The 230,686-nt window shown below is 36.5% G+C and carries 199 protein-coding genes, 5 tRNA genes, 1 pseudogene and 1 riboswitch (1 of these 206 cut by a window edge); of the genes and pseudogenes, 138 read left to right on the top strand and 67 right to left on the bottom strand.

From position 1 onward, the window contains the following. The 3 genes from PWU04_RS06155 to PWU04_RS06165 form a co-directional block, all read left to right on the top strand. The coding region (locus PWU04_RS06155) for a T9SS type B sorting domain-containing protein (protein ID WP_274475029.1) at nt 1–518 on the top strand (518 nt) is incomplete at its 5' end. A gap of 9 nt (nt 519–527) precedes the next feature. Continuing rightward, on the top strand, nt 528–1,517 hold the full coding sequence (locus PWU04_RS06160) for a PorP/SprF family type IX secretion system membrane protein (protein ID WP_274475030.1): 990 nt from the start codon (nt 528–530) through the stop codon (nt 1,515–1,517). Between the two features lie 59 nt (nt 1,518–1,576). Continuing rightward, nucleotides 1,577–2,113 (top strand): gamma carbonic anhydrase family protein, encoded by a 537-nt coding sequence (locus PWU04_RS06165; protein ID WP_274475031.1) that lies wholly within the window; start codon nt 1,577–1,579, stop codon nt 2,111–2,113. Nucleotides 2,114–2,138: 25 nt separating this feature from the next. Here the strand turns inward: PWU04_RS06165 and murI are convergent, their stop codons facing one another. The 8 genes from murI to PWU04_RS06205 form a co-directional block, all read right to left on the bottom strand. Beyond that, entirely contained in the window at nt 2,139–2,918 is a 780-nt protein-coding gene (murI, locus tag PWU04_RS06170; RefSeq protein ID WP_274475032.1) for a glutamate racemase, read from the bottom strand. A 70-nt stretch (nt 2,919–2,988) separates the two neighbouring features. Further along, complete coding sequence (locus tag PWU04_RS06175; protein WP_274475033.1) at nt 2,989–3,498, bottom strand: OmpH family outer membrane protein; 510 nt, start codon at nt 3,496–3,498, stop codon at nt 2,989–2,991. A 32-nt stretch (nt 3,499–3,530) separates the two neighbouring features. Beyond that, nucleotides 3,531–4,433, bottom strand: a complete 903-nt coding sequence (locus tag PWU04_RS06180; RefSeq protein WP_274475034.1) for an OmpH family outer membrane protein — start codon at nt 4,431–4,433, stop codon at nt 3,531–3,533. 135 nt (nt 4,434–4,568) lie between these two features. Next, nucleotides 4,569–7,208 (bottom strand): BamA/OMP85 family outer membrane protein, encoded by a 2,640-nt coding sequence (locus PWU04_RS06185; RefSeq protein ID WP_274475035.1) that lies wholly within the window; start codon nt 7,206–7,208, stop codon nt 4,569–4,571. Continuing rightward, nucleotides 7,180–7,863, bottom strand: coding sequence for an isoprenyl transferase (locus PWU04_RS06190; RefSeq protein ID WP_406600944.1), 684 nt, complete (start codon nt 7,861–7,863; stop codon nt 7,180–7,182). Before PWU04_RS06190 ends, PWU04_RS06185 begins: the two co-directional genes overlap by 29 nt. Nucleotides 7,864–7,919: 56 nt before the next feature. Then, entirely contained in the window at nt 7,920–8,612 is a 693-nt protein-coding gene (porG, locus tag PWU04_RS06195; RefSeq protein WP_274475036.1) for a type IX secretion system protein PorG, read from the bottom strand. 105 nt (nt 8,613–8,717) lie between these two features. Then, complete coding sequence (locus PWU04_RS06200; RefSeq protein ID WP_274475037.1) at nt 8,718–9,602, bottom strand: NAD kinase; 885 nt, start codon at nt 9,600–9,602, stop codon at nt 8,718–8,720. A gap of 8 nt (nt 9,603–9,610) precedes the next feature. Then, nucleotides 9,611–10,270, bottom strand: a complete 660-nt coding sequence (locus tag PWU04_RS06205) for a CBS domain-containing protein (protein WP_274475038.1) — start codon at nt 10,268–10,270, stop codon at nt 9,611–9,613. 90 nt (nt 10,271–10,360) lie between these two features. Between PWU04_RS06205 and PWU04_RS06210 the strand changes: the two genes are divergently transcribed. The 7 genes from PWU04_RS06210 (at nt 10,361) to clpX (ending at nt 16,638) form a co-directional block, all read left to right on the top strand. Continuing rightward, nucleotides 10,361–11,074, top strand: coding sequence for a pyridoxine 5'-phosphate synthase (locus PWU04_RS06210; protein WP_274475040.1), 714 nt, complete (start codon nt 10,361–10,363; stop codon nt 11,072–11,074). A gap of 14 nt (nt 11,075–11,088) precedes the next feature. Further along, nucleotides 11,089–11,850 (top strand): alpha/beta fold hydrolase, encoded by a 762-nt coding sequence (locus PWU04_RS06215; RefSeq protein WP_274475043.1) that lies wholly within the window; start codon nt 11,089–11,091, stop codon nt 11,848–11,850. 219 nt (nt 11,851–12,069) lie between these two features. Continuing rightward, nucleotides 12,070–12,420, top strand: coding sequence for a phage holin family protein (locus tag PWU04_RS06220; protein ID WP_274475044.1), 351 nt, complete (start codon nt 12,070–12,072; stop codon nt 12,418–12,420). Between the two features lie 33 nt (nt 12,421–12,453). Next, nucleotides 12,454–12,891: a hypothetical protein gene (locus PWU04_RS06225; RefSeq protein WP_274475045.1), complete on the top strand. Its 438-nt coding sequence runs from the start codon at nt 12,454–12,456 to the stop codon at nt 12,889–12,891. A 381-nt stretch (nt 12,892–13,272) separates the two neighbouring features. Next, a complete protein-coding gene (gene tig / locus PWU04_RS06230) occupies nt 13,273–14,601 on the top strand; it encodes a trigger factor (RefSeq protein ID WP_274475046.1) in 1,329 nt (442 codons plus the stop codon). Nucleotides 14,602–14,695: 94 nt separating this feature from the next. Next, on the top strand, nt 14,696–15,370 hold the full coding sequence (clpP, locus tag PWU04_RS06235) for an ATP-dependent Clp endopeptidase proteolytic subunit ClpP (protein ID WP_274475048.1): 675 nt from the start codon (nt 14,696–14,698) through the stop codon (nt 15,368–15,370). Nucleotides 15,371–15,405: 35 nt separating this feature from the next. Then, nucleotides 15,406–16,638, top strand: a complete 1,233-nt coding sequence (gene clpX / locus PWU04_RS06240) for an ATP-dependent Clp protease ATP-binding subunit ClpX (RefSeq protein WP_274475049.1) — start codon at nt 15,406–15,408, stop codon at nt 16,636–16,638. A gap of 61 nt (nt 16,639–16,699) precedes the next feature. Here the strand turns inward: clpX and PWU04_RS06245 are convergent, their stop codons facing one another. Continuing rightward, nucleotides 16,700–18,214 carry a GH3 auxin-responsive promoter family protein gene (locus tag PWU04_RS06245; protein WP_274475051.1) on the bottom strand — a complete coding sequence of 505 codons (1,515 nt, stop codon included), beginning with the start codon at nt 18,212–18,214 and terminating at the stop codon, nt 16,700–16,702. A gap of 143 nt (nt 18,215–18,357) precedes the next feature. Here PWU04_RS06245 and PWU04_RS06250 point away from each other — a divergent pair, with 143 nt between their 5' ends. Continuing rightward, the gene (locus PWU04_RS06250) at nt 18,358–19,158 is read left to right on the top strand and encodes a DUF2797 domain-containing protein (protein ID WP_274475052.1); all 801 of its coding nucleotides are present in this window, start codon (nt 18,358–18,360) and stop codon (nt 19,156–19,158) included. A 16-nt stretch (nt 19,159–19,174) separates the two neighbouring features. Here the strand turns inward: PWU04_RS06250 and rpsU are convergent, their stop codons facing one another. The 4 genes from rpsU to PWU04_RS06270 all read right to left on the bottom strand — a co-directional run bounded on the left by rpsU (nt 19,175) and on the right by PWU04_RS06270 (nt 23,855). Continuing rightward, nucleotides 19,175–19,369 carry a 30S ribosomal protein S21 gene (gene rpsU / locus PWU04_RS06255; RefSeq protein ID WP_274475054.1) on the bottom strand — a complete coding sequence of 65 codons (195 nt, stop codon included), beginning with the start codon at nt 19,367–19,369 and terminating at the stop codon, nt 19,175–19,177. 34 nt (nt 19,370–19,403) lie between these two features. After that, nucleotides 19,404–20,267: a sigma-70 family RNA polymerase sigma factor gene (locus PWU04_RS06260; protein WP_274475055.1), complete on the bottom strand. Its 864-nt coding sequence runs from the start codon at nt 20,265–20,267 to the stop codon at nt 19,404–19,406. Nucleotides 20,268–20,409: 142 nt separating this feature from the next. Beyond that, the gene (locus PWU04_RS06265) at nt 20,410–23,061 is read right to left on the bottom strand and encodes an AsmA-like C-terminal region-containing protein (RefSeq protein WP_274475057.1); all 2,652 of its coding nucleotides are present in this window, start codon (nt 23,059–23,061) and stop codon (nt 20,410–20,412) included. Between the two features lie 86 nt (nt 23,062–23,147). Continuing rightward, nucleotides 23,148–23,855, bottom strand: coding sequence for a queuosine precursor transporter (locus PWU04_RS06270; RefSeq protein ID WP_274475059.1), 708 nt, complete (start codon nt 23,853–23,855; stop codon nt 23,148–23,150). Nucleotides 23,856–23,921: 66 nt separating this feature from the next. On the opposite strand from PWU04_RS06270, the gene folK reads away from it, so the two are divergent. After that, entirely contained in the window at nt 23,922–25,052 is a 1,131-nt protein-coding gene (gene folK / locus PWU04_RS06275) for a 2-amino-4-hydroxy-6-hydroxymethyldihydropteridine diphosphokinase (protein WP_274475061.1), read from the top strand. Nucleotides 25,053–25,079: 27 nt separating this feature from the next. Here the strand turns inward: folK and PWU04_RS06280 are convergent, their stop codons facing one another. Beyond that, nucleotides 25,080–25,616: an RNA methyltransferase gene (locus PWU04_RS06280; RefSeq protein WP_274475062.1), complete on the bottom strand. Its 537-nt coding sequence runs from the start codon at nt 25,614–25,616 to the stop codon at nt 25,080–25,082. Nucleotides 25,617–25,738: 122 nt separating this feature from the next. On the opposite strand from PWU04_RS06280, the gene mutS reads away from it, so the two are divergent. The 3 genes from mutS (at nt 25,739) to PWU04_RS06295 (ending at nt 28,656) form a co-directional block, all read left to right on the top strand. Then, the gene (gene mutS / locus PWU04_RS06285; protein ID WP_274475063.1) at nt 25,739–28,357 is read left to right on the top strand and encodes a DNA mismatch repair protein MutS; all 2,619 of its coding nucleotides are present in this window, start codon (nt 25,739–25,741) and stop codon (nt 28,355–28,357) included. A 117-nt stretch (nt 28,358–28,474) separates the two neighbouring features. Next, nucleotides 28,475–28,546: transfer RNA gene (locus tag PWU04_RS06290), tRNA-Gly, on the top strand. 24 nt (nt 28,547–28,570) lie between these two features. Then, nucleotides 28,571–28,656, top strand: a tRNA-Leu gene (locus PWU04_RS06295). 75 nt (nt 28,657–28,731) lie between these two features. On the opposite strand, the gene PWU04_RS06300 is transcribed toward PWU04_RS06295, so the two are convergent. The 7 genes from PWU04_RS06300 to PWU04_RS06330 all read right to left on the bottom strand — a co-directional run bounded on the left by PWU04_RS06300 (nt 28,732) and on the right by PWU04_RS06330 (nt 39,035). Further along, on the bottom strand, nt 28,732–29,124 hold the full coding sequence (locus tag PWU04_RS06300; RefSeq protein ID WP_274475065.1) for a hypothetical protein: 393 nt from the start codon (nt 29,122–29,124) through the stop codon (nt 28,732–28,734). A gap of 187 nt (nt 29,125–29,311) precedes the next feature. After that, nucleotides 29,312–29,764, bottom strand: a complete 453-nt coding sequence (locus tag PWU04_RS06305) for a thioredoxin family protein (RefSeq protein WP_274475066.1) — start codon at nt 29,762–29,764, stop codon at nt 29,312–29,314. A gap of 25 nt (nt 29,765–29,789) precedes the next feature. After that, the gene (locus tag PWU04_RS06310) at nt 29,790–30,146 is read right to left on the bottom strand and encodes a nuclear transport factor 2 family protein (protein ID WP_274475067.1); all 357 of its coding nucleotides are present in this window, start codon (nt 30,144–30,146) and stop codon (nt 29,790–29,792) included. A 104-nt stretch (nt 30,147–30,250) separates the two neighbouring features. Next, entirely contained in the window at nt 30,251–33,130 is a 2,880-nt protein-coding gene (locus tag PWU04_RS06315) for an alpha-amylase family glycosyl hydrolase (protein ID WP_274475068.1), read from the bottom strand. Between the two features lie 77 nt (nt 33,131–33,207). Next, nucleotides 33,208–34,404: a SusE domain-containing protein gene (locus PWU04_RS06320; protein WP_274475069.1), complete on the bottom strand. Its 1,197-nt coding sequence runs from the start codon at nt 34,402–34,404 to the stop codon at nt 33,208–33,210. Nucleotides 34,405–34,423: 19 nt separating this feature from the next. Beyond that, nucleotides 34,424–35,953: a RagB/SusD family nutrient uptake outer membrane protein gene (locus PWU04_RS06325; protein WP_274475074.1), complete on the bottom strand. Its 1,530-nt coding sequence runs from the start codon at nt 35,951–35,953 to the stop codon at nt 34,424–34,426. A gap of 4 nt (nt 35,954–35,957) precedes the next feature. Next, nucleotides 35,958–39,035, bottom strand: coding sequence for a SusC/RagA family TonB-linked outer membrane protein (locus PWU04_RS06330; RefSeq protein ID WP_274475076.1), 3,078 nt, complete (start codon nt 39,033–39,035; stop codon nt 35,958–35,960). Between the two features lie 221 nt (nt 39,036–39,256). Between PWU04_RS06330 and PWU04_RS06335 the strand changes: the two genes are divergently transcribed. From PWU04_RS06335 to PWU04_RS06415, 17 genes are all read left to right on the top strand, one after another. Further along, the gene (locus PWU04_RS06335; RefSeq protein WP_274475078.1) at nt 39,257–40,297 is read left to right on the top strand and encodes a LacI family DNA-binding transcriptional regulator; all 1,041 of its coding nucleotides are present in this window, start codon (nt 39,257–39,259) and stop codon (nt 40,295–40,297) included. Between the two features lie 129 nt (nt 40,298–40,426). Beyond that, nucleotides 40,427–41,806 (top strand): MFS transporter, encoded by a 1,380-nt coding sequence (locus PWU04_RS06340; protein WP_274475080.1) that lies wholly within the window; start codon nt 40,427–40,429, stop codon nt 41,804–41,806. A 1-nt stretch (nt 41,807) separates the two neighbouring features. Continuing rightward, a complete protein-coding gene (pgmB, locus tag PWU04_RS06345) occupies nt 41,808–42,464 on the top strand; it encodes a beta-phosphoglucomutase (RefSeq protein WP_274475081.1) in 657 nt (218 codons plus the stop codon). A gap of 50 nt (nt 42,465–42,514) precedes the next feature. After that, nucleotides 42,515–44,821 (top strand): glycoside hydrolase family 65 protein, encoded by a 2,307-nt coding sequence (locus PWU04_RS06350; RefSeq protein WP_274475082.1) that lies wholly within the window; start codon nt 42,515–42,517, stop codon nt 44,819–44,821. Between the two features lie 4 nt (nt 44,822–44,825). Beyond that, complete coding sequence (locus tag PWU04_RS06355) at nt 44,826–46,688, top strand: glycoside hydrolase family 13 protein (RefSeq protein WP_274475084.1); 1,863 nt, start codon at nt 44,826–44,828, stop codon at nt 46,686–46,688. After that, nucleotides 46,685–47,653, top strand: coding sequence for an alpha/beta hydrolase (locus PWU04_RS06360; protein ID WP_274475085.1), 969 nt, complete (start codon nt 46,685–46,687; stop codon nt 47,651–47,653). The genes PWU04_RS06355 and PWU04_RS06360 overlap by 4 nt, the downstream gene beginning before the upstream one ends. Further along, nucleotides 47,654–50,044 (top strand): glycoside hydrolase family 31 protein, encoded by a 2,391-nt coding sequence (locus PWU04_RS06365; RefSeq protein ID WP_274475087.1) that lies wholly within the window; start codon nt 47,654–47,656, stop codon nt 50,042–50,044. A 3-nt stretch (nt 50,045–50,047) separates the two neighbouring features. Then, complete coding sequence (locus tag PWU04_RS06370; protein WP_274475089.1) at nt 50,048–51,496, top strand: alpha-amylase family glycosyl hydrolase; 1,449 nt, start codon at nt 50,048–50,050, stop codon at nt 51,494–51,496. A 128-nt stretch (nt 51,497–51,624) separates the two neighbouring features. Beyond that, nucleotides 51,625–52,086, top strand: a complete 462-nt coding sequence (msrB, locus tag PWU04_RS06375; RefSeq protein ID WP_274475090.1) for a peptide-methionine (R)-S-oxide reductase MsrB — start codon at nt 51,625–51,627, stop codon at nt 52,084–52,086. Next, entirely contained in the window at nt 52,079–52,624 is a 546-nt protein-coding gene (gene msrA, locus PWU04_RS06380; RefSeq protein ID WP_274475374.1) for a peptide-methionine (S)-S-oxide reductase MsrA, read from the top strand. The genes msrB and msrA overlap by 8 nt, the downstream gene beginning before the upstream one ends. Nucleotides 52,625–52,913: 289 nt before the next feature. Next, entirely contained in the window at nt 52,914–54,497 is a 1,584-nt protein-coding gene (locus tag PWU04_RS06385; protein ID WP_274475093.1) for a protein adenylyltransferase SelO, read from the top strand. A 51-nt stretch (nt 54,498–54,548) separates the two neighbouring features. Next, the gene (locus PWU04_RS06390) at nt 54,549–55,421 is read left to right on the top strand and encodes an acyl-CoA thioesterase (protein ID WP_274475094.1); all 873 of its coding nucleotides are present in this window, start codon (nt 54,549–54,551) and stop codon (nt 55,419–55,421) included. Beyond that, nucleotides 55,422–56,633, top strand: a complete 1,212-nt coding sequence (locus PWU04_RS06395; RefSeq protein ID WP_274475095.1) for a BaiN/RdsA family NAD(P)/FAD-dependent oxidoreductase — start codon at nt 55,422–55,424, stop codon at nt 56,631–56,633. 37 nt (nt 56,634–56,670) lie between these two features. Beyond that, nucleotides 56,671–57,207 carry a DUF1697 domain-containing protein gene (locus PWU04_RS06400; RefSeq protein WP_274475096.1) on the top strand — a complete coding sequence of 179 codons (537 nt, stop codon included), beginning with the start codon at nt 56,671–56,673 and terminating at the stop codon, nt 57,205–57,207. Nucleotides 57,208–57,214: 7 nt separating this feature from the next. Continuing rightward, complete coding sequence (locus PWU04_RS06405; protein ID WP_274475098.1) at nt 57,215–58,300, top strand: diphosphomevalonate/mevalonate 3,5-bisphosphate decarboxylase family protein; 1,086 nt, start codon at nt 57,215–57,217, stop codon at nt 58,298–58,300. A gap of 97 nt (nt 58,301–58,397) precedes the next feature. After that, the gene (locus PWU04_RS06410; RefSeq protein ID WP_274475099.1) at nt 58,398–59,327 is read left to right on the top strand and encodes a mevalonate kinase family protein; all 930 of its coding nucleotides are present in this window, start codon (nt 58,398–58,400) and stop codon (nt 59,325–59,327) included. Nucleotides 59,328–59,378: 51 nt separating this feature from the next. Continuing rightward, nucleotides 59,379–60,284 carry a geranylgeranylglycerol-phosphate geranylgeranyltransferase gene (locus PWU04_RS06415; RefSeq protein ID WP_274475100.1) on the top strand — a complete coding sequence of 302 codons (906 nt, stop codon included), beginning with the start codon at nt 59,379–59,381 and terminating at the stop codon, nt 60,282–60,284. 137 nt (nt 60,285–60,421) lie between these two features. Here PWU04_RS06415 and PWU04_RS06420 read toward each other — a convergent pair whose 3' ends face one another. From PWU04_RS06420 to PWU04_RS06430, 3 genes are all read right to left on the bottom strand, one after another. Beyond that, nucleotides 60,422–61,705, bottom strand: a complete 1,284-nt coding sequence (locus PWU04_RS06420; protein ID WP_274475101.1) for an amidohydrolase family protein — start codon at nt 61,703–61,705, stop codon at nt 60,422–60,424. Nucleotides 61,706–61,856: 151 nt separating this feature from the next. Then, a complete protein-coding gene (locus PWU04_RS06425; RefSeq protein WP_274475102.1) occupies nt 61,857–62,225 on the bottom strand; it encodes a hypothetical protein in 369 nt (122 codons plus the stop codon). Between the two features lie 116 nt (nt 62,226–62,341). Next, nucleotides 62,342–63,622 carry a 3-deoxy-D-manno-octulosonic acid transferase gene (locus PWU04_RS06430; RefSeq protein ID WP_274475103.1) on the bottom strand — a complete coding sequence of 427 codons (1,281 nt, stop codon included), beginning with the start codon at nt 63,620–63,622 and terminating at the stop codon, nt 62,342–62,344. 36 nt (nt 63,623–63,658) lie between these two features. Here PWU04_RS06430 and PWU04_RS06435 point away from each other — a divergent pair, with 36 nt between their 5' ends. The 4 genes from PWU04_RS06435 (at nt 63,659) to PWU04_RS06450 (ending at nt 67,711) form a co-directional block, all read left to right on the top strand. Beyond that, nucleotides 63,659–64,798 (top strand): DegT/DnrJ/EryC1/StrS family aminotransferase, encoded by a 1,140-nt coding sequence (locus tag PWU04_RS06435; protein WP_274475104.1) that lies wholly within the window; start codon nt 63,659–63,661, stop codon nt 64,796–64,798. Next, the gene (locus PWU04_RS06440) at nt 64,788–66,347 is read left to right on the top strand and encodes a hypothetical protein (protein ID WP_274475106.1); all 1,560 of its coding nucleotides are present in this window, start codon (nt 64,788–64,790) and stop codon (nt 66,345–66,347) included. The genes PWU04_RS06435 and PWU04_RS06440 overlap by 11 nt, the downstream gene beginning before the upstream one ends. Continuing rightward, entirely contained in the window at nt 66,344–67,372 is a 1,029-nt protein-coding gene (gene galE / locus PWU04_RS06445) for a UDP-glucose 4-epimerase GalE (RefSeq protein WP_274475108.1), read from the top strand. The genes PWU04_RS06440 and galE overlap by 4 nt, the downstream gene beginning before the upstream one ends. A 147-nt stretch (nt 67,373–67,519) precedes the next feature. Then, nucleotides 67,520–67,711, top strand: a complete 192-nt coding sequence (locus PWU04_RS06450) for a hypothetical protein (RefSeq protein WP_274475109.1) — start codon at nt 67,520–67,522, stop codon at nt 67,709–67,711. Nucleotides 67,712–67,756: 45 nt separating this feature from the next. On the opposite strand, the gene lspA is transcribed toward PWU04_RS06450, so the two are convergent. The 10 genes and pseudogenes from lspA to PWU04_RS06495 form a co-directional block, all read right to left on the bottom strand. Beyond that, nucleotides 67,757–68,263 carry a signal peptidase II gene (gene lspA / locus PWU04_RS06455; RefSeq protein WP_274475110.1) on the bottom strand — a complete coding sequence of 169 codons (507 nt, stop codon included), beginning with the start codon at nt 68,261–68,263 and terminating at the stop codon, nt 67,757–67,759. A gap of 2 nt (nt 68,264–68,265) precedes the next feature. Continuing rightward, nucleotides 68,266–69,159, bottom strand: coding sequence for an ACP S-malonyltransferase (gene fabD / locus PWU04_RS06460; protein WP_274475111.1), 894 nt, complete (start codon nt 69,157–69,159; stop codon nt 68,266–68,268). 90 nt (nt 69,160–69,249) lie between these two features. Next, nucleotides 69,250–69,507 (bottom strand): annotated as a pseudogene (locus tag PWU04_RS13320) (phosphatase PAP2 family protein); the annotation flags it as partial. Between the two features lie 423 nt (nt 69,508–69,930). Continuing rightward, complete coding sequence (locus PWU04_RS06465) at nt 69,931–70,848, bottom strand: dihydrofolate reductase (protein WP_274475113.1); 918 nt, start codon at nt 70,846–70,848, stop codon at nt 69,931–69,933. A gap of 69 nt (nt 70,849–70,917) precedes the next feature. Then, nucleotides 70,918–71,742 carry a thymidylate synthase gene (locus PWU04_RS06470; RefSeq protein WP_274475114.1) on the bottom strand — a complete coding sequence of 275 codons (825 nt, stop codon included), beginning with the start codon at nt 71,740–71,742 and terminating at the stop codon, nt 70,918–70,920. Between the two features lie 123 nt (nt 71,743–71,865). Beyond that, a complete protein-coding gene (locus PWU04_RS06475; protein ID WP_274475115.1) occupies nt 71,866–72,210 on the bottom strand; it encodes a 5-carboxymethyl-2-hydroxymuconate Delta-isomerase in 345 nt (114 codons plus the stop codon). An 81-nt stretch (nt 72,211–72,291) separates the two neighbouring features. Beyond that, on the bottom strand, nt 72,292–74,040 hold the full coding sequence (locus PWU04_RS06480; RefSeq protein WP_274475116.1) for a NupC/NupG family nucleoside CNT transporter: 1,749 nt from the start codon (nt 74,038–74,040) through the stop codon (nt 72,292–72,294). A 14-nt stretch (nt 74,041–74,054) separates the two neighbouring features. Continuing rightward, nucleotides 74,055–74,657, bottom strand: coding sequence for a bifunctional nuclease family protein (locus PWU04_RS06485; RefSeq protein WP_274475117.1), 603 nt, complete (start codon nt 74,655–74,657; stop codon nt 74,055–74,057). A gap of 81 nt (nt 74,658–74,738) precedes the next feature. Continuing rightward, entirely contained in the window at nt 74,739–75,701 is a 963-nt protein-coding gene (locus PWU04_RS06490) for an electron transfer flavoprotein subunit alpha/FixB family protein (RefSeq protein WP_274475118.1), read from the bottom strand. Nucleotides 75,702–75,728: 27 nt separating this feature from the next. Further along, nucleotides 75,729–76,475 (bottom strand): electron transfer flavoprotein subunit beta/FixA family protein, encoded by a 747-nt coding sequence (locus PWU04_RS06495; protein WP_274475119.1) that lies wholly within the window; start codon nt 76,473–76,475, stop codon nt 75,729–75,731. 160 nt (nt 76,476–76,635) lie between these two features. On the opposite strand from PWU04_RS06495, the gene PWU04_RS06500 reads away from it, so the two are divergent. From PWU04_RS06500 to PWU04_RS06515, 4 genes are all read left to right on the top strand, one after another. Then, nucleotides 76,636–77,613: a pyruvate dehydrogenase complex E1 component subunit beta gene (locus tag PWU04_RS06500; protein ID WP_274475120.1), complete on the top strand. Its 978-nt coding sequence runs from the start codon at nt 76,636–76,638 to the stop codon at nt 77,611–77,613. A 76-nt stretch (nt 77,614–77,689) separates the two neighbouring features. Next, the gene (locus PWU04_RS06505; RefSeq protein WP_274475122.1) at nt 77,690–80,182 is read left to right on the top strand and encodes a DUF5686 and carboxypeptidase-like regulatory domain-containing protein; all 2,493 of its coding nucleotides are present in this window, start codon (nt 77,690–77,692) and stop codon (nt 80,180–80,182) included. A 242-nt stretch (nt 80,183–80,424) separates the two neighbouring features. Beyond that, nucleotides 80,425–80,952 (top strand): inorganic diphosphatase, encoded by a 528-nt coding sequence (locus PWU04_RS06510; RefSeq protein WP_274475124.1) that lies wholly within the window; start codon nt 80,425–80,427, stop codon nt 80,950–80,952. A 117-nt stretch (nt 80,953–81,069) separates the two neighbouring features. Beyond that, the gene (locus PWU04_RS06515; RefSeq protein ID WP_274475126.1) at nt 81,070–83,328 is read left to right on the top strand and encodes a sodium-translocating pyrophosphatase; all 2,259 of its coding nucleotides are present in this window, start codon (nt 81,070–81,072) and stop codon (nt 83,326–83,328) included. Between the two features lie 50 nt (nt 83,329–83,378). Here the strand turns inward: PWU04_RS06515 and PWU04_RS06520 are convergent, their stop codons facing one another. From PWU04_RS06520 to PWU04_RS06530, 3 genes are all read right to left on the bottom strand, one after another. Beyond that, on the bottom strand, nt 83,379–84,083 hold the full coding sequence (locus tag PWU04_RS06520; RefSeq protein WP_274475127.1) for a T9SS type A sorting domain-containing protein: 705 nt from the start codon (nt 84,081–84,083) through the stop codon (nt 83,379–83,381). Nucleotides 84,084–84,246: 163 nt separating this feature from the next. Next, on the bottom strand, nt 84,247–84,861 hold the full coding sequence (locus tag PWU04_RS06525; RefSeq protein WP_274475128.1) for a deoxynucleoside kinase: 615 nt from the start codon (nt 84,859–84,861) through the stop codon (nt 84,247–84,249). A 3-nt stretch (nt 84,862–84,864) separates the two neighbouring features. Further along, nucleotides 84,865–85,650, bottom strand: a complete 786-nt coding sequence (locus tag PWU04_RS06530; RefSeq protein ID WP_274475129.1) for a hypothetical protein — start codon at nt 85,648–85,650, stop codon at nt 84,865–84,867. 380 nt (nt 85,651–86,030) lie between these two features. On the opposite strand from PWU04_RS06530, the gene PWU04_RS06535 reads away from it, so the two are divergent. Beyond that, a tRNA-Tyr gene (locus PWU04_RS06535) sits at nt 86,031–86,112 on the top strand. 122 nt (nt 86,113–86,234) lie between these two features. Next, nucleotides 86,235–87,146: a bestrophin family protein gene (locus PWU04_RS06540; protein WP_274475130.1), complete on the top strand. Its 912-nt coding sequence runs from the start codon at nt 86,235–86,237 to the stop codon at nt 87,144–87,146. 145 nt (nt 87,147–87,291) lie between these two features. Here the strand turns inward: PWU04_RS06540 and metK are convergent, their stop codons facing one another. The 3 genes from metK to PWU04_RS06555 all read right to left on the bottom strand — a co-directional run bounded on the left by metK (nt 87,292) and on the right by PWU04_RS06555 (nt 90,326). Further along, nucleotides 87,292–88,548: a methionine adenosyltransferase gene (gene metK, locus PWU04_RS06545; RefSeq protein WP_274475131.1), complete on the bottom strand. Its 1,257-nt coding sequence runs from the start codon at nt 88,546–88,548 to the stop codon at nt 87,292–87,294. Nucleotides 88,549–88,748: 200 nt separating this feature from the next. Next, a complete protein-coding gene (locus PWU04_RS06550; RefSeq protein ID WP_274475133.1) occupies nt 88,749–89,981 on the bottom strand; it encodes an ammonium transporter in 1,233 nt (410 codons plus the stop codon). A gap of 6 nt (nt 89,982–89,987) precedes the next feature. After that, the gene (locus PWU04_RS06555) at nt 89,988–90,326 is read right to left on the bottom strand and encodes a P-II family nitrogen regulator (protein ID WP_274475135.1); all 339 of its coding nucleotides are present in this window, start codon (nt 90,324–90,326) and stop codon (nt 89,988–89,990) included. Nucleotides 90,327–90,630: 304 nt separating this feature from the next. After that, a riboswitch (SAM riboswitch) is annotated at nt 90,631–90,738 on the top strand. Nucleotides 90,739–90,851: 113 nt separating this feature from the next. Here PWU04_RS06555 and PWU04_RS06560 point away from each other — a divergent pair. From PWU04_RS06560 to PWU04_RS06590, 7 genes are read left to right on the top strand one after another with little or no spacing between them, the layout of a single operon-like run. Beyond that, a complete protein-coding gene (locus PWU04_RS06560; RefSeq protein WP_274475137.1) occupies nt 90,852–92,027 on the top strand; it encodes a trans-sulfuration enzyme family protein in 1,176 nt (391 codons plus the stop codon). Then, nucleotides 92,014–93,096: a homoserine dehydrogenase family protein gene (locus PWU04_RS06565; RefSeq protein WP_274475139.1), complete on the top strand. Its 1,083-nt coding sequence runs from the start codon at nt 92,014–92,016 to the stop codon at nt 93,094–93,096. The genes PWU04_RS06560 and PWU04_RS06565 overlap by 14 nt, the downstream gene beginning before the upstream one ends. 4 nt (nt 93,097–93,100) lie before the next feature. After that, entirely contained in the window at nt 93,101–94,099 is a 999-nt protein-coding gene (locus tag PWU04_RS06570; protein ID WP_274475140.1) for a homocysteine S-methyltransferase family protein, read from the top strand. 15 nt (nt 94,100–94,114) lie between these two features. Next, a complete protein-coding gene (gene metH, locus PWU04_RS06575; RefSeq protein WP_274475142.1) occupies nt 94,115–96,793 on the top strand; it encodes a methionine synthase in 2,679 nt (892 codons plus the stop codon). A 34-nt stretch (nt 96,794–96,827) separates the two neighbouring features. After that, nucleotides 96,828–97,784: a methylenetetrahydrofolate reductase [NAD(P)H] gene (metF, locus tag PWU04_RS06580; RefSeq protein ID WP_274475144.1), complete on the top strand. Its 957-nt coding sequence runs from the start codon at nt 96,828–96,830 to the stop codon at nt 97,782–97,784. A 37-nt stretch (nt 97,785–97,821) separates the two neighbouring features. After that, entirely contained in the window at nt 97,822–98,910 is a 1,089-nt protein-coding gene (locus PWU04_RS06585; RefSeq protein WP_274475145.1) for an acyloxyacyl hydrolase, read from the top strand. A gap of 6 nt (nt 98,911–98,916) precedes the next feature. Further along, nucleotides 98,917–99,669 carry a head GIN domain-containing protein gene (locus PWU04_RS06590; RefSeq protein ID WP_274475146.1) on the top strand — a complete coding sequence of 251 codons (753 nt, stop codon included), beginning with the start codon at nt 98,917–98,919 and terminating at the stop codon, nt 99,667–99,669. Here the strand turns inward: PWU04_RS06590 and gldA are convergent. Beyond that, entirely contained in the window at nt 99,666–100,562 is an 897-nt protein-coding gene (gldA, locus tag PWU04_RS06595) for a gliding motility-associated ABC transporter ATP-binding subunit GldA (RefSeq protein ID WP_274475147.1), read from the bottom strand. The two genes, PWU04_RS06590 and gldA, sit on opposite strands and share 4 nt — an antisense overlap. Before the next feature lie 170 nt (nt 100,563–100,732). Between gldA and PWU04_RS06600 the strand changes: the two genes are divergently transcribed. Continuing rightward, the gene (locus tag PWU04_RS06600; protein ID WP_274475149.1) at nt 100,733–101,818 is read left to right on the top strand and encodes a bifunctional 3-deoxy-7-phosphoheptulonate synthase/chorismate mutase type II; all 1,086 of its coding nucleotides are present in this window, start codon (nt 100,733–100,735) and stop codon (nt 101,816–101,818) included. A gap of 51 nt (nt 101,819–101,869) precedes the next feature. Here the strand turns inward: PWU04_RS06600 and PWU04_RS06605 are convergent, their stop codons facing one another. Further along, entirely contained in the window at nt 101,870–102,340 is a 471-nt protein-coding gene (locus PWU04_RS06605) for a hypothetical protein (protein WP_274475152.1), read from the bottom strand. A 174-nt stretch (nt 102,341–102,514) separates the two neighbouring features. Here PWU04_RS06605 and rsgA point away from each other — a divergent pair, with 174 nt between their 5' ends. The 8 genes from rsgA (at nt 102,515) to rlmN (ending at nt 112,272) form a co-directional block, all read left to right on the top strand. Continuing rightward, entirely contained in the window at nt 102,515–103,465 is a 951-nt protein-coding gene (rsgA, locus tag PWU04_RS06610; protein WP_274475154.1) for a ribosome small subunit-dependent GTPase A, read from the top strand. A 26-nt stretch (nt 103,466–103,491) separates the two neighbouring features. Next, nucleotides 103,492–103,944 carry a D-aminoacyl-tRNA deacylase gene (gene dtd / locus PWU04_RS06615; protein WP_274475155.1) on the top strand — a complete coding sequence of 151 codons (453 nt, stop codon included), beginning with the start codon at nt 103,492–103,494 and terminating at the stop codon, nt 103,942–103,944. 63 nt (nt 103,945–104,007) lie between these two features. Continuing rightward, nucleotides 104,008–105,909 carry a DUF3857 domain-containing protein gene (locus PWU04_RS06620; protein ID WP_274475156.1) on the top strand — a complete coding sequence of 634 codons (1,902 nt, stop codon included), beginning with the start codon at nt 104,008–104,010 and terminating at the stop codon, nt 105,907–105,909. Nucleotides 105,910–105,911: 2 nt separating this feature from the next. After that, complete coding sequence (locus PWU04_RS06625; protein WP_274475157.1) at nt 105,912–107,939, top strand: DUF3857 domain-containing protein; 2,028 nt, start codon at nt 105,912–105,914, stop codon at nt 107,937–107,939. 318 nt (nt 107,940–108,257) lie between these two features. Then, nucleotides 108,258–108,584 carry a nucleotide pyrophosphohydrolase gene (locus tag PWU04_RS06630; protein ID WP_274475158.1) on the top strand — a complete coding sequence of 109 codons (327 nt, stop codon included), beginning with the start codon at nt 108,258–108,260 and terminating at the stop codon, nt 108,582–108,584. 30 nt (nt 108,585–108,614) lie between these two features. Continuing rightward, nucleotides 108,615–109,841, top strand: a complete 1,227-nt coding sequence (locus PWU04_RS06635) for a 3-phosphoshikimate 1-carboxyvinyltransferase (RefSeq protein WP_274475159.1) — start codon at nt 108,615–108,617, stop codon at nt 109,839–109,841. 214 nt (nt 109,842–110,055) lie between these two features. Continuing rightward, entirely contained in the window at nt 110,056–111,105 is a 1,050-nt protein-coding gene (gene queA, locus PWU04_RS06640) for a tRNA preQ1(34) S-adenosylmethionine ribosyltransferase-isomerase QueA (RefSeq protein WP_274475160.1), read from the top strand. Between the two features lie 126 nt (nt 111,106–111,231). Next, on the top strand, nt 111,232–112,272 hold the full coding sequence (gene rlmN, locus PWU04_RS06645) for a 23S rRNA (adenine(2503)-C(2))-methyltransferase RlmN (RefSeq protein ID WP_274475161.1): 1,041 nt from the start codon (nt 111,232–111,234) through the stop codon (nt 112,270–112,272). A 2-nt stretch (nt 112,273–112,274) separates the two neighbouring features. Here rlmN and PWU04_RS06650 read toward each other — a convergent pair whose 3' ends face one another. The 3 genes from PWU04_RS06650 to PWU04_RS06660 form a co-directional block, all read right to left on the bottom strand. Next, nucleotides 112,275–113,120, bottom strand: a complete 846-nt coding sequence (locus PWU04_RS06650) for a T9SS type A sorting domain-containing protein (protein ID WP_274475162.1) — start codon at nt 113,118–113,120, stop codon at nt 112,275–112,277. Nucleotides 113,121–113,173: 53 nt separating this feature from the next. Then, nucleotides 113,174–114,004 carry a T9SS type A sorting domain-containing protein gene (locus PWU04_RS06655; protein WP_274475164.1) on the bottom strand — a complete coding sequence of 277 codons (831 nt, stop codon included), beginning with the start codon at nt 114,002–114,004 and terminating at the stop codon, nt 113,174–113,176. 160 nt (nt 114,005–114,164) lie between these two features. Beyond that, on the bottom strand, nt 114,165–114,983 hold the full coding sequence (locus tag PWU04_RS06660; RefSeq protein ID WP_274475165.1) for a T9SS type A sorting domain-containing protein: 819 nt from the start codon (nt 114,981–114,983) through the stop codon (nt 114,165–114,167). 357 nt (nt 114,984–115,340) lie between these two features. On the opposite strand from PWU04_RS06660, the gene PWU04_RS06665 reads away from it, so the two are divergent. The 6 genes from PWU04_RS06665 (at nt 115,341) to dnaG (ending at nt 121,546) form a co-directional block, all read left to right on the top strand. Then, on the top strand, nt 115,341–115,826 hold the full coding sequence (locus tag PWU04_RS06665; protein ID WP_274475166.1) for a hypothetical protein: 486 nt from the start codon (nt 115,341–115,343) through the stop codon (nt 115,824–115,826). A gap of 177 nt (nt 115,827–116,003) precedes the next feature. Continuing rightward, complete coding sequence (locus tag PWU04_RS06670) at nt 116,004–116,981, top strand: polyprenyl synthetase family protein (protein WP_274475167.1); 978 nt, start codon at nt 116,004–116,006, stop codon at nt 116,979–116,981. A gap of 174 nt (nt 116,982–117,155) precedes the next feature. Continuing rightward, nucleotides 117,156–117,614: an RNA polymerase sigma factor gene (locus tag PWU04_RS06675; RefSeq protein ID WP_406600945.1), complete on the top strand. Its 459-nt coding sequence runs from the start codon at nt 117,156–117,158 to the stop codon at nt 117,612–117,614. Then, on the top strand, nt 117,601–118,353 hold the full coding sequence (locus PWU04_RS06680; RefSeq protein ID WP_274475170.1) for a hypothetical protein: 753 nt from the start codon (nt 117,601–117,603) through the stop codon (nt 118,351–118,353). The genes PWU04_RS06675 and PWU04_RS06680 overlap by 14 nt, the downstream gene beginning before the upstream one ends. Before the next feature lie 27 nt (nt 118,354–118,380). After that, complete coding sequence (locus PWU04_RS06685; protein WP_274475171.1) at nt 118,381–119,475, top strand: hypothetical protein; 1,095 nt, start codon at nt 118,381–118,383, stop codon at nt 119,473–119,475. A gap of 112 nt (nt 119,476–119,587) precedes the next feature. Further along, the gene (gene dnaG, locus PWU04_RS06690) at nt 119,588–121,546 is read left to right on the top strand and encodes a DNA primase (RefSeq protein WP_274475172.1); all 1,959 of its coding nucleotides are present in this window, start codon (nt 119,588–119,590) and stop codon (nt 121,544–121,546) included. On the opposite strand, the gene PWU04_RS06695 is transcribed toward dnaG, so the two are convergent. Beyond that, the gene (locus PWU04_RS06695) at nt 121,541–122,170 is read right to left on the bottom strand and encodes a response regulator (protein ID WP_274475173.1); all 630 of its coding nucleotides are present in this window, start codon (nt 122,168–122,170) and stop codon (nt 121,541–121,543) included. The genes dnaG and PWU04_RS06695 overlap by 6 nt on opposite strands. Nucleotides 122,171–122,268: 98 nt before the next feature. Then, nucleotides 122,269–123,057: an NAD(+) synthase gene (gene nadE, locus PWU04_RS06700; RefSeq protein WP_274475175.1), complete on the bottom strand. Its 789-nt coding sequence runs from the start codon at nt 123,055–123,057 to the stop codon at nt 122,269–122,271. Nucleotides 123,058–123,152: 95 nt separating this feature from the next. Between nadE and gldB the strand changes: the two genes are divergently transcribed. Then, complete coding sequence (gene gldB, locus PWU04_RS06705) at nt 123,153–124,115, top strand: gliding motility lipoprotein GldB (protein WP_274475176.1); 963 nt, start codon at nt 123,153–123,155, stop codon at nt 124,113–124,115. A 1-nt stretch (nt 124,116) separates the two neighbouring features. Further along, complete coding sequence (gene gldC / locus PWU04_RS06710) at nt 124,117–124,452, top strand: gliding motility protein GldC (RefSeq protein WP_274475178.1); 336 nt, start codon at nt 124,117–124,119, stop codon at nt 124,450–124,452. A gap of 31 nt (nt 124,453–124,483) precedes the next feature. Here gldC and aqpZ read toward each other — a convergent pair whose 3' ends face one another. From aqpZ to PWU04_RS06725, 4 genes are all read right to left on the bottom strand, one after another. Continuing rightward, complete coding sequence (aqpZ, locus tag PWU04_RS06715) at nt 124,484–125,179, bottom strand: aquaporin Z (RefSeq protein WP_274475181.1); 696 nt, start codon at nt 125,177–125,179, stop codon at nt 124,484–124,486. A 118-nt stretch (nt 125,180–125,297) separates the two neighbouring features. After that, nucleotides 125,298–125,378 carry a hypothetical protein gene (locus tag PWU04_RS13325; protein WP_406600946.1) on the bottom strand — a complete coding sequence of 27 codons (81 nt, stop codon included), beginning with the start codon at nt 125,376–125,378 and terminating at the stop codon, nt 125,298–125,300. A gap of 859 nt (nt 125,379–126,237) precedes the next feature. Further along, nucleotides 126,238–130,551, bottom strand: a complete 4,314-nt coding sequence (locus PWU04_RS06720; RefSeq protein WP_274475183.1) for a GEVED domain-containing protein — start codon at nt 130,549–130,551, stop codon at nt 126,238–126,240. 266 nt (nt 130,552–130,817) lie between these two features. Next, nucleotides 130,818–130,893, bottom strand: a tRNA-Phe gene (locus PWU04_RS06725). A gap of 105 nt (nt 130,894–130,998) precedes the next feature. Between PWU04_RS06725 and PWU04_RS06730 the strand changes: the two genes are divergently transcribed. The 8 genes from PWU04_RS06730 to PWU04_RS06765 all read left to right on the top strand — a co-directional run bounded on the left by PWU04_RS06730 (nt 130,999) and on the right by PWU04_RS06765 (nt 139,598). Then, nucleotides 130,999–131,730, top strand: a complete 732-nt coding sequence (locus PWU04_RS06730; RefSeq protein ID WP_274475186.1) for a type III pantothenate kinase — start codon at nt 130,999–131,001, stop codon at nt 131,728–131,730. Then, on the top strand, nt 131,727–133,046 hold the full coding sequence (locus tag PWU04_RS06735; RefSeq protein WP_274475187.1) for a hypothetical protein: 1,320 nt from the start codon (nt 131,727–131,729) through the stop codon (nt 133,044–133,046). Before PWU04_RS06730 ends, PWU04_RS06735 begins: the two co-directional genes overlap by 4 nt. Before the next feature lie 25 nt (nt 133,047–133,071). Continuing rightward, complete coding sequence (locus PWU04_RS06740) at nt 133,072–134,454, top strand: tetratricopeptide repeat protein (RefSeq protein WP_274475188.1); 1,383 nt, start codon at nt 133,072–133,074, stop codon at nt 134,452–134,454. Next, complete coding sequence (gene lptC / locus PWU04_RS06745) at nt 134,454–135,005, top strand: LPS export ABC transporter periplasmic protein LptC (protein WP_274475190.1); 552 nt, start codon at nt 134,454–134,456, stop codon at nt 135,003–135,005. The genes PWU04_RS06740 and lptC overlap by 1 nt, the downstream gene beginning before the upstream one ends. A gap of 44 nt (nt 135,006–135,049) precedes the next feature. Continuing rightward, a complete protein-coding gene (locus PWU04_RS06750) occupies nt 135,050–135,235 on the top strand; it encodes a hypothetical protein (protein WP_274475191.1) in 186 nt (61 codons plus the stop codon). A 5-nt stretch (nt 135,236–135,240) separates the two neighbouring features. Then, a complete protein-coding gene (locus PWU04_RS06755; protein WP_274475192.1) occupies nt 135,241–136,530 on the top strand; it encodes a hemolysin family protein in 1,290 nt (429 codons plus the stop codon). A 98-nt stretch (nt 136,531–136,628) separates the two neighbouring features. Further along, on the top strand, nt 136,629–138,755 hold the full coding sequence (locus PWU04_RS06760; RefSeq protein ID WP_274475193.1) for a peptidylprolyl isomerase: 2,127 nt from the start codon (nt 136,629–136,631) through the stop codon (nt 138,753–138,755). Between the two features lie 324 nt (nt 138,756–139,079). Continuing rightward, nucleotides 139,080–139,598 (top strand): hypothetical protein, encoded by a 519-nt coding sequence (locus PWU04_RS06765; RefSeq protein WP_274475194.1) that lies wholly within the window; start codon nt 139,080–139,082, stop codon nt 139,596–139,598. A 16-nt stretch (nt 139,599–139,614) separates the two neighbouring features. On the opposite strand, the gene PWU04_RS06770 is transcribed toward PWU04_RS06765, so the two are convergent. Together PWU04_RS06770 and PWU04_RS06775 are read right to left on the bottom strand one after the other, a co-directional pair. Continuing rightward, complete coding sequence (locus PWU04_RS06770; RefSeq protein WP_274475195.1) at nt 139,615–140,526, bottom strand: GYDIA family GHMP kinase; 912 nt, start codon at nt 140,524–140,526, stop codon at nt 139,615–139,617. Between the two features lie 4 nt (nt 140,527–140,530). After that, nucleotides 140,531–141,853 carry a hydroxymethylglutaryl-CoA reductase, degradative gene (locus PWU04_RS06775; protein WP_274475196.1) on the bottom strand — a complete coding sequence of 441 codons (1,323 nt, stop codon included), beginning with the start codon at nt 141,851–141,853 and terminating at the stop codon, nt 140,531–140,533. A gap of 173 nt (nt 141,854–142,026) precedes the next feature. On the opposite strand from PWU04_RS06775, the gene PWU04_RS06780 reads away from it, so the two are divergent. The 4 genes from PWU04_RS06780 to PWU04_RS06795 all read left to right on the top strand — a co-directional run bounded on the left by PWU04_RS06780 (nt 142,027) and on the right by PWU04_RS06795 (nt 148,604). Continuing rightward, a complete protein-coding gene (locus tag PWU04_RS06780; protein WP_274475197.1) occupies nt 142,027–144,261 on the top strand; it encodes a S9 family peptidase in 2,235 nt (744 codons plus the stop codon). A gap of 32 nt (nt 144,262–144,293) precedes the next feature. Further along, complete coding sequence (locus PWU04_RS06785; RefSeq protein WP_274475199.1) at nt 144,294–145,814, top strand: peptide MFS transporter; 1,521 nt, start codon at nt 144,294–144,296, stop codon at nt 145,812–145,814. 51 nt (nt 145,815–145,865) lie between these two features. After that, entirely contained in the window at nt 145,866–147,965 is a 2,100-nt protein-coding gene (locus PWU04_RS06790) for a peptide MFS transporter (RefSeq protein ID WP_274475200.1), read from the top strand. A 93-nt stretch (nt 147,966–148,058) separates the two neighbouring features. Further along, nucleotides 148,059–148,604, top strand: a complete 546-nt coding sequence (locus PWU04_RS06795; RefSeq protein ID WP_274475201.1) for a thioredoxin family protein — start codon at nt 148,059–148,061, stop codon at nt 148,602–148,604. Nucleotides 148,605–148,631: 27 nt separating this feature from the next. Here the strand turns inward: PWU04_RS06795 and PWU04_RS06800 are convergent, their stop codons facing one another. The 5 genes from PWU04_RS06800 to surE are packed head-to-tail and all read right to left on the bottom strand — an operon-like array spanning nt 148,632 to nt 153,376. After that, complete coding sequence (locus PWU04_RS06800) at nt 148,632–150,662, bottom strand: ComEC/Rec2 family competence protein (RefSeq protein ID WP_274475202.1); 2,031 nt, start codon at nt 150,660–150,662, stop codon at nt 148,632–148,634. Nucleotides 150,663–150,682: 20 nt separating this feature from the next. Then, nucleotides 150,683–151,189: a C40 family peptidase gene (locus PWU04_RS06805; protein WP_274475203.1), complete on the bottom strand. Its 507-nt coding sequence runs from the start codon at nt 151,187–151,189 to the stop codon at nt 150,683–150,685. Nucleotides 151,190–151,198: 9 nt separating this feature from the next. Then, on the bottom strand, nt 151,199–152,314 hold the full coding sequence (gene lpxB / locus PWU04_RS06810; protein WP_274475204.1) for a lipid-A-disaccharide synthase: 1,116 nt from the start codon (nt 152,312–152,314) through the stop codon (nt 151,199–151,201). A gap of 8 nt (nt 152,315–152,322) precedes the next feature. Then, on the bottom strand, nt 152,323–152,607 hold the full coding sequence (locus tag PWU04_RS06815; protein ID WP_274475205.1) for a hypothetical protein: 285 nt from the start codon (nt 152,605–152,607) through the stop codon (nt 152,323–152,325). Next, nucleotides 152,600–153,376 carry a 5'/3'-nucleotidase SurE gene (surE, locus tag PWU04_RS06820; RefSeq protein ID WP_274475207.1) on the bottom strand — a complete coding sequence of 259 codons (777 nt, stop codon included), beginning with the start codon at nt 153,374–153,376 and terminating at the stop codon, nt 152,600–152,602. The genes PWU04_RS06815 and surE overlap by 8 nt, the downstream gene beginning before the upstream one ends. 316 nt (nt 153,377–153,692) lie before the next feature. Here surE and PWU04_RS06825 point away from each other — a divergent pair, with 316 nt between their 5' ends. Then, on the top strand, nt 153,693–155,825 hold the full coding sequence (locus tag PWU04_RS06825) for a carboxy terminal-processing peptidase (protein WP_274475209.1): 2,133 nt from the start codon (nt 153,693–153,695) through the stop codon (nt 155,823–155,825). Nucleotides 155,826–155,834: 9 nt separating this feature from the next. Beyond that, nucleotides 155,835–156,926, top strand: coding sequence for an ABC transporter permease (locus PWU04_RS06830; RefSeq protein ID WP_274475210.1), 1,092 nt, complete (start codon nt 155,835–155,837; stop codon nt 156,924–156,926). Nucleotides 156,927–156,957: 31 nt separating this feature from the next. On the opposite strand, the gene yihA is transcribed toward PWU04_RS06830, so the two are convergent. Further along, a complete protein-coding gene (gene yihA / locus PWU04_RS06835) occupies nt 156,958–157,566 on the bottom strand; it encodes a ribosome biogenesis GTP-binding protein YihA/YsxC (RefSeq protein WP_274475212.1) in 609 nt (202 codons plus the stop codon). A 10-nt stretch (nt 157,567–157,576) separates the two neighbouring features. Next, the gene (locus PWU04_RS06840; protein ID WP_274475213.1) at nt 157,577–158,341 is read right to left on the bottom strand and encodes an alpha/beta fold hydrolase; all 765 of its coding nucleotides are present in this window, start codon (nt 158,339–158,341) and stop codon (nt 157,577–157,579) included. A 300-nt stretch (nt 158,342–158,641) separates the two neighbouring features. On the opposite strand from PWU04_RS06840, the gene mraZ reads away from it, so the two are divergent. The 58 genes from mraZ to PWU04_RS07130 all read left to right on the top strand — a co-directional run bounded on the left by mraZ (nt 158,642) and on the right by PWU04_RS07130 (nt 222,184). After that, entirely contained in the window at nt 158,642–159,112 is a 471-nt protein-coding gene (mraZ, locus tag PWU04_RS06845; protein ID WP_274475214.1) for a division/cell wall cluster transcriptional repressor MraZ, read from the top strand. Next, nucleotides 159,099–159,995 (top strand): 16S rRNA (cytosine(1402)-N(4))-methyltransferase RsmH, encoded by an 897-nt coding sequence (gene rsmH, locus PWU04_RS06850; RefSeq protein WP_274475215.1) that lies wholly within the window; start codon nt 159,099–159,101, stop codon nt 159,993–159,995. Before mraZ ends, rsmH begins: the two co-directional genes overlap by 14 nt. Further along, nucleotides 159,992–160,309: an FtsL-like putative cell division protein gene (locus PWU04_RS06855; protein WP_274475216.1), complete on the top strand. Its 318-nt coding sequence runs from the start codon at nt 159,992–159,994 to the stop codon at nt 160,307–160,309. The genes rsmH and PWU04_RS06855 overlap by 4 nt, the downstream gene beginning before the upstream one ends. 62 nt (nt 160,310–160,371) lie before the next feature. Continuing rightward, a complete protein-coding gene (locus tag PWU04_RS06860) occupies nt 160,372–162,324 on the top strand; it encodes a penicillin-binding protein (RefSeq protein ID WP_274475375.1) in 1,953 nt (650 codons plus the stop codon). Next, complete coding sequence (locus PWU04_RS06865) at nt 162,321–163,784, top strand: UDP-N-acetylmuramoyl-L-alanyl-D-glutamate--2,6-diaminopimelate ligase (RefSeq protein ID WP_274475217.1); 1,464 nt, start codon at nt 162,321–162,323, stop codon at nt 163,782–163,784. Before PWU04_RS06860 ends, PWU04_RS06865 begins: the two co-directional genes overlap by 4 nt. Nucleotide 163,785: 1 nt before the next feature. After that, a complete protein-coding gene (mraY, locus tag PWU04_RS06870) occupies nt 163,786–165,024 on the top strand; it encodes a phospho-N-acetylmuramoyl-pentapeptide-transferase (RefSeq protein WP_274475218.1) in 1,239 nt (412 codons plus the stop codon). 7 nt (nt 165,025–165,031) lie between these two features. Beyond that, a complete protein-coding gene (gene murD / locus PWU04_RS06875; protein ID WP_274475219.1) occupies nt 165,032–166,372 on the top strand; it encodes a UDP-N-acetylmuramoyl-L-alanine--D-glutamate ligase in 1,341 nt (446 codons plus the stop codon). Nucleotides 166,373–166,383: 11 nt separating this feature from the next. Continuing rightward, on the top strand, nt 166,384–167,586 hold the full coding sequence (locus PWU04_RS06880; protein ID WP_274475220.1) for an FtsW/RodA/SpoVE family cell cycle protein: 1,203 nt from the start codon (nt 166,384–166,386) through the stop codon (nt 167,584–167,586). After that, nucleotides 167,587–168,681, top strand: coding sequence for an undecaprenyldiphospho-muramoylpentapeptide beta-N-acetylglucosaminyltransferase (murG, locus tag PWU04_RS06885; RefSeq protein WP_274475222.1), 1,095 nt, complete (start codon nt 167,587–167,589; stop codon nt 168,679–168,681). Continuing rightward, nucleotides 168,678–170,033 carry a UDP-N-acetylmuramate--L-alanine ligase gene (gene murC / locus PWU04_RS06890; RefSeq protein WP_274475223.1) on the top strand — a complete coding sequence of 452 codons (1,356 nt, stop codon included), beginning with the start codon at nt 168,678–168,680 and terminating at the stop codon, nt 170,031–170,033. The genes murG and murC overlap by 4 nt, the downstream gene beginning before the upstream one ends. Further along, nucleotides 170,023–170,742, top strand: coding sequence for a cell division protein FtsQ/DivIB (locus tag PWU04_RS06895; protein ID WP_274475224.1), 720 nt, complete (start codon nt 170,023–170,025; stop codon nt 170,740–170,742). The genes murC and PWU04_RS06895 overlap by 11 nt, the downstream gene beginning before the upstream one ends. Nucleotides 170,743–170,745: 3 nt before the next feature. Next, nucleotides 170,746–172,101 (top strand): cell division protein FtsA, encoded by a 1,356-nt coding sequence (gene ftsA / locus PWU04_RS06900; protein WP_274475226.1) that lies wholly within the window; start codon nt 170,746–170,748, stop codon nt 172,099–172,101. A 49-nt stretch (nt 172,102–172,150) separates the two neighbouring features. Next, a complete protein-coding gene (gene ftsZ / locus PWU04_RS06905) occupies nt 172,151–174,145 on the top strand; it encodes a cell division protein FtsZ (protein ID WP_274475228.1) in 1,995 nt (664 codons plus the stop codon). 103 nt (nt 174,146–174,248) lie between these two features. Further along, nucleotides 174,249–174,698 (top strand): GatB/YqeY domain-containing protein, encoded by a 450-nt coding sequence (locus PWU04_RS06910; protein ID WP_274475229.1) that lies wholly within the window; start codon nt 174,249–174,251, stop codon nt 174,696–174,698. An 11-nt stretch (nt 174,699–174,709) separates the two neighbouring features. After that, nucleotides 174,710–174,783 (top strand) — tRNA-Arg (locus PWU04_RS06915). A gap of 605 nt (nt 174,784–175,388) precedes the next feature. Then, nucleotides 175,389–176,240 (top strand): zinc-dependent peptidase, encoded by an 852-nt coding sequence (locus PWU04_RS06920; protein ID WP_274475230.1) that lies wholly within the window; start codon nt 175,389–175,391, stop codon nt 176,238–176,240. A gap of 523 nt (nt 176,241–176,763) precedes the next feature. Next, the gene (locus PWU04_RS06925) at nt 176,764–177,225 is read left to right on the top strand and encodes a UpxY family transcription antiterminator (protein WP_274475232.1); all 462 of its coding nucleotides are present in this window, start codon (nt 176,764–176,766) and stop codon (nt 177,223–177,225) included. A gap of 201 nt (nt 177,226–177,426) precedes the next feature. Next, nucleotides 177,427–177,831, top strand: a complete 405-nt coding sequence (locus PWU04_RS06930; RefSeq protein ID WP_274475233.1) for a DUF2061 domain-containing protein — start codon at nt 177,427–177,429, stop codon at nt 177,829–177,831. 4 nt (nt 177,832–177,835) lie between these two features. After that, nucleotides 177,836–178,444: an adenylyl-sulfate kinase gene (gene cysC / locus PWU04_RS06935; protein ID WP_274475235.1), complete on the top strand. Its 609-nt coding sequence runs from the start codon at nt 177,836–177,838 to the stop codon at nt 178,442–178,444. Continuing rightward, nucleotides 178,437–179,342, top strand: coding sequence for a sulfate adenylyltransferase subunit CysD (gene cysD, locus PWU04_RS06940; protein ID WP_274475236.1), 906 nt, complete (start codon nt 178,437–178,439; stop codon nt 179,340–179,342). The genes cysC and cysD overlap by 8 nt, the downstream gene beginning before the upstream one ends. Nucleotides 179,343–179,440: 98 nt before the next feature. Further along, nucleotides 179,441–179,794 carry a four helix bundle protein gene (locus PWU04_RS06945; protein WP_274475237.1) on the top strand — a complete coding sequence of 118 codons (354 nt, stop codon included), beginning with the start codon at nt 179,441–179,443 and terminating at the stop codon, nt 179,792–179,794. A 56-nt stretch (nt 179,795–179,850) separates the two neighbouring features. After that, nucleotides 179,851–181,104 (top strand): sulfate adenylyltransferase subunit 1, encoded by a 1,254-nt coding sequence (locus PWU04_RS06950; protein WP_274475238.1) that lies wholly within the window; start codon nt 179,851–179,853, stop codon nt 181,102–181,104. 239 nt (nt 181,105–181,343) lie between these two features. Next, nucleotides 181,344–181,742 (top strand): endonuclease domain-containing protein, encoded by a 399-nt coding sequence (locus PWU04_RS06955; RefSeq protein WP_274475240.1) that lies wholly within the window; start codon nt 181,344–181,346, stop codon nt 181,740–181,742. A gap of 226 nt (nt 181,743–181,968) precedes the next feature. Then, the gene (gene cysQ, locus PWU04_RS06960; RefSeq protein ID WP_274475241.1) at nt 181,969–182,763 is read left to right on the top strand and encodes a 3'(2'),5'-bisphosphate nucleotidase CysQ; all 795 of its coding nucleotides are present in this window, start codon (nt 181,969–181,971) and stop codon (nt 182,761–182,763) included. Between the two features lie 262 nt (nt 182,764–183,025). After that, entirely contained in the window at nt 183,026–183,373 is a 348-nt protein-coding gene (locus PWU04_RS06965; RefSeq protein ID WP_406600947.1) for a phosphomannose isomerase type II C-terminal cupin domain, read from the top strand. A gap of 183 nt (nt 183,374–183,556) precedes the next feature. Then, nucleotides 183,557–184,939 (top strand): nucleotide sugar dehydrogenase, encoded by a 1,383-nt coding sequence (locus PWU04_RS06970; protein WP_274475244.1) that lies wholly within the window; start codon nt 183,557–183,559, stop codon nt 184,937–184,939. A gap of 239 nt (nt 184,940–185,178) precedes the next feature. Continuing rightward, nucleotides 185,179–186,252 carry an NAD-dependent epimerase gene (locus tag PWU04_RS06975; RefSeq protein WP_274475246.1) on the top strand — a complete coding sequence of 358 codons (1,074 nt, stop codon included), beginning with the start codon at nt 185,179–185,181 and terminating at the stop codon, nt 186,250–186,252. Next, nucleotides 186,236–187,678 carry a lipopolysaccharide biosynthesis protein gene (locus PWU04_RS06980; RefSeq protein ID WP_274475247.1) on the top strand — a complete coding sequence of 481 codons (1,443 nt, stop codon included), beginning with the start codon at nt 186,236–186,238 and terminating at the stop codon, nt 187,676–187,678. The genes PWU04_RS06975 and PWU04_RS06980 overlap by 17 nt, the downstream gene beginning before the upstream one ends. A gap of 3 nt (nt 187,679–187,681) precedes the next feature. Then, complete coding sequence (locus tag PWU04_RS06985; protein ID WP_274475249.1) at nt 187,682–188,380, top strand: sulfotransferase family 2 domain-containing protein; 699 nt, start codon at nt 187,682–187,684, stop codon at nt 188,378–188,380. Then, nucleotides 188,380–188,862 carry an acyltransferase gene (locus PWU04_RS06990; RefSeq protein WP_274475251.1) on the top strand — a complete coding sequence of 161 codons (483 nt, stop codon included), beginning with the start codon at nt 188,380–188,382 and terminating at the stop codon, nt 188,860–188,862. Before PWU04_RS06985 ends, PWU04_RS06990 begins: the two co-directional genes overlap by 1 nt. Before the next feature lie 45 nt (nt 188,863–188,907). Further along, a complete protein-coding gene (locus PWU04_RS06995; protein ID WP_274475252.1) occupies nt 188,908–189,771 on the top strand; it encodes a capsular polysaccharide synthesis protein in 864 nt (287 codons plus the stop codon). 28 nt (nt 189,772–189,799) lie between these two features. Then, entirely contained in the window at nt 189,800–190,498 is a 699-nt protein-coding gene (locus PWU04_RS07000) for a sulfotransferase family protein (RefSeq protein ID WP_274475253.1), read from the top strand. A 12-nt stretch (nt 190,499–190,510) separates the two neighbouring features. Then, nucleotides 190,511–191,587 carry a hypothetical protein gene (locus PWU04_RS07005; RefSeq protein ID WP_274475254.1) on the top strand — a complete coding sequence of 359 codons (1,077 nt, stop codon included), beginning with the start codon at nt 190,511–190,513 and terminating at the stop codon, nt 191,585–191,587. 112 nt (nt 191,588–191,699) lie between these two features. Further along, entirely contained in the window at nt 191,700–191,921 is a 222-nt protein-coding gene (locus PWU04_RS07010; protein ID WP_274475255.1) for a hypothetical protein, read from the top strand. Next, nucleotides 191,914–193,194, top strand: coding sequence for a hypothetical protein (locus PWU04_RS07015; RefSeq protein ID WP_274475256.1), 1,281 nt, complete (start codon nt 191,914–191,916; stop codon nt 193,192–193,194). Before PWU04_RS07010 ends, PWU04_RS07015 begins: the two co-directional genes overlap by 8 nt. A 195-nt stretch (nt 193,195–193,389) precedes the next feature. Continuing rightward, nucleotides 193,390–194,565 (top strand): glycosyltransferase, encoded by a 1,176-nt coding sequence (locus PWU04_RS07020; protein ID WP_274475257.1) that lies wholly within the window; start codon nt 193,390–193,392, stop codon nt 194,563–194,565. A 228-nt stretch (nt 194,566–194,793) separates the two neighbouring features. Next, a complete protein-coding gene (locus PWU04_RS07025) occupies nt 194,794–195,900 on the top strand; it encodes a polysaccharide (de)acetylase (RefSeq protein WP_274475258.1) in 1,107 nt (368 codons plus the stop codon). Between the two features lie 14 nt (nt 195,901–195,914). After that, nucleotides 195,915–196,793: a hypothetical protein gene (locus PWU04_RS07030; protein WP_274475259.1), complete on the top strand. Its 879-nt coding sequence runs from the start codon at nt 195,915–195,917 to the stop codon at nt 196,791–196,793. A 29-nt stretch (nt 196,794–196,822) separates the two neighbouring features. Further along, on the top strand, nt 196,823–197,983 hold the full coding sequence (locus tag PWU04_RS07035) for a glycosyltransferase (RefSeq protein ID WP_274475261.1): 1,161 nt from the start codon (nt 196,823–196,825) through the stop codon (nt 197,981–197,983). Nucleotides 197,984–198,088: 105 nt separating this feature from the next. After that, nucleotides 198,089–198,724: a sulfotransferase family 2 domain-containing protein gene (locus PWU04_RS07040; protein ID WP_274475262.1), complete on the top strand. Its 636-nt coding sequence runs from the start codon at nt 198,089–198,091 to the stop codon at nt 198,722–198,724. 85 nt (nt 198,725–198,809) lie between these two features. Continuing rightward, on the top strand, nt 198,810–199,943 hold the full coding sequence (locus tag PWU04_RS07045; RefSeq protein WP_274475263.1) for a glycosyltransferase: 1,134 nt from the start codon (nt 198,810–198,812) through the stop codon (nt 199,941–199,943). Further along, nucleotides 199,936–201,096 carry a glycosyltransferase family 4 protein gene (locus tag PWU04_RS07050; RefSeq protein WP_274475264.1) on the top strand — a complete coding sequence of 387 codons (1,161 nt, stop codon included), beginning with the start codon at nt 199,936–199,938 and terminating at the stop codon, nt 201,094–201,096. The genes PWU04_RS07045 and PWU04_RS07050 overlap by 8 nt, the downstream gene beginning before the upstream one ends. Further along, nucleotides 201,077–202,207 (top strand): hypothetical protein, encoded by a 1,131-nt coding sequence (locus PWU04_RS07055; protein WP_274475265.1) that lies wholly within the window; start codon nt 201,077–201,079, stop codon nt 202,205–202,207. Before PWU04_RS07050 ends, PWU04_RS07055 begins: the two co-directional genes overlap by 20 nt. A 5-nt stretch (nt 202,208–202,212) precedes the next feature. Further along, nucleotides 202,213–203,514, top strand: coding sequence for a phenylacetate--CoA ligase family protein (locus PWU04_RS07060; RefSeq protein ID WP_274475266.1), 1,302 nt, complete (start codon nt 202,213–202,215; stop codon nt 203,512–203,514). A gap of 50 nt (nt 203,515–203,564) precedes the next feature. Next, nucleotides 203,565–204,515, top strand: coding sequence for a GDP-L-fucose synthase family protein (locus PWU04_RS07065; protein ID WP_274475376.1), 951 nt, complete (start codon nt 203,565–203,567; stop codon nt 204,513–204,515). Between the two features lie 583 nt (nt 204,516–205,098). After that, a complete protein-coding gene (gene gmd / locus PWU04_RS07070; RefSeq protein ID WP_274475267.1) occupies nt 205,099–206,244 on the top strand; it encodes a GDP-mannose 4,6-dehydratase in 1,146 nt (381 codons plus the stop codon). Between the two features lie 185 nt (nt 206,245–206,429). Then, a complete protein-coding gene (locus PWU04_RS07075) occupies nt 206,430–207,515 on the top strand; it encodes an ATP-grasp domain-containing protein (RefSeq protein WP_274475268.1) in 1,086 nt (361 codons plus the stop codon). Between the two features lie 30 nt (nt 207,516–207,545). Next, the gene (locus PWU04_RS07080) at nt 207,546–208,241 is read left to right on the top strand and encodes a sugar transferase (protein ID WP_274475269.1); all 696 of its coding nucleotides are present in this window, start codon (nt 207,546–207,548) and stop codon (nt 208,239–208,241) included. A 30-nt stretch (nt 208,242–208,271) separates the two neighbouring features. After that, a complete protein-coding gene (locus PWU04_RS07085; protein ID WP_274475271.1) occupies nt 208,272–209,660 on the top strand; it encodes an MBOAT family O-acyltransferase in 1,389 nt (462 codons plus the stop codon). Nucleotides 209,661–209,764: 104 nt separating this feature from the next. After that, nucleotides 209,765–210,550: a hypothetical protein gene (locus tag PWU04_RS07090; protein WP_274475273.1), complete on the top strand. Its 786-nt coding sequence runs from the start codon at nt 209,765–209,767 to the stop codon at nt 210,548–210,550. 35 nt (nt 210,551–210,585) lie between these two features. Beyond that, nucleotides 210,586–211,728 (top strand): LegC family aminotransferase, encoded by a 1,143-nt coding sequence (locus PWU04_RS07095; RefSeq protein ID WP_274475274.1) that lies wholly within the window; start codon nt 210,586–210,588, stop codon nt 211,726–211,728. A 173-nt stretch (nt 211,729–211,901) separates the two neighbouring features. Continuing rightward, complete coding sequence (locus PWU04_RS07100) at nt 211,902–212,906, top strand: sulfotransferase family protein (protein ID WP_274475275.1); 1,005 nt, start codon at nt 211,902–211,904, stop codon at nt 212,904–212,906. 146 nt (nt 212,907–213,052) lie between these two features. After that, complete coding sequence (locus PWU04_RS07105) at nt 213,053–214,264, top strand: polysaccharide biosynthesis protein (protein WP_274475276.1); 1,212 nt, start codon at nt 213,053–213,055, stop codon at nt 214,262–214,264. Between the two features lie 269 nt (nt 214,265–214,533). Then, complete coding sequence (locus PWU04_RS07110) at nt 214,534–215,205, top strand: sugar transferase (RefSeq protein WP_274475277.1); 672 nt, start codon at nt 214,534–214,536, stop codon at nt 215,203–215,205. Nucleotides 215,206–216,225: 1,020 nt separating this feature from the next. Beyond that, the gene (locus tag PWU04_RS07115; RefSeq protein WP_274475279.1) at nt 216,226–217,356 is read left to right on the top strand and encodes a glycosyltransferase family 4 protein; all 1,131 of its coding nucleotides are present in this window, start codon (nt 216,226–216,228) and stop codon (nt 217,354–217,356) included. A gap of 416 nt (nt 217,357–217,772) precedes the next feature. After that, nucleotides 217,773–218,858 (top strand): MraY family glycosyltransferase, encoded by a 1,086-nt coding sequence (locus PWU04_RS07120; RefSeq protein WP_274475281.1) that lies wholly within the window; start codon nt 217,773–217,775, stop codon nt 218,856–218,858. Between the two features lie 165 nt (nt 218,859–219,023). After that, on the top strand, nt 219,024–219,794 hold the full coding sequence (locus PWU04_RS07125; RefSeq protein WP_274475282.1) for a polysaccharide biosynthesis/export family protein: 771 nt from the start codon (nt 219,024–219,026) through the stop codon (nt 219,792–219,794). 5 nt (nt 219,795–219,799) lie between these two features. Continuing rightward, nucleotides 219,800–222,184, top strand: coding sequence for a GumC family protein (locus PWU04_RS07130; RefSeq protein WP_274475283.1), 2,385 nt, complete (start codon nt 219,800–219,802; stop codon nt 222,182–222,184). A gap of 1,312 nt (nt 222,185–223,496) precedes the next feature. Here PWU04_RS07130 and PWU04_RS07135 read toward each other — a convergent pair. The 7 genes from PWU04_RS07135 to PWU04_RS07165 form a co-directional block, all read right to left on the bottom strand. Beyond that, nucleotides 223,497–224,231 (bottom strand): tyrosine-protein phosphatase, encoded by a 735-nt coding sequence (locus PWU04_RS07135; protein WP_274475284.1) that lies wholly within the window; start codon nt 224,229–224,231, stop codon nt 223,497–223,499. 123 nt (nt 224,232–224,354) lie between these two features. After that, nucleotides 224,355–224,921, bottom strand: a complete 567-nt coding sequence (locus tag PWU04_RS07140) for a porin family protein (RefSeq protein ID WP_274475286.1) — start codon at nt 224,919–224,921, stop codon at nt 224,355–224,357. Between the two features lie 111 nt (nt 224,922–225,032). Continuing rightward, nucleotides 225,033–225,695, bottom strand: a complete 663-nt coding sequence (rpe, locus tag PWU04_RS07145; RefSeq protein ID WP_274475377.1) for a ribulose-phosphate 3-epimerase — start codon at nt 225,693–225,695, stop codon at nt 225,033–225,035. A gap of 776 nt (nt 225,696–226,471) precedes the next feature. Beyond that, complete coding sequence (locus tag PWU04_RS07150) at nt 226,472–227,335, bottom strand: sigma-70 family RNA polymerase sigma factor (RefSeq protein WP_274475287.1); 864 nt, start codon at nt 227,333–227,335, stop codon at nt 226,472–226,474. Between the two features lie 90 nt (nt 227,336–227,425). Next, nucleotides 227,426–227,800: a hypothetical protein gene (locus PWU04_RS07155; RefSeq protein WP_274475288.1), complete on the bottom strand. Its 375-nt coding sequence runs from the start codon at nt 227,798–227,800 to the stop codon at nt 227,426–227,428. Between the two features lie 107 nt (nt 227,801–227,907). Then, nucleotides 227,908–229,296: a glycosyltransferase gene (locus PWU04_RS07160; RefSeq protein WP_406600942.1), complete on the bottom strand. Its 1,389-nt coding sequence runs from the start codon at nt 229,294–229,296 to the stop codon at nt 227,908–227,910. Between the two features lie 415 nt (nt 229,297–229,711). After that, nucleotides 229,712–230,686, bottom strand: the end of a protein-coding gene (locus PWU04_RS07165) for a polyribonucleotide nucleotidyltransferase (protein WP_274475290.1). Its footprint extends 1,257 nt past the window's final position; 975 of the gene's 2,232 nt are visible here — the last part of the coding sequence; the start codon falls outside the window, past its right edge — the gene reads right to left on this strand; its stop codon occupies nt 229,712–229,714.

Genomic DNA, 230,686 nt, shown 5'->3' on the forward strand with positions numbered 1-230,686 from the left:
CTACGGTGGTTGTGGTGAGCAGCCCACCGGTTGTGAGCGCCCAGGTGACCAGTGGTGCCTTTGCCGATGACAACACAATCGAGGTGACGGCCATGGGCACTGGCGACCTTCAGGAGTTCGAGTACAGTCTTGACTATGGGCCGTACCAGGACAGCAACGTGTTCCACAACGTATCGGCCGGAGAGCACACGGTAACGGTGCGCGACAAGAACGGCTGTGGAGAGGCCAGTGTGACGGTAGCGGTGATGGACTACATGAAGTTCTTTACCCCGAACGGCGACGGCTACAACGACACCTGGACAATTTCTGCCATGGAGGGACAACTTGACGCAAAAATTTATATATTTGACCGCTACGGAAAACTGCTGAAGCAGCTAAGCCCGAATGGCGACGGTTGGGACGGAACCTTCAACGGGGTTGCCATGCCTACCAGCGACTATTGGTTTACCGTAGAGTACAACGAACCGACAACGGGAGAAAGAAAGACCTTTAGGTCGCACTTTACCCTAAAAAGATAAAAATTGCATATGAGAATGAAAAAAATCTGCTTGGCCGCTATGACCATGCTAGTGGCATTGTTTAGTCAGGCACAGGAGGGACTTCCTGTGTATACAGACTACTTAACCGATAATTACTACTTATTGTTCCCATCTATGGCTGGTGCTGCCAACTGTGCTAAAATTAGAGCTACAGGAAGACAACAGTGGTTTGGGGATGAGGATGCTCCAAAATTGCTAACAATAAGTGGAAATGGTCGAATTGGAGAGTCGCAGTCTGGGATAGGGGCTCAGTTTTTTGCAGACAAAAATGGATATCATTCTCAAACGGGAGGGTATTTAACATATGCACACCATATTTTGTTTTCAAGAAGTGAAGTGGATTTAAATATGTTATCGTTTGGTTTGAGTGTTGGATTTATTCAATATAAATTGGATGAAACAGCTTTTGAAGAATTTGACCCTATTCTTGGTTATATTGAACAAAGCAACACAAACCTAAATTTAGACTTTGGTATGTCTTACCAACTGTACAATTTTTATGTTCACGGAGCTGTTAAAAACATGCTTGATAACGATGGTATAAATAATGATATTCAAGTTACAAGTAATTTAAGACGTTTCTTGTTTGCTATGGGTAATGTCTTTCCAGGTAAAAATGGATGGAGCTTTGAACCTTCTGCAATGTTCCAATATAAAGATGCCACAGAAGAATCTTCATTCGACTTGAATTTTAAGGCGTATAAAGAGATGGACTTCGGTAATATATGGGGAGGATTATCTTATAGAAGAAGCTTAGATGGTGCTGAGTATTTTGACGGAAGCACTAGTAACCAAAAGCTACAATATATTTCTCCCTTAATTGGTATAGATTATAAAGACTTTATGTTTGCTTATACATATTCATACCAAAGTAATTCAATTGTTTTTAACGATGGTGGATTCCATCAAATTACATTAGGATATAACTTTAATTGTAGGAGTTCAAGATATAGTTGTAATTGTCCAGCAGTTAACTAAAATATTTGAACGTCCCGATTTATCGGGACGTTTTTGTTTAACTCATATTCTAGAACGTTATGTTGATTAAAACCGTTAATGGTAAGACTCCAATTATACCTGAAGACTGTTATGTTGCTGAGAATGCGACAATAGTAGGAGATGTTGAAATGGGAACCCAATGTAGTGTGTGGTTTAATGCCGTAATACGTGGAGATGTTCATTATATTAAGATGGGGGAGAGAGTAAATGTACAAGATGGCGCCGTAATTCATGCTACTTACCAAAAAGCGCCTACTACTATTGGCAATAATGTATCAATTGGTCACAACGCCATAGTACATGGCTGCACTATTCACGATAATGTATTGATAGGCATGGGCAGTATTGTCATGGATGATTGTGTTATTGAAAGCAATAGTATAATTGCTGCTGGTGCTGTCGTAACACAGAACACTACTGTTGAGTCTGGTAGTATTTATGCTGGAGTGCCAGCAAAAAAGGTTAAAGATATTAGTAAAGAACTCATATCTGGAGAAATTAATCGAATTGCTAAAAACTACGTTAAGTATTCTTCCTGGTTCAAAGTTGAAGATACAGATAGCGAAATCCAGTAGGTCAATAGAAAATGTTATTTGGGCTTTAAAAAAGCAAACAGTCTACTTTGTCATCGGATTCGAGAAGTCCTCTTAAAACAGATTTATTTCCATTTGTGTAAAACTGATGTGTTGCTTTTTCCAAGGAAGGGTTTAGTAACTGGTTTTTTTCTAAGAGATATTTTGTCTGTTTGGCTACTGCTTCGCCCGAGTCAATTATTTTTACTTGTTTAGGCAATAATTCCAATAATAAAGGCAATAGATAGGGGTAATGGGTACATCCTAGCACCAGATAATCTATTTTGGCAGCAATCATTGGTTTCAAGTACGTCTTCAATAGAGAGCGCATTTCGGAGGAAAGAGTTTTGCCTGATTCAATTAGAGGTACGATGCCTTCGCCTTCTTGTTCAATGACTTTAATACCGTTTGCGTAAAGATCTGATGTTTGATGAAATAACTCGCTCGAGAGCGTGCCCTTTGTTGCTAATATCCCTATAGCTTTGGTTTCGGTTTTTAATGCTGCAGGTTTTATAGCTGGTTCTATTCCAACAAACGGAATATTGTACTTGCCCCGGAGAACTTTTATTGCATTTGTAGTTGCTGTATTGCAAGCAACCACAATAAGTTTACACTTTTTTTGCAATAGTAATTCTGTGTTCTTAATACTCAATTCGATAATGGCTTCTTTACCTTTTGGACCATAAGGAGCATTGGCACTATCGGCAAGATATATGGTGTTTTCATGAGGCAATAAGGCTTTAATTTCCTTGTAGATGGAAGTGCCTCCTATACCTGAGTCGAATATGCCAATTGGGTTTCTGTTCATTTTATACAAAAATAAAAAGCTGTTCCAATATAAGAACAGCTTTTAAAAATATTGTCGGGGTAGTTAAGATTTAAATACCTAATTCTTTTTTAACATCATCTAGAAGGTTTTTACCGTCAGCCATTATAACGCCACCACCTTGTGTAGAATCAAGAACATAATCAAAACCTTGAGCACGAGCTACTTTTAAAATGGCAGTTTTTGCTTTTTCTGTAATAGGTTTTAATAAATCAAGTTCTTTTTGTTGCATATCGCGTTGTGCTTGAGCTTGGAATTGACGAATATTAGCCTCCTTTGTTTGTACTTCTTGTGCACGTCTAGCATTTTCCTCATCTGTTTTGGTTGCTGCTTCTGCTTCATACTGCTTCATTTGGTTTTGAAGCTCAGTTACCATGGCTTGAATATCTGCTTCGTATGTCTTACCAAGTTGCTCCAATTGGCCTTGAGCAGCTTTCATATCTGGCATTGCAGAAATTAAATCAGTGGTATTAATATGGGCAACTTTACTTTGTGCTTGTGTAAAACTAATTGCTCCTATACATAATACTGCAGCAATAAATAAGGTCTTTAATTGTTTCATCGTGTTAATTGTTATTAAGTATTTATAGGTTATTAATTGTTGTTATCGTCTTGCGGTGTTTGTTCTTCGTTTTGTTGAGGATCGTCTGGGTTAGTATTGTTTCCGGAACTGTCGTCTGTATTACTTGAATTCTCTTGCGTTTCGCGTTGATCCAATCTTTCCTGGCGTGCTTTTTCTCTTTCTTCTAAAATCTGCTGTCTTCTTTCTTCAGCTTCTCTTTTTTTAGCTTCTCTGGCTTCGAGAATTTGTTGTCTTCTTTCCTCGGCAGCTTTAGCACGAGCAGCTTTTTTCTCTTCCAAGGCCTTTTGACGTTCTTCTAATTCTGTATTTTCTTCTACTGGAACAACGTCTTCTTCCTCGGCGGCTTTTCTTTCTTGGCGATTTTGTGCTTGTTGGCGTTTGGAAGATCTAGTAATACTTCGCAATACTTGTTCACTAAGATCGAAGCGTTCAGCAGAGTAAAGCATTACAACATCTGCAGATTTGTCGAATATAAAATCGTATTGTTTTGTAGAGGCAATATCTTGTACAGCTGTGAAAATTTGATCTTGAATGGGTTGCATTAATTGCTTTTTTTGAAGCATTAAATCACCATTAGGGCCAAACCTTTTCTGCTGGTATTCCTGGATTTCATTTTCCTCGAATTCAATATCTTCTTCCCGTTCTTCTATTAGCTCTTTGGTTAATAGAGCTTTTTCGTTATTAAGAGCTTCACGTTTTTTTTTGATTTCACTTAAACGTGACTCTATTTCTGCTTTCCATTGTTGTGCTTTGGTATCTAACTGAGCAGATGCTTGCTTGTATTCGGAAATGTTCTCCAAAATATATTCGGTATCTATATAACCAATACGAACACTACGCTGTGCCTGTAAATTCAAGCTGAGCATAAGTAACGTACTTAGTAAAAAAAGAACTCTAAAACTCATCTGTTTCATAATTAAATGTGTTGGGCTATTTAGTCACCAATCAGAAACACTTGAAACATTATTTCTGTTTGTCTCCAAAAGTAACGAATATAAGTGTTATAAATTTTATATCCCAAACCAAATCATTGAAAATACCGTGCCAAATTAGAATTGTTGACCAATAATGAAGTGTGTTTCCCAACCGTTAGCACCAGTCCTTTGACCTGGAAGAGGATCGAAACCATAACCAAAGTCTATTCCAAGCAATCCAAAGGCAGGCATAAAGATTCTAACCCCAAGTCCTGCAGACCTTTTTAGGTTAAATGGATCGTAATCTCTAAAACTATTAAAAGCATTTCCTGCTTCTAGGAAACCTAAAGCATAGATTTTAGCCGCTGGTTTTAGGGTAATAGGGTATCGTAATTCAAGGGAATATCTGTTGTATATAGTTCCCCCGTCAGTAGTAACAATATTATTGTCGTCAACCGGTTGAATGGATTGATTTGGATATCCTCTTAGCATAATGGTTTCTCTACCATCTACATTATAACCTGTAAGTCCATCTCCTCCAAGAAAGAATCGCTCGAAAGGTATTACTCCCCGATCTTGATTATAAGCTCCTAAAAACCCGAATTGAAGTTGTGGACGCAATACCAATTTGTCTACAATACGGTTATACCAAGCGACATCGAATTTTATTTTGTAAAACTCCAACCAATTAAAACGTTGTTGGTCAATTTCAGAAATACGTTCGTTAGCTTCATTTCGTTGAGGAACGGTTGGATTATTAGCCAAAATATCTTCTTGATCTGCTCTTTCTTCTTGTAAAGCTGCGTAATCTACGTTATTAAATAGTGAATAGGGTAAAGTCAACTTAGCACTAACACTAAAACTAGACCCCCCCATTGGGAAAATTGGATCGTTGTAAGTGTTATTTCTACTTAATCCAATGGTATAGGATAAGTTATTAGAATACCCATCACCAAAAGTAAACAGACTTGTATTATAATTTTGAAGATTGTAATGCTGATAACTTATCGCTTGAGATAAAGTAAAATAGTTATCAGGTTTAGAAAGGCGTTTTGCTAGACCTAATGTTATACCTGTAATATTAAAGCGTTTACTTTTATCGGCATCTCTAGTTTCGTAATTGTATAAGAACTGTTTTGTGTGAGATAGAGATGTAGAAAATTGAACTGGTTTTTTACCTCCAAGCCAAGGTTCAGTAAACGAAAAGCTATAGGTTTGGTAGAAACGGCTAGCTTGAAGCCTTAAAGCCAATCTTTGGCCATCTCCCATTGGTATTGGAGTATAAGCTTCCTTATTGAATAGGTTTTTAATAGAAAAGTTGCTAAAAGATAGGCCTAAGGTACCAATGAACCCACCGCCACCGTAACCTCCCTGAAGTTCAATTTGACTGGAGCCGGTCTCTACAACAGAATACTCTATATCCACAGTACCTTCGTTTGGATTAACATTTTTAAACTGTGGCTCTAATTGTGCAGCATCGAAAAAGCCTAATTGACTTAATTCACGAATGGTTCTCATTACATCAGCTTTGCTGTAAAGGTTTCCTGGTCGGGTAAACATTTCTCTATAAATAACCCTGTCGTTGGTTTTTTCGTTGCCTGTTACAGTAATACTATTAAAATAGGCAGGCTTCCCTTCAGATATCCTTATTTCAAGGTCAATAACATTACCTTCTGCATTAACTTCAACAGCATTAATTGATGAAAACAAATAACCACTGTTTTGGTAAAGATTGGTTAAATCGTTTGCGTCTGGTTTAGTATTATCTGCAATTCTCTTATCTAATAGTACACCATTATAGGTGTCTCCTTCATTAATTAAAAGGATACTTTTTAAAACTTCATCAGAGTATACCGTATTTCCGATAAAATTTATTTTACCGAATTTGTATTGTTCACCTTCTTCTAAGTCAATCTTAAGACTTACAGTTTTGTTATCGTTAACCACTAAAGTGTCCGATAAAATACGTGCATCACGATAACCGTTCTCTTTATATTTATCGATAAGACTTACAAGGTCTTCTTTGTAATCTCCTTCTACGTATTTGGAACGCTTATAAACCCTTAAAAAGTTTTTTTGCTTAGTATTTTTCATACTAGCACGAAGTTTTCCGTCAGAAAGGGCTTCGTTGCCATTAAAGACAATGTTATCTACCTTAACTTTTTCACCCTTGTCAATATTGATAACCATATTAACCCGTGATTTTTGAACAGAGTCTTCTACTTGTATGGTATTTATATGGACTTTAGTATTTAAAAAACCTTCTTTTTGATACTTTCTAGTTAAATAGTTTTTAGTAGTTGTAACAAGATTTTCGGTAACTTTTACTCCACTTTGAAGCTTGTTCTCTTCAATTAACTTGTCTATTTTACCTTTTTTTACACCATTTATCTTTAGGTCCTTTAGCTCTGGGAGATCAAAAAGCTTAATTTCTAAATCGGCGTGAGTTCCCTTGATATCAGTTACATAAATATCTATATCACTAAATAAGTTAGAGTTCCACAGTTTTTTTATGGCATTACTAACGGCTTCACCTGGGAGTTGAACTTCCTGACCCTTTCTCAACCCGGAATAGGTGATTATGGTTTGTGCACTAAAGTGACTATTACCAGCCACGGTAATGGTATCGATTGTATATGATCGTCCTTGATTGTATGTTATATCTTGAGCGTTTGCCCCAATGCCGATAACAGTAAGTAGTAGGGTGGTAAAAAGGCGGTTAATGTATGTTCTCAATGGTGTTAAATTAGCTAAGTTGATCACTAGTTTTCCCAAATCGTCTTTCTCTGGTTTGATAGTTTATAATTGCTTCGTACAAATGTTCTCTTGTAAAATCGGGCCAAAGTATTTCAGTGAAATACAATTCGGCATAAGCTATTTGCCATAACAAAAAGTTGCTGATACGTTTTTCTCCACTGGTACGTATCAATAAATCTACGTCTGGCAAATTTTGCGTATAAAGATGCTTATTTATAACCGATTCGTCAATTTTTTCTGGGGAAATTATATTATTTTTAACTTTAATGCTAATTGCCTTTATAGCAGTTGTTAACTCTTCTCTTGAGCCATAACTCAAAGCTAGAGTGAGCGTCATTCTATTATTATCCTCTGTTTTTTCGATGACCTCTAGAAGCTCTTTGTGAACCTTATTTGGCAATAAATCTAAATTCCCAATGGCGTTAAGCTTAATGTTGTTATCAAGAAGGGTCTTGATTTCTTTTTTTAGGGAAGAAACCAATAATTTCATGAGGGTTTGCACCTCTAGCTTAGGGCGGTTCCAGTTTTCAGTAGAAAAAGCGTAAAGTGTAAGGTTCTTTACACCTAGCTCAGCGCAACTCTCCACTGTTTCCCGTACTGATTTAGTACCTCTCTCATGCCCGGCTGCTCGAAGCAGGCCTTGTTTTTTTGCCCACCTACCATTACCGTCCATTATTATGGCGATGTGTTCTGGTAGTCGGTTTATGTCAATGTTTTCTTTTAAACTCACTATTTGTAAATGCAATAACACGGGTTTCTACCAAATGTGTATGTTAGTGTTACGCCTGTAAAGACGTACCAATCATTATTGTTGGTATTCCCAAAGTTAAACTGTTCTCTGTCTTTAGAATCGGCAACGCTGCCATCAAGTTCATCGGTAAAGGTATAGCGGGCTGCTATTTCAAAGCCTAGAATGAAATGATCTAAAAATGTAGTTTTCACACCTATGGCCATAGGAATACCAAATGCCCAACTAGAAGTATCCTCAGAAATTCGAATACCATTATTGTTAAAATAGTAGTTGTCAAAATGAGCTGCTGTAAGTCCGGTAAAAAGGTAAGGTGTAGCCATGCTTTTATCGCGGTGTAGATCAAATTCCCAAAAGGTGTATTCTATACCGCCACCGATTTCCACGATGTTATTACTAAATTCGTAATTACGTTGCTTTCGCCTAGGGTCGTCAGAATCACTGTCTTTTCCCTGCAAATCTGTGAAAGTGAGCGTTATTCGGTAGGCATGGCGGGGGCTTCTATTCCATCTGTACATACCTCCTATAGCCAACTGTTTTGGTGCTATAAAATTTGTAGCACCAACATCTCCAATAAAATTGCTTCCTCCTATAAATCCACCTAATTCATAGATTTGGGAGTAAGAAAACTGGAAGCTTAGTATGCTGATTAGTAAAATGGTTAAAGACCTCATAAATGTTCAAAAGTTTGCAAATATAATAAATAAGATGAGCCTGTAACAATTTGAATTAAATTGTATTAGTTAGTCCTAAAACAGTTTTTATCTTAAAATATTGTTTTAATTGCGTTTGTCTTCCCCCCAAAGCAGTTTTTTTCTCAAAGTGTCCAAAAAGCGTTCATTAGTCAATTCGATCATATTTATACTAAAAGAGGCTTTTTTTATTGTAAGTATCGTGTCGTTGTGCAGGGTTGCGATTCTTGAATCCAAGGATACCAAAAAATGATCTTCCCGACCATTTACCTTTAGTTCAATTTTAGTTGAATCTGTTATTACTAATGGTCGAGCGTTAAGGTTGTGTGGGGCAATAGGAGTAATCACAAAACTGTTTGTATCGGGTGTAATTACCGGGCCGCCACAACTTAGGGAATATCCTGTAGATCCTGTCGGGGTAGAAATAATTAAGCCGTCACTCCAGTAGGAGGTAAGGTGTTCGCCGTTAAGTTTGGTGTCCACTGTGATCATAGCAGTCGTATCCTTTCGGCTAACTGCTATTTCATTAAGTGCGAAATTTAATTCATCAAATGTTTCTGTTGGCGGGTTAGTTTCTATGGCAAGCAAGCTGCGTTTTGATAAACGGTATTGCCCAGCAAGAATAGCATCCAATGCGGTATCTATTTCTTCATGCTGTATGGTGGCCAAAAAACCCAAACGTCCAGTATTTATTCCAACTATTGGAATTTCCAGGTCTTTTACATGTGTTATGGCTCTTAGTATGGTGCCATCTCCACCAATGCTGATAAGAAGGCTGAAGGAGGCATCTAAACTATCAAACACACCGAATTCGCAAAATGCGGCATTTGAGTTTAGTTCAGCATGTATAAGCTTCGAAAACGTTCGTTCAATATAAACGTCGATCTTTTTTTTAAGGAGGTACTTGAGTAACGACTCGATGGAAGCACCAGAGTTTTTATGGTAAAACTGACCGTATATGGCTACCTTCATGTTCACAATTAGATGTCTAAATATTTGTTCAGGTAGTCCGAACGTTTCTTAAGATTTTCCAAATAGGTGTCTTCTTCGTGTCCTGAAATGATGTTATAGCTATAGCGCCTGAATGTTTGGATAATATCGTTTAGCCCAGATTGCCCAATTTTAATGGTTACTTGGACTGTGTCTTGATTCATGCTAGAAATGAAAGTGCCCAACAAGCGACCGTTGTTCGATTCTATAATTTGGCTTATTTCGCTAAAAGAATAATCGTTCACTCCTTTCTCAACAACAAGAATACCTCCTGGTTCGGAGAAAAAGGGGGTTTTATTGAATAAACCTATTATGTCGTTGAGTTCATAATACCCCAAATAATTGTTTTTAATGTCTAGAACCGGCATGACATTGGTGTGGTTTTGGGCAAAGATTTCAAGAACATCCAACCAGTTAGATGTGTCACGAACGTAAAAGCCACTTAAGGTATAAGCGTATTCAGAAATAAATTTATTACTATCAAAGCAGTAAACATCGGCTTCGGAAATAGATCCCAAATAAACCCCTTCCTCATTGATAATAGGGAAGTGTGAATATGTAAGCTGATTGAACAGAAGTTGTAAATCACTTATTTTACTGCTCATTTTAACAGGTTCAATATCGTTGACTATGTAGTCCTGAAGGTTCATACGTTGTAAATTTCCAAGTACGCAAATTAATTAAAAAATAGTACAATAAGCCTGTTGTACTTTGTATTTTTGTGGTTTAAAAGCAGCATTATGACAAAGTTAAGCGTAAACATCAATAAGATAGCAACCTTGAGGAATTCAAGAGGAGGAGATGTTCCTAATGTGGTGCGATTTGCAAAAGATGCCCAAAGCTTTGGAGCAGAGGGCATAACCATACACCCAAGACCAGACGAACGTCATATTCGCTATCAAGATGCTTACGACCTGAAGCCTGAAGTGTATACTGAGTATAACATAGAAGGTAACCCTATTTCTAAATTCATCGACATGGTTTTAGAGGTTAAACCCACTCAAGTAACCCTTGTGCCAGATGCAGATGATGCCATTACTTCAAATGCGGGATGGGATACTATTAAACATCAAAAGTTTTTGGCGGAAGTGATTCAGGAGTTTAAAAATGCTGGAATCCGTACTTCTATTTTTGTTGATCCTGTTTTGGCTCAGATTGAAGGAGCAAAACTTACAGGGACTGATAGAATTGAACTATACACCGAGGCTTTTGCACACGAATATGGGTTAGGGAATACTTCGGCTATAAAACCTTATTCAGACTGTGCCGAACTGGCCAATAGTTTAGGGCTAGGTGTAAATGCAGGGCACGATTTGTCATTGGATAACATCCAGTTCTTTAAAGAGAATATTCCGGGGCTTTTGGAAGTCTCAATTGGTCATGCTCTTATTTCAGAGAGTCTTTATCTGGGAGCTGAAAATGTAATTCAGATGTATCTTAATAAATTGAAATAATCAAAGCAAAGGAAGTGACATTACATTCAAATATTCTTGGAGACGGAAAGCCTTTTGTAATCCTACACGGATTTTTGGGAATGAGTGATAATTGGAAAACCTTAGGAGGGAAATTTAGTGATCAAGGTTATCAAGTTCACCTAGTAGACCAGAGAAATCATGGAAGAAGTTTTCATAGTGATGATTTTGATTATGAACTTTTGGTTGATGATTTAAGAGAATATTGTGAAGTTAATAAGTTGGAGGGTATTGTGCTTTTAGGGCATTCTATGGGTGGTAAAACAGCGATGTTATTTGCGACACAATATCCTGAGTTGGTTTCAAAATTGATTGTTGCTGATATTTCCCCGAGATATTACCCTGTTCACCACGATACTATTTTGGCCGGATTGAGTGCTTTGGATTTCGATGAAGTAAAATCCAGAGGCCAGGCCGATAAGGTTATGCAACAATATGTGTCTGATTTTGGTACTCGCCAGTTTTTATTGAAAAACCTGTATTGGAAGGAAAAAGGACAGCTTGCATTGCGAATGAATTTGGACTCTCTGAGTAGTAATGTTTCTGAAGTTGGAGAGGCTTTACCTATGCATGCAAGGTTTGATGGTGACACCTTGTTTTTGCGTGGTGATCGTTCGGAATATATTATGCCAGACGATGAAAGTTTGATACATGCCCATTTCCCAAATGCTAAAATTGAAACCATAGCTAATGCAGGGCATTGGTTGCATGCCGAAAACCCTACTGATTTTTATAACGCAGTAATTGCGTTTTTATAATCTCTATAGATATTTTTTCTTTTTATAATTAACTCCAAATAATATATCGTGAGGTTTAATTCTGATAGGGGTACTATTACTGTACTTCTAACTTTAAAAATTCTGTTTTTTTTTAGAATTTTTAAAGTTGCCATTTACCGATTTTTGGAAATCTCATAATCCAAGTCTATGGATAATTTCGTACATTTAAAGCAACGAGTTCTAAAAACCAACTAGAGTATGAAGCTTATAATCAAATTATTGCTAACTGCATTGGCTGTTGTGGTCTTGGCAAGGATTCTTCCAGGTGTTCAAGTAGAAGCGTATTCAACAGCTATTATTGTTGCTGTTGTTTTGGCTTTATTAAATGTTATTGTTAAGCCACTTTTGGTGTTGTTTACGCTACCCGCAACCATACTTACTCTCGGTTTGTTTTTGTTTGTTATTAACGCCGTGATTATTCTTTTGGCAGATAAACTGGTTGATGGTTTTGGAGTGGCTAGTTTTTGGTGGGCGTTGCTGTTTAGTGTTCTTCTTTCCGTATTACAGTCGATACTTTACTCTTTACTGGAAGACGAAAAACAAAACTAACTTTTATTAATCTCATCACCAAACAACCATCTCATGACAACTAACCTAAAAATTGCTCAAATAGCCATTGTGATCTTGCCTTTGGCTTTAATGGGGTTTTCTTTACCTCTATCGAATACTGAAAAAGAAAATATTGAAGGAACATGGCAGTGGGAAAACCAAAAAGGAGAGCATACTTCTGTTTTATCGATAAAAGCTATAGATGGAAATAGTTATCAAGGGAGGTACTGCAGTGTGTTTTTTGAAGGGGAGAAAATTGATTGCAATAAAAGGATGGATGATTTTAACGTAGAAATCAAAATGATTAGTCCCAATAGGTTTGAAGGCACCTTCAAAAGCAATTATTCCCAAAAGAAAGGAACTCTAGAATTGACACATTACCCCAAAAAAGGTCAACTCAAATTGGAAATTATCGACCAGCCAAAAGGGGAGTATTATCTTCCGGATGATGCTGTTTTTGTAGGCTTTTAGCAAAAAAATGGTGTAGATAGGTTGTTTTTAGTATCCTTCGCAATCTGGCAACTTTTCTGATTTTATTATTAAAAACTTATTCTTGGGCAATATACCTTCGCTCAAATATTAAATTTCTTTTTAAGGTTGAATGCAATTAACTGATTAGGTGTTTTTTGTATGTGATTTCCTGTGTGTTTATGTCGTAGTAAAAATCATCTTGTTAATTAATTTAACTATCATAAGCACAATGCGTTAAAAACTTTGCTGGCCAAAAAAATTGTTATACTTTTGCACCTCGTTTTTAGGATGGTCTATTTAGAGTTTGACATTAAAAAACGATTAAACAGTTAACAACTATTTATCATTAAATGCCCGTTAGGGCCTTTATAACATTCAAGTATGAATATTACAAGAGAAAACATCGATGCATTAAATGCTGTAGTAAAGGTGGATATCGCTAAGGAAGATTACAGCGGTAAAGTTGAGAAAATCTTATCTGATTACCGTAAAACGGCTAACATACCAGGTTTCCGTAAGGGGCATGTACCTATGCAGATGGTAAAAAAACAATACGGGAAAGCTGTATTGGTTGACGAGGTTAACAAACTATTGCAAGACGCATTGAATAAATATTTAACTGAGGAGAAGCTAGATGTGTTGGGTCAGCCGCTTCCAAAGCCACAAGATAACTTGGATTGGGATGCTGAGACTTTATCATTTGAGTTTGAACTTGGTTTAGCTCCTGAGTTTGACGTTGAATTGAAAGGTAAGGAGACTATCACTCAGTACAATATTGTTGCTGATGACAAAATGATCGACGAGCAAGTTGAGCGTATCCAAAAGCAGTTTGGTAAATTGGTTTCTCAAGATACAATTGCAGAAGATAGCGAAGTAACTGGTACTTACAAGAACGAAGAAAAGGAAATTGAAAATACTGTTACCTTAACTTTAGATAAGTTTGCTGACGATGCTACTCGTAAGCAGTTTGTTGGAGCTAAGATTGGTGATGTAATTACTTTAAACACTAAAGGTCTTTATAGTGATGCTCACGAATTGATGAACGCTCTTAAAGTGTCTCATGACGAGGCTCACGATTTGGATATTGAGGTGACTTTCGAAGTGATTGAAATCAACAAGCGTGAATTAGCAGATTTAGATCAAGAATTATTCGATAAAGTATTTGGTAAGGATGTTGTTAAGTCGGCTACAGAATTGAGAGATAAAATCAAGGAAGATGCTGAAAAGCAATTTGTACAACAAGCTGACCAAAAGTTATTGAACGATGTAACTGAGTATTTGGTTGCTAATACTAAGTTCGATCTTCCTGCTGAATTCCTTCAAAAGTGGATCCAAACTGCTGGAGAAAAAGAATTGGATGAAGCAGAAGCAAAAGAAGAATATGAAAAGTCTGAAAAAAGCTTGCGTTACCAACTGATTGAAGGTAAGTTGATCACCAATAACGATATTCAAGTAACTTTAGAGGATATTAAAGGTCACGCTAAAGATATGATCAAAATGCAAATGGCTCAGTTTGGTCAGATGAATCCATCAGATGAAGAGCTTGAAGGTATTGCTGCTCGTGTATTGTCAAACCAAGACGAAGCACGTCGTATTTCTGAGCAAATCATCAGCCAAAGACTATTGGAAGTGTATAAAGAAAAGGCAAACATCGAGATTAAAGAGGTAACTTACGAAGCGTTTGTAAAAGAAGTATACGGCGACAAATAAGCAGATTCTTTTAAAGAATAAATCATTATATTTAGGCGTTGAATACTCTTGTTCAACGCCTATTTATTATCAATCAATTGTATTAAAGACGCTTATGAATTACGCTAAGGAATTTGAGAAATTCGCTATAAAAGACCAAGGGATCAGTAGTACTTATTATGGAAAGATAATGAGCCATATGTATCCAGTAGGGTTAACTCCAAATATTATTGAAGAACGTCAAATGAATGCTGTTGCTATGGACGTGTTTTCACGTTTAATGATGGATCGCATTATTTTTCTTGGTACCGGAATCAATGACCAAGTAGCTAATATTGTTCAGGCTCAGTTATTGTTCTTGGAAAGTACCGATGCTTCAAAAGATATCCAAATTTACATCAATTCACCAGGAGGGGGAGTTTATGCAGGATTGGGAATCTACGATACCATGCAGTTCATTAAGCCAGATGTAGCAACCATTTGTACAGGTATGGCAGCCTCTATGGGGGCCGTGCTGTTATGCGCAGGTACCAAGGGGAAACGTAGTGCTTTACCTCATTCAAGGGTAATGATCCACCAACCGCTTGGAGGTGCTCAAGGACAAGCTAGTGATATAGAAATTACAGCTCGTGAAATCTTGACATTAAAAGAAGAATTGTATAAGATTATCAGTAAGCACTCTGGTCAGGAATACGACAAAGTTTACGACGACAGTGACCGTGATTACTGGATGAAGGCTGATAAAGCTAAAGAATATGGAATGATTGACGAGGTGTTGCAACGCAGCTAATCAAATCATTAAAAAATAGAAGGAGAAAAAGAGTTATGGCAAAGGAAGAATTAGAATGTTCATTTTGTGGAAGGAAAAAACCTGAGACCAACTTACTTATTGCAGGTCTTGATGCCCATATCTGCGACAGATGTATAGAGCAAGCCCACGGTATTGTTTTGGAAGAATCAAGACAATCTGAGAACAGTGAACTTTCTGCAGAGTTAATGTTGCGAAAGCCTCAGCAGATAAAGTCATTTTTAGATGAGTATATCATAGGGCAGGAGACTACCAAGAAAGTGATGTCGGTAGCGGTTTATAACCACTATAAGCGTTTATTACAACCAGTTTCTAATGATGATATAGAGATTCAAAAGAGTAACATTATCATGGTTGGGCAAACAGGTACTGGTAAAACATTAGTGGCCAAAACCATTGCAAGAATGCTTAACGTTCCGTTAGCTATAGTAGATGCTACTGTCTTGACAGAAGCTGGTTATGTTGGTGAGGATGTAGAAAGTATTCTTACTCGTTTACTTCAAGCTGCCGATTACAACTTGGAAAAGGCAGAGAAAGGAATCGTTTTCATTGATGAGATTGATAAGATTGCTCGTAAAAGTGATAACCCATCCATTACCAGAGATGTATCAGGTGAAGGAGTTCAACAGGCGTTATTAAAACTTTTGGAAGGGACAGTTGTAAATGTTCCACCAAAAGGAGGTCGTAAGCATCCAGATCAAAAGTTTATTGAGGTAAATACTGAAAATATCTTATTCATAGCAGGAGGAGCCTTCGATGGTATCGATAAGATTATTTCCAAACGTTTGAATATGCAGGCTGTTGGATATAGCGCTTCAAAAGCAGAAGATGTAATTGATCAGGATAATCTGTTGCAGTACATTATTCCTAAAGACTTAAAGGATTTTGGTTTGATTCCTGAAATTATTGGTCGTCTACCGGTATTAACGCACATGAATCCGTTAGATGCCAAAACCCTTAGAGCCATTTTGACAGAGCCTAAAAATGCAATTATCAAGCAGTATAAGAAATTGTTTGAGATGGATGATATCGATTTCAGTATTACTGAAGGAGCTCTGGACTTTATTGTTGAAAAGGCAATTGAATACAAACTTGGTGCTCGTGGATTACGATCGTTGTGCGAGGAAATCCTAACCGATGCTATGTTTGAATTACCGGGTACCGATGAAGATTCTTTAAAGGTAACCAAGGCTTACGCCGAGGATAAGCTCACCAAAACGACTTTGAAAAAGTTGAAAGCGGTATCATAGGCATATTAAAGAGATATAAAAAGAAACCCCATTGCAAATTGTAATGGGGTTTTGTTTTTGTTTAATTATTTAGTTCAATCAGCTCGTCTAAGTAGTCTCTGGTGTTGGATAGTCGAGGTATTTTATGTTGCCCTCCTAATTTGTCGTGCTTCTTAAGCCAATCGTAGAATAGATTATGTCTAGCTATGTGTATCGTCGGGCGATTTAGGGTAATGTTGTTGTACCGTTTTGCTTCATAGTCTGAGTTTAAGGCTTTTAGAGCGTTATCCATCAGCTCTATAAAATAATCCATGTTTTTTGGAGGTGTTTTAAATTCTATCATCCATTCATGGGCACCTTTATCCTTTCCGCTCATAAAAATAGGCGCAACGGTATAGTCTATGATTTCAGCTCCGGTTTTTTTACAAACTTTTTTTAAGGCTTCTTCCGTGTTTTCAATGATGAGTTCTTCTCCAAAAACATTTATATGATGCTTGGTTCTTCCGGTTACCTTTACTCGGTAAGGAGAAATGGATGTAAATCGTATTGTGTCTCCAATTTTATAGCGCCAAAGCCCAGCGTTGGTGGTAATGATAACCGCATAGTTTTTCCCCAATTCCACCTCGCTTAGCGGAATTACTTTTTCATTTGGTGTTCCGTAAGTATCCATCGGTATAAATTCATAGAATATACCGTAGTCCAGCATTAACAATAACTCACTTGAATTGTTTCTGTCCTGGATGGCAAAAAAACCTTCTGAAGCATTATAGATTTCGTAATACCTAAAATCCTTTCTAGGTAATATGGACTTATACTGATCCTTATAAGGAATAAAGCTCACGCCACCATGAAAGTATACTTCAAGATTAGGCCACACATCAAATAAAGAGGATTTCCCTGTTGTTTCAAGTACATTGTTAAGGAGTACTAACATCCATGAAGGCACACCTGCTAAACTCGTAACGTTTTCTTCTATGGTTTCATCAACGATGGCCTGCATTTTATATTCCCAATCGCTCATTAGCGATACCTTGCTACTTGGCGTGCTACTGAATTCGGCCCAGAATGGCATATTGTCTATCAATATCGCTGAAAGGTCACCGAAGACAGTTCCGTTTTCTTTGTAAAGCTCTTTGCTGCCACCAAGACGAAGACTTTTTCCTGTAAAAAGTTGTGAATTTTCGTTGTTGTTAAGGTACATACAAAGCAAATCTTTACTGGCTGCGTAATGACAATCTTCCAAGGATTCCATAGATACAGGGATGAACTTACTTTTTGCTCCAGTAGTTCCACTCGACTTAGCAAACCATTTAATTGGTCTTGGCCAGTAAATATTGGATTCACCATGGCGAGAGCGTTCAATAATATCTTGATAGTCCTCATAGGACGAGATGGGAACCCTTTCGGCAAATGTTTTGTAGTTATTAATTGAAGTGAATTCGTATTGCTTCCCAATTTCTGTGTCCTTGGCAATATCAACGAGTTTCAATAGGAGTTCGTTTTGAACTTCGTTTGGGTATTTTAAGAACAACTCTATTTGATGAAATCGTTTTTTTAAAAACCAGGCAGCAATAGAATTTACAATTGGAATTGGCATATTTGCATTATCTTTAAAAAATTAAAAATAAGTTTTTTTTTGTGCACATACCTATATTAAGTGCACTTTTGAACTTCTCTTAAAATGGATTGTTTTTAAGAGTTTACACTGAATTGTATATCAATAAAAAGCGAAGATAAATTATGCTATATCAAGGGGTTCTTACAAAGATGGAAACAGAGTTAGCTAATCCTATCCAATATTATTTGGTTTTTGATAACGACTTCATCAACATGAACCAGATGTTAGGAAAGACCATTAGCATTGATTTTGTGAAGTACCAATGTCTTAACTGTGGTTTGGATAAGAAAATTTATCGTCAAGGATTTTGTAAATCTTGTTTTTATGATGTGCCCCAAGCTGCTGATTGGGTGATGAGACCAGAACTGAGTAAGGCTCATCTCGATGAAGAGGAACGTGACCTTGAGTTTGAAAAGCGAGTGCAGTTACAGCCTCATATTGTGTACTTGGCTAATTCGAGCAATGTAAAAGTTGGAGTGACAAGAAAAAGTCAGGTGCCAACTAGGTGGATTGACCAAGGAGCTCACGAAGCGATTGAAATCGTTGAGGTGCCGAATCGATATTTGGCCGGGATAACTGAAGTTGCGCTTAAAGAGCATGTAAGTGATAAAACCAATTGGCGTAACATGCTTAAAAATGAGATTAAGGATGAAAACTTAGTGGAATGGCGCGAAAACCTAAAGCAGTTTATTCCTGATGAGGTTTTGGATTACTATATAGCCTCGAATCAGGAAACCCAATTGGAGTTTCCTGTAGAGCAATACCCTAAAAAGCCTAAAAGCTTAAATTTAGATAAAACACCAAAATATCAAGGTGTGCTTAAAGGGGTAAAGGGGCAATATCTAATATTTGAAGATGAAACCGTATTCAATATAAGAGCAAACGAAGGCTATGTTGTAGCAATCGGGGTGGTAGTGCCCTAAGGTTAGGGCAAAACTATTATATTTCTTCTTGGTTTTTTAGGGCTTGAATGTATTGAGCCTTTTGAATTTCCTTTCTTCGGCGTACAGACTTTTTTGTAAAGTGTTGCTTGTCCCTTAGGTTTTGTAATACTTTGGTATCTCTGTATTTACGCTTAAAGCGTTTAAGGGCGCGTTCTATTTTTTCTCCTTCTTTTACTTCTACTATAAGCATATAATTATTTTAGTTTTTGTGGTTATTAATTGATTTATCCTAAATAGGTTTTTAGAATTTTATTTTTGGAGCTATGTCTTAATCGGCGAAGGCCTTTTTCCTTAATTTGTCTTACACGTTCACGGGTAAGATCGAAGGTTTCCCCTATCTCTTCTAGGCTCATTGGGTGGTGGTTTCCAATACCATAATATAGACGAATAACGTCTCCTTCTCTTGGAGACAAAGTATCTAAGGCTCTATTTATTTCGAGGTTTAATGAGTCGTTGATAAGGTCTCTGTCGGGATTTGGTGATTCTCCGGAACTTACAACATCGTAAAGGTTTGAGTCTTCACCTTCTTTCAGTGGGGCATCCATGGAAACATGTCGACCTGAGTTTTTAATGGATTGTTTTACGTCATTCACGCTCATGTCTAGTTCCTTAGCGATTTCTTCTGCACTCGGTGGGCGTTGATGGGCTTGTTCTAGATGGGAAAAGGCTTTGTTTATTTTGTTGATGGATCCAATTTTATTCAAAGGTAACCTTACAATTCTTGATTGTTCTGCCAAAGCTTGAAGAATAGATTGTCTAATCCACCAAACAGCATAAGATATGAATTTAAACCCTCGGGTTTCATCAAAGCGTTTGGCTGCTTTAACTAAACCTGCATTTCCCTCGTTGATCAAATCCGGAAGTTTTAAGCCTTGATTTTGATATTGTTTGGCAACTGAAACTACAAATCTTAGGTTGGCCGTGACCAACTTGTCCAAAGCTATCTGGTCGCCTTCTTTAATACGCTGAGCCAGTTCTACTTCCTCTTCTGCAGTAATTAAAGGCATTTTACTAATGTCCTGAAGGTATTTGTCCAGTGATTTGGATTCACGGTTTGTAACTTGCTTGGTAATTTTTAATTGCCTCATGGGATTTTTCTCTTTTGTTAGTAATACTCCAATTGTATAACATAACTTTTTTTTGTTAAAAACCAAATAATAAGGTGGTTTTTTGCTGAAAATCCAAAAAAATCAATTAAAAAGACCTTGAAACTACAAATAATGGTCTTTTTTATTCTTTTTTACTGTTCTTGAATAAACTGTTTACAGCGTTTTTTACGCCTTCTTCAACTGCATTTTGTGTGCTGTTATTGCTGGTTCCTGTAGTGTCAGAATTATTGTTGCTAGATTGGCTGTTTGCGCCTAATAAATTGTTTATGATGTCCTTGGCTTTTTCTTCTCCCTTGTTCATCATTTTTTGTTTCTGAATTTCAACAAGTTGTTTGGTTAGATTTGAAACGCTTGAAGATAAATCTGTTTTCACTTTTGGGGCCGTATAGGTGCCTGTGATATTTGCTGTTACAGGAACCGTCATATTGTTAACCTTAGGGTCGTCAATTTTACCAATTAAGCGATTAATATCACTTCCTAGGTATTTGGCAGGGACATCCAATACTGCGTTATAACTCAATTTGGTATTAAACCCATGAGAACCAGAAACAGTGATGTCGATGTCTTCGTATTTAATAGTAAACGGTTTAACTGCCACTTCGCCATTTTCAAATGTTAAATATGTTTTTAGGTCTTTTAAGTCAAGTTTGCTAACATCTAAAAACTTAAGATTTTGCCCAAGTGAGCTAACCAGTTTGTTGTTTTCTAATGTTTCCTTACTCGTTAATAGTTCAATAGCTGCCTTACCATTAACTGAGTTAAGGTCTGGAGTCATTTCTGGACTTAGTTTTCCACTTAATTTGATTCCTGAGTTAAAGCTTCCCTGAAGCGTTTGAGCAATTGGTGCAAGAGCTTTAAGTAAATCTAAATCACGAAATGATTGTGCTATATCAATGCCTTTCATGTCAAAATCAAAACTGAAATCTGGAACATCATTTTTAGTGTCAACAGAACCGTTCATAGCCATTTTTCCATTGAATATCTCTGAAGTGATATTGTTTAGGGTCGCTTTTTGGTCTTTAATAATTAATGTACCTGCAACCTGTTTAAGAGTTAGGTTGTCGTATAAAACGGTATTGGCATTAGCATTTACGGTACAGTCTAAAAAGGCTGGGATTTTTAAAGGTTCGGTAGTTTGTGAGGCCTGTTTTGTTTCAGATGTTTTTTGAGGCGATTTCTCTGATGATTCTTCAACCATAAAATCACTTACTGCAAAAGTGTTGGAATAAAGCGTGAAATTCCCTTTTAGAGGTTTGTTGCTCATTACAAATCCCATTAGGTTTTCAATATTACCCTTGGCTTGAATGTCACTTTTTCCTGTTCTGGCCTTAAATTGGTTTAAGGTTACACTTTGAGTGTTAAAAGAAAGGTTGGCATCGTTTATGTATACAGGGTTAAGTAAGTCTTCAGAAGCGAAATGAAACCCAGTTAAGCTAAGCTGTCCGGTTGTTTTTATTCTCTCGTAAGCATTGGTGTCTATGGCGTCCATGTCGAAGTTTGTATAAATATCTCCTTTTAAGATTCCGTTTAACTCCTGATCCATTTGAATAGGATATGCTTGACTGATGTTAGCAAGATTTATTATGCCGTTAAGTTTTGCTTTTACCAACATGTTTTTTGTCAGGTTGCTGATTTTTGCAGATGAGGCAAAGCGGTCTTTGTCAATGTTGAAATTAAGTGCTTTTAGATCTACGTATGTATCATCAGGATTACCACTTTCATTTTTTATTACAGTATTGATAACAATATTGTTTATGCCTTTTGGTAAATCAGGGTATTTAAATGATGCATTTTCAGATGTAATAGTTATATCCAAGGTAGGTATTGTAGTTTCGGAAACCAATCCCTTTACCAGTCCTTTTACTTTGAAGTCTCCTGATGTTTGTACATTGTTTAAATCTTTGGAATAAGCTTCTGGTAAGAGTGCTAAGAAATCTTTAAAGCTAGTTCCTGGGTTTTCAAACGTTAAGTCTATTTGCTGTCCACTATCTATTAAGCCAAAAGACCCATCAAACTTTAATGGCATTTTATTGATTTGGGCAGCGTTGTCCTTGAATGTGTATATGTTGTTCTCAAGATCGGCACCGATGATAGCATCCAAAGTGAAAGCAACATTGTTGAGGTATTGTGTGCTGTCCATTTCTAAGGTTACGTGTAGGGATGTATTGGTGTCGATTTCAGATCTGTCAGCTGAAAAAGTTCCTTTTCCCGAGTGGTTAAGCTCGGTAACGTAAGCGTTCATATTTGCAGTTTCGTCAATATAGGTTACAGCGCTATTTTTTAAGCTGTAGTCGTCTATGCTGAAAGTGAAATTTTTTGAACCAGATGATTTGTTTTCTTCTGTTTTTGATGTCGATTCAGAGCCGTCTTTTTTAGCGATATCATAATTTGCGATACCATTTTTATTTGTTTTAAGTGTTAGAAGCGCTTCATCAATGGCAATAGAACTAATTGTCATTGGTGTCTCTCCAGAAGTATTTAGTAGTTCGCCAAGAGGCATGGTGAACTCAATCGACTTTACTGATACAAGTGTTTCGTCTTCAAATGGGGCGAAGTTGGTTATGTTGAGGTTTTCTATGCTTACACTTGCTTTTGGGAAACTGCTCAGCAGACTTAAGTTGACATCACTGAACTCAACTTTAGCATTTACATTATCGTTTATCGCTTTTTTTATCATGTCTTTGATTTGCGATTCAAATAAAATTGGCACAAAAGCCAAAATAATGATAAGGGCAAGAAGAGTAATCCCAGTGATTTTAAGTATTTTTTTCATAGTAAAAGTCTTACGTGGGTATTTACGGATAAAGTAAGCAAATAGTTTATAAACCAACTAATTTTTATGGAAAGTTTAGCGATTCCTTAAAGCAAATCTATTTCCTGGTTTGTCTTAAGATTGAAGCGTTTTTTAAAAACATAAACGCCAAGATAAAGAAACGGAGTGTCCAAAACGGCAATCATAACCTTGAACAAAAAGCCGCTGATAAGCAGTCCTATGAATCTACTCCATTCTATTTTCCCAAAAGAGCAAAGGAGTAAAAGGACTGTGAACGTGTCGACAAATTGCGATAGGAAAGTAGAAAAATTGTTGCGTATCCAAAGGTGTTTGCCTTGGGTTAATCGTTTCCAAAAATGATAAATCTGTATGTCGATAAATTGGGCAAAAAGGTATGCCATCATACTCGCTAAAACAGCAATGGCTGTGCTGCCAAAAACAGTGGTGAACAATTTGTTTCCCACGGGCGACCATGACGTAGCAGGAACAGCATTGGAAACATATACGATAAGCATGGAAAATACCGAAGCAAAAATACCGGCAACAACAATTTGGTTGGCTCGTTTCTTACCGTAAATCTCACTGATGAGATCGGTAATTAAGAAGGTTAATGGGTATGGAAGTATGCCTACCGAAATTTCGAAAAGGTTAGCGCCGAAGATCGTTACATTTCCGAATGGATACCAGTAAAAGAACTTTTGAAAGATAAGGTTCGATACCACTAGTGAAGTAATGAACAGTGCTCCCAACAGTAGGTAAATGCGTTGTGCTGCAAGTTTGTCTTTTAGGGTCATGAACGGTTAATAGTTTGAACAAATATAAGTGAAAGTGCTTTTCTTTTACTTATTTTGCTTTTGATTATGCGAGAGTACAAGCTAGTTTACATATCGTTGGGAAGCAATATTGGAGAGAGGTTAAACTATCTTCAAAATGCGGTTAATACCATTTTTGACAGAATAGGAGCAGTAAGGGCTATATCTAAAGTTTACAGTACACCTGCTTTAGGGTTTGAAGGCGACGATTTCCTGAATGCTTGTGTTTTGGTAGAAACCTCAATCGCTCCTGAAGATGTGATGACAGAACTCTTGAATATTGAAAAGGAGTTGGGACGTGTTCGTTCGGAAGGTTCAGGCTATCAATCCAGAACCGTTGATCTCGATATGGTTTTTTACGAAGATGAGATTCATAATACCGAACATTTGGTTTTGCCACATCCACAGATGCAGCACCGAAAATTTGTTCTTCAACCGTTAAAAGATATTGCGGCAGAGTGTATTCATCCTGTTTTAAAGAAATCGGTAACGGAGCTTTTAAGGTCTTGTGATGACGATAGTGTTTTAGTGGAGACAGACTTTAGTTTGATTAACCCCCAAGAGCAATTTGGTTTTTCAAAATATAACTACATTGCTATAGAAGGGAATATAGGAGCTGGGAAAACTAGTTTGGCAACCCAATTGGCAAATGATTTTAATGCAAAACTGATCTTGGAGCGTTTTGCTGATAACCCATTTTTGCCAAAGTTTTATAGTGATATAGAACGTTATGCATTCCCTTTGGAAATGTCTTTTTTAGCCGATAGGTATCAACAAATAAGTGATGATCTATCCCAGTTGGATTTGTTCAAGGATTTTGTTATAAGTGATTATGATGTGTTTAAATCCCTGATTTTTTCAAAAATCACTTTGCCGGAAGAAGAGTTTAAGCTTTATAGGAAACTGTTTTACCTAATGTACAAGGATATCCCTAAACCGGATTTATATATCTACTTGCATCAAGAAACAGAGCAATTGCAGCATAATATAAAAAAGAGAGGCAGAGGGTATGAGCAAAATATATCCCACAGTTATTTGGATAAGATTACTTCAGGCTATTTGGAATTCCTTAGGAATAATACCAAAATGAATGTGAAAATTATCAATTTGTCCAATCGGGATTTTGTTAAGGATAGGCAGGTTTATATGGGTGTTTTAAAGGAAATATCTGCAGAATAATTTAAACGGTTTTTCTTTATTCTTCTACTATTTGAAAACTCCCATTTTCGAGAAAATATCCCAGATAACAACTCCTGCACTTACGGAGATATTCAGAGAATGTTTAGTGCCGTATTGGGGGATTTCGATAACCATATCACTCTCAGATACGACATTCTGAGCAACACCTTTAACTTCATTTCCAAAAACAAGAGCGTAAGTCGCACCAGGTTCAGGACTGAAGTCATTTAACATGATAGCGTTTTCGGCTTGTTCTATCGAAATGACTTTTACGCCATTGGCTTTAAGTTTCGTGATAACATCTATGGTGTTTTCTGAGTATTCCCAAGTTACACTTTCGGTGCTTCCTAAAGCTGTTTTGTGAATATCCTTATTTGGTGGAGTAGCGGTAATGCCGCACAAGTAGATTTTTTCAACAAGAAAGGCATCGCTGGTACGGAACACAGAACCTATGTTGTTTAGACTTCTAATGTTATCCAAAACAACAATAATTGGAGTTTTATCGGTTTGTTTAAACTCCTCTAAATTTAGTCTGTTTAACTCGCTGTTCTTTAACTTTCTCATGAATTCTTACTGTGAATAATTATAAATAACTTGTAAAGTAACCGTTTTACAAACCAGCTAAATTTAGTTACTTTAGCAACCTTACTTATTGGGCAAAAATACTATTAAAAAATCACTTACCCTTGGCTAAAAAAACAAAAAAAGAGACCCCGTTGATGAAGCAGTACAACAGCATTAAGGCTAAATATCCTGATGCATTATTGTTGTTTAGAGTAGGGGATTTTTACGAGACCTTTGGAGAAGATGCGGTAAGAACCGCCAAGATTTTAGATATTATCTTAACAAAAAGAGGTGCAGGTTCTGAAAGTGAAACTGAGTTGGCAGGATTCCCCCATCACTCATTGAATACTTATTTACCTAAATTGGTGAAAGCGGGCGAGCGTGTGGCAATATGTGATCAGTTGGAAGATCCTAAACAAACCAAAACGATTGTAAAGCGAGGAGTAACCGAATTGGTAACACCTGGTGTTGCGTTAAATGATGAGGTTTTACGCTCTAAGTCGAACAACTTTTTGTGTTCGGTGTATTTTGGAAAGCATAACATTGGAGTGGCATTTTTAGATATCTCCACAGGGGAATTTTTGACCTCTCAAGGAAGTGCAGAGTATATCGATAAGTTACTTCAAAACTTTAGCCCCAGTGAAGTATTGGTTTCGAAGCCTAAACGCAGTAAGTTTAATGAAACTTTTGGAGAAGACTATCATACATTTTACCTTGAAGATTGGGTGTTCCAATCGGACTATGCAGAGGAAACCCTTTTAAAACATTTCGATACCAAATCGTTAAAAGGATTTGGAGTTGAAGAACTTCAAGAGGGAATAGTTGCTTCCGGTGCGGCACTACATTATTTGGCAGAAACCCAGCATAACAAACTAGAGCATATTACTTCGATTAGCAGAATAGCAGAGGATGAATATGTTTGGATGGATAAGTTTACTATCAGAAACTTAGAGCTTTACCATTCCACCAACAATATGGCGGTAACTTTAATCAATGTTATAGACAAGACAATTTCGCCAATGGGTGGACGTATGTTGAAACGTTGGTTGGCACTTCCGCTTAAAAACCTCAATAAGATTAAGAAACGCCATGATGTTGTTGAGTATTTTAGTAAGGAACATGCCATTCATCAAAGAATACAAAACCAAATCAAGCATATTGGGGATTTAGAGCGATTAATATCTAAGGTGGCTACAGGGAAGGTGAATCCTCGCGAAGTGGTTCAGCTTAAAAACTCTTTGGAGGCTATCGTACCAATAAAAGCCTTGGCTGAAAACAGCGATAATGAATCGCTTCAGGTTATTGGAGAAAAACTTCAAGCCTGTGATGGATTACGAAATAAGATTAAGGCAACTTTAAACGAAGAAGCTCCTGTTAATATTCTAAAAGGAAATACAGTGGCTGAAGGGTTTTCTTCTGAACTTGATGAATTACGTGGCTTATCAACTTCAGGGAAACAGTATCTGGATAATATGCTGCAACGCGAAAGTGAGCGTACTGGAATCCCTTCACTAAAGATTGCCTCAAACAATGTATTTGGGTATTATATAGAAGTTCGAAATACCCATAAGGACAAAGTGCCTCAGGAATGGATTAGAAAACAAACCCTTGTTAGTGCTGAGCGTTATATTACTGAAGAGTTAAAGGAGTACGAAGCTAAGATTCTTGGTGCAGAAGAGCGTATCCTTGAAATTGAACAGCAACTTTTTACAGAGTTGATTGAATGGATGGGTGAGTACATTAAGCCTGTACAACAAAATGCTTTTCTAATAGGTCAATTAGACTGTTTGTGTGGGTTTGCTCAATTGGCTAAGGATAATAATTATATCCGTCCTGAAGTTTTGGAACATCATGTACTAGATATTAAAGATGGGCGCCACCCAGTAATAGAAAAGCAATTGCCAATAGGAGAAGCCTATATCGCTAATGATGTTTTTCTAGATAGAGATGCGCAACAAATCATAATGATTACGGGGCCAAACATGTCCGGTAAGTCGGCGATATTAAGGCAAACGGCTCTTATTGTGCTTATGGCACAGATAGGAAGTTTTGTTCCGGCAAAATCGGCTAATATTGGATTGGTGGATAAAATATTTACTCGTGTCGGGGCTAGCGACAATATTTCGATGGGAGAGTCGACGTTTATGGTGGAGATGAATGAAACGGCATCTATCCTAAATAATATTTCTGATAGAAGTTTGGTGCTATTGGATGAAATTGGTCGTGGTACCAGTACTTACGATGGTATTTCCATTGCATGGGCCATTAGCGAATATTTGCACGAACATCCGGCAAAACCTAAAACATTGTTCGCAACACACTATCATGAATTGAATGAAATGTCCGAAACTTTCTCGAGAATCAAAAATTATAATGTTTCGGTTAAAGAGTTAAAGGATAATGTTTTGTTTTTACGTAAACTGGTTGAGGGAGGTAGCGAACACAGTTTTGGAATCCATGTTGCGAAAATGGCTGGAATGCCTCAACAGGTATTACATCGTGCAAATATGATATTAAAGAAACTTGAAAAATCACATTCTAGTGAGGAGTTGACCAATGGTGTAAAATCTATTAAAGATGATATGCAATTAAGCTTCTTTAAACTGGATGATCCTTTGTTAGAGGAGATTAAGGAAGAAATTATGCTTACTGATATAGACACATTAACCCCTGTTGAGGCTTTAATGAAGCTTAATGGAATTAAGCGTATGTTGTTGAAACAAGCCGAGCCTCAAAAATAATTTCATTATTTTTTCGAAAATGCTTTGCAGTTATAATAATTGTTTTAAATTTGCATCCGCAATAACGAAGTAATTGCAGCCTGTTGAGCAGGCATGTTCTTAAAAAAGAATACTAATGCGAAAGTAGCTCAGGGGTAGAGCATCACCTTGCCAAGGTGAGGGTCGCGGGTTCAAATCCCGTCTTTCGCTCTACGCACTGTCAAAAATACCAATGCAGAAGTGGTGGAATTGGTAGACACGTTGGACTTAAAATCCAATGGACAGTAATGTCCGTGCGGGTTCAAGTCCCGCCTTCTGTACAAAGCCTTTATGAAAATTCATAAAGGCTTTTTTATTTATATTAATCACATTATAAAGAAGTGAGCTTTATCTAGCTAAAGAACCCATTTGGCAAGTTTGTATTTACGCTTAAATGGTTTAATTTCTTTGTTGATTTTCTTTTTATACGATTTTAATAAGTCGTCATCCTTAAAGGCGTTTTCGATGAAACCATCCCTTTGTTTCTTAAGGTCCGTGAGCTTGGAGATTTTGGTCTCATCATCGTCATCCCCACTGGCAATGTTCATAATGTCTTCAACATAGCGTTTGTTTTCACTTTCAATATTACTTCTAATGTCGGTCGGAATGTTCAAGTCTTTACTAGGGTTTAAAGCAGAAAGCATATCTGCAGAAAATTCAGGAGAGGGTTTGGTTATTGTTTGGGCCTGAATGTTAAACGATACAAGGACTAGTAGTATCAAACTGAAGTATTTTAATGCAGAACTCATAATAGTGAATTTTAAAGTTTATTAAATGTAATCATTTCATTATCAGTATGCAATATGAAATTAGGGTGTATTATTAAAATGATATTATCTAGGAAAATAATGATGAAAACAATGTGGTTAAAAAGCAGGCTTTTTATATATGAAAACCTAAAAAAATTAAAATATGGTTCCCATTTTTCTTTAAAGGCTATTTATTAATAGGGACATACCTTTTACCTAAATTAATAAACGGATACGGTTTTCTATATCCACCCGATTTTCCCAGTAATCTACCATCTTTGTCAATAAACAAAAAAGAGGGATAACTCCTTACTCCATATTTTCTTGCAAGCATTGCTCCTTCTTTCTTTTCTCCATTATAGCTAACGTTGATGAAGTTTTTATTGTAGAACTCTCCAACGTCCTTATCTGAAAAGGTTTTTCTTTTCATTAATTTACATGGGCCACACCAAGTAGCGTAAATATCCAGGAAAATAAGTTTATCTTCTTTTTTTGCCAACTCTAAGGCTTCATCCCAAGAGCCCTTATGGAAATCTATTCCTCTTTTGTATAGGGTGTCTGTTTCTGACTTTGATGATGTAAAGCTATAGAAGGTTAGCAATAGAGCAACTGCACATGTAAAGAAAATTATATTTTTCATTAGGTCTTGGTTTTATCTGTGTTATTTAAATGTCAATTTTCCTATCCTCGCTTATAGTTCCTTCCATGGTATAATACGAGCATATTTCATCAATTAAACTGTCTTTGGTAAAGAACCATTCGCTGACTTCTAAAGAGAAATTACCTTGAATCGCTGTATAGCGTATACAGGCTTTGTTGTCTCCGAATATCTCATCGTGGATTTCAAAACGATGGTTTAAGAATTTATCCTGATTAGCTTTGACAAGATTAAGGTAATATTCTTTGCCCATAATAGTGCCATAGGGGCTCGTGTGTTTAAATTGATCTGTTAACGGAAGATTTAAAAAGTCACCAGTTTCCCATTTTTTAAACCAAGTGTGGACGAGTTCTTCAGTGGACATGATGGAGTATCTTGAGATTCAAAATTAAAGATAGTAATCTCAAAATAAAAAGAGGCTACCTTCACATAGGCAGCCCTCTTTCACAATAATAAAACAAATAAAACTTACAATTTAACTAGTTTAGTAGTATGTTGTTTTCCATCTAAGCCTTGAATTTGGATAATATACATTCCAGGCTCGTAGTTACCTAATTGGAAAAGGTGATTTATGCTGTATGGCTTTTCATTGAACTTTTTAATCATTTTTCCAGTAATGTCGTAAACCTTAACAGAGCTAACATCTGTGTTGATGTAAAAACCATCTGAGGTTGGGTTAGGATAAAGGATTATATTGGTTTCGCTGATGTCTTTGATGCTTAAAGATTGAACTGATTGGTTTCCGTAAATTTTGAACTCACCAGGGGCTAATGAAATCGTAGCGGTTGTACTGCTAACGTTTATCGAAGTAGCGCCTGTATCGTCCATTAAATCATACCACGTTCCGGTATAAGGAAAATTTGGATTGATGTTTTGGGTAGTAACATCGAAATTGGAAATTATTACCACGTTCTTCAATTCGCTGCTCGGCAAAGTGTCGTCGAACACATAAATTTTAGGGGTTAGTGTGCCCGAAACAATGGTGTAGTCCCCCTTAAATACATCACGATTGGTTTTTAGTGCAATCATTCTGCTCCAATCGTTATAAATCTGATTACGGTTAGTGTTGGTTAGCCAATTTTCCGTCCATTGAGGTTGGGGTTTAGTAGATAGTTTGCAGTCGCCATTAGAACCATTTTGGTCGTTAACAGTGCCATCTGTACAAGTAAAGATTGAGTTATCCATACCCAAATCACCAAAGTGCCAAATCATTTTAGGGCCGGGAATGGTAAGCGAAACAGCTCCCAAAGCAGACATTCTTGATAGAGCAGTATTAAGGTCTTGAACGTCATAGCCACCCGATGAATTTCCATATTGTATATTTTTGTACATCAAACGTTCTTCATCATGACTTTCGGCATAACCTATCAATCGTTTTTCGGTAAATCCATGGCTTTCATGACCCATATGGTTTATGTTCGATCCTGAGGAATACCCCATAGTTAATTGGTTGTAAGGGTCAGTCATTTTTCCCCACATCATTATTCCTTTATCTTCGTTTAAACGATAATTTGCCCATTGCTGTTCTTCTGTATCCGTCCCTAAATGTTCAAAGATGATGTAAGAATCGGTATCTAAACTCCATTGGTAATCAGCGTACTGTTTTAATATATCTACACGATCTTGTTGATAGCTATTGGTGCAACTTTCATTTGAAGCCGTGCAGTTTTGGGTGAATCCTTTAGTAAGATCCCAGCGGAAGCCATCTACTTTAAATTCTTCGATCCAATGCTGTAATACACGTTCTACGTAATATTGTGTTCTTTCCTGTTGATGGTTAAAATCTGATCCAACATTATAAGAATGTCTTGCGAATTGGTTGAAATATGGGTTTTCAAGACTGGGATCTCCCCATCCGTCATTGTCGGGGTCACTCATCCACATACGAACCATAGGGTTTCTTCCAAAGGCGTGGTTGAGAGCAATATCTAAAATCACGGCAATACCATTTTGGTGACATAGGTCTATAAATTCTTTAAGCTTGTTCTCGGTGCCATAAAATTTATCCAAAGCCATGTGAAAGGCGGTGTTATATCCCCAACTCTCATTTCCTTCAAACTCCATTATGGGCATAAGTTCAATCGCATTGATGTTTAGATTTTTAAAATAGTCGATACGATCTATCAAATCTTGAAAGTTCCTGTTTTCATCAAAATCTCTAATCAATAATTCGTATACTACTAGGTCTTCTTTGTCTGGTTTTACAAAGTCTGTCACTTGCCAATTGTATGGTGTTTGGTTGGTTTGTAAAACAGTTACTTCACGCTCTTGTCCATTAGGGTAAGTAGGTAGGTTTGGATAGGCTGATGCTGAAATATACGGATCATCGAATGGCGACAAAACTAAAGTGGAAAATGGATCGGCCGTTTTTACCAGAACAGGAGAGTTGCTGATAGGTGTTTGGTCTGCAACCCAGTACTGATACGTGTAAACCTCGCCAGGAGTAAGGCCTGTTAATTCCAGCCAAAACATTCCATTTGAGCTGTCTTTTTTCATAGCGTATGCAGACGTTGGCTCATAATTGTTGAAGCTCCCAGCAACATAAACAAAATCCTTAAATGGTGCATCCAATACCAAAGTGGCTTTAGTGGCGTCAGTTTCATCATAATTGATTCCATTTACCATGTTTGTAGGTAGTGTTTGGGAAATTGTTCCCGGATTTATTAATACCGAAAAGGATTTGGTTAAGGTTTCTCCATTTTGAGTGACCTCCAGTTCATAGTTTTGATTGGATGTAATGTTGGTGTGGGTGAAAGAAAAGGAGCTTGTGTTGTTTTGAGTGTTTAGACTGCTGCCATTAGCTTTCAAGTTGTAATTGGCAGTCCCGTTTGTGTTTGTTGCAGAGATAGATAGACTGCCACCAGAGCTTAAAATAGTAGTGCTGTTTTCTTCTGGACTTGATAAAGATACCTGAAAAGAACCAACGTTGAAAAAGAAATCTGAGCAGCCATTATCTTTTAATTCTTGACTTCCGTCTCCATTTCTAAAGACCATACCTATTTTTGTAGCAGAAGAAGCTTGAGACGCATTTAAGCTATAGTATGTTTCAGGAACAAGCGTTATGCTCCAAGTGCCGTCTCCATTATTTGTCATTTCGCCAACACCATTGTCCTGTCCCCAGTTTCCAACTACACTAAACCCCCATGGGTTCGAGTCATCGCCAATGCCCGAGTGCATATATACTTCCGTTGGGTTGTTTAAGCCGTTGCAGTTGGTTGCTGTGCTATTGATATCTACTGTTATTGTGATAGATTGGTCTACGCTAAATGTAGAAGGTACAATTGTTACCTGAGACCAAGTTGCATGAGCGCTAAGTAGGATTAAAAATAAGAGTAATGTTTTTTTCATAATGCTCTTGTTTTAAATGTTAGGAGGTTATGAATTTTGTTCATAACCTCCAATTTTAAACTTTGATTTATTTGAAATCATTCTAAGGAAATAACCTTATTCACCGTATCAATAGTAAATAAATAAATACCAGAAACTCCTATAAACTTAAAATTGTTGTCCCCATCCGCAGCATCTATTAAATTTTCGTCTATGGTATATCCTTCACCTGTAAAATAAGGATAGTTTAACCCAGAGCCCCAGTTTTCATATTCAGTGAAGAATCTGAAATTTGCATCACCATCACTAGTAAACTCTACATAATTGGAGTAAACGCCGTCGCCAGAACAAATAACTTGAACAGGTGTAGACCATCCCCATCCAGCCGTAGGTAAGCCAGCACCAACTCCATAGAGGGTTTCATATTCACACTCTCCAGTTGGGACAGGGTCACTTAAGGTAATAGTTTTTGCATTAGTATCTATTTGTAGATAATACAGGCCTGTAGCTCCAATAAAGGCAAAATTGTTATCGCCATCCATGGCATCTACAAAGTTTTCATCTATTGTATAGCCTTCACCTGTAAAGTACGGATAGTTTAACCCAGATCCCCAGTTTTCTTCTTCGGTAAAGAATCTAAAGTTGTTGTCTGCTCCTCCATTGTTTTGTAATACTACATTACCACCATAAATACCGTCTCCTGAACAAGGTATGTTTACGGGAGTAGACCAACCCCATCCTGCGTCAGGTAATCCTGCTCCAACTCCCCAGAGTTGATCGTACTCACAATTGAAGGTTTCTTCACCAGTACTTTCAAATAATACAACCGTTAGAGTTTGTGGGTCCGTATAAGTTTCACTAGCCACTGTCCCAGATCCAGGTGCCGCTTTAGCTCTAAAATATATATCGCCGGTATTTGGAAGGCCGGTATCAGGATCTTCGCTTAGGCCTGCTGCGATTCCTATATCCCACATGTCTCCAATAGAGACAACAGCTTCATTACCTGAAGTTGAAGTAAAGTCTAACTCAATAGCATCGGAAAAATCGCCTAAAATGGAATATTCTATGGTGTAATTCACATTGGTAGGGGCTTCAAATTCAGCATTGTTCCATGTAAATCGTTCTCCTATGTTTGAGCTGGTTTCTTGAGTTAGTATATATTCTTCGAGTGTTGAATTAGTAAGCATAAACCCTTCTTGCGGGGCTGCTACAAAATCTAGGGTATCATCATCCTCACAAGACCAAAGGCTAGCAAAGGCGATAAGTATTAGTCCTAATAGTTTTATATTTTTCATGTTTTTGGTGGTTTTTTGGTTAGTATCCGTCGTTTTGAGTTAGGTTAGAGTTTCCTTCCAGGGCAGATTGTGGTATTGGAAATAAGTTATAGGTTGATGGGATTGCAGCTCCATTGAGAGCATTTCCTTTCCAGGGCCACAAATAGCTTCCGCCTGTAAACTTGCCGAAACGGATTAGGTCGGTTCGTCTGTGTCCTTCAAGGTTTAATTCCCTGGCACGCTCATCTAAAATGAAATCCAATGTTAAATCTCCCATAGAAATAGTAGAGGCATTGGCTCTTGAGCGCACTTGGTTTACATAGTCGAGTGCTTGCCCCATATCACCAGCGCCCCTAAGAGCACATTCGGCATACATCAGGTAGGCATCGGCCAGTCTAAACAATGGAAAATCTGTACTGGAAAATGATGTAGGTGTGGTTGGTCCGTTGAAATTTGAATTTCTAAACTTAGTTGAAGGGTAACCATCGGTCCACTCTTTATAATCGGTCATTTCGTAATTATGCCCTTCGGTCCAAAAGTAGCTGGCTCTCACATCTGGAGTGGTTTCCAAATCTCCATAAAGGCCATACCATGCTTTTGTTGCTCGGTGACCTGTCCAGCCATCTGTAGCTCCAAAATCTGATAAAGTCATTGTTTCTGTGCTTAAATTACCATTAATTATGTACGTTGTATTCCCATAACTTTGGCTAGTTTGAGCATCTGCCAATAGGGGAAAGATGATTTCTGGAGAGGTATCGTTATCTCCAGAAAAATTCAAGATAAAATCGTTTGCTAATTGATATCCTCCCTCGTTAATGACTTGAGATATATAGGTTGACGCATCACTATATCTTGCTGTACCTTTGTAAACCTCTGCGTTCATATATAACTTGGCTAAAAGCATTTGAGCAGTAGCCTTGTTAGCTTGACCATAGTTATTAGAGGCAGGTAAAACATCAATAATCTCCAAGAGTTCGTTTTCAGTAAACTCGAATAAATCTTGTCGAGATGACTCTGGCAATTGTTCTGTACTATTTAAATTTTCTTCGGTAGCCAAAGGCCCTTTTCCAAAACAGTCAATCATGTAATAATAGGCCAGAGCTCTTAAGAATCTAACTTCTGCAGCTACTTGCTCTTCATTTTCAACATCTACATTTTCAAGAATAAAAAGTAGATTGTTACACTGTGGAATGGTGTAATAAATCCTGTTGAACAAATATCTGAAGAACTTGTTGTTTTCATCCCAGTCTGAGGCGGTTGTTAATTGATCTAACCCATCGTCTCCCCATCTATTTTTCATAGCATCTGTTGTAAAGTCCTGGAGATTGATTATTCCTCTTAAGAATGGAGATTCTCCAGGATCGTCACTAATGTCTGATTCTGCAGGTCCTTCAACACTTGATAAGGCATAAGTAGCATATAATCTGGATAGGATTCCATCAATTGCACTTGGGTCTTGAGCAAGAAGTTGATCTAATGGTAGTTCAACTTTAGGTTCAGTATCTAAATCACTTGTGCAACCGCTAAGAATGGTTGCTAAGCTGAATAATGTTATAGCTATCTTTTTCATAATCTTAAAAGTCTAGGTTGATGCCAAAAGAATAAATTCTTGGTCTTGGGTAAAAATTGTTGTCAATGGCATTGAAGTTCTCAGGGTCCTGTCCACTATAGTTATCAATTAAAAAGGCATTGGTTACAGATCCGTAAAGCCTTAAAGAGGCTCCTTTTGTGAAATCAGGAATGTTCACGCCCAAAACAATGTTCTCGCATCTTAAAAATGCAGCAGATTCAAGATAGTAATCAGAATATATCATATTACCTTGAACTTCCTGAATACTAGGGTTGGCTGTACCATCATAAAAATTTAAAACATTGGTTAAACTGTTATTGTTGTTTGGCAATGCCTGATCGATTGAACCAGAGGCTATTCTTCTGGTGTTGTAAACTTGACCATCTAATTGTCCTCTAAAACTTGACGTTAAATCCCAGTTTTTATATGTAAAATTAAATCCAAATCCATATATCCAATTTGGTCGTAAAGGGGTATAATACCTATCGGCATTGGTGATGCGGTTGTCTCCATTAAGGTCAACAAAAGCGTCTTGGATAGGATTTCCGTCGGTGTCATAAACTTGTTTAAAAACCCATGCAGAATAAGGTTCTTCTCCTTCTGCGTTAACGGCACCATATACCCCTGTTCCCAAAGGAAGGTCCGATTCATCGTCAACCACTTGAGATTGACCTATATTGACCACCTCTGCTTTGGTATAACCTAAATTTCCATTTACACTAAAATTAACCTGGTCTTTTTGAACGAGGTTCAAGTTAAGGGTGGCTTCAAATCCTTCTGCTTTGGTTTCACCAATGTTCTTTAAAAAGCGATCTGATAAACCTTGTCCAGGAGGTACATTAACCTCAGATAAAAGATCTTTTGTGAATTTTCTGTAAACATCAAAAGATCCCGAGGCTATACCATTCTTAAATATATTAAAATCGACACCTAGGTTGTATGTTACCGTTTTTTCCCATGTCAAATCTGGATTGTATGGTTCAGCTGAATAAATGGGTAGACCAGGTAGGTAATTACTATTAGGGTCACCAGGAATAAACAGTGGTCTTGAAGGATAGTTGCCATATAGGCTAACAATATCCTGTTGACCGGTTTTCCCTATTCCTATTCTAAACTTAAGGTCGTTTACAAAAGAAGAGTCCATTAGGAATGATTCGTTAGAAACCCTCCAGGCTAAGGCGCCCGCAGGGAAAAAGCCCCAACGATTGTCTTTGGTAAATAATGAGGAACCATCATAACGTGCTGAAACCGTTAATAAGTATTTGTTATCAAAATCTATAATTGAACGTCCCAAAAAGGCTTGAAGATTTAAAACATCGTAATATCTATTGTTTAGGTTGTAAGGGTCAATTTTAGTTTGACGTAAACCAGATTCTAGATCATATTCATATTCTCGTTTATTTCCATCGTTTTTAAAATTTTGATAGGTGTACCCACCCTGAACTTCAAATCTGCGAAGGAATCCCTCGTAATCCTTGGCATAACGTAGAAAGGCATCCATGGTAACGTTGGTTACATGTTGTTCTTCAAAATAATTCTCGCCAGGGTTGAATACATAGTTTGTATTTATATCGTCGTTATTAGCGTCAAACTTGTAAGTTGCAATGGAGTTGTCTGAATAGGTTTCTTTGATCCATGCACGTGAAGACTCAGTTCCCAAATTTAAAATGGCACTTAATTCCGGTAGGAAGTGCATTTTATAGTCGAACTTTACGTTCCCAATGAATCGTAACAGTTCTTCTGGGCGTTTCCTTTGCTCTAATAATGCAAGAGGGTTGCTGGCACCGTCAAGAATTAATCGGTTTCCATCAACAGTAGTATTTTGATAGTATTTGCCAAATCGGTTATCAGGAGAATTGTCGTAAATCGGTTTTGTAGGGTCCATGGAAATTGCACCTCCTAATGCACCTTCTTCATCTATGGCGTTTTTGTTGGAATACAGTCCCTTTGCGTTAAGGTCAATTCTTAAATGATCGTCTAATAAGCTCGGGGTAAGTTTTATGGAGGCTGTTATCCTTTCATAATCACTGGTTTTTACAATTCCTTCGGTGTTGTTATATCCAACTGACGCTCTAAAGGGAGTTGTATTTGCAATACTTCCTCTGGCACTAAAATCATAGTTTGAAGAGAATGCTGTTCTGTAAATGGCATCCTGCCAGTCTGAATCGTAAATAGTACGTCCTTCAATTTGAGGGGTGCTAAGGTCGTCTGTTAAACCTGAACCGTCCTCTACACCCAGATAATTTGTAAAGTTGGGGTGGTATTCTTGAATAAATCGAACGAACTCATCTGAAGTCATCATGTCGATTTTCTGAGACACCTCACTTACGGTGGCGTTCGCAGAGAAGTTAAATTTTATTTCACCAGAAGTACCACTTTTAGTTGTGATAATAATAACCCCATTAGATGCTCTGTTACCGTAAATGGCACTGGCAGAAGCATCTTTTAGAACAGTTACGCTTTCAATGTCATTTGGGTTAATCATATTAAAAGGATTGCTTACCCCTGCAGGATTTTCTGTGTTCAGAGGAACGCCATCGATAACAATCAGCGGTGAGTTGTTAGCGTTTAAGGAAGAGCCTCCACGAATTCTAATGTTAGGAGCAGCGTCTGGTTGTCCGCCATTGGAGGTTATTCTAACACCAGGAAGTTTCCCTGTTATTAATTGATCTGCAGAAACTACAGGTCCTTTGTTGAAATCTTCATCAGAGATAACATCAATTGAACCCGTTAGGTCTTTTTTCTTCATGCTACCATACCCCACTATAACGATTTCGTCTAAGGCCGCAGTGTCTTCTGCGAGTTGTACGTTTAAAGGTGATTGCCCGGAGTAGGTAATCTCCAGGGTTTTGTAGCCTACATAAGAGAAGACAATAACATCGCCATTGTTTGCAGATAGTTGGTATTGTCCATCAAAATCGGTGACCGTACCAGAGGATGTCCCTTTAACAAGCACATTAACACCTGGTAAAGGGAGTTCTGAGGCTTGCTCGGTAACGGTACCCGTTACTGTGGTTTGAGCCCACATTAATGTAGGCGCCAAAAACAGTATAAACAGTATACTATTTAAAAGTGTTTTCATAAAAACGCTAGTTGGTTGATTCTTAGTTTAGTTAGTTTATATTTTCACTTCTCGATGTTAAATCTATGTAAAATTTGCCTACTTGTTTTGCGAAATTCGTAACGAAAACGTTTTCGTGTTGACAACTTATTGCTGTTTTTTCACAATCCTTATAAATTTAAGGAATTTGAGTCGATTTTAACAGAGTGTTTGTATTTTGCATGCAAATAACCCTTTCGCCTATGAAAAGAAAAGTGACTTTAAAGCAAATAGCTAGGGAGTTGGATGTGTCCATTTCAACGGTATCCAAAGCATTACGTAATTCAAAGGAAATTAGTGAGGATACGCGTCAAAAGGTGCAGGCTTTTGCGAAACTTTATAATTACCGCCCCAATAACATTGCTTTGAGTTTAAAGAATAGAAAGACCAGAACAATTGGCATTATTATTCCGGAAATTGTGCATCACTTTTTTTCTAAGGTTATCAGGGGCATAGAGTTGGTTGCCAACAAAAGAGGTTACAATGTAATTATTGGGTTGTCTAATGAATCTTTTGATAAAGAAGTGATTAACATGGAAATGTTGGCCAATGGGAGTATTGATGGTTTTATACTGTCTATATCCAAAGAGACACAATTGCAGCAAGATTACCATCACTTTAATGAAACTATTAGCCAAGGGATGCCCATTGTAATGTTCGATAGGGTGGTTAACGAGATTCGGTGTGATAAGGTTATTGTTGATGATTTGGAAGGGTCTAAAAAAGCCGTCAATAAACTTATAAATGATGGATGCAATCACATTGCAATTATTACAACTAAAGATTATGTAAGCGTTGGGAAGCTCAGGACTCAGGGATATTTAGAGGCTTTAGAGGAAAATGAAAGAGTGGCAGAGGCGAATTTAATTCTTAAAATAGATGATGAGTTGGATGCCGAAGATCATTTAGGGGAATTGGAAGCAGAGGTAGAACAACTGTTCAAACACAACAATAAGATTGATGGTGTCTTTGCTGTTAATGAACTATACGCTTTAACAGCAATGAAAGTAGCTAGAAAAATGGGATTGGCCATCCCAGAAGATATTCAGGTTATCGGTTTTACAGATGGTGTGTTGTCCAAACACGCAACGCCAAGTTTAACTACCGTAAGTCAACATGCCCAGCAAATGGGGGAGAAAGCTGCAGAAATGCTTATTGCAAAATTAGAGAGCGAAAGTCAGGAAGAAAGTTTTCAAACCGTTGTTATTGAGACCGAAATCATAGAACGGGAATCAACAAAATAAAAATTAAGGGTAGGAAACTAAAATCTTTTATATCTTTACCAACGATCAAAACTTATATTTTCACTTCTCACCTATAAGTTTTGATAAGTATCGCGCTTATCAAAATAGTATTAATTTAAACGTACTATAATGAAGAAGCGTACCCTTGGTTTTTGGGAAATCTGGAACATGAGTTTCGGTTTTTTGGGAATTCAATTCGGTTTTGCCTTACAGGGAGGCTTTATGTCTCGCATTTTCCAAACCTTAGGAGCAGAAAAAGATGCCATCCCACTGTTGTGGATTGCAGCACCTTTAACGGGATTAATTGTTCAGCCTATTATTGGATATTTGAGTGACAAAACTTGGAGTCCAAAATGGGGACGACGTCGCCCTTATTTCTTAATTGGAGCAATTTTAAGTTCCCTGGCATTGCTTTTTGTCCCGCATTCACCAGCTCTTTGGGTGGCAGTAGGATTTCTATGGATTCTCGATGCATCCATAAATGTATCTATGGAACCCTTTAGAGCACTTGTAGCCGATAAGCTTCCAAATTCCCAGCGGTCTTACGGATTTGTGGTGCAAACCCTTATTATTGGTATAGGAACCTGGATTGCCAGTAATTTACCTTGGCTTGTTTCCAAGCTTGGTGTTAGCGATTCGGCGCCTTCGGGTGTTGTGCCCATGTCTGTAAAAGTAGCTTTCGGAATAGGAGCAGTTGTATTTTTACTCAGTATCCTTTATACGGTATTTACCACTACTGAGTATCCACCGGAGGATATGGAGGAATTTGAAAGGGAGCGCCAAAAAAAGAACCAATTCATTCCAGACATACTTAACAATATTGGGAATATGCCACTAACCATGAAAAAGCTTGGTGTGGTCCAATTCTTCAGTTGGTTTGCCTTTTTTACCATGTGGAGTATGGCAAATCCGGCACTTACCGAGCATGTGTTTCATACACCAGCACCCATGGAGTCGGTTTACGATATGACCAATCCTTCCGATTTAGAAGCTTTTAATACTGCTAATACGGCTTTTCAAAAATCTTCAAATTTAGTAGGTTCGGCAATGGGGGTTTATGGGTTGTCCTCAATGGCTTTTGCCCTTATTCTTTCTTTTTATACTTCAAAACGAAGAATAAACAGAAAGTATGTGCATATGATATCTTTAATATTAGGGGGGCTTGGCTTCTTATTGATGTACTTAATTCCAACTCCTGGATTTTTAAAGGTATCGTTTATTCTTGTTGGAGTCGCTTGGGGGAGCATTCTTTCTATGCCTTATGCCATGTTGTCGAGTTCTGTAGATCCTAAACGAATGGGGGTTTTTATGGGTATCTTCAACATGTTTATTGTTATCCCTCAAATTATAGCAGCGATAGGAGGTATTAATTTTATTTCCAATTTAATAGGCGATAAGGCTATCAATGCAATGATTGTTGCTGGTATGAGTTTGATTATTGCAGGAATGTGTAACTTGTTGATAACGAATAAGGACGCAATTAGTTATCAACCAGAAATAGAAGGGTAGGATGAAAACAAAAGGATTCATATTTGACTTAGATGGGGTAATCGTCGACACAGCGAAATACCATTTTTTAGCGTGGAGAAAGTTGGCCAATAGTATTGGAGTGGATTTTACCGAAGTCCAGAATGAACAACTTAAAGGTGTGAGCCGCATTAAGTCACTTGAAAAAATATTGGCTTGGGGAGATGTTTCGGTTTCCGATGATCATTTTATGGAACTCATGGCTAGAAAGAATGACGATTACCTGAAATACATAAACAACATGGACGAGCAGGAAATCCTTCCTGATGTTAATCGTGTACTCAAGTTTTTAATTGAAAGTAAACAACCTATTGCCTTGGGATCGGCAAGCAAGAATGCTAGGGCAATTCTTAAAAAAGTAGGGCTATTTGAAAGGTTTGATGCTATTGTAGATGGAAATGATGTTACAAAAGCCAAACCAAGTCCTGAAGTGTTTTTAAAAGCTGCGGAGCAATTGAATATCGATCCAAAGGACTGCATTGTATTTGAAGACTCAGTCGCGGGAATTCAAGCCGCTAATACCGGAGGAATGGTATCTATTGGTATTGGTGATAAAGATGTTTTAGGTAAAGCCAATATGGTCTTTACCAATTTTACGGAAATGGCGACTGAAGTGTTAGCCAATCTTATAAAAAAATAAAGTGTGCACTTGGGAAAGTCTGTTTGCTTTTCCTCTTATTTTAAAGAACAATGAATCAAGATTATATTAAACCGGATAGTTGGTCGATTATTGAAGAGGGTTTTGATGCCCAACGTGTTAAATCGACAGAGAGTTTAATGAGTATAGGTAATGGCGCCATGGGGCAACGTGCCAATTTTGAAGAACACTATTCTGGGTCAACTTTTCAAGGAAGCTATATCGGTGGGGTCTATTACCCCGATAAAACCAGAGTTGGTTGGTGGAAAAATGGCTACCCAGAATACTTTGCTAAAGTCCTCAATGCACCTAATTGGATAGGCATAAATGTGAGCATTGATGGTGAATATTTGGATTTGAATGCATGCAAGGCAGTAGAAAGCTTCCGCAGGGAATTGAATATGAAAGAAGGCTGGTTGGGAAGAAGCTTTCATGCTACTCTTAAAAACGGTGTTGAGCTAAAAGTGGAAGCCAAACGCTTTTTAAGTTTGGAACTGGATGAGCTTGGCGCTATTCAGTTTAGTGTAACACCATTGAATAAAGACGTAAGCATTACATATTCGACATATATTGATGGCGGTATTAAAAATGAGGATAGCAACTGGGATGACCAGTTTTGGAATGTTACCAAAGCTTCTACCGATGGAGAACAAGCTTTCTTAGAAGCCCATACTATGAAAACAGAGTTTCATACCTGTACCTTTATGCAGTCCCAGTGTTTTCTTGATAGCAAGCAATTAAGTCTAAAGCCTGAAATTACTCAAGACCCTTTCAAAGTGAGTATGGCTTATAGCCAAAACATTCCCAAAAACCAGTCGTTCGCTATTCATAAGTATGGAGGGTACACAGTAGATCGAAATCACGATAAAAATCAATTGGTTGCTGCAGCAAAAAGTGTTTTGGAAAAAGCAATTGAATTAGGTTTTGATGAGTTGCTGAAAAAGCAAAAAGAAGATTGGAAGGCAATTTGGGATATGGCGGATATTACCATTACAGGAGATGTAAAAGCGCAACAGGCTATACGGTTCAATATCTTCCAGTTAAACCAGACCTATTCAGGTAAAGATCCAGGGCTTAATATTGGTCCAAAAGGGTTCACTGGAGAAAAATATGGAGGGAGTACCTATTGGGATACCGAAGCCTATTGTATTCCATTTTACATGGCTACCAAAGATCAGCAGGTGGCGAGAAACCTTTTGACCTATCGTTACAATCAGTTAGGAAAAGCCATAGAAAACGCGGAAAAATTAGGGTTTTCAAATGGTGCGGCATTGTATCCTATGGTGACAATGAATGGTGAGGAATGCCATAACGAATGGGAGATTACTTTTGAGGAAATCCATCGTAACGGAGCCATTGCATTCGCAATTTATAACTATCATCGTTTTACCAACGATTACAGTTACATTCCAGAAAAAGGTTTGGAAGTATTAATTGGTATTGCCCGTTTTTGGCATCAACGTGCTACCTATTCCACAGTAAAAAATAAGTATGTTATTCTTGGAGTAACTGGACCTAATGAATACGAAAACAATATAAACAATAACTGGTATACCAATTATATAGCACAATGGTCTATTAACTATGCCATTGAAAATATAGACCTTATTGAGAAAGATTATGAGTCGGATTATACCAGAATCATGAATAAGGCAAAGCTTTCTAAGGCAGAAATTGCAAAATGGAAAGAAGTTGCAGATAATATGTATTTTCCATATTCTGAAAAACATAATGTTTACTTACAGCAAGATGGCTTTTTGGATAAGGAGTTGATAACAGTCAAGGATTTAGATCAATCACAGCGTCCTATCAATCAATATTGGTCTTGGGACAGAATCCTTAGGTCACCTTACATAAAACAAGCCGATACGCTTCAAGGCTTCTATTTCTTTGAAGACCGTTTTACAACGGACGAACTGGAACGTCATTTTGATTTTTATGAACCATTTACGGTTCACGAAAGTTCATTGTCTCCTTGTGTGCATAGTATACAAGCGGCAAAACTTGAACGCATGGAACAGGCCTATCAGTTTTATTTAAGGACATCACGATTGGATCTGGACGATTACAATAAAGAGGTAGAGGAAGGGCTGCATATTACTTCTATGGCAGGAACTTGGATGAGTATTGTTGAAGGTTTTGGAGGTATGCGTGTTAAGGGAGGTAAATTGTCTTTTGAACCTAAAATACCTAAACAATGGGAGGCTTATTCATTTAAGGTAAACTTTAGAAACCAAATTTTAAAGGTTAATGTTTCTCAAAACGAAACCGAATTTGAATTAGATGGAGATACGAATTTAAACATTAAGGTCAATGGGGATGAGGTAAAGGTATCTCCTCACACTTCGGTTAAAATATAAAGGAATGAATCGATTTTTGGCTTTAATGATACTGTTTTTGTCCGCAGAAACTTTTTCTCAAGTAGAACGGTTTGAACCGCCTAATTGGTGGGTGGGGTTTAAGGAATCTCACTTGCAGTTATTAGTGAAGGTTGATGGTATTTCAGCATACGAGCCGCATATTGATTACAAAGGTGTTTCAATTGAAAAGGTACACAAAGCCAAAAGTCCCAATTATCTTTTTATTGATTTGAATATCGAAAAGGATGCAAGACCGGGAAGTTTTGATATTGTTTTTAAGTCTAAAAAGGGAAAGACTAAAACTCATACATATCAATTAAAAGCTAGAGCCAAAGCCGCTGACGATTTTGAAGGCTTCAACAGTTCTGATGTTATTTACTTGATTACTCCAGATCGTTTTGTAAACGGAGATCCTTCTAATGATGTGGATACGTCTCTTCGTGAAAAGTCTATAAACAGGCAAGACGATTATGCACGTCATGGTGGGGATATAAAAGGAATAATAGATCACTTGGATTATATCGAGCAGATGGGATTTACCACCATTTGGCCAACGCCCTTGTTGACTAACGACATGCCCGAAGCATCCTATCACGGCTATGCCATTACCGATTATTATCAGGTTGATTCTCGATTTGGAACATTGGATGACTACAAAGAATTAGCTGATAAAATCCATCGAAAAGACATGAAATTAATCATGGATATGGTAGCCAATCATTGTGGTAGTTACCATTGGTGGATGAACGATTTACCTTTTGACGATTGGGTTAATCAACAGCAGGCTTATGAAAATGGTAAAGCTGTAAAAAACTCCAATCATCGCCGTACCGTAAATCAGGATTTGTACGCTGCTCAATATGATGAGGAGGAGATGAACCAAGGGTGGTTTGTGTCAACCATGCCAGATCTTAATCAGAGAAATCCGTTTATGGCCAAGTACATCATTCAAAACAATATTTGGTGGATTGAAACATTACAATTGGATGGTATTCGACAGGATACTTACCCTTATCCAGATAAGGAATTTATGAGTGAATGGGCTGGAACGATTATGAAGGAATACCCAAATTTCAATATCGTTGGGGAAGAGTGGAGTTTAAATCCTCTTTTGGTGAGATATTGGCAAGAGGGTACGCCTAACAAGGAAGAGTATGTGTCTAACTTAAAATCTACTATGGATTTCCCAATGCAAAGAGCCATTGTTGAGGCATTAAACGAAGAAGGAGTGTGGGGTAAAGGGTTGGTGAAAATGTACGAGGGATTGGCAAACGATTTCGCTTATACTTCACCGGAAAACATTATGCTGTTTCCAGATAATCACGATATGGATCGCATTTTTACTCAGTTAAATGAAGATGTGACCAATACTAAAATGGCATTGGCTTATATAATGACATTGCCTCGAATTCCTCAAATATATTATGGTACAGAGGTGCTGATTGATAATTCGGAAAAACCTAATGACCATGGTTTGATTCGAACTGATTTCCCTGGAGGTTGGAACGGAGATACCATAAATGGATTTACTGGAAAAGGATTGTCGGGTAATCAGAAAGAGTTTCAGGAATTTCTCAAGTCTTTATTGAGCTTCAGAAAGAACAGTAAAGCTATTCATAAAGGTAAAACAGTTCATTTTTCACCACTTAATGGAACATACATTTTGTTTCGAATTTTGGATGATGAAGTGGTTGTTTTAATTCTGAATAAAAATAAAGAGCCTATAACTTTAGACCTTAACCGATACGAGGAAATAGGCTTAAAAGGAAAGACTTTGAAAAATATTATCTCAGGAGATGATTTCCAGTGGAGTGATAAAATCACTCTAAAAGAAAGAGGTGTAACGCTAATGACAACAAAATTATGATAAGGGTTATCACATTCTGTTTGTTTTCTGCTCTTATGCTTTCTTGTAAAAACGACAAGAAAGCAATTGGACTATCACAAGAAAAAGTAGTGGATATCATTACTGAAACTGTCAATGCACACCTTTCCCATGGAACTCTAAATCGCATAGAAAAATTTCCATCAAAGTATGTCCAGCCAAGACATGTTGATGTTTGGTTGCCCGATAATTATTCCGAGACAAAAAAATATGCGGTACTCTATATGCACGATGGTCAAATGTTGTTTGACAGTACCTCGACCTGGAACCATCAGGAATGGAAGATCGACGAGATAGCTTCACGATTAATGAAAGAGCAAAAAGTAAAAAACTTTATCGTAGTGGGGATTTGGAACATTTCCGAAATCCGTTGGCAGGATTATTTCCCAGAGAAAGCCTTTAGTTATCTTTCTGAAAAAGATAAGGACTCCATTAAAAAGTCAGGCAATGATAAGTTTAAAGTAGCGTTTCATGCCGATAATTACCTGAAGTTTCTTGTTGAAGAACTGAAGCCTTTTGTTGATTCTCACTATGCTACCATAGCCGATGAGCAGAATACTTTTGTTGCCGGTTCTAGTATGGGTGGGCTTATTTCTATGTATGCCATATCAGAATATCCAAAGGTGTTTGGTGGTGCAGCTTGCATTTCTACCCATTGGCCAGGCATAATGCCAAAAGATGATAATCCTGTGCCTCAAGCGATATTCGATTATATGCGAGCAAATTTACCGTCTCCTAAAAACCACAAGTTCTATTTTGATTATGGAACCCAAACGCTCGATGCATATTATCCACAATATGCGGATGAGGTTGATAGTATCTTCAAGGAAAAGGGATACACTCAAGAAAATTTTAGAAATCTAAAGTTTGAAGGTCAGGACCATTCGGAGAACTCATGGAACAAACGATTGGATGTTCCGTTTACTTTTTTACTGAGCAAAGAATAAATGAAAAAACTAATAGTATTAATATTATGTCTTAGCAGTCAACTGTTGTTGGCTCAAAACCCTTCAAGAATCTTTAAGGAGGCAAAAGTAACAGGTGATGGTGTGCTGTCTGTAACGGTGAATGATGGTGAGTATCGTATTAATTTCTACACTTCAGAGATAATAGAAACCTCATTTATTCCCAAGGAAGAGTCCTTTAACCCCAATTCGCATGCGGTGGTTTTAAAAGAAACTGTTTCGAATGCAAAATTGTCAAAGCATGATGACAACATTATTTACGGTACTGAAGACTTGTATGTAAAAATTCAAAAGCAGCCTTTTCAGATTTCCTATTACCGTAATGATGATTTAGTGATTTCCGAAAAGGGAGGGTATATCAAAAACGACAGCTTGGAGACCATTCAGTTTAACCTAACTAAGGATGAAGTTTTGTATGGTGGGGGAGCAAGAGCTTTGGGAATGAACAGAAGAGGATACCGATTACAACTGTACAATAGAGCACATTATGGTTATGAAACCCATAGTGAACTGATGAATTATACCATGCCGATTATGGTGTCGTCAAATCAGTATTTGGTTCATTTTGATAATGCGCCAATAGGATTTTTGGATTTAGATAGCCGTAAAGATAATACCTTAACATACGAAACCATTTCAGGTCGTAAAACCTATCAAATTGTGGTAGGTGATTCTTGGATGGATATCATGGATAACTATACAGATTTGACCGGAAAGCAGCCCATGTTGCCACGTTGGGCTATGGGGAATTTTTCAAGTCGATTTGGCTACCATTCACAACAGGAAACCCTTGGGACTATCGCCAACTTTAAAAAGGACAGTATTCCCGTGGATGCCATTATTTTGGATTTGTATTGGTTTGGAAAAGAAGTGAAGGGAACTATGGGCAACTTAAAGTTTTTTAAGGACTCTTTTCCGTCACCTAACAAAATGATCAAGGAGCTTCGTGATAACAATGTAGAAACCATTTTAATTACTGAACCTTTTGTCTTAAAAACATCCAACAGATGGGGTGAAGTGGTAGAAAAGGATGTGATAGCAAAAGATTCAATAGGCAATCCCTTTACTTACGATTTCTATTTTGGAAATACGGGGCTTATAGATATTTATAGCAAAAAGGGCAATGCTTGGTTTAAGGATGTTTACACAGATTTATACCAAAAGGGAGTAACTGGCATTTGGGGAGACTTGGGGGAGCCCGAAGTACATCCATCGAAATTAATTCATGCCACAGGTACTGCAGATGAGGTTCATAATATTTATGGGCATGATTGGGCAAAGTTGGTTTACGAGTCTTTTCATGAGATAAGCCCCAATCAACGTCCATTTATCCTTATGCGTGCCGGCTATTCAGGGTCACAGCGATATGGAATGGTGCCTTGGTCGGGTGATGTAAACCGAACTTGGGGTGGATTGCAAAGCCAACCTGAAATAGCGTTGCAAATGGGAATGCAGGGCATAGGGTTTATGCATTCCGATTTGGGAGGGTTTGCAGGAGCCAATCTAGATGATGAACTTTACGTGCGTTGGTTGCAATATGGGGTGTTTCAACCCATATACAGACCGCATGCTCAAGAGGAAGTTGCAAGTGAGCCGGTATTCCGAAGTAATTGGGCAAAATCTTTAGCGAAACAGGCTATTGAATTGCGTTATCAGTTGCTGCCATATAATTACAATTTGAGCTTTCAGAATAACAAAAAAGGAAAGCCTTTGATGCGTCCGTTGTTTTTTGATGAACCAAGCAATGAAAATTTGTTGACGTATTCTGCGGCTTATTTGTGGGGAGATGATATCCTTGTTGCACCAATTTTAAAGTCTGGGGTTAAAGAGAAAGAAGTGTATTTCCCTAAGCCTTCAAATTGGTTCGATTTTTATTCGGGAGAGCAATATCGTGCAGGAAGCACTCATAGTGTAAAGGTTAATGAAAACCACATTCCAACTTTTGTAAGAGGAGGAAGCTTTGTTCCTATGGCTAAACCAATGCAGTCGACCAAAGAATACAACGGAAAAGATTTGGTACTCCACTATTATTTAGACGATCAAGTAAGTTCATCTGAGTACGAGTTGTATAACGATGATGGGATTACCAATAATGCTTATGAAAATAGACAATATGAACTGTTGCAGTTTACTGCCAATCTTGATAAAAACAAATTACAGATTGAATATAATGCTGAGTTAGGCAAAGCGTATTCGGTAGAGACGAAGACGATTACATTGGTCGTTCATAACCTTGAAAAGGAACCGAAAAATATAAAAGTAGACGGAAAGTCGGTTGATGCTGTTTGGAATAGTGCAGACAAAACCGTTACAGCGAAAACAACATGGAAAACCAATAACCAAAAAAATATATTATTTAAGTTAAAAAAGTAATACATGAGAAAATCAATTATAAGCTGTTTGGCGCTAGCTGCAATTTTATCGGGGTGTAAAGACCAAAAACAGGAAGCTGTTGTGGCTTCTCCTGTTGAGCAAGCTCCTAAAGAAACTATAGCCCCCGTGAGCGATGCTATCATGGAATCCGGAATTATTTACGAGGCAAACATCAGGCAGTATTCCCAAGAAGGAACATTCGATGCGTTTACCAAAGATATTCCGCAGCTAAAAGAATTAGGTGTAAAAATCATTTGGCTAATGCCGGTATTCCCGATTTCAGAAACCAAACGTAAGGCAACAGGAGGAGACGACAGTAAGTATGTTTCTGAAATGCCAGAAAGTGAACAAAGCAAGTACTTGGGCAGTTATTATGCTGTTTCGGATTATACTAAAATCAATCCAGAGTACGGAACTATTGAGGATTTTCGTGAATTGGTGAAAACCGCTCATGATAACGGGATGTACGTGATTTTAGATTGGGTGCCTAACCATACAGGTTGGGATCATCATTGGTTAACCGAGCATCCAGATTATTTTGTAAAAAATAATGACGGGGAGATTACAGATCCGTTGAATGAAGATGGGACATCAAAAGGTTGGGGTGATGTGGCTCAGTTGGATTATTCCAATCCGGAATTGAGAAAGGCAATGATAAACGATATGATGTATTGGGTAGCCGAGGAGGATGTTGATGGATTTAGATGTGACCATGTCGATCCTACTCCAATCGAGTTTTGGGAAGAAGCCATCGGTACTTTAGAACAGAAAAAAGAGCTGTTTATGTTGGCAGAGTCTGATAAGCCAAGATTTTTAAAGGATGATTTATTCGATATGGTTTACGGATGGCGAAGCCATCATATGATGAACCATATGGCTCAAGGAAAAAATACGGTTGCAGATTGGAACAAATTAATGGTTGAATTAGATAGCATGTATCCCGGTCATGCCATTATTATGAACTTTGTGACCAACCATGACGAGAATTCTTGGGCAGGTACTGTTGATGAGCGTTTGGGTGATGCTTCCGAATTGATGACAGCGCTTGCTTATATGACTCCGGGTATGCCATTAATTTATTCTGGACAGGAATACGGTTTAGATCACCGTTTAAAGTTCTTTGAAAAGGACAGTATTCCAAAAACCAAAGGAGAGGAATGGGAGTTGTTGATGAAATTGGCAGAACTTAAGTTGGAGAATGTTGCCCTAAATGGAGGAAAGCAGGCCGCCGATTATAAAACTGTTGAATTTGATAACCCTAATGTATTAGTGTTTAAAAGAAATAAGAACGGGCAAACCGTAACTTTTGTTGGGAATATTTCGGCAGAAGAACAAAGTTTTACAAATGTGCTTCCCGGAAAGTTCAAGGACTTCTTGGTTGATAAAAAAATAGAGTTTAAGGAAGATAGTATCACCCTGAAACCTTGGGAGTTTAAAATACTAGTTGATTAATTAGTTGTTTTGTACTGTGCTCATGTAAGTTAAAGTACTACTATACGACCACTTTCGTGAGTTCAATGAAAAGATGTCTTTTATCGTTAAGGCATCTTTTTTAATTTTACAAAGAAAGGAAACAGACTATGTTAAGCTGGAAAGACGTCATTAATTTTAGTGTGAATGGAAACCCTGAACCAGATCGTAGGGTAGAAAAAACCGAAGCCGAATGGCAGGCGCAACTGACTCCTGATCAATTCAGGATAACCCGTTTAAAGGGGACGGAAGCACCTCATTCGGGAGCCTTGTGTTCTACTCACGATGCTGGGAAGTATAAATGTGTTTGTTGCAATAGTTTGCTGTTCGACTCAACCATTAAGTTTGAATCGGGTTCTGGTTGGCCCAGCTTTACGCAGCCCATTCAACTAAATGCTATAAAGTATAAAAAAGACACCTCCTATGGTATGATAAGGGTTGAGGTGATGTGCAATGTGTGCGATGCGCATTTGGGGCATGTGTTTCCCGATGGTCCTCCACCAAGTGGGTTGAGGTATTGCGTGAATTCAGAGTCGATTACCATTGAAAAGGAAGGGGGCGATGATGAGTGATTTTCAAAAAGCAACTTTTGGGGGAGGATGCTTTTGGTGTACCGAAGCCATTTTTCAGCAGCTAAAGGGTGTTCATAAAGTGGTTTCCGGTTATTCTGGGGGAACTGTTCCTGGTAAACCTACCTATAGGGAGATCTGTTCTGGTTTAACCGGGCATGCCGAGGTGGTGCAGATAGAGTTCGATCCCGAAGTGATTTCCTATCAGGATTTGTTGGTGATTTTTATGACGAGCCATAATCCAACCACATTAAACTCCCAAGGTGCGGATTTTGGTACCCAGTACCGATCGGTGATTTTTTACCATGACGAGCAGCAAAAAGAGATTGCAGAAGGCGTTATTAAAGCTTTGCAGCCCTATTTTGAAAAAACTATAGTTACGGAGATTAGTCCGATAAGGGAGTTTTTTGAGGCAGAAGATTACCATCAGGATTATTATTTGAAAGACCCAAACAAGCCCTATTGCATGGCGGTAATCGATCCTAAATTGAGAAAACTGCGAAACATGTATGCCGATAAGTTAAAAACATCAAATGTCTGACAAAGACACATACATCAAACTGTCATCCTGAGGAGGGCAACAGCCCGAAGTGAGGATCTTTCACTAGCGTAAGCGGGAGAAAATAGAAGTACGTACTAAACTCCTTTGAACATATGCTCACGGCACTGCGTGCCTCAGCATGACATGTCATTGAGAGTTCTGGAAACAAAAAAGGCACCTCGAACAGAGTGCTCTCCTTATTGCTAATTCCTTTTTATCCATAGTAAAGCCCCATCTTTGCAAAAGAATGCCTAAATTAAAGAATACGCGTTTCAACAACCGAAAGACTATGAAACTCAATATAAACGATACATTTAACACAGAACTTCCTGCAGATCCAATTGAAGAAAATACCAGGCGGCAGGTGGACGAGGCTTGTTTTTCGTATGCAACACCGAAGCAAACCTCTAATCCGGAATTGCTTCATGTTTCAAGCGCTATGGCTGCTAATTTGGGAATCGATGAAGATAAATTGAAGTCGCAAGAGTTTTTGAATGTATTTAGCGGAAACCAAGTAATTGAAGGGACAAAGCCTTATGCCATGTGCTATGGTGGACATCAGTTTGGTCATTGGGCAGGGCAGTTGGGTGACGGTCGAGCCATTAACTTAGCTGAAGTTTTGCATGAGGGAAAACGATGGGCGCTTCAGCTAAAAGGCGCTGGCGAGACACCTTATTCTCGTCAAGGAGATGGTTTTGCTGTTTTACGTTCATCCATTCGAGAGTACTTATGCAGTGAGGCAATGTACTATCTCGGTGTGCCTACTACACGAGCCTTGTCTTTGGCATTGACGGGAGATAAAGTACTAAGGGACGTTATGTACGATGGTAATCCCGCTTACGAGAAAGGTGCTGTTGTATGTCGCGTATCACCAACTTTTTTACGCTTTGGTAATTACGAGATTTTTGCAGCCCGAAACGATGTGAAAAATCTTAAAATACTTGTCGATTATACACTTAAACATTTCTATCCCCATTTGGGGGCGCCTTCAAAAGAAGCCTATGCTGCATTCTTTAAGGAAGTGGTAGATCGTACATTGGAAATGATTGTTCATTGGCAACGGGTTGGTTTTGTTCATGGGGTGATGAATACAGATAATATGTCCATTTTAGGGTTGACGATAGATTATGGGCCATATGGTTGGTTGGAAGGTTTCGATTTTAGCTGGACACCCAATACTACGGATAGTCAGCACAAGCGTTACAGATATGGGAATCAGCCCAACATCGGTTTGTGGAATTTATACCAGTTGGCAAATGCACTGTATCCGCTTATCGAAGATGCGAAACCTTTGGAAGCCGCTTTGGATTCCTATAAGAACGATTTTGAAAAGCACTCTTTGAAAATGATGCGTTCTAAATTGGGATTGGAACAGGAATTGAGTGACGATGGTAAATTGATAAGGGATTTAGAAGATGTGCTTCACCTATCTGAAACCGATATGACCATTTTCTTTAGAAAACTTAGTGAGTTCAAAAAAGTTGATACAATTCTAGAGGACGAAAGTGATTCCTCATTTTTAAATATCATAAAGGATCCTTTTTATAAACCAGATGAACTGAAAGGTGGTGTGCTTGAAAAATGGAGAGATTGGTTCATTAATTATAAACAGCGGCTGAACGAAGAAATTATAAGTGATGAGCAGCGCATGGAAAGAATGAATCTGGTGAATCCTAAGTATGTGTTGCGAAACTATATGGCGCAAATGGCTATTGATAAAGCAGATGAAGGTGATTACAGTTTGATTGGTGAGTTGTTCGAGTTGCTCAAAAAACCTTATGATGAGCAGCCAGAACAGGAAAAGTGGTTTGCCAAACGTCCCGAATGGGCAAGACATAAAGTGGGATGTTCTATGTTGTCTTGCAGTTCGTAGTTTAATCTTGGTCAATTATTTTTAGGATATTTGCATTTAAAAGCCATTTGTATGACTAGTGTAAACGAGCTCTTAGAGCATTTAGATCTTCAATCAATAGAGAAAAATCTGTTTAAAGGAGCAAACCAACCTGTTGGAAGTCCAAATGTTTTTGGCGGACAGGTCTTGGCGCAAGCTTTGAATGCTGCTTATAAAACCATTGACAATGGGCGTACGTTGCACTCAACACATGCTTATTTTTTGGAAGCAGGTCATCTAAACGAGCCAATAAATTATCAGGTTGACGATGTACGTGACGGGGGTAGCTTTTCAACCCGTAGGGTGTTGGCAAGCCAAAATGGGAAGTCCATTTTTATCTTGGCAGCATCGTTCCATAAAGATGAACCCGGCTATAATCATCAAATACAAATGGATGCTTCGGTGAAGAAACCCGAAGAATTATTGAGTTGGACAGATTTGTTAAATCAATATGGTAAGATGTTACCAGATGTAACTAAATCGTTTTTAGAGATTAATCGTCCAATAGAATTCAAGCCAACTACAATTGTGAATCCGTTGGAGAAAAAGGATTTGCCGCCGTTTACAAATGTTTGGTTTAAGTTAAAGGGAGATGTTTCAGAATTAACTTTGCCTTTAAAGCAACAAATCCTTACCTATATTTCCGATTATAATATTCTAACCACTGCTTTACAGCCTCATGCTTCCAAAGCGCATTACGGTAATACACAAATGGCCAGCTTAGATCATTCCATGTGGTATTTCAGAGATTTCGATTTCGATGATTGGCTGTTGTTTTCAATAGAAACCCCAAATGCTTCAAACGCAAGAGGTTTTGCCAAAGGAAACATTTTTACTCGTGATGGAGTGCTGGTAGCATCTGTAGCCCAAGAAGGATTAATGCGTCCACTTTCAAAACAACCCTAAATGCAACATTACGATGTTATAGTTATAGGAGGTGGTGCAGCGGGTTTCTTTGGTGCAATAAATATTTGCGAAAACAATCCTAAGCTTAAGATTGCTGTTTTGGAAAAGAGCAAAGAGGTACTCACCAAAGTAAAGGTCTCCGGTGGCGGACGCTGTAATGTTACGCATGCAGAATTTATTCCACAGGAATTGGTGAGATATTATCCTAGAGGTGAAAAGGAATTATTGGGGCCTTTCCATAGTTTTATGACAGGCGATACCATTGCTTGGTTTGAAGAACGAGGCGTTACTCTTAAAATAGAAGAGGATGGTAGAATGTTTCCGGTTTCTGACTCTTCCCAAACCATTATAGATTGTTTTATAAACGAAACCAAACGATTGGAAATTGATGTGCTTACAAGTCATGCAGTAAAGTCGGTTGCGAAAGAAAATGAAGCATGGTTGATCAATTCAAGTCAAGGTGATTTTATGTGCAATAAGTTGATGATAGCTACGGGGAGTAGCCCGAAAGTTTGGAAGCTTTTGGAAAAACTAGGGCATTCCATTGTTCCTCCAGTACCATCGCTGTTTACGTTTAACATTAAGGATGATAGGTTAAAGGATATTCCTGGTGTTGTTGTGCAGCAGGTAGAGGTGAAAGTGTTGGGAACAGACTTGGAGTCTACTGGACCATTATTGGTCACCCATTGGGGATTGAGTGCGCCATCCATTTTAAAATTATCAGCATTTGGAGCATTGGAATTAGCAAAGCTTAATTATGAGTTTCATATAGAAATCAACTTTATAGGAATGTCCAATGAAGTGTGCTTGGAAAGCTTGAAATCACTTAAACAGGACTTGGCAAAGAAGACTGTTCTTAAGTCGCATCAGTTTAATTTACCTAAACGCTTGTGGTGGCAACTTATAAAAGCTGCAGATATACCAGAGGGTAGACGTTGGGCAGATTTAACCAAAACTGAACTTCAGGCATTGACTAATCAGTTGACACAGGCTGTTTTTAATGTTGATGGGAAAAGTACGTTCAAGGAAGAGTTTGTTACAGCAGGGGGAGTTGATTTACGGGAAATCAATTTTAAAACCTTCCAAAGTAAACTTCATGATAGTCTCTATTTAGCGGGCGAGGTGTTGAATATCGATGCAGTAACAGGAGGCTTTAACTTCCAAAACGCATGGACAGGAGCTTTTATGGCTGCTAAGCATATTGCAGGTTAAGATGATCATAACTAAGTAACAAACAAAACTTCTAAGCATGCCAAATTACATCGCTTTAATCCGAGGAATAAATGTGGGAGGTCAAAAGAAACTTCCAATGGCAGAATTAAGAGAGGCACTCACCAAATCGGGATTAGAACAAGTGAAAACCTATATCCAAACGGGGAATGTTATTTTCAAGCACTTTAAAGTTGAGGTAAGCAAATTGGAAAATCATATTGTTTCTGTAATTAAGGAACGTTTTGGATATGATGTGGAGGTAATTGTTAAGCAGCCTGAGGAGATACAAACCGTAATCGATAACTGTCCTTTTCCTCAAGAAAAAATGGAGAAAAGTTATTTTACAATATTGCATAAACAGCCAGAAGAAACTCGGATTCAAAATCTACAAGAAATAGAATTCCCAGAAGAAGAGTTTGTAGTAACACTACAATGTGTGTATTTGTTTTCGGCAGCAGGGTATGGCAGGGCTAAGGCAAATAACAATTTCTTCGAGAAAAAATTGAAGGTAAATGCAACCTCAAGAAATTATAAAACCATGACGAAGTTGTTATCTTTGTGCCAAGATTTATAGCAAGTTCATGATTGTTCAAGAGTTTATCTCAAAGCCTTATTCCAAAACCATTGAGAGCGCACAGTTTGGATGGGCTTCACCAAGTAATATAGCCTTAGTAAAATACTGGGGAAAGAAAGACCACCAGATACCGGCAAATCCTTCTATTAGCTTTACGTTGGATTCCTGTAGAACGGAAACCATTATAAAAGCCGAAAAGAGAAATGAATCAGGTGAAGAGTTTTCATTCGATGTAATTTTCGAGGGAAAATCGAATGAAGCTTTTAAACCGAAAATTGAAGCTTTTTTTGGTCGAATAGAAGCGTATTTGCCTTTTCTTAAGGATTATCATTTTACCATAGAGACAAACAATACTTTTCCTCATAGCTCAGGGATTGCCTCATCGGCCAGTGGTATGAGTGCTTTGGCACTTTGCCTAATGAGCTTGGAAAAGCAAATGGCGAACGATATGTCGCAAGAACACTTTATTCAAAAAGCGTCTTTTTTAGCGAGATTGGGGTCTGGTAGTGCTTGTCGTAGTTTGGAAGGTGATTTAATAGTTTGGGGGACGCATCAGCAGATTGAAGGTAGTAGTGATCTTTATGGTATAAAATACCCTTATCAGGTAGATGAGGTGTTTAAAGAATATCAGGACACTATTTTGTTGGTTGATAAAGGTGAAAAACAAGTGAGCAGTAGTGTTGGGCACAATTTAATGCATAACCATCCGTTTGCAGAGCAACGTTTTGAACAAGCACATGCTAATCTGAATAAATTAATAACTGCTTTTAAAGAAGGAGATTTAGATACTTTCATTGAAATTGTGGAAAGTGAGGCGTTAACCCTTCACGCTATGATGATGACCAGTATGCCGTATTTCATTTTGATGAAGCCAAATACATTGGAGATAATCAATAAAATCTGGTCATTTAGAAGAGAGACGGGCTCAAAGGTGTGCTTTACTTTAGATGCTGGTGCCAATGTGCATGTACTTTATCCGAAAGCTGAAAAAGATGAAGTGCTGAAGTTTATTGAAAGTGAATTAGTTGCCTATTGTCAAAATGGACAATATATTTGCGATCAAATTGGATTTGGAGCGAATCCTCTGGTTTAAAAGGTTATATTTGCTGATGATTGGCAGTTTTTAGATTATTCTGACTATCTTAGTATATAGAAAGACATTAGTTTTGCAATATTAATTTTCATTCAAAATGAAAGGACCTCTTTTCTACTCAAAAATTCTACTCTTCGGGGAATATGGTATCATTAAAGACTCGAAAGGGTTGTCTATTCCTTATAATTTTTACAATGGAGCGTTGAAGATGAACGGTAATTCCGGTAAGGAAGCCGTGGCGTCCAACAATGCATTAAAAGGATTTGTAGATCATTTAAGAACCTTGAGTACTGATTTGGTTACTTTTGATTTTGATCAATTGCAAGGTGATGTTGATGCTGGAATGTATTTCGACTCATCTATCCCTCAGGGATATGGTGTTGGAAGTAGTGGCGCCTTGGTTGCTGCTATTTACGACAAATACGCCCAGAATAAAATAACCGTTCTTGAAAACTTGACCCGTGAAAAACTATTGACCTTAAAGGCGATTTTCTCCGAAATGGAGTCGTTTTTCCATGGGAAATCTTCAGGTTTGGATCCTTTGAACAGTTATTTGAGTTTACCAATCTTAATCAACTCCAAAGACAATATTGAGGCAACTGGTATCCCTTCACAAAAAACAGATGGGAAAGGAGCTGTGTTTTTACTGGACAGTGGTATAATTGGAGAAACTGCTCCAATGGTAAGCATCTTTATGGAGAACATGAAGCAGGAAGGGTTTAGAAATATGATTAAAGATCAGTTTATAAAACATACCGATGCCTGTGTAGATGCTTTCTTAAAGGGTGATGTGAAAAACTTGTTCTCTAATACCAAGCAACTTTCCAAAGTGGTGCTGAACCACTTTAAGCCTATGATTCCTAAACAGTTTCACGAACTGTGGAAAAAGGGTCTTGAAACTAACGACTACTACCTAAAACTGTGTGGTTCTGGTGGTGGTGGTTACATTCTTGGTTTTACCGAGGATTTTGAAAAAGCCAAAGAAGCTCTTAAAGACCATAAATTGGAAGTGGTTTACAATTTCTAGTTAAACCAACTTTAAAGGGCAATTCCCGAAAATTCTTTTTAATTGATTTATATGCTCGATAGAAAACAGAAACTTGTCTTACTGAAGTTTTTTAGTATGTTTTCTGTAATTCGGGGGTATAATATTCTTGTGCTTGTTTTGGCGCAATATGTTACAGCTGTTTTTATATTAGCTCACGATAAGCCTTGGCGAAAAGTGGTGCTCGATCTAAATCTGTTTATGTTGGTCATGGCATCGGCAGCAACCATTGCTGGGGGCTATATTATCAATAACTTTTACGATTCCGAAAAGGATTTGATTAACCGTCCACGAAAGTCAATGCTCGATAGGTTGGTGAGTCAGAACACTAAGCTCTCGTTCTATTTCGTGCTCAACTTTCTGGCGGTAATCTTTGCTAGTTATGTGTCGTTTCGCGCAGTGGTTTTCTTTTCGGTGTACATCTTCGCTATTTGGTTTTATTCGCATAAGCTAAAAAAACTTCCTATTATAGGTAATCTTACTTCAGCTGTTTTAACGATAGCGCCTTTCTTTGCCCTCTTTGTGTATTACAAAAACTTTGAGAGTGTCATTTTTGTACATGCTACCTTTCTGTTTTTAATCATTGCTATGCGTGAGCTTACCAAGGATTTGGAGAATATTAAGGGAGATTTGGCATTAAACTATAAAACCATACCTATTGTATATGGTGAACGAACATCAAAAGTAATGCTGACAGTACTAACACTACTAACCTTGATTCCAACTTACCTACTTATGTTTAGGTATAATGTTGGGGATATGGTTTATTTTTTCTATTTGAGTGTGGTTTTGCTACTTGTCTTTTTAGCGATGCTTTGGCGTTCGTCAACTAAAATGCAGTTTTTAATCCTTCATAACATCCTTAAGTTTATTATTGTTACAGGAGTTTGCAGTATCGTATTGATAGATATGGATTTGTTGCTTCAGAAACTATTGTAGTCTGTCCTCGAATCGATTTTGTTTATTCTAGTAACTACGGCCGTGAAATCAATCAACATTACAGATGGTCGATTCGATTTATATTATACGAACTAATTCACCCTGCAAATTATTTAGATTTTAAATAGTGCGTAGTGTTAAAGAGTTATGGATTTGTATACCACGCCGTCTTTCATGACAAAAATCACTTTGGTCATTGCTGTTATATCATTGATAGGGTCTCCATCTACAGCTATTATATCAGCTAGCATACCAACTTCAATACTTCCTATTTGATCATTTTTCAAAACCGTAGCATTGGTGATTGTTGCGGATTGAATTATTTCCATTTCAGGCATTCCAGCTTCTGCCATGTAGTTGAATTCTTTTCCATTGTCGCCATGGGGAAAAACACCAGCATCCGTTCCAAAAGCAATCTTTACCCCTTTTTTATAGGCCTTGCCAAATGTACCTTGAATTCTAGGACCTACTTCCAAAGCCTTAGGAACTACCACATCGGGGTAAAAGCCTTTAATTTTTGCATTCTTGGTTACTTCTTTTCCAGCGCATATGGTTGGAACGAGGTAAACATTGTGCTTTTTCATCAGCTCCATAGTTTCTTCACTCATCATGGTACCATGCTCTATGGTGGTAACCCCTCCCAGAATAGCTCTTTGCATTCCTTCGTCTCCATGGGCGTGGGCTGCTACAATCATATCATAGTCATGAGCTGTATTGCAAATGGCTTTTATTTCTTCGAGAGTAAACTGTGGATTGGATCCGTTTTTGGCAACACTTAACACGCCACCTGTAGCCGTAATTTTAATACAGTCGGCTCCATTTTTATATTGTTGTCTTACGGCTTCTTGGCATTCGTCAACCCCGTTTACAACACCTTTTTCAGGTCCTGGGTTTTCAAGAACGTCGTGTTTCCATCCATTGGTAGGGTCTGCATGACCGCCAGTTGTAGCAATGGCCTTGCCTGCAGAATAAATTCGAGGCCCAATAATCGATCCTTGGTTTATTGCGTTTCTAATGGAGTTGTTTACTCCAGACCCTCCCAAATCCCTCACGGTTGTAAATCCAGCCATTAGTGTTGCCTTAGCGTGATTTACACTTTTAAAAGCGATATCCGCTTCGTTTAATGTAAATCTTTCTGTATAGCTATTAACATTGTATTCTGTTTCTATATGAACGTGCATATCAATCAGTCCAGGCATCACAGTTTTGTCTTTAAGGTCTACAATTTTATCGTTTTCATTTTTAGGGATGAGATATCCTGAGCTTACTTGGGTAATTGTGTTTCCACTGACAACAATGGTCATTTCATTTAGTACTTTACCCTTTTTTACGTCTATTAATTTTCCGCAATGCAAATAGGTGTCTTGACCAAAAAGAAGAGTTGTGGTTAGGAATAGGAGGGTGATTAACAGCGATTTCATTTTGATTAGTTTGTTTCTCTAATATCTTATTAATAGAAGGTTATATGGATAAAGGTAATTAAAGTTTTTTAAGTTATAATTTAGATTAATGTCATAAAAAAAGCCAAGGCTATTGGCCTTGGCTTTTTTTATTTTAATAAAAGAAAAAGACTTAGTGGTTGTTTTCCATTTCAGTCATGTTCTTTTTTGCAGCTTCTTTAGCGTCCTTTGTCATTTCTTCAGTTGTTTCTACGGCTTTATCAGCAGCATCCTCTACAGCTTCACCTGCATCTTCCATAGCTTCACCTGCATCTTCCATAGCTTCGTCTGCAGTTTCTTCAACAGCATTAGCAGCGTCTTCCATAGCTTCTCCGGTAGCATCGGCAGCATGGTCTACAGCATCAGCTGCATCGTCCATAGCTTCACCTGCAGCATCTTGAGCATTTTCTACAGCGTCTTCGGCTTTTTTAGTGTCTCTACAAGATGTGATTGATGCGCCAAGAGCTAATAATAAAGCAGCGCTCATTACGAATTTTTTCATTGGTTCAAGTTTTAGTGTTAATTTTTAATGAACACGAATGTAATAACTAATTTTATAATTTAACAAGAATTTCGTTAAAAAAATTAACAAATTATTTACTACATAGCGGTTTACTTTTATTTACGAATAAAGTCTAGTATTTGGATTACGGCGCCACGATTTTCTTTTATGTAGAGGTTGTTTTTTTTGCCTGATTTATCTCTAAGTATCTTATTATCTATAAGTTGGTTTAAAGTGTTTTTGGCTTCTATTTTGTTTGAAATAGAAGTCATTCCTCCTTTGGAAATCATTTGAGCTGCTTCAGGAAATTTGGTGTAATGTTGGCCAATAATAATTGGTACGCCAAATACAGCTGCCTCAAGGGTGTTGTGTAGCCCTGTACTGCCCATTGCACCCCCAACATAAGCTATATCGGCATAATTATATACTTTGGTAAGTAATCCGATAGTGTTTAAAATGAGAACTTGGTATTCAGAAATGTTTTTGCCGTCAAGTTCTGAATAACAAACTACAGGCATTGTAATACTTTGCTTTAGTTTATCTATTTGATTAGTCTTTATATTATGAGGAGCAATAATGTATTTCACGTTTTTATGTGAAGACTCATTAATGTACGGCACTAAAACTTCTTCGTCTTCTGGCCACGAACTCCCTACGACCACACACAGAGAATCCTGTTTGAATTGTTCTATAAATTCTAAAGTGTTATTTTGAAGCAATTGATTTGATACGCGATCAAACCTTGTATCGCCGCTAAGCGTTACTTGGTTATATTCAATGGTTTTTAATAATTTTACCGAGGCTTCGTCCTGGGTAAATATATGTTCAAATGCAAATAAAGCTTTGCGGAACTGGTCGCCATACCATTTAAAAAAGATCTGATCCTTTCTAAATAATGCAGAAATCAAAATAGCCTTACGATTCTGCTTTTTAAGTTCATTGAGCACATTAGGCCAAATTTCATATTTTACAAAAATGGTGAGTTCCGGTTTAATGAGATCTAAAAAGCGTTTGGCATTTTTTTGTGTATCTAATGGCAGATAGACCACTACATCAGCAATGGGACTGTTTTTTCTCACTTCATAACCCGAGGGAGAGAAAAACGAAATGATTACTTTATGGTTAGGATAATCTTTTCTTAATTCCTCGAAAACGGGAAGTCCTTGTTCATATTCTCCCAAAGAAGCACAGTGAAACCAAAGTGTTTTGTCATTAGCTTGAATTGTAGCCTTGAGTTTACTAAATGTCTCTTTCCTGCCTTTAACGCCTAAGCGGATTTTATGATTAAATAACCCAATGATTTTCAGGGTTAATTGAGTAAGCTGAATGCCTATATTATAAATAATATTCAAACCAGTTTCTTTGTTGCTAAAGTACGGTTCTTTCGTAAAATTCATTGGCTGTAGTCGCCGAATTTTGTAATTTCGTGGCTTATGAGAAAAATACAAATGGTTGACCTTAACGGTCAGTATCAAGAGATAAAAGAAGCTGTAAACAATTCCATCCAAGAAGTGTTGGAATCTTCAGCATATATTAATGGTCCCGAAGTGCATAAGCTTCAAAAGGGACTGGAAGATTATTTAGGAGTAAAACATGTTATTCCATGTGCCAACGGAACAGATGCCCTACAGATTGCCATGATGGGATTAGGGCTTCAACCAGGTGATGAAGTAATCACTGCCGACTTTACCTTCGCGGCAACTGTTGAGGTGATTGCGTTATTGCAGTTAACGCCTGTTTTGGTCGATGTTGAACCAGATACATTCAACATAGATTTAGAAGCTGTAAAACGTGCCATTACACCAAAAACAAAAGCGATAGTTCCTGTGCATTTATTTGGACAGTGTGCCAATATGGAAGCCATTATGGAAATTGCTAAAGAGCATAATCTTTATGTGATTGAAGATAATGCCCAGGCAATTGGTGCTAATTATACTTATAGTAACGGAACAAAAGCTAAAGCAGGAACTATTGGTCATGTGGGAGCTACTTCATTTTTTCCGTCCAAAAATTTAGGATGTTATGGAGATGGTGGTGCCATTTTTACGAACGATGATGATTTGGCTCACACTATTCGTGGAATAGTTAACCATGGAATGTATGAGCGCTACCATCATGATGTGGTGGGAGTGAATTCCAGATTGGATTCTGTTCAGGCTGCTGTGCTAAATGCAAAATTGCCAAAACTTGATGGTTATAACCAAAAACGTATTGAGGCGGCAAATAAATACGATGCTGCTTTTAAAGATGAAGCAAAAATCACTACTCCCTACCGTAATGGAGCTGAAGATAATCATGTGTTCCATCAATATACTTTAACGTTGGACGCTAGTGTAGATCGTGACGGTTTGGTAAAACACTTAAACGACAACGGTATTCCTTGTGGTGTTTATTATCCCATACCGTTACATGCTCAAAAGGCATATAAAGATGAACGTTACAATGAAGCTGATTTTACTGTAACCAATCAAATTGTTAAACAAGTGATCTCTCTGCCAATGCACACTGAATTGGATGATGAGCAGATTGATTTTATTGCAACACACGTAAAAGCGTTTGTGAATGTTAAGTAAATTAGCTTTAGGTCTATTTTTTTTAACTCTTAATTTGTCGGCGCAAACAGATTCCTTGGATTTGAGATTTGTTTCTAATCTTGAGAAAGAGTTTTTCCTTAATAGTGTCAGGGATTCAATTAATATAGATTACATAGCAGGGTTGACTGTAATTGATAGTTCCTGTACATTGAAAAGAATTGAAAAGTATTCTAGCAGAATTAATTCAGTTATTAATATCCTACCATTAGAAAAGCAAAAAAAAGGGAAAAAAGAGAAAAAGAGAATCAAGGAGATTTACGATATTATTCACGAAACCTTCTTTAAAAAATACACTCTCGAAGCTTACTTTACAGATATCTTCGAATTAGGTCACTATAACTGTGTGACAGCCTCGGCTTTATATGCTTATGTTTTTGAAAAGATAAATATCCCATATACAATAAAAGAGGAACCAGGTCATGTCTATATCATTGCTTATCCAAATGTCTACGATATCTATTTGGAAACAACAGTTCCGGGAGAATATGGTTTTTATATTCCTGAAGAAGATACTATTAGGGAAATTGTTGATGAGCTTGTGGCAATGAAACTTGTTTCTATTGATGAACTATCTGCAAAAGGGTATTCTCAAACCTATCAGGAGTATTATTTTGATGAAAATTACTTGAGTCTAAAAAATTTGATAGGTGCCCAATATTATAATAGAGCTGTTTTTGCAATTGCAGAAGAAGATTATGAAGAAGGATATTTTAACCTTGAAAAGGCCAAGTTTTTTTACACAACTGAGTTGAGTGAATATTTGACAAAGGAAGTGCTTTATTTGTTAGTTGTTCAAAAAGAATATGATAACATAGAGGATGTTGCTTTTTTAATCAAGTCACTGGATGTTCTAGAGTTCAAAAAAGATTATACCGAAGATAATTTAAAGGGGCTTTTATATAAAATAGCTAATAACGATAGTAATGATGTTGAATTTTTAGATGGGGTTTTACAGCGCTTTTCAAGCATAAAAGAAAGTCGAGTTAAGAATATTGCCTTAGAGTACATTAATTTATTTGTAAGTCAACATTATGCTAGAAATAATAATTTAGATAAGGCTATAAAGTATGCTAATGGTGTTTTGAAAATCGATGATGATAATAAAAATGCAAGAGAACTTATAGTGTGGAGTGTGCAAAAAAAGGTTGCACTTTTACCGCTTTCTGAAAGTTCTTTGGGAAAAGTGGATGAGTATTTTAAAGTATACCCCTTTTTAGAAGGCAATGTTGTTATGAACACAATGAAAATATTGATTTATGCAAGATGGGCTCAGTTCAATTTTAAAAAGCATAATATCACCAAGGCTAATGATTATTTGAAAAAAATGGAGGGGGTTTATAAAGTAAATCCTAATGTTCAGGTTTCACCTGAGATGTTTTGTGAAGTTTATCTTTCAGCTGGTAGATATTATTATGGTAAGTTGAATTTAGAAATGTCTGAAAAATTGCTTCGTAAAGGTTTGGTCTTTAATCCGGACCATATTGATTTAAATAGAGTTCTTAATTACGTATTAGAAGATATTCAATGAAAGTATTAGTAACAGGAGGTCTCGGCTTTATCGGGTCGCATACAGTTGTAGAATTGCAAAATGAAGGGTTTGAAGTCGTAATCATCGATAATCTTTCAAATTCATCAATTCAGGTATTGGAAGGCATCACTTCAATCACTGGAAAGGAACCTGTGTTTGAAAAACTTGATCTTAGAGATAAGTTTGCAGTTCAATCTTTTTTCAGGGAGCATAATGATTTAGAAGGAGTAATACACTTTGCGGCTAGTAAGGCAGTTGGGGAAAGTGTTGAGAATCCACTACTGTATTATGAGAACAATATCAATACATTAGTTTACGTGCTTCAGGAGCTAAAACAGTTGAAGCGCGCTAATTTCATTTTTAGCTCATCTTGTACTGTTTATGGGCAAGCTGATGTATTGCCAATTAAAGAAGATGCCCCTGTAAAACCAGCTGAGTCGCCTTATGGAAACACCAAACAAATAGGGGAGGAGATTATAAAGGATAGTTGTAACGTTATTGATCATTTAAATGCAATTTCTTTGCGTTATTTCAATCCGGTTGGAGCGCATGAGACAGCGAATATTGGAGAGCTTCCTATTGGAGTTCCTCAAAACCTTGTACCATTTATAACCCAAACTGCCATAGGTATTCGTGAGCAATTGGCTGTGTTTGGAAATGATTACCCTACAGAAGATGGTACTTGTATTCGTGATTACATTCATGTGGTTGATTTAGCTAAAGCACATGTTGTTGCCCTTCAGCGTTTGTTGAAGGAAGATAACAAGGCAAATTATGAAGTGTTTAATTTGGGGACTGGAAAAGGTAGTTCTGTATTGGAAGTAATAGAATCTTTTGAACGTGTTACTGGAGAAAAACTAAATTATAGAATAGCTGATAGACGACCTGGAGATGTTGTGGCTGCTTATGCTGATACAACTTACGCAAATGAAGAATTGGGGTGGAAGTCCAAGTTTACATTGGATGACGCTATGTTCTCCGCTTGGAAGTGGGAACAGAAAATACGTAAGAAACAGGCTTCATAATGTGTTAGTGATATTCAGGTTCTATTGGGGGATTCTGAATGAAAAGGTTATTTTGTTTGGTTTTTCGTACTTAACAAGGATTTAATATTTCTAATTTTGTTAAAAAAGATTACTTTCCTTACTTTGTAAAAAATGATAAGAGAAAACATGAAATTGATTACAATCCAAAGGGAAACCAAACAAGAAAAACGATTTACACCCAAAATGGGTGAATTGTTAACCAAAGTAACGTATATCAAGAAAACTTTTTTGAGTATACCTTACAAAACATTACACAAGTATCGCGAAACCTATTATGGTGAAGTTAAAGATTGCGAGAACTGTAACTTGGCAACTTAGAAATTAAACATAAATCAAAAAAGAGGTCTTTTAAAGACCTCTTTTTTATGTTGTTTCTTCTGTTTTGCAATCGGGTTTACTCTTAAAATGGGATAGTAATAGAAACCCCATTCCCGTCATTACCGATACATCGGCTATATTAAATATTCCAGTTCTAAAAATACCTCCTAAATCTATATGTAGAAAGTCGGTTACCGATCCGAAAACAATTCTATCGAATACATTGGCGATACCTCCGCCAATTATGCAGGAGAATCCTATCAAAGACCATTTGTCCAATTGTTTATTTTTAAAAATGTAATAGGTAACATATCCTAAAACAACAATTGGTAAAATAAGTAGAAGCAATAACCTTAATGTTGGATGAAAATCACTTCCCAAACTTAAAAAGGCGCCTGTGTTTTCAACATTAGTTAGCTTAAAGTACTTGCCAATGATAGGGCTTTGTGAGTGTGGTTGAACAGAACCTCTAACAATAACCTTAGAAATCTGATCGATTGCTATATTGAAAATTATAAGTCCTGCTATCGCGATATTGCGAGATAATTTCATACTTAAGCTTCGGTATTAAATTCAGCCGAAGCTACTGCTGAAGCGCGATCAATTTTCTTAACTAATCCTTGTAATACTTTGCCAGGACCAACTTCTGTAAACAAAGTAGCTCCGTCTGTAATCATTTGCTGAACAGACTGTGTCCATCTTACAGGAGCAGTAAGTTGAGAAATCAAATTCGTTTTGATAGCGTTTTCGTCAATTACTGCATTAGCTGTAACGTTTTGGTAAATAGGGCAGTTTGGTGTGTTGAAAGCGGTAGCCTCTATAGCAGCAGCCAATTCTTCACGAGCTGGTTCCATTAAAGGTGAGTGGAATGCTCCTCCTACAGGAAGTACCAATGCACGTTTTGCACCTTCTGCTTTTAAAGTTTCACATGCTGCGTTGATGGCTTCAACTTCTCCCGAAATTACCAATTGACCAGGGCAGTTGTAATTTGCTGCAACTACTATACCTTCGGTAGAAGTACAAACTCTTTCTACGATATCGTCTGCCAATCCAAGTACAGCAGCCATGGTGCTAGGTTTAATTTCACAAGCTTTTTGCATTGCCATAGCGCGCTGGGCAACTAATCTTAATCCATCTTCAAAATTTAAAGTACCATTAGCTACTAATGCAGAGAACTCTCCTAAAGAGTGACCAGCAACCATGTCTGGTTTAAAACTATCACCTAAAGTTTTTGCTAAAATCACAGAATGCAAAAAGATAGCTGGTTGGGTAACTTTAGTTTGCTTTAAGTCCTCAGCAGACCCTTCGAACATAATGTCAGTGATTGAAAATCCAAGAATTTCATTGGCTTTTTCAAATAATTCTTGTGCTAAAGGTGAGTTTTCGTAAAGGTCTAAACCCATTCCAGTGAATTGGGCTCCTTGACCAGGGAATATATATGCGTTCATAATGTTGTTTTAAAATTAGTCCTGCAAAAATAGGAATATTTTATTTAGCTCCTTTTTTAATGCATTCTAATCTAAACTATGTGAGTTAAATCATCTAAATCTGTATTTGAGTGCTAAACCATACGACCGCTTATAGCTAAGAAAACCGACTTGAATTTGTTCTTTCTGATAGGGTTTTGTAAATAAATATGTGCTCCCGATACCTATAGCCTCTCCGTCAATTACATCCCAATAATCGTGATAGCCATCAGGTCCTTCTACTCGGCTTATTCCTACAATTGTTGCGAGTATATATCCCGGCCATCCATACTTCCAGCCATAGCGGCGCTGTATGAAAGATGCGCCTGAAAATGCCGCTGCAGTATGTCCTGAAGGAAAAGAGTCGTATAATTCTCGTCCTTCAGGTCTTTTTTTGTGTACAGTATATTTGAGGGCATAAGTTAAGGCCGTGGTGGTGCCTTAGGAGAGAGCCAATTTCTTTGTGTCGGTGTAGTCTTTTTTTATTAGGGTTATGACACCTGCGCAACAGGAAGTGCAATCTGTAAAACATCGCCAATATCTTCTAAAACAAATTCCCACTTTTCATGATCACCATCTGTTGAATTTTGTGATTGACACAATGGACTTGCGAATAGATGAAAACTAAAAGTAATGGCAATATGTTCTCATAATGAGTTACGTTTAATTCAATACTGTAGGCTTTTTAGAGAGTACTGATTATATTATGAGGTGATAATAATGTTTTGAGTTAAAAGGGGGGAATACGTTAAATTACCATCTTTCGTATGTGATAAAACTAAAGGGATATTTGTGAACTTCATCTTTATCGTGATATTTGTTTAGAGTTTCCTTCCAAATATTATGGTCTATTTCAGGGAAATAAGTGTCTCCTTCAAATCCAGTATGTACACGCGTTAGTTCAATTTTATCAGCATAGTCCATAGCCTGTCTGTAAATTTCACCACCACCAATAATAAAAGGTTGTTTGTCGTGTTTTGCAGCATCGATGGCGGCTTTAATATTGTTTACAACAATTACGCCTTCAGGAACCTTATAGTCAGCTTGGCGACTAATAACAATGTGGGTGCGGTTTGGTAATGGTTTGGGAAAGCTCTCAAAGGTTTTTCGCCCCATAATTATGCAGTGCCCTGACGTAAGACTTTTAAATCTTTTAAGATCGTCACTTAAATGCCAAATGAGTTGGTTGTCCTTTCCAATAACATTGTTCTCTGCAGCGGCTACAATAATCGTCAATTCACTATTTGTTTCTGGGGATAAGGAAGTTTTTGAAGTTGCTATTGGGTTGGTTTTGTTCTCGGTTTCTGTTTTCTCCACTTTGTTTTTTATTTTTTCTATTTTTTTTTGTTGTTTGGATACTAGAGATTCCATTTGAGACTCTTCCCAGGATTTCCCCATAAAACGATTAGTAATAAATACATTGAAGGTGTGGTAAAGTAAAAGCACTAACCAAAGTAATATGGCAATGGCAAACCAGTCTATTCCAAAAATCTTGACATCTTGTCCAACCTTAAAAATTAGTTGGGCAACTAAAAAGCCTATAGATCCAATTAAAAACAGAATAAAATGAATGTAAAGACGTTTTTTCTGTTTTACACGTTGTTGTGCATCTTGAATCAACTTAAGTTGCTCAGGATCTATCTTACTGGTTTGTTTTTTTTTGCCAAACATAAAATAAGGTAAGGGTTAATAACATCTTAAAGTTAAGATTTTTGATGGTTATTTACCTTATTGATGGCATTAAACAGCAACAGCTCCTTTAATATGAGGGTGAGGGTTATAGTCTACAAGTGTAAAGTCGTCAAAAGTGAAGTCGAAAATATCTTTCACCTCTGGATTTAAAATCATTTTTGGTAAAGGCCTTGGGTCTCTGGATAATTGAAGTTCCAATTGCTCCACATGATTGTTGTAAATATGAGCGTCACCAAATGTATGAATAAATTCACCGGCCTCATATCCACAAACCTGTGCTACCATCATTGTTAATAATGCATAGGATGCAATATTAAATGGAACTCCTAAAAAGATGTCGGCAGAACGTTGGTACAATTGACAGGACAATTTACCATTTGCAACATAAAATTGGAAAAAAGCATGGCATGGAGGAAGAGCAGCTTTACCATTTGCAACGTTTTCAGAAAACGATACCGAAGTGTCTGGTAAAACACTAGGATTCCAAGCCGACACCAACATACGACGGCTATTAGGATTGTGCTTTAAAGTTTCGATAACTTCCTTAATCTGGTCTATTTCGTCACTGTTCCAATTGCGCCATTGGTGGCCGTAAACTGGACCCAAATCGCCATTGTCATCAGCCCATTCATTCCAGATGCGTACTCCGTTTTCCTGAAGATAAGCAATGTTGGTATCACCCTTTAAAAACCATAGTAGTTCATGGACAATGGATTTAAGATGCAATTTTTTGGTGGTTACCATAGGGAAGCCTTCACTTAAATCAAAACGCATTTGGTAACCAAATACACTTTTTGTTCCAGTTCCTGTACGGTCTCCTTTTTCGTTTCCGTTTTCCAATACGTGTTTTACAAGGTCTAAATACTGTTTCATCTTATCTGCTTTTCTCAGGAAATAAAAGTAACAAAAAGGCAAAAAATCAAATGATTATTGCCAAAAATATATCCAATAGTTATTAACGGATTTTCAAGTTTGAATTATGGATATTTCAGAGGGTTAAAGCATTACTCTATTGCTATAGCAGGCCTTTTCCATATCAATAATATTAACCGAAATGCAGCTAACATCAGGGAGCATTGATATAAGTTCGGTTGCTATTTTTTTGGAAAGCCCTTTTTTTTGGTCGACAGTCCTACCTTCCATAATGTTTGCGAAAACATGTATGAAATCTTCGCCTTCACTTTCTGAATGGTAATGTTTGTAAGGGTTGAGTCTTACTTTTACAGCACCTTTTCCAAAAAGCCCAGTAGATTCTGTTGTTTCAAAAACTTTTTGAATGATGGTTTGTGGGGCAACGTCGCTTATTACGTTTTCTGAACACTCAATGACAATATGTGGCATAAATCAAATATTAAATGAAAAATATGGCAAATATAACTATTTGTCAATGTGTTTGTGAGGAGAAGAAAAAGCTAATACTTATTACCCAATAATCATTCCTGCAATAGTGGCTGAAATTAGCGAAGCTATGGTTCCTCCAATAAGTGCTTTTATTCCAAATTCTGAGAGTGTTTTTCGTTGGCCAGGGGCCAATGAGCCAATACCTCCAATTTGTATACCAATAGAGGCGAAATTGGCAAAACCACAAAGCATATACGTTGCCATTATCACCGATTTGTTGTAGTGTAGATGTGTTAAACTAGTAACATCTTTAAGGTCTGCAAGTTGTATGTATCCAATAAATTCACTGGCAGCAAGTTTGATGCCTAATAGTTGCCCCATTAGCATCATGTCTTCCTGAGCAACACCTATTAACCACATTAGTGGAGCAAAGAGGTAGCCTAGTAAAAATTCCAGGGAAAGCCCATCATAAGGAGTGTTATTTGCAATCAGTTGATTTAAAGAAGTAAACTGCCAATCTATATTAAGTGCAGCAATTGTAAAGCCGTCAAAATCTGCAGCCCATCCCAATATGCCATTAACCATTGCAATAAAGGCTACAAAAACCAAAAGCATCGCACCAACATTAACAGCTAAACGCAAACCTTCCGTAGTTCCGTTAGCGATGGCATCCAATAAATTTGCACCTATTTTTTCACTGGAAACCTCCACTTGAGTTGTTACGGCATCAGTTTGAGGATACAGTATTTTAGAAATAACCACTGCTCCAGGTGCGGCCATAACAGAGGCCGCCAAAAGGTGCTTGGCAAAATACAGGCGCAATTCAGGATCGTCTCCACCCAAAAAACCTATATAAGCTGCAAGTACAGCTCCTGCTACTGTTGCCATTCCTCCAATCATAACCAATAAGATTTCTGATCGACTCATTTTTTCCAAATAGGCTTTAATTAATAAAGGCGCTTCGGTTTGCCCCAAAAATATATTGCCAGCTACACTTAAACTTTCCGCTCCTGATATTTTTAAGCTTTTAGTAAGTAACCATGCTAGTCCTTTTACCACTTTCTGTATAATCCCCAAATAGAAAAGAACAGAGGTTAATGCTGAGAAAAAGATTATTGTTGGCAGAACTTGAAAAGCAAAAATAAATCCAAAAGTATCCATGTCTACTACTAAGCCTTCAAACAGGAACTTACTCCCTGCTCGTGTAAAATCAAGGATGCTGACAAAAACACTGCCAACTGTTTCAAATACTCCCTTTATTAATGGAATTTTTAAAACTCCAATGGCAATAAGTAATTGAAGAGAAAGTCCTATTCCAACAGTTCGCCAGTTTATAGCTCGCCGATTGTTACTAAATAGAAAGGCGATAAAAACAAGAGAAATCATTCCTAAAACACCACGCCATAAACCATTAAATGTAAATCCTTTACTTGGGGATATTCCATTTGTATTGTTGAGTAAAATTTGTTTTTTTTTCTTTAGGCTGAAATTATAATGAATATTGTTTTCGGTAAGTGTGAGGGTGGAATCGGTTAAGGTGCTTATCTTATAGCGTCTTATCGTGTCTTGAGGTTTGCTGTAGTAAAACACCAGTAAGTTGTTCTGGTGCATATAGTCACCAAAAGCCATTAGTTGGTCTTTGGCTTCTAATGTATAATGGAATTCTCCATCTACTAGAACTAGAGAATCTACCTGTTTGTTAATTTCAATGAGTTCTTCCCCTTGTTGGTTCTTTATGCTTTCAAATTGCCAAATGTTTTCTATGTTTTGGGCAAATGATGAGAAACACATAAAAAAAATAGCCAGTATAGCTAAAGGAAAGTGTTTCATGGAAGATGTATTAGTTAGCGCTTAGAAATCTCGTCTCTTATTTTTGCTGCAGCCTCGTAATCTTCATTGGCCACTGCTTGGGCAAGCATTTGGTTGAGTTCTTCCAAGGTTTTTCCCTTGTATAGTTCTTGGTCACTTCCAGAGCCTTTGCTTTCTGCAATGTAGTCTTCGGAAACAACTTCATCTCCAGCATCTTTAGAGCTTACCTTTAAATAAATACCCGCCTTGTCAAGTATGTTTTTATAGGTAAAAATAGGAGCATTGAATCGTAAAGCCAAAGCTATGGCATCACTAGTTCGGGCATCGATAATTTCTTCAATTTTATCGTGCTCACAAATTAAGCTGGAATAAAACACTCCATCGACTAATTTGTGGATTATAACCTGCTTAACTACAATATTAAATCGGGAAGCAAAATTCTTGAAAAGGTCGTGGGTTAAAGGTCTAGGAGGACGTATTTCTTTTTCTAATGCAATAGCAATGGATTGGGCCTCGAAAGCTCCTATAACTATAGGTAATTTACGATCGCCTTCAACTTCGTTCAATATCAAGGCGTAAGCACCGTTTTGCGTTTGACTGTACGAAATTCCTTTTATGTTAAGTCTTACTAAACTCATAATTCTATACGCAAAAGACTGTTTAAATTAGGACTTTACCAAATTTAAACAGCCCTTTTATAACTACAAGTTAAAAAAAAATTAAGCGTTCTGAGCTTTAAATTCCTTTAATTTTTCAATCAATGTGGGCACAATCTCAAAGGCATCTCCTACAACTCCGTAATCAGCAGCCTTAAAGAAAGGGGCCTCAGGGTCGTTGTTTATTACTACTTTCACTTTAGAAGCATTGATTCCTGCTAAGTGCTGTATAGCTCCTGAGATTCCAACTGCAATATAAAGGTTCGATGCTACTGGTTTACCAGTTTGCCCTACGTGTTCACTGTGCGGTCTCCATCCTAAATCAGAAACTGGTTTAGAACAAGCTGTAGCGGCACCTAAAACTTCCGCCAACTCTTCGATCATTCCCCAATTTTCAGGTCCTTTAAGTCCGCGACCTCCAGATACAACTATTTCCGCATCGGCGATAGTCACTTTATCTGTTGCTTTGTCGACAGATTCTACAGTAACACCTGCTGCAGGTACATTTGCAGCGAAATCTTCTGCAGTTGCACTAGCTGAAGCTTCTTTTAAACCAAATGCATTTTTAGCTAAAGCAACAACTTTGACATCTGTATTAACTGTCGTATGATTAAAGGCTTTATTAGAGAAAGCAGTGCGCTTAACTGTAAATGGAGCAGTACTGCTAGGAGTTTCCACAACGTTTGATGCATATCCGGCATTTAAACCAACAGCCAATAGCGGAGCCATATATTTGCTGTCTGCACTAGAGCTTACTACAACAACTTTAGAGCCTTCTTTTTCGGCAGCTTGTTTAATTACTTCAGCATAAGATTTAGCATTGAAGGTATTCAAGCTGTCGTTGTTTATTTTTAATACTTTATCTACTCCGTAATTACCTAAAACAGAAGTGTCATCTGCATTTATGGCTACGGCAGTAACAGTGGTTCCCATTTGGTCGGCAACGGCTTTTGCATAAGAAGCTACCTCTAGGGCTACCTTTTTAAATGTTCCTTGTTCTGATTCTGTATATACTAAAACTGACATATTCTTTTCTTTTGAATGATGAACTGATTAAATTACTTTAGCTTCGTTGTGTAAAAGGTTTACCAACTCATCTAAGTTATCTGGAGATACAAGTTTTACATCTCCTTTAGGTGCAGGCTTTTCAAATTTAACAGATGAAGTTTCTGTATTTGCGTTTACAGGGTCCAATACTGTTAAAGGCTTTTTACGAGCCATCATAATTCCTCTCATGTTAGGAATGCGAAGATCACTTTCTTCTACTAATCCTTTTTGTCCACCAATAACTAAAGGAAGTGCGGTAGTTACAGTCTCCTTACCACCATCAATTTCTCTCATGGCTTTAGCGCTAGTACCGTCAACTTCTAAGCTAATACAGTTATTTACAAAATTTGCATCAGTTAAACCTGCCAACATACCAGGGACCATTCCTCCGTTATAGTCTATCGATTCACGTCCTGCAATAACTAAGTCGTATCCTCCATCTTTAACCACTTTAGCCAATTGTTCTGCAACAGCAAAGCCATCAGTTGCTTCGGTGTTTACACGAATGGCTGTATCGGCACCAATAGCTAAAGCTTTACGTAAGGTAGGTTCTGTTTCTGGACCTCCTACATTAACGACATCTACACTGGCCCCTTGTTTTTCTTTGAACCACATGGCACGGGTAAGTCCAAACTCATCATTAGGATTGATTACAAACTGTACACCGTTAGTGTCAAACTTCGAGTCGTTATCTGTAAAATTAATCTTTGATGTAGTGTCTGGAACATGACTGATACACACTAAAATTTTCATAGATCTATTTTTTTATAAATACGTAATTTTTTTGAGGTTACGAAGTTAGTTATTTTATCGGAATTAATATTATGCGTGCATAGTAAATTTTAAGCGCTTAAGGTTGCCTTAGTTTTTTCATTAATTGTTATTTTTGCTCTTCGTATTAACAAGCAGATAGATGAAAACAATACAATTTAGAGAAGCTATTGCCGAAGCCATGAGTGAGGAGATGCGTCGTGACGAGAGCATCTACTTAATGGGGGAAGAAGTAGCAGAATATAATGGTGCTTATAAGGCATCGAAAGGGATGTTGGACGAGTTTGGTCCTAAGCGTGTTATCGACACACCTATTGCAGAACTTGGTTTTGCTGGTGTAGCTGTAGGTTCTACCATGACTGGTAACCGTCCTATTGTAGAGTTTATGACGTTTAATTTCTCTTTGGTAGGAATTGACCAAATTATAAACAATGCTGCCAAAATAAGACAAATGTCTGGTGGACAGTTTAAGTGTCCAATCGTTTTTCGTGGGCCTACTGCTTCTGCAGGACAGTTGGCAGCAACTCACTCTCAGGCATTTGAAAGCTGGTATGCTAACACTCCAGGATTGAAAGTGGTTGTGCCTTCAAACCCATACGATGCTAAAGGATTATTAAAGTCAGCTATTCGTGATGATGATCCAGTTATTTTTATGGAGAGTGAGCAAATGTATGGAGATAAAGGAGAAGTACCAGAAGGGGAATATACAATTCCATTAGGGGTTGCCGATATTAAGCGTGAAGGTACCGATGTTACTATTGTTTCGTTTGGTAAGATTATTAAAGAAGCATACAAAGCTGCCGACGAATTACAAAAAGAAGGTATCTCATGTGAGATTATTGATTTGCGTACCATTCGTCCAATGGATCATGAAGCTATTCTAAAATCTGTAAAGAAAACCAATCGTTTGGTAATTCTAGAAGAAGCTTGGCCATTTGGTAATGTTGCTACCGAAATCACTTATCAAGTACAGTCTAATGCCTTCGATTATCTTGATGCACCTATTGTAAAGATCAATACAGCAGATACTCCAGCGCCGTATTCACCTGTTTTACTGGAAGAATGGTTGCCTAATAGCAGCGACGTTGTTAAAGCTGTAAAGAAAGTGATGTATAAGTAAGATAGTACAGACCTATTTTATATATTTAAAACTTCATTGACGCCCCCATGTTGATGAAGTTTTTTTTTATTTCTATATGAATTTAAAACTACTTACGCTTTTCCTTTTTTTTAGCATAGCATCTGCTTTGGGTCAAACCAAGGTTAGTGGTTATATAATTGATCAAGACGATCAACCAGTTTCTTTTGCGAATGTCGTTTTTAAAGGCTCAACCATTGGAACCATTACTGATGAGAATGGTAGATTTTATTTAGAGTCTGATGAGACCTGGAATACACTTGCAGTTTCCTTTTTAGGTTTTGAAACCTTGATTCTTCCACTTGATAAAAAAGTAAATTACGATTTAAAACTAGTACTTAAGGAAGCACAAGATCAGCTCGATGAGGTTGTTATTGTAGCTGGAAAACAACCAAAGAAGAATAACCCAGCTATTGATTTACTCCGAAAGATTTGGGAGCACAGACGAAGAAATGGTGTCAAACAGTTCAAGCAATATGAGTACGATAAATACGAGAAGATAGAATTTGACTTAAATACTATTGATAGTAACCTTATTAAAAGTAAACTATTCAAAGGGATGGAGTTTGTGTTTGATCAAGTAGATACATCAAAGGTTACGGGAAAAACCTATCTGCCCATATTTATCAATGAATCTGCAAGTAGAGTGTATGGAGATAATGCTTTAAAAAAGGAGAAAGAAATATTAAATGGGAATAAAAACTCTGGGTTTAGTAACAATCAAACCATTATTGATTTTATTCAGGACCTTTATTCTGACTATGATGTGTACGATAACTATATAAAAGTTTTTGAGAAAAGTTTTGTGAGTCCTTTATCCAGAACAGGAATCAATGTTTACAACTATGTTTTGTCCGATAGTGCTTTTATCGACAATAAATGGTGTTATAACATTATTTATTATCCCAGACGAAAAAACGAGCTTACTTTCAAAGGAGATTTTTGGGTTAACGACACCACTTATGCCATAAAGGAAATTAATCTTAAAGCTTCAAAAAGTGCTAATATTAACTGGGTGAAGGATATTTATATCGAACAGGAATTCGAAGTGTTAAACGATTCTACCCTTTTAATGACTCGCGATTACTTTATGTCCGATTTTTCATTTCAGAAAAAGGAAAAGGCAAAAGGAATTTACGGTAAAAGAACCACGTTGTACGACAATTATGAGTTTAATAAGGCTAAAGGGGAAGACTTTTATAAGCAGGAAGTATACAATTACAATGAGAGTGTATATAATCGCAATGATGAATTTTGGGAGCAAAACCGCATGGAGAGCCTTAATAAGGATGAGGTTGGGGTTTATAAAATGCTCGATACCTTAAAGACAGTTAAGAAATTTAAACGGCTTTATAATATTGGAACTGTACTTGTTTCAGGATATGTAGAAATAGATCGATGGAATATGGATTATGGGCCTATTTATTCAACGTTTGGGTATAACGAAGTTGAGGGAGTGCGCATTCGCGGGGGAGGACGTACTTATTTTGGGCCTAATGATAGTTGGCGTTTGGAGGGATTTGCTGCCTATGGGTTAAAAGATGATAAGGTAAAATATGGTATTTCAGGTAAAATCTTGCTTGATAAGAAAAATAGGATTATTATTTCTGGAGGAAACAGAAGAGATGTGGAACAGATAGGAGCTAGCTTGACCACTTCTAATGATGTACTTGGTCGTAGTTTAGCCTCATCAGCCCTATTTGCCAAGGGAACTAACGATAAGCTTACCAATATTAACCTGACAAGTTTGGCGTTTGAGATTGAACCAGCGAAAAATCTGGTATTTCGATTGGGAGGGGACTATCGTACCTTGGAATCTGCTTCTCCAACATTTAGTTTGGATTATTATGATCCTGCTTCGCCAACGGGTATTTCTTCAAAGGTTAAACAATATGAAACCACTTTGTCATTATTCTATTATCCTGGTCGAAAAATGACAGGTCATGGTGTGGAACGCCAAGTTGTAAATGATGATTTTCCTAGTTTTTTTGCTCGCCTTAGTTTGGCAGATAAAGGATTGTTGGAAAGTGATTTTACCTATAAAAAAGTTCAGTTTTCCTATACGCACCCATGGCAATTAGGAGGCTTTGGTCGTTTACAGTCTACGATGGAGATGGGTAAGACATTTGGCGAGGTACCATTAGGTTTGCTTAGTGTTGTGCCTGGTAACCAGGCATATTTCTCAATTTATAATACTTTTTCTCAACTAGATTTTTATGAGTTTGTTACGGATACTTATGCCTCATTGCATTTAGAACATAATTTTAATGGACGATTGTTTTCAAGAATACCTGCGTTGAGAAAACTTAATTGGAGGGAGATAGTAGGTTTGCGAGGTGTATGGGGGCAGATATCTGATGAAAACGTCTCGCTAAATGCATCTGATCTTATTTATAGGGCACCTTCTGATAAGGTTTATTACGAATACAGTTTTGGCATAGGGAATATTTTCAAAGTGTTTCGGATTGATTTCAATTTTAGGGGTAATTACAAGGAAGTGCCAGATGTACGAAAGTTTGGTATAACAGGAAGTTTTGGGTTCTATTTCTAATATTTAAGCAGGGTTCTCAATTAGTGGGTTTTTCTTATTATAGAGATAACAGAAGGTCTTATCGCAGCTATACTGTTAATAAAGTACGAGGAGATTACGAATGAAGTCATGAATGGGGTTTTGAAACAAATTCTAAGTCAATTGAAAGTCTTACTTGTATATTCTAAAGGTTTATTAACCATTTTTTTATTGTCTAAAAAGGAAAGCTTCAGTACCTTTGCGCCCGTAAAAAAACAAGAACTATGAGTCCAAAAGGAAAAAAGACCTTTGATGTTTTAATAGAAATTCCAAAGGGAAGCCGTAATAAATACGAATACGATTTTGAATTAAAGAAAATCCGTTTCGACAGAATGTTGTTTTCATCTATGATGTACCCTGCTGATTACGGATTTATTCCAGAAACTTTGGCTTTAGATGGAGATCCTTTAGATGTATTGGTATTGGGTAGCGAGCCTACTTTTCCAAATTGTGTTATGGAGGTAAAACCTATTGGAGTATTCCATATGGCCGATGAAAAAGGTCCAGATGAAAAATTAGTATGTGTTCCTGTTTCAGACCCAATATGGAACAAGCTTAACGACCTATCTGATATGAACCCTCACCTTAAAGAAGAGATTACACACTTCTTCCAGGTTTACAAAGATCTTGAAAAGAAAAAAGTAGATGTAGGTGGATGGGGAGATGCAAAAGAAGCATATGAGATCTTAAATAATTGTGTGGATCGTTACGAAGAAAGTGAACACAAAACTAAAGGTGATTTCACTATCTAGTCGATTTATTAAAATATCTTAACAGAAAAACCTTCCAAGCTATGTTTGGAAGGTTTTTTTTTCTACTTGATTTTGTTACATTTATAGTTAACATAACCAATTCAAACTATAAAATATATGAAATCTAACATGATTTTTGTGCCCATGGCCTTGGCCATACTGGGCTTGCTCTTTATGTTCGTAAAGATGGTATGGGTAAAGAAGCAGGACCCAGGTAGCGATAAGATGCAGAGCATCTCAAAAAGTATCAAAGAAGGGGCCTTGGCATTTTTGCAAGCCGAATATAGGCTCCTTCTTGTTTTTGTAATTATCGCAGCCATAGCCTTAGGAGTTATATCATATTTAGTACCTACAACCCATTGGGTAATTATTGTGGCTTTTGTTTTTGGAGCAGTCTTCTCAGCGCTTGCTGGTAATATTGGTATGCGTGTTGCTACAGAGGCCAATGCTCGCACTGCAGAAGCGGCTAAAACCAGTTTGCCACAGGCGCTTAAGGTGTCGTTTGGAGGGGGAACAGTAATGGGGCTTGGTGTAGCTGGTCTTGCTGTATTAGGTTTGAGTATTTTCCTGTTTATTTTTATAAAGATGTTTATTGTAGGGAATCAGCCCTTTTATGAGGAAATGACTATTGCCTTAGAGGCTCTTGCAGGTTTCTCTTTGGGAGCAGAATCCATTGCGTTATTTGCTCGTGTAGGTGGAGGAATCTACACTAAAGCTGCTGATGTAGGTGCCGATTTGGTCGGCAAGGTTGAAGCCGGAATTCCTGAAGACGATCCTCGTAATCCTGCGACTATTGCCGATAATGTTGGAGATAACGTTGGGGATGTAGCCGGTATGGGGGCTGATTTATTTGGGTCGTATGTGGCTACAGTATTGGCAGCCATGGTTCTTGGGAATTATGTAATAAAAGACATGTCGGTTAATAGTCCATTTACTGATGGGTTTAATAATATGGGGCCTGTTTTGCTTCCAATAGTTATTGCGGGAGTTGGTATTTTGGCTTCTATACTAGGAACTTTTATGGTGAAGATTACTAGCAATAGTGCAAAGGAAGCACAGGTGCAAAAAGCGCTGGATACAGGTAATTGGGTAGCTATACTATTAACCTTAGGTGCTAGTTATTTTTTGATTGACTGGATGTTACCAGCTGTTATTGATATGAAGTTTTTTGGAGTGGGTTACAAACCAGTAGCCTCCATTAACGTGTTCTGGTCAGCTTGCATAGGACTGGCCGTAGGAGCCCTTATTTCGGCGGTTACATCCTATTATACAAGTCTGGGAAAAAAACCTGTTCTTGACATTGTTAAAAATAGTTCAACAGGGGCAGCTACAAATATAATTGCGGGATTAGCAGTAGGGATGAAGTCTACTTTCTTGTCTGTTTTACTTTTTGCTGGCGCTATTTATGGTGCGTATGCTTTGGCTGGATTCTATGGTGTGGCATTATCAGCATCAGCCATGATGGCTACAACTGCAATGCAGTTAGCTATAGATGCTTTTGGACCAATTGCAGATAATGCAGGTGGTGTTGCAGAAATGAGTGAGCTGGAACCAGAAGTTCGTGAACGTACTGACATTTTGGATTCTGTTGGTAATACTACAGCCGCGGTTGGAAAAGGATTTGCGATTGCTTCGGCAGCGCTTACAGCTCTGGCATTGTTTGCGGCCTATGTAACGTTTACTGGAATCCATGGGATTAATATTTTTAAGGCAGATGTTTTAGCGGCTCTTTTTGTAGGAGGTATGATTCCCGTGATATTTTCGGCACTTGCCATGCAGAGTGTTGGTAAAGCAGCGATGGAAATGGTACAGGAAGTACGTCGTCAATTTAAGGAGATCCCTGGTATTATGGAAGGTACAGGGACGCCGGAATATGGGAAATGTGTTGATATTTCTACCCGTGCAGCCCTAAGGGAAATGCTTCTTCCGGGATTGATTACGATTATTACACCAATCATTATTGGAACCATATTTGGAGCAGAACCACTAGGAGGATATATGGCAGGTGTTTGTGTTAGTGGGGTAATGTGGGCTATTTTTCAAAATAATGCTGGGGGAGCTTGGGATAATGCTAAAAAATCGTTTGAAGCAGGTGTGGAGATAGATGGAAAAATGGAGTTTAAAGGGAGTGATGCCCATAAGGCTGCTGTAACAGGAGACACTGTTGGTGATCCCTTTAAAGATACTTCTGGGCCATCAATGAATATCTTAATTAAATTAACCTGTTTGGTGGGGCTGGTGATAGCTCCAATTTTGGGAGGTCATGTGGAAGAAGGTTATGCTGAAAAACCAGCAAAGGATGATGTGAAAAAAGAAGTGAAACATGAAACTTCTACAGATACAGATAAGATGGACTCTATTGTTCTTAAGGAGTAAGAGAATGTGTGACAAAAAACAAGAAGCGCCCATTTCGGGCGCTTTTTGTTTTAATGTCTTATGAACTTTTTTGTAATTTGTTTTCCATCAGTATCAACTAGAGTAATAAAGTATAACCCTCTGCCTAAATGATCTAATTTAATCGAATTTGGGCTATGGCTGTATTCATTTTGATAAACCTTCTTTCCGCTGAGTGAAGTAATTAATATTTCCTTAATGATGATTTGGGATTTAAAGTTTAAGACATCTGTGACTGGGTTAGGAAATAGACTAATTATAGAATTGCTAACTTGTTCATTTGATAAAGTACCTAAACGAAATGCACAAATATTATAGGTGTCTTGCGGGTTTTTAGTACTTAAAGAAATATAAAGTTTAGTGCCAGCTGTTATCTCTCCAGTATAGGCGACTCCAGTATAAGCGCAAGTAAACCAGTCAGTAACAAGATTTCCTGGTACACCTTCCAGAAAAACCATTTTCAAGTCAGGAGAGTTTCCTCCATGTTCGATTTGGTATTCTCCCGATTCATTAAATTCAATTAAAAACCAAACTTCATAATCATTAGCTAAAGTCAAAGAGCAGTCGTTTTCACCTGAGATGGGAAATCGATTTGAGAAATTCCCAGATATACTGTTTTCGCATATAGAGCTTTCAGATATGTTTAGGGGTATTGCATTTTCTGGGATATCGCCTTGGGCATATAAATTGGCAAAAATGAGCCAAATTAAAGCCACTGAAATCATAACTGTTTTCATGATATATAAGTGTTGTGGCTTTAAGAAGAATTGCTAATATAAATTTACGAAAATATGAAACTATTTACTGTAAGTTAAATCATGCTTTACACGTGTTCTTTGCTTACGCTTACAAAAAAAAAGCACCAGTAGGTGCTTTTTTTTTTTTTTTTGAATAGTATTCTTAAAACAATCCATTTATTTCGGCATCAATACGGTTGATAACCTCTCCTAAATCCTCTGGTTTGTCCACAAAGTTTACTCTGTCAACATCTATAATAAGTAATTTTCCGTTGTCATAACCATGTATCCAAGCTTCGTAACGCTCGTTAAGCCTACTTAAATAATCAATACTTATTGAGTTTTCGTATTCTCGCCCTCGTTTATGAATCTGTCCTACCAAATTTGGAATAGAACTCCTTAAGTAGATTAACAAGTCTGGTCCTTGTACGAGCGATTCCATTAAATCGAAAAGTGTGCGGTAGTTTTCAAAGTCCCTATTGGTCATGAGTCCCATGGCATGAAGGTTAGGTGCGAAAATATGAGCGTCCTCGTAAATGGTTCTATCCTGAATAATTTGCTTGCCGCTCTCTCGAATTTGTAAAACTTGACGAAAACGACTATTTAAAAAGTAAACCTGTAGGTTAAAACTCCAGCGTTCCATTTGGTTGTAAAAGTCGTCCAGATATGGGTTGTCAACCACATCTTCTAGTTGGGCTTCCCAATTATAATGTTTGGCGAGTAATTTGGTAAGTGATGTCTTACCGGCACCTATGTTTCCCGCAACGGCAATATGCATAATTTATTGTAATTTAAGTTGGTAGATCTTGAGTGTGTCCTCTTGATAAATATACAAGGTTTCCTCGATTACAAAAAACTGTTTTATTGATAAATCTGGGAGTGTTATTGGGCGAATTTCATCTTCATTTTTTTTTATTGCAAATAACCTGTTTCCTTTTTTCAAAAAAATATTGCCCATAGATTGACAAAGTGTGTCGAAACCGTCATTTTTAGTTTTGTTTACAATGCTGCCGGTATAATGAAATTGATAAATGTAGTCCTGAGTAAGTAGCCAGCAATCATTGTAATTGCTGTCTATATCTAATGCTTGACCTTGAAGAGGAATTGTTGTTAACCTTGATTTATTGGTTTTATAATCAAAAAGCTCCAATTGCTGAGTGTTTTGGTTGTAAATCCAAACCGTATTGTCAATGCAGGAAGACACAAGAGTAATAGATCTATATGGGGGTAAGTTGTTAAAGTCTACTTTAAAGATTTCTGCAAGTCGGTTATCTAATATTATTAACGTATTAAATTGACTGTAAAATAAAGGTATTTTCAAAGGGTTGAAAATATCGATTTGGCTTATGTTTCCCAACTGAAAATTATTATAATTCAGGCTTGAGCCGTCAAAGTATTTTTTTAAAGTACCTCCATTTAAAGTATACTTAGCTCCAAACTTATCTACATGAATTAAAGCCTCCTTTGTTAAGGGCTTGGTTGCAATTAGGTTTGTGTTTATTGCGTTTTGAGCCAATAATTCAAAAGATAGATTTAGGATTATTACAAGTGATAGAAGGATTCTCATTAAGGCAATGTACAAAAAAAGCATATAGAAGATGGAAGTGGACTAAGTTTTTGTTTTTAAGATTATATAACTCAAATTGGAAGTTATATATCTACTTGAAAGCCTTTAATGATTATTAAGTAAGCGAACTGTAATCTTTGGTTTGCTTAGGTGTTCTTATTTTTATGTGTTGTTTTTAAGGTTTTTGTAGTCTATTTCGGTGGAAAAACAGAATGGATAAATATATAAGTGGATGGTTTTGATAGATTTCATTTACGGGCCGAGCCCTTTCCTGATAAGGTCTTTTTTATGTTTGATGATTCTTTGATAAAAAAAAATTAAAATTCATTCAAAAATTATTTGTCAGATAGACAAACTGTAATATATTTGCGCTCGCATTGGGGGAGATACTCAAGCGGCCAACGAGGGCAGACTGTAAATCTGCTGACTATGTCTTCGCAGGTTCGAATCCTGCTCTCCCCACTAATGAATTAGAAAAATTAACAAAGGCAAGCTTATTTTTGAGCTTGCCTTTGTTTTTATACTGTTTTGTGATCAGATCGTTTTTTCTTAATTTTCGTCTGGATTTACCCTAAAAAATATTTATGCTGATTTCAAAACGTGTTAGACTACATACAATTGTTTCCGGAACATGGAAGTTATTGATATTAGATCTTATAAGCTGTTCGGGTACCTATTGGATCTATTCCTTTTTTATTTCCCCACATTATGAAATGCCTGGATTGATTCCCAGTGTATTGGGTACAGCTTTAGCATTTTTTATTGGTTTTAATAATAACCAAGCTTATGATAGGTGGTGGGAAGCCAGAAAAATTTGGGGCGCACTAGTGAATGATTCCAGGACTTGGGCTAGGCAAATTATTTATTTTCACCATAAAGAAGCTTTAAACAAATCAGAAATATCCATGGAATCCCGAAAGATGATTCATAGGCATATTTCATTTTTATATGCCTTAAAGCAAGCTTTAAGAAAAACATCTGATAATGAATACAAAAAATATCTTTCAGAAAATGATATAGCCTATGTTGAGCAAGAATCAAATAAACCAAATGCAATTCTAACAATACAAACCAAAGAACTCAATCAATTGTATGGGGAAAACCGTTTTGATGGGTTTAAGTTTATTGAGTTAAATAAAATGTTGGTTAATTTTTGTGATCATATGGGAAAATCAGAGCGAATTTTAAATACGATTTTTCCAACTACTTATAACTATTACACGCGCATATTTATTTGGGTGTTCATTGTTTTTGTTACAATGGAAGTTTCCGAAAGTGTGGGCGCCTTTGCTATTCCAATTGGGACCTTGATTGGGTATGTGTTTTTAACGACACATTCTATAGGTCAAACATTGTTAAATCCTTTTGAAGACTTGCCTACGGGTATCCCTTTAAATCAAATAACACGTACCATAGAAATTAATCTATTGGAGACGCTTGGAGATAGTGAAATTCCAGAGCCTGTTCAGCCAATTGATGATGAGTATGTTATGTAGAGAGAGGGCTTATTGTTTATTCTTCTTCCTTTTTGGTTTCATTTTTGTAAATGAAAACAGCAAGAACAAGATTAATAATGTATGGTAAAAAAAAAGTCCCGATTGTTTTCGAGACTTATAATGTGATAATGGTTAGATCTTACTGTTACTCTAGCCCAAAAGTTGCTTTTACTTTATCTACATAATCCAGCTTTTCCCAAGTGAAAAGTTCAACATCCATGGTTTTTGATTCTCCATTTGGCTGCTCAAAGGTTTTTGTAACCGTTTTGTTTTCACGTCCCATATGCCCATAAGCGGCAGTTTCGCTATACATAGGTTGACGTAATTTTAAGCGTTCTTCTATTGCTGCAGGACGCATATCAAATAATTCTGAAACTTTAGCAGCGATCTCCCCATCAGTCATATTGAACGGGCAAGTGCCATAAGTGTTAACATAGATTCCCATTGGTTCTACAACACCAATAGCGTAGCTCACCTGTACTAAAACTTCTTCACAAACTCCCGCCGCTACAAGGTTTTTTGCAATATGCCTAGTGGCATAAGCAGCACTTCGGTCTACCTTACTCGGGTCTTTTCCAGAAAAAGCACCACCTCCGTGTGCACCTTTACCTCCATAAGTGTCTACAATAATTTTTCTTCCTGTAAGTCCGGTATCCCCATGTGGCCCGCCAATAACGAACTTTCCGGTAGGGTTGATGTGGTATTTTATATTGTCATTAAATAACTCCTGCAAATGCTCTGGGAGTTTTGCGACTACTCTTGGGATAAGGATTTCTACAATATCCTTGCGGATTTTTTCAAGCATTACCTCATCAGTTCCAAAGTTGTCGTGTTGGGTTGAAACGACAATAGCATCGATGCGCTGTGGAATGTTGTCGTCACTGTATTCGATAGTAACCTGACTTTTAGAGTCTGGTCTTAAATAAGTGATATCTTTATTTTCTTTGCGAAGCTCAGCAAGTTCTTTAAGGATAATGTGCGCCAAATCTAAAGCCAATGGCATATAGTGATTGGTTTCACTTGTAGCGTAACCAAACATCATCCCTTGGTCTCCAGCGCCTTGTTCTTCTTTTGTAGCGCGGTCAACACCTCTATTAATGTCGTCCGATTGTTCATGGATAGCTGAAAGTACCCCACATGAATTACCGTCAAACATATACTCCCCTTTGGTATATCCTATTTTGTTGATGGTATCTCTGGCAATTTTTTGAACGTCCAGATAAGTGTTTGATCTCACTTCACCAGCCAAGACTACCTGGCCAGTTGTAACTAGGGTTTCGCAAGCAACCTTAGAATCTGGGTCGAAAGCTAAAAAATGGTCGATTAGGGCATCACTGATTTGATCTGCCACTTTATCGGGGTGCCCCTCAGAAACACTTTCCGAAGTGAATAAGTATGACATACGTACTGTTTTTTGTTGTTAAAATACGGAAAAAAAGGATTGCAGCGTATGCTAAAACGAAGTGTAAAACTGCTTTAGCATTTTTTTACGAGGTTGCAATCAGATCAAATTTTTCCTCCTTATTGAGGGCAAAAGTAAGCATTAAATTAAAACTAAAAAACTATTATAGGGGATTATGATTGAGTAAGTGCGTTTTACGTTTAATGCTCATTTATTCTAAAGTCTGAATATGCGTCCATACCATGTTCATGAGGGTCAAGACCTTCAAGCTCCTCGCGTTCGCTAACTCGTAATCCTACGGTCTTTTTTAATGTATAGATAATTAGAGTTGCTGAAGCTATACAAAATAAAGCGTAGCAGGCTACTCCAGTGAGTTGGCTTGTAAACTGTTGCCATCCAGCTAATTTCCCGAAAATGCCAACAGCCAAAGTGCCCCAAATTCCACAGATAAGATGAACTGTTATGGCTCCAACGGGGTCATCAAGTTTAATTTTATCTATTAAAGAAACACCAAAAACTATAATTGCACCTGCCAGGCCTCCAATAACTATTGCGTTTATTGGAGACATAATATCCGCTCCAGCCGTTATGGCTACTAATCCGCCTAAAATGCCATTTAAAAACATGGTGAGATCGAAGTTTTTAAAAATGAGTGAAGAGCATAGTAAAGCAAACAATCCGCCTGAGGCAGCAGCAAGTGATGTTGTAACAAGAGTAATAGAGGTTAATTCTGGATTTGCAGAAAGGACAGAGCCTCCATTAAAACCAAACCATCCCAGCCAAAGAATAAGAACCCCAGCTGTTGCCAAGGGGATGTTATGTCCTTTAATGGGCATAGCCTTTCCGTTTCTGAATTTTCCAATCCTAGCTCCCAATAGCCAAACTGCAACCAAAGCAGCCCATCCTCCCACAGAGTGAACCAGAGTAGAGCCTGCAAAGTCATAGAAAGGAACTTCTAACTGTTGAAGAAATCCGCCGCCCCATTTCCATGACCCAGCAATAGGATAGACAATGCCAATGTATAGTACAACAAAAATCATAAACGATTCCACTTTTATGCGTTCTGCGACTGCGCCAGAAACAATTGTTGCTGCTGTAGCAGCAAACATCCCCTGGAACAAAAACTCTGTCCAGTAGGTATAACCCGTATTGTAATCTAGGTTTAAGGTCCCGGCAGTTGTGAGCGGTTCGTGGAGCCCCATGCTCTTTAAGCCAATAAAACCGTTGAAAGTTCCTGGGTACATTAATCCAAAACCAATAAAATAATATAGCAATATTCCGCTGGTAATTATAAAAATGTTCTTAAAGAGTACGTTGATGGTGTTTTTTTGTCGTGTAAGTCCAATCTCCAAAAAAGCAAAGCCTAAGTGCATGAAAAATACCAAAGCTGTGCAAATCATCATCCAAACGTTGTTGATAGTTAGTGTGTCCATGATTTTTTAGTTTAATGATGTTTCTCCTTGTTCGTTTGTTCTTATTCGGTAGCATTCGTTGACATCTGATACGAAAAGCTTTCCGTCTCCTACTTCTCCAGTTTGAGACGTGTTCAAAATAGTTTGTATGGTAATATTGGCAATGTCATCGTTAACAACAATGACAAGGTAGCGTCTTTGAATATCTGTTGTGCTATAGGGGACTCCTCGATAAACTGATCCTTTTTTTTCATTTCCCACTCCAGTAACATCCCAGTAAGTGAAAAAAATGATTCCAATGTTGTGTAATGCGTGTTTTACATCGTAGAATTTTGATTTTCTAATTACAGCTTCAATTTTTTTCATAAAGTCTTAGTTTTCAGTTAATTTAGTGAAATTTGTCAAAACAACCCTCTTGATTTTGGGGTTGGTTTGTTGAAAATCGACGTAAAAACATTTTTAGCCCATGAAAATTACGGGGCGCTTATATTTTTATTGTGTTTTTTTTGGTGTTTTATGGTTGTTAAAATAGACTTTGGGGAGTGTCCTCAAAAATTTTATATACATAGTATATAAGAGTGGTTACCAAAAAAAAACAGCGTTAAAAATTTGGAAATTAATTTTTTGTGATTGAATATTTGTGCTCACGAAGTTCAAAACACTTAATGAGATGTTATCAAGAAAGGTGGAGGGACTAGACCCTTTGAAGCCTTAGCAACCCTTTGTTCTATACAAAGAAGGTGCTACATTCTACCAAGTTTGCTTGGATAGATAACTAAAAACAGCTTTTGCATCCTGCAAAGGTCTGTGCAATTTCTTTATAACATTTTTCTTTAAGTACGCCTGAAAGGGCTTGGGCATAATTTTTATTAACTCAAAAAACAAAGAAAAATGAGCGCAACAAAAATCATTCACGCTGTACCTAGCGATCCGTTAACAGGAGCTATTTCTGTACCAGTCTACCAAACATCAACCTTTGTTCAGGATGCGCCAGGAGTGAACAAGGGATTTGACTACGCAAGAACAAACAATCCAACCCGAAAAGTATTGGAAGACTTGGTGGCTTTCTTAGAAGGGGGGCATAGTGGCTTTGCCTTTTCCACGGGTTTAGCAGCTATTGATGCTGTTTTAAAACTCTTATCTTCAGGTGATGAAATTATCGCCGTAGATGACATCTACGGAGGGGCGTACCGATTGTTTACCCATGTTTATGAAAAATTAGGCGTTAAGGTCAATTATGTCGATACAACCGATGCCGATAATGTTGCTCATGCCATAAGCAGCAAAACGAAATTGATTTGGATAGAGTCGCCAACAAATCCAACACTGAAGGTTTCTAATATTGAAAAAATATCAAAGATTGCAAAAAGTGTAGGGGCATTGCTGGTGGTCGATAACACTTTTGCAAGTCCTATAGCTCAACAACCGTTAAAGCTTGGAGCCGATATTCTTATTCACAGTGGAACAAAATATATTGCCGGGCACTCCGATTTAGTTGCAGGACTGGTAGTGACCAAGACGAAAGAACTTTCGGAAAAAATCAAGTTTGTTCATAATGCAAGTGGAGCTGTATTGGGGCCTTGGGATTGCTTCTTGACCATTCGTGGAATAGAAACTCTGGACTTGAGATATAAAAAACAATGCGAAAATGCCTTTTCCGTTGCGGCTTTCTTAAGTCAACAGGAATTTGTCGATGAAGTACATTATCCGGGGTTGGTAACCCATAAAAACCATGAGATTGCTAAAAAGCAACAAAATGGATTGTTCGGAGGTATTGTTTCTTTTTCCCTAAAATTGGATACCCAAGAAGCAGCAAACGCTTTCGTAACAAATACTAAATACTTCAAATTGGCAGAGAGTTTAGGTGGGATTAAGAGCTTGCTTTGCCACCCCGCTCAAATGACCCATGCGTCAATTCCAAGAGAACGTCGATTAACATCTGGTATTAAAGATTCTTTAATCAGATTGTCATGTGGAATAGAAGAAGCCGATGACCTAATCGGTGATTTAAGAAAAGCATTCGAAGTAGTTAAACACTTAAACCAATTGAAAGATGTCAAAAAATAAGCAAATAACCATTGTTGTTTTCGGGATAGGCAATGTAGGGAGTACATTGATAAATCAAATTTTAGAGGCAAAAGGAGTACTTCTTGAAAAGCAAAATCTAGAAGTTAAGATTCCCGTTATAGCGAATTCAAAGTATGTGTTTTTCGACAGGGCAGGAATGGGCAAAAATTGGGAGTTGGATTTTGAAGCGAGTTCTGTGCCGTATTCTATAGAAGATGTAATCAACCATGTAAATGATTGGGGCTATAAAAACTTAATCGCTATAGATGCGACGGCCAGTAAAGAATTTGTAGAGCATTATATTCCGTTAGTGGAAAATGGATTTAATATCGTTTCGGCCAATAAAGTGGCAAATACCTTGGATTATGCCTATTACAAAGCATTAAGAGAGACTCTAAAAATTAATAATAAGACATTCTTGTATGAAACCAATGTAGGAGCTGGTTTGCCAGTGATTGAAACCATAAAAAAACTCCATGAGTCAGGTGAGAAGATCGAAAAAGTACGAGGCGTATTTTCGGGATCGTTAAGCTATATTTTTAATACATTTTCCAAATGCGATAAGCTATTTTCTACTGTTTTGACAGAAGCTTCATCTTTGGGGCTTACCGAACCCGATGCCCGTGAAGATTTATCGGGCAACGATGTGGCGAGAAAGCTTTTGATCTTAGCTCGGGAACTCGATATAAATAAGGAGTTAATAGATGTTAAAGTAGAGGGCTTGGTACCAAAAAACTTGAAAGGAAAAACTACTGTACATCAGTTCAATAAGCGACTCAAGGAATTGGATAATACTTTTAAGCATAAAAAGCAGGATCTTCAAGAAGGACAGGTTTTGAGGTATGTGGGGGAATTGGATGTGGTTTCCCAAAATTTGGAAGTAAAGCTAGTGCAAGAAATAAAAAGTTCTCCTTTGGGACAGTTGCAGGGCGCAGATACGGTATTTGAAATTTTTACTGAATCTTATAAAGAAACGCCTTTGGTAATTCAGGGTGCTGGAGCAGGAAAATCAGTTACAGCCAGGGGAGTGTTTTCAGATGTTATAAAAATAGCACAACATTTAAATTAAGGTCATGGCAAATATTTGGGAAGAACTGGAGAAAAGAATTTTGGTGCTTGATGGTGCTATGGGAACTATGCTTCAGAGGTATAAATTTTCTGAAGAGGATTTTCGAGGAGAGCGGTTTAAGGATTTCCATCTACCATTAAAGGGTAATAATGATTTATTGTCTTTAACGCAACCTCGAGCTATTGCGGAAATCCATCGTCAGTATTTTGAGGTAGGAGCAGATATTGTTGAAACGAATACCTTTTCATCGACAACTATTGCAATGGCAGATTATGGTTTGGAGGATATGGTTTATGAACTGAATTACCAATCAGCAAAAATCGCCAAGGAAGTTGCTTTGGAATTTACAAAAGCCAATCCTCAAAAACCTCGATTTGTTGCCGGAAGTATTGGACCTACTAATAGAACGGCCAGTTTATCCCCAGATGTCAATAGGCCCGAGTTTAGAGCAGTAACTTTTGATGAATTAAGAATAGCATATCAACAGCAAGTTGAAGCTTTGCTGGATGGAGGTGTAGATGTGTTATTGGTAGAAACCGTATTCGATACTTTAAACGCCAAAGCAGCTTTATTTGCTATCGAAGATGTTAAAGAAGCCAGAGGTGTTGATGTTCCTATTATGGTGTCGGGAACCATAACCGATGCTTCTGGTAGAACATTATCGGGGCAAACCGTTGAAGCGTTTTTAATTTCGATACAACATATTCCTTTGCTTAGTGTAGGTTTCAATTGCGCCCTAGGTGCGGCGCAGTTGAAACCTTATTTACAACGATTGTCCCAAGAAACTGGTTTTTTTACTTCTGCACACCCCAATGCTGGTTTGCCCAACGCCTTTGGGGAGTACGATCAAAGCCCTAAGCAAATGCAGGAATTGATTAAGGAGTATTTAGAGCATGGGCTTGTTAATATCATAGGAGGTTGCTGTGGAACAACGCCAGACCATATAAAAGCCATTTCCGAAGTGTTAGCGTTTTATACACCAAGAGAAGCTGTGGCAAATTAATAAAGAAGAAGACTTATGGGACTTAACAATAAATATCTTAGTTTGTCAGGGTTGGAGCCTTTGGTAGTAACTCCAGGAAGCAACTTTATCAATATAGGTGAACGAACCAATGTTACTGGTTCGCGTAAGTTTTTAAGGTTGATAAAAGAAGAAAATTATGCCGAAGCTTTAAATGTAGCTAGAGAACAGGTTGAAAACGGAGCTCAAATTCTTGACGTCAATATGGATGAAGGAATGCTTGACGGTGTTGGGGCTATGACTACTTTTCTTAATTTGATTGCTTCCGAACCTGATATCGCTCGAATTCCAATAATGATTGATAGTTCTAAGTGGGAAATCTTAGAAGCAGGGCTAAAAGTCGTTCAGGGTAAATGTGTGGTGAACTCTATAAGTTTAAAGGAAGGGGAAGGCGAGTTTGTACGTCAAGCTAGATTGGTAAAACGTTACGGAGCAGCTGTAGTTGTTATGGCTTTTGATGAATTGGGGCAAGCAGATACGTATCAACGTAGGATAGATATTTGCAAGCGATCGTATCATATTTTGGTGGATGAGATAGGTTTTCATCCCCAGGATATTATTTTCGATCCGAACATCTTTCCTGTCGCAACAGGTTTGGAGGAACACAGGACCTATGCAATCGATTTTTTTAAAGCCACCCAATGGATTAAGGGAAATCTTCCACATGTTAATGTTTCTGGCGGCGTGAGTAATGTGTCTTTTTCATTTCGAGGAAACGATACGGTTAGGGAGGCTATGCATTCGGCCTTTCTATATCATGCTATAAAGTATGGGATGACTCTCGGGATTGTTAACCCAACCTTGTTGACGGTTTACGATGATATACCAAAAGATCTTTTGGAGCATGTTGAGGATGTTCTTTTTGATAAGCGAGAGGATGCAACCGAGCGACTATTGGAGTTTGCTCAAACCGTTAAGTCTAAAGCCAAAATAGATGAAACTAAGGTTTTAGAGTGGCGAAATCTACCGTTACAGGATAGAATTATTCATGGTTTAGTCAAGGGGATTGATGCTTTTGTGATTGAAGATGTAGAGGAAGCAAGGTTACAAGCGGATAAACCTTTGGCTGTGATTGAGGGACCTTTAATGGAGGGGATGAATGTTGTTGGAGATTTATTTGGTAGTGGGAAAATGTTCTTGCCCCAGGTAGTGAAGTCGGCCAGGGTAATGAAAAAAGCAGTGGCTTATCTAAAGCCATTTATCGAAACCGATAAAAACGGGAAAGTTGAGTCTTCTGGAAAGGTGTTGATGGCTACCGTTAAAGGTGATGTTCACGATATTGGGAAGAATATTGTGAGTGTTGTTTTGGGGTGCAATAATTATGAGGTAATTGATTTGGGGGTGATGGTACCACCGGAAACTATTATAGAAACTGCTAAAAAAGAAAAGGTTGATGTAATTGGTTTGAGCGGTTTGATTACGCCGTCATTAGATGAAATGGTCTATGTTTCTAAACAAATGGAATCTCATAACTTTAAGGTGCCATTATTGATTGGAGGAGCAACAACGTCTCGCGCGCACACTGCAGTAAAGATTGCACCTAATTATCAAAATACAGTGGTGCATATTAACGACGCCTCGCGGGCGGTAACAGTAGTTGGGAAGTTATTGCAGCAAAACAATAGGGATTATAAAAAAGAAATTAGAGAGGAATACGATACGTTCAGAAACCGGTTTTTAAAGCGTAATAAACAAAAAGCTTATTTAAGTTTAGAAGAGGCGAGAGCTAATAAGTTTAAAATAAACTGGGATGAAGCGGATTTGATTTCACCAAATCGATTAGGAGTTGAAGTTTGGGATGAATTCGATCTGAAAAAATTAGAGCCTTATATAGATTGGTCACCGTTTTTTAGAAGTTGGGATTTACATGGTAAGTTCCCTGAAATCCTTTCAGATGATATTGTTGGAGGGCAAGCAACAGAACTTTTTAATGATTCTCAAATCCTTTTGAAAAGAGTTGTAAATGAAAAGTTGCTGAAGGCAAAAGCTGTTTTTGGATTGTTCAAAGCAAATACTGTAAACAATGATGATATTGAAGTTTATGATGGACAAGGATATCTTCAAGCGACTTTTTTAACACTTCGCCAGCAATTGAGAAAAAAAGAAGGTGTTCCCAATTTTGCATTGGCTGATTTTATAGCACCAAAATCAATTGGCAAGAAAGATTATATAGGAGGATTTTGTGTAACTGCAGGTTTCGGAACGAAAGAGCTTGCTGAAGAATTTGAAGCCAATCATGATGATTACAATGCTATAATGATTAAAGCTTTGGCCGATAGATTTGCTGAAGCATTTGCTGAGTATCTTCATGAATATATCCGCAGGGAGGCTTGGGGCTATGCAAAAGAAGAGCTCTTGTCAAATGAAGAATTGATAAGAGAGAAGTATAAGGGAATCAGACCGGCGCCAGGATACCCCGCTTGTCCTGACCATTTGGAAAAACAAACGTTATGGGAGTTGTTGAAAGTCAAGGAGCATATAGGGGTTCAACTGACCGAGCATTTGGCTATGTGGCCTGCAGCAAGTGTTAGTGGTTACTATTTTGGTAATACGGAAGCAAAGTATTTTGGATTGGGGAAAATAGAACAAGACCAGCTTAAGGATTATGCCAAACGCAGGAGCATTAGTTTAAATGAAGCCGAAAAATGGTTGGATCCAAACTTGAATGGAAATTGAAATGTTCAAAAATGCAATATTCAGATATAAGTAAATGAAAGTAAACGAACATATCGCATCGGCAAATGGAAACACTTTGTTTTCGTTTGAAATATTGCCTCCTTTAAAAGGACAGCATATTCAGTCTATTTTTGATCACATAGATCCTTTGATGGATTTTAATCCTCCGTTTATTGATGTAACCTACCATCGAGAGGAATTTGTTTATAAGGATATGAACAATGGGTATTTAAAAAAACAGATTGTTAGAAAACGACCGGGGACTGTGGGGATTTGTGCTGCGATTCAAAATAAATATCAGGTAGATGCTATTCCTCATATATTGTGTGGTGGATTCACTAAAGAGGATACTGAAAACTTTTTGATTGACCTTGATTTTTTGGGAATTGAAAACGTTATGGCGCTGAGAGGAGATGCTGTAAAAAGTGAAACGTATTTTAAACCGGAAAAAGAAGGGCATAGTTTTTCAGGTGAACTGGTGACCCAAATCAAGAATCTGAATTCAGGTGTGTATTTGGATGATGAACTAGAAAATAGTTCGGCAACTGATTTCTGCATAGGGGTGGCTGGTTATCCTGAAAAGCATATGGAAGCTCCTAGCTTGGATACAGATGTTCAATATTTGAAGCATAAGGTCGATCGAGGGGCAACATATATAGTAACTCAAATGTTTTTTGATAACAGTAAGTATTTTGCTTTTGTTAAAAAGTGTAGAGAAGCTGGTATTACAGTGCCTATTATTCCAGGTCTCAAACCCTTCGCGACCAAAAAGCAACTTAATTTAATACCACATAGATTTCATGTTGATCTACCTGATGATCTTGTGAAAGAAGTATTGAAATGCAAAGATAATGTCGAGGTGAGGCAGGTCGGGATTGAGTGGTGTATACAGCAGTCAAAAGATTTACAGAAAGCAGGCGTACCCGTGCTACACTATTATTCTATGGGAAAAAGTGATAATATAAAGGCGGTGGCGTCTCAGGTATTTTAAATATTGCCTTACATTTGCGGCAAACCCCGCTAAATTGATGAGGCTAAAACTCCTTTTCTTTTTTCTTTTCGTTACACTGTTTTCAAAGGGTCAAAATAACCTTAAATCCTTTGTTGATGTGAATTACTTTAAAGGTAATATTGCCTTGCACAATAACAGTATTCTTCATTTGATTAAAGGACATCCTGAAGGAGTTGTTATAGCTTGGAATAAAAAGACCTTTGGAGAAAAAGAATGGGAACAACGTTACAACTACCCCGATTACGGTTTTTCATTTTCTTATCAGAATTTAAAAAATGATGTGCTGGGAAATAATTATGCCTTTTTTGGTCATTATAATTTTTACTTTTTCAATAGAAATTTAATTTTTCGTATTGCTCAGGGGATAGGTTTTAACACTAATCCTTACGATAAGGAAAGCAATCATAAAAATGTTGCGTTTGGATCCACTTTTTTGAGTAGTACCTATGTTATGCTTAACTATAAAAAAGAGCATGTGTACGATAAATTTGGAATTCAAGCAGGGTTAACAATGACCCATTATTCCAATGGAAATTTTAAAGCACCGAACACAAGTGTTAATTCCATAGCATTAAATGTTGGTATAAATTACAATCTGGATGCAGAATTACCCTCTTACATAAAAGCGATTAATAATGATTCGTTTTCACAGCCTGTAAAATTTAATTTTGTGCTTAGAGGAGGAATAAATGAAAGTGATGTTATTGGTAGCGGTCAATATCCATTTGCAGTGGTTTCGGCTTATGCCGATAAACGTTTGAGTTATAAAAGTGCATTGCAGTTGGGGGTAGATGCTTTTTTCTCTAAGTTTTTGGAGGAATTAATATATTATAAATCGGTTGCTTTTCCTGAGGAAGATGTATCTGGTGATGAAGATTACAGAAGGGTTGGAGCTTTTATTGGGCATGAGTTGTTTGTAAATAAATTATCGGTGTTGACTCAGGTAGGGTATTATGTGTATTGTCCTTTCGATTTTGAGGGCAGAACCTATTTTCGGGCAGGACTGAAATATTATATGACCAATAAATTGTTTGCTGCCTTGACATTGAAGTCGCATGGTGCGAAAGCTGAAGCAATAGAGTTTGGTATAGGTGTAAGGATGTAAAGCGTTATGAGAAACTACATAAATTTTTTAGCACTAGTTCTTTTTTTGATGTTTTCATGTAGTACTGAAAATGCTTACGATTGCTTTCAGGCATCAGGTAAGACCATTCAAAAGAAATTTGAGGTTGCCCCTTTCAATAAAATATTAGTAAACCGTAATGTGGCTCTTATTTTAAAGCAAGGTGATGAGTTTTTGGTAACGGCAGAAGCTGGAGAATATCTTATGAGTGATATTGAGGCTGCTGTAGTTGATGGTGAACTTAGACTGACAGATAAAAACAGCTGTAATTTTGTTCGTGATTATGAGGCGACTAAAGTTTATGTGACAGCACCAAATATTACTGCTATTAGGAGTTCAACCCAATTCGATATAGTTTCGATAGGCGTTTTACAATACGATGATCTAATCTTATTTTCTGAAGATTATGGCATGCCGGGCAGTTTTACCATAGCTGATTTTAGACTACAAGTAATTTCGTCTAGCCTAAAAATAACTGCCAATAACCTTTCTTCTTTCTATATTTCAGGAGAGGTAGACAATCTTACCGTAGGCTTTTATTCTGGTGCCGGTCGTTTTGAGGGGGGGAATCTCATAGCACAGAATGTGAGTGTGTATCATCGAGGTAGCAATGATATGATTGTTAACCCCCAACAGTCGTTAAATGGGCAGCTTTTAGGGACTGGTGATTTAATTTCGGTAAACACTCCTACAAGTGTAAGTGTTGAGCAGGGCTATACTGGTGAGTTAATAATGGATTAATTTTTTGTAAGCTCCCTGAACAAGTTTTCCAAGCTTTCATTTTTCTGGTTCAATTGCAGTATTTTTAACTTATTGTCATGAGCAAAATCAAAAACATGACTACGCATATCTTCAGTAGTGTCAAAAGTTAATTCGTAAACAAAACCATAAGTGTTAACAACTTCTTTTACCTTTGGAAGTCTCCTTAAAAAAGCTTCTTCAACACGGTAATCGAACTCTACGATTACAACTTGAGCCTTTCCTTCGTGAAGATCCTTCAGTTTTTTATCTGCTACAATTTCACCTTTATTAATGATGATTACACGGTCGCACATGGCCTCAACCTCTTGCATAATGTGGGTGGAAAGGAAGACGGTTTTCTCTTTTCCAATGTCACGGATCAGATTACGTATGTCTACTAATTGATTGGGATCTAGTCCTGTAGTTGGTTCGTCGAGAATTAAAACATCGGGGTTATGAAGAAGAGCGTTTGCCAAACCAACTCTTTGTCTATATCCTTTCGATAATTGTCCAATAGTTTTATGGGCTTCTGGGGTAAGCCCAGTAAGTTTTACGACTTCTTCAATTCGTTCTTTATTAACGCCATATACATTGGCGTTAAATTGCAAATATTCTCTAACATACATGTCTAAATACAAAGGGTTGTGTTCAGGTAGATAACCTACACTTTGTTGTACCTGTTTTGCTTCAGAAGCAATATCGTATCCATTTACTTTTGCTGAGCCTGAGGTGGCTTCAATATAAGTGGTCAATATTTTCATCATTGTTGATTTTCCAGCGCCATTAGGACCAAGAAATCCAACAATTTCAGGTTTGTCAACTTTTATAGAAATGTTGTTCAAGGCTTTTTGCGAGCCATAAACTTTAGTGATTCCTGAAACCTCAATAGACATACTTGCAATTATTTTTGGTAAAAATACATATTTCGATAACGAATGCCATTAAATTTTAATTTTAACCATAATGAAAATGTGTGGTAGTAATCATAAAGAGACCTATAAACCAAGGGTAATGATAAAAAGGCTATTTTTGTGTGATGAAAATGGCATAGGTAAATATGGCAATGAAGAACAATAAAGCGTTAAGAAACTGGTTGAATACTTTTGGACTTAATCATCCCTTATTGATAGCGGGTCCGTGTAGTGCTGAGACTGAATTTCAGTTACTACAGGTGGCTAATGAGATAAAGGATAGTGATGCTACAGTTTTTCGTGCAGGGTTGTGGAAACCAAGAACCCGACCGGGAAACTTCGAGGGAGTTGGTGCTTTAGGCTTACCCTGGTTGCAAAAGGTAAAACAGGAAACTGGACTACTAATTGCTACAGAAGTAGCCAATGCCCACCACGTTGATTTAGCATTGAAGCATGATTTGGATATGTTGTGGATTGGAGCAAGGACAACAGTAAATCCTTTTATTGTTCAGGAAATTGCAGAGGCATTAAAAGGATCGGATAAAATTGTTTTGGTGAAAAATCCAGTTAATCCAGATATGTCTCTATGGCTAGGTGCTGTAGAGCGATTGCATACCGTAAATGTAGAGAAGTTAGGAGTAGTACATAGGGGGTTTTCCACATACGAAAAGTCTCGTTATAGAAATAATCCTGAATGGCAAATTCCAATTGATCTTCAAAACGAATTTCCAGATTTACCATTAATACTTGATCCCTCACATATTGCAGGTAGACGTGATATTATTTTTGACCTTTGTCAAACAGCGCTCGACTTAAATTATGATGGGTTAATGGTAGAGACCCATCACGATCCCGATAACGCTTGGAGTGACGCTTCGCAACAAATCACTCCAGAAATACTAAAGCAAATCACAGAAAATCTTAAGGTTAGAAAACAAACAGAAAGTGCACCAGATTTTAAGGATACCATAAAAACTTTAAGAGCTCATATAGATGTTATAGATCATCAGCTTATTGAGATGTTTGGTAAGCGAATGAAAATAGCTGAAGAAATTGGAGCTCTAAAAAAAGAGCATAATGTAGCAGTGTTACAGGCAAAGCGTTGGAAGGAGATTTTAGATAGAATGATAGTCCAAGGGACGGGTAAGGAACTTAGTGAGGACTTTATTTTGCGAGTTTACAAAGCAATACACTTAGAGTCTATCCATCATCAGGAAAAGGTTATTAACAAAGAATGATAAAAAAAAAAGCCAAATGTTAACATTTGGCTTTTTTATGAAAAATAGTCTTTACGATTGACTGTCTGATTTCAATCTTTTAAAGATATAACGAGTAATAAAAATACCTTTTCCATCACCTTTTCCACTATCACTTTCTACGGCACTAGTTACAAAAGCTAGTTCCCAACCCTCTTCAATCATAGAGTTGATTTTAGAAGAAATAACAGCGTCGTTTGCTGCAATGTTTTGGAACCGTATCCCTCCTATGTTAAAGAAGTTTAAAAGCTTTGTTTCTTCAAAGTTTTCAACTCTAATCTCATCACGTTTAGATTTGTTTCTTGAATCCTTGTCTTTGTCCTCAGAGCGTTCAGATGTGAATTCTGAATAGTCTCTGTCTTCATTAGATGAAATCAATCTTGACCTCCCAAGTCCATTAGGTACAATTGACTCTACACTGGTAATTACCTTGAATTCAACTTGAGCAGATAATTCTGCAACAGATACAAGAATGAATGCAGATAACAGTAATAATTTTTTCATAAAAAAGTGTTTTGGTTTGTGAATTAAGCAGCGAATATAGGTTTTTCTTAAAATTAAAAATCGTTATTTTGTGTCCTTAATAGTTAGTTGGGTTTTATGGTATTGAATGTTAATGTGTTAAAATTTTACATTTTTTTTGTAAAAACTAATTAAAGAGTGTATTAATGCAAGTGTATGACAGGAACCGTTTATAAATCTACAGGAAGTTGGTATACCGTGAAAACGATGAACGGTAAAGCCTATCAATGCCGCATTAAGGGGAAATTTCGTTTAAAGGGAATTAAGAGTACCAACCCTATTGCAGTAGGTGACCATGTGGACTTTGAATTAGAGACAAAAAACGATGAGATTACTGGAGTAATCAATAAAATCCATGAACGTGAAAACTATATCGTTCGTAAATCGGTGAACCTTTCAAAGCAAACTCATGTTATTGCCGCTAATATCGATCAGGTTTTCCTTCTAATAACCATAAACAACCCACCAACGTTTACTAGTTTTATTGATCGGTTTTTGGCAACAGCTGAAGCATATTCTGTAAAAACCGTTTTGCTATTTAATAAGATTGATGCCTATGATGACGATACATTGGTTGAAGTAAAATATCTAGCAGCTCTTTACCGGAAGATAGGGTATGAGTGTATTGGGATTTCTGCCTCCACGGGTAAAAATATCGATAAGGTAAAACAGTTGATGGAAGGAAAGGTAAGTATGTTTGCAGGACACTCTGGAGTAGGTAAATCGACTTTGGTAAATGCTATAGAACCGGGATTGCAACTTAAGACCCAAGAAATATCTGAGCAGCACCAACAAGGTCAGCATACTACAACTTTTGCGGAAATGTTCGATCTGAGTTTCGATGCCAAAATTATAGATACCCCAGGGATAAAAGGTTTCGGAATTGTTGATATGGATCGTGAAGAAATAGGTGATTATTTTCCTGAGTTTTTTGAGCTAAAGGAACACTGTAAGTTTAATAACTGCTTGCATTTGGAGGAGCCTAAATGTGCTGTGAAAGAAGCGCTGGAAAACGACGAAGTAGCCTATTCGCGATATAGAAGTTATCTTCAGATGATGGAAGGTGAAGATGAACATTACCGAACTGATTTTTGGAGTAAAGAGTAGTAGCTCCAAAAAAGAATTCATTATATATGAGAGTAGTTATTCAACGAGTGTCAAAAGCTAATGTTACCACTGAAGGGGAGAAAGTAGCAAATATTAAACAAGGTCTGCTGCTATTGCTCGGAATTGTTGGTGATGACACTCTAGAGGATATTGAATGGCTAACAAAGAAAGTTTCTAACCTAAGGATATTCAATGATGAAGATGGGATTATGAACAAATCTCTTAACGACATAGATGGAGAAGTCATTGTTGTAAGTCAGTTTACTTTGCATGCCAGTACCAAAAAGGGAAATAGGCCAAGTTATATTAAGGCCGCAAAACCTGAAATAGCTATCCCTCTTTACGAAAAGTTTGTAGATGTACTTGAAAGGGCTTTAAATAAACCTGTGCATACAGGTAAGTTCGGTGCCGACATGAAAGTCGAGCTTCTTAATGATGGGCCAGTTACAATAATAATAGACTCTAAAAACAGGGAGTAATCTTACGTTTTGTTTTTTTGACTAAAAAGTATAGTTTTACCGCCTCAACCACTAACCAAACCAATGCCCAAATACCTATTTACGGGAGCGATAAGTCTGCTCCTTTCTGTCCACGTTTTTTCTCAAAACAGTAAACTAAGCGCATTTACACTTTCTTCGGAACTCACTCAAAACGCCAATGCAGTTGTTAGACAAAATGACCTGGAAATTGAAATTCAAGCCTATGACAAAATGGTTGTCAAGGAACATAGAATTGTAACAGTATTAAATGAAAAGGGTAATTCGGATATCCATGCCATGGTGTGGTATGATGATACTAGGGATATTAAGGTCCTTGAAGCAAGGATTTATAATAGTTTGGGTAGCGAATTAAGAAAGCTCAATAAAAAGGATTTTAAGGATGTTGCAGCTGTAGATGGGGTTTCACTATTTCAAGATAATCGAATAAAATATCTAGACTATACTGCTGTTGGATATCCTTATACAGTAGATTTTGTTGTGGAGTATGTGGAGACTTCAACTGCCTTTATCCCTGGCTGGAATCCTCTTGATGATTATTATGTAAGTATTGAAAAGGCCTCTTATAAAATCATAAACAACACAGACGTTGAAATACTTGAAAAAGTATCCAATTTTGAGGGGTTCAACATCGAAAAGAAATACAATTTTCATTACCAAGCCAAAGACTTGTCTGCAGTAAGATATGAAGCATATAGTCCAACATTGTCTTCTATAGTTCCAAATGTGAAAGTGGCGCTAAATGAATTTAAAATGAAAGGGGTTAAAGGTGTTAATAACAATTGGGGAAGTTTTGGAAAATGGATGTATGAAGAGTTGTTGTCTGGTACAAGGGAGTTGCCTCAAGAAACGATAAATGAAGTGAGGGGTTTGGTGAAGGATGCTAAAACTGATATAGAAAAGGCAAGGCTCGTTTATGAATATATGCAGAATAGAACTAGATATATAAGTGTACAGGTAGGCATTGGTGGATGGAAACCCATGTTGGCAGAGGATGTTGACCGTTTGGGGTATGGTGACTGTAAAGGTTTAACAAATTATACCAAGGCGTTATTGGATGCCGTAGGTGTAAAATCATTTTATACGATTGTTCATGGTGGAAGAGAACCTAAAAATATCGATAGGGATTTTTCTTCAACCCAAGGGAATCATGCTTTTTTATGTATTCCTCATGAAAATGACTATGTCTGGTTGGAATGTACCAGTCAAACAGATCCGTTTGGTTTTATAGCTAAGTTTACAGATGATAGAGATGTATTGGTTGTAACTCCAGATGAAGGTAGGATAGAAAGAACAAAGGCTTATAAGGAAGAAGAGAATTTTCAAGATATGCAAGCAGTTGTTAACTTGAATGGAGATGGTTCGGCATCGGCTAAAGTAAACATTTCAAGTGGAGGTTCTCAATATTATGATCATCATAAAATCCAATTTAAAGATTCAAAAGATCAAACACTTTATTACAAGGATTTTTGGGGAGATATTAATAAGCTGGAATTGACTTCGATACATCTTCAAAACGACAAATCCAAAGCTGTGTTTTATGAAGAGGTTACGTTGAAAACAGGAAATTTGGTTTCTAAAGCCGGAACACGAGTGTTGTTAGCACCAAATTTTTTTAATAAAATAACCTCCGCTCCTCCTCGATATGAAAACCGAAAACTTCCTTTTGAGATGGATAGAGGGTTTGTTGATACCGATAGAATTGAAGTTGTATTGCCTCAGGATTTGGTTGTAGAGGCTCTTCAAGATGATGTGACTATAAAAAACAAGTTTGGAGAGTATCGTTATACTATTACCCAGATTTCGGATAATAAATTATTGTTTGAGCGCTTCTTCAAAATGAACAAAGGCAATTACGAAAAAGGAGATTATAAAGCTTTTCGTGAATTCTGGTTGCAAGTGGTAAAACAAGACAAATCAAAAATTGTATTAATTCAAAAAGTATAAGTGTGAGAATTTTATCAACTATTTTATTGTTTTTTTTGGTGGCAAACTTAGGTGTCGCCCAAAACTACAAATTCGGAAAAGTTTCAAAAGAAGAAGTGGAAGAAACTCAGGATCCTTCCTATCCTGAAGTTAATGCAGCAGTATTTTACAGAGATTTTAAAGTGTATTTTGAGTATAGACAGAATGAAGGGTTTATTCAAAATATTGAAGTTCACGAAAGAGTTAAAATTTACAATAAGGAAGGGTTTGATTGGGCTACCAAAGAAATTAAACTTTACGATGCAGATAATGGATTAAAGGAAAAAATAAAAAATATTAAAGGTGTTACATATAACCTTAACGGCAAAAAAGTTGTAGAGACAAAACTTGAAAAAGACAATATTTTTGAGGAGAAGAACAATGAGTTTTGGGAAACTACAAAATTCACATTGCCTAATGTTAATGCAGGGTCGGTAATTGAATATCAATATACCATTGAAACTCCTAGGTTTACTATTGAAGATGTTGATCTTCAGTATATCATTCCAATCAGGAAGTACAATCTTGAGGTGCGTACACCAGAGTATTTTAATTTTAACAAACATTTCAATCCCAAAGCCAAATTTTTTCCAGAGCTGTTGGAAAGCAGAGAATCTAAGTCTGAGGTGATTACTACAAAAAATAGAACAAAGACAAGTAGTGGTTTTCATTCGGTAAAAACAAACTTTGAAACTTCAAGTTTAGATTATATGGAGAATATTGTCAGTGCAGACTTAAACAATGTGCCTCCATTGAAAAATGAAAATTACGTGAGAAACTTGGATGGGTACCGTGCTAAGTTGTTTTTCGAGTATGCATTCTTTAGAGGTCCTAATGGGGAAATAAAAAGCTATTCTACAACATGGGATAAAGTTACCAAGCACATATACGATAGTCAATACTTCGGAGCAGAACTTGAAAAGACGGCTTATTTTAAAGAAGCTATAGATCTATTGATTGCTAATGCAGAAAGTGAATCGGAAAAAGCAGTTTTGATTTATAATTATGTTAAATCCCATGTCAAGTGGAATGATTATAATGGATACACGGTTCATAATGGAGTGAAGAAGGCATTTAAAGAACGAACGGGTAATGTAGCAGATATTAATTTAATGTTAACAGCCATGCTGCGCTATGCTGGTTTAAATGCTAACCCTGTTTTAATTAGTACTGTCAAAAATGGAATCCCTCTATATCCTACAACAGAGGGTTTTAATTATGTAATTGCAGCTATAGAAGTTCCTGGTGATTTAATACTTTTAGATGCTACAGATGAGTACGCTGCACCAAATGTTTTGCCTAATAGAGCTGTTAATTGGCAAGGACGCATTATTCGTGAAAGTGGAAGTTCTACTTGGGTTGCTTTAAATCCCAAAAAGGAGTCTAAAGAAAGTATTTCTCTAAACGTAAAAATTAATAATGACCTGACAGTTGATGGTAAGGTGAGAGCTCAGCTTTCAGATTACTTTGCTAAATATCACAGAGATAAATTCAATAAGGTAAGTATGGATCAAAAGTTGTCGTATTTAGAAAAGGATAACTTTGGTATTGAAGCGTCAAATTATGAAGGGAAAGGAGAGTTGCAATTATCTGAGCCTATGGTTTACTCATACGATTACAGTTTGAGTGATGCTATTGAGGAAATAGGCGGTAAACTATATTTTTCTCCATTATTGTTCATGATGCCTGATGAAAACCCGTTCAAACAGGAGACACGAGAATATCCTGTAGATTATGTCTTTCCTTTCGTAGATCAATATATGGTTAATATTATGTTGCCTGAGGGCTATGTAGTTGAGTCATTGCCTGAAAGTTCTAAAATTCAGTTTAATGGAAATGAGTGTGTGTTTACTTTTTTAGGTGGTCAAAACGGGAAAATGTTGCAGTTCTCAATGAGTTATAAAATGAATAAACCGTTAATTTTACCAGGGGAATATGAGCAGTTTCGTGATTTTTACAGCAAAATGATAGCTAAAAAACAAGAACAGATAGTGCTTAAACAGGAAAGTTAGATTATTATTGTAAAAGCCAGCATTTGTGCTGGCTTTTTTATTTAAGGTATAAAATTGCAGAGTTAAGAGAATTGAGCAAAACATTGGTTTGCTTTTTGGGGTTTTTCAAAACTAATCCTTAAGCAACTTATATTCAACGAAAGTGAGTGTGAATTTAGTTTTCTGTGTAATCAAAAAGGAGAATGTTGCAGTTTTCAATAACTTACAATAGAAATAAAACTTTAATTTTGCCAAACGAATATGAGTAGTTTCGTGACTTTTACGTAAAGATGATAGCTAAAAAGGCGGAACAAATTATACTCAGAAAAGAAGGTTAAAATGGATATTAAGAACGCACAACTTATAGTTGATAATTGGATAAAAAATCACGGTGTTCGATACTTTAACGAACTTACCAATATGGCACAGCTTACAGAGGAGGTGGGAGAAGTTGCTAGAATTATTGCCAGACGCTATGGGGAGCAGAGCGAAAAAGAAAGTGATAAAGATAAAGACTTGGGTGAAGAATTGGCCGATGTGGTTTTTGTGGTACTTTGCTTAGCTAACCAAACGGGGATAGATCTACAAGAAGCTTTTGATAAGAAGATGGATAAGAAAACCAAGCGTGATCACGATCGTCATCACAACAACGAAAAACTTAAATAAGAAAACCTTACCATTTTTAAGGCAAGATCTGTGGATGTTTTAATTAATAAATCAAAACTTAAATCAGGGCAAAGTATAGTCTTGTCGGGTTCTAAAAGTGAATCTAATAGGTTGCTTGTCTTGCAAGCCTTATATCCACAAATCAAAATTGAACACCTTTCTTCTTCTGAAGATACACAAGTCATGTTAAAAGCTTTGGGAACGGATTTCAATAAGATTGATGTTCGCCATGCAGGTACAGCAATGCGTTTTTTAACTGCTTACTTTGCAGTTCAAAATGGTAGAGAAGTTGTGTTGACAGGCTCTGAAAGAATGCAGGAACGCCCAATAGGGATTTTAATAGATGCCCTTAGAAAATTGGGAGCTCAAATTGAATATCTTAGGGAAGAAGGCTATCCACCTTTGAAAATAAAAGGCAGTGAACTGTCAAAATATAAAGTAACATTAAATGCCGAAGTTAGTAGTCAGTTTATTTCGGCATTAATGCTTATTGCTCCTAAACTTAAAAATGGACTGGAGATAATATTGGAGGGTGAAGTTACTTCTAGGCCCTATTTGGATATGACCATACGGTTACTAGGTTCAATTGGTGTTGAAACGTCTTTTAAAGATAATACGATTGAGATAAGTCCGATGAAAGAAATAAAAGGTTCTGTTTCTGTCACAGTAGAATCTGATTGGTCATCGGCATCTTATTTTTACAGCTTTATAGCATTAAGTTCTGTTGGAACATTTCTCAATTTAAGAAGCTTCAAAGAAGATAGTTTGCAAGGCGATTCAGCTTTGGTTGATATCTATAGTCAATTTGGGGTAAAAACAACTTTTCAGAAAGGTACTATCAGAATTGAAAAGGTGAGCAATTCAGTTAAACACTTTAGTTTAAACCTTAATAAAACACCAGATATTGCTCAAACTATAGCAGTTACTTGTTTAGGGCTTGGTGTAGGTTGTGAACTTTATGGGTTACAAACCCTAAAGATTAAGGAGACTAATAGGTTGACAGCACTAAAAGCGGAAATGGAGAAGTTTGGCGCAATTGTAGAGATCTATGATTCATCATTAACATTGAAACCAAGCGAACAATTGGTTGATAATGTTTCAGTTTCCACCTATAACGATCACAGAATGGCCATGGCTTTTGCGCCATTGGCACTTAGAGTTCCTATTGTTGTTGAAGATGCAACTGTGGTTGTAAAATCATATCCTAATTTTTGGGAGCATATTCAATCGTTGGGTATTGATTGCGAAACCATATAATTGACATCAAAAAAAATTGCAATAGCTTGTAAAATAGGTGAATCTATTTTGAATTAATCCCTTAAATACTTGACAACCCCTATCTCGAGGTCGTATATTTGCAGCTCCAAAAATAAAATCACTTGGATGTTTAAAGTTGAGGAGTTTTTTTAAAACTCTGAGAAACAATTCGAAACATTTTAAGTGACTATCGAAAAAATAATACATTAAACACATGAAATTATCTCACTTTAACTTTAAATTACCTGAAGATCTGTTGGCAGAGTACCCATCTGAACATAGAGATGAGGCACGTCTTATGGTCTTGAACAGGGAAAAACAAACAATAGAACACAAGCTGTTTAAGGATCTTGTGGACTATTTCGATGAGGACGATGTAATGATCCTTAACGATACAAAAGTTTTTCCAGCAAGACTTTACGGTAATAAGGAAAAAACTGGAGCGAGAATTGAGGTATTCTTGTTGAGAGAGTTAAATGAAGAGCAACGCCTTTGGGATGTTTTAGTAGATCCAGCAAGAAAGATAAGAATAGGAAATAAGCTTTACTTCGGTGATGATGAGACGTTAGTAGCAGAGGTAATTGATAACACTACTTCTAGAGGTAGAACGTTACGTTTTCTTTATGACGGTTCATATAAAGAATTTAGAAACAAACTTAAGGAATTGGGAGAAACACCACTTCCTAAGTATATTAAGCGTGAGGTGGAACCTGAAGACGAAGAGCGTTACCAAACTATTTTTGCTAAAACAGAAGGTGCTGTAGCAGCGCCAACTGCTGGATTACACTTCTCTAAGCATTTATTGAAGCGTTTGGAAATTAAAGGAATTAACTTTGCAAACATTACTCTGCATGTTGGTTTGGGGACTTTTAACCCTGTCGAGGTTGAAGATCTGTCAAAGCATAAAATGGACAGTGAAGAAATTCATATTGCCTCAGATGCTGTTGAAACAATTAATAAGGGAATTAAAGATAAAAGACGTGTATGCGCCGTTGGTACTACCGTTATGCGTGCTGTTGAAAGTTCTGTGTCTTCAAGCGGAACCTTGAATGAATTTGATGGATGGACGAATAAATTTATTTTTCCTCCATACGATTTCAGTATTGCAAACTGTATGATTACCAATTTTCATACACCAAAATCTACTTTATTGATGATGGTGTCTGCTTTTGCTGGGCATGACTTTATGAAGAAAGCCTACGAAGAAGCTGTTAAAGAAAAATATAAGTTCTACAGTTACGGTGATGCAATGTTGATTATATAAAATCACATTTACAGAATAATTGAAAAGCCTTGTTTGTCAAGGCTTTTTTATTTAACTCTTTTTTAAGTAGATAGGTTAAGAGTATTAAATCTAGTCCTAACTATTTTAATTACTTTTGCAGAGATTATGGCAGTGACAAAAAAAGATATACGGGCATTAACCAAGGAGCAACTTCGTGACTTCTTTGTTGATAGAGGAGATAAGGCGTTTAGAGGGAATCAGGTCTATGAATGGCTATGGAATAAATCGGCTCATACTTTTGAGGATATGACCAATATTTCGATCTCTACCCGTCAAATGCTTGAAGACAACTTTGTGATTAACAATGTTGAGGTTGATTCAATGCAACGTAGTTCTGATGGGACTATTAAAAATGCCATTCGTTTACATGATAGTTTGGTAGTTGAGTCCGTTCTTATTCCAACAGATACAAGAACAACGGCATGTGTGTCAAGTCAGGTAGGATGTAGTTTAGATTGTAGATTTTGTGCTACTGCTCGCTTGAAGAGAATGCGTAACCTTAACCCTGATGAAATATTCGATCAGGTAGTGGCTATCGATAAGCAAAGTAGATTATATCACGATCGTCCATTGAGCAATATTGTGTTCATGGGGATGGGAGAGCCATTAATGAACTACAACAATGTACTCAAGGCTATTGATAAAATAACATCTCCCGAAGGTTTGGGGATGTCCCCTAGACGTATTACTGTTTCTACTTCTGGAGTACCTAAAATGATTAGGAAAATGGCCGACGAGGAAGTTCGTTTCAAACTGGCTGTCTCTCTGCACTCGGCAATTGATGAGGTAAGAACATCTATAATGCCTTTTAATGAGCATTTCCCGTTAAAAGATTTACGTGAAGCACTTCAGTATTGGTATAGTAAGACCAAGAATAGGATTACGTATGAATATGTGGTATGGAAAGGTATTAATGATTCAAAAAAGGATGCTGAGGCATTAGTGCAGTTCTGTAAATTTGCTCCTAGTAAAGTCAATCTTATTGAATACAATCCTATTGACGATGGGGAATTTCAGCAAGCCAACAATGCAGCGATAAATATGTATGTAGACTTACTGGAAGCCAATAATATTACTGTTACTATACGACGTTCTCGAGGTAAAGATATAGATGCTGCTTGTGGGCAGTTAGCAAATAAGAGTTAGTATTATAATATCAACTTCTTTTTAATAGAATAACCTGTGTTAGGATTGCTTAATTCGATAATATAGATGCCTTTGGAGAGCCTATTGGTGCTTATTTGGTTGTTCTGTTCTGAAACAACCCCCTCCAATACTTTATTGCCTGTAATTGTATATAAACTATAATTGCTGAGAGTTTTTAGGTTGTGAATGGTGATGAGATTGTTAGAGGTTGCGATTTTCAACTTGTACGCTAAGGTGTTGTCCTCAATGCTTAAAGTTGATTGTCCAGCAAGGATGCAATCGCCAGGAATACTATTGTAGGCGTAATCTTTAATTGTCCAATTGGTTTCATTTGTGATGTCTAATCTAGCCCACCCATAATGGGTTTCATTTCCTATTTTAAAGCGAAGGCCAAGAAATTTGTTATTTGTATTCTGCCAACTATAATCACACCATTCTTCAAATGTTGGGCATACCATTGCGAATCCATATACCCCAGAATCTAACGCAGGAGAATACCAATCTGCATATCCATTGTAGATGTCTATAGAGCAGATTAGATCGCCACTATTTAATGGCCTTGTATTTATATACCAGGGACTAACACCAATAAAAGCATTAATAAAATTTGCAGAATCTATTTGGAGCCAATCGAAAGAAATGTCCCAATCGGTTGAACTTATTGTGAAATCAGTAATGTTATCATTATTTAAATCCAAATAGTATATGTCTCCTAGATTTTCGCTCACAAAATCTGGTTCAATGTCTGTATAAACAATTTGACCATAAGTGTTGGTCAGACCAATAGTAAAACAAACCAAAACCAATAACAGTCTGTTATTTAATTTTGAAAGGAATTTTGTTTTCATAAAATAACTTTTAAAAATTATAAAAAATGACTTACGTGTATATGTTATCCGTTTTATCGTATAAACTTCTTTTTAATGGAATAGCCATTATCTAGGCTTTCTATTTCAAGAATGTAAATTCCATTTGCTAGTTTATTAATATCGATTTGGTTGTTTTGATTCGAAACAATGCCATCCAGAACCTTATTTCCTGAAATGGAATATAAATTGAAATTTGCGGGAGATTGTAGGTTGTAGATCGTAACCAAGTTATTATAATTGGTAATTTTAATATTGTTTTTTAAGTCGTAATCTCCATTGCTAAGAGTATTTTGTCCAGCAAAGATGCCTTCCCCTGCAGAACTGTTATAGGCGTAGTCCTTAATGGTCCAGTTGGTGACATCCGTTACATCCATTCTGGCCCATCCATAATGGGTTTCTCCATTTATTTCAAACCTTAATCCTAGATATTTGTCCGAGGAGTTGCTCCAGTTATAATTACAATCAAGTTGTTGGCATATCATTGCAAGGTATCCACCATTTTGTACAGACCAACCATAAGAAGAATAGCCTGATGATATAAAGTCCCCTTCTTCCATGGATATGGGAAAGGCCCAAAAACCTGTCTCATCATACCCAATGTAAACATTTTCTGTTGTTGAATTACCTGTAATTGTTAAATACCAATAGCCATCATCCCAATAATCTTCAGAAGTTATTTCAAAGTCGATGGTACCATCATTGTTTAAATCTAAATCGTAATAATCACCAAAGCTTGTACTGGTAAAATCTGGTTCAATGTCGGTATAGACAATTTGACCATAAGAGTTTATTCCATCAAGGGCAAAGCAAACCAAAACCAATAACAGTCTGTTATTTAATTTTGAATAGAATTTTGTTTTCATGATATAACTTTTAAAAATTGTCAAAATCACTTTTCATGATCATGATATGTTTTTGCTGTTAATCAGATTTAGAATCAAGTTGGGAGAAAAATAATTTCTGGTTTGTGGGGTACTATTTTTTATTAAATTCATTATGGATATATCAGCAGTATAATTGTATTTACAAAACCAACTTTATAATAATGGAGTCACCTCTATCAGGATATCTTAATTCAAGAACATAAATGCCCTTGGCTAAGGTAATGGTGCTTATCTGGTTGTTCTTTTTCGAAATGGTACCATCCAATACTTTATTGCCAGTAATTGTATATAAATTATAATTGCTTAGAGCTGTTAGGTTGTGAATAGTAATGAGATTGTTTGAGGTTGTGATCTTAACCTTGTCTGCTAAGGTGTTGTCTTCAATGGTCAAGGTTGTTTGTCCAGCAATAATCCCTTCCCCTGCAACACTATTATAAGCATAGTCTTTAATCGTCCATTGTGCAGAATTTGTCAGATCCATTCTGGCCCATCCATAATGAATGTTTCCCATAATATTAAATCGTAATCCTAGATATTTATCAGGGGAATCGGTCCAAAAATACCCGATATCTGGCCAGTCCTGAATTAAACCTATTCCACCCGTAAATTCACACCAATAAGCCAATGGGGTATTTGATCCTAAATTATTTATTAAATCACCATTATTCATGGGTTTGGCCGTGCAGTACCATGGGGCTAGACCATAAAATGCATTTACCAGAGGAGATGATGTTGAAACAGTTAGAGCCTGGCTGCTTTCATACGAACTGAATGTAAAATCAACAGTTCCATCATTATTAAGATCTAAATCATAATTATTGTTTAAATTATCACCAACAAAATCTGGTTCAATATCGGTATAAACAATTTGACCATAAGAGTTCATTCCGTCTAGGGCAAAGTATGCCAAAACTAAAAACAGACTGTAATTTAGTTTTGAAATAAATTTCGTTTTCATTACAAGAATATTTTAAAGAACCTGATATAAAGATAGGATAGTCGAGGAAAATAAGTCGGTTGTTAATCGGTTAGTATCAATGTAATATTCAAGTTTTAAGTCGGATTAATAACATGTGGGTAGTTCATTGAAAGGGGTGAGATATAGTCCTTGTCACTATTAGATGTTTTTGGACAATAAGAGTTAGAAAAGAAAGTCTTTTCAGGCGACTTTTATTTATTCTTTTTACTTCTTCATTTAACAGTGAAAAACAATGTAGTTGTCTAAAATACAGCATGATAAAGTTTGTTTTGCTTAGGTTTGTGTATTTTTAATGTAGAAAAAAATCAAATAACAACAACTTAAAAACTTACACTTATGAAATCTGCTCTTTTTGTTGCAATTACAGCAATTGCTTTATTAATGGGAGGTTTGGGTTTTAGCCAAACTTCAGATGAGTTGCAGTTAATCCAAGATGTTTGGGGGGCTGAGAAAAAAGATCTAATAAAAGATTATATGAATCTTTCTCCTAGCGATGCCGAAAAGTTCTGGCCTGTTTATGATGAATATACAACAGCTAGACAGTCGCTGGGTAAAGAGCGAATTAAAATTCTACAGGATTATGCCAATTCTTATGAAAACCTTACTGATGAACAAGCTGACAATCTAGTTGAAAGGCTTTACAAAAACAATATGGATTTGGAAAAATTAGACTACAAATATTATAAGAAAATGAAAAAGGTGATTTCTCCATTGCAAGCTAGTAAGTTCATTCAAGTTGAAAAATATATTGAGACCGTTTTAAAGGTAGAATTGCAAAGTAGTATTCCTTTTATTGGAGAGATGGATGCTAAAATGAAATAATTTTCTTGGGGTTAAATATTATTTTAAAATAAAATAACCGCAGTTTGGTAAAATGTCAAAGAGTACTATTATGTAATTGTAGTTTCAATATTGAAAATGAGTTATAAAAATTAATGCGACATAGTATTTAATCAGCTTTTTTAGTACGTTTGTGGTACAATTACTCCTTAGCTTCTTTTGAAGATTGTAGAACAAATAAAACAGCCCATTGCTTTTGAAATGGAACTTTTTGAACAAAAGTTTCAACTTTCAATGTCTTCAAAAGTGGCTCTCCTTAATAGAATCACTCATTATATTGTGAACAGAAAAGGGAAGCAAATGCGTCCTATGTTTGTTTTTTTGGTGGCCAAAATGGTGTCCAACGGAGAGATAAGCGAACGCACTTATCGAGGGGCTTCAGTTATTGAGCTTATTCATACGGCTACCTTAGTTCATGATGATGTAGTAGACGATAGTAATCGGCGAAGAGGTTTTTTCTCAATTAACGCTCTATGGAAAAATAAGATTGCAGTTCTCGTTGGTGATTATTTGCTGTCTAAGGGATTACTGCTTTCAATAGATAATAATGATTTTGATCTATTAAAGATCATTTCCATAGCTGTTCGTGAAATGAGTGAAGGGGAGCTTCTTCAAATTGAAAAAGCCAGAAAGCTGGATATTACAGAAGAAGTGTATTACGAAATCATTCGTCAAAAAACGGCAACACTTATTGCCGCCTGTTGCAGTATTGGATCAGCATCTGTAAAGCCAGGATCACCAGAAACCGAAACCATGAGAAAGTTTGGGGAGTTGATAGGGATGGCTTTTCAAATTAAGGATGATCTTTTCGACTATGGTGAAGATAGAATAGGCAAGCCTACAGGTATTGATATCAAGGAGCAAAAAATGACTTTACCACTTATTCACGTGCTTAATAATGCTTCGCCCAAGGATCGCAAATGGCTAATTAATTCCATCAAAAATCACAACAAGGACAAAAAGCGTGTTAAGGAAGTGATTAACTTTGTTAAAACGAATGGTGGTTTGGATTATGCCGTAAATAAAATGAAGGCATTTCAAGAGGAGGCCTTGCAGATGTTACAATCTTACCCTGAATCTGCTTATAAAAGTTCACTGGAATTGATGGTGAACTATGTGATCGACAGAAAAAAATAATACTTCAGGCAACCATTTGTTAAAAATAGTCGTCTTTATTAATAGAAGACCGCAAAACCGTATCGCGATTTGAAAGTTATACCATTGCATAACAATATAGAACAGCTTATTAAACGAGCTGTGAAAAATGACAGGGAGGCCCAACATCGGCTTTTTGGTCTGATGTCCCCTAAAATGTTAAGTGTGTGCAGGTATTACATAAGCGATCTTCAGTATGCAGAAGAAGTTATGCTCAATGGTTTTTTTAAGGTATTTACCAGTTTAAAATCGTTTCAAGGTAAGGGGAGTTTTGAAGGTTGGGTGAGAACCATTATGGTAAGGGAAGCGATTTCTTTTATCCGACAGCAAAAAAAGATTGAATACCCTACCGAAACAGGGCAAATTCCAAATTCGGAAACCGTAACGATTGAAGCCGATTTAAATTTGGTGGATTTGCAAAAACTGATTGATAATTTACCCGAAGGTTATAAAATGGTGTTTGTAATGTATGCCATTGAAGGTTATAAGCATCACGAAATAGCCAAGATTTTGGAGATATCTGAGGGAACATCAAAATCGCAGCTTTTTAAGGCTAGAAAAATGCTGCAAGAACAATTAAAAACAATTAATAATGTAGGCCATGGCACCAATTAAGTTTGACGAGGATATTAGAGAGGGAATGGAGCAAAGACAGTTGTCGCCTTCAGAAGGTGCATGGGAGTCTTTAGAAAAGCGTTTGGATGATGCTCAAGTTCAGAAGAAGCCTAAAACCAAAATTTGGTGGGTTGGTGCAGCTGCGGCAGTTGTTTTAGGGGCGCTCCTGTCTATTGGGGTGCTATTTAAGTCGGTAGATAAGGTTGAAACGTTGCCAACGGTCGTTGAAGAATCAATTCAAAATCCGGTTATTGAATCCAATATAAATTCTAGTGAAGACATCAATAAAAGTGTGGTTTTGGAAGGTGTTGTTAAAAATAATGAACAAGGGAAAGTAGCTATTATAGAAGAGCCTAAGACAAAAGAGGTTAAAAAATCTAATCCTATATCAGTAGAAAGGAAAGAAGAACAGGAGGTGAGAATAGCTAATAATGAGAAGCAACCAGACGCGGTTCAAGAAAAGGAAAAATCCCAGATAGGCTTACTAGAGTCTAACCAAGATGCAGAATTAGTAGCTAATGAAACGGCCATTGACGAGGTTGAATTTTTATTGGCTCAAGCGCGAGAACGTGTTCAGAAAAGTGACGAAGTGTATCTTGCCCAAAAAGAAGTCAATGCTTCATCCTTACTTGAAACCGTTGAAGGTGATATTGAAGAGTCGTTTAGGGATAAAGTATTTCAAGCTATAGAATTCGGCTATAAATCTGTGAAAACGGCAGTAGTCGAACGCAACAAATAAGTAATCATCAATTAAAATCGAACTATTATGACCACTATTACCAAGTATGTAGTGCTGCTAGCGCTTAGCCTAATCGGGACGCAAATACTAGCGCAAGACACTATTCAAGATTCAGCAAAGGCTGAAAAAATCAAACTTCTAGAAGAGTTAAAAGTAGATGTTGTAGAAGAGGAAAAGGAATTGTTAAAAGTCGAGGTTGAAAATATCAACAACAGACTTGATGCAGGTGATATTTCATCTGCAGAAGCAGATCGACTTAAACAGCAAGCAGCTGATCATCATGCTAAAAATATTGAAAACCGTTTGGCAATTATTGATAATAAAATTGAATTAGTAAAAAGAAATCAAGTCGACCCTGATGTTAGAATCACCGAAAAAGAAGGTGTTATAATACAGATTGGCAAAAATGAGGAATCGTATGAATTGGATAAAGGAGGAATTTATATAGGTCCTAAATCATGTGATAAGCCCAAAAAATATGACAAACGGACAACAAGTGATCTTGTATTTGCTATTGGCTTCAACAATTCCATTATTGAGGGGCAATCTATAGACGATTCGCCTTATAAATTGGGAGGTTCAGGTTTTGTCGAGTTGGGCTGGGCATGGAAAACCCGGGTATTGGATAATTCCAATGCGATTAGAATCAAGTATGGTGTGTCCTTGCAGTGGAATAAACTCAACATTAAAGATAATCAGTATTTTGTTGAGGAGAACGATATAGTAACATTACAACCTTTCGAGTATGATCTGGATAAGGCAAAATTTAGAATGACCAATCTTGTGTTTCCTGTACATTTTGAGTTTGGACCCTCAAAGAAAATTGAAAAGGAAAATTATTTTAGATATAGTACTCATAAAAAATTCAAAATAGGAATTGGTGGTTATGCTGGTTTTAATGTTGAAACTTTACAAAAACTAAAATATGAAAAGGATGGTGATAAAACCAAGGATAAAATCCATCGCAATTATAATACTACCGATTTTGTTTATGGGTTAAGTGGCTATTTGGCCTTTGGAAGTGTAGGGGTGTATGTTAAGTACGATCTGTCTCCAATTTTTAGAGATCAGCCAATTGAGCAAAATAATATTTCTGTCGGTCTTCGTTTTGATATGGACTAGAAGATTTAAATACAATAAAACAAAGCCTGAAAACATAGCCGTTTTCAGGCTTTGTTTTTATGGGATGATTACATAAGTTTATTACTTTTACAGCCTAAAACTTCCAAAGCAATTGATTTCAAAACAATCCATAGATCAAGTATTCGAAACCGCCAGAGTTGAGGAGGTAATTGGTGATTTTGTACAATTGAAAAAATCGGGAAGTAGTTATAAAGGGTTGAGTCCTTTTAGCGATGAGCGTTCTCCTAGTTTTATGGTGTCTCCCGTAAAGCAGATTTGGAAAGATTTTTCTAGTGGTAAAGGAGGGAACGTTGTAGCGTTCTTGATGGAACACGAACACTTTACCTATCCAGAGGCTATTAAATACCTGGCCAAAAAGTATAATATCGACATTGAGGAAACCGAGCAGACCGACAAACAAAAAGAACAAGCCGATTTAAGGGAAAGCCTTTATTTGGTCAATGAGTTTGCTAATGAATATTTTCAAAAGGTTCTTCATAAAACCGATCAAGGTCAAGCCATAGGGTTGAGTTATTTTAAAGAACGGGGATTCACTACCGATACGATTAAAACCTTTGGATTGGGGTATTCTCCAGATGAATGGCAAGCCTTTACTGATGAAGCTTTAAAAAAAGGATACAGTATAGAATATCTGGAAAAAACAGGTTTAACCATTGTAAAAGAAGAAAAACGATTCGACCGATTTAAAGGACGTGTGATGTTTCCCATACAAAGTATGAGTGGTCGCGTGCTTGGTTTTGGTGGCCGTATTTTAGTTACCGATAAAAAATCTGCAAAGTACCTCAATTCTCCAGAGAGTGATATTTACCATAAAAGCAAAGTGCTTTATGGTATTTATCATGCCAAGCAAAGTATAGCCAAAGAAGATAACTGTTATTTGGTTGAAGGTTATACCGATGTAATCCAGTTTTATCAAGCGGGGATTACTAATGTTGTTGCTTCCTCGGGAACGGCACTTACACCAGATCAAATCCGATTGATAAACAGGTTAACCAATAATATCACTGTTTTGTTTGACGGTGATGCAGCGGGATTACGGGCTTCAATTCGTGGTATAGATCTAATTTTGGAACAAGGCATGAACGTCAAGGTGTGCACCTTCCCAGAGGGAGAGGATCCCGATAGCTTTGCCAAGAAAAATACTTTTGAAGAAATAAGTGCCTACTTAGAGGAAAATGCTAAGGATTTTATCCAGTTCAAAGCGTCTGTGCTCGTAAGTGAAGCGAAAGGAGATCCTATTAAAAAGGCAGAAACCATTAGGGATATTGTTCAAAGTATAGCTAAAATTCCCGATAGGATAAAACAGGAAGTATACTTGCAGGAATGTTCCCGAATTATGGATATTGGAGAAGATGTTCTGTTTAGTACGCTTTTACAAATTGACAATAAAGATCAAGGAACAACTACTGGTGCGCCTCAAAAGCAACAAAAAGCTTTTCAGGTAATAAAACCAGAACCTGAAACCAAAAAAGTAGATGTACAATACGTACTTGAGCAAAAAATTATTGAACTGCTTTTATTGTATGGAAACTTAACCGAAGATTTTGAGGATTTAGTTTTAAAGGAAAACGATAAAGGAGAATTGGGCTTGGAACCTGTAGTGCACAGAGCTAAGGTTTTTGAAAAGATTTATCTTGATCTTCAGGATGATGAAATGGAATTTTTGAATCCTCAGTTTAAAGCATTATACAGTACATTGATAGAGGACCTCAATCAAAACCCGGATTTTACCATAGAGTATTTTGTAAATGCAGTAGATCCAGCCCTAGCAAATACCGTAACAACTATACTAATGGAAGATGAGCGCCATGCCTTATCTGATTGGAATAGAAAAGAGATTTTTCCGAAGGATAAATTAAGTGGTGTAGCACAACTTGTTAATGAAACAATATTAACTCTTAGATGTTTCTTGATTGATAAAAAAGTAGGTGAGTTTATGCAGGAAACACTAAACAACAAAACCGGAGATAACCGTAACCTTTTGGAGGAGGTTAAGGATTATTCCGGTTTGAAAATGTTACTTTCAAGAAAGCTTAACCGCGTGCTATGATTCCAAAAGCTTAGCTTGATTAATCAACTCTACAATATTGTTTACACGTAGCTTTTTCATTAAACGCGCTTTGTAGGTACTAACGGTTTTTTCGTTAATTTCGAGTTCTTGAGCTATTTCCTTATTCTTTTTACCAGACGACAACAACTTTAACACCTCAAGTTCTCTTGTTGAGAGTTTTTTGTACAGTGAACCGGTTCTTCCTGAGCGGTCACCAAAAGCCAAACGATGTGCAATATCATTGTTTAGGTAAATACCGCCTTGATCTACTTTAGAAATAGCCTCTTTAATAGTAATTACATTAGATGTCTTCGATACGTAACCGGCTGCCCCAGCTTTTATGGCGCTAATCGCATAAACTTCCTCTGGTTGGGCGCTAAACATCACCACCTTAACATTAGGATATTCTTTTTTTAGACGGCGCAATGCGGTAATTCCGTTGAGTTTGGGCAGGTCAATTTCGGTTAGGATAATGTCAACATTATCGTTCTTTTTCAGAAAATCGAAAATGGCCTCACCATTATCAATACTTCCAACTACTTTAACATCGTGAGATGTTGAAAAAAATAGCTCGAGTCCTTTTCTGATTATGGGGTGATGATCAACAACCAACAGCTTTATCATAGTATTAAAATTTTTAAGTTTTATAACTGCTGGGGCAAGAAATTACATAAGTAGTAATGATAGTACAAAGATATAAAATTGTGAGGGAATTTCTTTACCTATTTTAATTTTTTTGGAATTTTACAAATTGGTATGGGGTTCATCTTGTGTTGGTTAATAGTATTTAGTCTAGAATAGATATTAAAAACCTCTAAATCTCTGCCTTGAAAAGTGTTTGCTGTTTTGCCTTCCTCTTGCATTTTCATAGCCCATTCGAGTTCTGGATAAGACGCCCCGATTTGGTCTTCATCACTTCGTGTGTCTCCAAATAATCCATCACTAGGTACAGCATCTAATATTGACTGTGGAACTTTTAAATGTTTCCCCAATTCATACACTTCAGTTTTAACCAAATCGGCAATGGGAGAGAGGTCTACACCTCCATCACCGTATTTAGTAAAAAAACCTATGCCAAAATCTTCAACTTTGTTTCCTGTGCCGGCAACCAATAAACCTTTTAATCCTGCATAGTAATACAATGTAGTCATTCTTAGTCTGGCACGAGTGTTAGCCAAGGCTAAGTCTACTGTGTGTTGATTGCCTTCCAGGGAAACTTCTTCCTTGAATGTTTCGAATAGAGGTGTTAAATCGGTCCTTATATCCTTTACGTTGTTATATCTGGACTTTAACAAGGCAATATGCTCTTGAGCCCTTGTCACGTGGCTGTCATGTTGGTGAATTGGCATTTCAATACAAAGTACATCTAAACCTGTTTCAGCACATAGCGTCGAAGTAACAGCCGAATCAATTCCTCCAGAGATACCTATTACAAATCCATTCACTTTGGCCTGTAGGGCATATGTTTTTAACCAATCTACTATATGGGATACAATCTTTTCTGTTTGCATTAGTAAGGAATTTAATGGGTAGAAATGCTACCTTTGCCAAACAAAAGTAAAGCAATTACTATAATTTTTAAAAATTGAATTCGTTAATGTTTCCCATGAAACAGTATTTTTTATTTCTCATAGCACTTTTTATGATTGTTGCCTGTAGACAAGAATCAGAAACAGAAAAAGCCATTGCTAAAATAGATGTTGATGTGCACATAGAGCGTTTTGATCGTTTGTTTGCAGCTGCAGATGAAGGAACTTTACAAGATTTAAAAATAAAGTATCCGTTTATGTTTTCAGAAAAGTATCCTGACTCGTTTTGGATTGCCAAAATGAGAGATACTTTACAACAGCAGCTATCCTATGCAACGGATAGTGTTTTTGCTGAAATGAAAACCGAGCAACAGGAGTTAGAAGATCTTTTTCGTCATATTAAATATTACTTTCCATCTTTCAGAGCTCCAAGAGTAATCACGGCAACCTCTTACGTAGATTATAGAAACAAGGTAATTGTTACCGATAGTATTGCTTTAATTTCGTTAGATACCTATTTGGGAAGTGACCACCCTTTTTATCAAGGGATACAGCAATATTTGAGACAAAACTTTACCCGATCGCAAATGGTAGTCGATTTTGCCCAGGCATATGCAAATTCTAGAATTCATCAGCCAGAGAGAAAAACGCTGTTGGATGAAATGGTGTATTGGGGGAAAGTGCTTTACCTTGAAGATAAGTTCATACCTTTTAAATCTGATGCAGAAAAAATAGGGTATACCCAAAACCAGCTAGATTGGTCTCAAACTAACGAGAACTACATTTGGCGTTATTTTATAGAGCGCGAGCTTTTATATAGTACGGACTCAAAATTACCAGGGCGTTTTATTAACCCTGCACCCTTTTCCAAATTTTATCTGGAAGATATTGATAAAAATTCCCCAGGGGAAATAGGTCGCTATATTGGTTGGCAAATTGTTAGGGCCTATATGGAAAATAATGATGTAGGTATCAACGATATGTTATCGACTTCACCAAAAGAAATTTTCAGTAAATCTAAATTTAAACCACGTAAATAAAATGTCAAATCATAAATCAAAAATAGAGTTACAGGTAGAGCTTGACGAAAACAGAATACCAGAAAAATTGTACTGGACTGCAAAAGACGGGGGTATTTCCAATGAAGAGGCAAAAGCTATGCTGCTTTCGGTATGGGATAGCAAAGCTCAAGAAACTTTACGAATTGATCTTTGGACCAAAGATATGCCAGTAGATGAAATGAAAGTATTCTTTCATCAAACTTTAGTTGCAATGAGCGATACTTTCCATAGAGCTACACAGGACGAAAAGATGACGGCGACAATGAAAGATTTCTGTGATTATTTTGCGGAGAAACTTGAATTGAAAAAAGAATAAAAAAAAGGCGGTTTAACCGCCTTTTTTTATTTTAACCTTCTGTTGGGTTAGGAGCAAGTATTTTGTAAACAATTCCAGCTAAAAGCGCTCCTACAATAGGCGCTAACCAAAATAACCAAAGTTGCTCAATGGCCCAGCCTCCAACAAATAAAGCTTGGCTAGTGCTTCTGGCAGGGTTTACCGAGGTATTTGTTACAGGAATACTTATTAGGTGAATAAGTGTAAGTGCTAAGCCAATTGCCAGTCCTGCGAAACCAGGTGAGGCATTTTTATGGGTAGCTCCCAAAATGATGATTAGGAACATAAATGTCATAACAACTTCGGTGAGCAATGCTGAGGTTAAATTATACCCCAATGGTGAATGTTCACCATAGCCATTGGCGGCAAAACCGGCTGAAAGACTAAAGTTTTCAGTGCCTGAAGCGATGCCATATAAAATGGCAGCGGCACATATTCCGCCAAGAACTTGAGCAACAATGTAACCAGGAAGTTCTTTAGTGTTAAATCGGCCACCCATCCATAAACCTAGTGATACAGCTGGGTTAAAGTGAGCGCCAGAAATATGTCCTAGGGCATAGACTCCTGTTAGAACCGTTAGTCCAAAGGCCAAGGCAACCCCAGCAAAACCGATTCCTAAATCCGGAACGCCTGCAGCGAGTACAGCACTACCACAACCTCCTAGCACAAGCCAAAAGGTGCCAATAAATTCTGCAAATAGTTTTTTCATAATGTATTGTTTTAGAGTGATTTTTTTGAGGGATGACTTCTCTTATATAAAGAAAAGCTAAACAGTAGGTGTTTCTGTCCAGCTTTTCCCTGACTAACTAAATAATTGATTTTGTTAACTATTCTTGTCTATCATCAACGATCTCATATATGTTTTTACCATCCAATTGTTTAGGTTGGTAACATGTTTCGCCGATTATTACATAGCTTTAATCTACAATTTTAATTTCTTCCCCACCTTCCGGAAGAATGGGAACTATTGTTTCTGTAGTTGTCGGGACTACAGTGTCACTTTCCTTATATTATATAATAGGAGTAATGGATGACCATTTCTCTATTATACCAAAATCCTAAATGATCTTTTTATTTCTCTGTTGCTAACAACCATTATAAGATGAAATTTCATGAGTTAGATGAAAATGGTTTGAATGCCAGCTTTCTAAAGTTAGTGTTTTTATTCATATAATAATATTAATAGAACAAAAATCGGTGAGCGGTTGATTGCGATTGGTAATAGATTTTTAGATGCTTGCTTATAGATTCATAAGAATGTGGAATAATTATGAGATACATTTTAAGCTTTGAATAACAATGGTTGGTGAGAGTTTATAAGATTAGAGGAATAATATGTGAGAGTATAATTTTCAACGAAAAAGAAAGTAAAAAGCTACTTTATTGTTAGCTTCGTTAACATAGCTAAGTCTCAAATTTGATTATATGATAAAACTACTTAATGAAAAATTGCTAACAACGTTTAACTTTGGAATTGTGGGGTATTTTGTATGGATTTATTTTATAAATCTTTACCAAATCACCAATGTTTTTGTAGGGGTGATAAGGGAGTTGCTTACCCTCCCTTTTTTACTGGCTCAACTAATTTTTTTAATTGTTGGAGTTATCTATTTTGTGAAGGAAAAAAGAAAACGCCCTCTGGCTGTTTTTAGTCTTATTTGCTTGTTAATATGTAGCATTATAACAATTTGGAGTTTCTTTAGGTAATTTTCAATAAAAAAGGCTACCATATTGGTAGCCTTTTACTTTTTATAGTTTAAACAATGTTTATTGTTTAATTACACGGATGGTCTCCAAATTTCCATCAATACTAACTTTTACAAAATAAGCTCCTGTTTGAAGGTTCGACATGTCTAAGTCTACTTTCATAGTATTTGGAGTAGCATTAATGATTTGCTGACCTAACATGTTGTAAACAGCAACATTTTGAATGTTCTTCTGAGCTGTTAACACCAAGTTAGAGCTAACCGGGTTTGGATAATATGAGAATTGATACAATTGCTCAAAATCCTCAACTCCCAATGTACATTCAAGTGTAACCGCATCACTCGTAAACTCACAGCTCGCATCATTGTCGTCAGTTATAGTAAAGGAAACAGAAGTTCCTGATGTATATGGTCCAAATTGAACCACTCCTGTAGCTGTAGCAGTTTCTACAAAACCAAAGAAGTCATCAGCAATTGTTAAACTACTGGCACTTCCCATATCGGTAATATCAACATCTACAAAAAACTCTCCAGTAGTATCACAATTATCTACAACGGTATACGTTGCCGTTGCATTGGAACAGGTATTATCAGTTAACTCAAAAGTATATCCTGTACTTTGTGGAGATGGCCAAGTTGAGATAACGAAATAATAAGTCGTTCCGGCAACCACATCCATGTCAAAAACTCTTTCATTTGTTGAGCTTTCTGCCATTCCAGCTACACAGTTTGTTCCGATATCTGCACAATCTGTGTAGACAAAAATCCCAGACCAACTAGCTGTAGGGGTCATGGACACTTCAATTGACGTATCAGCAGTTGCAGTATAAGTATAGATTACATCGTCACCGCCAAGGTAGCTCGATGTTGTTCCACAGCCAGAAGCGCCTGGTGTTCCACTGTAATCATCAAAGTAGTTTGCAGTGTCGTCAGTTGTGCTGTATGGTAAAGCATCAACAGTCAATGCTGTTTCACAAAGCTGTCCTGGAATTGGGCAGGCATAACTTAAAGTATCACTGTTTAATACACAGTTTGCGTCATTATCATCACTAACAGTGAAAACCACTTCCGCTCCAGAGGTATATGGGCCAAATTGTGCAATACCAGTAGTCATAACTGTCTGTGAAACACTGCCAAGGTCATCGGCAATGGTTAAGCTTGTTGCAGACCCCATATCGGTAACATCAACATCAATAAAGAAGCCTTCACTATCGTCACAGTCACTAACAATGGTGTAAGCTACCGTAGCGTCTGTACATGTGTTTTCAGTTAGTTCGAAAGTGTATCCTGTGCTTTGAGGTGAAGCGTAGGTGGAGATAACGAAGTAGTAGGTAGTTCCAGTGGTTACGTCCATGTCAAAAACTCTTTCACTGGTAGAGCTATTCCCCATACCAGCTACACAGTTTGTTCCAATATCTGCGCAATCGGTGTAAACAAAAATCCCAGACCAACTAGCTGTTGGTGTCATGGATACCTCAATAGAGGTGTCTGCAGTTGCTGTATAGGCATAGATTACATCATCCCCGTTAAGATAGTTTGATGTTGTTCCACAGCCAGAAGATCCTGGGGTTCCACTATAATCATCAAAGTAGTTTGCAGTGTCGTCAGTTGTGCTGTATGGTAAAGCATCAACAGTCAATGCTGTTTCACAAAGCTGTCCTGGAATTGGGCAGGCATAACTTAAAGTATCACTGTTTAATACACAGTTTGCGTCATTATCATCACTAACAGTGAAAACCACTTCCGCTCCAGAGGTATATGGGCCAAATTGAGCAATACCAGTAGTCATAACTGTCTGTGAAACACTGCCAAGGTCATCTGATATTGTTAAGCTTGTTGCAGATCCCATATCGGTAACGTCTACATCAACAAAGAAGCCTTCACTGTCGTCACAGTCACTAACAATGGTGTAAGCTACTGTAGCGTCTGTACATGTGTTTTCAGTTAGTTCGAAAGTGTATCCTGTGCTTTGAGGTGAAGCGTAGGTGGAGATAACGAAGTAATAGGTAGTTCCAGTGGTTACGTCCATGTCAAAAATTCTTTCACTGGTAGAGCTATTCCCCATACCAGCTACACAGCTTGTTCCTATATCTGCGCAATCTGTGTAAACAAAAATTCCAGACCAAGTAGCAGTAGGTGTCATAGCTACTTCAATAGAAGTATCTGTAGTTGCTGTATAAGCATAGATAACATCATCTCCGTTAAGATAGTTTGATGTTGTTCCACAACCAGAAGCACCAGGTGTTCCACTGTAATCATCAAAGTAGTTTGCAGTATCGTCTGTTGTACTGTATGGTAATGCATCAACTGTCAAAGCCGATTCACAAAGTTGTCCTGGAATTGGACAAGTGTAAGTGAAAGTATCAATATCGTAATCGCAGGTGTCGTCAGTATGTTCTGCTGAAAGGGTTACTGTGGTTCCGCTAGAATAAGGCCCAACTTGAATAAGGCCCGTTGTAGTGATAGCGTAGGTATTCGTTCCATCGTTTATTTGTGTGGCATCACCAACCACCGTAACATTCACATCAACAAAGAATTGGTCATTATCACAATCTGTTGATAATTCTGCAGTCATCGAAGATGGTGAACAAGAGGCTTCAATAATATTTAGTGTAAAATCAGCTGTTACTCCCCATGAGCCATTGTAACAAGGGTTTGGTGTAGCTTGGCCAGAATCGGCCGTTCCTATACGCATGCGGTGCTGCCCTAAAGTAGCATCAGCTGGCATTAAAAATGAAGCGTCAAGAGTAGTAGGGTTTGTACCCGCTGAAACACCATCAAACACTTGCTCGGAAGCTTCAAACGTTAAGTTGTCATTAAAGTCGATCCAAATATTAGTGTCATAAGTATATCCTGTTTGGAAGACAATCATAACATTGGTTGTTATACCTGCAGGTAAATCAACTGGAGTTGCTGTAAAGTCTTCGTAAGTTAGGTCTCCTCCACTTGTAAAGTCTTCAGATCCTAATTGAACACTGCCTATTCCAGTGCCATCATTACTAGATGGTTGAGAAGTACAGTAACCAGTGTAGACACCCATAGTGGACCAAGAACTTAATCCGTTAACATCTCCACAATCAGCTCTTACAAAGAAATCGTAATTGGTGTTTGCTGTTAATCCGGTAGCGGAAGCAGTGTTGTTTCCTGCGGCAACTATTCCTGAATCTATTGGTGTATCTGTCTCAGGGTCGCCACCATCAGCCAAAATCATCCATTCGTATCCATCTGTAGCTCCATTATCAGTCCAGGAAAAGTCTGCTGTTGTTTCTGTAGTAGCAGTGTTTGTTATGTCTTCTGGTGCAAAACAGCTTACTTCAGTAGTAAATGTAAAAGGTCCAGCCCAAAAACTATATCCTCCTGCAGAACAAACTGTTCTTACGTAAACATCATAAGTTGTTTCAGGGGTTAAGTCGTTAAATGTGTATGATGTAGTTGCACTAACATTTCCAGAAGCCGGAATATCTTCCCCTGTTTCTACAATAGCAACTTCATAAGATGCCGTTGCGTCTGCAGTATCCCATGAAACAGAAGCGTCAAATGCATTTATTGCAGTACTGGCAATATTAGTAGGATCTTCACAATCCCCTATTAATTTTGCACTCACAGCAAAAAGGTTGAAAATGTTACCAGTTTTTTGAATTGTCATTCCTGAAACAATTTTGCTTTGATTTGCTGCTTCAATTGGTATGTCCAAACGATAGATTCTAGGGTTGTTGCTAGAGCTTTCAAGACCATCGTTGGAAATATTCCCTCTACCAATTCCAGAGATCACCACAGGTAAAGCGGTTGAGTTATACCAGTCTGGTACGAAAAGATCTGTAAAAGTTTGTGAGCTGCCATCAGAGAAGTCAACGGTTCCCGAAATAGTACTTGTACCACTTCCAGAGGTAACAGCCAAATAAAGTGTTTCGTAAGAGTTAACCTCGGTAAATGTAATAATAGATTCACCGGAAACACCATCAGTGGCTATTCTTAAGGAGTTATTTGCGTCATATGAGGCAAGTTGGAAATTTAATCCTAGTAAATTGGAGCTTTCAATCAACCCTCCCGTTGGTAAGCCGTAAGCCGTAGGGGTAGAGGTTTCACTAATTTGTGTGCCAATTTCTAAAAAGCAGTAGTTTACACCGTCAACATCATTGGTAGTAGATGAGCTAAGTGCTCCTAGTCCATTGGCAATAACATCATCACTATAACCACTAACGGTTAAGGGAGTGAAGCTTGCAGGATCGAGCATTGGTGCTACTGCGTTGTCTGCTTGTTTTGTTTTTGGAGAGTCCCCGTCAATAGGGGTAAATGCCGTAAATAAGCAAAATGCACTTGCGATAGCGAGGTATCTGGTTTTGATACTCGCTACCCTAAGGTAGATTTTTTTCATAAACTTTTTTTTAATTAATAGAGGGGCTAAATGTATTAAAAAAATGTTACTAAGTTGAATTAATGTTACTTATTTGGTTTTTTTAACATAAATACATTTGCCTTTTAAGAAATAGAGTGTTTATAACTAGATTTTTTGTGTTTAGGTTCGACTGTAGGCTCTCTCTTGTTTTTTTGGCTTTAGTTTGAAGCGCAATAAAAGATTAGATAGATATAGGGTGAAGTTTACAAAACCAAAAAACCCAAGCATTTCTGCTTGGGTTTTGGTGGTGGTGCCTCCAGGAATCGAACCAGGGACACAAGGATTTTCAGTCCTTTGCTCTACCAACTGAGCTAAGGCACCAGTTGTTTGCTTGTTTGCGGTTGCAAATATATACCCATTTTTAATATTCGCAAAGAAATTGAGATAAAAAATGGTTTTGTAATTTTACATTTTCAATAACTGTAGATGAATTTAATTGTAGATATAGGAAATACGTTGGTGAAACTTGCTGTTTTTAAAGGGGATAAGCTTCTTGTTAAGTTTAGTGTTCCTGAAGAAGCTGCTTTAAAAATAATTAAAGAAATTTTTTTTGAGTATACTCAAATACGCAGAAGCATTGTGTCTTCTGTAAGAAAATTAGATAATCACTGTCTAGAATATCTTAAAATTAAGAGCAAGCTTTTGGTTTTGGATGCTAACACTCCAGTACCTTTTACAAATCTCTATAAGACCCCCCGTACTTTAGGTTTGGATAGAGTTGCATTAATAAGTGCATCGGTAAGGCATTATTTTGGCAAACCAACTTTAGTAATAGATGCAGGTACTTGTGTAACCTTTGATTTCAAAGATGATAAAAATGCTTATTTAGGAGGGGGTATTTCCCCTGGGTTACAGATGAGGTATAAGGCTCTGAATCAATTTACAGCCAATCTGCCTGTGCTTGAGCCTACAGAAGTTGAAAGTATTATCGGTAGATCAACAGAAGAAAGTATGCACTCTGGTGTTGTTTATGGTTTAGTGAAAGAGATTGATGGAGTTATCGCTGAATATCAAAATAAATATGGAGATTTAACAGTTATTTTAACAGGTGGAGACGCTAATTTTTTGTCTAAACAATTAAAAAGTAGCATATTTGCGAACCCTAATTTCCTCATGGAGGGATTAAATAATATATTACAATTCAACGCAATCGAATGATAAAAAAACTGTTAGTAGTTTTTATTGCCCTAATCGCAATTAAAAGTTATGCCCAAGATGGGAATGCTTCACCGTATTCGTTTTATGGAATCGGGAGTTTGAAATTCAAAGGAACTGTAGAGAACACCAGTATGGGAGGTTTGAGTATTTATACTGATAGTATCCATGTAAATCTAAGAAATCCAGCGTCGTATGCGTCTGAGAACCTTAAAAGTTTTGCAAACGAAAGTAGGCCGGTTAAGTTTGCTGTAGCCGGAAGCCACTCAACTACCAAACTGGAAAGTAATGGGGGAACCGATAAATCGGCTTCTTCAACATTCGATTATATTGCTGTTTCGATTCCAATGAACCGATTTGGCTTAGGGTTTGGTTTGATGCCTTACACATCGGTAGGTTATCAGTTAAAAGACAGTAATTCAGAAGGGGATCTTTCAAATAAATATTCAGGAGAAGGAGGGTTGAACAAAGCTTATTTTTCCCTTGCTTACAGAATAACGAATGGATTGAGTATTGGTGTTGATACCCAGTATAACTTCGGAAATGTGAAAAATAATACTTTAGCCTATTTATACGACAACAATGGCGATTTGCTTACTTACCAAACAGCCGAATACAATCGATCTGATTTGAGTGGTGTCAATTTTAATTTTGGTTTGAGCTATAAAACCATGATTAAGAATAAGTTTGAATTCGTCTCGGGTTTAACCTATACACCGCAAAGTAAAATAGGGTCAGAAAATGAGCGTTCTATAGCGACTGTCACTGTGAGTCCAACAACTGGACAGGAGTTTATTGTGGAAAACATAGATGTTGAGGATGAATTGATAGCGGCTGGATTAGATAAAACGGATCTAACACTACCTTCGCGCTACTCAATAGGAGTAGGGATAGGCCAACCTAGAATTTGGTTTGTAGGAGTAGAGTATTTTGGGCAACAAACCAGTAAGTTTAATAATGATTTGTACACCTCAAGTAGTACAAGTTATTCTTTTGAAAATGCTTCAGGAATGTCTTTGGGGGGATTTTGGATTCCAAAATACAACTCATACACGGGCTATTATAAACGAATGGTTTACAGGGCAGGAGTGCGTTATGAAAATGTTGGATTAAAGGTGAACGATGAGAGTATAAATGAGTTTGGCATATCTTTTGGAGTAGGACTTCCTGTAGGGGCTATCTTCTCTAATGCCAATCTCGGATTTGAATTTGGAAAAAGAGGGACAACTAATAATGGTCTTATTCAGGAAAATTTTGCTAATTTTCAGTTGAGTTTTTCGTTGAATGACCGCTGGTTCCAAAAACCAAAGTATGACTAACAGCAACAGTATAAAATTAAGAACTATGAAAACGAAACTTACATTTGCATTTGCAATATTCTTCATGGGGCTGAGCTTAGGATATGCGCAGCAAGATGAAGAGTGTATGACTAAGCTATCTATATTCCATGAGTATGTAAAAGCTAAAAATTACGATGCCGCATACGGACCATGGAAAGATGTTAGGGAAAAATGCCCTAAACTAAATATTGCAACATATTCTGATGGAGAGAAAATCCTTGAGCATAAAATTGAAAACTCTTCTGGAGCAGAGCAAGTAGCAAACATTAATGATTTGTTGAAGCTTTACGATCAGCGTTTGGAAAACTTCCCAGACAAAACAAAAAAAGGAGAGTTGTTGGGAGATAAAGCCCAATTAATGTACGATTATAAGAAGGAACTTGGTTTGAGCGATATGGATGTTTATAATGCATTCGATAAAGCATTTACAGTAGACAAGGCTACTTTTAACAACCCTAAAGGGCTATACACATATTTTTCTTTAATGGTAGATCTTTACGATGCTAAAGAAAAGTCCGCTCAGGATTTGTTTGACAAATATGATGATGTTACAGAGAAGGTAGAGTCTGAAGTTGGTAATTACTCTGAAGATTTAAATAAACTTATAGCTAAAGAAGAAGCGAACACTCCTTTAAGTTCTAAAGAGGAAAAGTATAAGCGTTATTACGAAAGTTACTTGACAAATTATGATAAGATTTCGGCTGGTATTGATAAAAAATTAGGAGACCGTGCTAATTGCGAAAACTTAATTCCTTTGTATACTAAAAACTTTGAGGCTAATAAAACCAATGCGCAATGGTTACAGCGTGCTGCTGGAAAAATGTCTGAGAAGGATTGTACTAGTGATCCGTTGTTCTTTAAGTTAGTACATGCTTACCACGAATTGAGTCCTTCTGCAAATTCGGCTTACTATTTAGGGATTTTAAAGGATAAGGAAGGTGATTCGAATGGAGCGCTTAAGTATTACGAGCAAGCTTTAAGTTTAGAAAAGGATAATTTCAAAAAAGCGAAGCTTAACGAAAAAATCGGAAACAAGTTAAAGGCAAAAGGAAGCTATGCAAAAGCAAGAGAGTATTACAGACAATCATTGAAGTTAAATCCTTCAAATGGACGTCCTCACTTGAATATTGCAGCTATGTATGCTAGTAGTGCCAACAATTGTGGCGATACTACCTTCAACAAACGTGCAGTATATTGGTTGGCTGCAGATGAAGCTAAAAAAGCAGGAAAAGTAGATCCTACTCTAAAAAGTGCCGCTCAACAAAGTGTTGCAAGCTATATGGCTAAGGCGCCTCAAAAAGGAGATATTTTCAGCCAAGGTAATCAAGGACAATCTATAAAAATAAATTGTTGGATTGGTACTACGATCACAGTTCCTAATCTATAATGAAAACAAGTTTACATACATTACAATTCATGGTCATAGCAATAGCTGTGACCATGTTTTTTTCTTGTGAAAGTAACTTTGAGAACGTAAAGAAAATTGGGGTTTCCGAAAATGCACCCATTGGAGTTGCAAAAGAGATTGACCTCAAGTATACCGATTCCGGTAAAGTCAAAGCCAATTTGATTAGTCCTAAGATGCTGGACTTCAGCAATAGGGATTTTGCATTTACAGAATTTCCGGAAGGTGTTCATTTGGACCTGTTCGATGATAACAATAATAAAAGTACGGTTGTTTCAGATTATGCTGTAGTTTACGATGCAACTGGATTAATAGATCTTCAGGGACATGTGGTGCTTGCCACTCACGAAAAAGATACTTTACACGCTAAACAATTGTTTTACGACCAAAATAGAGAGTGGTTGTTTACCAATGAAGACGTAACCTTTAGAAAAGGATCTGACCTAATTAACGGAAAGGGTTTCGATTCTGATACTAAATTCAGTCAGGCAGAAGTACTGGAGATTGATGGGGTGATTACTCTCGAAGAATAAATTACTATCTTTAACATAAAATTTTACCTTAAGAAAGAATAAACATGAGATTCTTTAAGTTTTTTCAATACGCTTATATTGTTTTTGCAGCCTTATTTACCTGGGATGCCATTTCTAACTGGAACGATCAGAGAAATAGAGCGTATATGTCGTTGTTATTAGCTGCTACAGCTGTATTTATGTTCTTCTTCAGGAAGAAATTCAATAAACGTTTCGATAAGGATCGTTAATCTGCATGAGTGGAGAAGGAATTATTATAATTACATCATTATTACTGTCCGCTTTTTTTTCAGGGATGGAAATAGCCTACGTTTCGGCTAATAAAATCCATATCGAAATTGAAAAAAAACAGCAAGGCATTCTTGCCAAAGTATTAGGTAGTCTTACAGCAAAACCATCTAAATTTATTGCAACCATGCTAATTGGGAATAATATTGCCTTGGTTGTTTATGGATTTTATATGGGTGATGTGCTTATGGAATGGTTTCAGGGACTATTGCCAACTTCAAGCGGTTTCATTAACTACCTGCTTACAGATTTAAGCCTACTGTCGCAAACTGTTATTTCTACATTGGTTATTTTAATTACAGCAGAGTTCCTTCCAAAAGTATTTTTTCAGATATACTCAAATTATCTTTTAAAGCTATTGGCAATTCCAGCATATATATTTTATGTGCTGTTCACCTTTATTTCTGATTTCGTTATTTGGATCTCTGATGTGGTTTTGAAACGTTTCTTTAAAACCGAAGGCGACCAAGTTCAATTAGCGTTTACAAAAGTAGAGTTGGGAAACTATATTAGTGAGCAGATGGAATCTGTTGAAGATCATGAAGAAGTGGATTCTGAGATTCAAATATTTCAAAATGCATTGGAGTTTTCGGAAGTTAAGGCAAGGGAGGTGATGGTGCCTCGCACCGAGATTATTGCCGTAGAGCTTAACGATAGTATTAAGGCTATTAACACACTATTTACAGATACAGGTTGCTCTAAAATATTGGTGTATAATGATACAGTTGATGATATTTTGGGTTATGTGCATTCTTTCGAGTTATTCAAAAAACCAAAAACGATTAAGTCAATTTTAATGCCTGTTGAGTTTGTTCCAGAAACCATGCTTATAAAAGACATTCTTAATGTACTGATAAAAAAACGCAAGAGTATGGCTGTGGTTTTGGATGAATACGGAGGAACTTCGGGTATAATGACAGTAGAAGATATCGTAGAGGAACTTTTTGGTGAAATAGAGGATGAACATGACACGGTAGTTAAGATCGAGGAGCAATTAATCGATGGAACGTATAAATTTTCAGCTAGACTGGAAGTAGATTATCTCAACGAAACCTATAAACTAAACCTGCCCGAAAGTGAAAACTACGAAACTTTGGGGGGGTTAATTGTTAACCATACAGAAGAGATTCCTCAACAAAATGAAATAGTGCGTATAGGTACGTTTCAGTTCACTATTTTAGAGGTTTCTAATACCAAAATAGATTTGGTTGCATTAAAACTATTACAGGAAGATTAAATTGTTTTCTTCACCTTCGAATTAAGCGTATATCTGCTTTTATTATTAAATAGAAAATGCTATTTTCGCGCACTATGTTTCATAAAATTTAACAAGAAATGGCAGTTTTAAATAAGATTAGACAGCGTTCGGTGTTTTTGATTGCGATTATCGCTTTAGCGTTATTCTCATTCATTTTGATGGATTTATTCAAGAATACTGATGCTTTTGCAGCAAAGTCGCATAACATTGTTGCTACAATCAACGGGAAAGATATTTCTCGTGAGGATTTTTTGCGTAAGGTAGAGGCTATGCAGCGTCAATTGGGGCCTAGTGCAACAAGTACTCAGGCAATGAATCGTGTTTGGGATCAAGAGGTTCGCGAAGCTGTAATGCAAACGCAATATGATGAATTAGGTTTTAGTGTAGAAAAAGACCAAATGCGCGATATTCTTAAGAACGCACTTTCAAATAACCCAGATTTCCAAAACGAAGCAGGTTTGTTCGATGAGAACAAAATGAATGAATACATCGCTAATCTAAAAGAAACTTCGGCTATTTCTTATCAGCAATGGATCGATTACGAAAACAGGTTGGCTGTAAATGGTCTTCAGCAAGATTATTACAATATGGTTAAAGCCGGTATGACTGGAACTTTAGCAGAAGGTGAGTTAGAGCATAAACTTGAGGGCGATAAAGTAGATATTCGCTATGTACAAGTTCCTTATGCTACTATTGCCGATACAACTGTAGAAGTGAGCAAAGCTGAGATTACAAACTATATCAATGCACACGCAAAGCAATTTGAAGTAGAAGAGTCGAGAGATATACAATTTGTGGAGTTTAAGGAAACGCCTTCTGTTGAGGATGAGAACGCCATTAAAGATGAATTGGCTGCAATGTTGAAGGATCGTGTTGAATTTAACGAAACAACTAAAACAAACGATACTATTTCTGCTTTTGGAAAGGTGACCGATAATGCTGAATTCATAAATACAAATTCAGATATTAAATTTAACGATGCGTTCGTATTCAAATCGGACTTACCTACTGCCGTAGCCGATGATATCTATAACCTTAATGAAGGAGAGGTTTTTGGTCCTTATAAAGATGCCGGATACTTTAAGATCACGAAAATGATTGCTGTTAAGCAATTGCCAGATTCTGTAAAGGCAAGACACATTTTAATACCATTTGCTGGTGCTAATGGTGCTGGGCCGGATGTTATACAAACAGAAGCTGAAGCTCAAAAAACAGCAGACAGTGTTTTAGCTGTTGTTAAAGCCGATAGCTCTAAGTTTGAAGGGTTGGTTAAAGAATTATCTTCAGATCAGGGTAGTGTTGAAAACGGAGGTCGTTACGATTGGTTTACATATAATACTATGGTGCCTGAATTTAGAGATTTCTGTTTTGAAGGAAAAACAGGAGATATGGGTGTTGTAAAAACTGTGTTTGGATTCCATATTATTGAAATCGAAGGACAAAAAGATACTCAGAAAGCTGTTAAAGTTGGTACTATAGCTAGAGAGATTGAAGCATCAGAAGCGACTATCGATAAGGTATTTAGAGACGCTTCTAAATTTGAGGTTGCTATTGCAGACAAAAACTTCGAAGAAGTTGCTAAGGAAGGTAACTATACTGTGCGTCCAGTGAAAGGGATTGAGGTTTTACAAGAGAACATTCCTGGATTGAACAGTCAGCGTCAAATTGTACGTTGGGCATTCAACGAAGAAACAACTGTAGGAGACAACAAGCGCTTTAATATTCCTGGAGGATATGTTATCGCTCAGCTTACAGCTAAAAACGAAGCAGGGTTAATGTCAGTAGAGGAGGCTTCTGCTGCAGCAATTCCAGCTATCCGTAAAGAGAAAAAAGCAGACATAATCAAAAATAGAATTTCTGCTACTACTTTAGATGCATTGGCAAGTGCCGAAGGGCAAAATGTGAGAAGTGCATCTGCTATCAATATGAAAAACCCAACTATTTCTGGAGCAGGTAAAGAACCTTTAGTTGTTGGAACTGCGTTTGGATTGAAAGAAGGACAAACTTCAGGGTTGATTGCTGGAGAGAAAGGTGTTTATATGGTAGAGACTATTAAGATTACACCAGCAGTTAAGTTAGAGAACTATCAATCTTTCGCTAACCAAGTTGGTCAACGTAAGATGAACTCAGTAAATACAAAGCTTTACAATGCTTTAAAAGATGCTGCTGAAATCGACGACAACAGAGCTAAGACAGTTCAGTAGTCTAAAGAGTAAATAAATTGAAAAGAAAGCCCCATTCGAAAGAAAGGGGCTTTCTTTTTTTGTGTGTATGTGGTTATTGAATTATTAGCTTACATTTTTTTTGATTTAATATTTATTTGTAATTCCTTGATAATCTATAATATTCGATTAACTGCGTAGGAATATATTTCTAAAAAACGTACATTTAAAGAAAGCAATTTTCTGCTTCTTTATCAGTCTGTTGCAATAGCTCTAGAGCAACAGTGTATTTATGCCTCCTTAATGGTTTTCTATTGTCAATTAATAGCCGAATGAGTTAACCACATAACCTAAAATACACGAATTATGAAACTTTTTACTTTAATTGCCCTTTTCTTTTGTACCTCTCTCTTTGCTCAAGAAACAAGCAAAGACGATGTGTTTTTGCGCATGTACGATTTGGATGGAAATAAAATTGCTAAAGGCTATTTAGTGTCCGTTCACGATACTATAGTTGCTTTAGAATACAAAAAGGAATTAATAAAGATTCCTATATCTAAAATAGATATGATTAAAACCAGACGCTCTCCAGGGCACAGTGCTTTAATAGGGGCAGCTATGGGGGGTATTGGGTTTGGTGTTTTTGGGGCCGCCCAAGCTGATGAAACACTAGGTAAAGGGAACAGTTCTCTGGAAGGTGCTGGGATTGGCTTATTAGCAGGGGCTGCTGGAGGAGCGTTGGTAGGAGGTGCTACAGGGCTCTTTTCTAAAGCAAAAACATATGAGGTAAATGGGAATATGGAAAAGTTTCAGGATTTCCTGTTTAACATTAAACCTGTAACAGGTGATTTAAATGTAGCAGAGGTGGACAACACTGATAAGTAAATTGGGCACTTGTTTTCTATTTCAGAATCATTTCCTTAAAAGGTAAAACTGTGTGGAAGCCTTTTGCTTCAAAGTATGCTTTTGGATTGCTTTCAGATGCTGCTAAGATAAAATCGCCACCCCAAGCCCCAAGACTTTTAATACTGCCGTTAAAGTCAGGGAAAAGACTTTCTTTAACTGGTGTTTGTTTGGTAATGCTGCCAATAATGTTCTCGTGTTCTTCCATTAGCATTTGAAACTCAGGTAAAGTTTTGCATGATAGCATGTCCAAAGTAATGGTGTTGATTACTTTAATAAAGTTGTCAATCTTTCCTTTTGCTTCTTTATAATGGCTTATTCCTTCCCTGCTATTTTGTTTCTGGTTAAGGTGGACAAAATAGAGCTTGTCTTTAAATTCAGGGTTAAAACCTACTTCTTTAACAATGGGGGTTTTGTCTAATTGGTAGGTAATTCCCTTATTGTGACTGGCGCAAGCAATGTCGTAACCGCTACCACCGAAAGTCAAAGCCAATAATTTATAGGGGTCTATATTTGCCCATTGAGCCAAATTGTTAATTAGGGTAGACGACGACCCAAGCCCCCAGTCTCTAGGAAAATCCAAAGTAGTTGTTATTTCAGATCCTTTTCCAGTTTTGAATAGTTCAGAGTTAAGTTTGGAAATAGTATGCAGTATGGAAACAAGCCTTCTGTCTGTTTCATTTTTTAGTTGCTTGTCATCTTTTTCAAGGATAGTTTTAAATGGAAATTCTACTTCTATCCAAGGATTGCCTTCGTGGTCTAAACTTTTCCAGATAATACATTCGGAGTCATTTGAAGTAACTTCCATAGTCTGCCCAAACGATGTGGGAAGTGCCAATGACAAAGCGCCATCAAGCACTACATATTCTCCGCTGATTAAAAGTTTACCGTTACTGTAGAACTTCTGCATGCCTTTATTTTTGAGTGCGAAGTTCATCAATAGCTTTTACTACTGCACTATGCGTTACTGGGTGGGTTTTAAAGTGGGTAACAAGCTTTTCTTTTTCATCTTCGTTGGCTTCAAACTGATTGAGAATATTCATCAAGTGCATTTTCATGTGCCCTTTCTGAATACCTGTGGTCGTTAGTGAGCGTAGTGCTGCAAAGTTTTGAGCTAATCCGGCTACTGCAACGATTTGCATTAATTCTTTGGCACTTGGTTTGTGGAGCATTTCCAGTGCTAATTTCACCAGTGGGTGAAGACTGGTAAGCCCTCCTACGGTTCCCAATGCAAGAGGGATTTCTATCCAAAACTTGAAAATACCATTTTCAACAGAGGCATGCGTAAGACTGCTGTAGCGACCGTTTCTGGCAGCATAGGCATGAACTCCAGCTTCTACAGCTCTAAAGTCATTACCTGTTGCTAGTACAACCGCATCAATACCGTTCATGATTCCTTTGTTATGGGTCACGGCGCGATAGGGTTCTACTTCTGCTATTTTAACAGCTTGAACAAATTTATTGGCAAACTCTTCAGGGGAAATGCCTTGGTCTTCGTTCAGATCTTCTACTTTACAACTTACTTCGGCACGAACTAAACAGTCAGGAACATAATTGGAAAGGATGCTCATCACTACATTAATGTCCTTTTCAGTTTCAGAAAAATCAGAATGAAAAGCAGCTTCATCTTTAAGCGTTTTGGCAAATTGTTCTAAACATGAGTTGATGAAGTTGGCGCCCATGGCATCCAAAGTCTCAAATGTGGCATGGAGCTGGTAGTAATTCTGGATGTCATCTGTCTTATCGCGTAATTCAATATCCAAAATACCACCACCACGTTTTTCCATGTTCGTGGTTATTGATTTGGCATCTTCGAAAAACTTGGGCTTAACTTGTGTGAAAAATGATTTCAGTTTATTGGCATCACCATTATATTTAAAATGCACCTGACCTATTTTGGTAGTGGAGATCACTTCAGTTTTAAATCCACCACGATCCAACCAAAACTTTGCCGCTTTACTCGCTGCAGCTACTACCGAACTTTCTTCGATAGCCATTGGGATAGTGTAAAGAGTATCGTTGATCAAGAAGTTTGGAGCAACACCCAAAGGCAAATAGTAATTGGTGATGGTGTTCTCTATAAACTCATCGTGTAGCTGCTGTAATTTTTCGTTGGTATTCCAATACTGTTTGAGTACCTGTTTTGCATCTTCGCTATGTGAAAAATATGTGTCTACAATCCAATCTATTTTTTTTGATTTGGATAGTTTTGAAAAGCCCGAAATAGTCTTGCTCATTACCTTATTTTGTTATTGACTACAAAGATAATATTCCTATATTTATTTTTAAGGTAGTCTTAACAGTTATGCTTATTTCTGTGTTAATAGTTAGGCTTATGTCCATATTTTTTAGTAAACTTGACATCGTTTTGCCAAAAGGTAAGTATTAACTTATTTTTAAATCTTTATACGTGAGAATAATACAACAGTTTTTATTGGTTTTCTGCATTTTTTCAACCTTCACTTACGCACAAAATCAATCCATTACATTACAAGATATTTGGGGAGGAACATTCCGTACTGAGCGAATGGATGCATTACACTCCATGGACAATGGAAAACAGTATTCTGTTTTGAATTTTAATCGAGTAAGCGGTTCTACTAGCATAGACATTTATGACTATAAGACCTTGAAAAAAGTAAGGACCCTTGTAAACTCTGCAGATATTGCAGAAATCAAGTATTTTACCGATTATATATTTAGTGCAGATGAGGCCAAGGTTTTGTTGGCTACCAATGTGAGTTCGATTTATCGTCGTTCAACATTGGGGACTTATTTTCTATATAATACCGAAAACAATTCTGTTGTTAAAGTTGCCAATCACCCGATTCAAGAGCCTACTTTTTCTCCAGATGGAACAAAAGTGGCTTATGGATATGAAAACAATTTATATATCAAGGATTTGATCAGTGGAGAAACTACCCAGGTAACTTTTGATGGTGAAAAAAATAGAACTATAAACGGAATCACTGACTGGGTTTATGAAGAAGAGTTTTCTTTTGTGCGCGCTTTCGAATGGAATGCCAATAGCGACAGAATAGCCTACGTTAAGTTCGATGAAACCAATGTCCCTGAATTCTCAATGGACGTTTATGGAAAAACGCTTTATCCAGACCAGCAAGTGTTTAAGTATCCAAAAGCTGGTGAGGCTAATTCTGTAGTGTCTCTTCACGTTTACAATTTGAAAAAAGATAAAAGTACAGAAGTGACTCTTTCAAAATCTTATAAAGACTTCTATATTCCTCGAATTAAGTGGACCAATGATGCTGATATATTGAGTGCACAGTACATGAACAGACATCAAAATGAACTAGATTTATGGTTTATTGACACTAAGAAAGATAAAACTGATTTGGTGTTGGCTGAAAAGGACAACGCTTACATTGATGTAACCTTCAACTTAACCTTTTTAAAGGATAACAGCTTTATCTGGACTAGCGAAAAGGATGGCTATAATCACATTTACCATTATGACAGCGATGGAGACTTAATTAATCAGGTAACAAAAGGAAAGTGGGAAGTAACAGAATATTATGGTTATGACGAGAAAAATGATCGCGTATATTACCAATCGGTAGAGAACGGATCTATTAACCGTGACGTATATGCCATAGCCTTAAATGGTAGAAAAAAGGAGCGATTAACTAAAAGAGATGGTACTAACGATGCTGCTTTTAGTGCTGACTTCACTTATTTTATTAATACGTTTTCAAGTGCAACAACGCCAACTGAGTATACTTTAAACAGTGCAAAAACTGGTGATGTAATCAAAAGTATCTTGGATAATGATAAGGTAGCTGATAAGCTGTTAAACTATAAAACTTCGGAAAAAGACTTTACTACAATTACAGTTAACGGTAATGAACTAAATATGTGGATGATGAAACCAGCTGATTTCGATCCTTCTAAGCAATATCCTCTTTTAATGTATCAATATTCAGGGCCTGGTTCGCAAGAAGTAGCCAACCATTGGAATGGAGCTAATGATTACTGGTACCAAATGTTGGCGCAAAAAGGATACATCATAGCTTGTGTAGATGGTAGGGGAACAGGATTTAAAGGGGCCAAATTTAAAAAAGCGACCCAAAAACAATTAGGGATACTTGAAGTAGAAGACCAAATTGCTGCTGCTAAGCAATTGGGAGAACGTCACTATATTGATGCTTCAAGAATAGGAATTTGGGGTTGGAGCTTCGGAGGCTTTATGAGTACCAGTGCTATTTTAAAAGGACACGATGTGTTTAAAATGGCGATTGCCGTAGCACCCGTAACCGACTGGAGATTTTACGATTCTGTCTATACGGAGCGTTATATGACGACTCCTCAGGAAAATGCAGAAGGGTACAATAAGACTTCTCCATTAAAGCATGCCGATATGCTCGAGGGTGATTATCTTTTAATCCATGGTTCTGCAGACGATAACGTGCATGTACAGAATACAATGCAAATGGTAGAGGCTTTAATCCAGGCCAACAAAGATTTCGATTGGGCTGTTTATCCAGATAAAAACCACGGTATTTACGGAGGTAATACCCGCTTACACCTTTACAGAAAAATGACAAGCTTTATTGATGATAAGCTAGGGGATAAAATTCAGAATCCTAACGAAGAAGAAGTGGAGCAGCAGTCATTGATTAAAGGATAAAAACAAAACTAACTAAATACTATTAAAAGTTTATGGCAGATTCAACAACAATGCCGATGAAGCAAAAAGAGCTGTTCGGTCATCCAGTAGGATTATATGTTTTGTTCCTAACGGAAATGTGGGAGCGCTTCTCTTATTATGGAATGCGTGCACTTTTAGTGCTTTATATGACAACGTCTGCATTAGGAGATGATCCAAGAGGTGCTGGTTTAGGATGGACAGATGAAAAGGCTTTAGCTTTATACGGATGGTATACTATGTTAGTATACGTAATGTCCATTCCTGGAGGGATGATCGCAGATAAATTATTAGGGCAAAAAAAATCAGTTCTTTTAGGAGCTATTGTTTTATGTCTTGGTCACGGTGTTTTGGTAATGACCGATTTATGGGCTTTTTATACCGGATTAGGATTGGTTATTCTAGGTGTAGGATTGTTGAAGCCTAATATTTCCACAATGGTTGGTGGTTTGTATAAAGAAGGAGACATAAGAAGAGATAAAGGGTTTAGTATCTTCTATATAGGTATTAATATAGGCTCTCTTTTAGCAACATTAATCGTTGGATTGGTTGTGGCAAAATGGGGCTGGCACGCTGGTTTTGGATTAGCTGGAATTGTTATGGTCTTCGGGCTTATTAACTATCTTTTTGGGCAGAAGTACCTTGGGGATGTTGGTAATTTAAACAAAGCAAAAAATCATGAAGATGAAATATCGTATGCTAAGTTGTTTTCTAAACTATTTAGTTCTCAAAAACAACTTATTATAGCATTGGTATTATTAGTAGTTTCTATGTATGGTTGGGTAAAGCTAGGTTGGGGCTATGGTTTACTATTCATTTTCTTGACCGTTATAACTTCCTTACTGATGATGATTTATAAAGAACTTGAATCACAGGTTTTTAAAGACAGATTTGTGGTTTTGTTACTGTCTTTTATAATGGTAATCATATTCTGGGGAGCCTTTGAGCAGGCGGGAGGATTAATGAATCTTTATACAGATGCTAAAACAGATCGTGTTCTTTTTGGATGGACTATTCCTACCGTGATGTTTCAGAGTTTGAATGCAGGTTTTATAACCATTTTTGCCACAATAGTTGCAGGCTATTGGGCTAAAAGAAAGCTGAAAGGTAAGGAAGCATCATCATTGTTTAAGATGGCATTAGGTATTATAATAATGGGCTTCGGTTTTTTGTTTATGGTGTTTGCTGCAATGGAATTTGAAAAATCAGGTACTTCAAGTATGATTTGGTTGGTACTAGCTTATTTCTTCCATACTATAGGGGAGCTTTGTTTATCTCCTGTAGCACTTTCATTTATAACCAAGTTAGCACCAGTAAAGTATGCCTCGTTAATGATGGGGGTTTATTTTGCAGCTACAGGTCTTGGAAGTAAAGTTGCGGGAATCGTTGGAGAATCGGCTAGTGATTTTGGTGAATACACAGTTTTTCTTGGAATATTACTATTTACAGTGGTCATAGGAACTTTGTTTATTTTAATATTAAAGCCTTTGAAAAGATTAACTCACGGAGCTGAAGAAGACGAGCACAAGATATAATCACTTCAATAAAATATTACTGACTAAATTATAACTGACTAAATAATTTGTATGAACACGGATATTCAAAACCTGTTTAAAGATAAAGTATTAGGGCACCCTGGGGGGTTGTTTGTATTGTTTTTTACCGAGATGTGGGAGCGCTTTTCATTCTATGGAATGCGTGTGTTATTGGTGAACTTTTTAACCATGGCCGTTATAGGTTACAATCCTGGATGGGAATGGACGGCTGAAAACGCAGGTGCATTATTCGGTACTTATGCTATGCTTCTTTATATCACCCCAATTCTTGGAGGGGTTATTGCAGATAGAATAACTGGTTACCGTTGGGCCGTAATTATAGGAGCAATTATTATGACCCTTGGACATGCTTCTATGGCCCTGGAAACTGAGTTTTCACTTTATTTAGGACTTGGGTTACTTGTGCTAGGAACAGGGTTCTTTAAGCCTAATATCACATCAATCATTTCTGAAATGTATAAAGAGAATCCAGAAAAGAAGGATGGGGCTTATACCATTTTCTATATGGGCGTAAATGCAGGAGCCTTCTTTGGTATGATGTTATGTGGTTATTTGGCAGAACGTATTGGTTGGTCATGGGGATTCGGTTTGGCAGGTATTTTTATGTTATTGGGAACCCTTCAGTTTTGGTTGTCTAAGCCTTTATTTGGAAAGATTGGTGGTGTGCCGGAAAAAGATGAAATAGCAGCAACACAACAAAAAGAAGTTGGTTCTGATGATGAAGATACTGAGAAACGTAATCCGTTTACGTCTTTAGATAAAATATTGATAGCATTAAGTGCTATTATTGGTTTAGGGTATGCTATTAACGACCCGATGTCTAAAATTGCAAACATCGATATGTTCGCATGGTTGAAGATGGGGAATCTAGACGGTCAATATGTAGCAGTTATTTTCGGATTGGTATTGTTCCTGTTTTTGGTGATTAGTCGTATATCGCGTTATACCAAAGTTATTCGAGACAGGATGATTGCCTTTATCATATTTGCTTTCTTTACAGTATTCTTCTGGATGAGTTTTGAGCAAGGAGCTTCTTCTTTGATTCTTTTTGCACGTGATAATGTAGATCGTTTATTAAGTGGTAATGCTGCGATAACCTATAATATTGTTAATGCATTACTTACTGTAATTCCATTGGCAATAATTTCATGGGTATTGTACCTGTTATGGAAAAAGACTTACAACAAAATTCCTGGTTCTAATATAGTATTAGTGGTATGTTTTGCTTTTATGTGGGGAATTGTTGGTTGGATGTTAAACCGAGATTTTATTACTAAGGCATATAATGTTACTTATAGTGCAGTTCAAACCCCGAGTTTAGACGAACAGGGTAATCCTATGGTAGATGAAGCCGGAAATGCTCTTTTTGACTATTTTCCTGTAACAGAAAACATGGAGCTAACTGGTATTGAAACAATAGTGGAACGCACCGCTCGTATAGCAGAACCTAAGAACTTTGAAGTAGGGCAGGAAATAAATATAACCAATACAGATAACGATAAGACATCCTTCGGATATCTTACACCAAATAGATTAGAGAAGGCTAGGGAATATGGTCAATCTTTAAATCGTGATAATGGAGTGGTAAAAGCAAAGGTTTCCGAAATAAAGAGTAACGAAGTTGAAATCACGGTTTCGTGGTTCAGTATACTAAACTCGTTTTTTATTATTGTATTTGCTTCTTTCTTCTCTAAATGGTGGGAGAGTAAGTATAATCCAAGTGCCGCAACTAAGTATGCTCTTGGATTAATTATTATGGCTGTAGGTTTTGGGTTATTGGCCTTTGGTTCGCATGGTATTCAAGATGGTATGAAAGTGAGTATGGTATGGCTTATTTTAGCTTATTTGTTCCATACCCTAGGGGAACTTTGTTTATCTCCAGTAGGATTATCATACGTTAGTAAGTTAGTGCCGGCCAGAATGATTGCGTTAATGTTTGGTATGTGGTATTTGGCTATTGCTATTGGTAATAAATTGGCTGCTGTAATTGGTGGACAAATTGAGAATATTACAAAAGAATATAACCTATCTACGTTTTTCCTTATTTTTACTATTGTGCCTGTTATTGCTGGTTTAATAGTGTTAGCACTTAATCCAGTGTTAAAAAAATTAATGCACGGAGTAAAATAGTTTTTAGGAAAACTTTTGTAACTTTTAAGGGCATAAAACAAATTGAAGCAGAACGCGTTATTTTGTTTTATGCCCTTCTAAATTAAAAGATGTATGAAACAGTTGTTGAGTGTTTTTTTCTTGTTTTGTTTTGTCCAGTTTAGTGTTGCCCAGGAGATTAATTGGGTGTCTCTTGACAAGGCCATGGAATTACAGGAAAAAGAGCCTAGAAAGATTATGATAGATATGTACACCAGTTGGTGTGGGCCATGTAAAATGTTGGACAAAAACACGTTTCATAATAAAGATGTAGTAGAGTATGTAAATAATAACTACTATGCCGTGAAGTTTAATGCCGAGGGAGATGATACAGTTACTTTTAAAGGGAATACTTATACAAACCCTGAATATGACCCAGCGAGAGCCAGAACGAGAAATTCGGCCCATCAGTTGGCTCGTTATTTCCAAATAACGGCTTACCCAACGATTGTCTTTCTAGATGAAGAAGGGACTTTGTTAGTGCCCTTAAGAGGTTATAAAACTCCACAACAATTGGAGTTATATCTTAAAATGTTCAAGAACAATGATCATAAGGGTATGACATCCCAAGAGGAATTTAATGAATATTACAAGTCGTTTAAAAACGAGTTTACAAATTAGTGTTAATTGTTATTAGGCCTTTTAGGTCTATTCAATGATGAAAGCTCCCTTTTTTCCAGTATGGTGGAAAGGGAGTTTTTGCTTTTTACAAGTATTGTGCCAACGACTTACATAGTTTGTATAATTGCTCCCATCTGCAATAATCACTTTTGGCTTTAGTGCTTCAATAAGACGGTTTAAATTGATTTTTGGGGAGTAGCTAAGCAGAATATAGTCAGGATGAAATTGCTTTACTTGATAGGCTCCAAGGCTATCTATAACCATAAGTGTTTTTCCATTAATAGTATAAATGTTTTTCATAGGTTCAGATTCCTCCTCTTTAATTTTTTCTGATGTTTTATAGTTGTTTAGTGTTGTGTTAATACAGGTTGTTTCCAGTCTGGTGTTATATGCAATATTTAATTTATGTCCTTGCTGAATCCCTATTAATGTTTGTTTGGATCTATGGAAAATAATTAGCTTGTTGTTGGAAGTGTTATACTCAGAAGCGATTAAACTCGTTTGAAAAATCAGAAGTACTGATAATAAAACCAAAACACTGCTTGAGCGTTTCTTTTTAATTAGATTATAAATGCTGAGAAGTATTAAATACCCAATGAAAACCTGAAACAGGTTTATTGAAATCTCTGAAATTACAAAGGTGTTATGACTAGCAATCCATGCTACGGACTTATTCATGGTGTCAATGAAGAACCCTAAAATGTCAGCCATAAATTGAGGTAACAAGTTGAGTGAGGCAAGGGTGAGTACCAGTATTCCAAATCCCAAAATGAAAGTGATAAAAGGGATAATTATCAAATTAGATAACCAGAACAAACCTGCTACTTTATGAAAATAGAATAAACTCAAGGGCAGCACTCCTAGTTGAGCGGAAATACTAACGGAGAGTATGTCCAAAAGTTTTCTGATTAAAAAATGGGCTGATGAATATAGATTACTAAAAAGCTTATGGAAACCCACTATGGAGAACACAGCGCAATAGCTCAGTTGAAAACCTACATCAAATAAAATCATGGGATGAGCCAATAAGATTATAAAGGCAGAAAGTACTAGCGTATTGAAAATGTTTGTTGGGTGCTTCAGTCCCATTCCAATAGTCACCAAAGTAAACATTGTAGTGGCACGACATACCGATGCAGACAGGCCGGTTATTACAGCAAATACCCAAATTAAAATAATAACTACAATCGACTTGATTGTTTTCCCATTTTTTAAGTGTTCTAAAGGTTTAAATATAAATAGTAGCAACATGGTGACAATCCCTATATGTAGTCCTGATATGGCTAGTATATGAACAGCTCCAGCGTTAACATAGCTTTTGTAAATGTCATCATTTAAATCTTGCCGTTGCCCAAGTAACAGCGCATTAATTACAGACCCTTCATCTGTTGAAAAGTTATAATTGTCCAGACTTTCATTAATATGAGATCTTAATTTGTCGGCATAACCCAGCAAAGTATTTGATTGATTTTTTAAGGGAATTAATTCATTCCTGTTTGAATAGATTTGGTGGTAGAGATACTGTCGTTCTAAATACGCTTTATAATTAAACTGACCAGGGTTTAGTGGGGGGCGTATCTCATGTAGTTTTGCTTTGGTGATAAATAGATCATCAACTCTTATAATTTTGTATAAAGAATCTTTTTTGAAGTTGAGAAGAGCATTTCCTGATACTACAGTGTTATTTAGTTTTAGAATGTCGACAACATATTTGTTGTAGTACGAACTGCTCTTTAATATTTTTCTAACTCTTAATTGAATGTAACCCTCTTGGTTTTCAATGTTATGGTGGGTATAATGAGAGTTTTTTAGTTTGGGAGAGTGAAGTTGATAGCTTAATATGCCAATGGTAAAGGCTGTGATCAGCATTGTAATGCTAAAATATGGCTGGGGCTTAAATCGTTGTCTAAAAATGTGAAGTAGTAAAGCGCTAAGTCCCAAAAAAAGAATACAGCAGCTAATGATTACCTTAATATCGATACTAAGGTAATGGGCTGTTAAAATACCACCAATAGTTCCGGTAGTGAGAAATATTATGGGGGTGTTGAGGGATTTCACCCCTTTAAGTTAATGAAATTTTACAAAACTCTGCGTGCTTCAACAAAAGCGTAATGCCAATATTGTTCAGCTAAAGAGGAAATTATAACACCTTTACTTGTTGTGGAGTGGATAAACTCCACGCGACCTGTTCTAGAAGTAACAACTAGTCCAACATGGTTAATGCTGCCGCGTTTCTTTTTGCTGGTTTTAAAAAAAAGTAAATCACCCTCTCGGACGTCAGTTATGCTGATTTTAGAGCCTCTTGTGGCCATATCCCTTGAAACTCTTGGAAGACTAATGTTTGCTTCTAAAAAAGAAGTGTAAACTAATCCAGAACAGTCCATCCCTTTTTTTGTTGTTCCTCCCGTTTTGTATTTAACACCTTCATAGGCTTTGGCATTGGTAACTACTTTTTGGGAAATATTATTTGAGCTTGATTTTTTGTTTTTACTGTGCTCTGCCCTTGACGTTGTTTGGTGTTTTGATGAACTACAGCTAGAAAGGCCAATTGCAATAAGTAGGATGAGGGGTAGAATTCGCTTCATGTGTTTAGGTTAGGTTATAGATTTGAAAATTAGTTTAGCGGTATTTTCACTGGCGCCTTTTCCTCCTAGCTTTTTTTCCAATTCATAGTAGGCTAAAAATAATTTGTAACGCTCTTGGGGTTCGAGAATTTTATCGAGTTCTTTTCTTAATTGTTTTGTGGTAAAATCATTTTGGATGAGTTCCTTAACAACTTCCTTGTCCATAATTAAGTTGACTAAGGAAATGTATTTTATGTGTTTAACCAATCGTTTGCCTATTTGGTAGGACAACCAACTTCCTTTATAGCAAACCACTTCTGGAACTTTAAACAAAGCAGTCTCTAGTGTAGCTGTTCCTGACGTTACCAATGCCGCAACAGATACACTTAACAGGTCGTAAGTTCTGTTGGTAACAAAATGCATGTTAGGGTTTGTGATAAACTGTTGGTAGAAATTGTATTCTTGACTTGGTGCTCCTGCGATGACAAACTGGTAATCTGGGTAGTGGTCAACGACACTTAGCATGACTGAGAGCATTTTTTTTATTTCTTGTTTTCGACTCCCTGGAAGAATAGCGATAATAGGTTTTTCACTAAGCTCGTGTTGAGCTCTGAATTCGTATTCGTCAATTTGAGTTCTATTAGAAATGGCATCTATCAATGGATGGCCAACAAAGTGAACGGGGTAGTTGTGTTTACTTTCGTAAAAGTCCTTCTCAAATGGTAGGATAACATACATCTGGTCAACATCGCGTTTAATGGCATTGATGCGTCCTTCTTTCCAAGCCCAAATTTGTGGTGAAATGTAATAGTGGGTGGGAATTCCTTTCTCCTTGGCCCATTTTGCAATGCGAAGGTTAAAGCCAGGGTAGTCAATAAAAATAATGACGTCTGGATTGTATTCCTCAATATCTTTTTTACAGAAATTTAGGTTTCCGGCAATGGTTCTGATGTTCATCAAGACCTCTGCAAATCCCATAAAGGCCAAATCCCTGTAATGTTTTACTAAAGTGCCGCCTACTGATTGCATTAAATCCCCTCCCCAAAAACGGAATTCAGCATTAACATCTTCTTGTTGTAATGCTTTCATGAGGTTTGACCCGTGTAGATCGCCCGATGCTTCTCCTGCTATAATGTAATATTTCATATAAGACTTTAGAAAAACTTATATATAAAGGTGAACACGGCAACCATAACTGTAGCCAATAAAACACCTCGTGCTCGATAGTCCTGTCGTTTTCTTATAAAGATAAAAAAGGCGATTAGGTTGAGTATAGCGCCTAAGCTTATCAGTTTAGTCAAAAAACCTTCGGCCTTGGCCTGCTGTAATGTTACATCTATACTTTCGCCTGATCCAAGGATTAGTGCTGCTAAAATCAGTCCTAAAATGTTAGCAATAAGCCCAACGAATATTCCAATGGCTACCTCTTTCTTAATCATTTAAATTCCAAGTGTTAATATGTTGCATGGCATGATGTGCCGTAAAATCAAAATGAACAGGAACTATAGAGACATAATTGTGTTCTAATGCCCATTCGTCTGTGTCCTCTCCTTTGTCCAAATTGACAAACTTTCCCGTTAGCCAATAATAGTCCCTGCCTTGAGGGTTTTTGCGTTTGTCGAACTCCTCTTGCCAATTTGCTTTGGCTTGTCGGCATACTTTTATGCCTTTCAGGTTTTCTGCTTTACAGTTAGGGATGTTTACATTTAAAACCACTTCTTTGGGAATGCCATGTTTAAGGGCGTTCAAAGTTATGGTTTTAACAATATCTCTTGATGTTTCAAAATTGGCATGCCAGTTGTAATCCAATAGGGAAAAACCTATGGCAGGTATGCCTTCAATGCCAGCTTCCAAAGCGGCACTCATGGTTCCTGAGTATATGACATTGATTGATGAATTTGATCCGTGGTTTATACCCGAAACACATAAATCGGGTTTTCGGTTTAAGATTTCTTTTACAGCCAGTTTTACACAATCTGCAGGAGTACCAGAACAACTGTATTCTTTTTGAGGGCCATTATTTATGGTTACTTGTTCAACATATAACGTTGAGTTGATGGTTATGGCATGCCCCATAGCACTTTGAGGACTATCAGGAGCAACAACTACAACATCTCCAATCTCATTCATCACGTCAATTAGATTTCGTAATCCTGGAGCTGTAATGCCGTCATCGTTTGTAACTAATATCAATGGGCGTTTTTTCATAGGAAACATCATATTTTCCTTGCTAAAATACATATTTTCCGATGGATTTAATCAATTTGTGTCGGACAAGGTGCATAATTCTCATAAAAAAGAAAATTTAAAAATCTGACTTAAATTTTCAACAGAGTTGAAGAAGCATGTGAATTTATAAATAGAAGTATTTTTTTGAGCTAAAAAATATTTTTACCTAGAAATCATCGCATTACTTTCAAGGTGTTAGAGATGATTGGGGTTTAACAAAAAATTAGTTTGCAATCGCTTCAATGGCACAGTTTTTTCCCTTAAATTAGTAAAAATTAATAATGCCTAAAGAGTTATGAAAAGGAAGTATAATATTTTTCTCCTAATGCTATTATTGGCGTTCGCCTCTTGTAGCTTTACAACGAAGACATTTGACAATCCAGATAAAGATAAATTACTTGTTCAAGTTATAACTTATGTTCTGGAACGAGGTCATTTTAATCCGAGAGATATGGATGATGAATTTTCAAAGGAAGTTTACGATCATTACCTAGAACAGATTGATCCTTTGAAGCGTTATTTTTATGAGTCGGATATCAAGGAATTTGAAAAGTACAAAACCCTGTTGGACGATCAGTTAAAGGAAACTGATATTACCTTTTTCAATATAACCCATGAACGTTTAATGGAGCGTATTGATGAAAGTAAGATAATCTACAAGGAAATATTAGATCAGCCATTCGACTTCACTAAGGACGAAACTTTTAATGCAGATTATGATAATCTAAGTTTTCCAAAGAGTAAAAAGGAAATGAAAGAGCGTTGGAGACAGCAATTAAAGTTTAATACTATTTCCAATTACGATAATGTCGTTTCACAAGAAGAACAAATACTTGACGAGGATGCTTCTTATGTAATGAAAACTTCTGAAGAAATTGAAAAGGAAGCAAGGGCTGAAACCTTGAAGTCCATAGATATGTATTACAATGACTATGTTGATGATTTACAGCGTAAGGACTGGTTTGCTATTTATATTAATTCAGTGGTTGAAGAGTTCGATCCTCACACCTTCTATTTTGCTCCAGAAGATAAAGATCGTTTCGATCAGCAAATGTCGGGAAAATTGGAAGGAATTGGAGCTAGATTACAGAAACGAAATGATAATACTAAAATAGTTGAGTTAATTTCAGGAGGACCTGCATGGAGAGGTCAAGAACTTGAAGTAGGAGATATCATTATGAAAGTACGTCAGGAAGACGAGAAAGAGTCTGTGAACATAGTTGGTATGCGATTGGATGATGCCATTAAATTGATAAAAGGTCCTAAAGGAACAACTGTTATACTAACTGTTAAAAAAGTTGACGGATCTGTAGAGGACATTAGTATTACTAGGGATATAGTAGAGCTTGAAGAAACCTACGCTAAATCATCAATTGTTGATAAAAATAACAAACATTATGGCGTTATTAACTTGCCTAGGTTTTATATAGATTTTGATGATTATAAGAATCGTAATGCTGCTTCTGATATTAAACAAGAGATAGAGCGTTTGAAGAAACAAGGCATGGAAGGGTTGGTTCTTGATCTTAGAAACAACGGAGGAGGATCTCTGCAAACTGTTGTGGATATTGCAGGCTTGTTCATTAAAGATGGACCAGTTGTTCAGGTACGCACTACTGGAGAGCCAAAGGAAGTGCTTGAAGATAAGGATAAAGCAATTGTTTGGGATGGGCCATTAGTGATTTTGGTTAATGAGTTGTCTGCTTCGGCTTCAGAGATATTGGCTGCTGCGATGCAGGATTATAAGCGTGCTATTATTATTGGTAGTAAACAAACTTATGGAAAAGGAACTGTTCAAAATGTTTTGGATCTAAACCGTATGGTGAGAAACAATACCAATGGTGACCTTGGAGCATTAAAGCTTACCACTCAAAAGTTCTATAGAATCAATGGTGGTTCTACGCAGCTTGAGGGTGTTAAAAGTGATGTAATTGTGCCGGACAGATATAGTTTTATCGATATTGGAGAAAAAGATCAAGATAATCCTCTACCTTGGGATAGTATCGAATCTGTGGATTATGCTATTTGGGATAGCTATTTTGATTATGATGCTACTATTAAAAAAAGTATTGATCGTATGAATAATAACAGTCAGCTAAAGTTAATTGAAGAGAATGCGAAATGGATTAAGACTAAAATGGATGAAAAGCAATACTCGCTAAATTATAGCGTCTATAAAGCAGAGCTTGATCAAAATGAAGAAGAGGCAAAGCGTTTCGATAAAATTGAAGACTATCAAACCGATTTAACCTTTGATTCTTTGCCTTATGAAAAAGAACTATTTGCTCAAGATAGTGTGCTTCAGGAAAAACGTGATCGTTGGCATAAGAGTTTAAGTCAGGATGTGTATATGGAGGAGGCTTTAAATGTTTTGGATGACTTACGCATGACTTATTCAATAAAAAAAGTAGCCACAGTAAAAGAGTAACAGATATAGATGAGTGAAACATCACATTCATTATGGTATGTTGCGCTCCAAAAATTCAAAAAGAATTTTTGGGGCGTTTTTAGTTTGTGTTTTATCGTATTGGTAGGGTTTATATCATTGTTTGCGTATGTTTTGGCGCCAGACAATTCTCAATATGCCAATCAAATGCATTTATCCATTCATTCAAAACCACCAGGGTTTGAGGTGCAGATGTTAACTATTCCTTCGGGAGTGGAAGATAGTCAGTCTTTGTTGGGAAGGTTGTTTTTTGGGGAGCGATTTGTTGGTACTGAAACCCCTATTGCCGGTTATCAAATTTTAGGAGACAATTTAGAGTATACCGAATATGCTTCAGATGGTATTGAAGGGTTGAAAAAGTCTCTAAGTCTTTCGGTGTTTTCAGGTGATCCAATCAATAATATAAAGTTAAAAACTTTTCTTCTCGGCACAGATAAGTATGGCCGTGATTTGTTGAGTAGAATTCTAATAGGTTCCCGTATTTCCTTTTCCATTGGTTTTATAGCGGTGTTTATCTCACTGTTAATTGGGGTTTTTTTAGGTAGTCTAGCGGGGTATTATGGGGGGAAGGTTGATGTTTTAATTATGTGGATTATCAATGTAACTTGGTCTATTCCTACGTTGCTTTTGGTGATTGCTATAACACTTGCTTTAGGAAAAGGATTTTGGCAAGTGTTTGTTGCGGTTGGTTTAACGATGTGGGTAGAAGTAGCGCGTGTTGTTCGTGGTCAAATTATGGGGGTTAAGGAAATGCAGTATGTGACTGCTGCCAGAGCACTTGGCTATAATGACTTCAGAATTGTGGCAAAGCATATCTTGCCAAATATAATGGCTCCGGTAATCGTAATTTCGGCGGCAAATTTTGCTGCTGCAATTTTAATTGAGAGTGGATTAAGTTTCTTGGGGATCGGAGCGCAGCCACCAATGGCGAGTTGGGGAGCAATGATTAAGGATCACTACAATTATATTATACTCGGCAAACCTTATTTGGCCTTAATTCCCGGTGTGTGCATTATGAGTTTGGTAATGGCTTTTATGCTAATAGGAAATGCATTAAGGGATGCTTTAGATGTGAAAGGTTAGAATTTTAAGAGCGGTAGTATTTTTTTATAACCTATTTTTTTTGGTTGAGTTCAATATTTATACCGTTAATAAACTCTAGTACTTCGTCACGTCCAATGCCTTTGCTTGAAGATGTAATAAAGTAATGTGGGCATTCTTCCCAGAACTCAAGTAGTGTATTTTTATAAGCCTCTACATTGCGCTCAATGGCATTTGGTTTTAACTTGTCTGCTTTGGTGAAAATTATGGAAAAAGGAATCATGTTTTCTCCTAGCCATTGCATAAATTCTAAATCTATAGTTTGGGGCTCGTGACGAATATCAACCAAAACAAAAGCAGATACTAGTTGCTTACGCTTACTGAAATACGACGTGATAAACTTCTGAAAGGTCTTTTTTGCAGATTTAGATACACGTGCATAGCCATAACCGGGTAAATCAACCAGATACCAATTCTTGTTAATGATGAAATGGTTTATTAATTGAGTTTTTCCAGGTCTTCCAGAGGTTTTTGCAAGACTTCTTCTCTGGGTCAACATGTTTATCAATGATGATTTCCCGACGTTACTGCGTCCAATAAATGCATATTCTGGTAAGAAATCCTTTGGGCATTTCGCTACATCGGAATTACTCATTACAAAATCAGCTGATTTAATCTGCATAGGGTTTTGTTTATAGGCCGCGCTCATTTAGCCAGCGTTCTAAAATACTGTTAAACTCTTCAGGGTGCTCCATCATCGCAGCGTGCCCACACTTATCAATCCAAAATAACTTGGAATCGGGCAGCAGTGTGTTAAATTCTTCTGCTACCTCTGGAGGGGTAACTTTATCATTTTTACCCCAAATAATACAAGTTGGAGTGTGCATTTTTGGCAGATCCTTGGCCATATTGTGACGGATTGCACTTTTGGCAATAGCTAGGGTTTTTACCAATTTGTTTCTGTCATTTACTGTAGCGTAAACTTCATCTACAATTTCCTTGGTAGCAACTTCTGGATCGTAAAAAACATCCTGAGCTTTTTTCTTAATAACCTCGTAGTCGCTTCTTTTTGTGTAGCCGCTTCCCATGGCGCTTTCGTATAGGCCGGAGCTTCCCGTAATGATAAGAGCTTTTACTTTTTTGGGATACAGTTTTGTGTGGTAAAGTCCAATATGTCCACCTAGTGAATTACCTAAAAGAATAACTTCGTCAAACCCTTTAAACTCAATAAAGTCATGAAGGTACTTTGCAAAGCTCTTCACATTGGTTTTTAAAAGTGACATTGTGTAGATGGGTAATTCCGGTATAATAACACTGTAGCCATTTTTGCTGAAGTGCTGGGTTACAGCATCGAAATTGCTTAAACCGCCCATTAAGCCATGAAGTACAATTATTGGGGTGCCTTTACCAACTTCTAAATAACTGAACTCTTTTTCTTTTATTAAACGATGCGTCATCAATGTTGATTAGTCAGTTTCACTAAAAAACAAATATAGTCAAATCATTTGTATTACAACCATAGATGAGGAAAAGGTAATATAAGCTTGACCTTTGGGATATTAACAATAATGCGCTTTTAGCGGGTTTTGTGTATAAGTGTTTGATACTGAATTGTAATCTGCTTTCCTGGTAGTGTTGGTCTTGTAAGTGGTGGATTGCAGTGGGGAATTTATCAACAAAGTGGTAAAAAGTGGTAAAATGTGGAGTAATTTTTAATATATTTGAAAATCAAACCATTTGTAATAAAACAATTTTTTGTGACCTCATTAATAGGAGTATACGAATGCAAAGTAGACGCTAAAGGGCGGATGATGATGCCTGCTGCGCTCAAAAAGCAGATGACTCCTATGTTGCAAAATGGTTTTGTGATAAAGCGCTCGGTTTTTCAATCTTGTTTGGAATTGTATCCAATGGAGGAGTGGGAGCGCCTTATGCAAAAAATGAACAAACTTAATAGGTTTAACAAAAAGAACAACGACTTTATTCGTCGGTTTACTGCTGGAGTTAAAGTAGTGGAAGTTGATGGGAATGGACGTTTGTTGATTCCTAAAGACTTAGTTGTTTTTGCGGGTATATCAAAAGATATTGTGGTGTCGTCGGCAATCAACATTGTTGAGATTTGGGATAAAGATGGTTATGAAAAGCAAATCGCTGGCGATGACGACGATTTTGCTGCTTTAGCTGAAGAAGTAATGGGATTTGATAATGAAGACTATGGAATATCATAAGCCGGTATTGTTAATGGAGACTGTTGATGGTTTGAATATCAAGCCTGATGGTGTGTATGTGGATGTGACCTTTGGAGGTGGTGGGCATAGTCGTGAGATATTGAGCAGGCTTGGTGAAAAGGGTAAGTTGTTTGCTTTTGATCAAGATAAAGACGCATTGGAAAATGCAATAGATGATAAGCGTTTTACATTGATTAATGAGAATTTTAGATACCTAAAAAGGTTTTTAAGGTTCTATGGTGTTCGTGAAGTTGATGGTGTTTTGGGTGATTTTGGTGTGTCTTCTCATCAGTTTGATGTTGCGGAGCGTGGATTCTCAACACGATTTGAATCTGAATTGGATATGCGCATGAATCAAGATAGTGCGCTTTCGGCGTATCATGTGGTGAATGAATATGAGCAAGAGCAGCTGCGTCAAGTGTTTTGGCAGTATGGGGAGTTGCGTCAGGGTCCTGCTATGGCTCGCGCCATAATAGAGGCGAGGCAGAATGGTGAAATATTAACATCTATTCAATTAAAAGAGGTTTTGAAGCGGTTCTTGCCGCCTAGAAAAGAGAATAAGGTGCTGGCTCAGATTTATCAGGCGATACGCATTGAGGTGAATCAGGAGATAGAGGTTCTTAAAGAGTTTTTGATGCAGGTTCCTGAAGTGTTAAAAAAAGGAGGTCGCTTGAGTGTGATTTCCTATCATTCCTTAGAAGATCGCTTGGTGAAGCGTTTTATTAGAAACGGAATGTTTGAGGGTGAACCTGAGCGTGATATGTTCGGTAATTTTGAGGTGCCATTAAAAAAAGTAGGCGGGTTGATTGTTCCGACTAAAGAGGAGATTGAAGAAAACAGTAGGGCGCGTAGTGCAAAGTTGAGAATAGCTGAAAAACTATGAAACAAGGAGTTTACGGTTTATTAAAAGGGAAGTTCTTGGTTAATGATGATGCCTTTAAAAACTGGCGCATCATTTTCTTTGTGTCCTTTTTGGCTATTGTAATGATTGCTAGTTCACATAGTGTGGATAGGAAAGTACATGAAATTGCGCGTTTAGGGAATGAAGTTAAAGAGCTGCGATCGTCTTTTATGGATGGGCGTTCAAGGCTTATGAGAATAAAAATGGAATCGAATATAGTGGCGAAGCTCGAATTAAAAGGGGTGAAGCCGTCTGAGATTCCCCCAAAGAAGATTAAAGTTAAATCCCAACAATAGGTTTTGTCTTGGCAGTAAACGAGAAGAACATATTAAATCGAGTGTATTTTTTAGCAGGGTGTATGTTTATCTTCGCGCTTGCTGTGGTGTTCAAGCTGCTCACTATTCAGTTTGTTCATGGTGAAAAGTATCGTGATTTGGCTGAAAAGCGTACGCTTAAGAATGTGGTGATACCTGCAAATCGCGGAAATGTATATGCGGTTGATGGGAGTCTCTTGGCTGCTTCTGTGCCAAAGTATGACATTCGTTTTGATGCCTTGACCCCCAGTGATAAAACGTTTGAAAAATATTTAAAAGGGTTTAGCGATTCATTGTCTGTGTATTTCGGTAAATCTTCAAGTTATTATCAAAAAACATTAAGAAAAGCACGTGCTAACAAAAACCGATATTTTCTTTTGGCGAGAAATCTCGGTTATTCCGATTATATCCGCTTTAGAAGTTTTCCAATGTTAGAGTTAGGGGCTTACAAAGGTGGTTTAATTGTAGAGCAAACTACCAAAAGAGAACACCCGATGGGAGGGATAGCTGAACGCACAATAGGTTATGAACGTGTGGATGAGTCAGGGAACGTAACACGACCAGGAATTGATGGTGCATTTGGGGTTCAGTATTTGCGAGGAAAAGACGGTAAGCGTTTAAAGCAAAAAATAGGTAAGGGTCAATGGAAGCCTGTTATGGACTATAATCAGGTTGAGCCGCAGGATGGATATGATGTTTACACTACTATCGATGTGAATATTCAGGATATAGCTCATCATGCTTTGCTGGAACAATTGGAAAAATATAAAGCTGATCACGGGTGTGTGGTGGTTATGGAAGTTGAAACTGGTGAAATAAGAGCAATCTCAAACTTGGGACGTAGTACGAATGGGAGTTATTACGAGCGCCTGAATTATGCTGTAGGGGAAACTCATGAGCCTGGATCAACTTTTAAACTGATGGCGCTTACTGCGGCTATTGAGGATAAGGTAGTCGATACTAGTGATGTTGTTGACACCGAGAAAGGGGTTATTTCTTTTTACGGGAAAAAAGTGCGTGATTCTAAGCGTGGTGGGTACGGAAAAATTTCTGTAGCTAAAGCTTTTGAAGTGTCGTCGAATACCGGTATCGTTAAGGTGATTGATAAGGCTTACGGGAAGAACCCCAAAAAGTTTGTTGAGCACTTATATGCGATGAATCTTAATCAGCAGCTTGATTTACCAATAATTGGGGAGGGAGAGCCCGTAATTCCTCATCCAGATGATAAAAAACGTTGGAGTGGTATTGCATTGCAGTGGATGGCGTATGGGTATGGAGTGTCGTTTACGCCACTACAAACTTTGACATTCTATAATGCCATTGCAAATGAAGGCGAGATGGTGAAGCCTCAGTTTTTAAAGGAGGTAAGGGAGTTTGATAAAGTGGTGGTGCCGTTTAAAAAAGAAGTGATTAATCCGCAGATATGTTCTAGGGAGACTGTTGTGAAGGTTAAGCAGCTGCTTAAGAACGTGGTGGAGAAAGATCATGGTACCGGGCATAGATTATATTCGTCTAATTTTTCTATGGCGGGGAAAACGGGAACGTGTCAAAAAAACTATTCCAAAAAAGATAAGTTGAGCTATATCTCATCTTTTGCGGGATTCTTCCCTGCAGACGAACCAAAGTACTCTTGTATTGTAGTTATTCATGAGCCAGATAAAAGTGTCGGGTACTATGGAGCTGATGTGTCTGGGCCTGTATTTAAGAAGATTGCTCAAAAAATCCATACAGATACTCCAATTGTAGATGAGTTGGAGTCTTTAGAGGTTGTTGATGCAAATACAGAAAAAGGGTATCAGGAGTACTATGAGGTATCTCAAAAGTATAAAACCATTATGCCTAGTGTAGTTGGGATGCCAGTAATGGATGCTGTTGCGATTCTTGAAAATCTCGGATTGAAGGTGAAGTGTGAAGGGGTTGGGGTTGTGAAAAAGCAATCGGTAGAAAAAGGTCAAAAAGTAAAAACAAATCAAACTGTAGTATTACAAATATCTTGAGTGAGCTAAAAGACATATTATATAAAGTCAATATAGATGCTGTTGTTGGAAACACAAACGTGCATGTAAACAACATTGAGTTCGATTCTCGAAAAGTGTCGCTTAATGATGTTTTTGTGGCAATTAAAGGGTATTCTGTAGACGGTCATGAATATATTGATAAAGCTGTTGCACAGGGGGCATTGGTGGTTATTTGTGAAGCCATGCCAGAGAGTAAGGTGAATGGAGTGACTTATGTTCAAGTGGAAGATTCTTCTCGAGCTTTGGCAATCATGGCTTCTAACTATTATGGTTCGCCATCGGATAACCTTAAGCTAATAGGTGTAACAGGTACTAACGGAAAAACAACAATTGCTAGTTTACTGTATAACTTATTTAAAAAAGCTGGTTATAAAGTAGGGTTGCTATCTACCGTAAAGATTATGGTGGATAATGAAGAGTACAAGGCAACACATACAACACCAGATTCACTGTCTATTAATAAATACTTACACTTAATGAATGACGCAGGGGTGGAGTATTGTTTTATGGAGGTGAGTTCGCATGGTATTCATCAAAACAGAACAGAAGGGCTGCATTTTGGAGGGGGGATTTTCACTAACCTATCCCATGATCATTTGGATTATCACGAAACCTTTGCGGAATACCGTGATGTTAAAAAGCGATTTTTTGATCAGTTGCCAAAGTCGGCTTTTGCTTTGGTTAACATCGATGATAAGAATGGAGCAGTAATGCTTCAGAATACTAAGGCCAAGAAGGTGACCTATGCTTTAAAAGCTTATGCAGATTATAAGGCGGCAATCTTAGAGAATCAATTCAGTGGTTTGTTACTTAAAGTAAATGATCATGAAGTATGGACTAAACTTATCGGAAACTTTAATGCTTATAATATTTTGGCAATTTACGCTACAGCGGAATTGTTGGGGCTGGAATCTGTTGAGGTGCTTCGACTGATTAGTGAGTTGGAAAGCGTGAGTGGACGTTTTCAGTATTTGGTTTCCGGTAATCAGATTACAGCTATAGTAGACTATGCGCATACACCAGATGCTCTTAAGAATGTTTTAGAAACCATTAATGCTATCAGAACCAAAAACGAAAGTTTGATTACGGTTGTTGGTTGTGGTGGTGATCGAGATAAAACCAAGCGCCCTAAAATGGGACATATTGCATCAGCCTTAAGTACGAAAGTGATTTTTACAAGTGATAATCCGAGAAGTGAAGACCCTGATACGATTATTGCGGAAGTTGAAGCTGGTGTAGAGCCTCAAAATACAAGTAAAATACTGTCGATAACGGATAGGAGGCAGGCAATTAAAACTGCTTGTCAATTGGCGCAGTCAAAGGATATTATTTTGATCGCCGGAAAAGGGCATGAAACCTATCAGGAAATCAAAGGAGAACGATTCGATTTTGATGATTTTAAAATTGTTCAGGAATTTTTAAAGCAATTACAGAAATAATATGCTGTATTATTTATTTGAATACTTAGAAAAACACTATCAGTTTCCAGGGGCTTCGCTTTTTGGGTTTATAACCTTTCGAGCAGCTGTGGCGTTAATATTGTCTTTGCTTATCTCTACTATTTACGGTAAGCGTATTATTAGATTTTTACAACGTCAACAAGTTGGGGAGACTATCCGTGATTTAGGTCTGGAAGGTCAGGTTGAAAAAGCTGGAACCCCAACTATGGGTGGAGTAATTATTATTCTTGCAACCTTAATTCCTGTGCTCTTATTTTCTAAGCTGGATAATATTTATATCATACTATTAATTGTGACGACTATTTGGATGGGAGTTATCGGTTTTGTTGACGACTACATCAAAAAGTTTAAGAACGATAAAGAAGGATTAAAAGGAAAATTCAAAGTGATGGGTCAGGTTGGTTTGGGGATAATAGTGGGGACTACATTGTATTTCCATCCTGAAGTAACTATCAAAGAAGAATTGCCGGTGGCTCAACAAGAGCAAGTAATGATGACCGACGGGGCTCAGCATATGAAGCAGTTTAAGCCTGAGGAGAAATCTACTAAAACAACAATACCTTTTGTTAAGGCTAACGAATTTGACTATGCCAAGTTGGTGTCCTGGATACATCCGGATTTAGCAAATTACGCTTGGATTATTTTTATTCCAATTGTGATTTTCATAATTACGGCTGTATCCAATGGAGCCAACCTTACGGATGGTATAGATGGACTTGCATCTGGAACTTCTGCTATAATAGTATTGACGCTTGGGATTTTTGCATGGGTGTCCGGTAACATTATTTTTTCCGATTACCTGAATATTATGTACATCCCAAGGGTTGAAGAGATAACCATTTACATAGCTGCTTTTGTTGGGGCCTTGGTTGGGTTTTTATGGTATAATACTTATCCGGCTCAAGTGTTCATGGGTGATACCGGTAGTTTGACAATTGGTGGAATTATAGCTGTGATAGCAATCGCTGTTAGAAAGGAGTGGTTAATCCCTGTGTTATGCGGAATATTCTTAGCTGAGAATTTATCTGTGGTATTACAGGTGAGCTACTTTAAGTATACAAAAAAGAAATATGGTGAAGGACGGCGCATTTTTAAGATGTCGCCTTTGCATCATCATTATCAGAAGTTGGGATATCACGAAAGTAAGATTGTAACCCGTTTTTGGATTGTTGGAATCTTGCTGGCGGTGATTTCAATAGTAACCTTAAAGATTCGATAGGGTTGATATGAAATCAAAGCGATTGGTCATTCTTGGCGGTGGTGAAAGTGGTGTAGGAACAGCGCTTTTGGGAAAAGCTAAAGGTTATGATGTTTTTGTTTCCGATAAGGGAGCGATAAAACAAAAATATAAAGACGTTCTTATTCAGAATAACATTGATTGGGAAGAAGGTTCTCATACAGAATCCAAAATTTTCAATACCGACGAGGTGATGAAAAGTCCGGGCATTCCAGATAAAGCACCGTTGATTAAGGTGCTTGTTGAAAGAGGGATTCCTGTAATCAGTGAGTTGGAGTTTACAGCTCGATTTACTGAGGCTGCCTTGGTTGGGATCACCGGAAGTAACGGTAAAACAACTACAGCATCGTGGACGTATCACCTACTGAAACAGGAGTTTAGTGTAGGGTTAGCTGGGAATATTGGAGAGAGTTTTGCAAAGCAGGTTTTGGAACATAACTATCCCAACTACGTTTTGGAGATCAGTAGTTTTCAGTTGGACGGAATAATCGAATTTAAGCCTCATATCGCTGTGATTACTAACATCACGCCAGATCATCTAGATCGCTATGAGTATAAGTTTGAGAATTACATTGCTTCTAAATTTAGGATAGCAATGAATCAAACATCAGACGATTATTTAATCTATGATGGAGATGATCCTGTGGTAACAGATTGGCTTGAAAAGCATCCTGTGAAATCTAAGCTTTTACCTTTTTCTCTGGAAAGAAAAGTGAGTGAAGGCACATATTTAAATGAAAATAAAGAAATAGTAATAACAATTGATAATAGCAAAATATCTATGCCAACAACAAATCTAGCTTTAGAAGGTAAGCATAATGTAAAGAATGCAATGGCTGCCTCAACTGTAGCGCATTTGCTACGTATAAGAAAACAAACCATAAGAGAAAGTTTGGAAAATTTCCAAGGTGTGGAACACCGTTTGGAAAACGTTCTTAAGATAAACAAGGTGCAGTATATCAACGATTCTAAAGCAACTAATGTAAATGCAACATATTATGCTTTAGAAAGTATGGATGCGCCAACAGTTTGGATTGTTGGTGGACAGGATAAAGGGAATAACTATCAGGAGTTGTTTCGTTTTGTAAACGAAAAGGTAAAAGCAATCATTTGTTTGGGAGTAGAGAACAAAAAGTTGTTGGATACTTTTTCAGGTATGGTTGAGGTTATTGTTGAGACTCAAGATATGAATGAGGCTGTGAAAATGGCTTATAAGTTAGCTGAAGCTGGAGATAATGTGTTGTTGTCACCTGCTTGTGCAAGTTTCGATTTGTTTGAGAATTACGAGGAACGCGGTAGGCTTTTTAAAGAAGCCGTAAGGAATCTGTAAAACTTATTTAAGTGAAAGAGTTGTTTAAGAACATAAAAGGCGATCGAATGATTTGGGCTATAGCGGCATTACTTGCTATATTCTCATTTCTTCCGGTGTACAGTGCGTCTAGTAACCTAGTGAATGTTCGTGGTGGGGGAAGTGCATTTACCTTTTTTGTCAAACACTTTTTTCATTTATCGATGGGATTCGGGATTATGTACGGGATCCATAAAATTCCATATCGATATTTTCGTGGTCTTTCTATGTTAATGTTGCCCTTTGTGTTGGTGTTGTTGGTGGTTACTATTTTGCAAGGGACAACTATTGATGGGGCAAATGCCAGTAGATGGATTCAAATACCAATTGTAGGTATGTCGTTTCAGACCTCTACATTGGCTTCGGTGGTGTTGATGGTGTATGTGGCTAGGTATATGTCGAAGGTAAAAGATAAGGTTGTTACTTTTAAAGAAACCATTTTGCCGCTATGGGCACCTGTGTTTTTAGTTCTGGCATTGATTCTTCCGGCAAACTTTTCAACAGCGGCTATCATGTTTGTTATGGTGTTGACGTTGGTGTTTCTTGGAGGGTATCCAATCCGTTATTTAGGGGCTATTGTTGGTGCGGGATTATTGACGTTAACCCTGTTTGTTTTGGTGGCAAAAGCCTTTCCGAATGCGATGCCTAACCGTGTTGATACCTGGATTAGCAGGGTTGAAAGTTTTACTGATGAGGAAACAAGTGAGGAAGATTATCAGATAGAGAAGGCTAAAATAGCAATTGCATCAGGAGGTATTCAGGGCGTGGGGCCGGGTAAAAGTGTTCAGAAAAATTTCTTGCCACAATCAGCTTCTGATTTTATTTTTGCCATCATTATTGAAGAGTATGGTTTGATCGGGGGAATGGTTCTTATGTTCCTCTATCTTCTGTTGCTATTTAGAATTGTAATTGCTGCCCAAAAGGCCGATGAGGTTTTTGGTAAGCTGTTAGTGCTTGGTGTTGGCTTGCCAATAGTATTTCAGGCGCTTATAAATATGGCTGTTGCTGTGGAGTTGTTCCCAGTAACAGGGCAAACCCTTCCTTTGATTAGTAGTGGAGGAACGTCTATTTGGATGACATGTTTGGCGCTGGGTATTATTCTAAGTGTAAGCGCAAAGCGTGAAGAGGTGAAAGAACAGGAAGAGAGCAAAAGTGTAGAAGATAACCCGTTGGAGATACTCTCGGAAACTATATAAATGAAAAAGTATAAAGTCATATTATCTGGAGGTGGTACAGGTGGGCATATTTATCCAGCCATAGCTATTGCCAATGAGCTTAAAAACCGCTATCCAAATGCGGAGTTCTTGTTTGTTGGTGCCAAGGATAAAATGGAGATGGATAAAGTGCCGCAAGCTGGGTATAATATTGAGGGATTGTGGATTTCGGGTATCCAAAGGGAATTGACGTTGAAAAATTTGATGTTTCCGTTTAAGTTGATGAGCAGTTTGACTCGGTCAGCTAAAATCCTTAAAAAGTTCAAACCTGATCTGGTTATAGGTACGGGAGGTTTTGCAAGTGGGCCGTTGCTATATATGGCAGAACGCAAAGGAATTCCTAGTGTTATTCAGGAACAGAATTCCTTTCCTGGGATTACTAACAAGCTATTGGCTAAGAAGGCTAACAAAGTTTGTGTAGCCTATGATGGGTTGGAGCGCTTTTTTCCTGAGGATAAAATCGTGAAGACAGGAAATCCTGTAAGACAGGATTTGTTGGATATTGATAAAAAAAGAGAACAAGCTATTAAGAAGTTTGGTCTTGATACAGATAAAAAGACATTACTGGTTCTTGGAGGAAGCTTGGGAGCGAAAAGGATTAATCAGCTCCTGAAAAAGGAAATGGATTATATCCTATCCAGAAATATTCAGATTATCTGGCAATGTGGTAAGCTGTATTACGATAGTTATAAAATTCACGGGCATACAAAGAATGTACAAGTCCATGCTTTTATAAACGATATGGATTTAGCCTATGCTGCTGCGGATTTTATTATCTCAAGAGCAGGTGCTAGTTCGGTATCGGAATTATGTATTGTTGGGAAACCTGTAATATTCATTCCTTCTCCAAATGTGGCCGAAGATCATCAAACCAAAAATGCCATGGCTATAGTAGATCATCAGGCGGCTTTGTTGATCAAAGAAGAGGATTTGGAAGTGGATTTTGAAAATAAGTTTTCCCAGCTTTCGGCTTCGCCTGAAAAACAAAAACAGTTAAGCGAGAATATTAGAGCGTTAGCGATGGTCAATGCGACCAATCATATTGTTGATGAGGTAGAGAAATTAATGATTAAATGAATTTAAACACTATACATAGCGTTTACTTTATTGGTATTGGCGGTATCGGGATGAGTGCCTTGGCACGTTATTTTCTTGCTGATGGCAAGCAAGTGGCTGGTTACGATAAAACCAAAACAGAGATTACCGATGCGTTGGAGGCTCTTGGTGTGCAAATTCATTTTGAAGATAATATTGAATTAATTCCTGCTGAATTTTTAAATGAGGAGGATACTTTAGTGGTTTATACACCTGCTATAGCGGCTTCTCATTCGGAATTAAATTATTTCAAAGCTAAGAGGTTTCAAGTAATTAAAAGGTCGCAAGCATTAGGTGTGATTACGGAAAATTCCTTTTGTCTAGGGGTTGCCGGAACACATGGTAAAACAACAACTACGAGTATATTGGGGCATCTTATGTATTCGTGCGATGTTCCTGTAACTGCTTTCTTGGGTGGAATTAGTGAAAACTATCAATCCAATTTTTTGATGAAAGGTTCTGATGTTACTGTTGTGGAGGCTGATGAGTTTGATAGGTCCTTTTTAACTCTGTCTCCTGATATGGCGTGCATAACGTCTATGGATGCGGATCATTTAGATATTTATGGTGAGGCATCGGCACTAGAGGAGTCGTTTGTTGCATTTACAAAACGCCTTAAACCTGAAGGAAAACTGTTTGTGAAAAACGGTTTGCCAATGGTAGGGATTACTTATGGTATAGAAGATGATTCGGATTACTCCAGTCAAAATATAAGAATAGAAAATGGGGCTTATGTGTTCGATTTAAAAACCCCGTACACAACCCTTAACAATTTACAATTTAACCTACCTGGTAGACATAATTTGTCGAATGCTATTGTAGCCTTGGCGATGGCTGTAGAATATGGGTGCCCTCAACCACAGCTCGCCAAAGCTCTAGCATCTTACAAAGGGGTTAAAAGACGGTTTACTTATCATCTAAAAACAGACGCTATCGCGTATATAGATGATTATGCCCATCATCCGGAAGAAATTAATGCCGTCCATCAGGCGGTTAGGGAAATGTATCCAGGGAAAAAAGTCCTTGCGATATTCCAGCCCCACCTTTTCAGTAGAACAAGGGATTTTGCCGATGATTTTGCTATTAGCCTATCGAAGTTTGATCAGGTGGTGTTAATGGATATTTACCCAGCTCGAGAGGAGCCTATTGAAGGTGTGACCTCTAGTTGGTTATTGGGTAAAATAGATAACCCGAATAAAGAACTAATTTCTAAATCAGATTTAGAAAATATCCTATTGAGTAATGATGCAGATGTAGTGCTTAGCATCGGTGCGGGTGATATAGGGATGGAAGTGCAACGTATTAAAAATATATTGTTGAGTCGTGCGAATTAATTGGAATTACATAAAAATGATATTGGTTTTTGGGTTGCTTATCTTTTTGTATGTTTTTGCTTCGGTAAGAAGTGTCGCTCGGCCTATATCGAAACCTCAGGTTTCTTTTGTGGGAAATAACAACTTATTCATTACGCCTGAGACTGTTAGTAAGTTGTTAATACAAAATCAAAGAGGGCTTACGGGTGCGTCTAAAGATGTTTTAGATTTGAATATACTGGAAAGTGCCCTAAACTCCAATTCTACCATAAAAGACGCGCAAGTGTATCTTACTGTTAATGGTACGCTTAATGTAGATGTCGAGCAAAAACAACCTATTGCAAGGGTGAGTACAAATGCATCGTATTACATAGACAGTCAGGGTACATTCATGCCTTTGTCCAGTAATTACACCGCAAGAGTGCCAATGGTTACGGGTTATGTTGAAAAAAATAAACTGCAAACCATTTTTAAAATAGCAGATAAAGTTTATAATGACGACTTTTTGCGAAAACATGTAGTTGAGATTCATCAGAATCAAGATTGGACCATCGGTCTCAAATTGAGACAATGTCCGTTCTCAGTGCAATTAGGAACACTCAATCAATTGGATAAAAAAATAAATAACCTAAAAGCGTTTTATCAAAAAGCGTATAAGGAGCAAACCTTAAAAACATACAGCAAAATTAATTTGCAGTTTGATAATCAAGTGGTGTGCACCAAAAGATAAACTATGGAAAACAATAATAATATCGCTATTGGGCTTGACATAGGAACCACAAAAATTGTGGCCATGATTGGTCGTAAAAACGAATACGGCAAGGTGGAGATATTGGGTATTGGCCGATCTAAAAGTTTAGGCGTACACCGAGGTGTGGTTAATAACATCACCCAGACTATCCAATCTATTCAACAGGCGATACAGGAGGCTGAGGCTTCATCGAGTATAAAAATTGAAGGAGTAACCGTTGGTATCGCAGGACAGCACATACGTAGTTTGCAGCATAGTGATTACATTACTCGTCCTAATTCTGAGGTGGTAATCGATGATGAGGATATTGACCGATTGATCAATCAAGTGCACAAACTGGTGATGTTACCGGGGGAAGAGATTATTCATGTATTGCCTCAGGAGTACAAGGTTGATGGACAGGCCGAAATTAAGGAGCCTATTGGAATGTATGGAGGACGCTTGGAGGCGAATTTCCATGTTGTAGTGGGACAGGTAAGCTCTATTAGAAATATTGGTCGTTGTGTTAAAAGTTCAGGTTTGAATTTGGAAGGAATCACTTTAGAGCCTTTAGCATCGGCAAACGCGGTATTAAGCCAAGAAGAAAAAGAGGCTGGTGTAGCCTTGATTGATATAGGGGGGGGTACTACCGATTTAGCGGTGTTTAAAGATGGTATTATCCGTCATACTGCAGTTATTCCATTTGGAGGTAATGTGATTACCGAAGATATAAAAGAGGGTTGTTCAATCATTGAGAAACAAGCCGAGTTATTGAAGATAAAGTTTGGTTCTGCTTGGCCTGGAGAGAATAAGGATAACGAAATAGTTTCAATTCCAGGGCTTAGAGGTCGTGAACCTAAGGAGATCACTTTAAAGAACTTGTCGAGAATCATTCATGCTCGTGTGGTAGAGATTATCGAGCAGGTTTATGTAGAAATCAAAAACTACGGACACGAAGAGCAAAAGAAAAAGCTAATTGCTGGAATTGTTTTAACAGGTGGAGGAAGCCAGTTAAAACATTTAAAGCAATTGGTTGAATATATTACAGGAATGGATACACGTATAGGATATCCTAATGAGCATTTGGCAGGCGATAGTGATGAAGATGTTACCAGTCCGCTTTATGCTACAGCGGTAGGTTTAGTTCTTGACGGACTAAAGCGTCAGGAGCGCCAAAGAGCGATGGCTGCAGAAGCAGAAATGGAGGAAGAACAAGCCGAAGAGAAACCAGAGAGTGCTGCTACAGCCGAGGAAGAAGTTCAGGAAGAGCAGCCTCAAACACCACCTGTTAAGGAGCGTAGAACATTCCTTGACAAACTGACCGAAAGAGTCAAAGATTTTTTAGACAACGCAGAATAGATTTGGAAACCAGAATAGACGACAAAATAAACCAGTAAAACAGGAATTTATGAGCAGCAACAACGAATTCACAAGCATTGCATTTGATTTGCCCAAAAACCAATCGAATGTTATTAAGGTTATTGGTATTGGAGGAGGTGGTAGTAATGCCATCAACCACATGTTTCAACAAGGGATTAAAGGGGTAGACTTTGTAATTTGTAACACCGATGCGCAGGCGTTACAAAACAGTGGTGTGCCTAATAAAATCCAGTTAGGGGTTAACCTAACGGAAGGATTGGGTGCGGGTGCTAACCCTGAAATCGGGGAGCAATCGGCTGTAGAAAGTTATGAGGACATTAAAGTGATGTTGGATACCAACACCAAAATGATTTTCATTACAGCAGGAATGGGTGGTGGTACCGGTACCGGAGCTGCACCTATCATTGCAAAAATGGCTAAGGATCTTGATATTCTTACTGTTGGTATTGTAACGATGCCTTTCCAGTTTGAAGGTAAAATGCGTAACGAACAAGCTCAAAAGGGTATTGAGAAGTTACGTTCTGTTGTCGATTCGTTGATTGTTATTAATAACAATAAGCTTCGTGAGGTTTATGGTAACCTTGGTTTTAAAGCTGGGTTCTCTAAAGCTGATGAGGTATTGGCAACGGCTGCTCGCGGTATTGCGGAAGTAATTACCCATCACTATACACAAAACATTGACTTGCGTGATGCTAAAACGGTGTTGAGTAATAGTGGAACGGCTATCATGGGGTCATCAACGTCATCAGGTCAAAACCGTGCTCAGGATGCCATTATGAAAGCTTTGGATTCTCCATTGCTTAACGATAATAAGATTTCTGGGGCCAAAAATGTATTGTTGCTTATCGTTTCTGGGACTCAGGAAATCACTATTGATGAGATTGGGGAAATCAATGATCATATTCAAAATGAGGCTGGTCATGGTGCTAACATCATCATGGGGGTAGGTGAAGATGATTCATTAGAAGAGTCTATCGCTGTAACCATTATAGCTACAGGTTTTAATATCGAGCAACAGGACGAGATATCGAATACAGAAGCTAAGAAGGTGGTTCATAGCTTGGAAGACGAGCAGAGTATGGAGCAGGATTTGAGCGAAGAGAGAACTCCAGCAGTCATTGAACCTGTTATTGAGATGAAAAAACAACCAGAACCAAAACCGATTATCAGACACACTTTGGATTTGGATGAGGTAGATGATAATGATTTTGAAATTACATCAAAATCAACGCCACAACCTCAGGCGAAACAGGAGTCGAAAATGCCTGAAATGGATCTCATTCCAACTACAGAAATGATCAGAAACATGAACGTAGTTTATGAAGAGGTTTTGGATACTAACGATACTGAGGATTTTGTGATTACTCCTGTTGGGGAGGCTACTGAGCCTATAGTAGAGGAGAGGGAGATTGAAGGAGAACAACAGTTTACATTAACCTTTGATATACCTGCTGCTCCTGTTTCAAAACAAGAGCCAGTGCAGCCAAAGCAGCCACAGCCTGTTATTAAGCACGAGCTTAACGAGGAAATCAAAAAGATGCCTGTTAAGGACCCTATAGAGGTGATTCCAGAGAAGAAAGTTGCTTCTGTAAATAAGGAAGTTCGTTATGCTTTGGAAGATTATGAATTGGAAGAGTCAAAGCCAAAGGCAAAACAAGAGCCGAAGGTTATGGAGGAAATTCCAGATCAGGATATTGTGTTCGAACGTAAAGTAGTTGAGCCGGAAACTAATCAGGCAGATAAGGAAGATTTCGATCCTATGAACAGCCCAATTTCGTCTTTGTTGAAAGAGCGTGCTGAAGAGCGCAGAAGAAAAATGAAGGACTTTAATTATAAGTTCAACAATGCCAAAATAGACGATATTGAAAAGGTTCCAGCTTACAAACGTCATGGTGTACATTTAGATGAAGTTCAGCACTCATCTGAAGTAAACAGCATGTCTAAAACCAGTGTGAGCATAGATGATAATGATGATATTCAGCTTAGAAGTAATAATTCGTTTTTACACGATAACGTAGATTAGTAGCATAATAAGTTTAGTGTTTGCTTCTTTTTAAAACTCGGAAACTTTTATTGGTTTTCGAGTTTTCTTTTTATCTTCGCTCAATTAAAAAAAGAAAGAGATTATGGGCTTACAGCAAGATGTTATGACGGCCATGAAAGAGGCTATGAAGGCTAAAGATCAAGCAGCATTAATAGCGTTGCGTGCTGTGAAATCGGCTATACTTTTAGCACAAACTGAAAGTGGTGCGAGTGAAGAATTGACTGAAGATCAAGAGCTGAAGTTGTTGCAAAAATTGGTGAAACAACGTAAAGATAGTGCTGCTATTTATACTGAACAAGGTCGTGAGGATTTAGCCGCTCCTGAATTGGCTGAAGCAGAAGTAATTTCTCAATTCCTTCCTGAAGCAATGAGTGAAGAAGAGATAGAAAAAGTGGTAGAGGCAACAATTCAACAAACAGGTGCTGAAGGAATGAAGGATATGGGTAAGGTTATGGGGCTTGTAAGCAAGGAATTGGCTGGTAGAGCTGATGGAAAAACCATATCGGCTATTGTCAAGCAGAAATTATCTTAATTAAAGATAAAGGCCGCGTAGTTCAACTGGATAGAATATCAGATTTCGGCTCTGAGGGTTGAGGGTTCGAATCCTTCCGCGGTCACAAATAAATCAACAAAAAGTTGAAAACGAAGCAAGCTAAAAAACATAGCTTGCTTTTGTTTTTTGCGGCTGAGTTTTATTTTGTTGATTTTCAGCGTGGAGCGCTTAAGGATGTCCGCAGGACAATACTATTCTAGGTAAAAGGTTAAAGAAGGGCAGGTTAAAAACATAGCTTGCTTTTGTTTTTATAATGGTTTTTCTTAGATAGATTGTATTCTATTTTGAGTTGTCAATGTGATTTGAGCTGTTTTGGAGATGTTTACTTTGGATTGTGATATTTGTTTTCATTTGGTGTTGTTTCACATTTACTATACACTATCTATACTTTATGTATACAGTATCCATACTTTATTTATGAAGTTTCTAGGTAGAGTTTAATTGAATTTGATGTTTTTTAGTGTTTTGGTTTTCTGGGATTCCCCTGGTTTTTAGTTTATAACACATTTGAACGGCTTTGATACGGTCTAGTCGTGGAGTAAATGTTTAGTTCGCTGGTAGTGAATTGCTTCGTTTGTAGTTTGTCGAAATGGTTTTAAAAATTTAAGAGAAGCCTATCTTTTTTGTATATTCATTGTCTTGAATCTTTTTAAAACCGACTTACATTTTATGTGGCAGCTGAACGTTATGGGCCAATACTCTTTTGCGAGTAAGATTATTTTAGGGGTGTTTTTCGCTGCGCTTGCATTGATGTTTATCTACTACAGCTTTAAAATGTATGAGATGGTGTATGTGCTCAAGCGGAGAAAGCCTTTGTATACACATTTTTATCCTGTATTAAAACGGTTAAAGCGCCCTCAAAGAGATATTTTAAAACAGCGTTTTTCCTTTTATGGTAAGCTGAATAAAAAGCAACAGCTTTTTTTTGAGCACAGGGTTGCTTCTTTTATTAGTGACAAACAGTTTATAGGTAGAAAGGATTTTGATGTTACCGATGAGATGAAGGTGCTTATATCGGCTACGGCAGTCATGTTGACTTTTGGGTTTCGTGATTTTTATATTGGATTGATTGATAGGATTATCATTTATCCAAGTGAGTTTTATTCTAAAACAAACGCTAATTACCACAAGGGCGAATTTAACCCAAGATTAAAGGCGCTGGTAATGTCGTGGGAGCATTTTTTAATGGGGTATGAGATTACAAACGATAATCTTAACCTAGGGATCCATGAGTTTGCCCATGCCATACATCTCAACAGTTTAAAGGAGCGAGATGTGAGTTCTACCATTTTTTCGGATACATTCAACGAACTGACTGATTTATTGGCAGACAACAAAAATTTACGTGATGAGTTGTTAAAATCTGAGTATTTTAGAAACTATGCCTATACCAACCAATATGAATTTTTGGCTGTTATTATCGAAAACTTTATTGAAACCCCTAATGAGTTTTATCAACAGTTTCCCGAAGTGTATGGTAAGACCAAGCAGATGCTTAACTTCAATTTTGCGGGGTATTAGTTGGGGGCTGTAAGCGGTATGCTTTAGGCAGTAAGCTTTAAGCTCTATGCTTTAAGTTTTTGTGACGTTGTAAGGGCGTTAAGTTGTAATAATTTTAAAGCTGTTAATTTTTGATTTGTTAATTCGGGATGCTTTGGCTTCAAGATCTAGGCTATAAGCTTCAGGCCTTAGGCTTTTTTGTGAAGTTGTAAGGTTATTAAGTTGTGGTTTGATAATTTGGAGGGTGGTTTCTTTATTAGGTATAGTACATAGTGGTGGTCAGTTTATTCTGTTTAAGTCAGTTTAAGATTTCCTTAAAATTATTAATTGACTTACATATTTCTTCAAAAATTGCTTCATGGTTTTTATAGTAGGTGGAAGGCTTTCATAGTTCCAAGATATTTCTATTTTTGTATGCTGTTAAAAAATTGCAAAAATTATTTCAATGTTAATAATCCAATGTGAAAAGGGTTATGAATTGTTACTTGATTGGTGAATGTTAAGTTAATGCATTACTGTTCAGGTGACTAAATGTAGTGAGATTATGCCGTGGTACGTTTTACATACAAAACCCAGAAACGAAAAGAAGGTCGCTCTCCGGTTACAGGAGTTGGGGATAACTGCCTATTGTCCTACTCGAGTAGAGATGAGGCAATGGAGTGACAGAAAGAAAAAAGTGGAAGTGCCTTTGTTGCCCTCAATGGTTTTAGTGAATTTGGATGACAAACTACGCGCTAAGGTTTTTGATGTGCCCGGAGCAGTTCGTTATATGTTTTGGATGGGTAAACCAGCCGTTGTCACGGATGTTGAAGTTACGGCCTTAAAGGAGGTTGAACTTGATAAAAAAGCAGGAACTGTAAAAGTTGATGTACTTGAAGTAGGCGAAGAAATTGACATGGATGCCATAGGTTTTAAAGCTCAAAAGGGAACCGTAAAATACGTTTCTGGAAATCAATGTTGGGTGATGTTGAAGAGCCTTGGGTTTGTGGTGAAAATTGAGCTGTAAAGGAATAGGACAATAGTTAACGAAATAATTACAATTAAGTCTGAGGTGTTAAATAAATAACCCTTAGTTTTGGGAGCTAAATTTTAAAATAACCTGATTAGTTGTGTTGAATTTTCAGGTGTTGTAAATCAAACCGTTAGCGCAATAACTGTGGCTAACAATGGCGAAGCCGTGCCGATAACTAACCAACGAATATATATATTGAAAGACCAATCGCATAAACGACATATTGCCAAAACCCTTACTTGGAGGCTAGTTGGGACCCTGGATACCATTGTTCTTTCCTGGTTTATTACTGGAGATCCTCTTACTGGTTTGAAAATAGGTGGGATAGAGGTGTTTTCTAAAATGTTACTGTACTATTTTCATGAGCGTATTTGGTTTAATTCCAAGTGGCTAGAGGATAGTCAGAAGCGTCATTTAGTCAAGACTGTTGTGTGGCGCTGTATAGGAACGCTAGATACTATGGTAATCGCTTATATAATTTCAGGGAATGCTCTCACTGGCTTAAAAATAGGGCTTACTGAGGTGATTACCAAAATGGTGCTTTATTATTTGCATGAGAGGGCATGGTATAAAATTAACTTCGGACTTATAAAACGATAAGAGTATGAGTAAATCATTGCATATAGTTGAACACGATTATCAAATTAGTAAAATAGATCGTTTGAAAGCAAATGGTCATAAATCGTTTTTGATATGGTTTACTGGTTTGTCTGGTTCTGGAAAATCGACCATAGCTAATGTTGTAGAACAAAAGTTGCATGAGCAGGGTGTAAAAACATATACGCTTGATGGCGATAATATTAGGAAAGGAATTAATGGTGATTTAACCTTTTCTTCCGAGGATAGAACGGAAAATATTCGTAGAATTGCAGAAGTATCGAATTTAATGGTCGATGCGGGCTTAGTGGTATTGGCTGCTTTTGTGTCACCTTACAAAAAAGATAGAGAAAACATTCGTACTATAGTTGGAGAGGAGAACTTTGTAGAGGTATTTGTTAATACCAGTGTGGAAGAATGCGAGCGTCGTGATGTGAAAGGGCTTTACAAAAAAGCTCGAGCAGGAGAGATTAAAAACATGACGGGGATTTCGGCGCCTTATGAGGCTCCTGAAAACCCCAATATAGAAATACTAACAGAAAAAGAATCTATCAATAGTGCATCACAACGCATTATTGACTATATAACACCAAAATTGAAGCTTAACGATGAGTAAGTATTATTTAAATTATCTGGATGAATTGGAGAGCGAAGCTATTTATGTGCTTCGCGAAGTATGGGCACAGTTTGATAATCCCGTGATCCTCTTTTCAGGAGGGAAGGATTCGATTGTTGTAACCCATTTAGCCAAAAAAGCATTTTATCCATCTAAAATTCCATTTGCATTGATGCATGTGGATACAGGACACAATTTCCCAGAGACTATTAAGTTTAGGGATGATTTGATTAATGAGCTTGGGGTGAACCTTATTGTAGGTTCTGTTCAGGAGTCTATCGATCAAGGTCGTGTAGCCGAAGAAAAAGGAAAGAATGCCACTCGTAATGCGCTTCAGATTACTACTTTATTAGATGCCATTGAAGAAAATAAAATTGACTGTGCTATAGGTGGTGGACGTCGTGATGAGGAAAAGGCCAGAGCTAAAGAGCGTTTCTTCTCTCACCGTGACGATTTTGGGCAGTGGGATCCTAAAAACCAACGTCCGGAGTTGTGGAACTTATTCAACGGAAAGCATTTTGAAGGTGAGCATTTTAGAGCGTTTCCGATAAGTAACTGGACAGAAATGGATGTTTGGAACTACATCAAACGAGAGAACATAGCTATTCCATCACTGTACTTTGCACACGAGCGTGAAGTAGTATGGCGTAACAACTCTTGGATTCCGAACTCTGAGTTCTTGATTTTGGAAGATGAAGAAGAAGTGTTGACCAAGAAAATCCGATTTAGAACTCTAGGAGATATCACTATTACAGGTGGTATAGAGTCCGATGCTGATACCCTTGAGAAAATAGCTCATGAAGTTTCAGCTATGCGTCAAACCGAGCGTGGAAACCGTAGTGACGATAAGCGTTCGGAGACAGCGATGGAGGATCGCAAGAGGCAAGGGTATTTCTAAATTGAAGTAAAGTCGTGAAGTTGATTTGGGATTTGTCATTGAATGCTTTAGGCTATAAGCTATAGGCGTTAGGCTTATTTAGGAAATAATTTGATTGGATGAGAAACTTTAGGAAATATGATGTTTGGGAGTTAAGTCATGATTTGGTTCTTGAAGTTTATAGATTAACCAAAGCATTTCCAGATAGTGAAAAATACCAATTGATTTCGCAAATGCAACGCGCTGCATATTCCATTCCTTCAAATTTTAGTGAGGGGTGTGGGAGAGCAAGTGATAAAGACTTTAACAGATTTGTTCAAATATGTTTAGGGTCTGCACACGAGTTAGAATACTTCACTATTTTGAGTAAAGATTTGGATTATATTACTGAAACTAATTATATAAATCTTAACTCTAAAGTAAACGATATAAAGAAAAAACTATACAGTTTAGGGCTAAAGTTGAAAGACTAGTCCGTAATAGAGCCTATAGCTTACTGCTTAAGGCTTACAGCTTAAAAGAAAAAAATATGTTAGAAAATAATCAACTTTTAAGATTCACAACGGCAGGAAGTGTGGACGATGGAAAGAGTACGTTGATAGGCCGTTTGTTATACGATTCAAAATCAATTTTTGAAGACCAACTGGAGGCGATTGAAACTACCAGTAAAAAGAAAGGACACGAAGGTGTTGACTTAGCACTTTTCACTGATGGATTACGCGATGAACGTGAACAAGGTATTACCATCGATGTTGCTTATCGCTATTTCACTACGCCAAAACGTAAGTTTATCATTGCGGATACTCCTGGACATATCCAATATACCAGAAACATGGTTACTGGAGCGTCAACGGCAAATGCTGCTATTATATTGGTGGATGCACGTCATGGGGTTATAGAGCAAACTCGCCGTCATGCGTTTATCGCATCCTTATTGCAGATTCCGCACATTATTGTATGTGTCAATAAAATGGATTTGGTAGACTTTTCTGAAGAAGCTTATAACAATGTTATTGAGCAGTTCGAAGAGTTCTCATCAAAGCTATTGGTGAAGGATGTACGCTTTATTCCAATTTCTGCTTTATTAGGAGACAACGTTGTAAACCGCTCGACCAACATGGATTGGTATCAAGGTGCGCCGTTGTTACATACCTTGGAGACCATGCACATTAGCAGTGACATCAATAAAGTAGATGCCCGTTTCCCAGTGCAAACCGTGTTGCGTCCACAAAGCGAGCAACACAGAGACTATCGTGGTTATGCGGGTCGTATTTCTAGTGGTGTATTCCGTGTAGGAGATGAGGTTACAGTATTACCTTCAGGATTTACGTCAAAAATTAAGTCACTTGATACCTTGAATGAAAGCTTGGAAGAAGCATATGCTACGATGTCAATTTCAATGACTTTGGAAGATGATATTGACATCAGTAGAGGCGATATGATTGTTCGCAGTAATAACCAACCAGAAGCTGTTCAGGACTTGGATGTGATGTTGTGTTGGTTGCACAATAATGTGGCTAAGCCAAGAGCTAAATATACCATCCGCCATACATCGAATGAGCAAAAGGCGATGATAAAAGAAGTAGTTTACAATATCGACATCAACACTTTGGAGCGTAATAGTGAAGACAAGGATTTGAAGATGAATGCTATAGCCAAAGTGAAAATCAGAACCACTAAACCTCTTATGGTAGATTCATACCGTGAAAACCGCACTACTGGTAGTATCATTTTAGTTGATGACGCGACCAATGAGACGGTTGCTGCGGGGATGATAGTTTAAATAGTGTGAAGATTTTTTCTGTTTTTCCCCGACCCTAAAGGGATCCAAAAGCGGTTTAGAAATATATTTGAAAATCAATTTCTTTTCCCCCTGAAACCCTAAAGGGGAGAAATGGCATTTTGTTTTAATAAGCGGACTTTATTTCACTATTTTTTGTATTGAAGTGAATAGATAATACAAACTGTTTTTTATTTCCCCTCCCTAAAGGGTGAAAAAACAGTTTGCTAAAAAATAATTAATTGAAGTCAAGTCAACCATACCATGACGAAAGTATGTTTAAGGGTGCTCCAGCAGAGAATTTTAGGAAAGCTGAGTTGCTACGACAAAATACGACTGAGTCTGAGAATAAACTTTGGTTGATTCTCAAGGATGGACAGTTTGAAGGATATAAATTCAGAAGGCAGCATCCGATTCATTTGTTTATAGTTGATTTTTATTGTCATGAGTTACGATTGGTTATTGAGGTTGATGGAGGATACCATAATTCGCAAGAGCAGCATGAGGCAGATAATAAAAGAGAAGAATTGCTTAAGTTCCAAGATTTGAGAATCCTTAGGTTTAAGAATGAAGATGTTTTAGACAATTTAGATGAAGTTGTTTTTGAATTGAAGCAAAAAATTGAAGAAATAAAAGCATAAGTTGTGAAACTCTTTTTCACTTCTCCCCTCCCTAAAGGGTGGTGAAAAAGAATTTCTGAGACAGAAGAAAAACAAACTGTTCTATTTAGAGTGTCTAAATGATTATGAAAATTGACTACTATTTGAGGATTTTTACCCTTTAGGGTTAGGGCAGGAAAATCCGAAATATAATGGACACTGTTTTCCTTTTATCATTTGATCTAGGGAAAAAATACTAACCAAGAAAATGAAAAACTTACTAAACATAGCCATCAAGGCAGCCCTAAGTGCTGGGGAGAAAATCATGCACATATACGAGAACGAGGATTTTGAAGTGGATTTCAAATCTGATGACTCGCCTTTGACAAAAGCTGATTTAGCGTCCCATAAGATTATCATGGAATATTTGGAAGAAACGGCTATTCCTGTGTTATCGGAAGAAGGGAAACATTTACCTTATGATGAGCGTAAAGTTTGGGAGCGTTTATGGATTGTTGATCCTATAGATGGCACTAAGGAATTTATCAAGCGTAATGGTGAGTTTACCGTAAACATTGCCTTGGTAGATAATCAAAAGCCTGTTTTAGGAGTGATTTATGTGCCGGCCAAGAATGAGTTGTATTATTCAACAAAAGAGGAAGGAGCGTTTAAGGTAAATAATGTTTCACAGATTGATGATTTAGATGTTTTGCTGTCTAAGGCTCAGATACTACCATTAAATATTGCCAAAAATAGTTTTACGGTAGTAGCTAGTAAATCCCATTTATCTCCGGAAACGGAAGATTATATCAATACGTTGAAAGAAGAGCATGGTGAGATAGAAACCATGTCTAAGGGAAGCTCTTTAAAATTATGTATGGTAGCCGAAGGCGTAGCAGATTGTTATCCGCGATTTGCACCAACCATGGAATGGGACACAGCTGCTGGACAAGCGATTTGTGAACATTCTGGTGCAACTGTAATTGATTGGCAAACTAAGCAACCAATGTTATATAACAGGGAAGAGCTGTTGAATAATTGGTTTTTGGTTTCGAGGCTGTAAGCTTTAAGCAGTAGGCTATAGGCGCTAAGCTATAAATACCAAGTCTTGTTTAATGATAAATTTTCACCTTTTGTGAGGTAGATAACTATTGAACACTCTCGTTGGCAGATATCTTTTAAAAATCATACTTTTAGAAAAATATTTAAAAGGATATTTCAAAGAACACGACATCGTCTTCCATTAATTAATAAATTAAATAGTCCACCAACGCCTTTCCTTTCATTAAAAAGGACTGTCCAAAAGCAATAGCAATATGACATATATTGAAAAAGAGGAACGCCCGTGGGGGCGTTATTTTGTACTCCATGATGAACCCAACTATAAATTAAAGCGTATAGAAGTTGAACCTGGTCAGCGTTTAAGTTATCAGTACCACTATAAACGCTCTGAAGCTTGGACTATAGTGCAAGGTGAAGCGACCATCACTTTGGATGGAGAAATGGTGAACTATAAACCTGGTGAGACCATTTTAATTCCTGTGGGTACCAAACATCGCATAGAAAACCAAACTGATGAACTAGTGGTTTTTGTTGAAGTACAGACCGGAACTTATTTCGGAGAGGATGATATTGTACGTTTGGAAGATGATTATAATCGTGTGCAATTTTAGAATCTACTTAATGTAATTGAATTTAAATATACATTCCCAAAGGTTTTTTAAACTAAATATCCATTACTATTTAATATTGGTTTTATGGTTGGGAAATAATCATAGTAATAGGACAAGAAGTATATAACTATAGTCTAAACTGTTTTCTAACCTAAATCGTTGAATAAAAAGAAAAATTTAATAATGAGCAAAGTCAAAAATATATGCTGTATCGGAGCAGGCTACGTAGGAGGTCCTACTATGGCAGTAATAGCCCAAAAAAATCCAGAGGTTAAGGTACATGTGGTAGACTTAAATGCTCAACGTATTACAGATTGGAATGATGCCGATTTAAGTAAGCTTCCTATTTATGAGCCAGGTTTGGATCAAGTGGTATCTGAAGCCCGTGGTAGAAATTTGTTTTTTTCTACCAACGTGGATGAAGCTATTGCAGAAGCCGATATGATCTTTATTTCTGTAAATACACCTACTAAGACCTATGGAACTGGTAAAGGGATGGCTGCTGATTTAAAGTATGTTGAACTTTGTGCCAGACAGATTGCCAAGGTTGCTACATCAGATAAAATTGTAGTAGAGAAATCTACTTTACCCGTAAAAACAGCTCAGGCCATAAAAAGTATTTTGGAGAATACAGGGAATGGAGTGAATTTTCAGATTCTTTCCAATCCAGAGTTTTTAGCTGAAGGAACCGCAATAGATGATTTACTGAGTCCTGATCGCGTTTTAATTGGAGGAAATAGTAAGACAGCTATTGATGCTTTAGCGGCTATTTATGGTTCATGGGTGCCTAAGGAAAATATTTTAACCACGAACCTTTGGTCTTCTGAATTGTCGAAACTTACGGCCAATGCCTTTTTGGCACAACGTGTGTCTTCTATTAATGCAATATCTGAGCTGTGTGAAGCTACGGGAGCCAATGTGGATGAGGTAGCTAAGGCCATAGGAACAGACAGCAGGATTGGCCCTAAATTTTTAAAGGCCTCAGTTGGTTTTGGAGGTTCTTGTTTTCAAAAGGATATTTTAAATCTTGTATATATAGCCAGATCCCTTGGCTTGGATGTTGTAGCTCATTATTGGGAGCAAGTGGTTATCATGAACGACCATCAAAAGCGTCGTTTTGCACACAAAATTGTAAAGACGCTATATAATACTGTATCTGGTAAGAAGATTGCCTTCTTGGGCTGGGCCTTTAAAAAGGACACCAACGATACCAGAGAATCTGCCGCTATTTATGTGGCTGACAATTTACTGGAAGAACAAGCCCAAATTGCGGTTTATGACCCTAAAGTTACTAGGCAGCAAATGCTCAATGATTTAAACTATTTGAATACCCGTAGTGAGCAAACTAATGCAGAATTACTTACACCGCTAACAGATCCTTATGAGGTCTGTAAAGAAGCTCATGCAATTGCTATACTTACCGAATGGGATGAATTTAAAACTTACGACTGGCAACGTATTTACAATAGTATGAGTAAACCAGCAGTGGTTTTTGATGGGAGAAACCTCTTGGACAAGAAAACATTGGAAGCTATAGGCTTTGTGTATTATGGAATAGGGCAGTAGGCTATAAGCTGTGAGTCTGGTTAAATACAATTATATATCCGCTCGCATCTAGCGAACAAAAAAGAATACGTACAGTCTTACTACGAGCATTAATAAAATGTGTTTTTATTTGAAGATACCTTGTGAAGCAAGTCGAGAATTTTATTGCCTTAGAGCGGCTTAAACTAAATCCCTGTTAGAGAAAAATATAGAGGGAGACCAAGAGGAATATATTTGGAAATAAAAACAATAAATAATTGATGGATTTTACATCATCTAAAAATAAAACAATATTAGTAACTGGAGCAGCGGGTTTCATTGGCTTCCACTTATGTAATAAACTAATTGAGTTGGGGCATAATGTCGTAGGTCTGGATAATATAAACGACTATTACGATATTAATTTAAAGTTTGCCAGGCTTAACGAATTGGGAATCAATCGGCATGACGCTGAGATTTTTGATAAACTTTGTAATAGTTCTCTTTACGGTGATCAATTACAGTTCATAAGAATGAATCTTGAAGACCGTGAGAAGCTGCCTAGACTATTTCAGAATTTTAATTTTGATATGGTTTGCAATTTAGCTGCTCAAGCAGGGGTTCGTTATTCATTGGAAAATCCAGAGGCTTATGTGGATAGTAATATTGTAGGCTTTTTAAATGTTTTGGAGTGTTGCAGACATAATAATGTCAAAAAACTGGTATATGCAAGTAGTTCTAGTGTATATGGTAATAATGAATCAGTTCCGTTTAAGGAAAGTGAGCATGTAGATTATCCAATAAGCTTGTATGCAGCTAGTAAAAAGTCCAATGAGTTAATGGCTCATACCTACAGCCATCTTTATAATATTGAAACTATAGGGCTTCGATTCTTTACTGTTTATGGACCTTGGGGGAGACCCGATATGGCTATGTTTTTGTTCACAGATGCAATACTTAATAATAGGCCTATTAAAGTATTTAATGAAGGGAATTTATCTCGTGATTTTACTTATATAGATGATATTATTGAAGGAGTAGTTGCTACTTTATTAGGGCCATCAAATAACGCCAATACATATAAACTTTATAATATAGGCAATAATCAACCTGTCAAGTTGTTGGATTTTATTGAAGCTATTGAAAAAGAAACGGGTATTGCAGCTGAAAAACTAATGATGCCTATGCAACCTGGTGATGTTGAAAAGACTTGGGCTGATGGAACAGCATTAACTGTCGATTTCAACTATACTCCAAAAGTACCACTTATAGTTGGAGTTTATAAATTTATATCATGGTATAGGACTTATTTTAAAATAGCTCTTGAATTACAAAACAGTGAAAACACAAAATAAGAACTTAAAACAAAAGTCAAAAGCTGGTTTAATCTGGGACTTGTCAGGTACTTTTGTTCGACAAATTGCAACCTTTGTCGTTTCCATAATACTTGCAAGAATTCTTATACCCGAAGATTTTGGGGTAGTTGGTTTGGCGCTAGCTTTTATTACCATCAGTAGTGTTTTTATTGATGTGGGATTTACGGATGGTTTAATACAAAAAAAAGAAGTTGACGATATAACCTATTCCTCTATTTTTTACACCAATTTAGTATTGAGCTTATTACTAGGCTTATCAATTTTTTTATTGTCACCAGTACTTGGAAGGTTTTTTGGCAGCCAAGAAGTAGTGAGCATATTGAAATATTTGGCTATAATACCTCCGATAGGGGCTTTGGGTAAGGTTCATGCTGCAATGTTAACAAGAGGCTTGCGCTTTAAATCTTTAACTCTAAGAGATATTTTTGCAACTCTTTTTGGTGGTGTGGTTGGAATTGTTTGTGCGCTTAATGGTTTTGGTGTATTTAGTTTGGTTTGGCAACAAATAACAGCTGCTTTAATTGGGGCTATTATGCTATGGTTTGGAACAGGGTGGATTCCAAAGGCACAATTTTCATGGAAAAGTGTAAGGGGGTTGTTATCCTTTTCGAGTTTTGTTTTTTTTGATCAAGCACTTAGACAGGTTTTTCTGAAAATAGATACCTTATTCATTGGTAAGGTTTTTTCACCTGTAACACTAGGTTTTTATTCAAGGGCTGAATCATTAAATTCACAGATTACCAATTACTCTTCAAGTAGTTTAAGAAAGGTTATGTTTCCTATACTAAGCTCTATTCAAGAAGATGATGAACAATTTCAAAGAGTCTATTATAAGGTATTTGATTTTGCGACATTTCTTTCTTCTACACTTTTAGGAGTACTATTTTTTCTAAGCGATCAGATAATTGTCTTCCTTTTAGGGAGTAAATGGATCCCAAGTATTGTTTTGTTCCAAATATTAATATTTAGAACTCTCTTCGCACCTCACGGAGCATTAATGGGAAAGTCTCTATTAAGTAAAGGGTATTCCAGGGTTAAGTTTAACCTAAGTTTAATTCAAAGGCTTGTTTTATTGTTACCAATGTTAGTGGGTTTGTTTTTTGGAATTAAGATTTTTGCTTCTGCCGTTGTTTTTGGTTCTTTTTTAGGTTTTATACTTTATTCATGGGCGGTAGATAAATATTTGAATCTCAGTTTCAAAAGGCAGATTTTAGGGTTTTTATACCCAATGTTACCATTCTTTATTTTAATATTATTTAAGGCATTTGTTTTTAATGGTTTAAATTCTATTTATTATGCCCTAATTTTCATAGGTTTTCATTTTACATTTTTGTTATTAACCAAACACAACGGATTTTTATTTGGTAGACAAGAATTAACAAAACTGATTAAAAAACGAATTTAATTTATGATAGTATCCCATAAACATAAATTTATCTTTATTAAACCTCAAAAAACAGCAGGGACTTCGGTAGAATTATTGTTGTCACGGATTTGTGGTCCAGACGATATTATTACACCTTTAGGTTATGATCCAGACCCTAATGTAAGGGAGAAAAACAACGCTAAGCAACCTCAAAACTTCAAGAGAGCTAAGGCTTTTAAGGAATGGGAAATGCGAGATGTATACTATATGGTTAAAAAACTTAAAAGTCCAAATCAAAATTACATAGAGCATTTAACAGCGCAACAAATAAAGGATTACGTAGGCGACGATATATGGAATTCTTATTATAAAATTTCTATAGTTAGAAATCCATGGGATCATGCTATTTCTATGTATGAATGGATGGCGAAATATAATTATGAAAAAGTATCAAGTATTTCATTTGAAGTATTTCTTCGCGAAAAATATAGGTTATTATGGCCTTTTTATAGTGTTAATAATATCTTTGATATCGATTTTATGTTGAGATTCGAAAATTTGCAAGATGGAATAAATAGTTTAGAAGAAAAATTTCCATTGGAAAATCTACAGCTACCTGTCACAAAAAATAAAGTTAGAAAGCAGAAAAATTTTTCTGATTATTTTGATACAGGAACTAAGGATTTAGTTAGAGAACAAAACTTAAATATAATTGAAAGATTCAGTTATAGTTTTCCATAATGAGTTTATTGCTTACAGTTTATAGGTTTATTTTTTCAAGGATTGAAAAAAGTCTAGAAAAGGATATTAAAAAAAGGTATAATCTAGATAGTTCCGTAAGGTTATATAATCCATTAATCACAAAATTAACGGGAAATATTTTTATCAATAAAAATAGTTATATAAATAGTGGAAGGTTGCTTACAGGCAAGCAATCAAAAATTATAATTGGATATAATTGCGCTATAGGCCACAATGTAACTATATCTAGTATTACTCATGATTTATTACAACCCACAGGCCCAGATTTAAAGCATTTGGAGGCAGATATTAAAATAGGAAATAATGTTTGGATTGGGAGTAATGTATTTATTAAAGAAGGGATAACTATAGGTGATAATTGTATTGTTGGCGCTAATTCAGTAGTAACCAAAAGTTTCCCAAGTGATTCTATAATTGGGGGAATACCTGCTTCTTTGATTCGAAAGACAAGCCTCTTATAATTATCAAATTTTTATATCCCTCAATAAAAGTAATTTTAATCAATAATGAACTTTTCTAGGATGGGACATTTTGAAACTCTCCCTAAAATCATTTGGACTTATTGGCATCAAGGTTTTGAAAATGCTCCTTGGGTTGTGCAGCGTTGTATTGAGCAATTAAAGCTATTGCATTCCGATTGGGAGATTCATTTATTGGATGCCAAAAACATTCATGAATATGCGAAGCCCCTTCCTATTAGGGAGGAAGTTGTAGATAATATGCTTCTCCAACATCGTTCAGATTTATTAAGAACACAACTTCTTATTACTTATGGAGGAGTTTGGATAGACCCAACAGTATACTGTAAAGTACCACTAAGCGACTGGTTATATAATCATATGGCGTCTGGTTTGTTTTTATATAAAAACCCAGGCAGGGATCGTATTATTTCAAATTGGTTTATAGCATCAAAGTCTAATAATATTCTGTTAAAACAGCTTTATAAAAAGTTGTGTGATTATTGGAATGAAAACAATTTTAGAAATATTAGTGACAAAAAACCTTCCAAATTTGAAAAAAATATTTACCGCATAGTAAATAGACGCCCAGCTTGGACTAGGATTTGGTTTACCCGTTTAATGCTTAAAGTTATTAAGTTCAGGCCATATATGGTTTATCACTATGCGTTTTATGAGTTGATAAAAACAGATAAGGTGTGCAATGAAATTTGGAGTAACACGAATTCTTTACCTGCTTCAAAACCCCATAAATTACAACGTTTGGGCTTATTAAGTCCAATGAATGAAGAAGCAAAAAAATGGATTGAAGGTAAAGATCCTGAGCTATTTAAATTAACATGGAGGCTTAAGGAAGAGGCTGCTTTTTCTGGTTCAACTATTGAATATTTGTTCAACCATTCACAAGCATAACAGTGCTAGGATTTAACTAAAAAGATGTATGACGATTAAAACACAACCAAAAATAATCTGCATAGGATGGCATAAAACAGGAACAACAACAATGGGCGCAGCTCTCTTAAAGTTGGGATACTCAGTAGTAGGTGCACGTTTGGATTTGGCTGAATCCTTGTTAAGAGGAAATGTTTCAAATTCTATACTAGTAGCCCAGGAGTATAACGCCCTGCAGGATGTGCCATGGATGGCTATGTACAAGGAGTTGGATAAAGCTTATCCTAACAGTAAATTCATATTAACGGTTAGGGATGAAGATAAGTGGTTATATAGTGCAAAAAAACATTTTGGTAAAGATTATACAGCAATGAGAGAATGGCTGTATGGCAAGGGTGTTCTAGACGGGAATGAAGCATTATATCTGGACAGGTATAGAAAACATTATGAGGATGTTTATGATTATTTTAAGGATAGACCTGATGACTTGTTGATTATGGATTTTAAGGCGGGAGATGGTTGGGAAAAGCTATGCGGTTTTTTAAACTGTGCTGTTCCACAAAGTAATTTTCCACATTCAAATAAAGGAAAGCACAATTATAATTTTTACGATAAGTGCCTTGCGTTTATTAGGTTTAATACCCCAAAGAGGTTAAGGGATTTAAGGGTTAAACTATTAATTTATTTAAGAGGAAGTGATTATAGGGACAAATTCAACAATAAGAAATACAATAAAAATAAGGGTTAATTTTATTTTAGTATGAAATTATATTTGCACATTGGTACTGAAAAAACAGGGAGCTCTTATGTACAGACCTTATTGTCGAAGAATAGAACCCAATTAGAGTCTCATGGTTATTACTTTCCTGGAGCAGGAAAACACGAACAGCAAATGTTGGCAGGAAAGATATCAGCAGGAAATGGAGTGGAGCTTAAAAATACGTTGTGTAAGCCTAAAGAGAATCTTGAAAAGTTATTATTAGACTATATTAAAAAGGCTAAAGAAAAGTCATGTGATAAAATCGTAATATCAAATGAAAATCTGATAGAATCCCTTTCAGATGCTAAAGTTTTAAAACAACTTGTGAATAGCTGTAAGGTTTTAAATCTTGAAATTGGAGAGGTACTGTTAGTATTGAGAGACCCAATAGATCAAGCCCTATCACTTTATAAACATCGAGCCAAAAACGGTAATATAGCAATCATTGACAAATGGTTAAAAACGGGATATGATCTCCCTATTTATTTAAAAGGATTTTTAGAGAATATTTCACGAGAGTCACTTAAAATTACCGTTAGAAAGTTTAAAAAAGAAAAGCTTTTTCTCGAAAACGTTTTTTTTAATGATTGGTTAAAAGTAGGTAATCCAGTAGTTAGTCACATAAAACCTGTAAACCCTTCGCTTACTCTGAGTGAACTTTATTTTTTAAAAGAGTTGAGAAAAGCAGACCCTTATTTGGTAAAAAAGGCTTACCAAGCTTTTTTAAGCATGGAGATTACTGAGAAGAAGAAGGATAAGCAATTGGAAAAAGCATACAGAATGGTTATTTCGAACCATCTAGAAGGCTATAATAGGGTATGGCTCAATATGAACGACTTTTTACAAGAGAATGAAAAAATTGATATACCTATTAGCTTTAATAAAGGTCAAGATAATTTTGAAGACGCACTTGAGTATACCCCAAAACAGGTTCAGGTAATGACATCTTTAATTGCAGATTCAAAAAAGATAAAAGTAAAAGTAGATAGAATGCTATACAGTATTAAGCAATTTATTATAGGAGTTACACCAAGACCTTTTCTAGACTTTTACATAAAGATAAAGTATTCAGCTTAAATAGATACTATACTTACAGATAAAGTGATAAAACAGAAAAAAATTACACGAAGAAATTTTTCTGTTTTATTAAAAAGTAAGTAGAGTCTTAGTGAGCAAAAAAAATCATTTGATGAAATTGAGAGTACTTTTCGTCACTCCTACTGCATTTGTATTGAATGCAGGAGAAGTTCAACGAACAATATTTAATAATTGTAAATATTTTTCTGAAACAGAAGGTAGTGTGTATAACTATTCAGCCAATAGTTTAAGGCATGTAAAGGTTGGATATGGAACTTTACACTATCCAAATCTAGTGGATAACTTTCGAAAACAATTGAAGCATTATGAATAGAGCTCTTTTCTATAATTCCTTAATGATGCTTTTTTCTCCGGTTGTAGGTTTAGTCTATGGGCTGAAACGCAGTTTCGACTCTTCTTATAAGAGGAAATTGTTGACCTTGTTTATAACAATTTTTGGTTCAGTAATTACAATTTCCGAAAGTAATGATGGGTATCGACATTGGCAAAATGTATATTTTCATTATATGGATTTATCATTAGGTAAGTTCATTTCTGAATGTTGGGAAATTATCTCGTTCAAATCGAATATTAATATCCAAGAAGATTTATATATTCACTTTTTGTCGTATATAACAGGGGCAGTTTTGGGTGTTCCTTGGTTGTTTTTTGTTTTTGTAGCTTTTATTTATGGTTATTTTTTTTCTGGATCAGTTTTTCGTTTAATCCAATTATCTAAAGGAAGAAACTACGGTCGAATATTTTATTTTTTTTTAATTGTTTTTTTATTGTGGAAAGGTCTAGAGGGCATTAATTCCATAAGAACCTGGACAGGCGGATGGGTACTTTTTTATGCATGTTTGAGTTATTACCAAACTAAAAAGAAAAAGTATCTTTTATTAATGTTTGTACCACCTTATATCCACATTGGGTACTTTGCTATGACCATTCCTGCATGGATTGTTTTGTTTCTAGGTGTTAGGCATAAGCTATACGTTATTTTATTTTGCTTATCTTTTGTAACAACAATATTTGACCATGGATCAGTAATTAAACAGCTTCAAACGACTGAAGTAGGGGCAGATAAGGTAAGGAGTTACCAAGTAGAAGAACAAAGAACCTCTGATTATTATCTAGATCAATATTCGGGCAGTACTTGGTACTTGAAACTATTTGCATTGGGCGTTCAAAACTGGGGTGTGAATATCTTGGCTTTTTCCCTGATTTTTTTTGGTGTATACAAAAGAATGAACTTGCTTGAGAGCCATTTGTTTTCCATTGGTTTACTTACCAAAGTGCTCTCCAATGCATCATGGTTTTTATTTGCTTTACAGAACAGGACAGCCATTATTACAGGACTTTTTATTTTGGCAAGTTTTTTACTGGTTTGGCAAAGAGGGGGATTTACTTCTATAGCAAAACATAAAGCCAAATTATTGAGATTTTCTTTTATTTTGTCTTTTATACTGCTTATTCCATTTGTGATATATAAAATAGCGGGAATGATTTATTTTTTAAGTATCAATTTGTTTTTATTGCCATTCATACCTTGGTTTGACTCTTCCCTAAACTATTCAGTTAGGGAGTTTTTATCTTTCCTGTTATGATAGAATACTTCAAAAAGTATCCAAAAGTGTGTCATTGTTTAAAAGAAGTAAAAGCCTGAATTGAAAATGACAATTCGATTGTAATATCCAATTAACCTAATTATTGACAAAGGAAAACTCATGTTTGAGGTCGAAATGTTACATGAGGCCTAACATTTTATAGGTTTACATTATTAGATAGCAAACATTTAAATTATGACCAATATACTATTTATAGCTTCTTTTCCCATTGAACCTAAAAAAGGAGGTGTCCAGAGAGTAACCCATATTTTAACAGAGGAATTTCTTAAAAGAGGGGCAAAGGTATTTTATCTTTCTCTTGGGAAAATGGATGCAGATTTTAAATTTAATACAGAGCAATTTGTATTACCTAATACAAATCAACTATGGTCTGGAGAGAATATAAGCTTTTCAAAAAATCTCATTAAAGAAAAAAAAATAGAGGTTATTATAAACCAAACAGGGGTTTATAAAGCTAAAATGAATTTTGTGTATGAGATTAAGCCTAAAGGGGTGAGATTAATAACAGTACACCATAATTGCTTAATAGGTTTAAATAAAAATTACAGAAATATAAGATTAGGAAACACCAATACAAAATCTATTTTTAATGCTATTGATTTTCGATTGGTTTGGGAGGTATTAAAGTTTTTAAATAAAAAAAAGCAAGCTAAATTGCTTAAAAATGCAATTGATAAATCAGATAAACTTGCATTGTTATCTGAAAGCTATATTAAAGAATTGGAATATTATTTGACTTATTTTGATGAGAGTAAAATAGTGGCAATGCCAAACCCTGCTTCATTTGAAACAAATGAAAATATATCATTTGATGAAAAAGAGAATAGAATTGTTTATGTTGGCCGTTTAAGTATAACTCAAAAAAGAGTTGAAAAATTACTTCTTTTATGGGAGGGAATTTATCAGAAATATCCAAGTTGGCAATTTGATATTTTAGGAGATGGACCGGCAAAACAATTTTTATTAGACGAAATAAAGAAAAGAGGCCTAAAGAGAATAACCATACATGGTACTCAAGACCCGAAACTATTTTTGGCAAAGGCTAAATTATTTGTGATGACCTCTGATTTTGAAGGGTTCCCTATGGTATTGCCAGAAGCCCAATCTTACGGAGTAGTACCTGTTGCTTTTAATACTTTTGGAGCTATAAGTGATGTAATACAACATCAAGAAACGGGCTTAGTAATTAAAGAAGAAGACATACAATCATACATTATGAGTTTACAGGAATTAATGAGTGATCAGGAAAAGCTCAAAGCAATGAGTGCTAAGGTTCAAAAGATGCCTTCAAAATATAAAGTAAGACATATAGCAGATAATTGGATTAAATTAATTAATGATTTAAACTGATTAAAGTAAGGTTCTGTTTCTTTAGTCTAAGAAATAGACTTATTTAACAGGATTTGATTCCCATAACAAAGAGAAGAAAAAGTGAGTGTTATAATATTAGGGATATAGTCATTATAATTTTTTATTTGAAACTTAGGAAGTATCTCTTTTTTAGAATAATTACATATAAATTTATTTTAATTGACATTGATGAAACTCAAATCTAAAATTAGGCAAAATCTTATAAATATGCCTGGTTGGAGAACTAAACGCAAAATAGTAGTTATTGAAAGTGACGATTGGGGGAGTATAAGAATGCCAAATAGGGATGCGTATAATAATTTATATAAGCAGTCTGATTTTATTAAAAACAATCCTTACTGCAGGTTTGACACTTTGGCTTCATCAACAGATTTAGAGGCTTTGTTTGAAGTGCTTTTAAAGCACAAAGATAAAAATAACAGACCAGGTGTAATAACTGCTAATACAGTTGTTGCCAATCCGAATTTTCAAAGAATTGCCAAATCAAATTATGAGAAGTATAATTATGAGCCTTTTACAGAAACTCTAAAGAGTTATTACCCTAATGAGGATACATGGGGTATTTGGAAGCAGGGTATTAGTCATAATGTTTTTCACCCCCAATTTCATGGCAGGGAACATGTAAATGTACTGTTATGGTTTAAGTTATTAAAGGATAAAGATCCTATAGCAATGAAATCCTTTATTCAATTATGTTGGATTATACCTCCAATGCAGACAAAACCAACAAGGGATATTCAAGCATCATATGATATTGATTCAGATCAGGGGAGAGTATTTATTACACAGGCAGTTAAGGAAGGGTTGGAATTGTTTGAGAGACTATTTGGATATAAATCTGAATCCTTTATTGCCAATAATTTTATATGGGATAAAGAGGTTGAAAATGTTTTAAATAAAGGAGGAGTGCGGTTTATACAGGGTATGAAATACCAGAAACTTCCAGTGGTCTATAATCATGAGAAAAGAAAAATGGTTCGACATTATTTAGGAGCAACAAACGAACACAAGCAAACTTACCTTGTAAGGAATTGTGTGTTTGAACCTTCGCAATACCCAGCCTCGTTCAATTCATTAAAATCTTGTTTGGCTGATATTGAGAATGCTTTTTTTTGGAATAAACCAGCAATAATAACGACACATCGTCTTAATTTTATTGGTGGTTTGGAAGAAAATAATAGGAGAAACAATTTAAGAACATTTAATACTCTTCTAAAAGAAATGTTGAAAAGATGGCCCGATATTGAGTTTATGACCTCTGATGAACTGGGGCGATATATTGAAATATCAAAAAGTAAAGAATTACAAAGTTAGATTCGTCTTGTATTATGAATTCCAACAAAGAATTACAAGTTATATATATTGCTGGCAATGGTCATTCAGGTTCAACGCTGTTAGATATCATGCTCGGAAATGCTTCAAACGACATTTTTAGTGCCGGTGAACTAAGTTTTATTGTCAGGGATTCCATAATGGAAGAATACTGTTCCTGTAAAACTTTAATTCCTAAATGTGATATTTGGGCAGCCATTTTTGCAGAATGGGAGAGAAAAAGAAAAGTTAGCTACAAAGAGTATCAATCACTACGACATAAATTTGAGAGAAATAAGACCTTACTTCGATTATTAAAGAATATTTATTTTCCGGGAGAGGATTTTAAGGCATATTTATTAGCAACAAAAGCCTTGTTTTATGCCATTCATAAGGTAACAGGAGCAAATATTATAATAGATTCTTCTAAAAATGCAGGAAGAATTCCCATACTAAAGAGAATAGTCGACACTCAGGTAATTCATATTTGTAGAGATTTTAAAGGGGTCTTGAATTCGGCAAAAAAAGCTTCAAAAAAAGATATTGAAGCAGGTGTTGAGGAGGACTTTCCTGTACGAGGGTCAAAAAAAACATTAATCGACTGGATTTTAAATAATACGTTATGTGAATTTTTTTGTCGTGGAGTAAAGCACTATAAACTCAAGTACGCTGTTTACATAAAACATCCTGATGAGTTAATCAAAATCAATCCAATTTTTGAGGGTTTACAAAGCAAAGCTCCATACAGTGCACCACATATGCTTGCGGGAAATAAGATGAGGTTAAATCAACAAATAAAGGTAGATTCTAATTTAGGCTTTTCTTGTAGTAGATTAAGTAGTAGGCAGTTGGCTGTGTCTAGGATTGTGGATAAAGTGTTTTGGTTTTGGAGTTAATAACCTCATGATAATGATTTATTTAAAATATGAAAAAGTCTGAAAATGAATCTTCTCTCAAAAGAAGAAAATTATTGATCGTTATGCCGTCTTTAGTAGGAGGTGGTGCAGAGCGGGTACTCATTAATCTTTTAAAGCTTATTGACATAAATAAATATGAAGTTGACTTATTTGTTGTTGAACACAAAGGAGAACTTTGGCCACAAGTTCCAAAAGAAGTTAATAAGTATTTGATTTTTCCTTCTGTTATATTATCGAAACTCTCTTCGTATTTATATCGTCGTTTTGGAGTGAATTTATTAATTAAACTACACGGAAAAAAAATTAAAGGAAATTATGATGTAGGGATTTCTTTTCTAGACAGTATCCACACTGAATTTTTATTTCATAACGATGCAAAAATAAACAAAAGAGTTACTGTTATACATAGCAGCTATAAATCCTACTCGAATAAGTCGAGGTTTATAAAAGGAAAATACAAGAAAGTAATAAAAAAAAGACTAAAACAATTAGATACAATTATTTCTGTTTCCCATGAGGGGTTATTGGAGTTTAAGGAAATGCTAGGAGAATATAAAGACATGAGGGTTATTTACAATCCAATCAATGCTCGAGATATAATAAAAAAATCTAGTAGCAACATTCCTATAAAAGTTGAGGGGGAAATTTTGAATTTTATAGCAATAGGCAGTTTAATTCCTGTTAAAGGTTTTGATATGTTGATTAGTGCTGCAAAAATATTAAAAGATAAAGGGTTTAAGTTTAGGATAAATATACTGGGAGAGGGTTTTTTAAGGAAGGAATTAGAATCTCAAATACAATTATCTGAATTAAATGATTGTGTGTTTTTAAAAGGTTTTATTCCAAATCCTTACCCATGGTTACTCCATTCAGATGTTTTAGTGATGTCATCAGAATCGGAAGGATTACCTACTGTTCTGTGCGAAGCTTTAATTTTAGGAAAACCGACTATTACACCAAATGTACCAGGTTGTAGAGAGGTAGTTGACTACGGGAATTCAGGATTAATGTTTGATCGTAATGCTAGTCAATTGGCTAGTGCCATGCAAGTATTTATTGAAGATAAAAGTAAAATGGCGTATTATGCAGAGAAATCCAAAGAACGTTCAATCATATTTAATGACAAATCTGCAGTAGAGCAGTATATGCAAGTTTTTGATCAAGACTGAGGTTTAAATTTTAAGGGAACCTTTAGCCTTTTATAGTCATCTGCATAAGAAATATTTTATAAGGCATTTTAAATTAAACAATCAAATTATTAATACAGTTAAAGTATGCTCTTTTCGAAAACAGGGAATTTTATTTTTATAGCAAACCCAAAAACAGGGACCACTTCTTTTCAAAAAAGCATAAAAAAAATAGACCATAGTGCAATTATTAACTCATACTATTTAGATGATAGGGCTATTAAAATACCAGAACACGCAACAGCTGACAAAATAAAGCAAAAGCTTGGGGACCAATGCTACAATAAGCATAAAAAAATATGTTTTGTAAGGCATCCTTATGAAAAAGTGGTTTCAGCCTATTTTTTTCTTAACAATGGGGATCCTCTTACAAAAGGGACTATATGGAGCTATAACTCAAATTTAAGAATATTTTTAAAGGCACTAAAAACACAAGTGGCTATTTATTTTGCAAAGCTAACACCGTTCCAATTATGGTCTTTAGTCTATAACTATAAAAAGAATATTGATTATATCGCAGACGATAATGGTACCATCATAGTTAATCATATATGCAGGCTTGAGAACCTTTCAGAAGATTTAAATCAGGTATTTAATGATATTTCATATTCGTTAAAGTCTGAATTTAACCTGAATAGGATTAATACATCAAAGCATAAGTCTGTTGATTTATATTTTCAAAATAGTGGCATAAGTTACTGTTTGATAAAAAGTACAGAATAGAAATGCAGTTTTATAAATTTCTTCAATCCAGTGAAATGAGTTTGAATGATCTATATGGAAAGTCAATAAATTCATTAATTAATTTATGAAACTACTTATTAATACAGCGACAACCCATAAAGGAGGTGGCGTGCAAGTAGCTCTGTCTTTTATACAGTCGTGTAAAGCCTATCATTCACACGAATTTATAGTAGTTTTGGGTGTTACAATAGGAGGATTGATTGATCAATCGACATTCCCCGATAATTTTAGGTTTTACCAATTGTCTTATAGGCCAGCTGAAAAGGTGTTGTCTTTTGAGGATCAGGCAAAGGTTTTAAAAGAGATAGAATTAAACGAAAATCCAGATGTGGTTTTTACAACTTCAGGACCTTCATATTGGCGCCCCAAAAGGCCTCATTTAATGGGGTATAATTTACCTCATTATATATATCAGGACTCTCCTTATTTTTCTAAAATAGGGGTGTCAAATAGACTGAAGTGGAAATTTAAAGGTAAATTGATAAAATATTTTACCAAACGGGATGCAGATGCTTATGTGGTCCAAACAGAAGATGTTAACTCTAGATTGCAGAATTGGCTAAAAACAAATAAACCAGTTTATACTGTAAGTAACACTTACAGCAATAATTACAATAACTCAGAATTTACATCTGATCAATTGCTTCTCCCTCAATTAAAGAACAACGAATTTCGTTTTTTAATTTTAAGTGCGTATTATGCTCATAAAAATATAGAGGTATTAAATGAGGTTATTCCGTTACTAGAGGCTTATGGTGGAGATATAAAGTTTGTTACAACATTAACTGAAAATCAATTCGAAAATGTTTTTAATGAAAGCATAAGGTCATCAATAATCAATATAGGGCCACAAAGGCCCGAAGATTGTCCGCAACTATATAAAGAATGTCATGCCATTTTCTTACCTACTCTGTTAGAATGCTTTTCTGCATCCTATGCTGAAGCCATGAAAATGAAGCGACCTATTGTTACTACTAATCTTGGCTTTGCAAAATCTATATGTGGTAGCGCAGCACTTTACTATAATCCATTAAGTGCAGAGGATGCTGCCAATCAGATAATAAGTTTAATGACTAATAATGAACTAAAAGAGGGGCTGCTTAAAGCGGCAGATTTGGAAATAACCAAATTCAGTTCTGCGGAAGAACGCGCAAGAAAATACATTAATATTTGTTTGGAATTATTAAATAATGGATAAGAGAAAAATTGTCATTTTAAACCAAGCAGCTAACTATCTGACTGTCGGTTTTGCAAATGCTTTTTTAAAGGAGTTTGATGAAGTTGTTTTAATAACGGGTTCAATACATATTCAGGGAGAGGAACTTGATTCTGGGGTAAAAGTTCATAAGATTAATCCTTGGAGAGAAAATCCATCATGGAAAAAAGCATCCTCATATATATTAGCTTTATTTAGGATGTGGTGGTTACTAATGACCTGTTATAGAAAACATGAAGTATTTTTTGTGTCAGTACCTCCGATGGGGTATCTACTAAATTTGATAGTACCTCATCGCTTTAGTATGGTTATTTGGGATGTTTATCCCGATGTTTTTAAAATTACAGGTATGCAAGAGAGCCATTTTGTCTATAAAGCTTGGACATGGCTAAATAGAAGGTCTTTTAGAAAAGCCTATAAACTATTTACTATTAGTGAAAAAATGGCCGAGTTGCTTGTACAGTATGTGAATAAAAATAAAATAGTCATTCAACCCATATGGTCAATATTTCAAGAAAATACTAAGATTGAAAAGTCGGTCAATAAGTTTATAGCTTTGCATGATTTGGAAAATAAATTCGTCGTTCAGTATTCTGGAAATATTGGGCTAACTCATAATGTTGAAGCTTTAATAGATATTGCCGAAGCATTAAAGGATGAGTCTGAAATTATGTTTCAAATCATTGGCCGAGGTCCTAGAAAAAAGTATTTGGAAGAATTGGTAAAGGAACGACAATTGCCCAATTGTACATTTCTGCCATTTCAATCTGATGAAATGTTTCCATACTCCTTATCTGCAGCAGATTTAGGGGTGGTTATATTGGATGAAAAAACAAGTAAGGGAAGTGTGCCCAGTAAATCGTATAATTTAATGAGTTATGGCATCCCTTCATTATATATAGCGTCAAAAGATAGTCAATTAGGTGTTTATTCTAAGAATTATAATCACGCAAAGCTTTTTACTAAGGCAGAATTGAAAGATGCTGCGAATTTCGTCAAAGAGCTTTCTGTTAATTCAAATTTACATCAAACTCTAAGTGCAAATGCAGTTAAGGCATCAATGGACTTTAAAAGGAATAATGCTGATATATTTGTTGAAGAATATTTAAATGAGAATGAGGCAATTTTTAACTAATAATATTAAAAATGTTTATGGTTGGAGAACCAACCGTAAAATAGTAGTAATATCTGTGGATGATTATGGGAATGTCAGGTTAAATTCAAAGATAGCCCGTGAAAAAATGGATAAAGCAGGTCTTAAAGTGCACACGAGGTTTGATGCATTAGATGCATTAGAAACTCGAGAAGATTTAGAAGCTTTGTTTGAAGTCCTGTCTTCTGTAAGAGATAAAAATGATAGGCATGCGGTTTTTACTCCTTTTGCCATGCCATGTAATATAAATTTCGATGCTATGGCAGAAAACAATTATGAAGAATATGAATATGAGCTTTTACCTGTTACATATCAAAAATTAAGTGTTCAAGACCCAAAAGCTTACGAAGATACTTGGAATCTTTGGTTACAAGGAATAAAAGAAGGTTTTTTGAAACCTCAGTTTCATGGGCGTGAACATTTTAATCTGAAAGTGTTTGAAGAGAAATTACAAAAACGAGATATTGAACTATTAACCTCTTTAAAAAATCATTCTTATACAAGTATTTCTAATACAGGATATTCTACTATAGGTTATACGGCTGCCTTTGAATTTTGGGAATTTGACGAAAATATAAGGTTCAAAAAAATAATAGAAGAAGGTCTTAATGCTTTTGAGCAAGTATATGGTTATAGAGCAATTCACTTTAACCCGCCAGGCGGTAGAGAACACCCTATTATTCATCAATATTTAAAAGATAATGGTATTGAATATATGGATACTCCTTTTATAAAACAAGAACATCAAGGAAAAGGAAAGTTTAAAAAAATATTTAACTATACTGGGAAATCAAATCATATAAATATGATTTATCAGGTACGTAATGTAGTATTTGAGCCAACGAATAATCGAGGATTTGACTGGGTAGAATATTCATTTAAGCAGATTGAAAGTGCTTTCAGGTTTGGGCGTCCGGCAATTGTAAGTACTCATCGTATAAATTTTAGTGGTCATATAGTAGAGGAGAATAGAAAAATTGGATTAAACGCTTTGGGGAAGTTACTAACTAAAATAGTAAATAAATGGCCTGAGGTTGAATTTATGACAGCAGATCAATTAGGAGATGTTATAGCTGCAAATAAAAGTAATTAGAATTTATGAGTTTTTTTGAGAGCCTTAGGCAAGGGACATTTTCATTCATTGATACTTTTAAGGGGAAGCCTTTAAAAAAACATTTAGAGGATATTAAAAAGGGATTTGGTCATGTCACATCTAATGATCACTTATTGCATATCTTAAAACATGCCAAGGATACAACAGATTTTTATAAAAGTGAAAATCCACAAAGTGGAATAGAATCATTTCCTGTTATAAATAAATCCATTTTAAAAGATCATACCTCTGGGTTTTTATCTGATAGATTTAAATTGGATGAGTTAATACCTACGATTACGAGTGGATCTACGGGAACACCTTTTAAAAGTTATCAAAATAAAAACAAAAAACTAAGGAATACAGCCGATACAATTTTTTTTGCTCATTTAACAGGATATGATGTTGGCAATAAATTATATTATTTTAAAATATGGAGCAGAAATAATAGAAAAACGAAGTTCTTGCAAAAAGTACAGAATGTAGTTCCAATAGATGTTTTAGACTTAAAGAAAAATGCAGGTCAAATAATTAAAAAGCTTAATAGAAATACAAACAGCATAAGTCTTTTAGGTTATGTATCAGCTTTTGAAACACTGTATAAATGGTTAATGGAAAATCCAAATATTTCCATTAATGCTAAAATAAATTCGGCAATAACAATGTCTGAAGGTTTGGATCTAGAAACGAAGAGATTGCTGCAGAAAAAGTTTAATTGTGATATTTATTCAAGATATTCTAATGTAGAAAATGGAATTTTGGCACAGCAAATTCCTGGAAGTGGAGAATGTTTTCTGATTAATACAATGAGTTATTATTTTGAAATTTTAGACATTGAAACAGACAAAGTATTACCTTATGGTTCGTTAGGTAGGATTGTTGTTACTGATTTGTATAATGAAGCTATGCCGTTTATACGATATGACACTGGAGACATAGGTGAAATTGAAATAAAGAAGATAGAAGGGAAAGACTATCATGTATTAAGCAAAATAGAGGGAAGAAAGCTAGATCAAATTTTCAACACCAAGGGAGAATTAATATCATCTTATATAGTTTATAAAAACATGTGGCAATATACAGAAATTGAACAGTACCAATTTGTGCAGGAAGATATTAATAAATATTCTTTGAAAATTAGTTTGAAAGGTGAATTTAGAAGACAAGATCAATTGATTAATGAATTTAAGTCTTATTTAGGAGAGGATGCAAAACTTTCAATAAAATATGTTGATGAAATTCCCTTGTTGGATTCTGGGAAAAGAAAAAAAGTAGTTAACCTAATGAAGCTAAAACAAGGTAATTAAAGTCAATATTTTTAATTGAAAATCAATTATTAAAACTCAGATTTATGGAAATTAACTATTGGAGTAAAATATATATAGCAGGTCACTGTGGTATGGTAGGTAGTGCCATTTGGCGTAGTCTGGAAAAGAAAGGATATACCAATTTAATTGGTCGGACGAGTAAAGAACTTGATTTAAGAAACCAGTTGGCAGTAGAAACGTTTTTTAGAAGCGAACAGCCTGATGTTATTATTGATGCTGCTGCACGTGTGGGAGGTATTTTGGCTAATAATGATTATCCTTATCAGTTTTTAATGGAGAACATGCAAATCCAGAATAATTTAATTGACAGCTCTCTAAAAAGTGATGTCAACAAGTTTATTTTTTTAGGATCATCCTGTATATATCCGAAATTTGCACCCCAGCCACTAAAAGAATCCTATTTACTTACTGATAGTCTGGAACCAACTAATGAGTGGTATGCCATCGCAAAGATTTCAGGTGTTAAGGCTTGTCAGGCTATAAGAAAACAATACGGCAAAGACTATGTCAGTTTAATGCCAACAAATTTGTATGGCCCATACGATAACTTCGATTTAAAAACATCACATGTTTTACCGGCCATGATTAGAAAGTTTCATGAAGCCAAGGAAAATGGTCATCAAGCTGTGGAATTATGGGGGAGTGGTTCTCCAATGCGTGAATTTTTACATGTTGAGGATTTAGCCGAAGCGGTTGTATTTGCTTTGGAGAATACCTTGGAAGACTACCTTTATAATGTGGGTACAGGAGTGGATTTAAGCATTAAATCCTTGGCAGAGAAAATACAAAAGGCTGTTGATCACCAAGGCGAAATTATTTGGGATAGTTCAAAACCTGATGGGACTCCAAGAAAGTTATTGGATGTATCAAAGTTAGAGGAACAGGGGTGGAGAAGTTCTATTGTATTGGATGAAGGCATTAAACAAACCTACAAGTGGTTTTTGGCGCATCAGGATAGTTTTAAGGAAGTAAAGTTGTAATGTCGTTTATTTGTTATTCTGGCTATAAGCTGTAGGCTTTAGGCGATAGGCTGTGTGCTTAAGGTTGTGTTAGATACATTATGAGGTTTCCGCTTTCGGGGGAATTGAAATATTTGATAGGTTAATTTTGAGTTGGCCTTGTTCTCGATACTATTTTTACACTTCATTTCATTTCGTGAAAAATCACTCCTTTAGACTTGCAATGTTATTTTGTGAATTTAAAAACAAGGCAGAACACTCATTTTTTAGGATAAACGTCAATAAAAACTGTTGCTATACATCTATATAAAACAAAACACTTTTATAACAATTCAATTATGATAGTTTGTTATACATTTGGGATGTTGTTTGGAATAGTAAGTGAATTTAACGAGTATTGGGTAAAGAAAATAGATCGCTTTGCTTCTAGAGTTTAGAAGATAGACACTTTTTAGGTTTTGTTGATGTTGTATTTTACAAAACCAATTGATGAACAGTGGATAGAGAACAATGATTATAAGCATCGAAATAGTACAGATGCATTAAAATAAATAAGTAAAATAAAAATGTTGCCAAGCAAGGGTAACAAAAACATATTGATGAGATGAAAACTGCTCTAATAACAGGAATAACAGGACAAGATGGTGCCTATTTAGCAGAATTATTATTGGAAAAAGGCTATATGGTTCATGGAATAAAGCGACGCTCTTCTTTATTCAACACTGATAGAATAGACCATTTATACCAAGATCCACATGCTGATAATGTTCGCTTGAAACTGCATTATGGGGATTTGACTGATTCTATGAACCTGACAAGAATCATTCAAGAAACCCAACCTGATGAGATCTATAATTTGGCGGCGATGAGCCATGTTAAGGTGTCTTTTGATACGCCTGAATATACTGCTAATGCCGATGGGATTGGTACTTTAAGGATATTGGAAGCTGTACGCCTTTTGGGCTTGGAAAAAAAGACCAAGATTTATCAAGCCTCGACTTCTGAACTTTATGGTTTGGTGCAAGCTGTTCCACAAAGTGAGACGACACCATTTTACCCACGCTCTCCCTATGCTGTTGCTAAGCTTTATGCGTATTGGATTACTGTTAACTATAGGGAAGCTTACGATATGTTTGCCTGTAATGGGATATTATTTAACCATGAGTCGCCATTACGAGGAGAAACGTTTGTGACTCGTAAAATCACAAGGGCAGTAGCTAAGATTGCCTTGGGGTTACAGGAAGAATTCTTTATGGGGAATCTAGACGCCAAGCGTGATTGGGGTCATGCCAAAGATTATGTGGAAGCGATGTGGCGTATGCTACAACAAGATACTCCCGAAGATTTTGTGATTGCTACAGGCCAAACTACCAAAGTTAGAGACTTTATCATTATGGCATTTGCAGAGCTTGGTATCGGATTGAGGTTTGAAGGAAGTGGTGTTGATGAGCAAGCATTTGTTGATTCAATTGATTTTGAATTATTTACTTCCAAAACGGGTGTTGAAAAATCTGAGTGTCAATTAAGTCTTGGTAAAAGGGTGCTGAGTATTGATCCTAAATATTTCAGGCCTACAGAAGTTGAGTTGTTAATTGGTGATGCTACAAAGGCTCAAAATAAGTTGGGATGGAAACCTAAATACGATTTACCAGCTTTAGTTAGTGAAATGATAGCTTCTGATGTATTGTTGTTTAAAAAGGACTTACAGCTTAAGAAAAGTGGATATTCTATTTTAAATCAAGCGGAATAACAATATTCATTGTAAAGTAGTAGTAACTTATAATGGTTTAGGGGGAATGATTACGATTAAGATAGACATAAGGTAGTTTAACAGCCTCTAATTGATCAAGGTGTCGAACCTTTATATTTATGAATATAAGAAGGCTTAATTTTAGCCTTTTAAAATTTACTTTATAGGTCTCTTAAAGTATTAATATGAAGAAAAAATTAAATATACTTATTACAGGAGTTGGTGGACCAACCCCGAGAAGTTTTGCCAGATCTTTGAAGGAATTAGGAAATTATGCTGAGTATAACTTAATCGGTACAGATATAACACCATATGCCGTTGGGCATTATCAATCATCCATTTTTGATAAATCCTTTTTAACAAAGCCATCATCAGATAGAGGTTATTGGGAGGAGATGGAGCGATTGATAAAGGATGAAAATATTGATATAGCTGTAATTCTACCAGAACAAGAAGTGTTTACTTGGAGTAAGAGGCAGGCGGAAGGGACTTTGCCGTGTAAAGCATTGATACCACCTTTAGAAGCTGCTTCTAATCTGATAGATAAAGGTATTTTATCTGAAGCATTAAAAGATACAGGGTTGGTTCCTAATTACGTTTTGATTGATGCTACAAGTCCAAGCCTTAAAGAAGATACTGAAGCTAATTTAAATTATCCTTATTGGATAAGATCTGCTACTGGTTCGTCTGGATTGGGATCTTTTAAAATCAACAATTTTTCTGATCTGGAACGTTGGATTGCAATAAATCAAGATATTGATAATTTTATAGCCAGTGATTATTTGCCTGGTAGAAATTTAGCATGTAAAATGCTCTATTATGAAGGTGAATTAATTCGTTCTGCTTGTGCCGAACGTGTTAATTATATCATGGCTAAAGTTAGTCCATCTGGAATAACCGGTAACACATCATTCGGTAGGCTAATAAATGACTCCAGAGCTTTTGAGGTGTCAAAAAAAGCTATGGACATTATTTTTGGGCTTACAAACACTAAAAAACATGGTTTTTATACAGTAGATCTGAAAGAGGATATAAATGGTAATCCATTAATTACTGAAATAAATGTGCGTCATGTAGCATTTACACAATGTTTTTCTGCAGGAGGGGCTAATTTCTGTGAGGATACAATCAGACTTTTGGATCAAGATTCATCATTAGATAAGACTTTTATGTCATATAAGTTTGAAGAGGGGTTAATCTTTCTGAGAGATGTAGATGAGCGTCCAATTGTTATGAAAGAGTCGTTATTATTAGAGCCTTTTTCTAAATAGTCATAAATTTCAAAATTCATCTTTGATGTTATGAAAAGGATATTGGATATAGTCATTCCACTTGTAATTCTAATTGTCATTTCCCCCCTTCTTTTAATTATCATTTTACTGCTCAAGTTTACAGGAGAAGGAGAGGTGTTTTACCTTCAGGAACGTATGGGTAAAGATAATAACCCATTTTACATTTATAAGTTTGCAACCATGCTTAAAAATAGCCCTAATATGGGCGGCAAAACTATTACGGTGCGTAATGATCCTAGAATAACACCAATAGGGAAATGGTTGCGCATATCTAAATTTAACGAGCTACCACAATTGTTTAATGTTGTTAAAGGTGATATGTCTTTGGTAGGACCTCGTCCGCTTTTAAAAACAAGTTTTTTAAAATACACACCAGATGTGCAAAATATTATTTATAAAAATACTCCTGGTGTAACAGGAATAGGCTCATTGGTATTTCGTGATGAGGAGAAGTTGGTTTCTATGTATAAGGATTTAGGAAAGGATCCAATGGATTATTACCGCCAACACATTTACCCGTATAAAGGGCAGCTTGAAACATGGTACTATAAAAATAATTCCATTTTGGTTGATTTAAAAATTATTATGTTAACAACATGGTCATTAATTAATTCAGATTCAGATTTGGTTTTTAAGATTTTTAAGGATTTGCCTCCTAAGCCATACGAGTTGACAGTTTCTGGGATTGAACAAATAGCCTCATAAATTGAAAATAGTTTAAATACTTTTTATAGCATGTTATTTAACTCATTAGATTTTGCCCTGTTTTTACCAATAGTATTTGTACTCTATTGGTTTGTAGCAAACAAAAATTTAAAACTTCAAAATTTTTTAATAGTAGTCGCGAGTTACTATTTTTATGGTTGTTGGGACTGGCGGTTTTTGTCACTTATTGTGTTCAGCACATTAGTGGATTATAGTATAGGTGTAAGGCTTTCCAAAGAAAATAATTTGGTTAGACGAAAGGTCTTATTATGGACTAGTATTTTAGTGAATTTAGGTTTTTTGGGCTTTTTTAAATATTATAATTTCTTTCTAGAAAACTTTATAGCTAGTTTTTCACTTTTTGGGCTAGATTTCCACGCCAATACTCTTAACATTATTTTACCAGTTGGGATAAGCTTTTACACATTTCAGACTTTGAGTTATACCATTGATGTCTATAGACGAAAACTGGAGCCTACAAAGGATGTTATTGCTTTTGCGGCTTTTGTTAGCTTTTTTCCTCAATTGGTGGCTGGACCAATTGAGCGCGCAACACATTTATTGCCTCAAATACTTAACAAACGAAAATTTAATAGCCTAAAAGCTATTGAAGGAATAAAGTTTATTATTTATGGGTTTTTCTTGAAAATATTTATAGCTGATACCTTGGCTCCTGTAGTTGATGAAATATTTTCTAATTATGAATCTGTATCAGGAGGCACTTTGATGTTAGGGGCTATTTTCTTTTCTATTCAGATTTATGGTGATTTTAGTGGGTATTCAAAAATAGCGAGAGGGGTTTCAAAGCTTTTTGGTTTTGAGCTCATGGAAAATTTCGATTTTCCATATTTCTCAAGGAGTATTGGAGAGTTTTGGAGAAAGTGGCATATTTCTCTAAATACATGGTTTCGTGATTATTTGTACATTCCATTAGGTGGCTCTCGTCTTAGTAAATATAGGAGTGTTCTAAATGTGTTTATTATTTTCTTGGTTTCTGGTTTTTGGCATGGTGCGAATTGGACTTTTATTGCTTGGGGATTCATTCACGCAAGTTTGTTTATTCCTTCATTTATTCTAGGAACCAATAGAAAGCATGTAGATTCATTGGAATTAAAGAGTATGGGTTTTATTGAGTTGAGTAGCATATTCCAAATAATGATTACTTATTTAGTTGTCACATTTGCATGGATTTTTTTCCGTTCAGAAAACATTACTCAAGCTTTATACATTGTTAAGCATATCAATTTCGAATTCGACAGTTTTCACAATTTTTTGTGGGTAATTTTTATTTGTATTTTGTTTGACTTTTTATTAATGCAAAGGAAATATGAAAAGTTTATTTACCCATTGATGGTAGGGGCAATAATCGCAGCTAGTTTTTCGAGTTCAAAGTCTGAGTTTATTTACTTTCAATTTTAGAGCGTATGTTTAAAAAAATCAAGTATTTCGTTTTAGTTTGCCTTTCTTTTACTCTATCAATGGAGTTTTTAGGCTATCTTAAAGTTAATGATAATAAATTGAGAGTGAATGATAAGAGTCATTCGTACTTTAATGAAAAGAATACGAAAGATGTTTATTTTGTTGGAGACAGTTATGCGAGTACCAATTATGTGAAGGAAAGTTACCCTGTTATTTTCAAAAATTATTTTAAATCAATAGGGTGGAATTTCACTGACTTATCGAGAGCAGGTACAGAACTAAATTATCACAAGCCCATACTTGATTCACTAAGTGACATTAAACCTGAGCTTATTATTTACTATTATAATATAAGCGATGTGGTATCGCTAAATGATAGTATTCTTCTATTAAACGATAAAAATGTGTCACTTCAGAATAAAGTTGTTGATAAGAAAGAAAGAGGTAATAGCTTAAAGAGAATAATGAATAGAGCTTATAATGATTCAGAAACTATATTACTGCTTAAAAAGATTGCACAATATTCTTCTTTAATTCTTACAGATAGGCATTTAGCAGGGACACCTGCAAATAAATTCCCAATGGAGAATAAAAGACAGGAAAAGAAATTAAAAGATTTTTTCTCTTCAATTACAGCTGAGAACGTTATCATATTGATAAATACACCCTTTTATGCAGGTGAAAAAGTTAAAATGTGGGAACAATACAATATGTTCAATAATATGGAAACAAGCGATAATTGTTTTCTAGTTCAGGCTGTTGATATAATAGATGATTCAAAGTATGCCGTTTCTTGGAGAAATGGACATCCTAATCAAGAGGCTATTAAGGTTATTGCTGATAGCTTGATAAATAAAATAGAAGAATTGAGAATAAAAAAACAGAATTGATGGTTTTTCTTTTTTTCTATAAATAATTTATTATTATGATACCATTATCAATACCACAACTCGAAGGTAACGAATGGACCTATGTAAAGGAATGTTTGGACACTGGTTGGATTTCCTCTGCAGGTAACTATGTGAACCAATTTGAACAAATGGTAGCCGATTATGCTGGAGCCAAGCATGGTGTAGCCTGTATGAACGGTACTGTAGGATTGCACATTGCTTTACAATTGGTAGGTGTTACAGCTAACGACCATGTTATTGCACCCAATATTACGTTTATTGCTACCCTAAACGCCATAAAATATACTGGAGCTAGTCCGATTTTGATGGATGTGAATACTGGGAATTGGCAGATGGATTTAGATTTGTTAGAACAGTTTTTGGCTAGTTCAACATATACTAAGGAAGTCGATGGAAAACCTTATACTTTTAATGCATCAACCAATAAACGAATTGCAGCTATTATGCCGGTTCATGTTCTTGGGAATATAGGAGATATGGAGCGATTGACAGTAGTTGCCAAACATTACCACATAGAAGTAGTAGAGGACAGTACTGAAGCCCTTGGATCTTTATTTAAAAAGAAACATGCCGGTACGTTTGGTAAGTTTGGCGTATTCAGTTTTAATGGGAATAAGATTATTTCTACTGGCGGTGGCGGTGTGATTGTGACCGATGATGAAGCATTGGCAAAAAAAGCGAAGCACTTGACCACTCAAGCAAAATCCTCTGCAATGGATTATATTCATGATGAAATTGGTTATAACTACCGTTTGGTAAATGTGTTAGCAGCCATAGGGGTGGCGCAGATGGAGACTTTTCCTAAGTTGTTGGGAAATAAACAACGCATGGATGCTTTTTACCGTAAAGCGTTAACCGGGGTTGGAGATATTCAGTTTCAGCAGGTGTCAGTTGATGTGAATCCAAACTGTTGGTTGTTTACCTTTAGTACGTCTCGTATGCGAGAGTTACTGGCTTATTTGAATGAAAAAGGGGTACAGTCGCGTCCGTTTTGGATGCCGATGAATCAGTTGGAGATGTTTAAAAAGGATATTTATATCAGTGATTCAGATGTGTCTTCTACCATATATGATACCTGTATTAGTATACCGAGTTCGGCGGGGATAAGTCAGGAGGAGATGGAGACGGTTGTGATGACGATCAAGAGTTTCTATTAATAATGTATGTTTTTTACATCGTTAATTTTTTAGATGCAAATATGCTTATTTACTGATGTCATATTTCATGAAAATATTTCTATGGAGCGCGTGATAAAATAAAAAATCAAATACTTTTAATTTTAACTAGCTCTAAAACAATTAATTTTTTTAGATTTTAATAAAAATTGTGAATGGATAAAAATAATAGTAGTTCTTGGCGTTTAAATTTGAAAAAAAAAGGAAAGAAAAATTATGATCTTTTTGTTATTGCACCTCTTCTAAAAACAAAAAAGTTCAATTCTACAGAGAGTATTGTAATTTTTAGTGAAGCCAGAGGCGGAAGTACTTGGTTAATGGAAATGTTGAGGGACAGTTTGGATTTATGCATTAATTGGGAGCCATTGCATCCTGAACTTGGAGCGGTACCCAAAGATTACAGTTTGGGGAACAGACCATTTATAATAGAAAATGATCCAAATTTTCGGTATAAAGAACTTTTTAAGGACATATTTGAATTTAAAACACATGCATTTTGGAATAGGAAGTATTTAACTTTGACGCAATTAATAAGAGGAAAACAAGTCTTAGTCAAGTTTGTTAGAGCTAATTTATTGGTGCCTTATATATTAAAAAATTTCAATTTTAAATACCCACCTATTTTTTTATTGCGCCACCCAATAGATGTATGCTTATCAAAAATTAGAGTAAATCACAAATCTCTTGTAAATACCCATGAAATGGAAATACCAAATTGGTTAAACAATGATAGGTTTGTTAAACATAAAGATTATGTTGATAAATTAGAAACAAGATTAGAAAAGGAAATAGCTGTTTGGTGCATAAACAATGCTCCAGTATTAAATAAGTTAGCATATTACAACCTTCATACTATTTTTTACTCAGACATATTGATAGATCCTAAAAAGGAGATGGAAAAATTATTTATTAACTATCAGATAGATAATTATGAAGAGAAACTAAGTAAAATCAATTTTAGAAAGGCAAGTTCTACCAACAATAGGAAGGGGTTTGGTTATCAAAGTGACGTTACGGGGCAATTGTATAAAAATTTTGAAGCACTTGATCTAGAGATGAAAAATAGGATTCAAGAAATTTTTGATTATTTCGATTTAAAGGTATTTACAGCTTATTCTCCTCTACCAGAAAAAGAGTTTTTAAAGTTACATCAAGGTTAATTTGTAATCTGGCATTAATAGGGTTTGGCGATTGTCTTAATTTATCTGCTCAATATAAAAAAGAATTAAAATTGATTGTTAAACCAAAACAATTGTAAAACAATTACAAGGGAGCTTAGTATACTCAAAACGATAAGTAATAACTAATGAACTTAATAGACATACCAAATTTTATAAATACCTATATCACCAAGAGACAAGAGAGTTTGTTTGCTAAGGATATAGAAGCAAATAGAGAACTGTTAACAGACCGTATTCAAGGAAAATCGGTGCTGGTGATTGGTGGCGCTGGAACTATTGGTTCTTCGTATATACGAGCGATTCTTCAGTTCAAGCCCTCAAAGTTATACGTTGTGGATACCAACGAGAATGGATTAACGGAATTGACTCGTCAGTTACGCTCGGATGCCAATATGTATATGCCCGAGGATTATAAAACCTATCCGATGAATTTTGGGGATGCGGTGTTCGAAAAAATGTTCAAGGCTGAAGGCCCTTTCCATATTGTAGCCAATTTTGCAGCCCATAAACATGTGCGCAGTGAGAAAGATAAGTACTCCATAGAGGCGATGATTGATAATAATGTGTTTAAAGCTAAAGCATTTTTGGATTTGTTGGTGGAGCACAAACCAGAACGCTTCTTTTGTGTGTCGACCGATAAGGCGGCGAACCCAGTAAACGTTATGGGAGCCAGTAAGAAGTTGATGGAGGAAACTATCATGGCATATTCTGATACATTACAGATTACAACCGCTCGATTTGCCAATGTGGCTTTTTCCAATGGATCACTATTGGCTGGGTATATAGAGCGCTTGTTTAAAAATCAACCGATATCCTGCCCTGCCGATGTAAAGCGTTTTTTTGTGTCGCCAGAAGAAAGTGGACAGATATGCATGTTGGCTTGTATGTTGGGGGAGTCTTCAGATATTTATTTCCCTAAACTAGAGGAGGAAGAAATGGCATACTTTAAGGAGATTACTTTGGATTTCTTTAAAGCCTCTAACCGCCAGATATTAGAGTGCAGTACTGAAGTTGAGGCTAAGCAAATGGCTTTAAAACTGACGGATCAGGATCCTTATCCAGTTTTCTTTTTTAAATCGGATACCTCTGGTGAAAAGCTTTATGAAGAGTTTTATACTGACAGTGATGTTGTAGATATGTTAACTCACGACTCCTTGGGGGTTGTTAAAAATGCAAGAAAGTTAGCATTAGGAGATATTGAATCGACCATTGAAGAGTTAAAAACATTGATGGATTCAGGGGATTATGATAAGGCTAAGATTGTAAGTGCATTAAAAAAGCACCTTCCAGATTTTGAGCATATAGAGACGGGGAAGAGTTTGGATCAGAAAATGTAATTATTTTCGCGAATTCGGGTATTTGCAAAATCGCGAATCTGCGAAATAAAATAAACTATCCAATTCTACTTTGAAAGAATGGATGTTTGGCATTCCGCTTCTTCTCGATACATCCAGACAGCGGCTGGACACTCGAAGTGACGCTTGGGGGAGTTTTGAAGTTAGTTCGTTATTTCAATTTATACGGTTTCTCAAATATTATTTCTCACTAAAACAAAATGAAAAACAATTATAATCTATAACGGTTATTCAAAAATTTAATTCAAACTATGTATAAAGCCTTTAAACGACTATGTGATATTCTGATTTCAGGAATATTGCTAATTATTTTATCTCCATTGTTAATTCCGATAATTATTGGGTTATTGTTAACTGGAGAGGGGTATGTTTGGTATAAACAAAAACGAATTGGATTTAAAAATAAGCCATTTCTAATATGGAAGTTTGCTACCATGCTCAAGGACAGTCCGAATATGAAGGGAGGGGTTATCACAACAAAGAGAGACCCAAGAATTACGCCAATGGGCGGTTTTTTACGACATAGCAAAATTAATGAGTTACCACAACTGATCAATATTTTTAAAGGCGATATGAGTATTGTGGGGCCTAGACCTCTGATGCCCGTTAGTTTTGAAACTTATCCGGAAGAGGTGCAAAGAGTAATATACAATGTAAAACCAGGATTGACCGGTATAGGATCCATCATTTTTCGTGATGAGGAAGAGTTGATCACACAGGCTAAGGAACGGGGAGAGGACACTTGGGATTTTTATGCCAATAAAATTTACCCGTTTAAAGGTATTGTAGAGCAGTGGTATCAAGCTAATGTTTCTATGTTAACAGACATAAAGATAATTTTTATAACCGCCTGGGTGATTTTGTTCCCCAGTAGCGATATTGTCTACAAATGGTTTAGAGATTTGCCTGAACGGCAGTTTTAAAAAAAAAGCACCTTTATAGGTGCTTTTTTTGCTTTAGGCGGTAGGCTGTAAGCTTTGTATGAAGTTGTGAAGACGTTAAATCGTTGACCATTGTGATTCTGACTTGACAGCTGTCAAATGTGTCTGCCTATTAAAAGTGTATATTCTTTTACTTATTCTTAGGGGTAGGAATCAAAATGTCATTTACCCCGCCCCTAAAGGGAGAGACATTTTGTTTGTTTCAATCTGTGCAATCGGTCAGGTGTTTGAACTTTAAAGTACATTAATATAAGTAACCAGTATTTATTTTAATTTATAACAGCTAGTTATTTGAGCTTTTGACACCCTTTAGGGTTAGGGGAAATCAAAAGCGAAAAAAACTAAAGCTAAATGGTCTTTTCAAAGTTTATAAATAGGCTGGTAGAGCAGAACAAATCTTTGAATGGAGAAGAGACTGCTTCGGCTTCCTAGCGTTGCAGTGACATTACTTTTTTGTGGTAGCGTTTCTCCGTAGTACTCCATAGACACTTAATGGATACTTCATGGTTAGTATATGGAAGAGTTTATTATTCTTTGAAGAAACCATGAGAAGCAAGTTGTGATTTATTTCTTTTGAAAATTAATGATTTCGACTGCGCTCAATCTGACAGGGGGTACTTTTAAGAAGGTCTCTATTTTCTTTAAGCAATAGGCTCTAGTTCCTTGTTATAATATTGGTTACATTATGAGATATCTACTTTCGTGAGTATTATTTAGTAAGTTGATATCAAAATGTCAATTCCCCCGACCCTAAATGGAGGTACATTTTGGTTAGTTGTTATAGAGGTATTCGATTTTTCATTAAATGATAGTGTGTTTAATAGCATTAAGAATTAAGATATTGTTATTTCTAGGAAGTTTAGCGTTAGGAAGGTTTATATGTTAAAAATTATGTTAATTTAGCAACCTCAAGAGTTGTTATAGCGGTCAGTATAATGTGACATAGTGTGACACAGTGTTACTTAAGAACTATTGCTCAGCTATATAATTAAAGAGAAACATATGGGTGAGAACCAGATTGTGATATATGCATTGTTATTGGGTGTTGGCGCATTTGCTCTTACCTATATGATGCTACCACGAATTATACATTTGGTATCTCATAAAAACTTAATGGATGATCCTATTGATCGTAGTTCTCATGAAAAGAAGACCCCTACATTAGGTGGCGTTGCTTTTTATATCACTTTGATTTTTGGATTGTTTGTTCTTCGGATTTTTGACACTTCCGACGAGGCTTTTTTCATGATTCCTGCTTTGACCATTTTGTTTTTAATAGGGTTGAAAGATGATTTAATTGTGTTGAAACCCAGTGTTAAATTAGGGGCTCAAATTCTTGCCAGTGGCTTTATTTTATTGAACCCTTCTTTTGCGATTAAAAGTCTTAATGGGTTTCTAGGGGTATATGAAATACCCTATTCTGTATATCTACTAATGGGACTATTTATTATGATAGTCATTATCAATGCCTACAATTTAATTGATGGTATAGATGGATTAGCAGGCCTGGTAGGGATTGTTGTTCTCTCTTCGTTTTCTTGTATTTTCTTTTTGGCTAACGCCATGTTTTATGCGCTTTTATGTTTTACACTTATAGGTGCATTAGTAGCCTTTTTAAGATTTAATTTTTCTAAGGACAGGAAAATATTTATGGGAGATACAGGGTCTTTAATTGTGGGGTTTGTTATTAGCGTGTTGACCATGAAGTTTTTAGAGTTAAAACCGATGGCCTATTCTGAAATTCCATTTTTATTAAAAAATGCCCCTTTGATAGCCATTAGTATTTTAATTGTACCCTTGTTGGATACTGGTAGAGTGTTTGCTTTGAGGTTATCGAAGAAAAGGTCTCCATTTTCACCAGATAGAAACCATATTCATCATATTCTAATTGATTATACAGGAATGAGCCATAAAAAGGCCAGTTTAATAATTAGTGGATGCAATCTATTATTTATTCTATTAATGGTAGCCATTAGTTCGGAGGTTGGTGAAGAATGGGGTTTGTTGTTACTTTTGTTATTTATTGCTGCTCTGAATTATCTGTTTTTTCGTTTAAATTATAGCTTTGGTAATTTAAGGCGAAAATTACGTTGGAAACAGGTTTTAAGCTCTTTTACCAATTTAAAAGTATAACTCCAATCTAGTTTTCTGTAAATTTTTTTACTTCAGAGAGAAATTAATAAAGTACTTCTTCTTTTTACCAAACTTTATTCTTTATTAAGAATTATCTTACTTTTTCATTTTTTAGACTAGATTCCTTTAATTTAGACATAACTGAATTTTTCTAACAGAAGTGTTTTTATTTTAGGCAAGCTAAGTATCTGTTGATTTCTTCTGGTTTGTGTTGCCAAAATAAAGCTTTTCTAATGCAGAATTGCCATAATTATGTCAATTTACTCTAATAAAAGGTAGTTTTTTGTCTCAATATGTATTTATTATTTGAGAAAGTTATTTTACTATTAGATTATATTATAGTTATTTTATTTAAATAGAGATTGTTAGTTTACTGTTTAATAGTATCTTTGGTTTGCTATTAATCAGTTGGTTACATGTTTGAGCTTTACACTTTTGATCATATTGTTCCTTGGCTTGTTTTGACATTAGCCTTAGTATTGGCCTTTTCAGCAACTTATTTAGTACTTCCCAGTATAATACTCATAAGTAAGGTTAAAAATTTAATGGATGCACCGAACGGAAGAAAGATACATGTTAATAGTGTGCCTACTCTAGGCGGTGTAGGTATTTTTTTTGGAATAGCTATGGCCTTATCGATATGCGGTGCTTTTATTGAAGCAAAATCGCTTTTTCCTCTTTTAGGGGCGTTGATTATTATTTGTATGATTGGTGTTAAGGATGATTTATTGATTATTACTCCTAAAAGTAAATTTTTGGCTCAGATTGCAGCCACACTGTTAATGTTTTTTTTAGAAGAGAGCAGGGTGATTGGATTTTCGGGTATTTTTGGAATTCAAGAGCTCCCTTATCTGTTATCATTATTCTTCACGTTTTTCCTTTATCTACTTATTATAAATGCTATAAATTTAATAGATGGTATTGATGGTTTGGCTGGTAGTGTGGGCATTTGTTCGAGTGTTGTCTACGTTTTTTTGTTTATTCAAAACAAGCAATGGGAGATGGCATTAGCTTCATGTGCTGTCATTGGGGCATTGATTCCTTTTTTGATGTATAACTTTTCTAAGGACAATAAAATATTCATGGGTGATACCGGCTCTCTTGTGCTGGGGTTCATGTTGGCATTTCAGACTGTAGGCTTCTTGGGGTACAATCAACAAACGGCTGATGCTTTATATCATTCATCAGCTCCCATAGTTGCCATAGCAATCCTCTTTTTCCCCTTACTTGACACTTTAAGAATTATTTTCGTTCGTAGCTTTTTGCAAAGAAGGAATCCCTTTAAGGCCGATACCAATCACATCCATCATAGAATGCTTCGATTGGGATTAACTCACAAACAGACTACATTTTTAACGTGTTTGGCAACAGTTTTTATTATAATAGTGGCTTTTCAATGTTGTAGTTTTAGTTGGCCCTGGCATTTACTGACTGTTCTTGTGTTTGGGGGGGTATTGTTTGCTTTACCCTTTTACATTAAAGAAAATTCGCTTAAAAATTAGTTGTTTTAGAATATTTAGGATTTAACCTTTTCATGCTCGATTGCTCACTGTTTTATAGTAATATTTAGGACAGATTACTATATGCGTTAACCGTTATAAATATAACTAAAGGCTTTGCACTTCTGTCAATTGCCGTTATATTTGCCTTTGGTTAAATAGAATGGAATGAAAATACAATCCCTACTACCTCTTGTAGTTGGCTTAATGCTCACAGTATCTTGTGCTTCTAAAAAGGAAGTGCTTTATTTTCAGGATGCTAATTCTGCTCCCAGCACTGTAACAGCAACAAATACAAAAATACAAGTCAATGACATCCTTAATATTACGGTTTCTGCTTTGGTTTTAGAAACGGCTCTACCTTATAATATTCAAAATTTCGGATCTGATATAGGTGGGAATAGTCAAGAACTATTGAAACTAAAAGGGTATTTGGTTACTGAAGAACTTACAATTACTTTTCCAGTATTAGGCACGTTAGATGTAAGTAATAAAACTACAGAAGAATTAGAAGTATATATCGAAGATATTTTAGAAACAGGAGGGCATCTTAAAGACCCTGTTGTTAGTGTAAGAATTTTAAATACTAAAGTTACCATCTTGGGAGAAGTGAGGCAACCTGGAACCTATGGATTTACCGAGAAGCGTATTACATTGCCACAAGCTCTAGGTTATGCAGGGGATATGACCATTAATGGATTTCGCGAAGATGTTTTGGTAATTCGAGAAATAGATGGAATACGTACCATTGGACATGTAGATATGACCACAACTACTTGGTTTGACAGTCCTTATTATTATGTGAAACCAAATGATGTTATTGTTGTAAATCCAAATGGACCAAAGATTAAGAAGGCAGGATTTATAGGTGATGTTGCAACGGTATTAACCTTAACCTCTGTTATGTTGAGTGCCATTGTTTTAATTACAAGAATTTAGAGAATATGAGCGATACCAAAATGCAAACCTCTTTTAATATTGACGAAGACAGACTTGATATTAAGGAAGAAATCATTAAATACTCTCGACATTGGCTTTGGTTCTTGTTGAGTGCAGCTCTTTGTATTTCCTTGGCAGGACTTTATTTGCGTTATACAGCAGAGACTTATAAGACGGTTGCCAAAATAAAGATCTTAGATGAGTCAAAGGGGTTGGAGCTCCCAATGGATGCTATGGGATTATTCAAAGGATCCAAAATCAATTTAGAGAACGAAATAGAGGTGCTGAAATCGTACCGATTACTGGAGAAGGTTGTTAAAGAGTTAAATTTGAACACAAAATACTTTTCTGTAGGACGATTTAAAACTACAGAGTTGTGGGGTGCTCCATTTAAAACTGTGCTTTTAAGGGATATAGATAGTATAGGTTCAGGGCTTACTTTTGCCTTTAAATTTCAAGAGAATACTATTTCTATTTCTAATGAGGAAGGAAAGTATCCAGAGTTGTCATTCAATTCGTTTGATGAATTAAATCAATCAGATAAATTACCTTTTTTGTTTACCATTTTAGATGAAGAGGACTTTAAAAAATATGAAAATGGGGACATAATTTTAAAGTTTAGCCCAACTTACTCTTCTGTAACTTCATTGTCTGATAAGCTATCCATTTCACCTGTGGGGAAAAGTAGTGAGATTTTATCCTTATCAATTATTGGAACCAATCGCCAAAAATCTGAGGTTATTATCAATGCTATCGTTGATCAGTTTAATCTGGATGGTATAAGGGATCGTCAATTGGTTTCTCAGCGAACTATTGATTTTGTAGATGACCGGTTTGTATATCTTGCCAAGGAATTGGATTCTATTGAAATTGACAAAAAAGAATTTAAACAAAAAAATAATCTTATTTATATAGAAGCCGATGCAGCAATGAGTTTAGAGAAAGAGGCTGTTTCTGAAGAGGAGGTCTTTAAAATGGATACGCAAATTGCATTGGCTAACCTGTTAGAGCAGTCCCTCGATAATGAAGGTGAATATAGTAGTTTGTTACCAGCCAACATAGGATTAGAAAGCACTAATATTAATGGACTGATAGGCGATTATAACACGACTGTTTTAGAGCGAGACAAGTTTATCAGTAGTGGAGGAGAGAACAACCCAACCGTTTTAGTACTTAATAGGCGTCTGAAAGATCTAGACAACAATATTAGTCAGTCTGTAAAAGCATACAAAGAGCAGCTGGAGGTGTCACTTTCCAAATTGACCAAACAAAAGCGACAAGCATCGGGAGTGGTTTCCAGTATGCCTGAGAAGGAGAAGTTGTTACGTGCCATAGAGCGTCAGCAAAAAATTAAGGAAACATTATATTTATTATTACTTCAAAAACGAGAAGAAGCAGCAATAAACTTAGCTGTTACAGCTCCATCAATAAAAGTCGTGGATTATGGACTGACGGGAAGAACACCAGTGTCACCCAAACCTAAAGTTGTTTATATGGGAGCTCTTTTATTGGGGCTGTTACTCCCTTTCGGAACACTATACATCAAAAATTTATTGGATACCAAGATTCACAATAAACAGGACGTGGAAAAAGAGGTGCCAAATGTACCTGTAGTAGCAGAAATTCCATTTATTGATGATGATCGTAAATTATTCAAGGATCCTCATGATCGTTCTGTTCTCGCTGAAGCCTTTCGTATTTTAAGTACAAATATTAACTATATTGTTTCTCCAATAGTAGATAGTAAACGAGGAAAGATAATATACACGACATCAACGATAAAGGGAGAGGGAAAAACCTTTGTGTCGATGAATTTGGCACTTGCCTTTGCCAGTTTGAACAAAAAGACCTTATTAGTAGGGGCCGATTTAAGAAACCCTCAAATTCATACTTACTTAAAATCTAAACGTCAAAGAAAGGGATTGGCAGATTATTTACATAAACCCGAATTAGACTGGAAAGAGCTCATTATAGAAAACCCATTTACTCCTAATGAGGATGTGTTATTGTCTGGAACCATTCCACCTAATCCACCTGAGTTGTTGACTAATGGAAGGTTTGAGAAGTTTCTTGATGAGGTTCGCGATGTGTACGATTATATCATTATTGATACTGCACCAACAATCTTAGTTACCGATACCTTATTGATTTCTAAGCATGCCGATGCTACTTTGTTTGTTGCCAGGGCAGATTATACAGAACGTAAATTATTAGAGTTTTCGAAGGATCTCATCAGGCAGAATAAGTTAAATAATGTGGCCTATGTTGTAAATAACGTAGGAGCACAAAGTTCGTCTCAAGGCTATGGTTATAACTATGGTTATGGGTACGGTTATGGCGCAGATAGCTTTAATAGGCCTTGGTATAAGCGTTTGTTTGGGAGGGGGTAGTTGGCTTTAAGCTCTAGGCTTACTGCTTGTGAAGTTGTAAAGCTGTAAAGTTGGTTTGTGGATCCTTGCTTTAGGTTCTAAGTTATAGATTATTAGGTTTTTAGAATTGTATGTTTAATTTTGAACATGAAATCAAAAAAGATATAGACATTCCTTTTGGGATGTCTTTTTTGTTTTGTCTACAAATCATTAGTGGTTCCGTTTTTGAGAGGCTTTAAAGATTTTAAGCCGTGTCAATCTTTTAAAAAAGGGCTTAGGTGCATGCTTATATTTTACTTTCTTTAGTAAAAGATTGCCACACTCCACTTTGTTGCGTTCGCAATGACAGTTCATTGTTTGTATCTCCATACCTATGCCAGTTAAAATGGCGTTCTGTGACCTTAATTTGTGGTTACATAATGGGATACCCGATTTCACAGGTACTAAGTTGTGAATTGTGACCAAAATGTCATTTTCCCCGACCCTAAAAGGTGTGACATTTTGTTAGATAGTCTTGAGGAGTAGGTCAGCTGGTTGTATTCTAGTTAGTAAATCTGTTAATTAGAGATAGGTTATTGGTGTTAGCTTTAATAAGAAGCGTTCTCTTTTTCTTTGTAATTCAAATAGTTAGTTAGTAGGGTGACCTTGTTCTCGATACAAAATCCTAACGGATTTCACTCGAACCCTAAAAGGCCAGGCTGACGGTTATGGAGCTCTAAGCTTTAGGCTTGCTGTTTGTGAAGGCGTTAAGCTGTAAAGTTGGATTTGGCTGTAAGATGATGTTATAATTATGGTTACATCATTAGAGACCAAAATGTCATTTTCCCCGACCCTAAAGGGTGTGACATTTTGTTAAATAGTCTTGAGGGGTAGGTTAGCTGATTGTATTCTAGTAGGTAAATCTGTTAATAAGAGATTGGTTATAGGGGTTAGATATAACATGATGGGGTTCCCGCTTTCGCTGGAATTCAAATTGTTAGTTAGTAGGATAACCTTGTTCTCGATACAAAATTCTAACGAATTTCACTCGAACCCTAAAAGGGGAGGCTGACGGTTATGGAGCTCTAAGCATTAGGCTTACTGTCTATGAAGCTGTTAAGTTCTAAAATTGAAAAGTTGATTAATGACTTTAAGTTAATATCATAGAGTGCGTTCAGTTAAGTGTACCATTCTGAATGTTTTTAGAACCTCATTTAACAAAGAAAATGTACTGAGAACCTGAAAAAGTTCATATTGACGTCCTACACTCTCACAACTTTTATTGTTTATTGATGAACTAGATATTTTATAAACTTTATCTCGATGTTCTCTTACGGTTTATGATTTATTTTTATTATTTAATAAGACTATTATTTTCCATAGCCTTTTGAAGGGCATCCGTTTTTTTTAGAAGAACCGGTTTGTTGAATGCGTTAATATGGTTTAGATGATGGATATCACTACCAGTATAATCAATAAATCCTTCGTTAAGGAGTTTTTCTGCCGTTTTATAAATACTCTTTCCATAGTAGCCAACAGTAGAGAGCAAATTAACTTGAAACAAACATCCTGTTTGTTTCAGTTTTTCATATTGTTTAAAATTGTTGTGATAAAAACGATAGCGTTCTGGATGGGCTAAAATTGGTATATAGCCTTGGTGTTGTAGTTCAAATATATACTCATAGAGGCCCATAGGTGGATTTAAATAGGACATTTCTACAAGGACATAGTTATCCTTAATAGTTAATAATTTCTCGTTTTCTAGCCTATTCATTAAAGCGGGGTCCAATAAATATTCCGAAGCACAGCGTAGGTTAAGTTGTTTACTTAACAGTGGTAACCCTTGTCTTGCATTGATTAAGGCTTGTTCAATAGATTCTTTGGTACTATCCCATACATTTGGAAGTGTATGTGGGGTTCCAATAACCGTTTCAAAACCAAAACCACTCATAGCCTTTAAAAGTATTTTGGTATCTGAAATAGACTGTGCCCCGTCATCTATTTGAGGGAGAATATGTGAATGAATGTCCACATAGTTATTGGGAATAAGGTTTGCTAATTCAGGTTTTTTCTTAAAACTAAAGCGCATTTATTTTGGGAAAATTAAATTAATGAGTGTTTTAAGAGGAAAAGTAATTAGGAGGATGAGGAGCTAAGGTTTAACTAAAATGGCTGCCTATAGGCAGCCATTTTTAATTTATGAAATGATTGTTTAAATTTTGTACAAAAGACCTGCTGAATACTCAAAGTGGTTATTTGCTAACGGATAGTCATCTGGGTTCAGGGCGAATTTTCCAAGTCCTTGTAGGCGAATTCCAAATTTTGGACTTATCCAAAATCTAGCCCCACCTCCAAAAGTGAATGCTGTATTAGTTTCGTCAACGATAAAAAGGCTTACACCTCCACTAGCGTATAGATCCAACCAGTTCCAGTCTAAGAATAATTCGTCGAAGTAAAATTTAAACGCTGTGTCTGAAGCAAAATATACACGATCGTCAAATTCTCTAAATCCAGAAGCATTTGGGCGGTCTGATTTTTCCATTTTGTTTAATGAGAACATTTGTTCGATAGCAAAAAGTGACGATAGATTGTATTCAGCTGAAGCGTAGAACGGATTACCTATGGCCCAATAGTCGAGACCATCTCCAAAAGGTTCTACAAGATCACTGTTATCAATAAAGGTAACTCCTGCACTTAAAGTCCAATCTCCTTTTTCATGCTGTGCAAATGTTGCAAAGGATGCAAATATTAATGCTAAAAATAGTAAAGTCTTTTTCATTTGGTTAAGTTTAATTTTATAACTGCTAGTAGTAATTGTTAGTGATTAAATTAGATGATAAAATTATATGTTTTAAGGTACGAATAAAATTCTTACCGATGTATTGCGTATTTATACGTTAACTAACGTACTTAGGTCCTCTATAGTTTTAGTTGGTTCGTTGCTTTTGAAAACAAAACTTCCTGCTACGAGAACATCTGCTCCTGCATCCACAAGTGCTTTGGCATTGTCACTTGTTACTCCACCATCAATCTCAATTAGGGTTTTAGCCCCTTTTCTATAGATAAGTTCTTTTAGTTGTTTTACTTTATCATATGTGTTCTCAATAAACTTTTGTCCTCCAAACCCAGGATTTACACTCATTAAACACACTAAGTCTATGTCATTAATAGTGTCTTCGAGGACATTAATGTTTGTATGAGGGTTTAAAGCAACACCAGCTTTCATGCCTTCGGCCTTGATAGCTTGAAGTGTTCTGTGAAGGTGGGTGCAAGCTTCGTAGTGCACGGTTAGATTGTTACTTCCTAAATCGGCAAATGTTTTAATATAACGATCAGGATCTACAATCATTAAATGCACATCGATTGTTTTATTGGCATGTTTGGCTATGGCATCTAAAACAGGCATCCCAAATGAGATGTTGGGTACAAATACACCATCCATGATATCAATGTGGAACCAATCGGCTTTACTATCGTTGACCATTTCAACATCACGTTGCAGATTTGCAAAATCGGCTGCAAGGATGGAAGGGGCAATTAGTTTTTTGCTCATCATTTGTTGTAAAATAGTTTTTACAAAGATAGTGAAAGGATTTTTGATTTTTGAAATTGTTTTAAGGCAATAGGCTGTAGGCTTTATGCAGTAGGTTATTTATTTTTTATAGTTGTGAAGCTGTGATGAGGTAAAGGTGTTAAGTTGTAAATTAGAGGTTTTTCTTTGGTAATGCGTCTTTGCGATGCTTTAAGCTGTAAGCTTTAGGCGATAGGCTTACTGTGTGTCGAGGTGTTAAGTCGTGAAGTTGTAAAGTTGGATTACGGCTTTAAGCTTATGTAATATTTGGTTTTATACCATGAGGTACCCGCATTCGCAGCTACTAAGTTGTGAATTGAGACCAAAATGTCATTTTCCCCGACCCTAAAGGGAGTGACATTTTTGTGTTTGGTTTGGGATTGGAGAGGTTAGGTGAGGTTTCCGTTTTTGTGAGAATTGGAATTGTTAGTTGGTATGATAGCCTTGTTCTCGATACAAAATCCTAACGGATTTCACTCGAACTGACAGCGGTTATAGTAAGCTGTAAGCTTTGTGGTAGGATGTATGGTTATGAAAATGTTATAGGCGATTGGCTTAAGGTCTTATTCTAGATACATTTTCTGAACGCTGTCGATTATAGAAAACACTTGAACAGACAACTTTGAAATGGGGGATTTGAGAGGGAAGTCATTTAAGGTTATGCAAGAAAAAATAAACCCCCGGTAATCAGCCGAGGGTTCTTTCATCAATCAAAAAACGAACAGTTATGATAACTGTTTGTTACTGTTATCAAGCAGTTATCCTAAATATGTTTTTAGGATTTTACTTCTAGACGTATGTTTTAAGCGACGAATCGCTTTTTCTTTAATCTGTCTTACACGTTCACGTGTTAAGTCGAATGTTTCTCCAATTTCTTCCAAAGTCATAGGATGTTGGTTTCCCAAACCAAAATACAAGCGAATCACATCTGCTTCACGAGGTGTTAGGGTTTCCAATGCACGCTCAATTTCAGTGCGTAAAGAATCGTGTAAAAGATCCCTGTCTGGATTTGGAGATTCCCCACTGTTCAAAACATCGTATAGGTTAGAATCTTCACCTTCAACCAAAGGCGCATCCATACTTACGTGGCGGCCAGAGTTTTTCATAGACTCCTTAACGTCGTTCACGGTCATATCCAATTCCTTGGCTATTTCCTCAGCACTTGGAGGACGCTCATGAGATTGCTCTAGAAAAGCGAAAGTTTTGTTGATCTTATTGATCGATCCAATCTTATTCAGAGGCAAACGAACGATTCTAGATTGTTCTGCCAAAGCCTGAAGGATGGATTGACGGATCCACCATACAGCATATGAAATGAATTTAAATCCACGGGTTTCATCAAAACGTTGAGCGGCTTTAATAAGTCCTAAATTCCCTTCGTTGATCAAGTCCGGTAAGGTTAAACCTTGGTTCTGGTATTGTTTGGCTACAGATACCACAAAACGTAAGTTGGCTTTGGTAAGCTTTTCTAAAGCGACTTGGTCTCCAGCTTTAATACGCTGAGCCAATTCAACTTCTTCGTCTGCGGTAATTAAGTCAACTTTTCCTATTTCTTGCAAATACTTATCTAGCGAAGCCGTTTCACGATTGGTAACCTGCTTCGTAATTTTAAGTTGTCTCATTTAAGAAAGTCTGTGTTATAAAATGAATAATGGGTTGCTACATGGTTATACGTAAACCGAAAACAAAATGTTACACACCTTTGAGAAAAATTAAATTTTAATAGGTGTTTTGTCGTTCAGGTTGATGTGATTCAGCATCTCATTGGTAAATTTGTAATGTCCTCTTGTGGTTATAATTCTAAAGCTATGCGACTTTAAGCCACTAAGCGTGTTTAGGAATAACCATTTGGATTTCAGTAAATTAGGTCGAGACGATTTTAAGCTTAGGTCAAAAATATGTTTTCGACCTTCTTTTTCTGCTACAATGTCTGGTGTAATGCTAATATCACTGCCTTTTTTTAAATAGGATTTGGGAGTTTCGTACCCTTCCATATCGGCCTTGATGTTGTTGAACCCATGATTTTTCAAATATGATACACAGTCTTCCAAGAATGTTGCATATTTTTTTTTGTCCGAATAAATCATAGCTATTAAATTAATGAAAAAATTAAACAAAAGCAAATTAGGGTTTATGTTTAACATGTGTTGCAGCTTAAAAGACAGAATGTTGTGATTGAGTCATTCTCTCCTTTTTATCTTTTTTCGGTAAGCCCCCTGGTTAGCCACCCTCTTCTATTTGCTGTTGCAAGCGCATAAGGAGTAATCCAAAATAAGCCAAAGGTGTATAAAATACTATAGGTATAGGCCCAAATAGCTTCCTTTATCTCATATTTGGACGAATAGAAAATCATCGAAAATGTAGAGGTTGCCAGAATACTCACTAATGTAGACCCTAAAAACAGTAAGGGATGCGTTAAAACAAATGATAACATGAATATCATAAATGGAATGCTCATCAATATTCTTGAAGACTGGCTTAAAAAAAGTAGTCTACTTCCAAATTTATTGCCTTCCCTAAAGTTGGTAAATACATATTTAGCCATAGCGATATTTTCTCTGACGTTACTACGTCCCCATCTGATGAACATCTTATATAGGTCTTTATATTCTTCGGGTACATTGGTGTAAGCCACGGCATTTTTTTGGAACAAGACATGTTTCCCCTGCTTTAAAATCATGTTGGTCATAGCGCGGTCTTCACCTATATCTGATGGTTGCCCCATGAATGTCTGATTGATCCACTCCGGTAGGCAGTTGTGGACAGCAGTTTTTTTATAGGCAGCCAATGCTCCCGGCGTACATAGTACAGAATTTAAAGTGCTTTCTGCAGATCGCACAAACTCAAAGCTCATGACAAAGCTTACGTCTAACATTTTTGGAAGTAATTCCTTTTTGTTGTTCAAAACCCTAATGTTTCCTGCAACAGCTCCACAGTTTTCATTAGTAACAAAAGGGCTTACCAGATTTCGAAGCGTGTTTGGTTCCACTACAGAATCACTGTCTACGGTGACGAAGATGTCTCCAGTTCCCAAATTAAAACCACGGTACAAAGCATGGCGCTTTCCTTGATTTTTAGGTTGTTTGTAAATATCCAAGCGATCGTCTAATCTTTTTTTAGCATCTATCATCCAATCCCAGGTATCATCTAAGCTTCCGTCGTCTATAGCTATAATCTGCAACTTTTTTTTGGGGTAATCACTCTTCGATAAACTAATTAAAGTATCCCAAACATGCTTGCCTTCATTGTAGGCAGGCACTATCACTGTGCAGCTTGGTAGCTCTTCATCTGTTACAGATTTAATAGGTTTGTACTTGAAATATTTATAAGCAATAAAAATGAAGTAGGCTATTTTAAATATAAACAACAAGGAAGCTATTGTGAGGAAGGTAGCTATAATAATGTTTTGTCTTCCAGCTTCATTAAGCAGTTCATAATCGCTGTAGAATACCGACAATAAATATATGCCTAACAAGATGAGAATGAAGGTTCCTATTAGGTAGAGTATGTTATTTGAATTATAGTTAGTGGTCTTTAATTTATTAAGGGTAAGTTTAATGGTCTTCATCTGTCGTTCTATCATTTAGGTTAACACGTTGGTTTTGTGTTTTCTAGATATACGGTGATAGATTTTGGATGGATTTTTTTTTTGATTATTTTAAGATAAAAGTTTTTAAATCGTAGGAAAGTGAATGTTAATAATCACATATGTCCGGTAAAGAGCCTAGACCGCTTCGCTGTTAGAAAATAGAATTTAAACAAAAAATTAACTAGCGAACAAACAGTTTAATATCGCACTAAGATGTGTTTTGATGTTCGTACCTATCGCACTCTCTCATTTTAATATTATAGAAGGGTGCAGTTTAGAAACAAGAGTGAATCTATAGAGTATATGGACGTTTTTCTATCTGCAGATTTTTTTACGCAGACTAAAATGGTAAAAAAAGCCTCAAATAAAAATTTATTTGAGGCTTTTGAAATATTACGAATAGAGCATATTACTCATTCTTATCTTCTCTAGGTTTTCTGTCGTCACGACGATTGTCTCTTCGGTGTCCAACTTTTTTTCCGTCTTTGTCATTTCTTGGCGGTCTTTCCTTGAAGCCTTCAGGCTTAGGAAGGATAGCCTTTCTAGATACCTTTTCACGTTTTGTCTTCGGGTCGAATCCGAAGTATTTCACGTCTATTATATCGCCTAAGTTCAATACGTCGGTTACATTGTTAGTACGTTCCCATGCCATTTCGGAGATGTGAAGTAATTGTTCGTTACCAGGTGCATCTGTAAATTCAACTACGGCTCCAAAATCAAGAATCTTAACCACCTTAACTTCGTAAATGCTGCCAACTTCAGGTTTGAATAATAAGGAGTCGATTTTTGCTAGAACAGCATCAATGCCTTCAGACCCAACACCTAAAACTTCTACAATACCTTCTTCTGTCACAGGGTCTTCATTGATAACGATAGTAGTACCTGTTTCTTTTTGCAATTCCTGAATAACTTTTCCACCAGGACCAATTAAGGCGCCAATAAACTCATTAGGAATACGTCTTGTAACCATTTTAGGAGCGTGCGGTTTCACATCTGCATTTGGTTGAGCGATTGTGTCTGTCAGCTTCTCTAAAATATGTAGACGCCCATCGCGTGCTTGTTTTAGTGCATTCACTAAAATTTCGTATGATAAGCCTTTTACTTTAATGTCCATTTGACAGGCCGTGATACCGTCTGCAGTACCCGTTACCTTAAAGTCCATATCACCTAAATGATCTTCATCTCCTAAAATATCTGACAAGACCGCATATTTGCCAGAATCCGCATCAGAAATTAGTCCCATAGCGATTCCTGAAACAGGTTTTTTAAGCGTAACACCAGCATCCATTAAGGCCATAGTACCAGAACAAACTGTTGCCATTGAAGACGATCCGTTGGATTCCAATACTTCAGAAACGACTCTTACAGTATAAGGGAAATCGTC

The organism is Mangrovimonas aestuarii (genome assembly GCF_028767185.1).
In the GTDB taxonomy this organism is placed as follows: Bacteria; Bacteroidota; Bacteroidia; order Flavobacteriales; family Flavobacteriaceae; genus Mangrovimonas_B; species Mangrovimonas_B aestuarii.

Bases quoted from the DNA above. Each gene is read 5' to 3' on its own strand.
- PWU04_RS06160 (WP_274475030.1), top strand. From the start codon at position 528: ATGAGAATGAAAAAAATCTGCTTGGCCGCTATGACCATGCTAGTGGCA.
- PWU04_RS06165 (WP_274475031.1), top strand. From the start codon at position 1,577: ATGTTGATTAAAACCGTTAATGGTAAGACTCCAATTATACCTGAAGAC.
- murI (WP_274475032.1), bottom strand. From the start codon at position 2,918: ATGAACAGAAACCCAATTGGCATATTCGACTCAGGTATAGGAGGCACT.
- PWU04_RS06175 (WP_274475033.1), bottom strand. From the start codon at position 3,498: ATGAAACAATTAAAGACCTTATTTATTGCTGCAGTATTATGTATAGGA.
- PWU04_RS06180 (WP_274475034.1), bottom strand. From the start codon at position 4,433: ATGAAACAGATGAGTTTTAGAGTTCTTTTTTTACTAAGTACGTTACTT.
- PWU04_RS06190 (WP_406600944.1), bottom strand. From the start codon at position 7,863: ATGGACGGTAATGGTAGGTGGGCAAAAAAACAAGGCCTGCTTCGAGCA.
- porG (WP_274475036.1), bottom strand. From the start codon at position 8,612: ATGAGGTCTTTAACCATTTTACTAATCAGCATACTAAGCTTCCAGTTT.
- PWU04_RS06200 (WP_274475037.1), bottom strand. From the start codon at position 9,602: ATGAAGGTAGCCATATACGGTCAGTTTTACCATAAAAACTCTGGTGCT.
- PWU04_RS06205 (WP_274475038.1), bottom strand. From the start codon at position 10,270: ATGAACCTTCAGGACTACATAGTCAACGATATTGAACCTGTTAAAATG.
- PWU04_RS06210 (WP_274475040.1), top strand. From the start codon at position 10,361: ATGACAAAGTTAAGCGTAAACATCAATAAGATAGCAACCTTGAGGAAT.
- PWU04_RS06220 (WP_274475044.1), top strand. From the start codon at position 12,070: ATGAAGCTTATAATCAAATTATTGCTAACTGCATTGGCTGTTGTGGTC.
- PWU04_RS06225 (WP_274475045.1), top strand. From the start codon at position 12,454: ATGACAACTAACCTAAAAATTGCTCAAATAGCCATTGTGATCTTGCCT.
- tig (WP_274475046.1), top strand. From the start codon at position 13,273: ATGAATATTACAAGAGAAAACATCGATGCATTAAATGCTGTAGTAAAG.
- clpP (WP_274475048.1), top strand. From the start codon at position 14,696: ATGAATTACGCTAAGGAATTTGAGAAATTCGCTATAAAAGACCAAGGG.
- clpX (WP_274475049.1), top strand. From the start codon at position 15,406: ATGGCAAAGGAAGAATTAGAATGTTCATTTTGTGGAAGGAAAAAACCT.
- PWU04_RS06245 (WP_274475051.1), bottom strand. From the start codon at position 18,214: ATGCCAATTCCAATTGTAAATTCTATTGCTGCCTGGTTTTTAAAAAAA.
- PWU04_RS06250 (WP_274475052.1), top strand. From the start codon at position 18,358: ATGCTATATCAAGGGGTTCTTACAAAGATGGAAACAGAGTTAGCTAAT.
- rpsU (WP_274475054.1), bottom strand. From the start codon at position 19,369: ATGCTTATAGTAGAAGTAAAAGAAGGAGAAAAAATAGAACGCGCCCTT.
- PWU04_RS06260 (WP_274475055.1), bottom strand. From the start codon at position 20,267: ATGAGGCAATTAAAAATTACCAAGCAAGTTACAAACCGTGAATCCAAA.
- PWU04_RS06265 (WP_274475057.1), bottom strand. From the start codon at position 23,061: ATGAAAAAAATACTTAAAATCACTGGGATTACTCTTCTTGCCCTTATC.
- PWU04_RS06270 (WP_274475059.1), bottom strand. From the start codon at position 23,855: ATGACCCTAAAAGACAAACTTGCAGCACAACGCATTTACCTACTGTTG.
- folK (WP_274475061.1), top strand. From the start codon at position 23,922: ATGCGAGAGTACAAGCTAGTTTACATATCGTTGGGAAGCAATATTGGA.
- PWU04_RS06280 (WP_274475062.1), bottom strand. From the start codon at position 25,616: ATGAGAAAGTTAAAGAACAGCGAGTTAAACAGACTAAATTTAGAGGAG.
- PWU04_RS06300 (WP_274475065.1), bottom strand. From the start codon at position 29,124: ATGAGTTCTGCATTAAAATACTTCAGTTTGATACTACTAGTCCTTGTA.
- PWU04_RS06305 (WP_274475066.1), bottom strand. From the start codon at position 29,764: ATGAAAAATATAATTTTCTTTACATGTGCAGTTGCTCTATTGCTAACC.
- PWU04_RS06310 (WP_274475067.1), bottom strand. From the start codon at position 30,146: ATGTCCACTGAAGAACTCGTCCACACTTGGTTTAAAAAATGGGAAACT.
- PWU04_RS06315 (WP_274475068.1), bottom strand. From the start codon at position 33,130: ATGAAAAAAACATTACTCTTATTTTTAATCCTACTTAGCGCTCATGCA.
- PWU04_RS06320 (WP_274475069.1), bottom strand. From the start codon at position 34,404: ATGAAAAATATAAAACTATTAGGACTAATACTTATCGCCTTTGCTAGC.
- PWU04_RS06325 (WP_274475074.1), bottom strand. From the start codon at position 35,953: ATGAAAAAGATAGCTATAACATTATTCAGCTTAGCAACCATTCTTAGC.
- PWU04_RS06330 (WP_274475076.1), bottom strand. From the start codon at position 39,035: ATGAAAACACTTTTAAATAGTATACTGTTTATACTGTTTTTGGCGCCT.
- PWU04_RS06335 (WP_274475078.1), top strand. From the start codon at position 39,257: ATGAAAAGAAAAGTGACTTTAAAGCAAATAGCTAGGGAGTTGGATGTG.
- PWU04_RS06340 (WP_274475080.1), top strand. From the start codon at position 40,427: ATGAAGAAGCGTACCCTTGGTTTTTGGGAAATCTGGAACATGAGTTTC.
- pgmB (WP_274475081.1), top strand. From the start codon at position 41,808: ATGAAAACAAAAGGATTCATATTTGACTTAGATGGGGTAATCGTCGAC.
- PWU04_RS06350 (WP_274475082.1), top strand. From the start codon at position 42,515: ATGAATCAAGATTATATTAAACCGGATAGTTGGTCGATTATTGAAGAG.
- PWU04_RS06355 (WP_274475084.1), top strand. From the start codon at position 44,826: ATGAATCGATTTTTGGCTTTAATGATACTGTTTTTGTCCGCAGAAACT.
- PWU04_RS06360 (WP_274475085.1), top strand. From the start codon at position 46,685: ATGATAAGGGTTATCACATTCTGTTTGTTTTCTGCTCTTATGCTTTCT.
- PWU04_RS06365 (WP_274475087.1), top strand. From the start codon at position 47,654: ATGAAAAAACTAATAGTATTAATATTATGTCTTAGCAGTCAACTGTTG.
- PWU04_RS06370 (WP_274475089.1), top strand. From the start codon at position 50,048: ATGAGAAAATCAATTATAAGCTGTTTGGCGCTAGCTGCAATTTTATCG.
- msrB (WP_274475090.1), top strand. From the start codon at position 51,625: ATGTTAAGCTGGAAAGACGTCATTAATTTTAGTGTGAATGGAAACCCT.
- msrA (WP_274475374.1), top strand. From the start codon at position 52,079: ATGAGTGATTTTCAAAAAGCAACTTTTGGGGGAGGATGCTTTTGGTGT.
- PWU04_RS06385 (WP_274475093.1), top strand. From the start codon at position 52,914: ATGAAACTCAATATAAACGATACATTTAACACAGAACTTCCTGCAGAT.
- PWU04_RS06390 (WP_274475094.1), top strand. From the start codon at position 54,549: ATGACTAGTGTAAACGAGCTCTTAGAGCATTTAGATCTTCAATCAATA.
- PWU04_RS06395 (WP_274475095.1), top strand. From the start codon at position 55,422: ATGCAACATTACGATGTTATAGTTATAGGAGGTGGTGCAGCGGGTTTC.
- PWU04_RS06400 (WP_274475096.1), top strand. From the start codon at position 56,671: ATGCCAAATTACATCGCTTTAATCCGAGGAATAAATGTGGGAGGTCAA.
- PWU04_RS06405 (WP_274475098.1), top strand. From the start codon at position 57,215: ATGATTGTTCAAGAGTTTATCTCAAAGCCTTATTCCAAAACCATTGAG.
- PWU04_RS06410 (WP_274475099.1), top strand. From the start codon at position 58,398: ATGAAAGGACCTCTTTTCTACTCAAAAATTCTACTCTTCGGGGAATAT.
- PWU04_RS06415 (WP_274475100.1), top strand. From the start codon at position 59,379: ATGCTCGATAGAAAACAGAAACTTGTCTTACTGAAGTTTTTTAGTATG.
- PWU04_RS06420 (WP_274475101.1), bottom strand. From the start codon at position 61,705: ATGAAATCGCTGTTAATCACCCTCCTATTCCTAACCACAACTCTTCTT.
- PWU04_RS06425 (WP_274475102.1), bottom strand. From the start codon at position 62,225: ATGAAAAAATTCGTAATGAGCGCTGCTTTATTATTAGCTCTTGGCGCA.
- PWU04_RS06430 (WP_274475103.1), bottom strand. From the start codon at position 63,622: ATGAATTTTACGAAAGAACCGTACTTTAGCAACAAAGAAACTGGTTTG.
- PWU04_RS06435 (WP_274475104.1), top strand. From the start codon at position 63,659: ATGAGAAAAATACAAATGGTTGACCTTAACGGTCAGTATCAAGAGATA.
- PWU04_RS06440 (WP_274475106.1), top strand. From the start codon at position 64,788: ATGTTAAGTAAATTAGCTTTAGGTCTATTTTTTTTAACTCTTAATTTG.
- galE (WP_274475108.1), top strand. From the start codon at position 66,344: ATGAAAGTATTAGTAACAGGAGGTCTCGGCTTTATCGGGTCGCATACA.
- PWU04_RS06450 (WP_274475109.1), top strand. From the start codon at position 67,520: ATGAAATTGATTACAATCCAAAGGGAAACCAAACAAGAAAAACGATTT.
- lspA (WP_274475110.1), bottom strand. From the start codon at position 68,263: ATGAAATTATCTCGCAATATCGCGATAGCAGGACTTATAATTTTCAAT.
- fabD (WP_274475111.1), bottom strand. From the start codon at position 69,159: ATGAACGCATATATATTCCCTGGTCAAGGAGCCCAATTCACTGGAATG.
- PWU04_RS06465 (WP_274475113.1), bottom strand. From the start codon at position 70,848: ATGTTTGGCAAAAAAAAACAAACCAGTAAGATAGATCCTGAGCAACTT.
- PWU04_RS06470 (WP_274475114.1), bottom strand. From the start codon at position 71,742: ATGAAACAGTATTTAGACCTTGTAAAACACGTATTGGAAAACGGAAAC.
- PWU04_RS06475 (WP_274475115.1), bottom strand. From the start codon at position 72,210: ATGCCACATATTGTCATTGAGTGTTCAGAAAACGTAATAAGCGACGTT.
- PWU04_RS06480 (WP_274475116.1), bottom strand. From the start codon at position 74,040: ATGAAACACTTTCCTTTAGCTATACTGGCTATTTTTTTTATGTGTTTC.
- PWU04_RS06485 (WP_274475117.1), bottom strand. From the start codon at position 74,657: ATGAGTTTAGTAAGACTTAACATAAAAGGAATTTCGTACAGTCAAACG.
- PWU04_RS06490 (WP_274475118.1), bottom strand. From the start codon at position 75,701: ATGTCAGTTTTAGTATATACAGAATCAGAACAAGGAACATTTAAAAAG.
- PWU04_RS06495 (WP_274475119.1), bottom strand. From the start codon at position 76,475: ATGAAAATTTTAGTGTGTATCAGTCATGTTCCAGACACTACATCAAAG.
- PWU04_RS06500 (WP_274475120.1), top strand. From the start codon at position 76,636: ATGAAAACAATACAATTTAGAGAAGCTATTGCCGAAGCCATGAGTGAG.
- PWU04_RS06505 (WP_274475122.1), top strand. From the start codon at position 77,690: ATGAATTTAAAACTACTTACGCTTTTCCTTTTTTTTAGCATAGCATCT.
- PWU04_RS06510 (WP_274475124.1), top strand. From the start codon at position 80,425: ATGAGTCCAAAAGGAAAAAAGACCTTTGATGTTTTAATAGAAATTCCA.
- PWU04_RS06515 (WP_274475126.1), top strand. From the start codon at position 81,070: ATGAAATCTAACATGATTTTTGTGCCCATGGCCTTGGCCATACTGGGC.
- PWU04_RS06520 (WP_274475127.1), bottom strand. From the start codon at position 84,083: ATGAAAACAGTTATGATTTCAGTGGCTTTAATTTGGCTCATTTTTGCC.
- PWU04_RS06525 (WP_274475128.1), bottom strand. From the start codon at position 84,861: ATGCATATTGCCGTTGCGGGAAACATAGGTGCCGGTAAGACATCACTT.
- PWU04_RS06530 (WP_274475129.1), bottom strand. From the start codon at position 85,650: ATGAGAATCCTTCTATCACTTGTAATAATCCTAAATCTATCTTTTGAA.
- PWU04_RS06540 (WP_274475130.1), top strand. From the start codon at position 86,235: ATGCTGATTTCAAAACGTGTTAGACTACATACAATTGTTTCCGGAACA.
- metK (WP_274475131.1), bottom strand. From the start codon at position 88,548: ATGTCATACTTATTCACTTCGGAAAGTGTTTCTGAGGGGCACCCCGAT.
- PWU04_RS06550 (WP_274475133.1), bottom strand. From the start codon at position 89,981: ATGGACACACTAACTATCAACAACGTTTGGATGATGATTTGCACAGCT.
- PWU04_RS06555 (WP_274475135.1), bottom strand. From the start codon at position 90,326: ATGAAAAAAATTGAAGCTGTAATTAGAAAATCAAAATTCTACGATGTA.
- PWU04_RS06560 (WP_274475137.1), top strand. From the start codon at position 90,852: ATGAGCGCAACAAAAATCATTCACGCTGTACCTAGCGATCCGTTAACA.
- PWU04_RS06565 (WP_274475139.1), top strand. From the start codon at position 92,014: ATGTCAAAAAATAAGCAAATAACCATTGTTGTTTTCGGGATAGGCAAT.
- PWU04_RS06570 (WP_274475140.1), top strand. From the start codon at position 93,101: ATGGCAAATATTTGGGAAGAACTGGAGAAAAGAATTTTGGTGCTTGAT.
- metH (WP_274475142.1), top strand. From the start codon at position 94,115: ATGGGACTTAACAATAAATATCTTAGTTTGTCAGGGTTGGAGCCTTTG.
- metF (WP_274475144.1), top strand. From the start codon at position 96,828: ATGAAAGTAAACGAACATATCGCATCGGCAAATGGAAACACTTTGTTT.
- PWU04_RS06585 (WP_274475145.1), top strand. From the start codon at position 97,822: ATGAGGCTAAAACTCCTTTTCTTTTTTCTTTTCGTTACACTGTTTTCA.
- PWU04_RS06590 (WP_274475146.1), top strand. From the start codon at position 98,917: ATGAGAAACTACATAAATTTTTTAGCACTAGTTCTTTTTTTGATGTTT.
- gldA (WP_274475147.1), bottom strand. From the start codon at position 100,562: ATGTCTATTGAGGTTTCAGGAATCACTAAAGTTTATGGCTCGCAAAAA.
- PWU04_RS06600 (WP_274475149.1), top strand. From the start codon at position 100,733: ATGAAGAACAATAAAGCGTTAAGAAACTGGTTGAATACTTTTGGACTT.
- PWU04_RS06605 (WP_274475152.1), bottom strand. From the start codon at position 102,340: ATGAAAAAATTATTACTGTTATCTGCATTCATTCTTGTATCTGTTGCA.
- rsgA (WP_274475154.1), top strand. From the start codon at position 102,515: ATGACAGGAACCGTTTATAAATCTACAGGAAGTTGGTATACCGTGAAA.
- dtd (WP_274475155.1), top strand. From the start codon at position 103,492: ATGAGAGTAGTTATTCAACGAGTGTCAAAAGCTAATGTTACCACTGAA.
- PWU04_RS06620 (WP_274475156.1), top strand. From the start codon at position 104,008: ATGCCCAAATACCTATTTACGGGAGCGATAAGTCTGCTCCTTTCTGTC.
- PWU04_RS06630 (WP_274475158.1), top strand. From the start codon at position 108,258: ATGGATATTAAGAACGCACAACTTATAGTTGATAATTGGATAAAAAAT.
- queA (WP_274475160.1), top strand. From the start codon at position 110,056: ATGAAATTATCTCACTTTAACTTTAAATTACCTGAAGATCTGTTGGCA.
- rlmN (WP_274475161.1), top strand. From the start codon at position 111,232: ATGGCAGTGACAAAAAAAGATATACGGGCATTAACCAAGGAGCAACTT.
- PWU04_RS06650 (WP_274475162.1), bottom strand. From the start codon at position 113,120: ATGAAAACAAAATTCCTTTCAAAATTAAATAACAGACTGTTATTGGTT.
- PWU04_RS06655 (WP_274475164.1), bottom strand. From the start codon at position 114,004: ATGAAAACAAAATTCTATTCAAAATTAAATAACAGACTGTTATTGGTT.
- PWU04_RS06660 (WP_274475165.1), bottom strand. From the start codon at position 114,983: ATGAAAACGAAATTTATTTCAAAACTAAATTACAGTCTGTTTTTAGTT.
- PWU04_RS06665 (WP_274475166.1), top strand. From the start codon at position 115,341: ATGAAATCTGCTCTTTTTGTTGCAATTACAGCAATTGCTTTATTAATG.
- PWU04_RS06675 (WP_406600945.1), top strand. From the start codon at position 117,156: ATGTTAAGTGTGTGCAGGTATTACATAAGCGATCTTCAGTATGCAGAA.
- PWU04_RS06680 (WP_274475170.1), top strand. From the start codon at position 117,601: ATGGCACCAATTAAGTTTGACGAGGATATTAGAGAGGGAATGGAGCAA.
- PWU04_RS06685 (WP_274475171.1), top strand. From the start codon at position 118,381: ATGACCACTATTACCAAGTATGTAGTGCTGCTAGCGCTTAGCCTAATC.
- PWU04_RS06695 (WP_274475173.1), bottom strand. From the start codon at position 122,170: ATGATAAAGCTGTTGGTTGTTGATCATCACCCCATAATCAGAAAAGGA.
- nadE (WP_274475175.1), bottom strand. From the start codon at position 123,057: ATGCAAACAGAAAAGATTGTATCCCATATAGTAGATTGGTTAAAAACA.
- gldB (WP_274475176.1), top strand. From the start codon at position 123,153: ATGAAACAGTATTTTTTATTTCTCATAGCACTTTTTATGATTGTTGCC.
- gldC (WP_274475178.1), top strand. From the start codon at position 124,117: ATGTCAAATCATAAATCAAAAATAGAGTTACAGGTAGAGCTTGACGAA.
- aqpZ (WP_274475181.1), bottom strand. From the start codon at position 125,179: ATGAAAAAACTATTTGCAGAATTTATTGGCACCTTTTGGCTTGTGCTA.
- PWU04_RS06720 (WP_274475183.1), bottom strand. From the start codon at position 130,551: ATGAAAAAAATCTACCTTAGGGTAGCGAGTATCAAAACCAGATACCTC.
- PWU04_RS06730 (WP_274475186.1), top strand. From the start codon at position 130,999: ATGAATTTAATTGTAGATATAGGAAATACGTTGGTGAAACTTGCTGTT.
- PWU04_RS06735 (WP_274475187.1), top strand. From the start codon at position 131,727: ATGATAAAAAAACTGTTAGTAGTTTTTATTGCCCTAATCGCAATTAAA.
- PWU04_RS06740 (WP_274475188.1), top strand. From the start codon at position 133,072: ATGAAAACGAAACTTACATTTGCATTTGCAATATTCTTCATGGGGCTG.
- lptC (WP_274475190.1), top strand. From the start codon at position 134,454: ATGAAAACAAGTTTACATACATTACAATTCATGGTCATAGCAATAGCT.
- PWU04_RS06750 (WP_274475191.1), top strand. From the start codon at position 135,050: ATGAGATTCTTTAAGTTTTTTCAATACGCTTATATTGTTTTTGCAGCC.
- PWU04_RS06755 (WP_274475192.1), top strand. From the start codon at position 135,241: ATGAGTGGAGAAGGAATTATTATAATTACATCATTATTACTGTCCGCT.
- PWU04_RS06760 (WP_274475193.1), top strand. From the start codon at position 136,629: ATGGCAGTTTTAAATAAGATTAGACAGCGTTCGGTGTTTTTGATTGCG.
- PWU04_RS06765 (WP_274475194.1), top strand. From the start codon at position 139,080: ATGAAACTTTTTACTTTAATTGCCCTTTTCTTTTGTACCTCTCTCTTT.
- PWU04_RS06770 (WP_274475195.1), bottom strand. From the start codon at position 140,526: ATGCAGAAGTTCTACAGTAACGGTAAACTTTTAATCAGCGGAGAATAT.
- PWU04_RS06775 (WP_274475196.1), bottom strand. From the start codon at position 141,853: ATGAGCAAGACTATTTCGGGCTTTTCAAAACTATCCAAATCAAAAAAA.
- PWU04_RS06785 (WP_274475199.1), top strand. From the start codon at position 144,294: ATGGCAGATTCAACAACAATGCCGATGAAGCAAAAAGAGCTGTTCGGT.
- PWU04_RS06790 (WP_274475200.1), top strand. From the start codon at position 145,866: ATGAACACGGATATTCAAAACCTGTTTAAAGATAAAGTATTAGGGCAC.
- PWU04_RS06795 (WP_274475201.1), top strand. From the start codon at position 148,059: ATGAAACAGTTGTTGAGTGTTTTTTTCTTGTTTTGTTTTGTCCAGTTT.
- PWU04_RS06805 (WP_274475203.1), bottom strand. From the start codon at position 151,189: ATGAAGCGAATTCTACCCCTCATCCTACTTATTGCAATTGGCCTTTCT.
- lpxB (WP_274475204.1), bottom strand. From the start codon at position 152,314: ATGAAATATTACATTATAGCAGGAGAAGCATCGGGCGATCTACACGGG.
- PWU04_RS06815 (WP_274475205.1), bottom strand. From the start codon at position 152,607: ATGATTAAGAAAGAGGTAGCCATTGGAATATTCGTTGGGCTTATTGCT.
- surE (WP_274475207.1), bottom strand. From the start codon at position 153,376: ATGAAAAAACGCCCATTGATATTAGTTACAAACGATGACGGCATTACA.
- PWU04_RS06825 (WP_274475209.1), top strand. From the start codon at position 153,693: ATGAAAAGGAAGTATAATATTTTTCTCCTAATGCTATTATTGGCGTTC.
- PWU04_RS06830 (WP_274475210.1), top strand. From the start codon at position 155,835: ATGAGTGAAACATCACATTCATTATGGTATGTTGCGCTCCAAAAATTC.
- yihA (WP_274475212.1), bottom strand. From the start codon at position 157,566: ATGCAGATTAAATCAGCTGATTTTGTAATGAGTAATTCCGATGTAGCG.
- PWU04_RS06840 (WP_274475213.1), bottom strand. From the start codon at position 158,341: ATGACGCATCGTTTAATAAAAGAAAAAGAGTTCAGTTATTTAGAAGTT.
- rsmH (WP_274475215.1), top strand. From the start codon at position 159,099: ATGGAATATCATAAGCCGGTATTGTTAATGGAGACTGTTGATGGTTTG.
- PWU04_RS06855 (WP_274475216.1), top strand. From the start codon at position 159,992: ATGAAACAAGGAGTTTACGGTTTATTAAAAGGGAAGTTCTTGGTTAAT.
- PWU04_RS06860 (WP_274475375.1), top strand. From the start codon at position 160,372: ATGTTTATCTTCGCGCTTGCTGTGGTGTTCAAGCTGCTCACTATTCAG.
- mraY (WP_274475218.1), top strand. From the start codon at position 163,786: ATGCTGTATTATTTATTTGAATACTTAGAAAAACACTATCAGTTTCCA.
- murD (WP_274475219.1), top strand. From the start codon at position 165,032: ATGAAATCAAAGCGATTGGTCATTCTTGGCGGTGGTGAAAGTGGTGTA.
- murG (WP_274475222.1), top strand. From the start codon at position 167,587: ATGAAAAAGTATAAAGTCATATTATCTGGAGGTGGTACAGGTGGGCAT.
- murC (WP_274475223.1), top strand. From the start codon at position 168,678: ATGAATTTAAACACTATACATAGCGTTTACTTTATTGGTATTGGCGGT.
- ftsA (WP_274475226.1), top strand. From the start codon at position 170,746: ATGGAAAACAATAATAATATCGCTATTGGGCTTGACATAGGAACCACA.
- ftsZ (WP_274475228.1), top strand. From the start codon at position 172,151: ATGAGCAGCAACAACGAATTCACAAGCATTGCATTTGATTTGCCCAAA.
- PWU04_RS06910 (WP_274475229.1), top strand. From the start codon at position 174,249: ATGGGCTTACAGCAAGATGTTATGACGGCCATGAAAGAGGCTATGAAG.
- PWU04_RS06920 (WP_274475230.1), top strand. From the start codon at position 175,389: ATGTGGCAGCTGAACGTTATGGGCCAATACTCTTTTGCGAGTAAGATT.
- PWU04_RS06925 (WP_274475232.1), top strand. From the start codon at position 176,764: ATGCCGTGGTACGTTTTACATACAAAACCCAGAAACGAAAAGAAGGTC.
- cysC (WP_274475235.1), top strand. From the start codon at position 177,836: ATGAGTAAATCATTGCATATAGTTGAACACGATTATCAAATTAGTAAA.
- cysD (WP_274475236.1), top strand. From the start codon at position 178,437: ATGAGTAAGTATTATTTAAATTATCTGGATGAATTGGAGAGCGAAGCT.
- PWU04_RS06945 (WP_274475237.1), top strand. From the start codon at position 179,441: ATGAGAAACTTTAGGAAATATGATGTTTGGGAGTTAAGTCATGATTTG.
- PWU04_RS06950 (WP_274475238.1), top strand. From the start codon at position 179,851: ATGTTAGAAAATAATCAACTTTTAAGATTCACAACGGCAGGAAGTGTG.
- cysQ (WP_274475241.1), top strand. From the start codon at position 181,969: ATGAAAAACTTACTAAACATAGCCATCAAGGCAGCCCTAAGTGCTGGG.
- PWU04_RS06970 (WP_274475244.1), top strand. From the start codon at position 183,557: ATGAGCAAAGTCAAAAATATATGCTGTATCGGAGCAGGCTACGTAGGA.
- PWU04_RS06975 (WP_274475246.1), top strand. From the start codon at position 185,179: ATGGATTTTACATCATCTAAAAATAAAACAATATTAGTAACTGGAGCA.
- PWU04_RS06985 (WP_274475249.1), top strand. From the start codon at position 187,682: ATGATAGTATCCCATAAACATAAATTTATCTTTATTAAACCTCAAAAA.
- PWU04_RS06990 (WP_274475251.1), top strand. From the start codon at position 188,380: ATGAGTTTATTGCTTACAGTTTATAGGTTTATTTTTTCAAGGATTGAA.
- PWU04_RS06995 (WP_274475252.1), top strand. From the start codon at position 188,908: ATGAACTTTTCTAGGATGGGACATTTTGAAACTCTCCCTAAAATCATT.
- PWU04_RS07000 (WP_274475253.1), top strand. From the start codon at position 189,800: ATGACGATTAAAACACAACCAAAAATAATCTGCATAGGATGGCATAAA.
- PWU04_RS07005 (WP_274475254.1), top strand. From the start codon at position 190,511: ATGAAATTATATTTGCACATTGGTACTGAAAAAACAGGGAGCTCTTAT.
- PWU04_RS07010 (WP_274475255.1), top strand. From the start codon at position 191,700: ATGAAATTGAGAGTACTTTTCGTCACTCCTACTGCATTTGTATTGAAT.
- PWU04_RS07015 (WP_274475256.1), top strand. From the start codon at position 191,914: ATGAATAGAGCTCTTTTCTATAATTCCTTAATGATGCTTTTTTCTCCG.
- PWU04_RS07020 (WP_274475257.1), top strand. From the start codon at position 193,390: ATGACCAATATACTATTTATAGCTTCTTTTCCCATTGAACCTAAAAAA.
- PWU04_RS07025 (WP_274475258.1), top strand. From the start codon at position 194,794: ATGCCTGGTTGGAGAACTAAACGCAAAATAGTAGTTATTGAAAGTGAC.
- PWU04_RS07030 (WP_274475259.1), top strand. From the start codon at position 195,915: ATGAATTCCAACAAAGAATTACAAGTTATATATATTGCTGGCAATGGT.
- PWU04_RS07035 (WP_274475261.1), top strand. From the start codon at position 196,823: ATGAAAAAGTCTGAAAATGAATCTTCTCTCAAAAGAAGAAAATTATTG.
- PWU04_RS07040 (WP_274475262.1), top strand. From the start codon at position 198,089: ATGCTCTTTTCGAAAACAGGGAATTTTATTTTTATAGCAAACCCAAAA.
- PWU04_RS07045 (WP_274475263.1), top strand. From the start codon at position 198,810: ATGAAACTACTTATTAATACAGCGACAACCCATAAAGGAGGTGGCGTG.
- PWU04_RS07050 (WP_274475264.1), top strand. From the start codon at position 199,936: ATGGATAAGAGAAAAATTGTCATTTTAAACCAAGCAGCTAACTATCTG.
- PWU04_RS07055 (WP_274475265.1), top strand. From the start codon at position 201,077: ATGAGGCAATTTTTAACTAATAATATTAAAAATGTTTATGGTTGGAGA.
- PWU04_RS07060 (WP_274475266.1), top strand. From the start codon at position 202,213: ATGAGTTTTTTTGAGAGCCTTAGGCAAGGGACATTTTCATTCATTGAT.
- gmd (WP_274475267.1), top strand. From the start codon at position 205,099: ATGAAAACTGCTCTAATAACAGGAATAACAGGACAAGATGGTGCCTAT.
- PWU04_RS07075 (WP_274475268.1), top strand. From the start codon at position 206,430: ATGAAGAAAAAATTAAATATACTTATTACAGGAGTTGGTGGACCAACC.
- PWU04_RS07080 (WP_274475269.1), top strand. From the start codon at position 207,546: ATGAAAAGGATATTGGATATAGTCATTCCACTTGTAATTCTAATTGTC.
- PWU04_RS07085 (WP_274475271.1), top strand. From the start codon at position 208,272: ATGTTATTTAACTCATTAGATTTTGCCCTGTTTTTACCAATAGTATTT.
- PWU04_RS07095 (WP_274475274.1), top strand. From the start codon at position 210,586: ATGATACCATTATCAATACCACAACTCGAAGGTAACGAATGGACCTAT.
- PWU04_RS07100 (WP_274475275.1), top strand. From the start codon at position 211,902: ATGGATAAAAATAATAGTAGTTCTTGGCGTTTAAATTTGAAAAAAAAA.
- PWU04_RS07105 (WP_274475276.1), top strand. From the start codon at position 213,053: ATGAACTTAATAGACATACCAAATTTTATAAATACCTATATCACCAAG.
- PWU04_RS07110 (WP_274475277.1), top strand. From the start codon at position 214,534: ATGTATAAAGCCTTTAAACGACTATGTGATATTCTGATTTCAGGAATA.
- PWU04_RS07115 (WP_274475279.1), top strand. From the start codon at position 216,226: ATGGGTGAGAACCAGATTGTGATATATGCATTGTTATTGGGTGTTGGC.
- PWU04_RS07120 (WP_274475281.1), top strand. From the start codon at position 217,773: ATGTTTGAGCTTTACACTTTTGATCATATTGTTCCTTGGCTTGTTTTG.
- PWU04_RS07125 (WP_274475282.1), top strand. From the start codon at position 219,024: ATGAAAATACAATCCCTACTACCTCTTGTAGTTGGCTTAATGCTCACA.
- PWU04_RS07130 (WP_274475283.1), top strand. From the start codon at position 219,800: ATGAGCGATACCAAAATGCAAACCTCTTTTAATATTGACGAAGACAGA.
- PWU04_RS07135 (WP_274475284.1), bottom strand. From the start codon at position 224,231: ATGCGCTTTAGTTTTAAGAAAAAACCTGAATTAGCAAACCTTATTCCC.
- PWU04_RS07140 (WP_274475286.1), bottom strand. From the start codon at position 224,921: ATGAAAAAGACTTTACTATTTTTAGCATTAATATTTGCATCCTTTGCA.
- rpe (WP_274475377.1), bottom strand. From the start codon at position 225,695: ATGAGCAAAAAACTAATTGCCCCTTCCATCCTTGCAGCCGATTTTGCA.
- PWU04_RS07150 (WP_274475287.1), bottom strand. From the start codon at position 227,335: ATGAGACAACTTAAAATTACGAAGCAGGTTACCAATCGTGAAACGGCT.
- PWU04_RS07155 (WP_274475288.1), bottom strand. From the start codon at position 227,800: ATGATTTATTCGGACAAAAAAAAATATGCAACATTCTTGGAAGACTGT.
- PWU04_RS07160 (WP_406600942.1), bottom strand. From the start codon at position 229,296: ATGATAGAACGACAGATGAAGACCATTAAACTTACCCTTAATAAATTA.